This window comes from Wolbachia endosymbiont (group A) of Chalcis sispes (assembly GCF_964026765.1).
GTDB classification, from domain to species: domain Bacteria; phylum Pseudomonadota; class Alphaproteobacteria; order Rickettsiales; family Anaplasmataceae; genus Wolbachia; species Wolbachia pipientis.
Genome location: NZ_OZ034697.1, coordinates 634,387 through 865,072, shown reverse-complemented (window position 1 = coordinate 865,072; position 230,686 = coordinate 634,387). Strand labels below are relative to the sequence as shown.

Below are 230,686 nucleotides of genomic sequence, written 5' to 3'. Positions count from 1 at the left end.
CGATTTCACCTCTAATTGCTGGCTAGTCCAATAAATAAGTTCTTGCATTTGTGTTGCTGTCTCAAATGGAGAGGCTGTTTCAAAAACTATGCCCAAGCTTTTTCCAGATTCATCAAACGCCTCAACATGATTGGGGAATTTTTTATATTCTCCCATGTGCCTTTGATCTTTATATGAAAATTGTAAAAGCCAGATGTGAAACTGTTTTATAGTGTTTTCTGTAAATGGCATCTTGTTAAAGTTTTGAAATACTTCTTCACACACATACGCATATCCAGCTATTTCTCGTTCATCTAGAGAACGAAATGAGCGCGTATCAAGTTTGGATAGTAATTGCTCAACTTCACGGTCTGATAATCTTGCCCCTTCAATACGAGTAGAAGAACCAATACTTTCAATTGTTGCAATTTTCTTGAGCATTTGTAAACGTTCTGGAGCTAAATTACCAAACAATTGCCATGCTCCTTTAAATTCATCAATTTCAGCAACTAATTTTAACATTTCAGGTGTTATTACAATTTTTGAAATGTCAAACATATCTGTATTTTTATCTAGTTATATTCAATTATATTCGAAAATATCCTATTAGCAAAGAATACTTGTGAGACACACACTAAAGAATGAATTTTGGTAGGCATAAAAGCAGCTATTTTATGTTAAAATACAACATTTTGATGAAATTATAAGAAAGGCTGGATCCGAGTAGTCAGCTACCCGTCAGTGCATGTTGAAAAATCATTTTATGATCTAAATCAGTTTTTTTACAGGTAACTTCTAAGCTTATCAATTTTTCCAAGATCTTCTTAAGTTCTGAAAGTTGCAAACTTTTCAAATGAGATTTAAAACTCTGCAATTGTTTAAAAAACAATGGAGGGCTTAGCTGATCAATCGCAGCCTGCTCACTCATTCCACCTTGCACTGACAGCAAAACGTTTTCAAGGCGTAGGAAATAATTTGATATAATGCGAATTAGCGCTATCGGTGAAAAATTTTCTTGCGATATCAATACATCAGAAATTCTAATGAAGCGCGACATATCTTTACTTGCTATGGCAGAGCATAGATCATCAAGTGTAGCATAGTCGTTGCCGGAAGTTGAAAAGCATAATTCTATATCAGTAAGTTTTAGGTCTTTTCTCTCCCCTAAGTATAAAACTAACTTCTCAAGTTCTGAACATATAGGCAGCTTGCTATGATTAAAGTAAGATTGCAAATGGTAGATTATCTCATTTGTGCATTTTATATCATTTTGTTTTAAGTAACTTGATATAATGTCATAAAGATTGCTGTTGCTGTCCTTATAGCAAGCAATCACACCAAAAATTTTTGAACTCTCCATATAACTTTTAGTCGCAGAATTATATGGAAGATCACTTGCTACCATCATTACATAATGACCACTTGCGTTATAATCCAATACATTTTTTAACTCCTTGGATATACCTCCACTCACATTTATCAGCTTAATTAATTTTTTGCTGGTAAACATCGAAACGTTTGCCAATTCAGAAAACAGTAAACTGGGTGACTTATGCACTATTGCAAAATCCATCACCTGAACTGAATACTCACCCAAATTAGCAATTATTTCTTGTACATAAAAATCAACCCTACTGTTATCACTTCCATGAATTAACACACCACGTAAAGCATCAGGTTTCTCTAGGAATTTTTTAACTTTGGATGGTGTGACCCTCATGCTATCTATATGATATCATTCTCATTTGACTGTACATGAGTATCCAAAGACTCTGAGTCTCCTTGTGCAATATTATGCACATCACCTGCTACATCATCTGACTCTTCTGTTTTTCCTGTAATATAATTATAAAATTTTTTCACAGGTTGAGATATATATTTGGAAAAAAATCCTTCTTCGCTCATATTGCTTACTCCATAAAATTAACAACTTATCATTAGCATATAAATAATAGTATAGCAAAAACTATTTTGTGCTAAGATAGTGATGTTTTATAATGAGTATATTACAAAATTATTAACATTCGAGATCAAAATTAAGCCAACCTGCTTAATACTAGCCTTATAAAATAAGCGATAATTAAATATACCGCTGCAACAAGTATAATTGCAGGTCCAGTTAACAAATCAAAACTTGCAGATAACATGAGACCTGATATCCCAGAGATCACAGAAAAAACTGTTGCAACAATAATCATCTGCATTGGAGTTTTCGAAATGAGCCTTGCAGATGCTGCTGGTATTAGCAAAAATGCAGCAATGAGTAATATTCCTATTAGTTGGGCAGCAATTGCTATAAATATAGCAAGAGTGATTAAAAATTCTAGTCTAACAAAGGTAACATTAATTTTTTCAACTACTGCTAAATCTTGATTAATTGAAATCATTAACCAATAACGCCATCTAAATATTAATATCAAAGTAACTACTGCAGAGGTTAAAAAAATCAATACTATATCACTTTGATCGAGCGTTAATATATCACCAAACAGTGAGCTAATAATACTATTATTGCCAGATGGAAGAAAAGACATAAGTATTAAACTCGATGATAAAACTACATTGGTAACAATGTTCAATATCGTATCAGCAGAATATAATCTGTTAAAATTAAGAGAAAGTAGTATAGCAAATGTAATTGCAATGAGCATTATGCTAAGCGATGGGCTAATCTTAAAGATTAAAGCAAGTGCAACACCAAGCAACGAAGAATGGGACAAACTATCACCAAGATAAGATAACCTTTGCCATATCATAAACGATCCTAAAGCGCCTGTTACTAGGCTAATTACAACTACTGCAACTAGACTGTTGATGAAAAAATCCTGGGTAAACATTTCAAACATGCTATATGGCTATTAGATAACTGACAACAAATCTATCTTCGGATATCAGAACATTATGGGTTCTGCATGCAGAACCTGTTGTCATAAATTCAAAATTTAAACCTTTTTGCTCCATAAGATAGGACTTTACTGAAGAACTTAGTATATTGCGTGTTTTACCAGTACCTATTAACAAAATTTCTATTTCCTCTGTTAAAAAAGATTTAAAATGTTCCTTGCTATTTATATCACTTTCTTTCAATTTTATCACCTTTTCAGGAAAAATTATAATTGAGCCACAATATTCTTGATTGTTTACCAAAAATTTTCCTTCCCTGTAACCATTTATAAGATTTTTATTCTCGGAAATTAAGGGCATAAGTCAAACTATTAATTGAGTGTCACATACCCACCATTCTGGTTGCTTTTTTCCGATATTAACTGCAGCAGCTTTTGCATTTTCCTCACTATCGAATATTCCAAAACATGATACACCACTGCCTGACATGCGAGAAAGTATAGAGCCTTCTTGTGACTCAAGTGTTGATATCACATCCTTAATTTCAGGTACAAAGCTTATTGCTATTTCTTGAAGATCGTTTCTCGTCTCTTTAAGAAGCTTCAACAAATCCTTTTCAGCGTCATCGCTCCATTTAATTGGCTCAGAAAATTTTCCTTCATGTTTGGAAAATACCTCTGGTGTACTCAAAAACCTTTTTTTCGGTTTCACAAGCACCACATTTGTAGGTAAAGAGAATTTTTTAATGTGGCATAATTCTTCGCCAATACCTCTAACAAAAACTGGCTTGCTATCTACGCTTGCGGGAACATCAGCACCAACGTTTAAGGCTATTTCATTTAAAATCGTCCTATCAATCTCCCACAGCTTCCCTAGCGTACGTATCACAGCTCCAGCATCTGAGGATCCGCTACCGAGTCCTGCAGCAATTGGTATGTTCTTTACAACTCTAATAGAAACTTTAGTACGCACTGGAGCATGTCTAAGCAGCAGATTAACCGCTTTCATTACAGTGTTATACTGGTTATTTATTCTAGACTCGGAGTTTATAAATTCAACTGTAGAGTTATCGTATCTAGAATCCTTCTCACCTACTTTTATTTCCAAAAAATTAGAGAGATTAGCAAAGACAAATAAACCTTCAATCAAGTGATATCCTGTTTCCTTCTTATTTACAACATGCAAAAAAAGATTGATTTTTGCAGGCGCCTTTACACAAAAACTTTTCATTATATATCTTCACTAAGATTATTTTTACATTATATGTATAATGCTATTCTAGTCAACTTTTATAAGGTTTTCGCACTTCTGATGAGATCAAATGCCATAAATCCTAATTTCTCTGTGTGGGTAAATGCGTCCGCTGGTACAGGCAAAACAAAAATCTTAATAGACAGAGTATTGAGACTTTTATTAGAAAACAAAAGAAATATTCTTTGCTTAACATTCACCAATGCTGCAGCAAACGAAATGGAGAATCGCATTCACAGCATACTCAGTAAGTGGGCAATATGTTCAGATAGTGTGTTGGCAGCAGATCTAGAACAACTAGATTTCTTTCCAATGTCATCCCAGTGCGTGACACTGGGATCTCAGCACCCCTACTTGTCATCCCAGTGCGTGACACTGGGATCCAGAAAAAATAAAGATTATTTAACAAGAGCAAGAAGGCTTTTCTCTGAACTGGAAAATCTTGGTCTAACTATACAAACCATACACGCTTTCTGTTACAAATTAATCTCCAGCTTTCCTATAGAAGCTGGCATTGCTCCAAATTGCACGCTGAGCGAATGCAAAGAATTACATTCCATCATATTCAATAAAGTGCTTCATAACGAAACTGTGCAGGATGATATCAACCTTATTGCAACTGAAATTGATGAAAATAAACTACGCGATTTGCTTTATACTTTGTGCATGAAAAGATCAGCGTCAGCAAATGATTCGAAATATATCAAAGATAAATTGAGCGCCCCAGATGAAATTCATGACTTACAGAGTGAAACAATCGAGCACGTGGAAAGACTAGCCGAGATATTAAGTGAAGGCAGTAAAAGAGATCAGAGTTATAGTGCAATGCTCTATGATTGGTGTGACAGCACCAATAAGGAGGATATAGAAAGTCTAGCCAAGGTATTTCTCAAATCAGAATCGCACGAAAAAAAGAGCATATCATCCATTGCAACAAAAAGTATTTTGGAGAAATTCAAAGATGCAGAGCAAATAATAGAGAGCGTTCAGAATGTAGTATTTACCCATATAAGAGACATGAACTCTTATCAAATATTCAAGAGAACCAGTAGCTTACTTGGTATATTTAAAGTATATGTTGATCTATACAGTAGCGAAAAATCAAAAAATGCACTGCTTGATTACAATGATATAATTGACTTAGCAACAAATCTTCTCAGCGACCCAGATCATAAAGATTGGGTATTGTTTAACTTAGATCAAAAAATAGATCACATCCTTGTTGACGAGGCACAAGACAATAGCATCAGTCAGTGGAAAATTATAACAAATCTCTGCGATGAATTTTTTGCCGGTAATGATGAAAAGCGAACCTTATTTGTAGTTGGTGACGTAAAACAATCCATATACAGATTTCAAGGAGCAAATCCCCATCTATTCAACTATATGCAACAATACTTTCATACGAAAACTGGTTGGATATCATGCCAACTTGAAAAGTCATTTCGTTCAACTCCAGAAGTTTTGATGCTTGTAGATAGAATATTTAATAACTTCCGCGCAGAAATATCTTTTAATGATAATGAAATAAAACATGTTCCACATAGAGAAAATGACCAAGGATATATTGAAATTTGGCCAGCGTTACCAAGGCGCAAAGAGAAAGAACAGCGAGCTTTACAAATTCCTCTGACATGCAAGGAAGGTTATACAATAGCAGATCGATTACTTGCTCAAACAATAGCTAACAGAATTCACAATTGGTTAAACGAAGGGCGGATTTTAGTCGCTAAAGATCGCCATATAGAGCCAAGAGACATTATGATTTTGGTGCGACAACGAAACGTGTTAGTTGATTACATAATAAGCGAACTTAAAAAAGCAAATGTGCTAGTTGTAGGCCGAGATTATTTTAGAATTATGGACTATATAGCCGTGCAGGACTTAATAGCTTTGGCCGAATTTTTACTCCTCCAGGCAAATGATCTAGCTCTTGCAAATGCTTTAAAATCACCGCTATTTAATTTCACCGAGGATGATTTATTTAACATTGCATACGACCGTAAAGAGCATTCACTATGGGAAAGAATTCAGGATTATTCTGTGGTTATCTATAGTGAATTAAACTATCTCATTAACTTATCTCGCATAGAGTCTCCTCTTACACTATTTACACATATATTGCGTACAGGTAAGAAGAAATTTGCTGCAAGGCTAGGTCTTGAGTGCTTCGAGGTTCTAGACGAATTTATGAACCTTGTGTTGCAATTTGAAAATCCATCTCTTCAAGCACTTGTTCAGTGGATCAAGGAGAATAATCCGGAGATTAAGAATGATATGCAATCAGAACGCAATGCTGTGCGAATAATGACAATTCACAAATCAAAAGGTCTGCAAGCTCCCATAGTATTTTTGGTTGATACAAACACAGTGCCAAGAAACAGTGAAAGCATTATCTTTGATGGAACAGAAGTGCCATTTTGGTGTGGAAAAAACAACAACGCTTATTGCGATCAAGTAAAAAGAGAGAAAAAACTAGAGGATTATAATGAATATTTGCGTTTATTATACGTAGCACTCACACGTGCTGAAGATGAGTTATACATCTTAAGTAAAGAGCCAGTGCAAAAGGGCTCTTGGTATGATCTAATCACTAAGTATGGAGAACCATATGAAAAGAAACAAAGGGATTTACAGCCAATATTTAAAGAAAAAGTTGAAGTATTATGCGTGAATGCAAACTACCCTTACATTTATAAAAAACGTGATTACTTTGACGTTCCGGTCATTTCCCTTCCACCAGCTTTAGCCCACTCTTCGGTGTCATCCCAGCGCGTGACGCTGGAATCCAGTGAAAAAGAAGGAGCAGAATGGATCCCAGTGTCAGCTACTTGGATGACAGATGGTTATGCAAGAGGCCTGATTATTCACAGCATATTGCAGTATATGCCCAAGATAGAAAAAGAAAGGAGAAAAAATTGGGTCAGAAAATACCTTGATAACATCAGCGAAGATAAGGATGAAATTTACAGTAAAATATTAGCCTTTAATGAAAAATATGGCTATTTGTTTGACTTGGAAGGCAAGTCAGAGATTACACTGAGTGGAACAATTGATGGCAAGTCAGTATTAGTACGACTAGATAGGCTATGCATAACGCAAGATAAAGCAATCATAATTGACTACAAATCACACCGTAACGTTTCTGTTTCCTTATTAAATGAAATAAAAAAACAGATGTTAATCTATAAAACCTTAGTACAAGAAATATATCCAAACAAGCAAGTAGAGTGCGTGGTTATTTGGGTGGAAGATTTAACCATTCAATCTGACTTTTAACGAAACTTGATTGCAAGAAATAGCTACTACGTCATACCACCGCGAACCGTCATCCCGCCACTCCTTTCTCGTCATCCCGCTACGTGTTAGCGGGATCTCAGCATAGCTATCTTAAAGCTAAGTAATATAAGTCAACCCAGCTAGGATTCTTTTGGACGAGCTTATCGTCATGCCGCCGCGAACCGTCATACCGCCACTCCTTTCTCGTCATCTCGCTACGTGTTAGCGGGATCTCAGCATAGCTATCTTAAAGCTAAGTAATATAAGTCAACCCAGCTAGGATTCTTTTGATTGATCAAATTAATTTTCCACTGCCTTGGCCATTCTTTCAGGCACCTTTCTCTTGCAATAGCTAAACTTATATCTTCAAACTCTTCAAAATATACAAGTTTATTTACATTATATCTTGATGTAGAACCTGAAACAATTTTGTTTTTGTGTTCCCAAATCCTCTTGATCAAATTTGCAGTTACACCAATATATAATGTGCTATTAGCTTTATTTGTAAGTATATAGATATATGATAACTTCATCTTAATCGTTTATAGCTAAAGTAACTGAGGTTTATCAACATTATACTACACCATCATGCCACAATAAATCTTACCGTCATCCCGCCGCGCCGCTAACACGTAGCGGGATGACGAGTTACTATACCGCGGCGGTATCTCAGCCGCTAACAAGCAGCGGGATGACAGCAATCTACGTCATACCGCGATTCATTCACGGTATCTCTTAGCCGCTAACACGTAGCGGAATGACGATTGTCGGTAAATCTAAGTTACTGTAGCTATAAAGGCTTTCACAACAACCTATTTTCCTTGAAACTAAAATAGCTACTGAATGTAATAATAATGTGGTCTATTAATTCTATTCCTATACTTTGGCAAGCTTCTGCTAGTTGTCTAGTGAGAGATATATCGCTATTTGAAGGTTGTGTATCTCCGCTTGGATGATTGTGAGATATTACAATGGATGTTGAACCAATCAAAAGTGCGCGCTTGATGATCTCTCTGACATAAAGAGGAGTTTGATCTACTGTACCAATATTTTGCAGGTCTTCCGCTATTAGAACCTGTTTAAAATCTTCGTAATAGGAGAGAAATGAAGGAAAGGACAATCATTTGCAAGCTGGTATTGAGTTTACGTTCGCAATTTTTCCATAGCCGTCTACACTTTTCTAACCAAGCAAAAGAACGCTCAACAACCCATCTCTTTGGCAATACAACAAAAGAATGTAATTCACTGCGCTTTATTACCTCAACAGTTGCACCAATAATATCTTTTATTTGGGTTGCAAAAATTTTTCCTGTGTAGCCTGCATCAACCAATATATTTTTGACTTCAGAAAGGGTATCTTTAGCATTTTCAACCATTCTTACAGCGCTACTACGATCAGTTACTTCTGCTGTTGTTACATAAATTGCATGTGGTAGACCTTGAGTATCAACTGCAATATGACGCTTTATGCCTGAAATCTTTTTACCTGCATCATAGCCCTTTTTTTCAGCAGTATCTGTGTTTTTAACACTTTGAGCATCAATTATACAGAAGCTAGTTTTCTCTTTCCGACCATTGTTGATACGGATCTCTCCAACCAATTTTTTTTAAAACTAATTCCAACAAACTTGGTTCTTCTCCATTCTTTTTATTCCACATTTGAAAATAGTAATATACGCTTTCCCACCTTGGAAAATCTTTTGGCAACATTCTCCACTGGCAACCACTTTTTAGGACGTATAACACTGTACGAAATACATCATACAAATCAAGTTTTCTTGGTCTCGTTTTCTTCCTGCTACTCTCTAGTATTGGTCTGATTTTTTCAAATTGCTCTCGACTTATATCACTTGGATAATTTTTACGCATAGATATACCTCATTCTTAATCTACCACTATTTTACCTCATCTCTCCGAGATTTTAAACAGGTTCTAAGAAATTTATTTATTTAAGTAATATTTAGGTCTATACTTTATTTTGATCGAAAAAAATCTTATGTATAAGACTTTAATCACGTGCTTTATTTTTCTAATTTGCTCCTTTACACAATCGTATGCGAATGATCTTGAAAAAACTGAAACTGAACTATATGAAGAAGCAGTTGAACTTTTTGACCAGAAAAAATATAAACAAGCTATTAGGGCATTTCATAAGATAGAGGATTTGTATCCTTTTTCTTATTGGGCAATGAAAGCAAAATTATTATCTGGTGTGTCTCATTATAATATGGGTAACTATAGCAGTGCTGCAAGTGATATGGATGATTATATATATGTTTATTCAAACGGTGAAGATTTACCATATGTATACTACTTAAGAGTATTATCTTATTACATGCAAATTAATAAAGTGCAACTTGGACAGCAAACTGCATATAAAACTTTAGAGCTAGCCACTGAGTACATTAATCTCTTTCCAGGCAGCGAATATGTAGACGAGATAAAGGAAAGAGCAAAATTAATCACAGAACATATATCAACAAAAGAGTATTCTATCGGTAAATTTTACCTGAGGCGTGGTGAATATTTAGCAGCAATTAAGCGTTTCCAGAATATGGCAAGCTATAAGGATTCTAAATATTTTTCTAAGTCTATTAACCATTTAATAGCAGCCCATTCAGCTCTTGGCCTTGACTTAGAAGCTGAGCAGTATGAAAGTATGTTATTAGCAGAAAACCTGCAAGATGCCAAGCCGGAGGCTTGAAAATTTGCTTTAGCTTTTTCTATGCTTTTATATATAATTTAGATTTTTAACTATTTGAATATGGCTGGTCATTCACAATTTTCAAATATAAAACACCGGAAAGGTGCTCAGGATGCAAAGCGCTCTCAAAAATTTACGAAGCTGATTAGAGAAATAGCAGTTGCTGCAAAGCAAGGGCTACCCGAACTCAACCCGCGCCTTCGCTCTGCTATATTTGCTGCACGCAAGGAAAATCTACCAAAAGATAAAATAGAAACAGCAATAAAAAATGCAACTGGTAACGTTGCTGGAGAAAATTACGAGGAAATACAATATGAAGGTCATGGGCCTTCTGGCACTGCACTCATTGTCCATGCCTTGACTAATAACCGCAACCGTACTGCTTCTGAGGTACGTTATATCTTTTCTCGTAAAGGTGGAAATTTAGGAGAAACAGGAAGTGTTAGTTACCTTTTCGATCATGTAGGCTTAATCGTCTATAAAGCAGAGGGTATGAATTTTGACGATTTATTCAGTCATGGAATCGAATTAGAAGTATTGAATGTTGAGGAAAATGACAAAGAAGGATTACACGTTATAACTTGTGAAATAAAAGATTTTGGTAAAGTACGCGATGCCTTTTATGCAAAATTCGGAGAACCAGAACTTGCTCGTCTTTCATGGCAGCCAAAAGATCTGATTGAAATTAGCGATAAAGAGTTGATTGATAAATTATCTGCATTGGTTGAAGAGCTAGAAGATAACGACGATGTACAGTATGTGGAAGGTAATTTTACTTTTGTTGATAAGCTATGAGGCTGGTAATATTTGTATTGCTTTGTATTTTACCAGCATATGCTACTGAAACATCAACAGATCTTGCACAGCCATTCCAGCATGGAATCAGAAAAAAAAAAGCTACTTTGACGACAGAAAGTGATAGAAAGTTGTTATTCATATCCAGTACCATAAAATCTTCCTTTTTTGCCACGGAAGGGTTGGCGCCAAATACAGTGGTGAAATTAATCAACATATATAAAGATTTCGGTGTTGATTTTAAAAAAGACATTGTGCCGAAGAGTAAATTAGAGGTTCTTTTTGAGAGATTGCCTAATAATCAGAAGACTGAAGAAAAAATTTTATATGCTTCACTGACAATAAACAAGAAAGCTATTAGTTTATATCATTATAAATCGCAAGACGGCAAAGAAAGATATTTTAATAAAGAAGGAATAAGCTTAAAAAATGGCGAAATTTTTGCAAATCCTTTAAATGGAGATTATCGTATATCTTCAAAATTTGGCAATAGAAAGCATCCTGTTCGCGGTAAAATTGCTTTTCACAAAGGAGTGGATTATGCAGCTAAACTTGGCACTCCCATATACGCTGCTGCAGAGGGTGTGATAGAATATATAGGAAAGAATGGTGGCTATGGAAATTACATCAAAATAAGACACAAAAATGAGTATTCAACCTGTTACGCACATATAAATAGATTTAGTGGCGATATAAAGTTAGGCTCTAAAGTAAAGCAGGGGCAGGTCATCGCCTATGTTGGTAGCACTGGTGTTGCAACAGGACCCCATTTACATTACGAAGTTATATATAACGGCAAACACATCGATCCGCTTACGATAGCACATAAAACTGAAGTAAAATTGCCTGATCATGAATTAAGAGAGTTTAAACTATTTGTAAATAAGATAAATAAAACGATCAACAGAGAGGGTTCAAGTGAAAAAGAAGTTTAAAGACAGTATGGATAAGAATACGATAAACGATAGAAATTTGAGTCAAATTCGGGCTTTTCCTGTACTAATAGTGCTAGGATTAATTTTATCGCTGCTTTTTTTGGCATATGACAGCACAATTGCACTTGGAGTTGCTGCCGTTTCAATTTTGACTTTTCTTCAAGGATTTTTTATTAATGACCCTAATGAAGCAAGAGTGATAGAATTTTTTGGTCATTATATTGGAACTTATTTTAAGTCTGGAATATGTGTAACGCTTCCCTTTTCAAGCAAATATATAGTTTCCCTAAAATTTCAGAATATTAACACAGAAAAAATAAAAGTTAATGATGCAAATGGAAGTCCAATAGAGATTTCAGCAGTGATTGTTTGGAGAGTAAATAGCCCTGCAAAGGCGTATTATAATGTTAACAACTATCACGAATTTGTTTTTGTACAAAGTGACTCAGTAATAAGAGAATTAGCTAGTAACTATCCGTATGACAGCGAGAGCAATGAGGAATCTTTACGTAAAAATTCTGATAAAATTTCAGATGAATTGCGGTCAATGTTACAACAAAGATTAGATATTGCAGGAATTGAGATTACAGAAGCAAGAATATCGCATTTGGCGTATTCGTCCGAGATTGCACAAGCAATGTTAAGGCGTCAACAAGCACATGCTATCACTTCGGCAAGAAGGCATATAGTGCAAAATGCAATAGGAATTGTCGAGGAAGTAATAGCTCATTTTGAAAAAAACAAAAGCTTACAATTAGATGGCAAGCAAAAGGTTCAATTGATAAATAATTTGTTGGTTGCCCTAATCTCTGAGCAAGATGCACAACCGACGATTAGTTTAGATAATAATTAGCATAGAAGCCGATTGGGTTTCATAAATGCAAGTCACTATTAATTTCTTGATTAATAGACTAAATGATGTTATAAATTACACGCATTAGGGGTGCTCTAGAAAAGCTGAGAGTACATAAAGTACAACCCTTTGAACCTGATATTGTTAAAGCAAGCGTAGGAAAATGTATGTATATAAATATTGAAGAATGCTTCGGCTTCATTGCGTTAATTGCATCTCTAATTGGATTATCACCTCAAGTATATAAAGCATATATCACTAAAGTTACTCGTGATGTATCGATGTTAATGTTAGTAAACTATCTTATTTGTTCATTGTCTTGGATTGGCTATGGTCTTTACCAGAGCTCAATTTTTGTGGTGCTTAGCAATATTGCTGGATTAGTGATTAGCATAATATCAATTATTCAAAAATGTTACTACGATGCAAAACCTGCACCATGATCATGTGCTGCACTGCAGTACACAACAACAATATCGTTCTATTGTAGTGCTAAATGGAAAAATACCGAGCTCATCGTTTTTTAAACGAGATATACCTATTATTGCTGTAGATGGAGGAGCAAACAAGCTTCTATCAATTGGCGTAAAACCTGATCTTGTAGTAGGAGATTTGGATAGCGTAAATCTGGATTTACGTGCTAATTTGAATACGATATATCTACCTGATCAAGATTATTGCGACTTTTCTAAAGCAATGGCTCACTTAAAAACAGTAAAGTTATTGCCATCAATAGTAACGGGTATTACTGGAGGAGCAATTGATCACATACTACAGAATATTAACATTTTTCTAAGAACCTGTTTAAAATCTCGGAGAGATGAGGTAAAATAGTGGTAGATTAAGAATGAGGTATATCTATGCGTAAAAATTATCCAAGTGATATGAGTCGAGAGCAATTTGAAAAAATCAGACCAATACTAGAGAGTAGCAGGAAGAAAACGAGACCAAGAAAACTTGATTTGTATGATGTATTTCGTACAGTGTTATACGTCCTAAAAAGTGGTTGCCAGTGGAGAATGTTGCCAAAAGATTTTCCAAGGTGGGAAAGCGTATATTACTATTTTCAAATGTGGAATAAAAAGAATGGAGAAGAACCAAGTTTGTTGGAATTAGTTTTAAAAAAAATTGGTTGGAGAGATCCGTATCAACAATGGTCGGAAAGAGAAAACTAGCTTCTGTATAATTGATGCTCAAAGTGTTAAAAACACAGATACTGCTGAAAAAAAGGGCTATGATGCAGGTAAAAAGATTTCAGGCATAAAGCGTCATATTGCAGTTGATACTCAAGGTCTACCACATGCAATTTATGTAACAACAGCAGAAGTAACTGATCGTAGTAGCGCTGTAAGAATGGTTGAAAATGCTAAAGATACCCTTTCTGAAGTCAAAAATATATTGGTTGATGCAGGCTACACAGGAAAAATTTTTGCAACCCAAATAAAAGATATTATTGGTGCAACTGTTGAGGTAATAAAGCGCAGTGAATTACATTCTTTTGTTGTATTGCCAAAGAGATGGGTTGTTGAGCGTTCTTTTGCTTGGTTAGAAAAGTGTAGACGGCTATGGAAAAATTGCGAACGTAAACTCAATACCAGCTTGCAAATGATTGTCCTTTCCTTCATTTCTCTCCTATTACGAAGATTTTAAACAGGTTCTAAGTACGGGCAGTATCTTTTACACACCTTCACCTCCCATGGTAGGTTACACTTTACAAAAAGGTATTACCCATTTTTTTTCTTTGCCAAAAAATACTAAAATATCTTTACTTGGTATACCGAGAGCTCAAATATCAACTAAAGGATTAAAATGGGAACTGCACCTTAGTAATCTTGCTTTTCCGGGAAAAAATTCTTGCTTTAATCGAAGTTTAGGCAATAAGGTATCCGTAGAAGTACACAGTGGTATATGTCTAGCAATGATTTATTTAGAGACAGTAGATGATGCTGCAAGACATCATGTGCGTCAAGTTAAGAAGTAAATAGACTTCTTGCATAACCCAAACTAAGTAGAAAAAAGGTATCATCCAAGTAGCTGACACTGGTTCCTTTATGACGTGTCATTCCAGTTTCAGCTACTTGAATGACAGCAGTCCTACGTCATACCGCCGCGGTATCTCTTAGCCGCTAAGAACCTGTTTAAAATCTTCGTAATAGGAGAGAAATGAAGGAAAGGACAATCATTTGCAAGCTGGTATTGAGTTTACGTTCGCAATTTTTCCATAGCCGTCTACACTTTTCTAACCAAGCAAAAGAACGCTCAACAACCCATCTCTTTGGCAATACAACAAAAGAATGTAATTCACTGCGCTTTATTACCTCAACAGTTGCACCAATAATATCTTTTATTTGGGTTGCAAAAATTTTTCCTGTGTAGCCTGCATCAACCAATATATTTTTGACTTCAGAAAGGGTATCTTTAGCATTTTCAACCATTCTTACAGCGCTACTACGATCAGTTACTTCTGCTGTTGTTACATAAATTGCATGTGGTAGACCTTGAGTATCAACTGCAATATGACGCTTTATGCCTGAAATCTTTTTACCTGCATCATAGCCCTTTTTTTCAGCAGTATCTGTGTTTTTAACACTTTGAGCATCAATTATACAGAAGCTAGTTTTCTCTTTCCGACCATTGTTGATACGGATCTCTCCAACCAATTTTTTTTAAAACTAATTCCAACAAACTTGGTTCTTCTCCATTCTTTTTATTCCACATTTGAAAATAGTAATATACGCTTTCCCACCTTGGAAAATCTTTTGGCAACATTCTCCACTGGCAACCACTTTTTAGGACGTATAACACTGTACGAAATACATCATACAAATCAAGTTTTCTTGGTCTCGTTTTCTTCCTGCTACTCTCTAGTATTGGTCTGATTTTTTCAAATTGCTCTCGACTTATATCACTTGGATAATTTTTACGCATAGATATACCTCATTCTTAATCTACCACTATTTTACCTCATCTCTCCGAGATTTTAAACAGGTTCTAAGACAAACAGTCGGGTTTATAAAAGGGTATTTGTAACAAATAGGAAGAGATTTGGCAGTTATCAGCTATTCACAAGCATCAAGAAGGTTTAAGAAACTTAATATTAAGATAAATGATTGCAGAATTGATAAAAATAATATGGAAGATATCGAAATTGCTATAGACAGTACAGGAATTAGTATATACAACAACACTCCTGGTCACAGTAAGGAAAATAGCACTGACAGAAAATATCGTGGCTATGAGCAAACGAGAAAATTGCACGTAATGTTGAATATAAACAACAAAAAAGCCATAGCTGTAAAATACAGTAACGGTGTCTACTCTGATCACTATGGAGCTTGTGATTTGCTAAAAGAAGTTGATTTTCAGCATGCCATAAAAGCACTATATGCAGATAGAGCATGTGATAGGCACAAGTTTTATAAGTTGTGTAACGAATATGATATAAAGACAAAAATTCCACCAATAAACAATGCGGCAGAACATCCAGAAATAGATTATATGTCTGACAGGAATGCTGCTATTAGGTTAATAAAATTATACGGTGAAGATGGCATGAAAGAATGGAAAAAAGAAGTAAATTATGGGAAAAGATCTTATATTGAAGGGTTTTTCTCAAGATTAAAGCAAATATTCGGATTTAGTTTTAGGAATAAATCTGAGATAAATCGAGAAAAAGAACTGCTAATCAAATGCTATTTGCTTAATAAATTCACTGATATTGGTATGGCTAGATTTGAGATAGTTACATGAATTTACCATAAATCACCATCTCATAAAGTGTGATGCAACAAAGCCATGCCAGTGTCACGCACTGGCATGACACCCTCCTTATGGGCCAAAATCACAATGTTCGTACAGTTGTGGATTCATTCGCGGTATCTCGGCATAGATTCCGCTAACAAGTAGCGGAATGACGAATTTGTCGTTTTTCAGATTGTCGTAAGTCAGTTTAGCTATAGCATAATGCTATATTAATAAATAATCTATATAATACTATTAAATATAATAATTAAAATCTAAATTACTTTCTCTATAAAAGGAGAAATTTACCTTAATGAAAATACATATATATTTAATATTGTTTTTATTTTTTTCTTGCACTCAACTATATGCTGACGAGGAAATTGCAAAATTTGATTTACTTATTGGCGAGATAAATGAAGCAAGCTTCACTCTTAAAGGTGCAATAAAGGTTACAGTAGAACCAGGCTGGCACATATATTATAAAGATCCTGGAGATTTTGGCCTTCCCACGTCTATTAGTTACAAAGGTAATGCATCAGATATAAATATTCACTGGCCTATTCCAAAGGAACATAAAGATAAAGTAGGGAGAGAGACGTTTGTAAGTAACGTATATGAGGATATGGTATTATTTCCCTTTAAGATGAATATATTTTTAAATCAAGGGTATATTGACCTTAACTTCCATATAAATTATGCGATATGTAAAGATAGGTGCATCCCTAAAAATGTTGAGATAAAAATCAGGCAACCATTAAAGGATTTTATAGATTCTGATATCAATAAACTTATAAATGAGTGGTATGAAAAATAGAGTTCTCATGGGGTAGGTGTCATTCCAGCGCGTGACACTGGAATCTCATTTACTTTTTTGTTCACTATGTGAGGAACTTGGGCCTACAAGTATATAAACATAATGGTTTCGCATAAAAAATTTAGATCCCAGTGTCACGCACTAACTGTACGAACATTGAGATATAAGAGTAATTTGTACCAAGAAAAAAGATGTCATCCCAGTGCCCAGACACTGGGATCCAGATTGGACACTAAGTTGGTGAGTATAAAAGTAGCTAACCTTATGTTAAAACACAATATTTTTGGTGAGGGGTTGCATTAAAAGCTGGATTCCAGTGGGCTTTGTTGCATAGCAACTGAAAAAATCTGGTGGCTACTGACAAAATTCATTATAAAATAGCCATTTAACCTTGAAAGAAAAAATATGCCACAAAAAATGAGGGTCAGTAACCATAGCGAATATAACAAATTTCTAGAAAAAAGAGGAAATATTTTTCATTATATCAACGAAGCCATAGAAAAGTGGTACGAGAATGGTCCAAAAATACCAGGTGGCAACAATATTTATAGCGATAAAGTTGTAATTTTGGTGCACATAATAACTTGTTTATTTAGAATAGGCCTGAGGCAAACAGTTGGGTTTATAGCAGGATACCTTGAGCAAATTGGGAAAAATTTGCAAGTTATCAGCTATTCACAATCATCAAGAAGGTTTAAGAAACTTAATATTAAGATCAATGATTGCAGAATTGATAAAAATAATATGGAAGATATCGAAATTGCTATAGACAGTACAGGAATTAGTATATACAACAACACTCCTGGTCATAGCAAGGAAAATAGCGAAGATAGAAAGTATCGCAGCTATGAACAGACAAGAAAATTGCATGTAATGTTGAATACAAACAGCAAAAAAGCCATAGCTGTAAAATACAGTAATGGTGTCTACTCTGATCACTATGGAGCTTGTGATTTGCTAAAAGAAGTCGATTTTCAGTATGTCATAAAAGTACTATATGCAGATAGGGCATATGATAGAGAAAAGCTCTATAAGCTGTGTAATCAATATGGTATAAAAACGAAAATTCCTCCGAAAAACAACGCAGCAGAGCATCCAAAATTGGATTATATGCTTGATAGAAATGCCGCTATTCAGTTAATGAAATTACATGGTGAGAATGGTATAAAAAGATGGAAAGAAGAAGTAAATTACGGAAAAAGATCGTATATTGAAGGATTTTTCTCAAGGTTGAAGCGAATATTTGGGTTTAGTTTTAGGAGCAAATCTGAGATTAATCGTGAGAAGGAACTACTTGTTAAATGCTATTTGCTCAATAAGTTCACTGATATTGGTATGGCTAAATTTGAGATAGCTTCATAAATTTATTGTGCGTTACCTACTATCCGAAGAGCGATGCAACAAAGCCATTCCAGTGTCAAGCACTGGAATGACATCGTCTTAACATTGTACCATATTACAATGTTCGTACAGTTATGTGTCACGCTACTTGGATGACAAGAAAAGGTTTCTAGAATGACGGAAACGAAGTCATACATAGAAAATAGGTTAGGTATTTTCAATTTTTGTTGTATACTCAAATAAAAATCTCACTTTTACAGATGGATACAGTAAAGTTTGTTTTATTACTGCCAACAATATTACTCATGCTAGTTGCTGGTGTTTACCTATCGATTAAACTAAAATGGCTACAGGTATTTAGATTACCATACGCCCTTTCACTCCTTGGAGCTAAAAAAGGAGAAAATAAATTTTCTTCTATAGCCGCTCTGTTTACAATTTTAGGGGGAAATTTAGGAGTAGGAAATATTTCAGGAACTGCTGTTGCTCTAAAAACCGGAGGACCGGGCTCTATTTTGTGGATGGCGATAATTATTGTTATCACTTCTGTGATAAAATATGTCACTTGTTATCTAAGTATAAAAACCAGAAAGGAAAAGAACGGACGGTTTATAGGTGGCCCTGTAGCCTACATGGCTGATGCATTTAACTCTAGAAAAGCTACAATTGTGTTTCTAGTTGTTATGATAATGGTTTCAATAACAGTTGGTAACCTTGTTCAGGTAAATTCTCTATCAATACCACTTAACATGATAGATGTGCCTGTAGTCATTGGTGGCATTGTAATGGCCATAATATTTTTTGTTGTTGCAGCTCTCAGCTTAAAAAAAATTAAAATTTTTATATCGGCTATGATACCGATAATGACGGTAAGTTACCTCACACTTTGCGGTATCATATTATTTAAATTTAGTGAAAATATTCTTCCTTCTCTAAAACTAATAACAAGCAGTTTTTTTACAACTAGTAGCTTTAACTCTGGTTTATCTCTAGGTTTGATTTTAGAAATGTTGACTATTATTCAAGTTGGAACTTTGCGAGGTATTTTTGCAACAGATATAGGGCTTGGCCTTGAAGGAATCGTACATTCTTCAATTGTTCCTAAGAAAAATAATAATAAATTTATTATTGAGCAGAGTCTAATTACGATAATATCGCCTTTTATAGTTGCGTTTATAGTGTTTATTACAACAATGGTACTGCTTGTCACAGATTCTTGGGTCACTGATTTAGAGAGCACTAACATGTGCATATTTGCTTTTAGAAAGGCAATGAATTGGCCTTATATTGACTATTTAATTATGGCCATAATGTTTTGTTTTGCTTTTACTACTATTTTTACTTGGTTTTTTTGCTCAAAACAGACAATACGCTATGTGTCTATGGATAATAAATACACTAAAATCTGGATTGTAATTTTTACCATGATCATTCCGCTTGGTGCGATAGGTAAAGTCCGGTTGCTATGGGATGTTGCTGATATCTCGATTGCTGCTTTGTTGTTTATCAACATACTCGCTATACTCAAGCTAACCTCTCAAGATCCAGAAGTGTTTACTATGAGTAGCAGATATTTGAAGTTGCAAAAACAGAGCTATAGCTAAAGCAATTTAGGCTATGCAGCTGTTGTGATATAAGAGTGATTTCCGCCAAGAAGGATGTCATCCCAGTGCCCAGACACTGGGATCCAGGAATCTTGATTGGCACTAAGTTAGTGAGCATAAAAGTAGCTAATCTTATGTTAAAACACAACATTTTTGATGGGGTTCGTGAAAGGCTGGATTCCAGACTGGAATGACAACTTAAATCGTTTGATGTTACCATAAAATAGCTTGTGTCATCACATTAGTAACACAACCTTCCTTAATAAAAATTCAACCAATGCTTGTGATAATTATATTAGCTAGTATTAGCTAGAACTAAAGGCAGAGGGTTATTAGTGAGGGATATATGGGCACTAACGATACACAACAAGAACACATTTATAATGAGCGCATTCAAGAAATTTTTCCTTTATTTGATAAAATAAGAAAGGAAGACGACCCAATTTATAATGCTAGAGTTGATTTTAACACAGTAAAGTTTTTAACAAAACACGCCAACTGGAATTGGGACGAAGAAGAAAACAAAGATAAAGCATATGGAGTTATTCTTCAGAAATGCGACAAGACAAAGACAGCTAGACAAGAGCTTGAAGATAAAGCTAAAGAAGAGTTGAATAAATATATTACTATTGCTAATAACATTAATGATGATGTTAAAGATAAAAAAGTTTCAATATACGGTAATCATGCAAGTATTACACTGGAGGATAACAAGAAAGAGTTCAAAATCAGCGAATTTTTAAACAGTGATTTTTGTCAGAAGAATGGAATCTCGGGGTTTTCAACGTTGCATAGTGATGGAAAGAGCGGAATGCACGGTTTTGTTGCCGAGGAAGGTGAAGGGAAAGAAAAGAGAAAAGTAAGACATTATGTCGTAACCGATGGTTCATATGAAATGACGCTAAATTGGTATGTGAATGGGGAAAAGTGTACTATCAAAATCAATATTGATAAAGATGGTGTAGAACTTATTGAAGGTAATGGCGTTACTGAAGATCAGCTAAAAGCAAATAAAGACGTAAAAATAGGTGGTTTATTCTTGCATGAAATAGAATTCAGGGAAAAAGGAAAAGTGAATGAGGTGCAACATAATAAAGACAGTAACGAGCTATCATCTGAAACTACAACAAGAATTGATGTTAATAGAGATGTTAGCGTTCAAGCTACTGATATAACTCGAAAAAAAGAAGATCACCATTCACATTTTGGACCACAATCTAACAGCAGAAGGCAGTCTTACGATAGCGGAATTGGAAAAGATTTTGACGATAAAATTAATTCTCAGGAGGCTAAAGAAAAGCGTGAGCTTAGACAAGCAGCACGAGAAGCAAATTCGGGAGGTCAAGTTTATAACCTACAATCGCTTTTTGAGGAGAATCCTCAGAACAAAAAAACTCCTCCGCCACTTCCACCTAGAACTAGTTCACTACCACCTAAAAAAGGTGTTTTCGATGAGCAAGGGGGAGCCAAATCTGGAAGCCAAAAACCAGATGACTTGCGCGAAAATGAGCAAACACCTAATAATCAGCAAAAAGGTGCAACTTCTGATTCTTCAGATAGTTCTACTTTCACCAAGTCTGTAAGCCACAATCAAGATAATAGGCAAGAAGATGAACGGTATGACAATCCTACATTTGGACATGCTGTACCTGGAAGCCAAAAACCAGATAGAAGTGAGCAAACACCTAATGATCAGCAACAACCTAAAACCCAGCAACAAGAAGGAAATAGCAAAGGCGATCTGTTACAAGACATCAGAAATTTCAAGAAAAACAACTTACGGCACATTGATGTTGATGATAGAAAAGCATCAATTGCAGGAAGTAGAAAAAATAACCCATCACCGTTAGAGACATTAAAGGACAGAATTCCTTATTCATCTTCTCCAGATAACAGTGATAACCAAGATGCTAGTGATGCTAAGTGGAAAGAAAGTGAACAGCCGCTCTCTGCTACAGCACTCAATAATAAAAGTGACTCGGGCTATTCATCTCCAACTCATGACAATAATGAACAATCTCAAGTAAATCCTGAACAGTTAAAGAAGAGCTTAGAGAACATTGAACAAAGTGATCAAACTCCACCTGAAAATCTTCTTAAAGAAATCAGAGATAGATCACAGCAGGATAATAGAGGATTAAGGCAAGTTGATCCTACTGATAAACTGTCACAAGATAAAGAAGATGGATTGCAAAAAGACGATTTAGCAGATGTAAAAATAGTGGAAGGTCCAACTGTTAGTGTCTCTGCTTCAACACCAAATAGTATAAGTGATTCAGGCTATATATCTCCAACTAATAGTGATAGTAAATCTCAAACAGATTTAAAACAGGTAGGAAGGAAATTAGAAGAACATATTAGACAAAGTAATCTAACTCTATTTGAAGAACTTAAAAATACATTAGGTCAAGAAAATCTCGGGTTAAAACCAGCTGATCAGAGTCAGATTAGCGAAGAAACTAAAAAACGCTTGAGAGAAGTTGGGTTGCTAAAAGACAGCTCAACAGACATAAAAGCAAACGATTCGGGCTATTCATCTCCAACTCATGACAATAATGAACAATCTCAAGTAAATCCTGAACAGTTAAAGAAGAGCTTAGAAAACATTGAACCAAAAGAAATCGGAGATACGAGTGAGTTAAAAGGAGCATTGGGAAACCCGGATAAAGGGTTAAGAGAACCGGCACAACAGGCTACTAAAGAAAATATTCCTAAAGATTCATTCTCAGAAAACATTTTAGAAAAGATAGGAGAAGGTAAACAATATGACCCTATACGTAAGTGGTTAGAAAAAACAGTGGCAGAACGAGAAAATAATGACACTAATCCAACTGTAGATAAAAATAGCGAACTATATAAATTACTAGAGAAAGATGAAGCACAACTGAAAGCTGGAGTAATAGAAGAAGAAAGAGGAGATACTTTAACAGAACACACTGATGGTTATGATCGCAATAGAATTGCATTAGCTAACAGAAATAAAAGACCACTAGATTGGGCTAAACAGGTTGCTGAGTCACAACAAAAAAAAGATACTAATAAAGGTATTTCAATATAAATTGAAGTTAAAATAATTGCTTAGCAAACAATAGGTTTCATGTAATGGTAACCCTATAACGGAAGAGTAGGAGCCGCGTAAGAACAATACGAACACTCCAGCTAAGCCTTGTATATTGCATCCCCCCGCCCTATTTTTCCACTCTTCTGATGCTAAATAATACTTAATTTCTTGTTCACTGAGACGTTTAAATTTCACTATTGTAACCACAGTCCTGATATGTTGTTTAGATTGATCGGGAGTTAATAGACATACACTGGTGTATACTCTATGCCTTCTTCCTGATAACAAGCGGATACATTTTTCTGCTTGCTCAACGTTTTCAGCTTTGAGCAATATCCTTCTACCACAAGCAACAACTGTATCAACACCAAGCACAAAGTAATTTGGATTTGAGCTTTGTATTTTCTCCGCTTTACTTTTTGCCATACGGATTGAGTAATCCTTCGGAAGTTCCTTTTTTAAAGGGGCTTCATCTATATCTGCTGGCAAAATTAAACCTGGCTCAATGTTTATTTGTTTTAGTAAAGCTATACGCCTTTTCGATGATGAAGCAAGAATAAGATTATTTAGAGATCGTTCTGTCACTTGTACCTTTAAGCCTTCTAATGATCCTACCCTTTCTCGCATTCCTATCGTAAATGCTCATCTCAACTAACACCCTATCCCCTATAATGATGCGTATTTTACTTCTTCTCACTTTCCCTGATACATGACAGATAATCTCATGTTCATTGTCCAGTTTCACTCTAAATTCTGCTGCAGGTAGTAAAGCAGTTACTGCCCCTTCCACTTCAAAAATTGTTTTCGATTTCTCGTCTTTTATCATATGTTATATTATAATTTAATAATCTTTTTTAGTCTACTATAGATTTTAAATTATTATCAACACAAAAGACCTTTTGCGCCCCACTTAAGTTGCAACTTAACCCCAACCATCTTCACAATGATACCCTACCTACGTTTCTACTCTCTGCCACCTTCTCAATAGAACTTATAGGACTTATGTTGAAAGATAAATCATTATCACAATTTTCTTCATCGCTATCAAGTCCACTATCAACGCTTAAAGATCTGAGTAATGTTGTCTTCTCTCTCAGTGGAACATAAGACTCATTATCAACGCTTGAAGATTTGGATAACCTTTTCTTCTGTCGTGGAGCATTACCAGACTCATTAGAAATTTCTCCCGTTAATTGATTGTTGAAGCTCCTTTGTTCATCAGCACGAATTTTTTCTTCCAGTCCATCAAGCATTCCTACCAATTCATCACCCCATTCATTTTCTTCTTCTAATAATTGTTTACACTTTTCTTTCTCACGCTCTAGCTCGTTTCTTAACTCTTCGACTTTATCTTCATCTTTAGTGAGTTCAAGTGTAAGCACCTTATCTCCTGGAAATTCCTCGTACTCGTTTTCTAGTTCTTCAATGTTGAGTTTTAGTCTCTCTTCTCCAAGTGTATCTTGTAAATCGCTATCCTGCCTATCTGATTCTTTAATCTTTTGCTCAATTTCTACTTGTACCTTATATTCCTGATCTAATTCTCTTAGCTGATCTTTCAAGCGCTCTTTCTGCTGGCGTCGTTCAACCATTATCTGTTCCGCATCTTCTCGTGCTTGATTTAGCTCTTTTTCCAAATTCTTCTTTCCTGCATTAACAATTTTCAGCTCTTCCTTTAGCTTTCTTTTTTCTTCATATACACCTTTAAGTTCTTGTGCTTTCCCTTGTAGCTCTTTTAACACACCTGCTAATTCTTCATTTTTTTGTGCCAGTTCAGTTTGCAATTCCGTGTTTTTTTGCTCCTCTTTTTCAAACTTGTCTTGTAAATCGCTATTCTGCTTCTCTAACTTTACAATTGTTTGATTAGCTTCTGCTTGGGTTGTTTCTAGTTTCTCCTGTAGTCGCTGATTTTCTTGTATTAATTCATGGTGCTTTTTATTTATCACTTGCAACCCTGCTTCTATTTCTTGCTTCAATTCAACAGCTTCTTTTTTCAAATTTGACATTTCTTGCTTCAATTCAACGTTTTTTTCGGACAGCATCTGATTATTTAAAATCAATTCATCCATTTGTTGTGAAGCAACTTCTGTCTGAGTTCCAGTGTGCTGTAAATTGACTTCCGTTTGAGTTTCGATTTGTTGTGAAGCAACTTCTGTTTGAGTTTCAGTGTGCTGTAAATTGACTTCCGTTTGAGTTTCGATTTGTTGTGAAGCAACTTCTGTTTGAGTTGATGCATTGCTATTAATAGAAGGAGGAAGGCTATTGTCAGCATCAACTTTAGGGTCTAATTCCCCCTCTGGTTCCTTGCGATAGGCCACTATAGATTCATTTTGAAAATTGTTATTAGCAGTAGGCACAACATCAGCAGCCTTACCCTTTTCTAGTACAGCATCATATAAGGAGAGACTTTGAATATATAATTCATCATTTTGCTTTATCAATTCTAAGAACCTGTTTAAAATCTCGGAGAGATGAGGTAAAATAGTGGTAGATTAAGAATGAGGTATATCTATGCGTAAAAATTATCCAAGTGATATAAGTCGAGAGCAATTTGAAAAAATCAGACCAATACTAGAGAGTAGCAGGAAGAAAACGAGACCAAGAAAACTTGATTTGTATGATGTATTTCGTACAGTGTTATACGTCCTAAAAAGTGGTTGCCAGTGGAGAATGTTGCCAAAAGATTTTCCAAGGTGGGAAAGCGTATATTACTATTTTCAAATGTGGAATAAAAAGAATGGAGAAGAACCAAGTTTGTTGGAATTAGTTTTAAAAAAAATTGGTTGGAGAGATCCGTATCAACAATGGTCGGAAAGAGAAAACTAGCTTCTGTATAATTGATGCTCAAAGTGTTAAAAACACAGATACTGCTGAAAAAAAGGGCTATGATGCAGGTAAAAAGATTTCAGGCATAAAGCGTCATATTGCAGTTGATACTCAAGGTCTACCACATGCAATTTATGTAACAACAGCAGAAGTAACTGATCGTAGTAGCGCTGTAAGAATGGTTGAAAATGCTAAAGATACCCTTTCTGAAGTCAAAAATATATTGGTTGATGCAGGCTACACAGGAAAAATTTTTGCAACCCAAATAAAAGATATTATTGGTGCAACTGTTGAGGTAATAAAGCGCAGTGAATTACATTCTTTTGTTGTATTGCCAAAGAGATGGGTTGTTGAGCGTTCTTTTGCTTGGTTAGAAAAGTGTAGACGGCTATGGAAAAATTGCGAACGTAAACTCAATACCAGCTTGCAAATGATTGTCCTTTCCTTCATTTCTCTCCTATTACGAAGATTTTAAACAGGTTCTAAGATCTCCTCCGATGAAACAAAATCTTCACCATTAAATTTTAGTACTTCAGTTATGCGACCGCTACTCACATTCATAATCATGGTACAAATTGAAACATTCCCGAACTCATCCTTTATAGGCCAAGTGCTTGTCATTTCATAACATGTGCCTTCTTTAAATTCATAATATCTTTTCTTATCTTCTTGATAAGCGTATATTTCATGTTTTTTATTGCAATAGATATTCAATTTTTTAATATCTTTCTCTTGCTGTAAAATGTCACTAATTCTTGTTGGCTCACTTTTATTGTAATTAATAAGGTTAACATTCAAAACTCTATGAGCATTATCAGTTTCTGTGTAATAAGCTTGAAGCTCTACGTCTTTCCTCTCAAAATATTTACTTGCAGTTTTTTTTCCCTGCTCTGCCAACTCTATGCATTTATCTATATCTTCCTTAAAGCTCTTATTAGCAGACTCTGTTACTGCTTTATCTATGTACGTTTGTTTAAAATCTCTATCGTTTATTAGGTCATAAAAACTCCACCCATCCCCAAAAGCCCCCTGCACGTAAGTGAAATTCTTTTTTTCCTTTAGTTCTCTTAAGAACCACACCTTTTCTTTCAGATTTTTCAGTTGAAAGCTTATCCTTGCCTTTACACTAGAGTTTTTGGCAGGAATATTCATTTCTTCTAATTCTTTAAATAATTTATTATCTTTTATAATTGAGTAGCAAAACTTTACAATAGCAGAATTTGCAAACAAAGGATCTTTTTTTATACCTTCATCAAGAATTTCTTTAAAATGTGCAAATTGAGGTAGAACATAAAAATCGATTATTTCTTTTTCTGATCCCGTTTTATTAGCATAAGAGATATCACCTAATTGTGAATATAACTCTTTCAATGTATGGTAGATAAGCGTAGAGTAATAAACTTCCCTATTCAGTGAAGTTGGTCCAATACACTTTTCAAGTTGATCACCTGTTTTTCCTGCCTCTGCTGTTTTTTCTTCTTTAGCCAAACTTCCAATCATAATACACCTCCTTAACTATATTTATATTATACCAATTAACATATATTAAAAGAAATCAAACTGTATAACCTCGTCCTACACTAACTTTTATGATTACTTAATTGTGTAAAAATAACTGCAAGTGTTAAACTTGAGCTTTTATTTTTCATTATACATTTCTTACTACATGTTTATACTGCTGTCTTGCATAATAGACTATTCGAAGTTACACAAGTATTTTTTTTATTAGATAAGAGTTAGTAAGAGCCTGTTCATAATTTTTTCAGAAGTAAGGCAGTGAAAGCCAGAACTACCATTTGTAGGCTAGTATTGAGTTTTCGCTCACAATTTTTCCACAATCTTCTACATTTTTCTAACCAAGCAAAAGATCGCTCCACAACCCATCTTTTGGGCAATACAACAAAGGAACGTAATTCATTTCTTTTGATCACTTCAACGGTTGCACCAATAATCGTTTTTATTTGAGTTACAAAATTCTCTCCAGTATAGCCTGCATCAACCAGTACATTTTTAACTCCCGAGAGATTTTCTTTTGCATTTTCGACCATTCTCACAGCACTGCTACGGTCAGTTATCTCTGCTGTTGTTGTATAAATTGCATGCTTGCGTATCTACTGCAATACGGCCCTGAAATCTTCTTGCCTGCATCATAGCTTCAGCAGTATCTGCATTTTTTATACTCTGTGCATCAATTATGCAGAAGCTTTTCCGACCATTGTTTTGTCGCAATTATTTTTTTTTAATACCAGCTCCAGAACACTTTCTTTATTTGCATCTGGTTTTTCACTCCACTTCTTAAAATAGTCGTAACAATTGCGCCATTTTGGGAACTCTTTTGATACCATTCTCCACTGGCAACCACTTTTTAACACGTATAACACTCCACAAAATACATCATGTAAATCAAGTGTTCTTGGTTTTGTCTTCTTTCTGCAAGATTCCAGATCTGCTACAATAATCTCAAACTTTTCTCGACTTATGTCACTTGGTTATAAACTTCGCATATCCTACTTTATATACTTTATCCTCTCACTTTATCTCTTTTTTGAGATTACGTACAGGCTCTAAGATACAAAGACGTTTTCAGAAATCTTTAAGCTTAATAACATCCTCTCTCTTTGGACTAGTTGAGATTAGATGAATTGGTACACCTATTAATTTTTCTAACCTGTCTATATATTTTATTAAATTGATAGGCAATGCTTTAATCGACCTTTTACCTTGAGTGTTTTCTTTCCAGCCAGGAAACTCTTCATATATTGGCTCTAATTCCCCTTGTATTGAATGCGATGCGGGTAAATAATCATACATTTTTCCGCTATACTTGTAACCAGTGCATATTTTAATTGTATCAAAAGAATTAAGCACATCTAATTTGGTTAATACAATGCTTGAAACTCCAGAGAGTTGCACGGCCTGGCGCACTAAAACTGCATCGAACCATCCGCAACGCCTTCTTCTATTGCTCACTGTTCCAAGTTCCTTACCTATAGTAAACAAGCTATCTCCTACTTCATTTTTCTGCTCAGTAGGAAATGGGCCATTGCCCACTCTTGTTGTATAAGCTTTTACCACACCAATAATGTAAGCATTGGAGGATAACCCTGAGCCTGTTATTGCTTGCGATGCTACAGTATTACTTGAAGTAACAAAAGGGTAAGTTCCGTGGTCGATATCTAAAAATGCGCCTTGGGCACCTTCAAATATTATTTTCTTACCTTCTTTCATCAAGTCATTTAATATCTTCCACACAGGTTTTTTATATGAAAGAATTTTTTCTGAAATCTCTTGAATTTCCTTTAATATTTCTTCTTTTTTAACTACCTGGTAGTTAAGGCCTTTCCTGATAGCATTGTGGTAATTCAAAAGAGTATCCAATCTTTTATTGAGCTCATCTGCGTTTTCTAAGTCACAAAGGCGTATAGCTCTCCTCCCAACTTTATCTTCATAACATGGTCCTATCCCTTTATTTGTTGTACCAATTTTGTGATTTCCATTTAAATCTTCAAATAGCTTTTCCTTGTCCTTATGTACGCTAAGTATTAATGGACAGCTCTCAGATACCATCAAGTTGTTATAGTTTACGTCTACTCCTTTAACTTTCAATGACTCTATTTCTGAGATTAGAGCGTGTGAATCAAGAGCAACGCCATTTCCTATGATAGATATTTTGCCTGGCCTCAAAACAGCAGAGGGCAGTAAATTTAATTTATAAACCTCATCATCTACTACTATAGTGTGCCCTGCATTATTTCCTCCCTGAAATCTCACAACTACATCTGCATTCTCAGAAAGATAATCTACTATTTTACCCTTGCCTTCGTCACCCCATTGCAGACCAACAATTACAATGTTATTCATCATTATTTTCTAGATTAATACATAAATATTAATGCAGTACGCTACAAATGGAAAGAGAAATCTACGCCTTTCCTACACCTCTTAAATAAAGAGTTTCCAAGCCAGATAAAACATTTTTCCTATAGAATTGCAAGAATGGTTTCCCTACGTCATACCGCGATTCATTCGCGGTATCTCAGCATAGATTCCGCTAACGAGTAGCGGAATGACGAATTTGTTGTTTTTCAAATTGTAGATAAACCCAAGCCACTTTAGCTATAGAATTGCAAGACTATCTAATACCGCACACTAATTTCTCTCTTTATCTTATATAAATTAATTAAGTAAAGCGAATACAGTATCCACACTACTAAAAAAAATGTGGCACAAAACATAAACATTACAATGAGTGGCAACAGCAAAGAACCTTCTATTGCTACTCCACCTCTTCTCAAAATGCTTGCAGGCTGATGAAGAGTAGACCATAAATTCACAGAAAATTTTACTATGGGAATATTTATAGCACTAAAAATGGCAAATACTGCTGCTGATTTTTCTGCCCTCGCTTCATTATCAAAAGCGCTCCACAATGAAAGGTAGCCAACATATAGGAAAAATAAAATCAGCATTGAAGTAAGCCTTGCATCCCATACCCACCAAGTGCCCCAGGTTCCTTTTCCCCAGATGCTGCCTGTGATTAAACATATTGCCGAAAAGACTGTCCCTGCAGGAGCAGCAGCATGTGCCAAGACACTAGCAATGCTATTGTTCCACACCAATGAAATGAAACTGAGTGATGCAATTAATCCATATATTCCAAGAGCAAGCCATGCAGAAGGCACATGAAGATACATAATTCGTACAATTTCTCCTTGTTTATAATCTTCTGGGGAGAAGAATAACGCCAAAGACATTCCAATTAAAAAACATGCGAAACAAATCACCCCAAGCCAAGGTAGAGCTTTCTTAGAAAAATAAGAGAAATTTGTAGGCTTTAATAAAAACATTCATTTTGAGAATAATTGTGTTAAGAATTTACCAATTAGTTTGAGTTTTATCAACAGGATAGTTTTTCTATATTTACGTAGGTCAACAAATTAGCATAATTTCAGTAGCAGATTGCTAGCTATTATTTTTAGTATATGACCCTTAAAAAGCTTAATCTACACTTAGTATCAGATTCAAGTGGTGAAACTGTTATATCAGTTGCAAAATCAGCTCTGAAACACTTTCGTTCTGTAGAAACGATCGAATATGTTTGGTCTTTTGTAAAAGGAGAAGAGCAGATTGACAAAATTCTGGAGGAAATTAATAGGAAAAGTGATGAGCATAATTTTGTTATATGCACTATTACTGATGATGAGCTAAGAAAATATCTAAAAGATAACTGTATAAAGTTGAAAATTCCCTATAGAGCAATATTATCACATATTATTAGAGAAATTTCGTCTTATCTTGAAATTGAAAAAGACGAAAAGCTTGACTTGCATACTGAGATAAATAACGAATATTTTCAGCGCATTGAGGCAATAAACTACACTATTAATCATGATGATGGACAAAATATTCAAGATATTGATAAAGCAGATATAATTTTGGTTGGAGTTTCACGTACATCAAAATCTCCCACCAGTACGTATTTAGCTTACCGAGGCTATAAGGTTGCAAATATTCCTTTTGTTAGTGGGGTACCCTTTTATGTCGACTTGGCAAAATTAAAAAATAAACTGACAATAGGGGTAACAATAGACGTAAGTAGGCTAATAGAAATACGCAAAAATAGACTTACTTCAATTAACAACGAAGATAATAATATATATGCTAACCCTGAGAAAGTAGAAAAGGAAATTAAAGAAGCAGAGGAGCTCTTTAAACAGAATAACTGGCCAATTATCGATGTCACGCAAAAGTCGATCGAAGAAGTATCAGCAACAATTATACAATATTTTAATAAAATGTTATCAATTGACTAACTCTTGATAAGTGATTATAATGTAAAGTAATTTAATTCTTACTATAGATATGAAAGTCAAAGGGTCGCTAAAATCTCATCGTAACAGAGATAAAAATTGTAAAGTTGTGAAAAGGGGTGGTAAGATTTACATTATAAATAAGGTAAAGCCAAGGTGTAAAGCGCGTCAAGGTTCTTAGCTTTTTGTTCACCTTTTCATGTTATATATTTTTTATATGTGAAAGTACGGTGCTTATATCTAAAAAGAAGCAAAAATTACTGTGTTTAAGCGCAGCCTTACTCATTTCTTCTCTTACATTATATTTCAGCATTAGCACAATTACAGGTAAACGTGGCTTATTGACGTTAATAGATTTAAAAAAAGAAATTGAGTACAATAAACTTTTGCTAAAGGATGTCTCTTCTGAAAAGGAAAAGTTGGACAACAAAGTATTTGGCTTATATGAAAAAAGCTTAGATTTAGATCTGCTTGATGAGCAAGCAAAAAATGCTTTAGGTTATGTGAACCCTAATGAACTTATGGTTGTTCTTGACGTGGAATAGCAGTAGTGACCTTACCCAGAAAAAGTGGAGAGAAAGAAAAGAGTTTTTTTGGGTAAAATAAAATTTTGGAGGATTAGAAATGGTAAGAGAATATACGGCAGAATTCAAATTGGAAGCTGTTAAACTGGCAAATGAACAAAGAAAGGCAGGTCAAACAATTACAAAAATAGCAAAGGATTTAGGAATAAAGGGTGGTTTATTAGGAAAATGGATAAAGAAACACAACGAAAAAAAGTCGGCAGCAGATGCATTTCCAGGTAGAGGTAACATGGCTCCTTACGACAAAGAGAGGTTTGATTTACAAAGCAAGAGTAACAAGGGAAAGAGACATTTTAAAAAAAGCCCTGGCCAGTCAAAAAGAGTAAAATATTTTTTTATATAGTAACTGCTATAAAGTACAGGAATTATGTAGGATTTTCTGCTAGTGGCTACTATAAGTGGACTACAAGGAAAATAAGCAGTAGAGAATCAGCAAATAAAGAGTTATTAGCAGATATTCAAAAAATATATCAAGCTTCTAAATGTAGATATGGAGCTCCTAAAATTCATGCTGAATTAAAGGCTTTGGGTAAAAGTTGCAACTTAAAAACAGTGCAAAGTATTATGCAGAAAAATGGTATTCAGGCTATATTGAGAAGAAAATTTAAAATTAAGAAACAACAAACAGATAATAGAGCTGTAGCTCCCAATATACTAGATCAAAACTTTATTGTTGATCAACCAAATAAAGTATGGGATTACTTACATCAAAACCAAGGAGGGATGGCTATATTTGGCAGCAATAATTCTCACGTATGGTAGTTAATGAGTAGTGCAATAAATAAACAATTGGTTATGAACTCTTTATTAATGGCCATTAATAGGCGTAAACCTGTTAAAAATCTACTGCTGCACAGTGACCAAGGTTCACAATATACTTTGCAAGGTTATCAATATCTCTTATCCATAAAAAACATAGATGAATCATAAAGGTTGTTGTTACGACAATTCTGTTGTGGAAAGCTTCTTCAGTTCTCTAAAAAGGGAGTTACCAATAGACACCTCTCGGCACTCTAAACAGCATATCAAAACTGCTATATTTGAATATATAGAAATTTTTTATAACAAACAACGTCACTATTAACTATTGCATTCCAGAACAATTTGATGCATCATTCTTTTTGTAAAAAACATTCCACACTTTCTCTCCACTTTTTCTGGGTAAGGTCAAAGGATCTTATGTCTTAAACCTTATCACCAGGCTTAACAAATAGGTGGCCCAATACTATTAACTTTATGGGTTTATCTTCGTTATTTGCTACTATCCAAACCCCATCGCTCTCATGATCAACAATTTCTATTGGTGCAAATACTACATAATTATTGTCATCAACAATCTTTATTCCAAGAGCACCCTCGTCACTTAAGCTCAGGGCTGAAGAAGGAACTTTATATGCAAATCTTTCGCCTGAAGGTAGCCTTACGTTGGCAGTTAGTCCCTGCAAGGATATCATTTTATTATTAGTTACCTTTACTTCTACCCTATAAGACCCAGTTTTAGGCTCAGCAATTTTACTAATAAAACTTACTTCACCTGCCAATTCTTTTCCGTCCAGCAAATTAATTTGAGCTGTGCTGCCTAGCTCTATTTTATTTACTTCATTTTCCGAAACGTATAACACTACAAGAATTTGATCGAAATTAACCACGTCAGCTATTTTTTGCCCAGCATTAACAAAATCCCCTTCGTTTGCATTGATTTTATCAATATAACCATCTATAGGAGATGTGACTGCAGTATTTTCTAAATCCAATTCTAGCCTTTTTAGGTCAGCTTTTGCACTTTGTAACGCAGTAAAAGCTGCTTCTACTTGTATTTGTGCCCCATAGCCTTTTTTATTCAGTTTGTGAGAGGAATCATACTCAATTTCACGCTGCTTTAATAAAGCTTTGGCTTTCTGAGCTTGCTCAATCCTGTCATAATCTTCTATCTTTAACACTACATCATCTCTTTTTACCTTTTCACCATCAGGTAAATAAATAGCAATAATCTTACCACTTATTTTTGAGACAAGGCTAGCTCTATGTAAGGGATTTACTGTACCAGAAAAATTTAAATATATAGTGCGGTTTTGCGGCGCACATTCTTGAGTTTTTACTGAAAAGCTACTAGTTGCATTATCGCTATGAACCGCCTGATCTTTTTTTAAAAATGCACTGCTGATAAAAAACAGTAGAATAAAAGCAATACTGGAAATGATGATTACTTTGTTTCTCACCTTTAAACAATAGAATTTGTTGACCAATCTTGTTAGAAACAACTGCATAAATTTTCGAATCAGAAATGTAAGTATAATACATGTACCATTGTCACTCCATAAATAGTTTTATATGAGAACAAACACAAGATTTTCCTACAATAAGTAAGTTTTTTATTGCTAAAATGCAATTTTTAATCGAATAAAAATGTAAAATTGCAAACAAAGTTGTGCATAAGACTGGATTTAAAAAAATCTTGAAAAACATACTAAAACTTTTAAATAATAACTTTATATCTAGTGGCTTTGCCTTCTCCAAGACGCTGTAAGTATTTCATCCCTAGCAGTTTCTTTGTAATTGCCTCTACTGTTCTTGGAGGAAATCCTAGAGCTTCTATAGCATCTTTTCTACTAAATTCTTTATCTGCAAGGCTAAGTGCCCATTCCCAGAAGAACAATTGTTTTCTTGATAATAAATATTCAGTATTCTCCCTCTCAAGAATATAATGCGCCTCATTTGCTTGCGTTTTGAGTACATTAAGAAAAAATATTAACCACGGGGAAATATCTTCTTTGCCACTTTTCCAGCTACTTTGTGTTTTATTAAGCGCTAAGTAGTAATCAAGTTTGTTAGTTTCAATTATCTTTTCATGTGATACAATAGATACAAAATCATAACCCTGCTGCAACAGCATTAAATTAGTCATCAATCTACTAGTTCTGCCATTCCCATCTTGAAAAGGGTGTATTGCCAGATACTCAAAAACAAAGTTAGCAACAATAATAAGAGGATGCTTAAATTTATTATTTAAGGACCAGTGATACCAATCAATAAGCTCTTGTACTTCCTTTCTAACAAGGTAAGGTGGTGTGGGATCAAAAATTATACCAACAACTTTTCCATTCTGATCTTTTGCCTCAACTCTATTAGAACTTGCTTTGTATTTTCCTCTATGATACAAATCTTTTTCACTATAAAGTAGCATCTGGTTGTTAATGTGCAATATTGATGACTCACTAATTGGAATATCCGTATAATCATGAAATATTAGTTTAAGCATTTCTAAGTAGCCAGCAATTTCTTGCTCATCTCTATTTTTAAATTTTTTGACACGTAGGTTTTTATATAGGTCCTCAACTTCTTTATCGGTTAGACGATTTCCTTCAATACGGTTAGAAGCGCCAGAAGATGTAACAATAACTGAATGAGTTAATCTTTCAATTGTTTGTGGTAGTAGTTTTTTCGTTATCTGCCAGCTATTTTTAACACTATCAACTGCAGTAATTAACTCGTACACTTGTTCAATTACAGGCCCTTCTAGGTTGAGACGTGTACTAAGACGAAAATTCTTCCAGTTCATATTCTTCTCACATGCATATTATGTGAGATAATGTGAGATAATGTGATAAAAGTCAATAGTAAGCTTTATATGCATAGCAGAGCTAACTACAAAAATTATACATTTTCAAGTGATCCTAACCATATCAAAAACTACAGGGCAAAGCTGTTGGAGGAAGGCTTAATTAGTTAAAAATTTCAATCTTATGTAAAATATTGTCTTATTTTGTAATTTTCTTGTTGACTAACGAGACGATATCTACTTTTCAATAAACTCCATTTGCATTTCTTGTATACTACTTTCTATTTGCTCTATTTGTTCTATTAACCTTTCTTCTAAGTCAAGATTACCGCTCAGCCTCGCTTCGGTTCTTTCTTTTCGTAATGCATTTAATTCTTTTAGTAACACTATATTATTCCACACAATTTCTGCAGATTTTCTCTCGTTCAGTTGGCTATTTAGTACACTAGTTTTTTCAAATACATACTTTATAACGTTAAACTGTTTCAATTCTTGTAACAAAGCCTCTTTATCGAGTTTGCTTTTGTTACTTATTACATCAATTATACGCTGTTGTAATCTTTTCATCTCATTAGTAAATTCAAAATGAGAAAATTGCTCAAAAAATATAGGACGGTTCAAGATTTCAGGAAATTCTACGGCTATACGCAAAATTACGGCCTGATTTTGCTCTGCTTCAATTAGCTCTGGAGATTTGTTATGAAGATACTCACCTTTTGTTGCTCCAGTTTTACTATTAAAAATCTGTTTTTTGAAGCTACTTCTTAGTTCACTAGCCTTATTGTAAAAATAATCTCTGTAATACCTTCTAATACTGCTGTTGCTAATAGTATTTACATATTCCATGAACTTGTGCTCAAGAATTGAATATTTTTCCGGAGCAAGTTTTTCATAATTTTGCAAATTGCTATCGATTATGTGATGCCATAAATATTCAGAATGCAGTTTTGTTGAATGGTCAAGAGCAGTCAACACGTCTTCTTTCTTGTATTCCAGTTCGTTACATATATCGTATGGATCTTTATTACTCGGCAAAGTCACAAACTTTAACGTGTATCCAGGCTCTAATATTGGCAGAGCAAGTTCTGCAACTCGAGTAGCAGCATGACGTCCAGCACTATCGCCATCCATACAGATGGAGATTTCTTTAGCAAATCTCCATAGATTTTTTATCTGTTCTGCAGAAATTGCGGTACCAAGCGGAGCAACTGCATTACTAATTCCTGCTTGATGTAGCGCTATAGCGTCCATATATCCTTCAACAACGAGTATGTGCTGTTTTTTACGTATTTCGCTTAAAGCAAAGTTTAATCCGTATAAATTCTCCCTCTTCTTGAAGAGCTGACTCTCTGGACTGTTTAAATATTTCGGCTGTTGCTCAGAACTTAGCGCACGTCCGCCAAAACCAATAACTCTCCCTGCAATGCTCTGTATAGGAAATATCAGCCGGTCATAAAAATAATCATGAAAATTTTTGTTTACTAATCCAATATCAATTAAAATTTTGTCTTCAATACCTGAAGAGTTTAAATACTCTTTCAAACCAGAGCTTGGTGCATAACCTATCTTAAATTTATCTATGATTTTAGGTGAAATTTTACGCTGCTTTAAATAATCTACAACACCTTGATTTTTTTGTGCAAACCAATTTGCAGCTAAATCAAGCGCTAAAAATAGTTTATTGTTCTCTTTTGTAATACTAAGATTTTTGGGCAGTTCAACACCTGTAACCGATGCTAATTTTTCCAATGCTTCTTTAAAGCTTAATCCTTCAGTTTGTGAAATAAATTCAAATGCATCACCACTAGCCAAGCAACCAAAACAGTAATATAACCCCTTAGTATTGCTCACCGAAAAAGATGGGGTTTTTTCGTTATGAAATGGACAGAGCCCAACAAAACTATCTCCTCTTTTTATTAGCCTGACTTTTTTACCTACTATGTCAGATAATAATAATTTTGATTTTATAATATCTATATGATCCATCTTGTTAAATTAGTAGTAGGATAAAAATTATATAGAATTTATACACATCTGACTCGAAATTTATTTCTATAACTAAAGCAATTTAGATTTACCGACAATGTAGCTATACAAATTCAAGAGCAATCCTGTCATCCAGGTAGCCCACAGAAACAAAAAACTTCCTTGACAAACCTCGCCAGCGCCCTTATCATGAAACTGAAGCTATTTATTTATCTTCTCTGTACAGATTAAATGACAAAAAAACTCAACGTATCTGGCGTCTCATGTTTAATTTTTTGCACTATGTGCACCTTATGTCTTTATCAAATTTCCGGGTTTTGACCTACACAAGCTGAAATACGCTTATAAAGCATTTAAAACATTAAAAAACGCCAACTTAAAAAATGGATAGTGAATAACTAGCTACCCTAGGGTTTCTTTTGCCTTTTTTTCTGTTTAGTAAATTTCTTAACGTTTATAATTTAGATTAGTTGCGGCTTAAAAGCAGCTAAATCGCGGTTATTAAGTGTTTAGAATAAAAAAACGCCATACTTGAAAGTATAATGTAAGTAATTAGCCAACCACGGGGCTTCTTTTGCCTTTTTTTTCGTTTGGTAAATTTCTTAATATTTATACAGAAGGTGTCATTCCAGTGCTTGACACTGGAATCCAGTTCTTATTATACAGCTATCTGGTGTACTTATTTAAAATTAAGTTTTCTGGATCTCAGTGCCAAAGCACTGGGATGACACCCTTCCTGGCGGAGATTATTCTCAAATCACAATGTTCGTACAGTTGTGGAATGAATTGCGGTATGACGTAGGAAAACCTTAGCTATAGCTTTAGAACTCCCAAAAGGTCAGAAGCATTGAATGACTTGACAGAAAGTTCAAACCCATATAAAATGTCCTTATTTCTTATATGTTAGATGTAGTATCAATTGCCTCAGATCATGCTGGTTATGAATTAAAATCAGAAATAAAACCTTACCTGGAAACCCTAGGTTACAGAGTAGTAGATCAAGGCTGCACTGCTCAGCAAAAGTGCGTGGATTATCCAGACTATGCTGTTAAAGTTGTAGAAGATATAACAAGCAAAAAAGCAAATTATGGGATATTAATTTGTGGTACAGGTTTGGGCATGAGTACTGTGGCAAATCGTTTTGAAGGAATCTACGCTGCTTTGTGTAATAGTGTTGAAATCGCAAAATTAGCTCGCGAGCATGGCAACGCAAATGTACTGTGTCTTGGTGCAGGATTTACTGCGAGTGGATTAGCAAAAGACATAGTCAAACAATTCCTCGAAACAGAATTTTCAAAAGAAAGCAGACATAAAAAACGCCTTGATAAACTCAGCAATATAACCTCTAAGAAAAAAAAAACAAAAACTTATAACGAAGATGAAATATCAAAATTCGCTAAAATGGCAGGCCAGTGGTGGGATGAGAACGGCAAATTCAAACCATTGCACATGATGAATCCTGTTAGAGTATCTTACATTATTGAGAAAATAAAAGAGTTAAAAAAATGCAATTTGAAAGAATTATCATTGCTTGATGTTGGATGCGGTGGTGGCATTTTGTCAGAGTCAATGGCACGCGTTGGCATTAACGTTGTGGGAATAGATGTATGTGAAGAAAACATAAAAGTAGCGCATTCACATGCAAAAAAAGTAGGGTTAAATATAGAATATATACACACCAGCATTGAAGAGCTAAGCAATGACAAGAAGTACGACGTGGTTCTGTTGATGGAAGTAGTTGAACATGTGGATAATTTAGAGCTTTTCATGAAAAAAGCGATAGAACTGCTAAAACCGGAGGGGTTAATCTTTATATCCACAATAAATAGAACTATTAAATCCTTTTGTCTTGCAATAATTGGTGCAGAGTACATATTAAATTGGCTGCCAAAAGGTACACATAACTGGAATAAATTTCTCAAGCCGTCAGAAATTGCAAATCACTTAAGAGAAAATAATGTAACGCTGCAAAACATGGCTGGTATGGAGTACAACGTAATAAAGCGTGAGTGGAATCTAACTAAAGGCGTGGATGTTAATTATATACTCTGCGGTTTGTTAGATTTAACTCTATAAAAGCACCATTTTCACTTCCAATACTTTGAAGGATCTTGGCCAGCTTTTATACAGTAGCCTTTATTAGTTAGCGCCCAACCGGAACGACAAGCATAACCTGTACCTACACGTTCATATCCAGGAGCAGCAACACACTTTCCATTCTCCAAGGTTTGACCTTTAAAAAGACAACAAACTTCTTTTTCTGTTACCTTTGTTACAATTTGAGGAGCACCAAAAAACACAGCAACAAACATACCCAGTGCGAAAAGTGCAGGCCAAGGCATTCTGCCAAATATTGCAAGTAAGCTTGAACCAATTATTACCACTGTAATCATTGGTCCACCTATTCCATGAACGTAACCTATTACATTACACATTACATCTGTTGCTCCATCAGCGTGTGCATCAAATGCATAGAAAACTATAAATAGAATTACAAGAAAATTTCCCATTGTTCTTTCAATAATCATGCCTGATTGTTTCTTATTTTTATAAAATTTCAGTAAATCGCTTTTTTCAAAAATTATGCTTAACCTAATCAATATTTATTTATTACTGCCTTTTTAATACTATAATTAACTCAGTTGATTTTTATCAAAATGCTAAACCATGGAACAATTCGAGAACTTTTACATCACCACGCCAGTATATTACGTAAACGATAAGCCGCATATTGGTCATGCATACACTTCTCTCTTGTGTGACGTGGTGGCAAGGTTCATGAAACTAGCTGGGAAAAATGTCAAATTTACCACCGGTACAGATGAACATGGACAAAAAATAGAAAAAGCAGCTAAAGCAAAGGAAATGCAGCCAAAAGAATTTACAGATGAAGTGAGCGTTTCATTTAAAGAATTGGCTAAGTTCATGAATTTTGAGTATGACGATTTTATTCGCACTACGGAGGAACGTCACAAAAAAGCAGTTATAGCTTTATGGAATAGACTTGAAGAGAGAGGGCAAATATATTTGGATTCCTATTCGGGTTGGTATTCAGTTCGTGATGAAGCATTTTATCAGGAGTCAGAGCTGATAGATGGCAAAGCACCAACAGGTGCTGAGGTCCAGTGGATAAAAGAAGAGAGTTACTTTTTTCGCTTATCAAACTGGCAAGAAAAATTACTGGAACTCTATAAAAATCAGCCAAGTTTTATCTTTCCTGAGAGCAGAAGAAATGAAGTGATATCGTTTGTAAGATCAGGGCTCATTGACCTCTCAATCTCTCGCACTAGTTTTAACTGGGGAATAAAAGTACCAGGTAATGACAAACACGTAATCTATGTCTGGATAGATGCATTAACCAATTATCTTACATCAATAGGTTTCCCTAGTACTGAAGGTGAGGAATATAAGAGGTTTTGGGCAGAACCAGAAACACAGATTCCAGTGTCAAGCGCTGCAAACCTAGCTGACAACTCTTTCAACGTTCATGTAATCGGTAAAGACATATTGCGCTTTCATGCTGTATATTGGCCAGCGATTCTCCTTGCAGCAGACCTGCCACTGCCAAAACAAATTGCAGTTCATGGTTGGTGGTTGAACGAGGGAGAGAAAATATCCAAGTCCCTTGGTAATGTCATAGATCCAATTGGCCTCGCTCAAGAGTTTGGTGTTGATCAGCTACGCTATTTTCTCCTCAGGGAAGCAAGCTTCGGCCAAGATGGCAACTTTAGTAAGAAAAATATGATCAGCCGGATAAATTCAGAACTGGCAAACAACATAGGCAATTTAGTGCAAAGAACAATTTCATTTTTACACAAGCAATGTTCTGGAATTGTACCAACAATCGATCAAAGCCTACTTAAAGGTGAAGAAAGTCTTCCAGGTTGCAAAGCTATACTCGATCAAGTGATGAATCACCTATCAAAGTATGAATTTAACCATATCATACTTCTAATCATCAACATCTCTTCTGAAGCAAATGCCTACATAGACAAAAGTGCACCCTGGACACTAAGCAAAACTGACAGAGAGCGCATGAATTTAGTAATTTACAAGTTACTGGAATATATCAGGATAATAGGCATTTTATTGCAGCCAATTGTCCCGAGGTCAGCGGAAATGATACTTGATCAACTGCAAATCCCGAAAGAGCAACAAGATTTAAAATCTCTGTGCAACGCATGCGTAAGCTTAGGCATTACGCTGCCTAAACCTACGCCGGTTTTTTTGAGGGTTGATGCTAAAGAGGAGAAATAGTGTAAAAACTATTTCTCCTGGATGGGATTATCTTTAGTTAACAACGGTGCACACCGCTGTCTACATATTCAAGTTAGGTGGCAAGTGCCTTAGTTACTTTAGCACAATATGGTTTAGTAACATCAGCACCTATCACTACTACTTGAGTAATTGCCGACTTAACCTTTTCTAGGCTCCATGCAAACCGGCCTTGACCATTTTCTTCTTTAGTTGGCTGACTTTCTGGGCTAGAAATCTCAGTACCTTTTTCATCACCAGATTCTGCATCATAAAATACATCCTGATCCTCAGAAAGACTCATTAAATAACTTTTAGCAGCATCAACATTTAAATGATCAGGTTGCTTAGGAACGTTATCAATATTTAAATAATCCAAACTATTAGCTCGTTGCTTTTGCTCACTGGAAAGAACCTCAAGATTTAAATAATCCAAACGAGTTAGTTCTTGCATGCTAGGTTTAGGTCCATCTTCACGCTTAAACTGCTCTTCCGGACTAGAAACCTTAGTACCATAAAGTCTACTGTACAAGCTGCTTCCGCTGCTTCCAACGCTGTTAAGTGCTCCTTTTGTATACTCAACTGATGTATCATAAAAATTTTTTAATTTATTTCCAGCATTATTAAATTTCCCTTTTACATACTCAATTGATGTGCCATAAGCATTTTTCGCACTACCTACGATATTTTTTAAGTCATTCGCAACATCACTACAGCGCCGCTTAACAATACCAGAAATGCGCCCACTATTGTACGCTTCTGCTACAGATGTAAATACTTCTTTGATATCCTTTGCTTGCGGAACAAAAGCATTTCCTCGTTTAAGTTCTTCTATTTCTTTTTCTTTCTCAGGTAGTTGAGTATTTTTCTCAGAAGTTTTTTGCTCTTGAGCTTGTACTCCGACCTCTTTCCTAGTAAGCTGCTGGTTTACGCTACCAATTTCTACCGCATCACCTGGCTGAGAAGCATTAATCCTTCTGGTTGCAGCCAACTCATTTTTCATTCTAAAAATCTCCCGATCTTTCTCAGAAATAGTTTTATCTTTATCTTCTATCTCTTTTGCTTGATTAGCCAGTTGAGTATTTTTTTCGGATATTTCTTTTACTTTCTCAGAAATTATTTTACCTTTAGCTTCTACTTTACTTTTTTCATCAGAAAGCTGAGCTTCCTTCTCAGAAATAGTTTTGTTCTTACTAACTGCTGCATACGAAAGTGCAATAGTTACAACAGAAAACACAGCATAACCAATAATAAATGGCAAGCCAACACTTAATGCTGCAACTGGAGCTAAGAAACCAATATAAGGAGCTGCAGCAAACACTCCAGATGCTAATAAAGTGAAAGTAGCCAGAGTTCCAGCTATATAATAGGGTACATTGTCTTTACTTATCATGATTATTCCTCACGTATTATAAAATATAATACCATTATAAAAGGATTTTTAAGAAGTTGTCAAGCTATCTTTACATAAAAAAAATAATTGATAAACTTGGGAACAAGAAGATTGCTGCCAAGCTATGAACTATGCCTTTCCGTGTAATCTTTAAATGCACCTCTGTTAGAGTCAAAATATAGCTTCACACTGCCAATTGGTCCATTTCTCTGCTTTGCAATAATGAGCTCTGCAATGTTTCTAATTTTTTCCATTTTCTCTTGCCATTCCCGATGTTTATTGTTTCCTTCATTTGGCTGTTTTCTTAGTTCATAATACTCTTCTCTATAGAGAAACATTACTATATCTGCGTCTTGCTCTATGCTCCCTGAATCACGTAAATCAGAAAGTTGTGGTTTTTTATCATCCCTCTGCTCAACAGAACGAGAGAGCTGAGATAGTGCAACAATGGGAATATTTAGCTCCTTTGCAATTGCTTTCAAACCCTGCGTCACTTCCGAGATTTCTTGCACTCTATTTTCATTACTCCTTTTTGTTGTTCCTCTGATTAGCTGCAAATAATCAATGAATACCACTTCTACATTATATAATTGATACAGCAAGCGTATTCTGGTGCGAAGGGCACTAATTGATAGCGCAGGGGTGTCATCTATGATGAAAGGCAGTTCAGATAATTCTGTACTAGTATTGATAAATTCATGCAATTCAAAATCACTAATTCTCCCGGTTAATGCCTTATAATAACTAATCCCTGAATCTATAGTGATCAGCCTTGCAGTTAATTGCTCTGCTGACATTTCAAGCGAGAAAAACGCTACATAGTGTTGCTTATCTGCTCTTTTTTGCAACATCTTACAAGCATTGAGTGCGATGTTTAGCGCCAATGCTGTTTTACCCATAGAAGGCCTTGCAGCTAAAATTAATAAATCAGATTTTTGTAGACCACCAAGAAGTTGATTTAGATCTTGAAGTCCGGTTGTAACGCCTAGCGCTTCTGGATTATTTTTCAGTGTGCTGATCTTCTCAACTACATCTTTAATTGAACTTGCAAGTTTTATATATGTTTTCTCACCTTGTTTTTTTACTGCCAAATTGAACAATTTTGTCATTGCTTGTTCAATTTGCGCCTGTGCAGGATTTTCAATATCGTAGTTGTAGCTATCACCAACTATTTCTTGCCCGAGCTTAATTAAACATCTCCTTAAGTAAGTATCACGGATTATTCTAGTCAAACTATAAATATCAAGTGCAATACTTGCCTTCGCTGCAAGCTTTGCTAAGTACTCTACCCCACCACACTCGGTAAATGCTTGGTCGTTCTCAAAAAACATCTTGAGGCTCAGTTCATTGGCAACTATGCCATGTTTTCTGGTTTTAGATATTTGCGTAAAAATACTTTGATGCAGTGGATCATAGAAATTTTCTGCTGTAATTGTGTCTTCAACTGCATCACAGATTCTATTATCACGAATCATTGCACCAATAAGCATCTGTTCAGCTTCTAAATTATGCGGTAATTTACATATTTCCTTGTCTACACTTCTTGAACTGAGGAGATTGGCTAATTCATTCATTTTAAGTTTTGAGAGTAACTGTTGATTATTGTAGAATATTTAGTCCTCATTTGAAAGATGTAAAGGCAAAAAAATTTGACTAATTCCGTGTTGCCTATAGCATTAAAACTTAATGCCCCTGTGGTGGAATGGTAGACACGGCAGACTCAAAATCTGTTGCTTGCAAAAGCATGCTGGTTCAAGTCCGGCCAGGGGCACGTTAAATATTGGAAAGCGTATATATGTTACATAAATTTTTTGATCGTTTATTCTCTATTTTTTCTTCTATAAATGTTATTCAAAAAGTAAAGAAAGACGAAAATGGAATATGTTATGTAACGGGCCTCAGGCGCTATATATCAGTATTGCTTGATTTAATTATTATCGTCTTGTTCTTGCAGTTTTGCAGCCAAGCCTTAAATCAGCTCTTTATGAACTCAGAGGATAGCAAAATATTAAGCCAAATTGCTGCAAAATACCAAATGCAAGTGCCACTTTCTATAGAAGAAAAGGCAATGCAGAGTAGACTTGGTAAACTGTGGATCCTAAATCAAATAGTCCAATTTATTATGCTCTTTTGCTATGTAATATATATGTGGGTAAAGTTTGCTACTACACCTGGAAAACTATTATTTGGGCTTAGAGTTGTGGATGCACAAACTTTCGAAAAGATGACCCTAAAACAAGCAACAAAGAGATTTTTTTCCTTTATATTGTCAGTTGCACCATTGTTCTTGGGCTTTTTATGGTCAAATTTCAACAAACGCTGTCAAACTTGGCACGATAAGATCGCAGGCACAGTGGTTGTCACGAGTAAAAGCCTTAGAAGGCAGAGCTAAAAACTACTTGACACCCTTCGCCAGCCCCTTTATCATGATACTGAAGGTATTCATTTATCTTCAATCTGTGCAGATTAAACGACAACAGTATTACGTATTGGCGTCTTATTTTTAATTTTTTGCACTATGTGCATGCACTGGGATGACACCTCTGGGCACTGCCGTCGTAAAGGAACCAGTGTCAGCTACTCGGATGACAAAGGAGGACAGTGTCTCAGCTACTTTCATGACACCATTTGCTGTCTTTAAAAATGAATGTTCTTACAATTGTGCGTCATGCGCTTTATTAAATATTTTACTTAAAAATCTAATTTCTTATTATACAAGAGATAAGCAATTCATTGATGATGAAAAATTACAAAAAGGGGCATAGAAAGCGCCTAAGAGAGAAAATTATTTTAGATAATGGACAATCATTACTTGATTATGAAGTTTTAGAGCACATTTTATATTCAGCATATAGTAGAATTGATGTAAAACCGGTGGCAAAGAGTTTGATAGAAAGTTTTGGCAGCTTAAATAAAGTTTTTAATGCTGACCTGGAAGCGCTGCAAAACGTTGATGATGTCAGCAATGCAGCGATATCTGCCATCTTTTGTGTAAAACAAGCCTTTGTTCGTTCTGCAAGAGAAGAAATAAAAAACCTGCCTGTAATCGATAACTGGGAAAAATTGCTTGATTATTTAAGAATAAGTATAGGAAGCCTCAATAAGGAAAATTTTCGTGTCATCTATATGAATAAAAAGTATCGTCTAAGAACCTGTTTAAAATCTCGGAGAGATGAGGTAAAATAGTGGTAGATTAAGAATGAGGTATATCTATGCGTAAAAATTATCCAAGTGATATAAGTCGAGAGCAATTTGAAAAAATCAGACCAATACTAGAGAGTAGCAGGAAGAAAACGAGACCAAGAAAACTTGATTTGTATGATGTATTTCGTACAGTGTTATACGTCCTAAAAAGTGGTTGCCAGTGGAGAATGTTGCCAAAAGATTTTCCAAGGTGGGAAAGCGTATATTACTATTTTCAAATGTGGAATAAAAAGAATGGAGAAGAACCAAGTTTGTTGGAATTAGTTTTAAAAAAAATTGGTTGGAGAGATCCGTATCAACAATGGTCGGAAAGAGAAAACTAGCTTCTGTATAATTGATGCTCAAAGTGTTAAAAACACAGATACTGCTGAAAAAAAGGGCTATGATGCAGGTAAAAAGATTTCAGGCATAAAGCGTCATATTGCAGTTGATACTCAAGGTCTACCACATGCAATTTATGTAACAACAGCAGAAGTAACTGATCGTAGTAGCGCTGTAAGAATGGTTGAAAATGCTAAAGATACCCTTTCTGAAGTCAAAAATATATTGGTTGATGCAGGCTACACAGGAAAAATTTTTGCAACCCAAATAAAAGATATTATTGGTGCAACTGTTGAGGTAATAAAGCGCAGTGAATTACATTCTTTTGTTGTATTGCCAAAGAGATGGGTTGTTGAGCGTTCTTTTGCTTGGTTAGAAAAGTGTAGACGGCTATGGAAAAATTGCGAACGTAAACTCAATACCAGCTTGCAAATGATTGTCCTTTCCTTCATTTCTCTCCTATTACGAAGATTTTAAACAGGTTCTAAGAAACAAGAGTTGCAAGAAAAGCAATTGCATTGGCAAGAAATAAAATTGCATCCTCTGCTGCTTCAAGTGAAGATGTTTCACCCATTATCATACCTACAATAACCAGTGCAGTTGTTATAGCCTCAATATAGATCAAACACTGACCTATATCAGAAATATTGTGCTCTTTTTCCTTTACTTCCTTTCCATTTTCAATAATCTCCAACTCTCGTTCTTTTTGTGCTATCTTCCTATTATTGTAAATTAAATATAGCGTACAAATAAGAGATAAGACTGTAAAAGGTAATATAGTGTGGCTTAGCGCGCCACTTATCACGCCAAGTAATACCTGATCGCTATATGTTTTTTCCAGTTCAATCGCCATCAGCAATGTAAATGGGACCATTGTTGCCAATGATGCACATTTTCTATATAGCTCTCTTTTTTTTAGTGCTAATAGTTCTTGTTCTAGCCTTTCTCTTTTGACTTCTTTATCAACTGTTGGCCAAAAATCCCAAAAAAACTCTTCTAATGGTTCAAAATCTCTTTTTTTCTTATTCTTTCCTGGAACCTTTTTAGTAGAAGAAAATTTGCCACTAGGTATTTTCATAATATTAACCTAATTAGTTGTAAGTTAATACAATTATACACCTTTTTGCTTTCTGAGTCAATATCACTAAGATATTAACTACTCTTGTCTATTAACTATTTCCTAGGAGATTTAACCAATCTGTTTGATGCCGGCTAGGATATAATTATAGCCTGACCACACAGTTACAATAGCTGCAACCCATAAACAAATCGCACCTGTATATTGAATCATATAATAATCGTTCATTATTAGCGCTACTACAGCAACCATCTGCAAAAATGTTTTAATTTTTCCAGCTTTGCTTACAGGTAGACTAACATTTGTAGCTATCAAAAACTCCCGCAAACCCGAGACTAATATCTCCCTACAGATGATGATAATCGATGGTACTATTGTAAAATCATTTATCTTCTGCTTATAAACTAGCATAATTATCGTTGAAACCACTATTAATTTATCAGCAATTGGATCAAATAGCTTGCCAAATTTTGATTGGACTTTCCACGCACGCGCCAAGTAACCATCAAAAAAATCCGTAATGCACGCAAACACAAAGATTGATATTGTTATCAGGCCTGCATATTTATTTTCTATATAAAAACTTAATATTATTGCTGGTACTGCAAGCGCACGAGAAATTGTAAGCAAATTAGGCACGTTTTTCTTAAGCATGTAATACCATTCTACGTAGTAGGTAAACTTATACAGAAGTACACCAGAGTTCACAAGCTAATAGTTTACAATTGAACATTTATAAAAACTCCATATACTTAAAAAATACAAGCTTAAAATATAAGGATGTAATGATGAACGATGATTTAGATAGTACCACAAAACAAGAGGCACTTAATTATCACAGTAGAGGTGGTAAACCTGGTAAAATTTCAATCATGCCAACAAAACCTTTATCTACCCAGTATGATTTGTCACTTGCTTATTCCCCTGGCGTTGCAGCTCCGTGCCTTGAAATAGCTAAAAATCCTGAGGTTGTTTATGATTATACGGCAAAAAGCAACTGTGTTGCTGTCATTTCAAATGGCACTGCAGTGCTTGGACTTGGTAATATCGGTCCTCTTGCTGCAAAACCTGTCATGGAAGGCAAAGCTGTTTTATTTAAGCGTTTTGCTGATATTGATGCAGTTGATATAGAAGTTGGTACAGAAAATATAGAAGATTTTATCAATGCAGTAAGGTACCTTGGGCCAAGTTGGGGGGGGATAAATTTAGAGGATATAAGATCTCCCGATTGTTTTATAATAGAGAAACGTCTGAATGAACTGATGGATATTCCAGTGTTCCATGATGACCAGCATGGAACTGCAGTGGTTGTTGCAGCTGGTATAGAAAATGCTCTTGATATTGTCGGAAAGAAATTAGAGGACGTTAAGATCATTATGAATGGTGCTGGAGCAGCCGGTATTGCATGTTTAGAAATACTAAAGTCCATGGGCGCTAAAAATATAGTGCTGTGTGATAAGCAAGGAGTAATATACAAAGGTAGAAACGAGGACATGAATGAGTGGAAGGAAAAATATGCAATTGATACTTCCGAACGTTCTCTACTTGATACAATAAAAGGCGCTGATGTATTCATCGGACTATCTGCAAAAGATGTGTTAAATGAAGAGATGTTAAAGAGTATGGGCAAAGACCCGATTATTTTTGCTCTTGCCAATCCCGATCCAGAAGTAAGGCCTGAGTTTGCAAAATCTGTGAGGCCAGATGCAATAATTGCAACTGGTAGGTCAGATTACAACAACCAAGTCAACAACGTAATGGGTTTTCCTTATATATTTAGAGGGGCACTTGATGTACATGCAACAACAATAAATGATGAAATGAAAATTGCAGCTGCAGATGCAATAGCAAAGCTTGCCCGTGAGCCAGTACCAGGTGAGATATCTGCAGTCTATGGCGGTCGTAAAATGGGCTATGGACGTGAATATATAATACCTACTCCATTTGACCCAAGATTAATTTCTATAGTAGCTCCTGCTGTTGCAAAAGCCGCAGTTGATTCAGGTGTTGCAAGAAAGGCAATACAAGATTGGAGTAAATATGAAAATCAATTAAAATCTCGTCTTTCTAATGTTCTCAGCACGCTGAATTTACTATCTTCACATATGTAATTTATTGGATAAAGTTAAAAGTGATAAACCAACCCAAACTCTAAGCCATATATACCAAACCTATTGGTAATGGTTGCAGTTGTTGATTCAACACGTGCAGTTTCATCAACCTTACTTCCTCCACCGGCAGGAATATATCCTTCACCAGCTAGTATCTTTATTCCTGGTACAATATCTTTAAATTGGTTATCAAGGATACCAAAATAGCGTAAACCAGCAAATGCTTGAGTTTGTGCTGTAAGTTGGTGATTGATACCAAGTTTTGCTTGGTAAGCCAAGGCATATCTGATTTTTCCTAGAAATTTAACCCTAGTTACACCTGCACCAATACCAACATATGGGATGAATGGCATTTTTGCTATATTAAAATCACGATATACATTGACCATTCCAGCTAAGTTATTAAAACCTTCATTTTTCATCTTAAATGCAGCTCTGAACTCTGCTTCAACACTACAATTTTCTTGAATGTGAATATCAACCTTTCCACTTCTCCAAGGTGAATTGCATTCCGCTCCAGTAGACGCATCATTGTGACAACGAAGTTCAATATATCTTGCTTTTTTCTTATCTGAATAATCTTCATCATATAAGTTAGTCTGAGAACCTGTTTAAAATCTTCGTAATAGGAGAGAAATGAAGGAAAGGACAATCATTTGCAAGCTGGTATTGAGTTTACGTTCGCAATTTTTCCATAGCCGTCTACACTTTTCTAACCAAGCAAAAGAACGCTCAACAACCCATCTCTTTGGCAATACAACAAAAGAATGTAATTCACTGCGCTTTATTACCTCAACAGTTGCACCAATAATATCTTTTATTTGGGTTGCAAAAATTTTTCCTGTGTAGCCTGCATCAACCAATATATTTTTGACTTCAGAAAGGGTATCTTTAGCATTTTCAACCATTCTTACAGCGCTACTACGATCAGTTACTTCTGCTGTTGTTACATAAATTGCATGTGGTAGACCTTGAGTATCAACTGCAATATGACGCTTTATGCCTGAAATCTTTTTACCTGCATCATAGCCCTTTTTTTCAGCAGTATCTGTGTTTTTAACACTTTGAGCATCAATTATACAGAAGCTAGTTTTCTCTTTCCGACCATTGTTGATACGGATCTCTCCAACCAATTTTTTTTAAAACTAATTCCAACAAACTTGGTTCTTCTCCATTCTTTTTATTCCACATTTGAAAATAGTAATATACGCTTTCCCACCTTGGAAAATCTTTTGGCAACATTCTCCACTGGCAACCACTTTTTAGGACGTATAACACTGTACGAAATACATCATACAAATCAAGTTTTCTTGGTCTCGTTTTCTTCCTGCTACTCTCTAGTATTGGTCTGATTTTTTCAAATTGCTCTCGACTTATATCACTTGGATAATTTTTACGCATAGATATACCTCATTCTTAATCTACCACTATTTTACCTCATCTCTCCGAGATTTTAAACAGGTTCTGAGAATATAAGCCTTCAAACTCAACTCTCATATTTTTGAATAAATACCCTATTGCAGCACTACCGGCAAACCCTGGAACATATTTAGGACTGTATCCAGCTTCAATTCGCTCCTTCTTATTAAAACTTTATATTGTCACCTGCATCTTCTTTTCCTTCTAGAGAACCTATTGCATTGAAGAATGCTCCAAAATAGTTAGCTTTGATGTAAACATTCTCTAAGTTATTTATTTTATCATCGTAAGATAAGCACCTAAATGAAAAAGTTAGCAAAACCAAAGATATGTGAATTTAAATCTTTCGCCCACCACAAAGCCTCCCTGCATAACTTGTCATTCCATTATTATAGTATGCTTCTATTTTTTATGATAGCAACTTTTTATTGCGCTCAATCGTTTTAGATTTATAATGAAAGTATTGTAATTTAAAGCAAATCAATGACTATTGCAATTCACGAATTAGAGAGGATCATCAAACAATCGTTCCCCGACGCTGATATAAAGATTCATGATCTTGCTGGAGATGATGACCATTATCATTTAAAAATAAACTCCAAGTGTTTTCTTGGAAAGACAAAAATAGAACAGCATAAAATGGTATATAAAGCTCTGGAAGGTCAGTCTATACACGCCTTGCAACTGGAAACTAATACTTAAAAATAAGGTGAATTTATGAGCAATTTTGAACAAATAAAAAAAGATATAACAGAAAATGATGTGGTATTGTATATGAAAGGCACTTCTGATTTTCCTCAATGCGGATTCTCTGGACTCGTCGTGTCAATCCTAAAAAAATTGAACGTGAAGTTTAAGTATATTAACGTGTTGGAGAATGATGAAATACGTGAATCTATAAAAAAGTTTTCTGATTGGCCAACAATTCCACAATTATATATAAAGGAAGAGTTTATTGGTGGTTGCGACATCACTCGCGAGATGTACGAAAAAGGCGAACTGCAAAGTTTATTGAAGGAAAAAAAAATTATTGCGGAATAAGTACCAAGAAACCAGTGCCCAGACGCTGGATAACGTAGTATAGCTATGAAAAAGGATCTTATGTCTTAAACCGTATCCGTTCAGCGGAGTGGTAGAATAAGGTAGACAAAGTGATCTAAAAAGATAATCATAGAGCAAAAGTGAGGTAATGTGGTAAACCTTTGAGAACTCTGCAAAAATTTACAGCAAAAAATAGAAAAGTTGGAAGGGAGGATAGAAGAGTTAGAGGCAGAAAATAAGGCCTTGAGGATTGAGAACGCTGAGTTGAAAGAGAGGCTTGGTTTAAACTCGAAAAATTCATCTCTACCGAGCTCTAAAGAATTGTACAAAACAAAAAAGGACAAGCCAAAAAGCGAAAGGAATGTTGGCGATCAGGTTGGGCATAAAGGAAATTTTCATGCCACAATGGAAGCGGATAAAGTAGTAAAAATAGAGTTGCCTAATATTTGCGAATGCGGAGGAGAGCTTGTAATATGCGAAAAACCTTATGTTCACCAAAAAGTTGATCTTCCGGAAATTAGGCCTTATGTAGTAATTGGAACATGGTCGTTGTTGGAGATGCAGAAAAAGAAAAAGTAGCAAGTTACCAGAAGGTGTTACGCCAGATACATTTGGTCCAAGGGTTAAGTCTATAATTGCAGCACTCAGCGGATTTTACAAAAACTCAAAGCGTGAAGTGGCTAGTATCATAAATGACATTTTTAATTTGAACATAAGTGTTGGCAGCATATCAAATCTTACTATTACCCACAAATATAAATGTACTTATAAATAAAGTATTACAATATTAAAGTTTGCAAATATTGAGGGTATAAAAATGGCAAACGAGAGTAATGAATGGGCTAAAAATGAATTTGGAGATGCTGTACTTGGAGATAAAAGATTAACTGACCGATTAGTAAAGATTGCTGATAGTTTGATAAGTTTACCTGAAAGCTCAATTAATGAGGCATGCGGAAGTTGGTCAGAAGCAAAAGCAGCATAACGTTTTTTTCAAAATGAGAACGTAAAAGAAGTCGATATTCTAGCTTCACACATTGATAAAACAGTTGAAAGAACAAAAGCTCATAAAAGAATTCTTGTGATTCAAGATACAACTTATATTTCATACTCAAGCCATAAGCGGATTGGGAACTATTGCTGGAAAAGGAGCAGTAATGCATACAGCCCTTGCTGTTAGTACGGAAGCTGGGAATACTGGATCAAAAGATTTACTCGAGGCAACTCATTTCTGAAGAAGAAAAAAGACTAAAGAGCCATCGTAACAACGTTCATATTGAGGATAAAGAAAGTATGAAATGGCTAGAAAGTTTAAAGAAAACAAATAATATTATAGATCTGGCCCAAACCGAAGCTATAACTGTATGTGACAGAGAAGCAGATATGCATGATTTTTTTGAACTTGCACATAATCTTAACTCAGCAATTTTAGTAAGAGCTCGCCACAACAGAAATGTAAATAAAAAATTCATGCATACCAGGAACAAGCAAAAATTATGGTCATTTATCCAAGGCCTCCCTTGCGCTGGAAAAGTAGAAGTTGAAATCCCTGCTAGAGATAACAAGCAAAAAAGGACAGCGTTTTTAGAAATTAGATTCGGAAAATTTATCACATGAAGGCCATATAAAATGTAAAGAAGGTCACATAAAATATAAACCGACAGAGTCTACAACTTCACGCAATTCATGTTGTTGAAAAAAACTCTCCTCCCGAAGCAAGTCCTCTAGAGTGGATGCTTTTTTCCGGTCAGTACTTTTGAAGAAGCTGTTGAAAAAGTTAGTTGGTATTGTTTGAGATGGAAAATAGAGATATTGCATAAGATTTTAAAATCTGGTCTCAAAGTTGAGGAATGTAGACTTGGAACAGCAGAAAGATTAATGAGGTATTTAACAGTCATGAGCATTATTGCTTGGAGAATTTTCTTTATTACATCAATTGCAAGAACTAACCCAACATTACCATGTACTGCCTTATTAGCTGAGGAAGAATGGAAAGTTTTATATGTTAAAATACACAGGAAACCATGTCCAAATATAGCCCCTACTATAAAAGAAGCCGTTTCGTGAACTTGGAGGTCATTTAGCAAGAAAAAGCGACCCAAAACCAGGACCAATTACTCTTTGGAAAGGGTGGAGACGTCTCTTTGATCTAGCAGAAGGATGGCGACTTGCTCACGAACCTCATATTTGTGGGTAATAGTAAGATTTGATATGCTGCCAACACTTATGTTCAAATTAAAAATGTCATTTATGATACTAGCCACTTCACGCTTTGAGTTTTTGTAAAATCCGCTGAGTGCTGCAATTATAGACTTAACCCTTGGACCAAATGTATCTGGCGTAACACCTTCTGGTAACTTGCTACTTTTTCTTTTTCTGCATCTCCAACAACGACCATGTTCCAATTACTACATAAGGCCTAATTTCCGGAAGATCAACTTTTTGGTGAACATAAGGTTTTTCGCATATTACAAGCTCTCCTCCGCATTCGCAAATATTAGGCAACTCTATTTTTACTACTTTATCCGCTTCCATTGTGGCATGAAAATTTCCTTTATGCCCAACCTGATCGCCAACATTCCTTTCGCTTTTTGGCTTGTCCTTTTTTATTTTGTATAGCTCTTTTGAGCTGGGCAGGGATGAGTTTTTTGAATTTAAACCGAGCCTTTCCTTTAATTCAGCGTTCTCTATCTTTAAAGCTTTATTTTCTGCTTTTAAGTTTTCTATCTCTGCTTTCAGTTTTTCTATTTTTTGCTGTAAATTTTTGCAGAGTTCTCAAAGGTTTACCACATTACCTCACTTTTGCTCTATGATTATCTTTATTATCTTGCTTTGTCTATCTTATTCTACCACTCCGCTGAACGGATACAAAAAATTGGTAAAGAGGAAGGGAAAATTGAAGTTACAAAAACAATGCTAGCTAATAATGTTGATGTTAACACTATTAGACTTCTTTCAAAATTGTTAGAGGGAGTGTAAGATGAAGTATTTGAAAGCATGAAATATAAGAACCTGTTTAAAATCTCGGAGAGATGAGGTAAAATAGTGGTAGATTAAGAATGAGGTATATCTATGCGTAAAAATTATCCAAGTGATATAAGTCGAGAGCAATTTGAAAAAATCAGACCAATACTAGAGAGTAGCAGGAAGAAAACGAGACCAAGAAAACTTGATTTGTATGATGTATTTCGTACAGTGTTATACGTCCTAAAAAGTGGTTGCCAGTGGAGAATGTTGCCAAAAGATTTTCCAAGGTGGGAAAGCGTATATTACTATTTTCAAATGTGGAATAAAAAGAATGGAGAAGAACCAAGTTTGTTGGAATTAGTTTTAAAAAAAATTGGTTGGAGAGATCCGTATCAACAATGGTCGGAAAGAGAAAACTAGCTTCTGTATAATTGATGCTCAAAGTGTTAAAAACACAGATACTGCTGAAAAAAAGGGCTATGATGCAGGTAAAAAGATTTCAGGCATAAAGCGTCATATTGCAGTTGATACTCAAGGTCTACCACATGCAATTTATGTAACAACAGCAGAAGTAACTGATCGTAGTAGCGCTGTAAGAATGGTTGAAAATGCTAAAGATACCCTTTCTGAAGTCAAAAATATATTGGTTGATGCAGGCTACACAGGAAAAATTTTTGCAACCCAAATAAAAGATATTATTGGTGCAACTGTTGAGGTAATAAAGCGCAGTGAATTACATTCTTTTGTTGTATTGCCAAAGAGATGGGTTGTTGAGCGTTCTTTTGCTTGGTTAGAAAAGTGTAGACGGCTATGGAAAAATTGCGAACGTAAACTCAATACCAGCTTGCAAATGATTGTCCTTTCCTTCATTTCTCTCCTATTACGAAGATTTTAAACAGGTTCTAAGGAAATAGAAAAGTTAGAAGGAGAAAAGTTTCGACGTTTAACAGGGGTAAAAAAAGCAACATTTAAGCAAATGGTAGAAATTCTAGAAGTGGAGGATAAAAGAAAAAAAGCTAGAAGTGGAAGAAAAAGTAAACTTTGCATAGAAGACAGGCTACTTATGGCACTGGAATATATAAGAGAATATCGTACATATTTTCATATTGGGCAAAGCTATGGCATGAGTGAAAGTAACAGTTTTAAAATAATAAGATGGGTAGAAGACATATTAATAAAACATCCAGATTTTGCATTACCAGGAAAAAAAGAGCTATTAAAGAGTGATGTAGAATATGAAGTTTTAGTAATAGATGGAACTGAAACGCCAGTAGAGAGACCAAAAAAAAGCAAAAGCCTTTCTACTCTGGAAAGAAAAAAAGGCATACTATAAAAACACAAATAGTAACAGAGAGGAAGAGTAAAAAAGTCATATGCACATCTTTCTCGAATGGTAGAAAACACGATTTTCGGATGTTTAGAGAATCAAAGGTAGCAGTATTGCTGCAAACTAAAATCTTAGCTGATGCTGGCTACAGGGGAATGCAGAAGATACACAAAAATGTTGTATTACCGCACAGGAAAACGAAAAAGAATCCGTTAAGCAAAGAACAAAAAAAAGAGAACAGGGCACTTATGAGCCAAAGGGCAATTGTTGAAAACGTAATTGGCTTATTGAAAAGGTTTAAAATCATCTCGGACAGGTATAGAAACCGACGAAAACGTTTTGGTTTAAGGTTTAATTTGATTGCTGCAATTCACAATTTTGAGCTCCCTACATGAATTTTGAAAGAAGTCTATTGTCAAGTTTACTGGCCTTTCTATTAGTGAGATTGAAGAATTAAGTGTGAGCGGTTACAAATAATTTACCATTTCTTCTGGTTTCACTATCCTTTCAAACTCTTCCTCAGTGAGCAGTTGAAGTTTTGCTGCTGCTTTTTTTAGAGTGATATTTTCTTTATAAGCAAGCTTCGCTATTTTTGCTGCATTGTCGTACCCTATATGCGTATTTAATATAGTGACCAACATCAACGACTGATTCAGTAAATCTTTTATCCTCTCTTCATTTGCTTTAATACCAATGACACATTTTTCTGTAAAATTTAAACTTGCATCAGCTAAAAGTCTTATAGACTGCAAAACATTGTAAATTATCACTGGCTTAAACACATTCAATTCAAAATGACCGTTTGAACCACTAATGGTTACAGCAACATGATTTCCCATAACTTGAGTGCATACCATAGTCACCGCTTCACACTGAGTTGGATTCACTTTACCTGGCATAATTGAAGAACCAGGCTCATTTTCCGGTAACATTATTTCCCCAATTCCGCATCTTGGACCAGAACCAAGCAACCTTATATCATTTGCAATTTTCATTAAACTGACTGCTACTGTATTGAGTGTTCCACTGAGCTCAACTAAAGCATCATTTGCTGCTAGCGCTTCAAATTTATTGCCTGCTGAAGTAAATGGAAGATTAGTGATTTTTGCAACTTCTCTAGCAAAATCTTCAGCAAAACCCTTTTTAGTATTGAGTCCCGTGCCAACTGCAGTGCCACCTTGTGCAAGCTCACATATATCACTTAAAGTTGATTTTACTCTCTCTATCCCCTTTTTAATCTGGACTGCATAGCCAGAGAACTCCTGTCCTAGTGTTAGGGGCGTTGCATCTTGTAAGTGAGTACGTCCTACTTTTATTATATCTTTAAATTCCTGAACCTTATTATCCAGCACCTTATGCAATTTTTCAAGATTTGGAATAAGCAAGCAGTTTATTTGCTCTGCTGCTGCTATATGCATTGCTGTTGGAAAGGTGTCATTTGACGACTGACCATAATTCACATGATCATTTGGATGTATCGGAGATTTACTACCCAAATTACCACCTAAAATCTCTATTGCACGATTGCTGATCACTTCATTCATATTCATATTAGTCTGCGTTCCGGATCCGGTTTGCCAAACAACAAGCGGAAATTCATTATTAAATTTGCCATCTATTACTTCCTTTGCGGCTGCGCAGATTGCGTCCCCTACCTTATTATCTATGCTACCCTGCTTCATGTTAACATGTGCTGCTGCAAGTTTTACTATTGCTAATGCTTTAATCAGAGGCTCTGGCATTTTTTCTGTGCCAATCTTAAAATTTTCTAAAGAACGCTGAGTCTGCGCTCCCCAGTAATGTTCACTTGGTACTTTTACTTCCCCTAAGCTATCTGATTCTATTCTTACCATACTTTTTCCTTTGCATTAGAATGCTGTTATTCTACTACTTACTACATTTCTTGGTTAATTAAATCATATTGGATTTCAGTGTCAAGTGTACGAACATTGCAATTTTCAGGTAACTTGCATGGTAAATGTACAACTGTACGAACATTGTCTAGCAGGAGGGTGTCATCCCAGCGCCCCTATGATGTCATCCCAGTGCTTGACACTGGGATGGCTTTGTTGCATCGCTACTTATGAAAGGCTAACTATAGTTAGGATTATAAGCAACCTATTGAAAATCTTGTTTTTTTGCAATCAATCTGATCAAATTTAAGAATAGTAATTTGTTATTTATATTAATAAATTTAATTCTATTGAAAATAGCTAAAGCATTGAAATTCTTGAATTTTAGCCGGATTGGTAAATGGTAGTGAAATTTCTTTTACTCAAATTTAGGTATTCATTGACCGTTCTTGTTATAAATACCAGAATAATAAGCTACTGATATTCCCTATCTTTTTTATCTTTAATCCATCATAGCTAGCGATGCAACAAAGCCCACTGGGATCCAGAAATTTTATTAAGTTGGTAAGCATAAAAGTAGCCGTTTTATGTTAAAATACAACATTTTGATGATTATGAAAAGGCTGGATCCCAGTGTCTGGGCACTGGGATGACACCATCTGCCACGCAAATTGCCTGCAAATTGCAATGTTCGTACAGTTGTGTGGTAGATGCAAGTAGCTGACACTGGGATTTGTTGTGTTCAACAAAAACAAATGTTCGTACAAATATATTCTAGTTATATGATAAAATAAATGAAATTCACATCTTAAAAGGATCATATACATCTATTTTCTTAGGATTACTCTTTTTCAATTTTTCACTTAATAATCTCAAAATGGGCTGTAAATCATCATTAATTGATAAGCACAGCACTTCTTTATTAAGATAATTAGCTAGGTGATTCTTCTTTTCCAGAATTTCTGCTTCCCTCAATAAGTCGCATTTGTTTAATACTACAATCTCTTCTTTTTCAACAAGATCACTATTGTAAAGTTCCAATTCATTATGGATACAATTATAAGCCGAAATAACATCATCATGAGTTACATCGATTAAATGAAGTAAAATTTTACACCTTTCTATGTGCTTTAAAAATTTATGTCCGAGCCCAACTCCAAGGTGAGCATCAGTAATTATTCCAGGAATATCTGCTATTACAACTTCGCTATCATCCACTTTTACCATGCCTAAATGAGGTCTTACGGTGGTAAATGGATAATCGCCTACTTTTGTATCGGAATTTGAGCAGCGAGTCAAAAATTTTGATTTACCTGCGTTTGGCATGCCAATAATTCCAACATCTGATAAAACTTTTAGTTTTAATAATACATGTTTTTCTTCGCCAGGCTGACCGTAAGTAAAATGTCTTGGTGCCTTATTAGTAGAAGATTTAAAATTAGTATTTCCAAGTCCACCTTTTCCACCCTGTGCTACTTGAAATTCCATACCAGGCTTGTCAAGGTCTACTATTATCTCTTCACTTTCTTCATCAATTATTTGTGCACCGACTGGAACTTTAAGTATAACGTCTTTCCCTGCTGTGCCAGATCTATCCCTGCCTGCACCATTTTTTCCACTATCTGCTTTAATGTGTCTTCTATAACGAAAATGAAGCAAAGTGTTGAGATTAGCGTCGCTGATGAAAACTATGTTTCCACCCTTTCCTCCATTACCACCATTTGGACCACCAAATTCAACGAACTTTTCTCGACGAAAACTTGCACAGCCATCACCACCGTCACCGGCTTTTAAACACAATTTTACTTCGTCTATAAAACCCATGCTAACCCACGATAATATTTAGCATCCTTTCCTAACGTGCTTTCTATTCTCATTAGCTCATTATACTTCGCGAGTCTATCAGAACGCGATAGCGACCCGGTTTTTATTTGCCCGCAATTTGACGCAACTGCTATATGAGATATTGTTGTGTCTTCTGTTTCACCTGAGCGATGAGAAACAACAGCTTTATAGCCATTTGATTTTGCCATTTCAATAGCAGCAAAAGTTTCTGTTAACGTCCCTATTTGATTTGGCTTGATCAGTACAGCATTTGCCATTTTTTCCTCTATTCCTTTGCATATCAGTTCACAATTTGTAACAAACAAATCATCCCCAACCAATTGAATTTTACTCCCCAATTTTGCAGTAAGTAATTTCCAACCTTCGTAATCCTCCTCACTCATTGCATCTTCTATAGAAATTATTGGATATCTTTCCACAAGGTTACAATAGTATTCAGCCAATTCTTCCGAAGTAAGTTCTTTGTTTTCAAATTTGTAAATTCCATCTTCATAAAAAGTAGATGAAGCAACATCAAGGCCTAGTGCAAAATCACTTTGCGCTGAATAACCTGCTGATTCTATAGCGTATATGATCAAATCAAGTGCTTCTTCAGTACTTTCAATATTTGGTGCAAAACCACCTTCATCTCCTACGTTTGTGCTATAACCTTTTTTCTTAAGAATGCTACGTAAGTTGTGGAACACCTCCGCAGACATTCTGATTGCTTCACTGAAAGTCTCGGCACCGACCGGAAGAATCATGAATTCTTGAAAATCGAGCTTATTGTCTGCATGTACTCCACCATTAATTATGTTAATGAGTGGAACCGGCATAACACTCGTCTGCTTTCCTCCCAAATATCTATATAGCGGCATTTTGAAACTGTTTGCTGCTGCTTTTGCAACTGCAAGAGACACACCCAAAGTTGCATTTGCTCCAAGTTTTGATTTGTTTTTTGTTCCATCCAGTTCAATTAATGCTTTATCAATTGCATTTTGGTCCGCTGCATTCATTCCAATGATTTCATCTGCTATTATCCCATTTACAGCTTGAACAGCTTTCAGCACTCCCTTACCACAATACCTTTTCTCATCTTGGTCCCTGAGTTCCAAGGCTTCTAATTTACCGGTTGAAGCTCCAGAAGGTACAGATGCCCTGCCTATTGCACCATCACAGAGCTCAATTTCTACCTCAATAGTGGGGTAACCCCTGCTATCTAAAATTTCTCTTGCAAATACGTTATTGATTATCTTATTCATTACATTAAACCTTAACTTCCGCAATAAGTGCTGCAGTTTCCTTTGCCAATTTAGCTATATTACTACCAGCACCAATAAATAATACTATATCACTTGGACTTGTCGAATCACTAATAAAATGTGAAATGAGCAAAGCATCATTCATAATTTTTGTGTTATTAAATCCATTACTGATTAAAGCTTTTTGTATATCATCAATCCCACAACCAGGAATAGGCTTGTCTTCTGGGGGATGAACAGGAGTGAGGATGACATAATCAAACATCATGAAAATTCGTATGAATTCATCAAAAAAATTACGAATGCGGGCAAAACGAAGTGGTTCGATAATTCCTATTATCTTTCCTTTGGTAATCGAACGTGCTGCTGTTAAAGTTGCTTGTATTTCGTTTGGATGATGAGCATAATCCTCAATTAGCTTAACACCCTTAATATCGGCAATTAAAGAAAATCTTCTTGCTACTCCTTGAAATTCCAAAAGGCCTTTTTTAATGTCTGCATCGCTAATTCCGAGCTTTATCGCAACTGATATTGCAGCTAGTGCGTTACTGACTTTATGCATTCCTATTGTGTTTGATAGTACTACGTTTTTTATTCTGTGGTTATTGTCAATCAACACATCAAATTCCATGCTGTTATTATGTTGTTCGATGTTGCTGGCTCTTATGCTACCATTCTCAAACCCAAACGTTATAGAATTACTCGCATCATAATCGATGTCTACAGAATCAGGTAAAACTGCAGAACCTGCATTATTCACGAATTGGGAAAATGCATTTTTGATATTATCAAATGTGCCGTAATAATCTATGTGGTCATTGTTGATACTTGTTATAACAGCAATCTTTGCAGGGATTTTTAGCATAGTTCCATCAGACTCATCAGCCTCGATCAGAAAAGTGTCACTCCCTCCAAGTTTGAAGTTGCTCTTATAGGAATTTAATATCCCTCCTACAGTTACAGTTGCATCGATATTAGAATGATCAAAAATGGAAGCAATCATAGCGGTTGTCGTTGTCTTACCGCTCGAACCTGAAACCGCTATTACACACCTATCTTTCATAATTTCAGTAAGTATGTCTGATCTATGCAAAACGGTTTTATTGTTATTTTTTGCCGCAATTAACTCCACATTATCAGATTTTATTGCAGAAGAATGTACGACTATTTGAGCTTGGCTTATATTATTAGCATTGTGACCAATAAAAACCTCTATACCTAGCTTTTGTAACTTATTTATATTGTCGTTTGATTGTGCATCACTGCCTTGAACTTTGCAATTGGAATTGTGAAGAATTTCAGCAATGGCACTCATTCCGATTCCACCTATACCAATAATATGTATTATTCCTTTTTGAGTTTTGTTAATATTTAGCAGTAGATGTTTACTCATTACTAAATTTATTATAGTATAATTTAAAATCCTCATAGTATCGAACCCTCTTACCGAATACAATGATAAAAAACCTAACCTTTCTATGTCTAATATTTGTTTTGATAAGTAGCTGCAGTGTTAGCAACAGGTTTAACTGCACTGCAGGTCATTATAAAATTGGCAGCAGCTACACAATAAATGGTATAACTTATTATCCAAAAAACTGTAAACACTATGAAGAGATAGGGATAGCATCGTGGTATGGAATAGAAGATCATGGCACACTTACAGCAAATGGTGAAGCGTTTAACCGTCACTTGATCTCTGCAGCGCATAAGACTTTGCCCTTACCCTGCTTTGTTCTTGTCACTAATTTAGAAAATGGAAGAAAGCTTGTTACAAGGGTTAACGATAGAGGGCCTTTTATTGAAGGCAGAATAATAGACTTATCAGAAAAAGCAGCTCAAGTCTTAGGATTTCATAAATCTGGGCTTGCAAAAGTAAAAGTCCAATACCTAAGAAAGATGTCAGAACAATTGATACAAAATACTCCTCATTACAGAAAGCAGTATGAAAAAGAAATACAGAAACGTCACCCAAAACAAGACAGTGCAGAAAGTAAGGGATATGTTGCATTTTTTAAAAGTGCTCAGGCTGCTAAATCAGCTGCATCAAAGCTTCGCAATCAAGGAATAAAAAATGTTAGATTGCTTTTTAAGAACGATCAATATTGCGTGAAAGTGAGTTATAGGTAGTGGTGAGTGCAGAATTTGAAAGATTTGGTTAATGTAAGGAACGCTGGCTAACTATTGTAAGTTAAAAATGTGATATAAAAAAGATATCAACAATTTATAGCTATACCACCGCGATATCTCTTAGCCGCTAACACGTAGCGGAATGACGAGCTTATCGTCACGCCACCGCTAACCGTCATACCGCGATTTATTCGCGGTATCTCAGCCGCTAACAAGTAGCGAAATGACAGCAATCCTACGTCATGCCGCCGCTAACCGTCATACCGCGATTCATTCGCGGTATCTCAGCCGCTAACAAGTAGCGGGATGACGAGCTTATCGTCATGCCACCGCGAACCGTCATGCCGCGATTCATTCGCGGTATCTCAGCCGCTAACAAGTAGCGGGATACTTGACCTTTACAGGAATGACAGTTGTCGTTTAGCTATAAATATTAAGAAATTTACCAAATGAAAAAAAAGGCAAAGAAACCCTAGGGTAGCTAGTATTCAAATTCTCCCTTGTCTATTTGACGTCTTTTACTGTCTTAAACACTTTATAAGCGCGTTTCGGCTTGTATAGGTAGAAACCTAAAAGTTTTATAAAGACATGAGGTGCACATAGTGCAAAAAATTAAGCATGATTTACGCCAAATACATTAAGTTTTTTGTCATTAATCCACTGCAGAGATTGCGAAGATAAATAAATAGCTTCAGTTTCATGATAGGAGGGCTGGCGGAGTTTGTCAAGTAAGTTTTTCGTTTCATCCAATGCGCTGCCAAAAGTTTGTTATGCAAGAATGCACTAGCCATTTCTCACAGATTCATTTAAACTTAATCAAGTAGGAGTATTATTAACGCGAAAAGAGTTTAATTAGAGATTTAAGTGATATGGCGCGTGAGGAAGATATAAACCAATTAGTAGAAAATGGATTTGATATTAACTCAAAAGATGCAAGTGGAATCACTCTCTTGCACAAATTCACAAAAGAAGGTGATTTAGTTGGAGTAAAGTCATTACTAGAGCACGAAGCTGATTTCAATGTCGTAGACAACGAAAATAGAAATCCACTGCATTATGCCATTATGCATGGACACAAGAAAGTTGCTAAACTTTTTGTTAACCAACTGACAATTAATTCCAAGGATAAAAATGGATTCACTCCACTGCACCTTGCTGCACTACAAGATGACACGGAATTAATAGATTTTTTGATAACAAAAGGCGCAAAAATTAATGAAAAAGATGCCAAAGAGGGCTATACTCCTCTTCATATAGCTTCACTATACGGTTCTAAAAAAAGCGTCCAAATTTTAATTGATAGCGGAGCAAATCTCGAATGTGAAGATAACAATTTTCGTACTCCTTTGTTTTTAACCATTTATCAATGCACCGCACATTATGACAGCAGAGCAGAAATTATAGAATATCTGATAAAGAAAGGTGCAAATATAGAAGCCAAAGATGCAGAAAATAACACTACGCTTTTCCTAGCAGCGTATAACAACAAAATGCAAATAGTAAAACTTATTGCAAAAAAACAGCAAGCAAGTAACGATAAAATTAAACTTAAAGAGTTTTTTTGCACAAAAAACAACCATGGTTTTGATGCGTTAGATTGCGCTATTGAGCATAATAATAGAAAAATGGTAACATTTCTTGTTTCAAAGGGAATAGAAGCAAACGATCAAGATTTTAATGGTAACGCTAGGCTGCATAAAGCTAGCCATAATGGTAACACTAAAACAGTTAAGCTCTTATTGAAGCTTAAGGTAAACGTTAATGCTGTTACTAAATGTAACAGAACTCCCTTGCTACTCGCAGTTAAAAAAGGCCATACACAAATTGTGAAAATGTTATTGGAAGTTAGAGCCAATATGAACATTTGTGAGCAACAAGGTTTTGCACCTCTACATCTTGCTGTTCAAAAGGATTATTTTGATATAGCTCAGTTGTTAACAGAAAAAGGTGCAGACCTTAACATTAAGTGCAATAACGGTCATACCGCAATAGATATGTTCATTAGCAAGGCTCATAGCAAAAAAAACATCGAAGAAAATTACAAAAAATTTTGTAGATTTTTGATGCTTTACCTGAAAGAGCTACATAGTAAACACAAAGCCTGTTGTATACTTTCAACCCTAGCTCTAAGCTTAACAATAATAGGCTTACCATTTATTTTCAAGCCTATTATTAAATACAGAGAAAGAAGTAAAATATATAAAAAAATTAGGGCTATGCTGGTCTACATTTAAGTACAAGAAGAGTATACAAAAAATACATAGCCAAAGCTAATACACGACAATTATCTGCTCGATGAAAATGAGATTAAATACATTTTTAATATTTTTATAGAAATCTATTAGTATAGATTTTGTATGCTGTTCTAATGGCTATTTTTAAATGCTTAATACTCCTCTTCATTATTTCTTGCACACATCTACCTACCAAGCAATATCCTATTAACATAGACAATTATAAGCACGATTATCCGTTGCAACAATATAACACCTCTTTGGAGATTAATGAACCGGCAATACCAGAAATTATGCCTTTACCAATAGAGTTTCCCGATCTCACAATCAGTAATCAGCTTATTTCTATTAATGTTAGTGAAGAAGTATCAGTAAAGGATTTGCTGATTGAGATAGGAAAACTTTCTGACGTTAACTTGGATATGGACCCAAAAATATCAGGTAATATTATTTTAAAGCTAAAAGATAAGGATATAAACGAAGTAATTCAGAGTATAGCAAATAGCGCCAAACTGCGTTACTCAACAAGTAATGGTGTAATTAGAATTGAGCAGGACTTGCCATACGCGCAAAATTATTACGTAGACTTCATCAATATTCAACATTCTGCTCAAAGCAGTTTCGTCATTAATAACAATATTACTAACAGTGATGGAAGTAACGTTGATAGGGACTATAACAATGTTATGAAGTCTCAATACAGTAGTGACTTATGGAATTCATTAGAAAAAGGCTTGAATGCAATAATGGATGTTAACGGGGTGGATGATGGCGAATTCCTTTCATCCAACAGAGAAGCTGGTGTTATTATTTTGAATGCTAGAAAAGATATCCACAAAGCTGTTGAAGAATATATTAATAAGGTTAAGAAGTTAGCGTCTTCTCAAGTAATGATAGAGGCAAAAATAGTTGAAGTTGTGCTAGATGACAAATACCTTTCTGGTATGAACTTAAATGACTTACAAGATGGAATTAAGTCTATAATAAATCAAGATAACTCCATTATTAACCTAGCAATGAACTTTGGTGCAAATGATCTAGGAGATTTAGTAAAAAATTTAGACAAATTTGGCACTTCAACTGTAATTTCAAGCCCCAGAGTACATGCTATAAATAATCAGCAAGCGATGATTTCATTTACTAAAAACCATATTTATTTTACCTCCGATATACAAAAAGATACTAGAAACTCTAATCAGACCTTAATTACCAAGATGAATAGCGTCCCAATAGGTGTTGTGCTAATAATCCACCCAAGCATTAACATTGATACTAGTGAAATATTCATGGATATACATCCAACTTTATCAAGAATTAACGGCTACACTAAAGATCCAGATATAGAGTACGTCGCACAGCAGAGTAAAATGAAATTAAATAGCGACATTCCAATTGTTGAAATCAGAGAAATGAACTCTATGTTAAAAATTAAGAGCGGTGAAATTATGGTAATCGGCGGGCTTATAGAACATAGAGAAGATAAGCAAAGCTTATTGCACCAGAAGTCAAAAAGGCTAGCGAATAATATTAGAACAGTAGAAACTGTCATTTTTTTAAAAGCAACAATCGTACCAACATTTGGTTTGTTAGATAGAAAAGATAAGAATTTATATATATATTAAATTATCACTAAAAATTAAATATCAAACCAATTTCAATATTGTGAGTAGATATGTCATCTGCAACAGGTATCGGAACGCTAAAGTAACGATAGCCGAGAAAGGTTTTGATTTCTGGGATTATTGAATAATCAACACCAAGTTTTATTTGATAAGCAAACCAAGGAACATTCAGTGGCATTGAATTTTGGGGTGACCCATTAATCCTTTTTAATCTAAAAACTGTTGGTCCTATACCAAGACCGATGTACGGAGCAAATTGTGTATCCTGAACGCTGGGATTATAATAGAAGTTTAACAAAAACGCAAATATACTTGCTGATTTATCAAATACCGGAGGAGAATTACTATCTTCAATATTGGCTATAGAATACGCGGCTTCAAAATCAATTTTACCATTTTCTCCAGCATAGTAACCTAAAGACATGCTGCTAAACCACTGGAAATCAATTTTACCATCAAATTGCTGTATACTTTTAATTTCATCTGCCACTATATTTTTTATTATAAAACCATAATGACTTTCAACTAAAGTTAGGACTCTTTTTCCTATTTCTTGTATACCCTTTACAAATGTTTCTGAATTATCATGGTATACCTTACCACCGTTAGCGCTAACATAAAAATCAAGTTTTTTTGATTTTTCTTTTGTAGGCTCAGCTTGATCTGCAATACGTGACCACATATTTTTCTGATCAGCTACTTGGAGAATAGAAGGTTGTTCAATAGGACTATTTTCAGGTTCTTGATATTTTAAATCCTCTGTTAGTACTTCTTTTTCAGTAACCTCTTTAGAATGCATTACATCTTCATTATTGTCCGTTTCTAGTTTTAAGAGTTGTGTTCCAATAACTTGTTCAACGTGTACATAATTACCGATATAAGTAATAAAAAAATAGACACATGAAATTAAAATCAAAAATAAAGTAATAGATCTTTTAGTTATCACAAATGAACCCATAATTATCATTTATAGTATAACCATCATATCATATATTTCTTTAATGTACAAAAAATTAAGGTAAGATACTTCCGATTAGATAATTATTTTCCACTCCTTTAACATTAACTTTCACAATACTCTTGGCCTGAGCTTTTGATTCAAGCTTTACTAATGCAAAATTTTCTGTTCTACCGATATGATTTTGCTCAACCAGAACACTTTGCTTAGTGTTGATCAAGGATTGACAAAAACTGCTTATAATTTCTTTATTTACTTCTCTTAAATTTTTTACTCGTTCTTTACGCACATTCTCTGGTACTTGTGGCATTCGTGCAGCAGGTGTATTCTTCCGCTCTGAATATGGAAAAGCATGTAGGTAAACTATATTTGTTTTTTTCAGTAAATCAACTGTATCCTGAAACATTTCATCAGTTTCTGTTGGAAATCCAGCAATAATATCAGCGCCAAATGCTATATTAGGCCTCAAGCTCTTCATTTTATGACAAAATTCTATCACTTGTTCTCTGTTGTGACGACGCTTCATTCTCTTTAGTATTAAATTATTACCAGATTGTAGACTCAAATGTAAATGAGGCATAAGTCTTGACTCATTAGCTATTAAATCCATTAATTCGTCGTCAACTTCAGCAACATCGATAGAGGAAAGTCTTAGCCTCTTCAACTCTGGTATATCCTTTAAAACTCTCCTAATCATTGAACCAAGTGATGGCTTACCCAACAAATCTGTACCAAAGTCAGTAATATCAACCCCTGTAAACACTACTTCTTGATATCCATTTTCTACAAAGATCCTGATTTGCTCTATAATACTGTTTATTGGCACAGATCGATTATTCCCTCTTGCCTCAGTAATTGAACAAAATGTGCAGCTATGATTACAACCATTTTGAATTTCAATAAATGCCCTTGACTTATCTTCAAATCCATTAATTAGAACAGGTTCTACTTGGTTATCACTGACCAAGATTTTATCGTCATTTAGTAAGTAATTTTCAGCTTTTAGCTTATCTTGATTACCGAGCACTTTACTTACACCAGGAATGCTACTGTAAACTTCTGGATCCAACTGAACAGCACAACCAACTACGATAATTTCTTTATTTGGATCATTTTTGTAAATCTTACGTATCTTTTGCTTTACCTGACGTTCTGCTTCGTTTGTCACTGCACAGCTATGCACCACAACAACATTTTCTCTCTTTGCTTTTTTTAATGCTTCTTTGATTAACTCGCTCTCGTAAAAATTTAGACGACAACCAAATGTTATCACTTCATTCATGTTAGTATTTTTTGCTTTAATAGACCTAAATTATATCAAATATCCAAGCAAAGTCTCTTGCATGACTATTTTTTTGTAAATAAATGCTATGCAAGCAGCAGACACTGGGATCTCAACGATTTTCACTCAGACACAGTATCACTCCTTTGCTTATTATAGTCTTTTGACCTTTTTAAGATACAATCCGGATTGGATACTGAGTTGGTGAGTATAAAAGTATAGCTTCTACGTCATACCGCTGCGGTATCTCTTAGCCGCTAACAAGTAGCGGGATGACGATTGTCGGTGAATCTAAGAACCTGTTTAAAATCTTCGTAATAGGAGAGAAATGAAGGAAAGGACAATCATTTGCAAGCTGGTATTGAGTTTACGTTCGCAATTTTTCCATAGCCGTCTACACTTTTCTAACCAAGCAAAAGAACGCTCAACAACCCATCTCTTTGGCAATACAACAAAAGAATGTAATTCACTGCGCTTTATTACCTCAACAGTTGCACCAATAATATCTTTTATTTGGGTTGCAAAAATTTTTCCTGTGTAGCCTGCATCAACCAATATATTTTTGACTTCAGAAAGGGTATCTTTAGCATTTTCAACCATTCTTACAGCGCTACTACGATCAGTTACTTCTGCTGTTGTTACATAAATTGCATGTGGTAGACCTTGAGTATCAACTGCAATATGACGCTTTATGCCTGAAATCTTTTTACCTGCATCATAGCCCTTTTTTTCAGCAGTATCTGTGTTTTTAACACTTTGAGCATCAATTATACAGAAGCTAGTTTTCTCTTTCCGACCATTGTTGATACGGATCTCTCCAACCAATTTTTTTTAAAACTAATTCCAACAAACTTGGTTCTTCTCCATTCTTTTTATTCCACATTTGAAAATAGTAATATACGCTTTCCCACCTTGGAAAATCTTTTGGCAACATTCTCCACTGGCAACCACTTTTTAGGACGTATAACACTGTACGAAATACATCATACAAATCAAGTTTTCTTGGTCTCGTTTTCTTCCTGCTACTCTCTAGTATTGGTCTGATTTTTTCAAATTGCTCTCGACTTATATCACTTGGATAATTTTTACGCATAGATATACCTCATTCTTAATCTACCACTATTTTACCTCATCTCTCCGAGATTTTAAACAGGTTCTAAGTTACCTTAGCTACATTTCTAGCTGTAACTATAAATGTATGGATTTTTTATCGTGCCATGTTATAATTAACGTCTTGCTAAAAATTAAATATTGATGAATGAACTAAGAAAGTTAAGTATTACACAAATGCATGACGGGCTCAAAAAAAAGAGTTTTTCTGCCGTTGAACTCGTAGAGGCGCACATCAGTGCGGTTGAAAATGAGAAATTAAATGCATTTATAACAAAAACCCCAGAGATAGCAATGAAAGCTGCTAAAGCTGCAGATGAACATTTCTCTAGGCAAAAGGATGATTTAATCTCGCCGCTCATGGGTGTACCAGTTGGCATCAAAGATCTATTCTGTACAAAAGGAATAAAAACAACAGCATGCTCAAAAATGCTGGAAAATTTCGTTCCGACTTACGAATCTACGGTGTCTGACTTGCTTTTAAAAAGTGGAGCAGCCATGCTCGGTAAGCTTAATATGGATGAATTTGCTATGGGTTCTGCGAACACAAATAGCTATTTTGGCCCTGTTGAAAATGTGTGGATTAGAAAAAGCGATGGGGAAAAAGTTGTTCCTGGTGGATCATCTGGTGGATCTGCAGCATCGGTAGCTGGATTTTTATGCGCTGGAGCACTAGGGAGTGACACCGGTGGATCTGTGCGCCAACCAGCAGCTTATTGTGGAGTAGTTGGAATAAAGCCAACTTATGGAAGATGCTCGCGTTTTGGTATGATTGCATTTGCGAGTTCTCTAGATCAAGCAGGAGTCATTACTCGTTCTGTCTCTGATTCAGCATTAATGCTGGAAGCAATTTGTGGCTATGATACAAAAGATTCAACATCAAGTAGAAAGCCAGCACCTAAATTTTCCAGCTTTATAAATGGTGATGTCAAGGGTAAGCGTATTGGTATACCAAAAGAATATAGGATGGATGGAATTTCAGAGGAAATAGTCCATAATTGGGAGAAAGTTGCTTCCTATTTAAAAGAAAATGGCGCTGAAGTTGTTGACGTTACTCTGCCACATACTAAATATGCAATACCAGTCTATTATTTAATTTGTTCTGCTGAAACTTCATCCAATCTTGCTCGTTATGACGGTGTGCGTTATGGGTTCAGGGTTGATGCTGATACCCTTGAAGAAATGTATTCACTAACAAGAGCAGAAGGTTTCGGTAAAGAGGTGAAAAGAAGAATTTTAATTGGCGCTTATGCGCTTTCCTCAGGTCATTACAATGAATATTACGAAAAAGCACAGTGTATCAGGGCATTAATCAGAAATGATTTTATAAAAGCGTTTGAAAAAATAGATTACATACTTGTGCCATCTGCTCCAACAGAAGCTTTTGGCTTAAATGAAAAGCCAGATCCGCTAATTATGTGCATCAATGATGTGTTTACTGTGCCAGCAAGTCTGGCAGGATTGCCTGCTATTTCTGTTCCCGTTGGGCTCTCCAATGAGGGTTTACCACTTGCCTTGCAAGTAATTGGAAATTATTACGACGAAGCTGGAATATTAAATGTGGCAAGTGTGATAGAGCAAAATTGCGGCAGAACAATTAGCACTGATTTCCATCCAAAAGGGTGTCATTCCAGCGTGTGAAACTGGCATAAAACGGAACTAGAATTAAATGTAAAACTTGCTTGACAAACCTCGCCAGCCCCCTTATCATAAAACTGAAGCTATTTATTTATCTTCGCAATCTGCAGATTAAAACGACAAAGGGAACTTTGTATTTGGCGTAAATCATGCTTAATTTTTTGCACTATGTGCACCTCATGTCTTTATAAAACTTCTGGGTTTCTACCTATACAAGCCGAAACGCGCTTATAAAGCGTTTAAGACATCAAAAGACGTCAAATAGAACAAGGGAGAATTTGAATACTAGCTACCCTAGGTTCTCTTTGCCTTTTTTTCTGCTTAGTAAATTTCTTAAACATTTAAACTAAGGTGAGTTGCATTTAAAAGCAGCTAAATTGCAGTGTTTAAGACTTAAAAAACGCCAACGCGTTTAATACAATGTTGCAAATTCTCCTCCTGCGCTAGTTCTTTGATCCGAAATGTCACTTCTACCTTGTCAAGACCAATGTTAATTTGCTTTATTAATGTCCTAACAATACCACGTTTAGTTTGCCAATCTAGGTAGTCTAGGTTCGATTTAACACTAGAATAAAAACCCTTTATACTATTGATAATAAGGCTCATTCTCTTCTGTAGTGTTTTTTGATCAACAACCTTTTTCTTTTCTTCTTCCATCCCTTTTAAACGTTCCCTCATTTTTTTCATTGTCTGCTTAAATTCTTCCTCACTTATATATTTTTCCCCGCCTGCATTTTCTTGACTATAATAATCTTCCATAAGTTTTTCGATACCTTGTTTTATTTGACTTTCCCTTCTTGCAAATTTTTTATCTGATGATTCATCATTTTTATTTTCTGAAACTCTACGTTGGTACTCCTTTTTAATCCTCTCTGGGTTTTTTAGTACATCTTTCACCTTTTCCCATACTGACCTTACCCAGAAAAAGTGGAGAGAAAGAAAGGAGTTTTTTCGGGTAAAATAAAATTTTGGAGGATTAGAAATGGCAAGAGAATATACGGCAGAATTCAAATTGGAAGCTGTTAAGCTGGCAAATGAACAAAGAAAGGTAGGTCAACCAGTTGCAAAAGTAGCAAGAGATCTAGGAATAAGGGATAGTGTATTAGGAAAATGGATGAAGAAATATAACGAAAAAAAGTCAGCGGCAAATGCATTTCCAGATGTAGCACCTTATGACAAAGAGAGATTTGATTTACAGAAAGAGTTAGCAAAAGTAACAAGAGAAAGAGACATTTTAAAAAAAGCCCTGGCCAGTCAAAAAGAGTAAAATATTTTTTTATAAAAGAGCATAGTAAACACCATAAAGTGCAGGAATTATGTAGGATTTTCTGCTAGTGGCTACTATAAGTGGACTACAAGGAAAATAAGCAGTAGAGAATCAACAAATAAAAGCAGATATTCAAAAAAAGCTTTTAAATGTAGATATGGAGCTCCTAAAATTCATGCTGAATTAAAGGCTTTGGGTAAAAGTTGCAACTTAAAAACAGTGCAAAGTATTATGCAGAAAAATGGTATTCAGGCTATATTGAGAAGAAAATTTAAAATTAAGAAACAACAAACGGACAGTAGCTCCCAATATATTAGACCAAAACTTTATTGTCGATCAACCAAATAAAGTATGGGATTACTTATATAAAAACCAAAGAAGGATGGCTATATTTGGCAACAATAATCGATCTATATTCACGCATGGTAGTTAATGAGCAGTTCAATAAATAAACAATTGGTTATGGACTCTTTATTAATGGCCGTTAACAAGCGTAAACCTGCCAAAAATCTACTATTACATAGTGATCAAGGTTCACAATATACTTCGCAAGGTTATCAATATCTCTTATCCATAAAAAACATAGATGAGTCATAAAGGTTGTTGTTACGACAATTCTGTTGTGGAAAGCTTCTTTAGCTCATTGAAAAGAGAAATACTTATTGATACTTCACAACACTCTGCTCAACAAACTAGAACTGCAATATTTGAATACATAGAAATTTTTTATAACAAACAACGTCACTATTAACTATTGCATTCCTGAGCATTTTGATTCATCATTCTCTTTGTGAAAAACATTCCAAACTTTCTCTCCACTTTTTCTGGGTAAGGTCAGTTTCCATTTGGTTCAAACTCGGATACAATTTCCCCAGAGCTGGGTAATCTCATACCAGAACCATCTGCTGCAATAAGTCTATAGCCTCTCCAACTCAGGTTCATCCTGATAGGCTGTTTGGATGCTTAAATTCTTGAAAGCCTGTATGGCAAATCTTATACCTTGCTTTAGAAAAAGCTTGCTTTGAGGGTACATGTCAATGGCTCCATAAGTTCACATTCTATTCCCAAACTTTTTTTAACTAACTTTAAAATCATAGAAAATACTGTCGAAAAAGGAAGTTTTCTTGTTCGTGTAAAACTCAACACAATGGATTTTCTGAAAAGTTTTCGAGTATATTGCATTTTTAATTTGTAAGATAAGATCTTTTCCTTTTTGCATGCCTCACCTAAAAAGACACATTTTAAACTTTTTTGTTGCAATAAAATAGAAACAAAAGTGCTGTCCCTTGCACTCTTTGGATAATTTAATGATAAAAAATTTGGAGAGAAATTTTATACACTATCGCTGATATTTTTCCTTAAGTTGACGCCATTGCCTGAACGGATACATGACAAATCTATCGTTTATCAAATCGTCGGTAAGCCTAAAGCTATAGCCATTAAGCACGATAAAGAAAATCATTCATAATCGCTATAGCAACTAGTGTAGACACTTGACGTTCCTTGTGATTTGATAAATAGAGGTTTTTATCTGACTTCACAACAAGGGCTTCTGGATGACTTTGAAAGTGAACATTACCATGCTTATCTTCAATAGCCTCTATTACCCCCTCACTGGAAAATGCTGCAACTTTATATCCAAGTGACTCCAATTTTCTTCTATTTTCTGGTGTATTACCTACTGCTCCTGAATGAGCATCTGGAAAATATGTTGAAAACCAGCCATTTTCATTAGGCATTAGGAATTTGGCTACTACTTCTGCTAAACGACTATTTGGAACGATCTTTATCTGCTGGAGAGGTACATCCTCTTTCTGTGGATTAGGTGCTGATTTTAAATGAGATCTTTGCTTCTCTTCATCACTCACAACACTCACTACTTCAATTCCCTTTGCATTCATTATGCCTTCACATATGCCAAGTAAATGAATTGCAGGGTTATCATCAACTATTTTTACAATTGCTTCAGTAACAAGCTGGCGATAAGGAGTGGGTGCTGAGTGTAAATTATCCGGAATAAATATTCTATTTATTTTGTGCTCTTTAACAAACTTTGCAACTTCAACTTTTATTCGGTCTAATGTTAGCTTCTTTGCCAATGTTTCATCTTGTTTTGCAAAGATAAGCGACTTTTCTTGGATTTCTTTTAAGTTAATTATTTTATTGTAGTCAATGAGTACGGTTTTAACTCCAAAGTTATTAAACATCTCGTAGATATTTTGAGATAGCCCAAGCTCATGTGCTTCTTCCGTTTTCAACAAACCAACAACTATGTCATTATTTACTGTATTTTCTGCCGTCAAGACAGTTGACGCTGGTTCTTCTTTTCTGGTTACATGTTGAGATGCCGGTTTTTCACTAACGCCAGCATAAGTAATATTGCTTAATAATAGAACTATAATTAATAAGATATTAAATAGTTTATTATAATATTTATATACTATGACTTGCCTCCCTAATATTTATATTACGATATAGAGTATTTTATAACAAAAAGGCAAGTTTGCCAAGAAAGAGAAGGTGGCCTGAGCAGGAATCGAACCAGCGACACAAGGATTTTCAGTCCTTTGCTCTACCAACTGAGCTATCAGGCCAACTGTATACTTTTATTTTTAGATAAAAAATGTTATTATGTCTATCAAAAGTTTTTAAAGTAGTTTATAAAAATAAAGGATGAACATTAATGACAAAATAGGAATCTACCCTGGCACATTTGACCCTATAACTTTTGGGCATCTTGACATAATCAAAAGAGCGTGTAAACTAGTCGATAAATTAATAATAGGAGTTGCAGAAAACGTTAATAAGCATACTGCCTTTGACACAAAGCTACGCACAAGCATGGCTGAAAATGAAATCAAAGGACTAGGAATTGATGCAGATGTTATATCTTTTAATGGGTTGCTAGTGAAGTTTGCCAAAGAGCAGAATGCTTCTGTTATTATTAGGGGATTAAGAGCAGTATCGGATTTTGATTACGAGTTTCAAATGAGCTGGGTAAATTATAAACTTCTTCCTGAAATCGAAACCATATTTCTTCCTGCTTCTGAAGATACTCAATTTATCTCATCAAGCTTTGTAAAGGAAATAGCAAGATTAGGAGAAGATGTTAGCAAATTTGTATCAAAAGGTGTTCAAAACGAATTGATTAACCTGAATAGGATAAAAAATGGAGAATAGTGCTTGTTGTTTTTTATTTCTGAATGGGTATATTCAATATATAAAATGTTATAAGCTAAAGGAGCAGCATGTCAAAAGTGATGGTTAATAATAGAAAAGTTTGTTGTCATGGTGATGAGAATGATGAGGGTTCTGGCCATCCATTAATATATTTAGATATGGGAGAAGAAGAGGAAATAGCCTGCCCTTATTGTGAAAAGACGTTTGTCCATGACTGTACTGTGGAAGCGGTTGGGGAGCTGACTAGGGATGATCTCTAATGGCACTTTATTTCTTCTGCAGACTTAGCTTATGTAAATAGCAATAAGAGGGGCAGTAAAAATGAAACTGTCCATACGGTCGAGCACTCCCCCATGGCCAGGTATCATATTTCCACTATCTTTAACACCGTAAGCTCTTTTAACAAGCGACTCAGTGAAATCGCCAAGTTGCGCTAGAATAGCAATTGCAAGGCCAATGATTGGAGAATAAAAAATTGAAAATAGACCAAAAAATATTGATCCAAAAATTGTACACACTACTCCAGCTAAAATCGCACCAAGAAGTCCTGTCCAAGTTTTTCCAGGGCTAAGAATTGGGCAAATTTTAGCTCCACCAAAATTCTTGCCAAATAGGTAGGCAGTAACGTCAATTCCCCAAATGGTTAAGACGAACCATACTAATGCGTATTTTCCCTGTGGTAGATTATATAAATATATTAATGAGGCGCTTGGTAGTGCAATCAATAATAATGCAAAAACGTATAAAATTTTATTTCCTTGGGTTAGATTATACCATTCAAAAGAAGATAAAACTGCTATTGAAAAAATCAATAGGTAAAACGATAAATCACTAAAATATGTAGCAAAGGAAAATATGAATAATATTACTATTGAGGACAACATTCTAATTATAAAATTATTATCTACCATATTTTTTCTCTCTTTTTGTATAATCTTCTAATGCTTTACTCAAATCTTGACAAGAAAAATCAGGCCATAAAGTATCACAAAAATACAATTCAGCATAAGCTGCTTGCCATAATAAAAAGTTGCTTAACCTTTTTTCGCCGCCAGTGCGAATTAATAAATCCAATTTTGGCAAATCTTTAGTATACAGAAATTTTTCAAATTCCTCTTCTGATACATAAGCAATATTTTCTTTTATAATATTGCTTATAGCTTGTGTAATTTCTTGCTTTGCTCCGTAACTGACTGCCACAGTGAGTAATAAACCATCGTTCTTATGTGTCATTTCTTCTGCTTTTTTTATTTGATCCAATATTTTACTGGATAACAGACTTAAATTGCCAATAAAATTCAACTTAATGTTACAGTTGCAAATGAAATTGATTTTATCTTCATTAGTTAAGACAGAGTAAAATAAATCAAATAGACAGTCAGTTTCGTTTTTGGGTCTAAGCCAATTTTCCATAGAGAATGCATACAAAGTTAAGTAGGGTATGGTTAAGTCCGTACAATACTTGGCAATATCGTATGCAACTTCACTGCCCTTTCTGTAACCATCAATTTTTACCCTTCCTTGATTGTTTGCCCATCTACCATTACCATCCATAATAATTGCTAAATGTTTCGGTAAAGATTCTTGATTCAACATTTAAATTTAACCTAATTTTGACTTGAGTGAAATTTTTTGGATTTCAATGGACACCTGGAAGGTGTCAGCTACTTGCATGACAGGAAGAGAGTTACTGTAGTGACACCAATAGTTGATACTTGAATGCAAAATTGGTGTCATCCCAGTGCTCCGACACTGGGATCCAGGAAATTTGATTTCAAACAAGTGCATCAGATAGTTGTATAGTAAAGACTGGATTCCAGTGTCAAGCACTGGAATGACATCATTTGCTATGTAAGCTTTCTCCATATCATTTAGTGATTCAGTATATCCTTTTCTTTGATGGACAATTCACCATCAATTTTTTTTATATTATTATCAGTAATATTTTGTATTTCCTTTTTAGCACCATGAAAATCATCTTCTGAGATTTCTTTATTTTCCTTCATTTTTTCTGTTTCTTCCATAATATCTCTACGTATATTTCTAATGGCAATCCGTGCATTTTCAGCAAACTGATGCAATAATTTCACTAATTTTTCACGGGTTTCTTGTGTTAAGTCCGGAAGAGCTATACGTATGGTATTGCCCTCAACAACAGGATTTAAATTCAAGTTGGCATTTAATATAGCATTTTTCACTTCACCGACAACATTAATATCCCAAATTTTAATTGATAGAGTTTTGTTATCTATAACCGAAACACCTGCAACCTGATTTAACTTTTGATGTCCACCATAGATATTTACAACCATACCATCAAGCAACGATGCGCTAGCTCTACCAGTGCGTACGCCTTTAATATCATCATGAAAGGACTGAATAGTTTTTAGCATTCTTTCTTTTGTTTTAGCTTTTATTTCATTTAACATAAATTACCTAATGTTTACAATCTGAAACTATAGTATAAGTACCTTGACCCTTAATAATATTGACTATTTTTTCTCCCTTCAAAGAAAAAACTATAATTGGAATAGAATTCTCACGAGCAAGTGAAATTGCTGATGCATCCATAACTTTTAAATCACGAGTCAATAAATCCGTGTAAGAAAGCCTATCATACATTACAGCATCCTCATTTTTTTTCGGATCAGCGGAGTATACACCATTTACTTGTGTACCCTTTAGAATAACATCACAATTCATTTCAACAGCACGTAAGGCTGCAGCTGTATCTGTAGTAAAAAATGGGTTGCCTGTGCCTGCTGCAAAAATTACCACTCTACCTTTTTCTAAATGACGAATAGCTTTCCTTCTTATGTAAGGTTCACATACAGTGGCCATGGGTATTGCAGATAATACCCTAGAAGCTATTAAATTTTTTTCTAAAAAGTTTTGTAAAATTAAAGCATTGATTATAGTTGCAAGCATTCCAATATAATCACTACTTGCTCTTTCACAGCCACTTAAAGACGCAGATGTGCCACGAAAGATATTACCACCACCAACAACAATACATACCTGAACTCCAAGCCTGTTAATATCAGCTATATCTTTGCACAATTGGCTTATTATTCCCATATCATAGCCAAAAGACTGTGACCCCATTAAAGCTTCACCAGAAATTTTAAATAACACTCTGGAATATTTTATTTCGCTTTTTTCATTTATTGAGGGAAACATTTTTTACCATTTAGTTTGCACCACCCAAAACAAGTAACTTGTAATTAGAGAGTTTAACAGCACTCACCTCGCTTGATTTTATAAAATCAGAAACCTTTATTTTATCATCTTTTATGAACTTTTGTTCCAGTAAAACAACTTCTTCATAGTACTTAGCCATTCGTCCATCTACTATTTTTTTTGCTACTTCTTCAGGTTTATTTAAGCTCCTTACTTGTTCTTCAATTATAGAACGTTCATTTTTCAACTTCATTTGATCTAAATCATCTATAGACAAAGCTTCAGGCTTCATAGCAACTATGTGCATCGCTATTTGTTTTCCAATTTCCTGTAACTTTGCCTTATCACCGGGTGATTGCAATGCAATTAAAGCACCAATCTTACCTAAGCCACACACATCACCATGTACGTAGCCAGCAATAACTCCATCCTTAGCTTCTAAGTAATAAAGCTTGCTTAACTCTAGCTTCTCACCAAGAACTGACGTACCATTCATAATAGCTTCCTGCACTGTGCCAATGCTTTCATACTTGGCATTTTTTAACTCATCAACGCTAGTACAGCGTTCTTGATGAGCAATTGATGCTAAATTTAAAACTAACTCTATAAATTTCTCATTCCTTGCGACAAAATCGGTTTCGCAATTGAGTTCAATCAATACACCACAATTTTCAGTCAAACACATAGCAACGAGCCCATCTGAAGCTACTCTATCAGATTTTTTGTCAGCTTTAGCAAGACCTATTGTACGTAACTTATCAACGGCTTTCTTAATGTCACCATCACATTCTTCTAATGCTTTTTTACAGTCACTTAAGCCAAGCCCTGTTCTATCACGTAATTCTCTTATATCATCTGGATTCATCTTCATTTGTTACTACCTCCCTTTCTTCTTCTTTGTAAACTTTACTACGTCTCCTTTTAGTTTGCACAATACCATCTTCTTTTTCTTGAATAAACTCATCACCCCTTATATCATCAATCTTAACTCCAGATTTTGCTAGACTAGACTCTATTCCAGCTAATATAGAGTCGGTAGCTAATTTACAATAGAGCTCTATTGATTTTCTTGAGTCATCATTTCCAGGTATTAGATAAGTAATACCATCTGGATCAGAATTAGTATCAAGTATTGCAACTATTGGAATTCCTAACTTCTTAGCCTCCTTAACCGCTATATGCTCTTTATTAGTATCAATGATGAATAAGATATCAGGAATTGCTCCCATTTCTCTAATACCGCCAAGCGCCTTATCAAGCTTTTGCTTTTTCTTTTCAATGTTTCCCAATTCTTTCTTTGTTAAAATGCTATCCTCGTCATTTAATATTTTCTCATATTGCATCAAGGTTTTTATCGAAGAAGAAACAGTGCCCCAATTAGTAAGCATACCACCAAGCCAACGATGATTCACATAATATTGACCACAACGAATCGCTTCACTTGCAATAATATCAAAAGCTTGAAACTTTGTACCAACAAATAGAATGCGACCACCTTGAAATGCAACGTCATATAAAGCCTTCATGGCCACCTGTAGCAATGGTAGTGTTTTTCGCAAATCAATTATATGTATACGATTTTCTTGATGCACTCCATATATGTATGGAGCCATTTTTGCGTTCCAGCGACTAATTTTGTGACCAAAATGTACACCAGATTCAGCTAAATCACGCACAGTGACTTTAGGCAAATTTGTCATATATCATTCCTCCAAATAGTTTATCTTCCATGGCATAACCCTAATGGGACTACTTGTACAAGCCATGTGTGAAATTAAATTATTTACATAGTAATAGAAAAGACAGCAAAGCGCAAACAAAAAATATTGACAAAGGGCAACATGTTTATTAGCTTTAAAGTTGAAGCCCGAAAACGCTAAAAAGAAATTAGGGGGGTGTAGCTCAGTTGGTTAGAGCGCATGCCTGTCACGCATGAGGTCGTGAGTTCAAGTCTCATCACTCCCGCCATATTAGTTTTAGCATAACTTAGAATTCGCAGTATTATTGCCGGTATTGAGAAACGCCTTCACCAAACTTGACATGGCATGGTATTGTAATTAATACTTAAATAGGTTTGTTTTTATCATTAACAATTAGGATTAAATATGCTCATTTCTGAAGTTTTTGCAGCAGATGCAACTAGCAATACATCAAGTATCGGCGCATCTTTTGCTAGTTTTACTCCATTGATTTTAATATTTGTGGTATTTTATTTTCTCATTATTCGCCCGCAACAAAAAAAACTAAAAGAACATAGAAAGATGATAGATCAAATAAAACGTGGTGATACAGTCATTACTTCTGGTGGAATAATAGGTGAAGTTAATAAAGTTGATGAGGCAAATGCACAATTTATAATAGAAATAGCACCAAAAGTTGAGATAAAAGTTCTAAAGTCCGCTATATCTGAGGTTTTAAGCAAAGAAACTCAAAAAGTAGCAGCTAAACCAATTAAAAAGGTAAAATCGAAAGAATGATAAAAAGAATATAAATCAACCAGTAATAAAGGCAAAAATGCTTAACATGTTTAGAAAAAAGTTTGTTTGGTGATCCATTTGTGTGCGGAATATTTGGTGTAGTAAGTAGCGGTGATTCAGTAATACCAACTTTACTAACTGGGTTGCAAAAATTGGAATATAGGGGATATGACTCTTCAGGTATAGCAATCATAAACAACGAAGGTAAGATAGAAGTCAAAAAATCAGAAGGTAAAGTCAAAAGGTTATGTGAAGTTGTTGATGACAGCAAGATGTCTCACAGTACAGTTGGTATAGCACATACTCGCTGGGCTACACATGGAGTTCCAGGCCTTAAAAATGCTCATCCCATTCGTACAAATAATGTTGTTGTTGCTCATAACGGCATAATTGAGAATTACAATCTGCTAAAAAAGGGCCTAGAAGAAAGGGGCATGTCATTCCATACTGACACTGACACAGAGATCATACCAAACATGCTAACCTTATATCTTGATGAAGGATTGTCGCCAGTTGATTCTCTATTTAAGTGTTTAAACAACCTACACGGCTCATTTGCCTTGGTCTTATTATTTGCAGAATATCCAGACGCCTTATTTGTTGCGAAGAGAAATTTGCCTTTAGCAATAGGCTATAACTGTAACACAGTGTTTGCTGCATCTGACTCTAATGCTTTAAGTGCATTTGTGGAAAAAATATCGCATTTGGAAGATGATGACATTGCAGTGATAAAATCTAGTGGAGTTAGTATATACAACAATGGTACACAAGTTAAACGCAGTATAGAAAATAGTAGTCCAAGTGATTTTCTAATTAGCAAAAATGGTTACCCTAGCTTCATGTTAAAAGAGATTTTTGAGCAACCTTGTGCATTAAACAAAACAATAAACCAATTTTACAAGCAATATAAAGAGGTCAACAAAAAATTATTCTCTGAACTGAATCACATTACTATAGTTGGATGCGGGTCATCTTATTTTGCTGGGCTAATAGCAAAGTATTGGCTGGAAAATGTCGCTCAAGTTCGAGTATATCTAGAAATCTCATCAGAATTTAGGTATAGCAACGTCAAGCTGGAAGAAGGCAGCATTGGGTTATTTATCTCTCAATCTGGCGAAACTGCAGATACCATAGAAGCGCTGCGTTATGCGAAATCACAGAAGCAAACAATCATAAGTATAACTAATACATTTAGCAGCAGCATTGAAAAGATCTCAGATATTGTGTTACATACTCTTGCTGGGCCAGAAATTGGTGTTGCTTCAACAAAAACCTTTTCTGCGCAACTTGCAACTTTAGCATGCTTTGCCGTGGAGCTTGGAAAAATAAAAGGTATACTGGGTGGAGAGAGAATAAAACAGCTAAGCAGTGCTATCAATTCTATTCCCGAGTATGTTGAGCACGTTTTGAATGTGATGAAAATACAACATATATCGGGCAGTATATTAGAACACAATAACGTTATTTTAATCGGCAGAGGAAGTTCATACGGAGTTGCAATGGAAGGCGCATTGAAAATAAAAGAGCTTTCATATATCAATACAACTGGTATTGCAGCGGGAGAAATGAAGCATGGTTCTATTGCTTTAATAGACTCTACTGTGCTTGTTATAGCAATTATCCCTTATGATGATTTATTCTTTAAAACGCTATCTAATATACAAGAGATTATTGCAAGAAAAGGCAAAGTAATTGCCTTCAGTGATAAACAAGGAGCGCCATTCCTAAGGGGAGTTTGCGCAGATGTGGTGCAACTTCCAGACACTGATAATTTTATCTCTCCAATCATCTACAGTGTTGCTATGCAATTCCTTGCTTACTTTACTGCAGCAAAAAAAGGGTTAGATGCAGATTGTCCAAGAAATTTAGCTAAGTCTGTCACGGTTGAGTAGTCCATTTAAAGTTAAAGCTAAACTTCTAATAAGGTAACCAGACTGCATTCTGTGATTTTTAGCAAAACACGATACACAATCGTCATTCCGCTACTAATTAGCGGAATCTATGCCGAGATACCGCGGCGGTATGACGGTTCGCGGTGGTATGACGGTTAAGTAATTCGTCATCCCGCTGCTTGTTAGCGGGATCTAGAGATACCGCGGCGGTATGACGGTTCGCGGCGGCATAGCTATAGCTATCTTCAAAAATATGGTTGAATAATTGTGTGTATAATTATTAATATTTTTAAGCACTTTGGCTATGGCTTTATCTAAGTTTCTCGACCCTAAGCTGGATTTAACCTTTAAAAGAATCTTTGGCACTGAAAAAAATAAGAATATTCTCATACATTTTTTGAATGATATTTTAGGGTTTACCGAGATAAATACTATACAAGAAGTGGAATTCCTCAGTACTATAATGGATCCTGAAATTGCCTCTGATAAGCAAAGTATAGTTGATGTTCTTTGCAGGGACTCTAGTGGGGCTAGGTATGTGATTGAAATGCAGCTCACTCGCGATAAAGGCTTCGAAAAACGAGCTCAACTATATGCTGCTAAGGCTTACTCAAGGCAAGCTGATAAATCTGGTAAGTACATTGATTTAAAGAAGGTTTTCTTTATTGCTATCTCTAATTGTAATTTATTTCCTGATAAGCTTGATTATATATCCAGCCACACTATAAGAGATGAGAAAACCAATGAACATGACTTAAAAGATTTTCAATTTGTATTTATTGAACTACCTAAATTTCCTAAGAATAAGGAAGAACAGCTAGAAAGCATAGTGGATCGTTGGTTATTTTTCTTCAAATATGCAGATGAAACTACGGAAGAAGACTTAAGGAAAATAGCAGAAAAAGCACCAATAATAAAGTTAGCCTACGATGAATTAGACAGGTTTAGCTGGAATGAAAAAGATTTAGTAGCTTATGAAGAAAGAATAATGGATCTACGGAAAGAAGAAGCCATTCTTGAATACAGACTTGACCTTGCTACTGAAAAAGGCATCCAAATTGGCGAAGAAAGAGGCATCAAAATCGGTAAAGAGGAAGGGAAAATTGAAGGAAAAATCGAAGGAAAAATCGAAGGAAAAATCGAAGTCGCAAAAGCAATGCTGGCTAACAATGTTGATGTCAACACTATTGTCAAATTTACTGGCCTTTCTATTAGTGAGATTGAAGAATTAAGTGTGAACGGTTACTAATTAAGAACTTTAATTATCAATCATAAATCACTGAATTTCGCTAGTAAATTTGTTGCCATTGTCCATATTGCACAATTGTATATAAGATATAGTATAACAATAGTGTCCGTTCAGCTAATACCAATTCCCACTGCACAATAAACGGATAGATAACAATGGAAAAAAAGCCATACTATTGCCTTTCTTTCTCACTCCACAATTAAATAACTCTACAATATCGCTTATTTGATTCACTAATAATGAGAATTGGTATAACTTTGCTATTTTTCTCTCTAGATTCTTGCAAAGTTCTACAAGATTAACCACATTACCTCACGGTTTCTCTATGATTATTTTTTTAGATTACTTGTTTACCTTATTTGCCGTTCTCCTGAACGAATATACATAAGCTATAAAAACTATCTAACAGCTACCCAAAACCCTTATTTCCCACTCAAGTTCAACATTAAATTTATCCTTCACTGCATCTTTTACTCTGTTGCCAAGGTTTTCCAAGTCAGATGCAGTTGCATTATCGTAATTGAGCAAGAAGTTACAATGTTTCTGAGAGATTCTAGCTCCACCAATATTCAGCCCTAGGCAGCCGGATTTATCAATTAACTCCCATGCTCGGTAGTTTTTTGGATTTTTGAATATGCACCCAGCAGTTTTTCCTCTTATTGGCTGGCTTTTATTTTTCCTCTCAATAACTTCCTTTAACCTTTGCAGTATAAGCTCATACTCTGAATTTACTCCTTTAAACTCAGCTTCAACAAAAATCCAATTTCCTTTTAGGCTATGTCCACGGTAAAAATACCCCATTTCTTCGCTGGAGAACTCATATAGGTTTCCATCCTCTAGATTCACTGCTTTTATGGATTGTACAACACTTGCGATGTCACTACCATACGCACCTGCATTCATTTCTATTCCGCCACCAACTGTTCCTGGAATTCCAACTAGAAACTCAAGTCCACTAATTTGTTGCTCTCCTGCAAAGTAAGCAAGGTTACTAAGTAACGCAGCACCGCCTGCAACAATAGAGTTGTTACCCTTACTTTTAATATATGCAAACTCCTTACCTAATTTTACTGTTATTCCTCGAATGCCGCTATCTCGCACTATTATGTTGGATGTTGCACCAATAACACTAACTGGCAACTCAGTGTTTTTAATCAAGCATGTTAAATCTTCAATATCACGTGGTTTAAATAATATATCAGCTCGTCCACCGACATTTAACCACGTTGCTTTAGACATTAAGATGTCATAACGATAGATTCCACGTACTTTAGGTAAGCTTATAAGCATTTTGATTTCAACTCTAATCCTGCATCCATACCCATTTTCTCCGCATCTTCTATAAATGAAGTGCGCTCAGTGAAGTATATATTTTTTCCACTTGCTAACATACAACGAAGGTGTAGCATATTTTCGCTCACATATTCAGCCAAAGCTGCAAGTGGTGTAAAACATGAACCATTCACTGTCTTCATAAAACTGCGCTCTGATTTCACTCCTATAAAAGACATATTATTATTAATTTTCTCTAAAAGATCGATAATTTTTACATCATTCCTTCTACATTGAATACAAATCGCTCCCTGTCCCACTGCACTTAACATAACTTTTGGTGGCAATACCTCTGTAATTAAGTGATGTTTTTCTAATCTTATGAGTCCTGCTTCAGCTAAAATTATTCCATCAAAACTTTGATTTTGCAATCTAGTTGTTACATTTCCACGTAGCGGTACTATATTTAAATCTGGTCTAAAATTTAGTAACTGAACTTTTCTTCTTATTGCAGAAGTGGCAATAGTAGCCTGTTGTGGCAAAGACTCAAGGCTATTGTGTTTATGAGAAATAAACGCATCGCATGGACTTAGCCTTTCTAAAACACAAGGAATTGTTAAACCCCCTGAGAAAAACGCAGGCACATCCTTTAGCGAGTGAACTGCCATGTCTATATTATTTTCGAGCAATTCAGTCTCAATTTCTTTAATGAATAATCCTTTGCCTCCTATTTCAGCAAGATTTGCGTTTGCATACTTATCTCCAGAAGTTTTTATCTTAACAATTTCAATAGATAAGTTAGGAAAAGAGTCCAGCAACTTTTGTTTTGCTTCCAAAGCCTGGGCAACTGCAAGCTTGCTTCCTCTGGTACCTATTTTGACTAGCATGTGTACGATTGTTTGTCTGATGTCATTCAAGTAGCTAACTACTTGGATCCAGTTTATATAAACCTTTGCATTTATTGTACTTTAACTTAAAACCAAAAGCAACTTTGACTTTACAAAATAATAACCTTTTATATGCATAAATAAGCTTACTGGATTCTAGTACTTGCATGACAAGGTATAAACCTTATCGTCATGCCGCCGCGGTATCTCTAGATCCCGCTAACACGTAGCGGTATGACGAATTATTTAACCGTCATACCGCGATTCATTCGCGGTATCTCTAGATCCCGCTAACAAGCAGCGGGATGACGGTTGTCGTTTAGCTATAAATATTAAAAAATTTACCAAGCGAAAAAAAAGGCAAAAGAAGCCCCGTGGTGGTTGGCTATTTACTATGTACTAAAATATCGGCGTTTTTTTTATTCTAAAACGCTTGATTAAGAGCGATTTAGCTGCTTTTAACTTGCAACTAACCTACATCGCAAGTGTTTAAGAAATTTACTAAGCAGGAAAAAAGGCAAAGAAACCCCGTAGTAGCTAGCATTCAAATTCTCCCTTGTCAATTTGACGTTTTTTGCTGTCTTAAACGCTTTGTAAGCGCGTTTCGGCTTATATAGGTAAAAACCTAAAAATTTTTAAAGACATGCGATGCACGTAGTGCGAAAAATTAAACATGAGACGCCAAATACCCTAAGTTTTTTGTCATTAACCTGCACAGATTGCGAAGATAAATAAATAGCTTCAGTACCATGATAGGGGGGCTGGCAAAGCTTGTCAAGGAATTTTTATGGCTGCGCTGGAATGACATTTGGGAGTTGTGGTCCACTTCTAAATGATAAGAGCCTCAATGAATTTATTAGTTTATTACATGTCTCTTTTCATGTATAAATCTATAGAAAGTTTTATACGGAAGTTGTTTTATGAGCAAAATTATAGAAATCAGAGCGCCAAAAACTCTTGGTGGTGAATCAGTTACGGAAGGTATAGTAAAAATAAAGAAAAATATTGGCGAGGCAGTAAAAGTAGATGACTTGATCTTTGAAATTGAAACTGACAAAACAGCGCTCGAATTAACCGCGGAAGCTTCAGGGCAAATAACTGAATTTCTTGTAAAAGAAGATGATGTAATAAGTCCTGATCAATTGTTAGCGAAGCTTTCCGTGGGAGAAGTAAAAGAGGAAGCAAAAAAAGAAGATAAAAGCGAAAGTTCTGCTAAAAAAGATGCTCCATCAGCTCGTAAAATTATGGAAGAAAATGCAATTAATGCAAAAAATGTCAAAGGAACTGGCATGGGAGACAGGATAACAAAAGCAGATGTGATAGGTCATATGAACAAAGCAGAACAACCTGCAATAAAACAATACGAATTGCCAAAAAGTGTAGTAAGTGGAGAGCAAAGAGAGGAACGAGTAAAAATGAGCAAAATAAGGCAAGTAATTGCCGCTCGTTTGAAAGCATCGCAAAATACTGCTGCAATACTGACCACGTTCAATGAAATTGACATGAAGAATGTCATGGATCTAAGAGCAAAATATAAGGACGCCTTTGAAAAAAAATATGGAATAAAACTTGGTTTTATGTCGTTTTTTATAAAGGCAGCGGTGCAAGCATTGAAAGAAATTGCTGAAATTAACGCTGAAATCTCAGGCGATGAAATCATATATAAACATTACTATGACATAGGTGTTGCTGTTGGCACTGACAAAGGCCTTGTTGTGCCGGTTATTCGGAGTGCCGATCAGATGTCATTTGCCGAAATTGAATTGACTTTAGTTGCTCTTGGCAAAAAAGCTCGTGAGGGTAAATTACAAGTATCAGAAATGGAAGGTGCAACATTTACCATCTCAAACGGTGGAGTATACGGTTCACTTCTTTCCACTCCGATAATAAATCCTCCGCAATCTGGAATACTTGGAATGCATTCAATACAAAACAGGCCAGTTGCTGTTGGTAATGCAGTAGAAATCAGACCTATGATGTACATTGCCCTCTCCTACGACCACAGAATAGTTGATGGCAAAGGAGCAGTGACTTTCCTCGTTAAAATAAAAAATTACATAGAAGATCCAAATAGATTGGTTTTGGAAGTGTAGCTCAAATGAGTTGTTATTAGTCTAGTATTGCTAAAAGCCTAAACTTTGCCTAGTTCTGCCGATGGTTTAGCAACTTCCGGGTGATCAGGACCGTAATGTTTCTCGAAAATAGGTAAAGCCCATTCAAGTAACTCCTTTTTTTTCTCATAATTACCTAAATCTCCATGAACGATACTTAGGTTTGCCAGCAGTTTAGCAACTTCCGGGTGACCAGGCCCATAATGTTTCTCAAAAATAGGTAAAGCCCGTAAAAGCAATTCCTTTCTTTTCTCGTAATTACCTAAATCCCTATAAGCGTTGCCAAGATTTGCCAGTGTTTTAGCAACTTGAAAATGATCAGAGCCGTAATATTTCTCTTGGATTGCTAAAGCCCGTTCTAGCAACTTTTTTGCTTTCCGAAGATTACCTAAATTCCCATAAACGTTGCCTAGGTTTGCTAGTACCATGGCAACTTGAAAATGATCAAAGCCATAGTGTTTCTCAAAAATGGGTAAAGCCTGTTCAAGCAACTCCTTTTTTCTTTTATGATTACCTAAAGCACCATAAGTGATACCTAGGTTTACAAATGTTTTAGCAAATTCGAAATGATCAGGGCCGTAATGTTTTTCTTGAATTACTAAAGCCCGTTCAAACAACTCTTTTGCTTTCTTATGATCACCTAAAGCACCATAAACGATACCTAGGTTTCCTAATGTTCTAACAACTTGAAAATGATCAGGGCTGTAATATTCCTTAAAGATAGGTAAAGCCCGTTCAAGCAATTCCTTTTGTCTTCTAGGATTACCTAAATCAGAGTATCCATCATCCATCCATATTAACAAATCCACAAGATAATCCTTCTCTATTGCTTGTTTTTCTAAAGATTCTGAAGGTTTTTCTTCTAGCCAATTGTCTATATGTGATAGAAATGCTTCTAAATGTGGTAATAATTGTCGTTTCTTAGCATAATCTTCTAATTTGTCACTGCCATAAGGAAAGCTTTCTTTCAGTAATTCAAAAGTCTTTTTCACAACTTTTTCTTTGCCTTGCTTTTCTAACTCTATTCTTGTTACTTGCTGTACTAACCTGTGGATATTGACTGAGCTTTGCTCTTCTCCTGAGTTGATCATTGAATATTGTTTAAGTAGTTGGATAGCATCACCTAACTTTTCTTCATTGCGTTCTACCCCTAAAAACATTTTTGCAGGAATGTTGTAAGGAGCAATATAGGCAATGATATCCAAGATTTCTTTGGCTTGCTGACCATACTCTGGGTTATCTTTGATTTTATCAATAGTAATTCTCCAGGTTATAAAAGTTGTCTTGGTGTAGCTATTGTCGCTGTCTTTAGGAAACTTAAAATCAAGTAATTTTTCTGCTTCCTCTTTGTATCTCTTTAAATAATCACTAATTTCAAACTTCAAGCCTACATTCTTTAATGCTATATCCCTTTCTTTTATGTATGCAACTGCCTGCTGCAAAGCTAAAGGAAAATGCTGTAATGTTTCTGCCAAATTCTTTATTTCATTTTCTTGTGACCCATCTTTTATACCTAATGCTTTTCTAATAAAGTCTATTGATTCTGGTTCAGTAAATGCACCCAATGTTAATGATTTTATATCTCCCCATTTCTGATTACGAGAGGTAATCAAAACACTAGGTTTATTATCATCAGATGATAAAAAGTGGGACGGTAAGAATTGACTAATACCAGCATCTTGACCTTCACTTCTATATTCTTCTGCATTATCGAAAACAAAGAGACTTTTTCTCTTGGCGAAAAAAGCGTATATGTCTCTTACAATAGATTCAATATCCCTATCTTCTGTAGGAATGCCTAAAGGATCTCTAGCTAACCTGAGAAAAGACTGCACCATGGTTTCATGGGTTTCAGCTTTTATCCATATAATATTGTTGTCATAATCTTTACTGTGTTCTTCAATATATTTTTTGGCCAGCTCAGTCTTACCTATTCCTCCCAACCCACTAATAGAAACCAGTTGCGATATTACTGTGGCTACACCTTGACTTTTTTGTATTAATTTGTGTAGTTCTCGTAATTCTTCTGTCCTTCCAGTGAACAATCCTACTGGATTTCTCACCTCAAATCGAAAGCCTCCTAAGATTTCTTCTTTCATCTTGCGAAAGAATTCTCTTCCGTCTTCATGTGTAAGAAAACGTCTCCCTTTTTCTTTCAACCAATCTAGCATTTTTTCTTGGAAGCGAGCGTAAACATTCTGTCTATCAATATCATTAAATTGCTCGCCTAGCTCACTTTTGATAATATCCGCTAGTTTTATTTCATTGGGCTGATTTACTGCAAATACTAACTTATCAAAAAATTCTTTTATATTGTCTTCCAACCTACCTTCATTCATCATTCGTCCAAATTCACGTTGCCACGTCTGATTTCTTTCCAATTTCCTTTTTGAGTTCTGATCTGGCTTGTTTTGGAGTTTTTTTATCTCCTCTTCTAATTCTTCCATCGCTTCTTCTACAGCACTTTCAAATGCTGGTTGCACTACTGAAATCATGTTATTGTGAATATAAGAGAACTTATATCTAGTGCCACCATCTTTAAAAAAGACATCACTAGTGTCGATTACTTCAACTAAAATTTCTATTTCCTCGTTTGGTCCTAAAGTTTTTACCCTCAACTTCTTCACTGTGTTTCGTGCTGTGCTTTGATCCAGATCAAAATCGATATTAGTACAGATAATAAAATCTTTCAGGTTACCATCTGCAAAATCTTGATTATTTTTGATCTTTAGGTAAGAAACAAAATACTTTGCTAATCCAAACTCACCACTTTTATCTTTTGTAAGTAAGTTCCCTACTCCAATTTTCTTGTTATCTTCATCTTGTGTGTGTTTAGCCTGCAAAAAACGGTATACTTTCTTACTACCTTGGGTACATTCAAATACTAAATCATCGAACTTTCTGGCCTCTTCTATTTCTGTACCTAAGCGAAAAGAGTGCTGATAGAGCACTCCTCGATGCAAAAATAGCATCAATACCTTTAGCTGGTAGATATTACCGTGCATAACTAGTTACCTCATACAGGCTGCTATAAATTTGTTTGATCTAGAATTAAAGATTACCAAACACCTAAAATAATGCAATAGAGTCTTTATGTGTTGATAGAAAGGCCTTCGAGGGTAGGAATTGCCTGGCAAACTCTTAATTCTTGATTTAAAAAAGACTTTCCAAAGACTCCCCAAATCTAATATGTAATTGCTGTAGGCTGCATTTAGTAATATAATCTCATATTAAATAAGACTTTACTTAAGTTTATGCTAGATTCTCCGCTAATTTTGACAGCCATTCTTATATTTTTCATTTTTACGTTGTCATTCTTTTTTATAAGAAAGATATTTGGGTCAACAAATAAGAAGATAATAAAATCCTTTAGGAAAATTGTTCAGCAAATAAATGCATTAGAAACAGAAATGCAGAGTTTATCTGATGAGGAGCTTGCTGGTAAAACTGAAGAATTCAAACAAGAATTGAAAAATGGGAAAACGTTAAATGATCTTCTCGTACCTGCATTTGCAGTTGTGCGTGAAGCCTCTCGAAGGTTTCTTAACATGAGGCACTTTGATGTTCAACTGATTGGTGGAATGGTGCTCCACAATGGTATGATATCAGAAATGAAAACAGGAGAGGGAAAGACACTCGTTGCAACTTTAGCAGCATATCTAAATTCCTTAGAAGGGAAAGGCGTACACGTCGTAACTGTTAATGACTACCTTGCAAAACGAGACACAGAGTGGATGAGCAAATTATATAATTCTCTTGGGGTTTCTGTTGCGTTTATTACGAATAACTTGACAGACGAAGAGAGGAAAGAGGCTTACAGTGCAGATATCGTGTATTCCACAAATAACGAGCTTGCCTTTGATTACCTGCGAGACAATATGAAATTTTCTCAAGAAGACATGGTTCAGAGAGGCTTTCACTACGGAATAGTTGATGAAGTGGACTCAATACTCATTGATGAAGCTCGCACTCCGCTTATTATTTCTGGCCCGGTTGAGGAAAACAATCAGATATATAAGCATATCAATAAAATAGTAACCAAATTAGTTGACTCCGATTATGAAGTAGATGAAAAAGGTAGAACGGTATTCTTGACTGAAGATGGTATTTCACGAGTGGAGGAACTACTAAGGTCATACAATCTCATTCCTGAAAATTCCTCGCTCTATGATACTGACAGCATGATAATGACTCATTATATAGACCAAGCATTACGTGCATATAAGCTGTTTACTGCTGATAAAGATTATATAGTAAAGGATGGCAAGGTAGTGATTATTGATGAATTTACTGGGCGTATGATGGAGGGCAGGAGATATTCCGATGGTCTTCATCAGGCACTTGAAGCGAAGGAGAATCTTGAAATTCAGCATGAAAACCAAACTTTAGCATCGGTCACATTTCAGAATTACTTTCGTATGTACAATAAACTTTCCGGAATGACGGGAACAGCAGCAACAGAGGCAGAAGAGTTTCGTGATATATACAGATTAAATGTAGTAAAAATTCCAACCAATGTACCTGTAAAAAGAGTTGATATTGATGATGAAATTTACGGTACAGAAAAGGAAAAATTTAATGCTGTGTTGAAGTTTATAGAAGAATGCCACAAGCGCCTTCAACCGGTACTTGTTGGCACGGTGAGCATCGAAAACTCTGAGAAGCTTTCTGCGCTTTTGCAAAGCCATTCTCTTAAGCATTCAGTATTGAATGCTCGTTATCATGAACAAGAGGCGTACATAATAGCGCAAGCTGGGGTGCCAGGTAGTATCACTATAGCAACTAACATGGCAGGGCGTGGAACTGATATTCAACTCGGTGGAAATGCTGAAATGATCGCAAAGGTAGAGCTAAAGAAGATAAAAAATGCTGATGAAAAAGAAAAAAAATACCAAGAAATAGTCAAAAGAGTAAAAAAAGATAAGGAAATTGCTATAAAAGCTGGTGGTTTATGTGTGGTTGGAACCGAAAGACATGAAAGCAGGAGAATAGATGATCAATTACGCGGCCGTTCTGGTCGTCAGGGGGATCCTGGACTTTCTAAGTTCTTTTTATCGCTCGAAGATGACCTAATGAGAATATTTGGCTCTGATAGAATGAGAAGCTTTTTACAAAAAGTAGGGTTAAAGAATAACGAAGCTATTCATCATCCATGGATCAATAAGGCACTCGAGAAAGCGCAAAAGAAAGTTGAAGCTAGAAACTATGACGTGCGGAAATCTCTACTTAAGTTTGATGACGTAATCAATAACCAACGTAAAGTTATTTTTAAGCAGAGAAACAATATCTTAGGCAACGAAATTAATGATATATTTGAAGTGTATAGCGAAGTAAATGAGAGCGTAGTAGAAGGTATAATCCAAAGTGGCTATTACGAAGATTATGTTGAAGATATAGCCAAAGAATTCCATACAAGGTATGGAATAACGCTTGATAAAGAAGACTTGGCAAAGTTTTTGAATAAACAAGAAGCTTTGAATTATATAAATGATAAGATACAAGAATTTTTTACTGAGAAAGAAAAATATTTCAACAGTCAGCACACTACAGATTTGTGGAATACGATCGTGAAGCAAATGATGATAATGACACTTGATCATTTATGGAGGGAACACCTTTCAGTTCTAGAGAGCCTAAGACAAAGCATAAGCTTACGTGCTATGGGGCAGAAAGATCCACTGAATGAATTTAAACGCGAAGCTTTCTTGATGTTTGAGTCAATGCTTGAAAAATGGAAGGAACTCACCATTCACCGCTTAGCACACTTTAAGTTGGCAGACAACCAAGAGATAGGCAATAGGTTACATTCTGCTAGAAATAGCAGACTTCCCAAAGTCTCAAGAAACGACAAATGTCCTTGCAACTCCGGAAAGAAATACAAACACTGCCATGGTGCGGTTACTGTGGTGAGCTAATAATTATGGTTATACAGTTTGTTTATTTCCATCAACATTACTGCATCTAACCTCACTTAGCTTACTGTTTAATGAGTGCTCTGATGACTTATACGCAGCCCCATAGGAAATTCCACCAACTATCAGTGCAGATGCTACAGTAATTCCAATTATTGCTAGTGCAGGTAATGCAGTAGCGTAAACGAGTGCTAATGGAGTAACAATGGCAGCTAATATACCCACAGCAACTCCTGCTGTTATAGCTTTAGATCTATGAATAAATGATGGATCTGCACCATCATTTAGTAGAAGTTTTGCTAGCTTTGGGTATCCACGCTGAACAGCGTAGTGTAAAGGAGTTCTTCCTCCTCGATCTTGTATATTAACATCTGCTTCTTTTTTTGACAAAATTTCTACTATTCGTATGTGTCCATGTTTAGCAGCAACATGTAAAGGAGCTTCTTTGCAATATCCATTTTTTATACCGGTTTTCGCTCCATTGTCTAATAGATTTTCTACTATTTGTATGTGCCCATGTTCAGCAGCAACATATAAAAGAGTCCTTTCATATTCTATAAAGAACCCTGTTAATTTTGTATCTTTAGCTATCATACGCAACATGATACCTGGTAAAAACAGGTGATCTATATCAAACTTGTTATCTTTCCACCCGTTGTATACGCGTGGGTCCTTTTCCTGCAGCTTATCCTTAATTTTATCAATTATATTATCTTTATTGAAGCCTTGATCATTAATTTCTTGTAATATTTCCTTTAGCATTTCTTCAAATTCTGATCCCACTATTTCCTACCAAGCTATAAAACTTTATTAAGGCATATGAAGTGGATTATGTCAATGAAGAACTAAGAAACTGGTTCTTCTTTTTTTCTATAGCTTTAGGTTTATCTACAATTTGAAAAACAACAAATTCGTCATTCCGCTACTCGTTAGCGCCGCGGCGGTATGATGTAGGGAAACCTTTCTTGGGTTAGCTATAAAGTTAAAATTCGACCAGGGCAGCCGCAATAAGGTAGCAAACGCCATCATGTCTTTAGGAGAGTTTGCTAATGAAGGCTCTTAAGTTGACGCCATTGCCTGAACGGATACGCCAATTTTTATGTTCATTTGTAACCGTCTATTATTTTACACCCCAGTCTTTTTCAAATATTGCTAGCCCTTGGTCAGTAAGTGGGTGATTAATTAATTGTCTAAGTACTTTTGCTGGCACAGTAATTGAATCAGCACCAAGCCTTGCAGCTTCTATTACATGCGCTGGGCTTCTCACTGATGCAACAAGAACTTTAGTATCAAAACCGTAATTAGAATATATAGTACATATATCTTCTATTAGCGATAAGCCATCATAGCTTATATCATCAAGGCGACCAACAAAGGGGGAAATAAAACAAGCACCGACCTTAGCGGCAAGCAGTGCTTGTCCAGGAGAAAAACATAATGTGATGTTAACAGGTATTTTATGCTCTGTCCATAACTTTTTACAAGAAATTAATCCTTCATGTATAAGAGGTAATTTGATCACAACATTATCAGCAATTTTTGCTAAATTCAGACCTTCTGTGATCATCTCTTCATGGCTATCTGCAACAACTTCAACACTAACAGGCCCTTTTATAATAGAGCATATTTCACGCACTAAATCCTCGTATTTATCTTTACGCCCGGACTTTGCTATTAAAGAAGGATTAGTTGTTATGCCGTCAATGAACTCCTTTAGTTCTTTAATTTCATTTAAATCAACGCTATCAAGAAAAATTTCCATATTAATCTCCTATAAAAAAAATACCCTTGCAAAATCTTGTCATCCTACCGCTTGACTTACAACCGTATGAACTTCCTGCGTTGTAAACATCAAACAGCCGATAACACAACTGTACAAATATTGAGACATAAGAGTAATTTGTACCAAGAAAAAAGATGTCATCCCAGTGCCCAGACCCCTTAGACAATGTACCATCTTTTGATTTTGTCCATTCTGGGCGGGGTTTTCAAGTTCTTTGATCTTAAATACTACATCTACTTTATCAAGATCAATGTTGACTTCTTTTACTAATGTTCTAATAAGACTACGTTTGGCTTGCCAATCTAGGTCCGATTTAACACTAGAATAAAAGCCCTTTATGCTATTTGTAATAAGATTCATTTTCTGCCGTATTCCCTTTTACCTTTTTCTTCTCTCCTTCAATCTCTTTTAAACGTTACTTCATTTTTTTTATTGCCTGCTTAAAGTCTTCCTTACTTATAGTTAGTGCATACTTTGTTGCCGTAAAAACTTCTGGTACCCAAACAATTGTAATAAGTATACACAATCTTTGTCAACTATTTTCGGCACTGGTATATTGACCTTACCCAGAAAAAGTGGAGAGAAAGAAAGGAGTTTTTTCGGGTAAAATAAAATTTTGGAGGATTAGAAATGGCAAGAGAATATACGGCAGAATTCAAATTGGAAGCTGTTAAACTGGCAAATGAACAAAGAAAGGCAGGTCAAACAATTACAAAAATAGCAAAGGATTTAGGAATAAAGGGTGGTTTATTAGGAAAATGGATAAAGAAACACAACGAAAAAAAGTCGGCAGCAGATGCATTTCCAGGTAGAGGTAACATGGCTCCTTACGACAAAGAGAGGTTTGATTTACAAAGCAAGAGTAACAAGGGAAAGAGACATTTAAAAAAAAGCCCTGGCCAGTCAAAAGGAGTAAAATATTTTTTTATATAGTAACTGCTATAAAGTACAGGAATTATGTAGGATTTTCTGCTAGTGGCTACTATAAGTGGACCACAAGAAAAATAAGCAGTAGAGAATCAGCAAATAAAGAGCTACTCGCAGCTATTCAAAAAATATATCAAGTTTCTAAATGTAGATATGGAGCTCCTAAAATTCATGCTGAATTGAAGGCTTTGGGTAAAAGTTGCAACTTAAAAACAGTGCAAAGTATTATGCAGAAAAATGGTATTCAGGCTATATTGAGAAGAAAATTTAAAATTAAGAAACAACAAACGGACAGTAGCTCCCAATATATTAGACCAAAACTTTATTGTCGATCAACCAAATAAAGTATGGGATTACTTATATAAAAACCAAAGAAGGATGGCTATATTTGGCAACAATAATCGATCTATATTCACGCATGGTAGTTAATGAGCAGTTCAATAAATAAACAATTGGTTATGGACTCTTTATTAATGGCCGTTAACAAGCGTAAACCTGCCAAAAATCTACTATTACATAGTGATCAAGGTTCACAATATACTTCGCAAGGTTATCAATATCTCTTATCCATAAAAAACATAGATGAGTTATAAAGGTTGTTGTTACGACAATTCTGTTGTGGAAAGCTTCTTCAGTTCTCTAAAAAGGGAGTTACCAATAGACACCTCTCGGCACTCTAAACAGCATATCAAAACTGCTATATTTGAATATATAGAAATTTTTTATAACAAACAACGTCACTATTAACTATTGCATTCCAGAACAATTTGATGCATCATTCTTTTTGTAAAAAACATTCCAAACTTTCTCTCCACTTTTTCTGGGTAAGGTCAGATACTATAAACTATAAAAAAATTTCTCCGATAGTTCATATAGCAAGTAAATTCACAAAATGAAGACTATTATTTTTATTACAGGTGTATCTACGGTTGGAAAATCAAGTTTGGCTCATATATTAGGTTCAAAGCTTTTTATGCCTAGAAACTTTGCAATTCCACTAACTATAGCTAACCCAAGAAAGGTTTCCCTACGTCATATCGCCGCGGTATCTCAGCATAGATTCCGCTAACGAGTAGCGGAATGACGAATTTGTTGTTTTTCAAATTGTAGGTAAACCTAAGCCACTTTAGCTATACTTGTAGAGAAAAAAGAATAGATGATGATCCTAAATATTTAATAAATTTGACTACTGAGGAATTTCAAAAATCTCAATTTTTTATTAATTGTGATATGGTACATTCTATCTTCATATAGCTTTCCTCTTCATACCTCAACTAATGAAATCAGAAGCATCAACTCCCTTTTGCAAGCAAGCAGCAATAACAGTGTTCATCATTAGAAATGCAATGGTCATTGGGCCAACGCCCCCGGGTACTGGGGTCATAGCTTTGGCTTTCCCTTTTATTCCTTCAAAGTCAACATCACCTACAAGCTTTCCTACGTTAACGCTATTTATGCCAACATCGATCACTATTGCACCTTTCTTTATCCAGTCTGCTTGAACAAAATTTGGCTTTCCGACTGCTGCAACTACTATATCCGCTTTAGAGCAATATTCAGCTAAATCCTTGCTTTGTGAATGCAAGATGGTGACAGTGCAGTTTTCTTGCAATAGCAGGTAAAACATTGGCTTGCCCACGATATTTGACCTACCAATTACCACTGCGTTTTTACCGGAAAGGTTCTCTTCAATTGACTTAATTAAATGCAAAGAACCTTTAGGAGTGCAAGGTATAAGGCAGTTTTTTTCACCTTTAACTAATTTGCCAACGTTTTCATCATGAAAGCCATCTACATCTTTTTCAACACTTACTGTGTTAATTACTCTGCTTGCACTAATATGATTTGGTAAAGGCAATTGCACTAAAATGCCATGCACAGATGGATCTTCATTTAATTCATTGATTTTTTCAATTAATTCATCTTCTGAAATATTATCAGGCAAAACAATGGTCTCAGAACTTATGCCTATTGATTCTGCTTTTTTCTGTTTGTTGCGAACATAAACCTGACTTGCTGGATTGCTGCCCACGAGAATTACTTTCAGGCAAGGAAAAATGTTATACTCTCTCTTTAAAATATCAATTTTTTGTGATAGCCTCTCACATAGGTCGTTTGCTATTTTTTTACCATCAATAATAATTGTCACTTCCTTGCCACTCCTTAAAGTCGGGTAATTTGATATCAAATAAATCCAATACTTTGCCAACAGAATGATTAATAATATCATCCAACGATTTCGGTTTAATATAAAAAGCAGGCACTGGTGGAGCAATAATTGCTCCCATCTCCGTTAATTTTAACATATTTTGTAAATGCCCAAGATGCAGTGGTGACTCTCGCACCATAAGAACTAACTTTCTTCTTTCTTTTAGCGTTACATCTGCAGCCCTTGTCAATAGATTGGAAGTAACACCTGATGCGATTTCAGACATTGTCTTCATAGAGCATGGTGCTACAATCATCCCTGAGGTTTTAAATGAGCCGCTTGCTATTTTTTCTCCAATCTTTTCTTCAGAATAGTAAAAATCTGCAAGTGATGTAATATCTTCAAGTTTTTCTTTAATCTCGTGAGCTAAAGTTATTTTCCCAGCACGACTTATCACTAAATGAGTTTCATAATCGACGTCTTTCAACGCTTCTAAAATACGCACACCGTAAATAGAACCAGATGCTCCACTTATTCCAATTACAATTCTGCTATTCACTTAACTCTTCTTCGTAGCTCATTCCCAATGCACGTTTATAGGTATCAAGCAATATTTCTTGTTCCTCTCTGTCATCATCATCCATCTTCCTCAGCCTAATAATTTGTTTCATCACTTTTATATCCCAACCTTCATCTGCGGCTTTTGCATATACATCACGAATGTGATCTTGCACATCCCTCTTTTCTTGTTCAAGTTTTTCGATTCTCTCTATGTAACCCTTCAACTCTTCAGCCGTTATTTTTACTGTATCTTCCATAAAGCTCCACTAATTAATTGCTGCCACTAATATTACCAGTTTTTACTTGCACTTCAACAACAGTAATAATATTTTTATCTTTTTTTAAAATCTTAAAGCGAAAACCATACATGGAAAACTCCTCGCCTTCGTCAGGAATGCGCTCTATTTCATTCACAATCATACCTGCTAGAGTTGTAGCTTCTTCATCAGGGAGATTCCAGTATAACTGCCTGTTAATGTCCCTAATAGTAGATTTTCCTTCTATGTGATACATATTATCAGATATTTTCTTTATAAAATTCTCCGTAATCAAATCATGTTCATCCGAAATTTCTCCAACTATTTCTTCCAGTATATCCTCAAGAGTTACAATTCCCTGCAGTGCTCCATACTCATCAATAACAAATGCAAGGTGTTTCCTGTTCTTACGGAAGTTGTGAAGTTGCACGCTGAGCGGTGTACTTTCTGGTATGAACCAAGGCCTTGACATAACTTGGGTAATGTCAACTTCTTCCGCTTTATTATTCTTTTCACGCAAAGCATTTATTAGAGCTTTCACGTGAATTACACCTACAATGTTATCTGGTTCCTTCTGCCATAAAGGTACTCTACTGTGACTGCTGGTTAAAATCTCTCTTATTAACTCTTCTTTATTCCGATCTATATCAAGAGAAAATAGGTTTCTTCTATGGGTCATAATTTGTGATATCTCTGTCTCAGCCAAATCAAGTATGCTGCTTAGCATATCTAAATCCTGTTGCAACATAGTTCCTTCACTGCGGTGAAGAGTAATCATATTACGCATTGCATCCGCTGCAGATATCACTTCCTTATCTTTATGCAGCCCACATAATTTTAGGATGAGGTTAACAATAAATTGAATACCTAGTGTCAATGGAGAAAAAATCTTTACAAAAAACAATACAAAATAAGCAGAAAATGATGCAAATTTTTCAGGATTTTGAATAGCATAAGTTTTTGGTAGAACTTCGCAGAACAATAAAATACAAAATGTCATTATAATTGTTGATAGGAGAATGCCCTCATTTCCAAAAAGATTGATAAATATTGCTGTAAATAAAGCAGAGCAAGTAATATTAATAATTGTATTGCCGAGCAATACCGTTCCTATTGTCAATTCTTTCCTATTTAATAAGCGATCTATTACCCTGGCTTTTTTGTTACCGTCTAGCTTTAGCTTATTAACTCGAGAACGGCTAATTGAGGTTAAGCCTATTTCTGCTCCTGAGAACAAAAACGATAAAACTAACAAAACAAAAATTGCTGATGATACTAAGACCAATAACCAATCCATTAAAGTACGATGTTATTGTGATAAAAAATAAAATTAATTTTACATGTTATGAGAGGCATTTGCAAGCCTGAATTTATATTGCCGAATTTTATATACCTTTAATCTTAAAAAACAAATCATAAAGCATATTACACGCTGCGTTCACATGCTCATCCTCAATGATAAGTGGTGGGGTTACCCTTACTACTTTGTTGTTTAAAACCCTAGTTATTATTAAACCTTTATCAAGAGATCGACTAATAATTTTATCAGCTACAAGAGTTGCTAGTTCTATTCCCATTAGTAACCCTTCTCCACGAACTTCTAAAATCATCTCAGGAAATTCTTTAGCTAAAAGCAACAGCTTTTCTTTTAAATATTTACTAATTCTTTTAACATGATCAAAAAAGCCTTCTTTTAGCATTATATCGAGCACTGCATTACCAACAGTCATGGCAAGTGGATTGCCACCATAGGTTGATCCATGAGTTCCTGGAGTAATTGCTTCTGCTATATAATCTTTCACTAAACATGCAGCTACAGGAAAACCGTTACCCATAGCCTTCGCACAGGTTAGCATATCAGGTTCAATGCCGACATTTTGATAATGAAATAAAGAACCGATGCGTCCATATCCGCACTGCACTTCATCAAAGCACAAAATTATTCCTTGAGCTTTTGTTATTTCCCTTACTTTTTGAAGATATTCTACGTCTAGTGGATATACTCCACCTTCGCTTTGTATGGGCTCTAAAAATACAGCAGCTATTTCATTGTTGATTTTTTCTTCTAATGCTTTAATGTCATTTCTTGGCACTTTATCAAAACCAGAAAGGAGCGGAGCAAAACCTTCGCGTGATTTTTCATTGCCTCCAGCAGAAATTGCAGCAATACTGCGGCCATGAAAGCCTCCTTCAATTGTAATAATACGATTACGTTTTGCTTGCCCTTTTGAATAAAAGTAACGACGAATAAACTTAATTGCAGCTTCTGTTGCTTCAAGCCCACTTGAGCAGAAAAAAACTTTATCTGCAAAAGTAAGGGTTGTTAAACGCTCGGCAAGCCTTTCTTGCTCGGGAATAGTGAAAATGTTAGAGCAGTGCCATAATGAGCTCGATTGCTCTTTCAGCTTATCTGTAATGTATGGATGACAATGCCCTAAAGAAGTTGTAGAAATACCTGCAGCAAAATCTAAATATTTTTTACCATCTTTATCAAAAAGATATGCCCCTTCTCCCCTGACTATAGGAGTGTCAAGTCTATTATACGCATTAACAACATGATCCATTTTATAAGTATTGTGGTATTATCTATACTATACCTGAAATGAATCCATTAACACAAAGCTTTTCCTTTAACCTCTTATGCTACTTCAACTAAAAATTTGGCTAATGCAAACCTTTTTTGTCATTCTATAGCTAAAGTGACTTGGTTTTACCAACACTTATTAGCCATTGTAAAAGTTTTTGTTTCTATTGAATGATAGTTGTAGCCTATGCAAGAAGTTTATTGACTTTGAGCGCACTTTAGCCTATACAATTTTAATATCTTAAACTACTGGACATGCCCGATCTAAAGACAATGATGTTAAATTTTGGACCTCAGCACCCAGCTGCACATGGAGTGTTGCGTCTTGTTTTAGAGATGGATGGTGAAGTGATCGAGAGGGCAGATCCCCATATTGGGCTTTTGCACCGCGGTACTGAAAAATTAATAGAACATAAAACGTATCTTCAAGCTTTGCCTTATTTTGATCGCCTTGATTACGTATCACCAATGTCACAAGAGCATGCATATTCACTTTGTGTGGAGAAATTGTTGCAATGTGAAGTGCCAATTAGGGCAAAGTATTTACGTGTCTTGTTTTGTGAACTGACGAGAATACTAAATCATTTACTGAACGTTTCTTCTCAAGCACTTGATGTTGGAGCAATGACCCCTCTTTTATGGCTCTTTGAAGAAAGAGAAAAAATACTGGAATTTTACGAAAGAGCTTCAGGTGCAAGGTTTCACGCAGCTTACATCAGGCCAGGTGGAATTGCAGCAGATGTTCCAGAAGATTTGATTGAGGATATTGCAAAGTTTATAGAGCAATTTCCAAAATATATAGACGATGTTGATGAACTTTTAACAGAAAATAGGATATGGAAGCAACGCACTGTAGGAATTAGTGAAATATCAATTAAACAGGCACTTGATTGGGGCTTTAGTGGCCCAATGTTGCGCGCTGCTGGGCTTGCTTGGGATTTGCGAAAAAGCCAGCCATATGAGATATATGATCAACTAGATTTTGATATACCGATCGGCCAAAATGGCGACTGTTATGACCGTTATCTAGTTAGAATGGCAGAGATTAGGCAATCTATCAGTTTGGTGAAGCAGTGCATAGAGAAAATGCCTGAAGGGCAAATAAAAACTGAAGATAGAAAAATTTCTCCACCGTCAAGAGTAGAGATGAAAAAATCTATGGAAGCTCTGATTCACCATTTTAAGCTCTATTCAGAAGGATATCACGTACCAGAAGGTGAGGCTTACGCAGTTGTTGAGGCACCAAAAGGTGAGTTTGGAGTGTATATAGTTTCAGATGGTACCAATAGACCTTATAGGTGCCGAATAAGAGCACCTGGCTTTGCGCATTTACAAGCCTTAGACTTTATGGCAAAAGGACACATGCTTGCTGACGTTGCAGCAATTATTGGCTCACTCGATATAGTTTTTGGTGAGATTGATAGGTAATCATTGGTACCCATTCAGGCAATGGCGTCATGCAAGTAGCTGACACATAACTGTACGAACATTTGTTTGCAAAGGCAGTATGTTAAGTGTTATAGCCGATTTTGCCTCAAACACAAAGGCAGTGCCTTGACTACTTGGATCCAGAAAAATTGATTGTGTACTATACAACATTTTTGATCAAAAGCGTAACCGTTCACTGTTAGACTGCATTCTGTGATTTTTAGCAAAACATGATCTTTCATTTGAGCTTCCTTCAATTTAAAATAAATACAGAAAATTGCTGCCTATAGCTAAACTGACTTAGATTTACCAACAATCGTCATCCCGCTACTTGTTAGCGGCTAAGAGATACCGCGGCGGCATAGCTATCTTCAAAAATATGGTTGAATAATTGTGTGTATAATTATTAATATTTTTAAACACTTTGGCTATGGCTTTATCTAAGTTTCTCGACCCTAAGCTGGATTTAACCTTCAAAAAAATATGTAGGGTCAAGAACTGGCGCGCCTACTTTAGGGTTTGGTGGCTGATCCATTGTTTTCACAATAGGCCTCAATCCAAATTCCCATGTTAACGTTTCCAGCTCCCGCCTCGTCAAACGCAGCATCCGCACTACGCTTTCCTAGCAGATTCTTTACCAAAGTTTATAACATATTGTGCTGGTGATGCTTTCGGTTTGTAATACCTTATTCTGTAGTCTGAATATAGACCCAGCGTTTTGTATATCCATTCGCTACTCCACTTCTTCCAACCAAACCCTCTCTTCACTTTCAGCTAATAAGTGATTTTCTATTTCACCTTCCAAACTTGCCTCCAGCAGCTTTTTTATAAATGGTGTAAATGCTCCATCCCTTCCTGTTAATGGTCTGCCTTCCCTTATTGATGACAGTATATTTGCTTCCAGTTCTTTGTAATCTACCAAACCGGTAGTTCTGTTTACTACTTTCTGACTCATTGTCAAACCTCCATTTTTTTTATATCAATTTATTACTTTTTTTTTGGTTTGACACACTTTTTTGAACATTCCCTGTTAAGATGCCTAATCTACTTTCAGCTCCTCAGTATGTAAACTGCGTGGTAAAGACTCTAATTCCTTTGCAGCACTTAAACTTTTATTTTTTGCATGTATACCAAGCTTATTGAATTCTCGAGCAGCAGGAAACACCCTTGCTTCAAGAGAGCCAGCAGTTTTATTATAATGATCAACAGCACTTTTTAAGCTCCTGCGCAAATTATCAAAGTTTTCACCCATTGTGCAAATGCGCTCATATAAAATATGACCTAGTTCACTGATTTTCTTTGCGTTTTCAGCTATCATCTCTTGCTTCCATCCATACGCTATTGCTCTCAGCAACGCAATTAGAGTGATCGGTGTTGCAATGATCACTTTTTTTTCCACTCCAATCTCTATCAAAGCAGGTTCATATTCCAGTGCTGCGCTAAAAACCCCCTCCCCTGTTAAGAAAAGCACCACAAGTTCTGGCGTATTTTCAAATTGATTCCAATACTCTTTTTTACCCAAATCATTTATGTGTTTTTTTATTGCCAGGGAATGGTTCTTTAATTTCTCCTTTTGTATTTGCAAATCATTTTGTGATATAGCATCCATGTAAGAATCAAGCGGCACTTTAGCATCTATTATTATTTGCTTTCCAGATGGCATTTTGATTATTAAATCAGGACGCAATAAATTATCCTCGTTTTTATCAATCACTGACGGCTGAGTAAAAAAATCGCAATACTCAATCATTCCTGCCATTTCTACCACTCTTTTGAGTTGCATTTCACCCCATTTGCCCCTAATGTGAGGTTTCCTCAGGGCATTAGCAAGGTTGGAAGTTTGGTTCATCAGCGCTCCAATTTGCTCCTTTAAACCTTCATAGGCCCCTACCCTCTCCTTTTCTAGCTCACGTATTTCATTATCGAATTTTTCTAATTTTTCTTTTATTGGAGTTACAACTTCGTTGATCGTTGCTTGTCTTTTTTTGAAATCGCTTTCCGTTTCTTTTAATTTACTATCGATTACTTCCTTTGCTAAGTTCAGAAAATTATTGTTATTTGTTTGCAAAGCATCAAGAGAGAGCGCTTTAAAAGTGTTTGTTAATCTCTCCTCTGCTTTTGTTAGTAATTCTATTTCCTTTTTCTTTTCCTCACGTTCTTTTTGCAGAGTTACTTCAAGTTCTGCTTTTTTGACCCTTAAATCAACTATTTCTTCATTCTTCGTAAGCAAAGTTTGCTTTGTTTCTTGAAGTTCTTGCTCTAATTTACATAAATTACCCTCAAGGTTTGCTTTCTTTTCGCTCAGTTTTTTTACGATAATGTAGAAAAATAGTAATAGAGAGACAACCAGAGCTATAGAATTGAAAAGCATCAGAATAAAAAAGCTGTATTTATAATTCTATATGATTTTTGTGTGTATAAGAAAGAAAAAAGGAGCACCTAAAGAGGTGACCTTACCCAGAAAAAGTAGAGAGAAAGTTAAGACGTTTTTATCATGAGAATAAATTGTGCAGGAATGCAATAGTTAATAGTAGAATGTCTACGTTATTTGTTATAAAAGATTTCTATGTATTCAAATATGGCAGTTCTGGTTTGTTGAGCGAGAAGTATCAATAAGCAGCTCCCTTTTAAGTGAACTTTTCTGCAACGGAGTTATCGTAACAACAGCCCTTATGGCTCATGCTGGAAATGATGTTTTTTGTATTCAATAGAAATTGGTAATTTTGAGAGGTATACTGTGACCCTTGATCGCTATGTAACAGCAGATTTTTATCGGGTTTGCGTTTATCAACGGCCATCAATAAAGAATCTATAACTAATTATCATGTTACTCATTAACCACCATGCGTGAATATAGGTCAATTATTGCCGCCAACAACCTTCTTTAGTTTTTATGTAGGTAATCCCAAACTTTATTTGGCTGATCAGTAGTAAAATTTTGATCCAATGTGTTCGGAGCCACAACTCGGTTGCTTATTTGCTGTTTTTTATTTTTGAACCTTCGTCTAAGCTTGGCTTTAATGCCATTTTCTTGCATAACACTTTGTACTGTTTTAATTTTTGCCTAAAGCTTTTAATTCAGCGTGAATTTTAGGGGCTCCATATCTGCATTTAGAAGCTTGATGTATTTTTTGAATATCTGCTAGAAGCCCTTCTTTTGCTAATTCTTTACTGCTTTTTTCCTTAGCAACCAATACCACCAGTACAAAACCCTACATAGTTCCTGTGTTTTATAGCAATTTCTATATAAAAGAATACTTTACTCTTTTTCTTTGCCCAGGGCTTTTTTTAAGATGTCTCTTTCTCTTGTTAGTTCTTTTTTTAGATCAAATCTTTCTTTGTTATAAGGAGCCTTTGCCTGGAAATGCGTATGCTCCAGACATTTTTCCATCATATTTTCTTACTTAACATACTGCCATCTATACCTAGATCTTTTGCTATTTTTGTACTTGCTTGACCTGTTTCTTTAACCAGCTTAACAGCTTCTAATTTGAACTCTGCTGTATATTCTCTTCTATTTGTCATATTTTGAAAAAACGTTTTATTTTACTCCAAAAACGTCTTAACTTTCTCTCTACTTTTTCTGGGTAAGGTCAATTTACCGCCGCGGCGCTAACTAGTAGCGGGATGACGGGTTACCAAATTGTAGAAGTTGCTTTAGCTATAAATTCAAGTTTTATCAATGTCTTGTGTTGTTACCCAAATAATGGTTGTGCAAGCGCTTAATTTTTTGATCAAAAAGGAACAAGTTTAGTAAAAAATAATGATATTATTAGTGGAACATAAAACAGTCCCACTGCAGTACTGATTAGAAGCAACAGAGTAGCTTTATCTGGTTGATAATTCAAAATATTAGCAAGTATTATACTGGACCCAGAAACTGGAATAATAGCCAGCAACATCAGTGCTTTATATATGCTCTCATCGTATATACCTATAACATGCTTGTCTAAAAGGACAATTCCTAAAACAAACAGTGGCCAGAATACGTACTTTGCTGTAATAGTGATCAAAGCAAGCTTCCAATCTATTTTAAAGCTTGCAATATTCGCAATGCTCACTCCAAGTAGCACCATTCCTAATGTGACAAATGTACTTCTAATATTCATCATAACATCTGTTAAAAAAGTAGGTATTTGTATATCGTATATACTTAAAAAGAAGCCCAGAACCATCGCATAAAGCGAAGGAAGTTTGAACAACTTTAATATGCATTCTTTTGCGGTATAAATACCATTTGCAGCTATGTAAAATCCTAAGCTGTTTTCAAATAGCGCCATTCCTATATAACAAACAACATATACAGATACTGAATCTTCATCAAATAAAGCCATGGCAATCGGCAGGCCAAAATAACCCATACTTGTGCTACCCGAGCTAAATGCTAATATGTTTCTCGTGTTATCCTTAAATAAAAAAGAAGAAAGATAATACACTGATAAGGACATAGTGCTACCTATAAACCATATCAAAATCGGCAGAGAAATTACTTTTAAATTAACTTCTGTATGAGAGACTCCATATAAAATCACTATTGGATTAGCTATATAAAAGAGTATTTGAGATAGAGTGTTTCTATCAATTTTAAGACATTTTCCTGCTAAATAACCAATAAACATTGTAATATAAATAGGTAATATTTTTAGGAAAAGAGTAAGGAACATACTAGCCTATTGTGATACTTTTGACTGATAAAGTGATATTAGATCTTAAGGTATTGTAAAAGTAAACAAAATTTATTTTCCAATTTATCCAGCTCATAGTTAATTAAATTAGTGCCAAAATTTGTTTTTACATAGGACTTAAGAATGACATTTTTATGATAAAATTATGTTAAGTTTCTATAAAGCTTCTTGCATATTTTTAAATAATGACATATTTACTAAAAATTAAACTGCTTGTAGTAATTTAGACGGACTGTTGAAAAAGTAAGAGGAAATAAGTAAAGTTAGGACAGAGAGTAAGAGCTTTAACATAGTTGTCATATTTTTCTCAATTAACTCTGGTGTCCAATTTATATCCGCATCCCACCACCTCTTTACGTGAGGTGTTTCTAACCATTTTAATAACAGTAAAAAATGTTCTTCTTTCAACGCTTTAAATGTGATATTTTTATTCATTAATTGAAAATCTCAAATGTTACTACCATTTCTATTAATCCTGTCTCTAATTGCCAAGTTCATTGAGATTGACATTTCCGTACCTAGTTTTCCTGATATGGTGCGCTATTTTAACGTATCAGAAGGAACAATTCAATTAACTATTGCTTATAATTTTTTAGGCTTTTGCATAGGAGGGTTGTTTTTCGGTCCATTGTCTGAATGCTACGGCAGAAGGAGAATTATGATCATAGGTAACACTTTGTTATTAATCGGCGCTGTTGGTTGTGTTTTTGCACCGTCGATTTTTTGGCTTTTAATCTCTCGCTTTGTTCAGGGCATTGGTGTTAGCACATCTGTAGTTGTGTTTGTAATTGTTGCAGACAGCTATAAAGGTGATGAAGCGGTGAAATTTATTGGAATCATGAATTCTGTTCTTACAGTTGTCATGGCAATTGCGCCAGTGTTAGGCAGTTTCATCAATGAAATTGTAGGATGGCGTGGTAATTATGCAACTGTTGCAATACTTTGTTTGATCTCTTGGGTTTTGCTGCTTTTAGCGTTACCAGAAACAAAAAAGGACCGCGATATTTTCAGTTTGAAAAAAATGATGAAAGATTACAGAAAACTACTATCTAGTCCGAAGTTTGTTACGTTGTCTTTGATGTCAAGCCTCTTTTCTGCTGCGTATATGTCATTCATTACTTGTGGACCTTTTCTGTATATGAAGACTTTTGGTTTATCTAGCACTATTTATGCACTACATCAAGGTGCAATAGTTGGGTGCTTCTCACTCATCAGTCTATTTGCTGGCAAAATCTTGCAGAAACTTGGAGCAATAAAGTGTGTAATTTCTGGTACGAGCGTGGGTGCTATTGGGTCTCTATTGCTTGTAATATTCAGTATAATTGTACCCCACTCTTTCTACTTAGTAACACTGTCTATGATTATTTTTTCTATCGGTTGTGCAATTTGCCAGCCAGTGATTTTTAATGCATCAATAAATGTTTTCCCCGAAATTAAAGGCACAGCTTCTTCTGCAGTCTCGTTCATTAGAGCTTTTATCATGGCTATTTTTATCGGCTTAACAAGCTACGTTTACAATGGTCAAACAATTAGTGTAGCTGTTCTTGTTCTATCCGCGATAGTACTAGAACTTGTTTTTACTGCCTGTTTATTGTTTTTAAAAGATCCGGTATAATTAATGATCTTTTTACAGATGTGAGCGATTAACTTTCCCCGGCCAATCTTTCTGCTTCATTACGTGAAATTAATGCCTCAATAAATTCATCTAGTTCACCTTCTTTTATAATCTGCTCTAGCCGATGTGAAGTTAGATTAATTCTGTGGTCTGTTATTCTTGATTGCGGGAAATTATATGTTCTTATGCGCTCGGAACGATCACCAGAGCCAATCTGACTTTTCCTCATTGTTGACCTTTCCATTTCTTTTTTTTGTCTTTCAATTTCGTATAGCCTTGCCCTCAATACTTTGAGCGCTTTAGCTTTATTTTTGTGCTGCGATTTTTCATCTTGCTGTATCACAACTATCCCTGTTGGCAAGTGGGTGACCCTTACTGCGCTGTCAGTTGTATTCACTGATTGCCCTCCAGGACCACTGGATCTATAAACATCTATTCGTAAGTCTTTTTCTTCTATTTTAAAGTCAACTTCTTCTACTTCAGGTAATATCGCAACAGTAGCGGCAGAGGTATGCAACCTTCCTGAGGATTCAGTTTCTGGCACTCTCTGTACTCTGTGCACCCCTGATTCAAATTTCAACCTTGCAAAAACTTCTGTTCCATTAATGAGTGCAGAAGCTTCCTTATAGCCACCTATACCTGTATTAGAAATGCTTATTGGCTCGAACTTCCAATTTCTTCTTTCTGCATATTTTTGATACATACGAAATAACATTGCTGCAAATAATGCTGCTTCTTCTCCGCCTGTGCCTGCTCTGATTTCTAATATTGCATTTCTTGAGTCATCTTCATCTTTGGGCAATAGTGCTAACTTTAATTTTGCTTTTATTTTTGGTAATAATACCTTGTGCTTTTCGAAGAATTCTTCTTTTGCTAACTCTTTTATATCACCTTCGCTGTTTTCATCTTTCATTATTTCTTCTAAGTCTGAAATTTCCTCTTTCAGCGTGTTATATTCATCAATTATCTTGATTATTGGCCTGAGCTCAGAGTATTCCTTTGAAAGGGTAATGAATTCTTTTTGACTTAAATTGGTAGGATTTTCCAAATTCCTCTCTATATCATTAAATTTTTTCTTTAAGTCTTGTAAATTATTTTCCATATCCATATAGCACAGATCTAGCTAAGTAATATATACTGAAATAAAAAATTTCTTATATCAAGCAATAACACTATAATATACCTACTACCTTCTAGTTGAATATAATGGCAAAACAGATAACATCAAACTGCAATTTCATATTTGGAGCTTCGGACATAAAATCATTACCAAATGAGTCGGCTCCAGAGATTGCGTTTGCTGGTAGATCAAATGTAGGAAAATCCAGTCTGATCAACTTACTGATAAACAGCAAAAAAGCTGCCAGAGTTTCCTCTAAACCTGGATGCACTAGACAAATAAATTTTTACTCTATGTACGATGATAAGTTCAGACTTGTTGATCTACCAGGGTATGGCTACTCTCATGCAGGCAAGGAGGAAATTATACAATATTTAAACTTAATTGAGTATTATTTAATTCAAAGAGAAAATCTAAGAAGAGTGTTTGTGTTGATAGATAGCAAGGTAGGATTAAAAGAAATAGACAAAGACTTCATTTATTGGTTAATATATAATAACATTAACTTTAACATTGTGCTAACAAAAATAGATAAAGTAAGTCAAAAAAGCTTAGGTGCTGTTATAGAAGATATTCAAAGATGGATTAATAATGAGAATGTGTCAATTCATCAAATGAGCATCCGTGTTAAGCATAAAATAACCAAGGTAAGAGATGAGTTTTTCAAGTTTACAAGATAAAAAAATGAAGAGTAGTGAATTTTTAAAGGGTGAGGTATCATTTGAACAAAAAGCAGAAATATTACTTGAAGTGCTATCTAATATACCTAGCTTTGTAGGCGAGACTTTTGTCATTAAATGCGGTGGTACAATAATCTTAGATGAAACACTATTTAATACTTTTGTGCATAATGTTGTCTTGTTGAAGCAGCTTGGTATAAATCCGGTAATAATTCATGACGGAGAATATGAAATTAACTCGGTGTTAAAAGTGCTGGGTATGGACAGTAAATTTGTGAATGGTATCAGACTTACAGACAGAGACACTATGAAAATCATTGAAATGGCACTGTGTGGCTCAGTTAATAAAAAAATTGTTCAGCATATAAATTCTGCTGGTGGTTCAGCTATTGGATTATGTGGAAAAGATGGTAACTTAATTAAAGCCGAAAAAATAACCGCTACGCTTAGAGAAGATAGATCAAATAATATCGAAAAGATATTAGACATGGGGTTCATCGGTAGACCCACTGAAATCAATCCTGATATATTATTTTTTATTGAAGAATCAGACTTTATACCAGTTATTGCACCAATTGGTCATGGAAAAGATGGGGAAACATATCATATTGATGCCGATAGTACTGCAAGCGCAATTGCAATTGCAGTTTCTGCATCTAAAATGATAATCTTGAGTGACACAGATGAAGAAATAGATAAAATTGGTGGCAGGAAGATATCTGTTAAAAATTTAAATGCATCGATTGATTGTGGGAAAATTAAAGGGGAAAAATTTATTGAAAGGCTTATGGCATACGTTAAAATGGCGGAGGAATGTGCTGGAGTTGTTCACATAGTTGATGGTAGAATACCTAACATTATGCTTGATTTATTTACTGAGAATAATTCAAGCATATCGATTGTGAGTGATTTATAGCTATACTGCTTACAACTACACGAATACCAAGAGGGTGTCATTCAAGTAGCTGACACTGGAATGACAGCAATCTACGTCATACCGCGATTCATTCGCGGTATCTCTAGATCCCGCTAACAAGTAGCGGGATGACGGTTGTCAGGGTGTCATCCCAGCGCCCTTATGATGTCATCCCAGTGCCCAGACACTGGGATCCAGAAGACTTAATTTCAACCAAGTGGCTGCATAATAAGGACTAGATTCCAGACTGGAATAACATCATAGGGGCACTGGGATGACAAAAAAAGGAGCACTGAACTTGTCAAGGAATTTTATGGCCTAGCGTCACGCGCTGGAATGACATCATTTACATTTATCACTTTTGCAGATACAATTTACATGCTATAATTGAGTCTTCATAGATGGTAAATTGGAGTGCAAAGAAGTAAAATTAAAGTAGAAATAAAAAGATTATCACACGGAGAAGACTTGTCTCTTCCATGTTATGCAACTACGCAGAGTGCTGGCATGGATCTTTATGCTGCATTGAATGATTCTGCTGTTTTAAATCCACTTGAAAGATTACTTGTTCCAACTGGAATTGTGATTGCAATACCAAACGGTTTTGAGGGGCAAATCCGCCCACGTTCTGGTCTTGCTGCAAAACATGGAATCACTGTCTTAAATTCTCCGGGTACTATAGACTCTGATTATCGAGGTGAAGTTAAAATTTGTCTAATTAATCTAAGTAATCAGCCATACGAAATAAAAAGAGGAGATAGAATCGCACAAATCCTTATTTCTCCTGTATCTCAGGTAATTTGGGATGACAGAGAAGAATTCTGCGCAGAAGAAACCGGTCGCAATGCAGGGGGCTTTGGCTCAAGCGGCAGGTAGCTTACGAAAAAGCTTGACTATGACAGTTCTTTTATACACAATTTAAGCATATTAATATTTTATTAAATGAAGTCGTTTATGCTAACTTTCAAAAATCATTGTGGCCAGCTCCACAAAGCAAACACTGTATTTGTTGCATTTACTGCTATATACGTTATAGGTGGATTAGCAATACTTTCAACACCGCTTTGGAGGCCTTCAACTTGCAAGCTAGCAGCTTTTGCAGCTACACCACTTGGAATGGGCGTTTTAGCATTTGTTGCTGCTGCGCTGACTTATTTAGCAATATACGCTATCAGTAAAAATAACGAAATATCTGAGTTGAAAGCTCTGAAGGTCACTAAGGATGGGTTGCTAGTAACAAAAGACACATTTACGGAAATGGCAAGGAATAACCAAGTTAAAGATGAAGAGGGTCAGGTAGAAAAGGATAAATATTATATAGACTTCAGCTTAGAAGGCAAGAACTACCGTATTATTGTTGATATTAATCAGTTTACCAATAAGCTAGGCAATACTTTACTCTTCGAGATAGATTCACTAGAAGTGAAAAACAAAGAAGGTAAGTTCGAGACAGTAGATAAAACAGAATGGAATAAAACATTAGGTTTAGACAAAGATGGTGCTAAAGAGGTTAACACTTATTTAGGCTCACCTATTGTTGAACAAGCTGCTAAAGGAAAAGGAAAAGAACTAGACAACTAAGTATAAAAGAGGTAGATTAAGTCTGCCTCTTTGTTTTTTTGATTTTCAGTGTTACGCGCATAACTGCATGGATGTTGCGATTCTCAAGGCAACGTATCTGTTTAGATGCATGGCTAATGCTGAAACAAAAATTCCAGTGTTCCCTTTCTTGTCATCCGAGTAGCTGACACTGGGATGGCTTTGTTGCATCGCTAGCTATGATGGATTAAAGATAAAAAAGATAGGGAATATCAGTAGCTTATTATTCTGGTATTTATAACAAGAACGGTCAGTGAATACCTAAATTTGAGTAAAAGAAATTTCACTACCGCTCACTAATCTGGCTAAAATTCAAGAATTTCAATGCTTTAGCTATTTTCAATAGAATTAAATTTATTAATATAAATAATAAATTACTATTCTTAAATTTGATCAGATTGATTGCAAAAAAACAAGATTTTCAATAGGTTGCTTATAATCCTAATTATAGTTAGCCTTTCATAAGTAGCGATGCAACAAAGCCCACTGGGATCCAGCTTTTGATCGAAAATGTTGTATAGTGCACAATCAATTTTTCTGGATTCCAGTGGGCTTTGTTGCATAGCAACTGAAAAAATCTGGTGGCTACTGACAAAATTCATTATAAAATAGCCATTTAACCTTGAAAGAAAAAATATGCCACAAAAAATGAGGGTCAGTAACCATAGCGAATATAACAAATTTCTAGAAAAAAGAGGAAATATTTTTCATTATATCAACGAAGCCATAGAAAAGTGGTACGAGAATGGTCCAAAAATACCAGGTGGCAACAATATTTATAGCGATAAAGTTGTAATTTTGGTGCACATAATAACTTGTTTATTTAGAATAGGCCTGAGGCAAACAGTTGGGTTTATAGCAGGATACCTTGAGCAAATTGGGAAAAATTTGCAAGTTATCAGCTATTCACAATCATCAAGAAGGTTTAAGAAACTTAATATTAAGATCAATGATTGCAGAATTGATAAAAATAATATGGAAGATATCGAAATTGCTATAGACAGTACAGGAATTAGTATATACAACAACACTCCTGGTCATAGCAAGGAAAATAGCGAAGATAGAAAGTATCGCAGCTATGAACAGACAAGAAAATTGCATGTAATGTTGAATACAAACAGCAAAAAAGCCATAGCTGTAAAATACAGTAATGGTGTCTACTCTGATCACTATGGAGCTTGTGATTTGCTAAAAGAAGTCGATTTTCAGTATGTCATAAAAGTACTATATGCAGATAGGGCATATGATAGAGAAAAGCTCTATAAGCTGTGTAATCAATATGGTATAAAAACGAAAATTCCTCCGAAAAACAACGCAGCAGAGCATCCAAAATTGGATTATATGCTTGATAGAAATGCCGCTATTCAGTTAATGAAATTACATGGTGAGAATGGTATAAAAAGATGGAAAGAAGAAGTAAATTACGGAAAAAGATCGTATATTGAAGGATTTTTCTCAAGGTTGAAGCGAATATTTGGGTTTAGTTTTAGGAGCAAATCTGAGATTAATCGTGAGAAGGAACTACTTGTTAAATGCTATTTGCTCAATAAGTTCACTGATATTGGTATGGCTAAATTTGAGATAGCTTCATAAATTTATTGTGCGTTACCTACTATCCGAAGAGCGATGCAACAAAGCCATTCCAGTGTCAAGCACTGGGATCTGGTAGACAATGTTCATACAGCAGCTACTCGGATGACACCTTGTGCTTGCTGGCTATAATTGCTAAGGATTTTTATTTAATTTAACTGCATCTTTTGCCTTATCCAATAACCCATTAATAAAACCAATTTCGCTTGGTTTATCAAGTAAATCAGATGCAATGTTAGTATATTCATTAATGACAACTGGAACTGGCGTATCACAATTAGCTAACTCACATATTGCAACACGCAAAATAGATAAGCTTATAAGATTTAACCGTGAAAGGGACCAACTTGGATGTAAATAAGACTCTATTATTTTATCATATTCTTCACTGCTTTTTATAACCTTATATAACAAGTTTTCTAAGAACTGATGTTCAAATTCTTCACATTCAAATATATCTCTCAACTTACTTATGTAGTCCTTAAGCTCACAATTTTCCAGTTTAAAAGTGCTTTTGTTGTAACCTACGAAAATATTTGAATAAGCAATTTGTACAGCAAGAAATCTTGCCGTGCTTCTTTTTATGCGCCACTTTTTATCTACTGGTTTTTCCTCCATTATTTTAATTTATTGTGTAAATCTATCATACGCAAAACAGTTGAGGCTGCATGGCCACCAACGTTCTTTTTGTTTTTATCAGCTCTAACTAGTGCTTTATCTTTGCTGTCAGCGGTAATTACACCCATACCAAGGGGTATTGCATAATGCATAACAACCTCATTTAAGCCTTCAATTACTCCTTTACAAACATATTGATAATGATCGGTTTCACCGCGAATTACGCACCCAAGAGCTAAATAACCATCATAATTAGTATGCCCACTCTTGACTGCAAAAAGAATTGTAGCTGGTATCTCAAATGTACCAGGAACCTCAACTACATCGTAACTGGCATTACTGCCTTTTAATTTATCAATTGCACCTTCAAGCAAAAGGTTCGCTATTTCAGTATAATAAATCGAATTAACTATTAGTATTCTCGACATTTACTACCACTTTTTTTGTTAAAAACAACTTTATTAATGACTGTTGAATTAGAGTTATAATATTACTAAATATCCAATATATTACCAGGCCGGCAGGAAAAGAAGAAAAAATAAAGACAGAAATGTAAGGTAAAAACTTCATAACATTTACTTGAATATCATCTTTACTGGTTTGATCTTTCTCACTTAGCTTCTGCTGAATTATCATGGTGGCACCGAAAATTATAGGTAAAATGCCTATAGAAATAGGAAAGTTATAATTAAACAACCCAAATAATGTAAAGATGTTCGTTGGGTCAGGAGCTGAAAGATCCTTAATCCATAAAAAAAAAGGAGCATGCCTCATCTCTATAGTAACAAATAATACTTTATATAGAGCAAAAAATACCGGTATTTGTATTAGCATGGGAAAAATGCTCGACATTGGATTTACGTTGTTTCTCTTAAACAATGCAATTGTCTCTTTATGCTGCTTTAAGCTGTCATTTTTATACAACTCTTTTATACGAGTTAATTCAGGCTGCAGGCTTTTTACCTTAAACATCGAAATATATGATCTATTAGATAAGGAAAGCATCAAAAGTTTGATTACTAAAGTCAGCAATAATATTGCTAAGCCAAAATTTTTTAAAACGAAGTTAAAATATTCAAGCAGTAAAAACACTGGTTTAGTTATAAAGTAAAGAACACCAAAATCTACAGCTTTATCAAACAGGGGTATATTGAGAGTGTCCTTATAAGAATCCAGTAAATTCAACTTTTTTGCTCCAGCAAAAAAATAATTCACATTAGAAACGCTTGCACCAGGAAGTATGCTCTTGTAAGGTTTGACAAAATCTACTTGGAATTTATCAGTATTATTAACGTTTGTGTGTTTAATGCTTACATTTATTTTATCAGATTTTTCAGGTATGATGGCTGTGAGCCAGTATTTATCAGCAAAACCAAACCAATTTTTTTCACTCGTGCTTGCTTTTATTAAATGTTTTTTGGAAATATCCTTATATGTCCACTCCTCTAGTTTATTATCAAATGCACCCAGTACTCCTTCATGGGATATCCAATAAGATTCGTTGATATTGTCACGTTTACGGTTAATTTTACCATAAGGAACCAAAACTACATTATCCTTTGTATTATTTTCAACAACTTGCTCAACTTTAAACATGTAATTATCGTCGAGGTTAATTTTCATTCTAAATAAAATGCCATTTTCATTATCCCAAAATAAATTGACCTCTTTTTGATTGAGTTTCTCTGCTTGCCAAACTGCCTTAGAATCTGGAACTTTAATCTTGTTACTCGGATCGAGCCACCCAAATTCTGCAAAATATACATCTTTTGATTCTGCAGGTGACAGTAACACCACTTGTGGAGAAGAAGAACTCGGTTCTAAGTGGTAATTAGTTAAAATTAAGTCATCAAACCTTGCACCTTTCAGAGAAATTGATCCTTTAATCATGTTATTGGTTAAACTAACCCTCTGTTCTCGAGTAGAATTAATAATTTCAGAACGATTTTGGTGTATTATACGAGCAAGGTCGTTAAAAGATTCGATATGTTCAATATTTTCAATCAATGGCTGATTTTGGTTTGTACTAAAAAAATTATCATAAATAATACGCCAAGACACCATGATTAACATGGAAAGGATAGCTGCCAAAATTAAACTTTTTGCTTCTGACATGAAATTAAATCAAACATATCTTCTTAAAGTGTATACTAAATATTGTACTAAAACAATGAAATTTACTTATTTTTAATAATAACTTTTAACGCTAATCTTTAAAATTTATTTTAATAGCTTCAAATTTTAACAATATGAACGCGGTGAAAAATCTAGTTATTTGGTTGCTAATAATAGCCACTACTGCAATGCTTATTGATTCACAAAGGGACAAACTAAGCGACAGATTTCTCAGTACTTTTTTACCATATAAAGGAAGAATTCAAAATAGCGGTCAGAATAGTGGAAGTATTGAATTTACGAAGTCATATGATGGACACTTTTATATTCAGGCTCAAGTCAATGATCGCAATATAACGTTTTTGCTTGATACTGGAGCAACCGATATTGTTCTATCACAAAAAGACGCATTACATGTTGGTATTAACTTACAAAATGTTCAGGATTTTAAAATATATGAAACTGCGAAAGGTCAAATAAAAGCTGGAGTGGTTCAAATACCTCAAGTTAAAATAGGAAATTTTTTGATTAATGATGTACAGGCAAGCGTTAACACTCATTCTATGTCTCATTCACTACTTGGAATGAGCTTTTTAAGGTATTTTCATTTCACTATAAGAGATAATAAGTTGATATTATACCGCGACTAAACACTTCTACAATCTAAAGCTCTGTAGGTCAATATAGGGGCAGAAATAAATATTGCAGAACAAGTGCCAATCAAAATACCAAAAAAAATGATCAAGCTGAAGTCTCTCACTGCATCTGTGCAGATTAATACCAAAGGAAGAGCAGCAAGAAGGGTTGTACCAGAAGTTAATATAGTGCGAAATAATGTAGCGTTGATACTTGCATCTACTACCTCACTCATCCGCCCACTTTTACCACTCCTGCGATACTCTCGAATCCGATCATATATAATTACTGAGTTATTGATTGAATAACCAATGACAGTAAGGAGAGCTGCAACTGATGAAATATTAAACTCAATGCCAGTTAGGCTAATAAAACCAACAGTTAAAATCACGTCATGAATCAGTGCTGTTATTCCACTGAATCCACATTGCCAATTAAATCTAAACCAAACGTAAAAAAATATTCCAACAATCGCGATCAACATGGATAACATTCCTTCAAATATTTGTGTTGAGCTTATTTGTGGGCCAACATAGTCTATTTTACGATAGCTTATTGAGCTCCCCAGCTTTTCTTCTAGTATGCTTTTTATCTTTTTGATTTTATCTTCATCTCCTTCATCTTTAAAACGCATGACTAAATTATCACCCGCTTTTGAACTCTGCACTGTAAAACCATTTTCTTTCAATGCATCGAGAATAGAGTGATTCTCATCTGAAGATTTTATCTCTATCAAAATTCCGCCTGCAAAGTCTATGCCTAAGTTCACTCCACGCAGTACAACAATGAGCATTGAAAAGATGATAAGAATAATGCTAACGAGTGCAGTCAAATCCCTATATTTACTAAATTTTATATTGAGGTTATCTGGAATGAGTCTAAGTGCCATGCTATTTACTTAAACTTGAATTTTATATACTTTTCAAAAAATTCACTAGTTTATTCTGTGATTGTTTGATTATGTCAATTTTTCCATCAGTTAATTCTTGTCTGTCAATTAAGTTCTATCTAGCTTGCATACTACCATTTTGAAGTACATTACAAAAGCGAAATACTGCCAATTTGGCCCATCATTTTATCTCTGCAAGCTTATCCCCCCCCTTGTTATGTTAGCAACGCAATCTAAGCTAGGTTCCTTCATAGCAGTGTTAGGTACACTGCCATACCTTTCAAAACTTTCGTGCTCTATAGCTTCCTCAACACTTTTTCCTCCTAAAAGACAGTTTTCCCCTAAACTTTTTCCCTTATCTTTTAACTCATTAAGCCTTGCTCTGTTTTCCCCATCAATCTCCACTTTTATTTTATTGCTGCCTTTCTCACTAGGACTTAGATAAACACTTATCTTTCCTACCTCAGTAGTAAAAGACATTTCAATACCACCTTTTGAGACATCCATGTAATTTCTTTTTCCCCCTATTTCTTCTACATTTTCAACTCTTACTATACTTTCTCCAATTTTGAGTATGCCAACTCTTAAATTTAAGTCTTTGGCTTTTTCATTGTTTAGGATTTCTGCAACTTCAACAATACTATCTTGCAAATATTCTATACAAAAATATCCATTATCCTTGTCTACTCCTAATACATTTTGAGTCTGCTTGCTTTTGTTTACAATACTTTCATATGCTAAATTATTAAGTCCTAAAATATTTTTATTCCTTTGACTTAAAATCTCTTTTTCTCTGTAAATACAATTTACATAATCATCGTACCTTTCTTTAGTAAATTTATTTAAAGTTGCACCCTCCGATATTACTTGTAATATCTTTTTCTCCTCTAGAAGTCTAGAATTCTCAGTAGAATCGACCCAATATAGTTCTTGTGTTGTATTAATTATACAGTCTACAAAGGACTCGCCGTCTCTATATGGAAAAGTGAACATAATTCTTTGTTCCAGTGCTTGGCTTATAACTTCATCAAGTCTCCCTTTCAACTCCTCAATATCATCTTCACATAGACCAACTTCATGTGAACTACTAAGGATTTTGTCCATTTCTTGCCAAATATTTTCATACTTCTCCCTTTCTGCTTTATTCAGTTCTATTTGGGCTAAAAAAAAAGAATCTTTTTTTCTTATTATGTTTGTGTTTTCATCATGAAAACTTAGATGACTGTAGCGTTCACCACAATCTGTATCATAATGACCAACATTATCATCACCACAGTCCGAACTGTCTTCTGAGTTCCCATCACTATCTGACCAATTGTTAACTTTCGGAAATTCTGAGCTTTTCTGTTCACCTTCAAAAGTCTGATTACTACCACCAGCGCCCTTTGTCAAATTTTCTTTACTTTCACAAGAACCATCTGAACCATAGCCCTCATTCCCTTTTGGATCTGAATCATCTGGATTACAATCAGAAGTTATTTCTGTATCTTCAGAAATCTGTTGATTATCACTTTCACCTAACAAACCACCATTTGTTGGATTACATACATTTTCTGTATATTTTTGATTATTTTGTGCTTCTATTTTCCTCTTCTTGTACAACGGTTCAAACTGATCAATTTCAATCGATCGTACTCGTTTCCTTGAAGGAAAGTCCTCTGGAATCTGATCCTCATCGTCAGAATTGTGACCTGAATCACAAATTACATGATCATTGCAGGTAGAATTATGCTCTACTGAATCAGTACTTTCAAAAATTTGTGGATTATTACTCACGTCTGGCAAATCACCTGATAAACCAGTCTGATGATTATTTTCACCTACCCAACCATCAGTTGTTGTTGGAATGCATATTCTTGTATATCTTTGGCTACCAAGAGAATCACTAGTTAATTGTACTTCTGTATAAGTTGTCCGGTTATCCTCATCATCGGAACTAATACCTGAATCATGGCCATCACCTTCTTCTGAATCTGAATCACCTGACCTATGATTATTACTGTTATCACTTGTACAAGAATCATCGGAGTGCTGTAGAGGAGTGTGCATAACTTCTTCCTTGCCTGATACCTCACCATTCATATTGTATAACCATCACTCACTAATCCCTTAGTGAATATCGTAATATATAGGTCTGTCAATAAAAAAATATAACTTTCTTTGGTTCTAACCTTTGCAAATCAGTATCTATAGCTCGGTAATTTCTCATACGTTGCACTCTGGACCTAGGAGCGTTGTTAATAAATCCACGACAGCTAGACAATCCTTGCTCGTCCACTAAAAGGAAAAGCAGCAAGGAGCGAACCAAAAGCAATAAGAAAGGATCCAAGCCAGATTATAGACATTCCAGGTTTATAGTGCACTTTAGCTGCGATTTTGCTCTTACTCTTATCAATCTCTCCAATTACAACATAAATATCAGAAAGCAAATTGTGGTAGATACTGCTTTCAACATTTTTCTGACCTTCCACAAGGTAAAATCTATATTCAGGGGTCATCTCACCTAATATCTTATTATTCAGCAAATTCCTGATATCCATTGTACCTCTCACTGCATGGAAATTTTTTTCTTTTATTAGCTCAATATTTCGTAAAGTAACTTTAAACTTATTGACTGTTATGCTATCCCCTATTTTTAAGTAATTTTCTTTTTTCTCCTGCCAACCAACCGAATATGCTATACCAAGCACTAGAATTGCCACTCCAGCATGAGCAAGCATCATTGCATAGTAGGATTTAGAAACTTTTTTTGCTAATAAAATTGATTCGCTCTTAAATAAACGAATTCTTTTACTGTATGCTTCTAAAACAAAGATTAATAATGCTATGGAGATAGTAATTGATAGTACAATTATTAGCTCCATGTGAAAGATAAACGGCAAAATAGCTGCAGCACTGCAGAATGAAAATCTATATTCGCGGAATATTGGCAATAGACTATTTCCCTGCCAACTGCAGTATTGCCCGATCATGGTGAGCACTAGAATAGCCAGTGCAATAGGGTTAAATAAGGAATTATAGTATGGTGCTCCAACTGAAATTAATTCACCGGTTAAATATTCGAGCACTGTAGGGTATAAAGTGCCAACGAACACAATGAAAAAGGCAGTGATAAATAATAGATTGTTCATTAACATCATTGTAAAGCGGGAGAAAACAGAGAAGTTTTGCTTTGGTGTGTAATTAGGTCCCTCTATATTTTTTTCCTGGATCCCAGTGCCAAGCACTGGGATGACAGGTGGTGGTGTAAGAGATCTATTCTTTTTTGCAAATGCGATAAATACTACAAGGCTACTGACTGTAATTACACCAAGTAGAGCTAATATATATAGTCCATACCTTGGGTCATCTGCAAACGTGTGCACTGAGGTGAGTATTCCTGAGCGAACTAGAAATGTTCCAGTCACACTCAATATAAAAGTTGTAAGCGTAAGTAAAATAGCAAAGTTCCTTAAAACATTGAAATTCCGTACCACGAGCAACAAATGTGTCAGCGCTACTGCAATTAGCCACGGCATCAAAGAAACGTTTTCCACTGGATCCCAAAACCAAAATCCACCCCACCCAAGTTCGCGATATGCCCACCAGCTACCCAAGCTGATGCCCAAAGTGAGCAGCGACCAAGAAATAAGTACCCAAGGCCTGACAATTTTAGCCCAAACATTTCCTTCAGTATTTAAAATTAATCCAGCTATAGAGAGCGAAAAAGGAACGCTAAACCCAAGGTACCCCAAATATAATATCGGTGGATGAATAGCAAGGCCTATATCTTGCAATATCGGATTAAAACCCAGTCCATCTGTTTCAATGCCTGGCATTTTAGTGAAGGGGCTGGATTCAAGTAAAGTGAACAGTAAAAAACAAAAGCAAATCAAGCCTTGGGTGATCAAGGATACTTTCTTCAATTTACTGCCGTTATCAATAAAAATACCCATCAGAAATAGGTAAAAGGTAAGCACTAAGGTCCAAAGCAACATAGATCCTTCTTTATTTCCCCAAACACCACAAATCTTGTAGATCAAAGGTTTTGTTGTGTGTGAGTGGTAGTATACGTTTTCAAGTGAAAAATCATTTGTAATGTGGCAGTAGATCAAAATAGCCATTGATGTTGATACACAAAAAAATATGGCAGTGGTAATAAACCGACAAGAACTAAGCGGTAAAAACAAATATGTCAAAGACAATAAGCAGGCTAGCAATAGCAATATATTCCCAAGTTCAGGCATAAAAAATTATAGTTTTTATATAAACAATATTACTGATGACAAGTAAGAAGTTAAAGTGTTAATTGACACTTGCTATTGATGCTATAGCTAAAGTGGCTTAGGTTTACCTACAATTTGAAAAACAACAAATTCGTCATTCCGCTACTCGTTAGCGGAATCTATACCGCGAATGAATCGCGGTATGACGTAGGGAAATCTTTCTTGGGTCAGCTATAGCATAATGCTCCCATAGTTAGCTGTCTGGCATTAATTAAAAATTAAATATTAAATCTTTATACTTTTATAGATAGCGTTAATATTGAGGTAACATTGTGGGTACAACTAAGATTAGTAAATTTCCATTTAATATAAAAGGTAAAGTGGCAAAACAACATGCCGAACCAATAATCGAAAAAAATCTCTATACTATTTTGGGATTCAAAGATATAGAAGATTTTGAAAATAAGACAAGTAAGCTTGTTAATAAAAAAGTTTGGCAATCATTTGTTGACTGCTTTGCAAAAGAAATAGATTATGCAGCAACTGAAAAAGTTGTAAAAAACATCGTTTGTAACATTGCAAAGAGTGATCAAGGTAATGCTTTTACCAAAACTGAACATCTGATATTAAATGAAAAGCAAGGTAATAAAAAGAGAGAAAAAGCGATTAGAGAAGCTATTAGTATTTTGAGAAAAATCAATCCAGAAAAAGCCTTTAGTGAACTTTCAGTAATAAAAAAACAAGCTGAAGATTTTTTACAAACCGATTTTTGTAAAGCACAGAGTAAATCACTTCAAGGATTTGCTCCCTCTGGTGGACAGCTCTTTGCGGAAACTCTGAAATATATAGAAACACTAGAAAGATTATCCGAAGTAAAAAAAGAAGGGCTAGTTAGAGATTTCTTGTTAAATCATGTTAGTTTATTGAATAAAAAGTATCCTAAATCACAAGGTAAAAGGGAAGATGCTATAACAATACTATCAAGTGATGAGTTGAAGAATTTTTACAATAAAGGTGTAGAAGAAGGAATATTACAACCAATGGCATCTTACAAAGGATGCAGAAACCTTTATGACAAAATGAACCAGATAAAAAATGAATCCAAAAGTATAATTAAAAGAGAAGAACGGGAAGAAAATTTAAAGAAAATAGATAAGTCGATAATCAGCGCAATTAATGACATAAAAAAACATAGAGAAGCAATCCTTAACTGTAAAGACTTTCAAAGTTCTTACATAAAAGAGAAAAAAGAACATCCATTTAGAGGCAACGCATGTCAAAAAATGATTGATATATATCAAGAGAGAATTGTTGGATATCAGGAGAAAATTCGTCAAAACTTAAACCAAATAAAAGCGATATTAAAAAGTGCGCCGCAAGAAATGGATGATGTGGAAGAATTAGAGGAAATAATCGATGGTATACATGAAGCAAAACAGTTCGATGAAGATTTTGATTCAGCTTTAATTTGTTTATCGAACATGCAGAATGAGCTAGATATTCAACTGGAAAATCCTCCAACAGAGCTAAGAGTTTCACACATTAACGTTAAAACTGAGCTAACTAGGTTATAAGGGCGGGGTTTTTGGGATAATTTTAATTCAAGACAGCTCTTAGTCTGTGTTTTAATTTGGTTGTGTTTTATTAAAAAAACTTTAGATTTATTGCATAATCGATACTCAAATATAATGACACAGACTTGGAATTTGTTACAAACAGGGCAAAAGGAAGGCTATAAAATTGCGTATACTAATGCTCGTATTATCGACCCAGAAACTAAACTTGATATAAAAGGTTCGCTATTGACTGAAGGGGATAAAATTGTTGATTTTGGCGAATCATTATTTTCAACAAGTGGGGTCGATGAAACAATAGACTGTAAAGGGCTTGTTCTAATGCCAGGCCTTATTGACATTCACGTACATTTTCGTGAACCAGGGCAGGAACATAAAGAAACTATATATACAGGTAGCAAATCTGCAGCTGCAGGAGGCGTTACAACTGTAGTTTGTCAGCCAAACACTATTCCAGCAATTGATAGCGTTGTTTTGGCTAAATATTTGAAATATAGAGCACTTGAAACTTCACATGTAAACGTTGAATTTTACGCTAAAATCACCACTTTGGAAGAAAAGTTGACTGAAATGGCACTTTTAAAGGAAGCAGGTGCGGTTGGGTTCACTGATGATGGCATGCCAGTTATGAACCCAATGATTATGAGACAGGCGCTGCTTTATTCAAGTATGCTGGGTGTTCCTATTGCTCAACATGCAGAAGATTTAAATTTATCAGCAGGTGGTGCAATCAACGAAGGTAAAATTTCTGAAGAATTGGGAGTAAAGGGGATCTTAAGTGCGTCAGAATCGGTTATGGTAAGTCGCGATATACTGCTCATGAAAGATATGGAGAATGTGCACTACCATATTTTACATGTCTCTTCAAAAGATTCACTTGATGCTATTAAACGTGCAAAAGATTTGGGATTAAATGTTACGTGCGAAGTAACCCCTCATCACTTCACTTTGACTGAAGATATAGTAAAACAACATGGGGCAATTGCAAAAATGAACCCGCCGCTTCGCACTGAAGAAGATCGTTTAGCTATGGTTGAAGGTTTAAAGACAGGTGTGATTGATTGCATTGCAACTGACCACGCTCCGCATGATCGTAGTTCTAAAGATCTGCCACTTGAAAATGCTGCATTTGGTATTGTTGGCCTTGAAACAATGCTACCCCTTTCACTTGAACTCTATCACAGTGGGCAAATGGGTCTACTTGATGTGCTCGCAAAATTGACATATAAGCCTGCAGATATAATACACATACCACGTGGTCGTATACAAAAAAACCTTGCTGCAGACTTAATTTTAGTTGACCTCAATCATGAATGGGAAATTAAAACTGACAACTTTGCTAGTAAATCAAAAAATTCCCCTTTCGATGGTCGCAAAGTAAAAGGACACGTAGTACGTACTGTTGTGTCCGGCAAAACTGTATACTCACAGAAGAGTTAGTTATCATATCTTATCTATTCCAATTTGTTATCACCAGAATGGGCTAAGTGCACCTAAATTTAAATTAAGAAATCTTACACTGTCTCCGAATAAACACATCCTCTTATCTTTCCCTAATCTGTAAAGTTATTTTGTCTATCAATCTGATTCCAAAACAGCAAAATTATTGTATAATGTTACTTTGAAGTTTTATTTTCAATGCACAAGTTTGCAATACTTTTTTCTATACTGCTTGCAATAGTTGCTTACTACCTAAACAATGAAATCATATTTGAAATAGCAAAGCTATTTAGTGATATCTTTATCAGCTTGCTCAAATTAATAAGCTTACCTCTGGTTTTTTTATCCATAGTTTCCACAATTTCCGGGCTCAAAGACTCAATTGAAATCAAAGTCTTAGTTAAGAAAACACTATTTTATACTCTGCTTACAACTATTATAGCTGCGTTTGTTGCATTATCGTTTTATTTGTTAATAGATCCAGCAAGAAAAAATTTCATAAGTAATACAATAGGGAGTATTAACAGCAATAACCACAGTTATTTTTCATATTTAAAATCACTCATTCCTTCTAATTTTGTGCAAGTTTTTCTTGAAAATAATATGATTGGTAGCATATTAATCGCTTTTTTGATGGGTGGAGCTATTGTTTCACTTTCAAAAGAAAAGCAGGATATATTATATCAAGTATTCTCTGCACTTTTTGATACGCTACTTAAAATTGCTCAAGGGTTATTAAAATTTATTCCGCTTGCTGTTTGGTCTTTTATTACATGTTTTTTGCATGAATTAAAAGGTGGTAGCGAGTTCTACAATCTTTTATGGTATTTTATTTGCATAATGTCTGCAAATTTTGTGCAGGCGTTTCTGATCTTACCGCTACTTATGTGGTATAAAGGCATATCACCAATTCAAACGCTGAAAGGGGTTATGCCGGCACTCACACTTGCGTTTTTTTCTAAATCATCCAGTGCAACATTGCCAACAACTATAGAATGTGTGCAGAACAAGCTAAAGGTGCCAAAGAAATTGTCGTCTTTTATTTTACCAATATGCACAACAATTAATATGAATGCATGTGCTGCATTTATACTAATCACTGTAATGTTTGTTGCAGAAATGAACGGATACGCATTTTCCTTGAGCGAAATGTTGATATGGATTTTTTTAGCTACAGGGGCTGCAATTGGTAACGCTGGAGTGCCTATGGGGTGCTATTTTATGGCAACCAGTTATCTCGTATCGATGAATGTTCCTTTGCATATTATGGGACTGATTTTGCCTATTTATACAATCATCGATATGTTTGAAACTGCAATAAATGTGTGGTCTGATATTTGCATAACTCAGATAATTAATAAAGAATGTAATAGTGAAACTTAAAAAATGATATTAGACGAAAATAACCTAATAATAAAAGAATTTAAAGAAGCAGAAGCAATTTTGCATGGCCACTTCAAGCTGTCGTCAGGGCTGCATAGTGACACATACATACAGTGTGCGAAGATTTTTGAAAATCCAAGCAGAGCCATGAAAGTTTGCGCATTATTAGCAGATAAAATAAAAAAAGAATTAAATAGCTCCATAGATTTAATATTATCTCCTGCAATTGGTGGAATAATTGTGGGTTATGAGATTGGCAGGCAGCTTGGAATAAAGACAATGTTTTGCGAGCGCGTTAATGGCAAGTTTGAATTACGCCGTGGATTTGAAATTAAAAAAGGTGAAAAAATATTACTTATTGAGGATGTGATAACCACAGGTAAATCTTCGCTTGAAGCAGTGGAATGTGCAGAAGGGAAAGGAGGTAAAGTTGTTGCTGAAGCTTCTTTGATAAAGAGAAATAGTGAAACGAAACTGCCTTTTCCTGTCATATCTTTGATTGAACTGAACATCAAAAATTACAGCGAGGAAGAACTTCCAAGTGAATTAAAACAACTACCCATAACAAAACCTGGGAGTAGAGAATATTTAACAAAGTAATCCTATAATATCTTGGAAGCACAGCACAGCTTTAGTTATTTACTCTAAGTGTATTTTATGTATACTTATTACTAAATTAATTTTGAAATGATAGAAAATGAACGAATTTAAATCGATCCGAAATATAGCAATAATCGCACACGTTGACCACGGGAAAACTACTTTACTCGATAACATGTTAAAACAAAGTGGCACGTTTCGTGAGAATCAAGAAGTTCAAGAGCGAGTTATGGATAGTGGCGACCAAGAACGTGAGCGCGGAATTACAATACTTGCAAAGTGCACATCAATAATGTGGAGTGATGAAAAAATCAATATTATTGATACGCCAGGGCACGCAGACTTTGGTGGAGAAGTAGAAAGGGTATTGTGCATGGCAGATGGTGTGTTGCTGCTGGTTGATGCTGCAGAAGGTCCAATGCCACAAACAAAATTTGTGCTCTCAAAAGCACTAAAAGCAAATTTGAAGCCAATTGTGATAATCAATAAGGTCGATCGACCAGACAGCAGAATTGATGAAGTATTAAATGAAATATATGAGTTATTTTTTAACCTTGATGCAACTAATGAGCAGCTAGATTTTCCAGTGTTGTATGCTTCAGGTAGAAATGGCTGGTGTGCTAAGGAGCTTTCTGATGAAAGAAAAGATTTAAGCCCATTATTTTCAACGGTTATAGATTATATAAAACCTTCTGTTTATGATCAAAATGCACCTTTTGCTATGTTGGTCACTCTACTTGAGTCTGATAAGTTTCTTGGCAGAATATTGACAGGAAAGGTTTATCAGGGTGTTGCACAAGTTAATTCAGATCTTAAGGTGCTTGACCTCGATGGCAAAGTAATTGAACGAGGAAGATTAACTAAGTTGCTCTCATTTTCTGGCTTGAAACGCATTCCAGTAGAACAAGCTGTGGCGGGAGACATAATTGCAATTGCAGGACTTGAGGAAGCTTCGGTTTCAGATACTATAGCAGCACCAGAAGTTACAACTGCAGTAAGCTCAACTCCAGTTGATCCGCCAACAATGGCGATTACTCTGAGCGTTAATGATTCACCTTTTGCTGGGCAAGAAGGTACAAAGCTTACTTCAACTGCTATAAAGGATCGTTTATATGCGGAAGCAGAAACAAATGTTGCAATTACTGTGACTTTGGCACCAAGCGGTGAAGCGTTTGAAGTAGGTGGACGTGGTGAGCTACAGCTTGGGGTGTTAATTGAAAATATGAGGAGAGAAGGTTTTGAGCTTTCGGTATCACGCCCTCGAGTGCTATTTAAGGAAGAAGATGGCAAAAAACTTGAACCTATAGAGGAAGTAGTAATTGATGTAGATGATGAATATAGTGGAATCATCATGGAAAAACTCAGCTTCCGAAAAGGTGAAGTGACTGACATGAGACCTTCTGGTAATGGCAGGACAAGATTAACGTTTTTAGTGCCATCAAGAGGATTAATTGGTTATCAAGGAGAGTTTTTAACTGATTCTCGGGGTACGGGCATAATCAACCGTTTATTTCACAGTTATGCTCCACATAGAGGTCCAATTTCTGGAAGGCGCAATGGAGTTTTAATTTCCACTGATAAGGGTGAAGCAGTAGCATACGCAATTTTCAATTTGCAAGATAGGGGAATTATGTTTATTAAGCCACAGGATAAGGTATATTGTGGCATGGTTGTCGGCCAGCATAGCCGTGACAATGATTTGGAGATAAATGTGTTAAAGGGTAAGCAATTAACAAACGTAAGAGCTTCAGGTAGTGATGAAGCTATAAAGCTCACTCCACCAAAGATAATGACACTGGAGGATATGATAGCGTATATAGATGATGATGAATTGGTGGAAGTAACTCCAAAATCTATACGTTTACGCAAGAAATTCCTTGATCCAAATGAACGTAAGCGTGCAGGAAGGGCAAAGAATAAGGAGTAATCAGAGGTTGAACATTTGCGAAAAATAGTGTATAATTATTCGTCTCCTAATTGTATTTAATTATGGCCTTTTCGAAATTTCTCGATCCAAAAAACAATTTCGCGTTCAAGAGAATATTTGGCACTGAGAAAAATAAAGATATTCTCATTCACTTTCTCAATGATATATTGGGCTTCGCTGGCAAAGATGAAATAGAAGAAATAGAATTTCTCAGCACTATCATGGATGCTGAGATTGCCTCTAAAAAACAAAGTATTGTTGATGTTTTCTGTACTGATTCTGCTGGAACCCAGCTAATTATTGAAATGGTGCGACCTGAAAGTCTTCGGTCATATTGTTTAAAAGGAGAGGAATTCCTTCAGAAAGAAACTAAAAGAGTTCTAAAACTTATTAAACCAGATGTTTTGCCATCTGAGTCTACGCATCAGTGCGAATCGGGTAACCGGTTGGTGCCAAGCGATGCGGACAATGAACCTCCTCTTGAAAAAGAAGATGCTCAATCGTGAAAGGAGCATAAACTACAAGCATCATGTGGTTGGAGAGCTAGGCTTAGTGGTATGGTGAACGTAAGTGAAGCTTCATAAGTATCGTAACGATTAAAGAGCTAAAGATGCTGATAAGCTCCGACCAAAAGGTAATGTGACATTTTTCATTTCTGGATGTACGCAAATCACCGGTATAGAGAAGTCACCTAACCCACTGTTGTATGACAGAAGGAACAGGGTAAGCCTGTATTTCCGCCTATATGGCAAGCAAACCGCAAGGAACGCTGATGAAAATGCAGGTAAAGGATAATGGAGAAAGCGAATGCCATTTTGTAACGAAATGTATAGAATTTGTAACATTAATTCGCGTGAAAACGAGCAGATTTCCATTTGGTCCCTCGTGACAAGAAACTTTGTTAACCACTTGAGGTAGAGAAGCAGATGACCTTACCCACAGAAATGATGAAGAAATTAGGGATATTTTTTACAAAAAGGACAATACTAACAAAAGAACTTTATTCTATTTAAAATATAAAGTTACAATAAATTTTCCTGTCATCTCCAAATAAATTACATTAACTTAGTATTGTATATTGTTAATAACTTAAATAATACAACCATTTTCAGCAACAAAAACCAAAGGTCTTGAGATACAAGATATTTGTATGGTTACTATGATAGTTCCTTTTTTAAGAAAGTTTTAAATTTCATACCTAACAATAAACAACTTTAGGTTTAAATTTATGAAATCAGTTGTTATATACATCAGCAAATACGAATTTAACTGGTGTTATGGACTTAAATAAATTTACCGAAAAAGCAAAAAGTCTAATTCAAAGTGCTCAAATGAAAGCGTTGGGAGCTGGGCATCAGATTTTTATGCCTGAGCATTTACTAAAAGTGATGCTTGAAGATGAATCAGGTTTAGTTCAGGATTTGATAAACGCTTGTGGTGGAAGTGTGCAAAGTATTTCTGATGCTGTGGATAGCGCAATAAAAAAGTTGCCAGTAATTGAAGGTCCAGGAAGTGGTGGCCTTCAACTTTCAAGAGAAATAGCAAAAGTTTTTGAAGATTCAATTGGTATTGCAAAGAGAAATAAAGATTCATTTGTTGCTGTTGAGCGTTTACTGCAGGGCCTCACTGCACAAAAAGATGATACTGTAGGCAAAATTCTGGCAGAGAATGGTGTGACTCCACAAAAACTGAACTCAGTTGTTGCAGAAATGAGAAAGGGCAGCAGTGCGGACTCGCCAAACAGTGAGGAAAAATTAAACGCGGCAAAGAAATATACAAAAGATGTTACAGAGCTTGCTATGCAAGGAAAGCTTGATCCTGTAATTGGTCGTGACGAAGAGATCAGAAGAACTATGCAGGTATCACTGAGGCGGACAAAAAATAATCCAGTGCTGATCGGTGAACCTGGTGTTGGAAAAACTGCAATAGTTGAGGGGCTTGCAAATAGAATTGTTGCAAACGATGTACCACTTGGTTTGCATGATGCAAAAGTCTTAGCCTTGGATCTTGGCGCATTAATTGCTGGGACTAAGTTTAGAGGAGAGTTCGAAGAAAGGTTAAAAGCAGTGATTAATGAGCTTTCGAGAGCGGAGGGAAAAATTATATTATTCATCGATGAATTGCACACTTTAGTTGGAGCAGGAGCAACAAGTGGTGCAATGGATGCCTCGAATCTGCTGAAGCCTGCTCTTGCGCGTGGAGAAATTCGCTGTATAGGAGCCACAACTTTAGATGAATATCGTCAGCATATAGAAAAAGATCCTGCGCTTGCAAGGCGTTTCCAGCCTGTGTTTATTTCTCAACCAACTGAAACTGATACCATTTCAATACTCAGGGGTTTGAAGGAAAGATATGAGGTGCATCATGGTATAAGAATTACAGACGGTGCAATAATTGCTGCTGCAACGTTGTCCAATAGATATATAACAGATAGGTTTTTACCTGATAAAGCAATTGATTTGATTGATGAAGCAGCAAGTAGGGTGAGAATTGAAATGGATAGCAAGCCTGAAGTTATTGATGAACTTGAGAGAAAGGTTATACAGCTAAAGATTGAAGCAGAGGCTTTAAAAAAAGAAAGTGATGAAAATTCTAAACAGCGTTTAAAAAAGATAAATGAAGAGATCAAAAATCTAAACAGTAAATTTGCTGACTTGAACAGCAAATGGCAGATGGAAAAGAATAAAATAGCTAGAATACAAGAAACAGCCGAAAAATTAGATAACGCTAGAAAAGAGTTGGAATTAGTTCAGCGTAGTGGGAATTTGGGAAGAGCAGGAGAGCTGATGTATGGTGTGATTCCTCAGCTTGAGAATGAATTAAAAAATCAGGAAAAGGTTACTGATAGTTTCTTAAAGAAAGAAGTGACTGGAGATGATATTGCAAACATTGTTTCAAAGTGGACAGGAATTCCAGTTGATAACATGATGCACAGCGAAAAGGAAAAACTTCTCAACATGGAGAATGAAATAGGAAGAAGAGTAATAGGGCAGAAAGATGCAATAGAAGCGATAAGTAATGCAGTTAGGCGCTCTCGCTCTGGTGTGCAAGATACTAATCGACCTTTTGGTTCATTCTTATTCTTGGGTCCAACCGGAGTTGGAAAAACAGAATTGGCAAAAGCCCTTGCTGAATTTCTGTTTGACGATCAATCAGCGCTTTTGCGTTTTGATATGTCAGAATATATGGAAAAACATTCTGTTTCAAAGTTAATTGGCGCGCCTCCAGGGTATGTTGGCTATGAACAAGGTGGCAGATTAACTGAAGCAGTGAGGAGAAGACCATATCAGGTAATCTTATTTGATGAGATAGAAAAGGCAAATCCAGATATATTTAATCTATTGCTGCAAATCTTGGATGAGGGGAGACTCACTGATAGTCATGGCAAATTGATTGATTTTCGCAATACCATACTGATTTTAACTTCTAATCTTGGTGCTGAGATAATGCTAAAGGGGATTGCTGAGTCTGTAAAAGATGAGGTAATGCAGATAATTAAATCAACATTTCGTCCAGAATTTTTAAACAGACTGGATGAAATTATTATATTTCACAGTTTAACCAGAAATGACATCTATAAAATTATAGATGTTCAATTTTCTTATTTACAAAAAACACTTGCTAAGCGTAAACTGAGTATAAGTTTGTCGCAGGAAGCTAAAGAACTAATAGCACAAACTGGCTATGACCCTGAATATGGAGCAAGGCCCCTAAAAAGGGTGATACAAGAGTGTATTCAAAATAATTTAGCTAAATTAGTTTTATCGGGGGAAGTAGTAGAAAATGATGAACTAATAGTGTACGCTCTTGATAATGAAATCTTAGTTAAAAAGGTTTAAGTTCACTGTGTATTTTTGTTAAAAAAAATGTGTATAGATCATAATGTTGACACTGAGTCTTTATTTAAGTTAGCTGATCAAGAAAATCAGCAAGATAAAGAAAAAATTAAAAAATTTATTAAGTATTTTTATAGTTTTGTTTATAAAAGCGACCTAAAAGCCAATGATAAGTTTTTGCTATATATTGTAAACGATGCTTACAATTTTGTTTCTCAAAAAGAGAAAGATGAAAGTAAGTTAGTAGTAAGTAATATAGATGATATACCAGAAATAGAAGGCGATTTTACCACGATTAAGATAATAAACGATGATATGCCATTTTTGGTTGACTCCGTTATTACAACTATTAAGTCGCACGATTTAACCATATGCTATTACAGCAACAGCATAATTAACATTAAAAGAAAAGATGGCCTAATAGATGAGATTTACCCTTTGGAAGAAAGTAATGGAATAAAAGAGTCAGTTATATATGTAATTATCAAAGGTATAAGTGACAGTTTTGTTGATACATTAAAAGAATCTCTACAAAAAACGCTGAAAGCAGTTAATTGTGTTGTGAAAGATTGGCACTTAATGCTTAAGAAACTTGATGAGGCAAGTCTTTCTGTCATCCCAGTACTTGATACTGGGATCCAGGAAAAGGACACGTGGATTCCAGTGTCACGCACTGGAATGACACCAGACCGAAATCAAGAGCAAAAAGATTTTCTAGTTTGGTTAAAGAATAATAATTTTGTATTTCTAGGTTATCAAGAATATATTGCTGGTAAAGATGAAAAACTCGTCTGTGATGGCAAAAAGGACCTTGGCCTGATGAGAGTAGGTCAAAGTACGTTGATTCCTTCTGCAAACCTTGATTCCCTATACATATTGAGATCAGATCTAATCTCAATAGTCCATCGGCGTACATACATGAATTGTATAGGAGTAAAAGAATTTGATGACCAGGGTAATGTAGTAAAGGAACGGCGTTTTTTCGGGCTATTTACTTCTGTAGCGGAGGTCCAAGATATTCGAACTATTCCAATAATAAAAGATAAAGTTAAAGTTATAGAAAAAAATGCAGGATTTGTAACCGGGGGCCACAACAATAAAGCTTTGATTTCTATTTTGCAAGTGTTCTCTTGTGATGAATTATTCCAATCAAATGAAGACGAATTATTTAAAATTTGCATTTCGATCATGTCTCTTGCGATTAGGCCAAGGGTCAGATTATTTTTAAGAAGAGTCGGGGATTTTATTAGTTGCATAGTGCTGATACCGATGCGTTATGCTAGCGCTAGGCTAATGTTCAAGATACGTGACATATTGAAGGATGAGACAAGTGCAGGAAGTTCAGATATTTATAACAATCACATTATCAATGAATATGATTTGATGAAATTGCATGTAGTGCTAAAGACCAAAAATGCTAGCGTTCTTGATGATGAAGTTTTGCGTATCGAAAACAAATTAAGAAACATTACAGAAAAGTGGGAAGATCGTTTTATAGACAATTTATACAATACTTTTAGCACTGTTGAGGATATATTCATCCGTTATTGCAAGGCATTTCCAATAAGCTATCAAGAGAGTTTCGAACCTCATGACGCATATTACGATATGAAAAAATTGGAGATAGTGAGGAAGAAAGGAGTTAGCGAGGTCGATTTAAGACTTACTCGTGATAATCTTAATTATCAATTAAAGGTTTATACTCCAAACAATGGAGGCCTTGAATTATCGAAGATATTAAGGATCACTAAGAATTTGGGAGCTAAAATTCTATCTCATAATGGCTATTACATAGAAATTAACGGTGGAATATGGATACACCATTTTGTGTTGTCAAGAGTCGATGAATTAATAGACAACATTACTCTAAAAGAGCAATTTGAAATAACACTTGCGAAAGTGTTTAGCAAGGAAATTAAAAATGACTATTTCAATAGTTTGATCATTATTGCTGGGCTCAAGTGGAAGGAAGTGCTTCTGATTAGAGCGCTAAGTGCCTATCTAAAGCAGACGTCATTTAACTACAACCCAGAATATATCCAAAAGGTAGTCTCAGAGTATCCAAAAGTAGTAAAGTATTTGATACAACTATTTCATGCAAGATTTGATCCTAACATAGACATTGATAGAGCAGAAACTACAGACATTGTCAGAGAAAAAATTGAGGAACTTCTAAAAGAGATCAGCAATGTTTCACATGATTACGTTTTGCGCTCGATATTTAACTTGATAATGGCTATTTTAAGGACCAGTTATTATCAAGATAATAAACCCTACTTATCCATAAAATTTGACTCAAGTAAAGTGAATGGTTTGCCTGATCCTCGTCCGTATCGTGAATTATATATTTATTCAAACCTTTTTGAGGGAATACATCTAAGAGGAGGGAAATTAGCCCGTGGTGGCTTAAGGTGGTCGGATAGGACGGAAGATTTTCGCACTGAAGTTTTGGGGCTCATGAAAGCTCAGATGACAAAAAATGCGGTTATTGTCCCTGTTGGCGCAAAGGGTGGGTTTGTAATTAAGCAAGTTTATAAAGACAAAGATACTTTAAGAGAGAAAAGTGTTGAGTGCTATAAGAGTTTTATTAGAGGAATGCTTGATATTACTGATAACGTGGTTGATGGTGAAATAATTCCACCAGAGAATGTGATTAGGTATGATGAAGACGATCCATACTTGGTAGTTGCAGCAGATAAAGGCACTGCTTCATTTTCTGATTATGCCAACCAGATAGCCTCTGAATACAATTTTTGGCTTGGCGATGCATTTGCATCTGGTGGATCAGCAGGTTATGATCACAAAAAAATGGGTATTACAGCCAGAGGTGCATGGATTGCAGCACAGAGGCATTTTTGGAAAATGAATAAGGATATTTACCAGGATACAACTGTTATTGGAATTGGAGATATGGCTGGCGATCTATTTGGAAACGGTATGCTGCTTTCAAAAAATATACATTTAATCGGCGCATTTAACCATATGCATATTTTTGTTGACCCAAACCCTGATGCAGAAAAGAGTTTCACAGAGCGTAAACGTCTCTTTGAGTTACCATTTTCAACTTGGATGGATTATAATAAAGATTTGATTTCTAAGGGTGGAGGAGTATTTGAGCGTAGCAGTAAGCAAGTAAACATTTCTCAAGAAATAAAAAAGTGCTTTGATATAACAGAAGATATGCTACCTCCAAGTGATTTGATTAGATATCTATTGAAAGCAAAAGTGGACTTCATATGGAATGGAGGAATTGGCACGTTTGTTAAGGCAAAGAGTGAAAATCATAGCATGGTCGGTGACAAAGCAAACGATGAGTTAAGAGTGAATGGTAAAGATATTAGAGCTTCTATGTTTATAGAGGGTGGAAATCTTGGTTGTACACAGTTTGGAAGAATAGAATATGCTGAAAAAGGTGGATATATCAATGCAGACTTTGTTGATAATTCAGCCGGAGTGATATGTTCGGACCTTGAAGTTAACATTAAGATTGCATTTGTTTCAGCTATGAAAGCAGGGGGTATTTCTTTAGAAAAAAGGAATGAAATACTGGCAAGTATGGTGGATGAAGTTGCATCCAAGGTGCTTGAGAACCACAACAGAATTGAAACAAAAGCATTACTTCTTGAGTGTTTGCAAGCTAAAGAGAGATTGGAGCAGGACCACAGGTTACTGCTCAGTTTAGAAAAATCTGGGCTGTTAAACCGAAGCGTAGAATTTCTTCCAGCTGACGAAGAGGTAGCAAGGATGTTAACCGGTGCAGAAGGTTTCAGTTCTCCTCAGCTTTCTATTCTAATATCTTATGCTAGAACAGCAATAAAAAATAAAATTATACATTCCGATCTGCCTGAAAAAGACCTTATATCTAATGACTACTTGCTAGGTTATTTTCCTAAAAAGATGTTAACAGAGTTTAAGGATTTCATATTAAAACACCAACTTCGTAGAGAAATTATCTCCACTTGCATTGCAAATGATGTTGTAAATAGGATGGGCTGTATATTTATTAATAATTTAGTTGAGAATACTGGAATTAAGGTACACGAAGCAGTTAACATATATATTGTTGTTAACCACCTATATGATTTAAATAACCTGTGGCAGAAAATTGATGAATTGGATGGAAAAATTGATATTAACTCATACTTGCAAATAGTGAGAAATGTGCAGAAATTTATTGGCAGAGTATCGTTTTGGTTAGTAAAAAATCTTAGCTTTGTAGAATTGGATGATGTTACAAAATTTAAAGATGCAATTGAAACTTTAGGCCATGATGTTTTAGATGAACACCTGTTAAAGGTCTATAATCATGGATACACTTCTTTAGTGGAACTTAATATAGATAAAGATCTAGCAAAAAAAATTGCTGACCTGTGCGTTCTTACTTATGCACTGGATATTATATCTGTTGCTGAACAGACATCTTTGTCCATTCTTGATGCTGGTAAAATATACTTTGAGTTAAAGTCGCTGTTAAGATTCGATCTGATTAGGACAATTGCCATCAAGATGAAAAGCCGCTCTTCTTATTGGGATCGCAGCTTAGTTAATGATTTATTGGACGATTTAAGCAATTACCATCACAAGCTAGCTGTTAAAGTCATAAAAGCTACTGATAACCCCGAAGATAAGGTTCAAACCTGGGCTTGTAATGATAAGGACTACATAGAACGTTATAATAGTTTTTTAGATGAGATGGTTGCTTCTAAACTTGATTTAAGCAAATTAATATTTATAATCAGAAGGATTAAAGTACTTGCTTCATAGGAAAATGTTCAATATAGGTCTTTCAGAAATTTTAGTTGTAGCTTTAGTGAGCATAATTGTTCTTGATAAAAATAAGGTACCTGTATTTATTGATTTTATTAAGACTATATATAGGTATTTTACAATTGTAAAGTTAAAAGCCAAAAGGTTATTGAAGGATGCCGGAATTGAAGACTTATATAAAGAGTGTAATACTGAGAAAGTAAATTACATAGTTGGTAAAAATGGTAAGCTTTATCCTACTTATGATATAGATAATACATCTAAAGATAATGACAGCGAAGATTCTGGTAGTAGATGATGTACTATCTAATGTCAAGCTTTTAGAAGCTCGACTAAAAGCAGAGTACTATACGGTTATCGTAGCTCATGATGGTGAAGAAGCTATAGATTTAGTAGCAAAGCAACAGCCTGATATTATATTACTTGATATCATGATGCCAAAGATGAATGGCTTTCAAGTTTGTAAGGAGCTAAAGAGTGATCCCTTGACAACCCATATTCCAATAATTATGGTAACTGCACTGCATGACACTCATGATAGAGTGCAAGGTATTAATGCTGGCGCGGATGATTTTCTGACTAAACCAATAAACGAAACTGCTTTATCTGCACGAATTAAGTCTCTCACGCGCTTAAAAATGATTATAGATGAATTGCGTTTAAGAGGAGAAACCAACGCTGAGATTGGTGGAGTCGCAGGAAACAGTATTATGGATTATTCTAATCAGATTTTTGATGCTAACATACTTGTTGTAGATGAGGACGTCTTTCAGGCAGAGCAAATATATAATGTACTAAAGCAACGCTTTAGGTCAATTAAAATACTGAGTGATCCAATAGAGGCATTAAAGGTTGGTATTAAGGATAATTACGACTTGATCATTTCTGATATGCAGTTTTCAAAAACTGACGGCTTGCGTTTGTGTTCTGGGTTTCGTAGTAAGGTGGAAACACGTTATACACCAATTCTAATTCTTTCTGAGGATTATGATAAAAACAATTTAGTAAAAGCACTTGATGTAGGTGCTAATGATTATTTAACAGTACCTTTGGATGAGGGTGAGCTAATAGCAAGGGTTAATTCGCAAGTAAAACGCAAAAGATATCAAGATGCCTTGAGAATGAATTTATTTAATAATGCGGAAATGTCTATAAAGGACCCATTAACTAACTGTTATAATAGAAGATATTTTGATGCACACTTAAGAAACATTGTTAAGGACTCTGTGGAAAAGGATAGAAGGTTGTCTCTTATGATACTTGATATAGACTATTTTAAGATAGTGAATGACAGTTTTGGGCATAGTGCTGGAGATGAACTTTTAAAGCAAATACAGAAAAGAATTTCTGAAAATATCAGAGTGACAGATTTACTAGCTAGGTTTGGTGGTGAGGAGTTTGTTGTTGTAATGCCAGATACCAATGTATCAGATGCGTATACTATTGCGGAGAGAATACGAAAAATTATTGCTAAAGAACCTTTTGTACTTGCGGATAAAAATACAACCCATAATGTAACTGTGAGCATTGGAATTGCAGAAATGCAAGGATCTGACTTTGATGATATTAAAAAATTTATAGTACGTGCCGACAAATATTTATATAAAGCAAAAAACAGTGGTAGAAATAGAGTGGTTACTGGCTATAGCTAAAGTGGCTTAAGTTTACCGACAACCGTCATTCCGCTACTAGTTAGCGGAATCTATGCTGAGATACCGCGAATGAATCGCGGTATGACGGTTCGCGGCAGCATGACGATAAGGTTTATACCTTGTCATTCCAGTGCTTGACACTGGAATCCAGTTTTCCATATAATCTCATCGAAAACGTTGTAACCACTTTCCATGCTAGTTTGCTTGTTCACAAGCAAACTTTTCTGGATCCCAGTGGGCTTTGTTGCATCGCTACTTATGAAAGGCTAACTATAATTAGGATTATAAGCAACCTATTGAAAATCTTGTTTTTTTGCAATCAATCTGATCAAATTTAAGAATAGTAATTTATTATTTATATTAATAAATTTAATTCTATTGAAAATAGCTAAAGCATTGAAATTCTTGAATTTTAGCCAGATTAGTGAGTGGTAGTGAAATTTCTTTTACTCAAATTTAGGTATTCACTGACCGTTCTTGTTATAAATACCAGAATAATAAGCTACTGATATTCCCTATCTTTTTTATCTTTAATCCATCATAGCTAGCGATGCAACAAAGCCATCCCAGTGTCTGGGCACTGGGATGACATCATAGGGGCGCTGGGATGACACCCTGACAACCGTCGTCCCGCTGCTTGTTAGCTGGATCTATGCTAAGAGATACCGTGAATAAATCACGGTATGACGGTTCGCGGTGGCATGACGATAAGTTCGTCATCCCGCTACTTGTTAGCTGGATCTATGCTAAGAGATACCGCGAATGAATCGCGGTATGACGTAGGACTGCTAAGAACCTGTTTAAAATCTCGGAGAGATGAGGTAAAATAGTGGTAGATTAAGAATGAGGTATATCTATGCGTAAAAATTATCCAAGTGATATAAGTCGAGAGCAATTTGAAAAAATCAGACCAATACTAGAGAGTAGCAGGAAGAAAACGAGACCAAGAAAACTTGATTTGTATGATGTATTTCGTACAGTGTTATACGTCCTAAAAAGTGGTTGCCAGTGGAGAATGTTGCCAAAAGATTTTCCAAGGTGGGAAAGCGTATATTACTATTTTCAAATGTGGAATAAAAAGAATGGAGAAGAACCAAGTTTGTTGGAATTAGTTTTAAAAAAAATTGGTTGGAGAGATCCGTATCAACAATGGTCGGAAAGAGAAAACTAGCTTCTGTATAATTGATGCTCAAAGTGTTAAAAACACAGATACTGCTGAAAAAAAGGGCTATGATGCAGGTAAAAAGATTTCAGGCATAAAGCGTCATATTGCAGTTGATACTCAAGGTCTACCACATGCAATTTATGTAACAACAGCAGAAGTAACTGATCGTAGTAGCGCTGTAAGAATGGTTGAAAATGCTAAAGATACCCTTTCTGAAGTCAAAAATATATTGGTTGATGCAGGCTACACAGGAAAAATTTTTGCAACCCAAATAAAAGATATTATTGGTGCAACTGTTGAGGTAATAAAGCGCAGTGAATTACATTCTTTTGTTGTATTGCCAAAGAGATGGGTTGTTGAGCGTTCTTTTGCTTGGTTAGAAAAGTGTAGACGGCTATGGAAAAATTGCGAACGTAAACTCAATACCAGCTTGCAAATGATTGTCCTTTCCTTCATTTCTCTCCTATTACGAAGATTTTAAACAGGTTCTAAGATTAAAGCGACAACATGAGGTTTCTCAGCTCTGGAAATTTCACGTTTAACTGCAAAAATAGATACTTATTTAAAAAATATCCTGTGACTTTCAGTCCTAACTGAAATTCTTGGAATGAGTAGCTGTTTTGTAGGGTATTATTGTATACATCATGCAACATTTGTGGAAAAGGTAGGAGTTTATCTGCATAATAATCTCCTACTTTTTTTGACACTGCTCTACCAGTTTTTGGAGAAATAAATTGCAGATTTTCCTTAACACCTGTTACAGCGCATTTGGATAAGTCTAACTTGAATCCCAATTGCGTAAGAAGCAGAAGCTCTAAGTTAAGATAATGGCTTTGCCAAGACTGATTGTTGTGTTTAATTACATCGATGAAATATCGAAAATTGTCATACAGCATGGCACAGGGTTCACTTTCTGGAAGCACTTTTTCTAAAATAGAGGAGAAAGAAACAATAGTAATGCTTTTTAACCTATCTTGAAAGAAATGATGGAATGGAGATTCGATTAATTCGCACTTAAAAAAACCTAGATTTTCAGGTAACTTAGCACTCCATTCTGCATGTAATAGATTACTTATCTGAAACTTATAATTGCTATTGTTTGTTAGCTTAGTTAATCCCCTGCGCTTTCCATGATTTTTTGTAAACAGAGAAAGAATTAAGTTTTTATCGCCGTATTTTTTAGCAGCTATAATGATGCCTTCATCTTTCCATCTCATTTAGAGTGTATTGACCGTATGATATATAGGATAGTGCACCTAGAGCGTGTAATCCATAAAAATCACTTACTCCGTTACTGTTTGCTTCCAAAGTTTCAAGGCTATGAGAGAGTAAGTTATTGGCTGCCACTCTTCTTCCTGAGCCTGATGCATTTCATACTGAGCTTTTGGTTTGCTAAATAATTGTTTGAATGATTTTAGTAACATTACTTTTCCTCGTCTGAAATTTTGGATAATTCAGCTTCTAATTCTTCTATCGTCGGTAAAGCTGTTTTTATGTTCTCTGGTAGATTTTCAGTTATTCGATATTCTGCTAGCCCTATTGGCTTGTTCATGTCTCGGAGTGTATATTTAGCAAGTACATCGTCTTTAGATTTACATAAGATTAACCCTATAGAAGGTTGATCTGTCGAGTGCTTCAGTAAATCATCAACTGCAGAAAGATAAAAATTCATTTTACCAGCATATTCCGGCTTAAAATCCTTATCTTTTAGTTCAATCACTACGAAGCAACGTAACTTTAAATGATAGAATAATAAATCAATATAAAAGTCTTTATTACCAACATCTAAATGAAATTGTCTACCAACAAATGCAAATCCTTCACCGAGTTCTAACAGAAATTTTTCCATATGCCCTACGAGTCCTTTTTCTACTTCTCTTTCATGAGCATCCTTACCTATACTTAAAAAATCAAAAATATACGGATCTTTTAATGTGTAATGTGCTAGATCGGATTGTGGAGATGGTAATTTTTCTTTAAAATTAGTTATTGCTTTTCCTTGACGTTTATGTAGTCCAAGTTCTATCTGCATCACCATAATGTTACGTATGTTCAATAGCTTTTTTTACATAAAATAATCTTATTTCATGACTTTCTATTTTTTCCAAAAGAGTGATATTGTGATACCAAGTTAATTGTGCAAGAGGCTCCTGCACAAATTCAACATCAGGATATTCTTCGGCAAACTTACGCATATACTTCAGATTTCTCATGCTAAAGCCTTTCATTTCTGGAAATGTACTTCTCAAATCCTTACTTAATTGATCAATTACCTTAGCTCCCCAGGTATGTTCTTTTTGGCGTTTTAGGATCTCTGTACCAATATGGTGGTAAAGCAAAATAAGCTTACTATTTACTGCAAGTGCTGCTTTATAACGGTTTGTTGCAATATGATCCTTCAATTGCTCTAAAAATTCTGTATATTCTTTTGCTATAATTTTTGTCATACGGTTCCTTTTAATCCATTATACAATTCCTTTGTCTGTCGAGAAGACAATCTTTCGCTTGCCTTCAGCTTTGAAGGGATTCCTTATTGACTTCAAACTCGTCCATCAACTAAAATATATTGACTTTACGTGCAATATTAGCTTTAAACCAGTAAAACAAGCTGCTTAACATATGCGTTTTTTCTATTCGAATTATATTCTTTTTTTGTCTTTATGTTGTTTTTTGCTTTTTTCGTTATCTTCAACAAAAGCCCAAACGAATGATACGTTAGCTGTTCCTATACCACAAAGGAAAAAAGAAATAGTTGAGCACACTGTTGTAGCACAACCGAGGCAAATTATCGAAATGCAAGAAGAAGTCATTATTAACGAGGGTAAAGAATTCATTCCAATTCCAAAAAGAAAAAAAAGTGTAGAGAAAAAACTAAGAAGGGATGTTAGAGGGGCAAAAAATGAAATAGGAAACGAAAAAAGCGTTGAGAGCAAAAAGGATGAATTAGTTGTAACAGAAATTATTAACTCTATAAGAGAAAAGCTCACAAAATGCTGGAGCATTCCTGAAAGCATAGCTTACAAAGAAAATTTTAATATAAAAATTAACTTATTGTTATCCAGTCAAGGCGAGATAATTATGGCGGATGTAGCAGACAGTGATTCCTATCGAAATAATCCACTTTTCAGGTCGATAGCAGATAATGCAATGCGTGCAGTATATAAATGTAGCCCATTGACCGGCTTGCCTACTCAGCACCACCACATTTGGCGTGAAGTAACACTAGATTTTATTCTATAGCTAAAGTAATTCTATAATTTAATAAGCCCACTGTATCCGTTCAGGATAGCAGCAAGGTAGTATAACCATAGAGTAAAAGTGAGTTTACAACAAATGGTGTCATCCCAGTGCTTGACACTGGGATGGCTTTGTTGCATCGCTACTTATGAAAGGCTAACTATAATTAGGATTATAAGCAACCTATTGAAAATCTTGTTTTTTTGCAATCAATCTGATCAAATTTAAGAATAGTAATTTATTATTTATATTAATAAATTTAATTCTATTGAAAATAGCTAAAGCATTGAAATTCTTGAATTTTAGCCAGATTAGTGAGTGGTAGTGAAATTTCTTTTACTCAAATTTAGGTATTCACTGACCGTTCTTGTTATAAATACCAGAATAATAAGCTACTGATATTCGCTATCTTTTTTATCTTTAATCCATCATAGCTAGCGATGCAACAAAGCCCACTGGGATCCAGTTTTCTTTACAAATTCACCAAAAGTGCTTCATTCTATAACGCAAAACCCATACTTACCAAACCCAATGCATTACTTGCAATTAAGTTTCCTGGATCCAAGTAGTCTGGGCACTGCCGTCATAAAGGAACTAGTGTCAGCTACTTTCATGACACCCTTCTGGTAGGCCCAAATCGCAATGTTCGTACAGTTATGGAATGAACCGCGGTATGACGTAGGAAGATCTGAGCAAACTTTCAATCAGAAACAGCCAAAGATCTCTCTAAGATGTCAGTTTCTTTTGTATCTTCAACTTTACCGTCCTGGTCGAATGAAATTTGCAGAGACTTACTACTATACTTCCTTTTTCCTAAAAAATTGGCTTGTTTAATTTTATATGAGACATAGTACCAAACATTGTCATCGAACTTTGATACTAATGTTGGTGATCCTAAAGTGTGAACCACTTTTTCTTTATCGTCACCTACTTTTATCTTGCTCCACAATTCAACACTAATGCCAGGAGCTCCGTGATTGTGAATAGTGTGAGTGCAGCTCACTGTAAATAATAAAATAAAAGATATTAATACTCGCATTTCTGTTGATAAATTACTTGAAGCTATAATACACTAATAAATTATCTGCCGTCAAATTTCAAAAAAGTTAAATTGACTGATTCTCAATATCACTTAATATAATATTTACTTTAGAAAATAATAGGTGTCTTATGTCATTGTTAGAAGCAGATCCAATATACAAACCTTTTAATTACCCTTGGGCGTATGATGCGTGGCTGCAGCAACAAAGAATCCATTGGATACCTGAGGAAGTTCCGCTTGCTGATGACGTAAAGGATTGGAAAACTAAACTTTCAAGTGTAGAAAAAAATCTACTAACCCAGATCTTTAGATTTTTTACTCAGGCAGACATTGAAGTAAATAACTGCTACATGAGGCATTATTCAAATATATTTAAGCCAACGGAAATATGCATGATGCTTGCAAGCTTTTCCAATATGGAAACTATACACATTGCAGCTTATTCTTATCTTTTAGACACAATTGGCATGCCAGAAAGCGAGTATCAAGCATTCTTAAAGTATGATGCTATGAGAAAGAAGTATGAATACATGTTAGAATTCGAGGAAAGCAAAAAACACGATAAAAAACATGTAGCTAAAACTCTAGCGGTGTTTGGTGCATTTACCGAGGGGTTGCAGTTATTCGCATCATTTGCAATTTTGCTCAATTTTCAACGCTTTGGAAAAATGAAAGGCATGGGACAAATAATTGCCTGGTCAGCCCGTGATGAAACTTTGCACACCAATTCAATTATCATGTTATTTAATACATTTATTAAAGAGAATAATGAAATTTGGGACAACGAGTTTAAAGAGGAATTATATTCTGCATGTCGCACCATCGTTGAACTTGAGGACGAATTCATAAAGCTTGCCTTTGATTTAGGAGATGTTGAAGGACTATCCGCAGAAGAAGTGCGCAATTACATACGCTACGTAGCAAACAGACGGTTAATGCAATTAGGTCTTGAGTCCATATATGATGTCAATGATAATCCTATTCCGTGGCTTGATGAAATACTAAATGGCGTTGAACATACGAATTTCTTTGAAAATAGAGTAACAGAGTATAGCCGCGCAGCAACTCAAGGCACGTGGGAAGAAGCTTTTACTGAAAATGACACGAATAATAAGTGAATGCTAATTTCACTCTTTTTTGTCATTCCACTTTCATTACACCATTTGCTGTGCAGTTTAGACAGTTTTGCTTTACTTAACAACTAACTTACCATATATATGTCCATAGGACATTGGTATATAAGAACGTGCTACAACTATTAATCTTACTCACGGTCATCACTTCAGCTGCATTCTTTGGTCATTTAGTTCCAATGGAAGTAAAAACCTTCTTGTACTCAACGAGCCTTAGTATAAAAGAGGTTTTGCTATTTATAATGCCTTTTATTATTTTTGCGTTAATCTTTAGCAGTGTTAACAATCTTAAGCAGTCAGCTATAAAGTTCATATTGTTACTTATTATAATGATCTTCTTATCGAATCTGGCTTCAAGTTTAATAGCTTATTCTGTTGGGCATTTTATCATACAAAACACTTATTCAATACAAGATATAACGTATGAAGAAACAATTGTTCCCTTATGGTCGTTTAGACTGCCTGCATTGCTTTCTAATTTTTATGCCCTTGCTTGTGGATTTGTGTCCAGCATAGTAGTGTCCACACTGCTACCCAAAAAAAGCAGAGAGCTTTCGAACAAAATGTTAGATTTAACTCTCTTTATTTTGAAGACGTTTTTGACGCCGATTATTCCAATATTTGTACTTGGGCTTGCTTTAAAAATGCAGCATGATCAAGTTTTATCTATAATATTTAAGGATTACTCAATAATTTTCATTATTATAGCATCTGCAACCTACCTTTATGTTTTCCTCTTATATGGAGCAGCAAATTCATTCAAGATCACAAGCTGGATAGCTAGTATAGGCAATATGATACCGGCATTTATTACTGCAATGAGCACAATGTCTAGTAATGCAACTATGCCGCTTACTCTTGAAGGAAGCAAAAAAAATGTAAAGCAACCTGACATAGCATCGTCTGTTGTGCCAATAACTGCTAGCTTTCATTTAGTAGGTGATTGCTTTTTTATTATAATATTATCAATGATAATTGCCTCCGGTTATTCATTGTGCACAACAGACTATGTAACTTTCCTTCTCTATTTTTTGTTATTTAAGTTTGCTATCGTGGCAGTTCCGGCAGGAGGAATTATGGTAATGCTACCTATTCTTGAGAAATACCTCAAATTTTCTCCAGAAATGCTTTCGTTAATCACAGCACTGTATATAGTGTTTGATCCAATAATCACTTCAGCAAACGTTATGGGTAATGGTGCCTTTGCTATAATGTTTACAACACTCTATGATAAGCTTAAGTAATGTCTATTTTAGCGATTGATACTGTAGGTATTGGTAGTTCAATAGCAATAGTTGATTATGATGGTAACTGTTTTGTAGAGCACAATTCCGCCAGCAACAATCATGCAGAATCATTTTTTCAAATTCTGAATACTTTGTTTGATAAGCACAACTATAATTATGATAAAATAGATCATTTAGTGGTAGTAGTTGGACCAGGAAGTTTCACTGGAATTAGAGTTGGTATATCAGCTGCACAAGGTATAAATCTTGCTACAAATAAGCCATTATACGGAGTTAGTGCGCTGGAAGTTCAAGCCTACGCAATATCTTTGCTTTGTACGAATAACAAAAAAAATATCAGAGCTATAGTCAAAAATGCTCAAGGGTTTTATACGCAGTTATTTGATTTCAATTTATTGCCACTATCTGCACCTGGATCCCAGTGTCACGCTACAAGCAGTACACATATGGATTGCAATTTAAATGCTAGCCATGCAGGGCTATTAGTCCGTTATAGATTAGGGAACAAGCAAAAATTAAATGAAGTTGAAGCTCTATATTTAAATGAGCCTCAGTATATGAAATCATTATAGACTATTCTTTCGCGTACATGCAATGTTACTAAGCTTGTGCATCTGGTTTACTATCTCTTGAGCTACTTCTTTTATACTCATATCTGAATTTTCTATCTCTATGGCACTTGGTGGTATAAATAAATCGTCAGTCCTAAATTTCTCTACAATGCTATTTAGATTAATCACCTTCCTATTTTTTCTTTGCCTTTTTAATGCAATACGCTTTTGTAATGTCGGTAGATCACACCTAAGTACCACAGGAAGGATTTCTGTGTTCATTTTTTTACTAAGCCTTACTATTGAATCATACATCCTCATGTTCTGGTCATTATTTTCCATCAACTCATCAATAAATATGTAATTTTTTGAGTGAATCGGATAATTTTCTATTACCTGAAGCATAATTTGCATAATGCCATATATTCTATCTTGAACTTCTTTAGGTATTTGATCACGTTCAAAGACACCATCGTATATAGAGCAAGCTTGAACATTGTTATAGAACTTACTATTTACAATTAATGCGTTTATCATATTAGATAATTCTATTGCTGTGGAAAGTTTACCACTTCCCGAAAGACCAGAGAGATATATGAAAAATCTTGCTGGCTGTTTTTTTGTGTTAATATTTACCATATTATTTTCAATCTTGAAACTTACATTTATAATAACATAAAAATGAAGCTTTAAAACATATGAAATATTATATAGAAAATTATTTTTGTAGTTAAGATATTATGTAATTTAAAAACATAAATTCTGTATATAAACTCTATAATAACGATAACTATTTTTAAGCAAGCTACAACACAAAAGTGTTTGGTATTCAGAAAGCAAGACAGAGTGGCATAGACTTATTAGTTTACTACAAGTCTCTTTTCGCGTATAAACCTTCAGAAGATTCTAACAGAGGATTGTGTTGTTAACAAAGAGCAGAGTAAAAAGGGATCTAGTCTATGCCTATCAGATTTTGTCCTACCTTAAGTTCGATGATCATACATATACTCACCTTTCAGTGCGTTCTGAAGATCAAAAGTCGTTTTATATTTATCCGTTTGGTATGCGTTTTGATGAAGTAGATGAACGTTCGTTAATGAAAGTATCATTTGATGGAGATGTAATTGAAGGCAAAGAATATCAATATAATAGAACTGGCTATATAATTCATGGTTTTGTTTATCAAGCAAGGAAAGATATTCAAGCAATTTTTCACTTGCATACACCTTCTATTGTAGCGGTTTCTTCTCTCAAAGATGGGCTGCTTCCTATAAGTCAATGGGCACTGCACTTTTACAATAAAATCTCTTACCATAATTATAATTCCCTAGCACTTAGCGATACAGAAGGAAAGAGGTTAATAGCTGATCTGAAAGAAAATTTTGTCATGTTAATGCGTAATCATGGATCTATAACGTGTGGTCGGACTATACAAGAAGCAATGTTTTACTCGTATCATTTAGAACAAGCGTGCAAAACTCAATGTTTAACGTTAGCAATGAATAAGGAGTTATCAATTCCAAGTGAAGAAATTTGCTCAAAAGCTGTAAAGGATCTCCTATCTTTTGAAAGCAATCTTGGTGAGAGGGATTGGCACGCATGGGTTAGACTAATTAAAAGTAAGTTGTAAGAGACTTTCGCACTACTATCTGTCATCCAAGTAGTGACCTTACCCAGAAAAAGTAGAGAGAAAGTTAAGACGTTTTTGGAGTAAAATAAAACGTTTTTTCAAAATATGACAAATAGAAGAGAATATACAGCAGAGTTCAAATTAGAAGCTGTTAAGCTGGTTAAAGAAACAGGTCAAGCAAGTACAAAAATAGCAAAAGATCTAGGTATAGATGGCAGTATGTTAAGTAAGAAAATATGATGGAAAAATGTCTGGAGCATACGCATTTCCAGGCAAAGGCTCCTTATAACAAAGAAAGATTTGATCTAAAAAAAGAACTAACAAGAGAAAGAGACATCTTAAAAAAAGCCCTGGGCAAAGAAAAAGAGTAAAGTATTCTTTTATATAGAAATTGCTATAAAACACAGGAACTATGTAGGGTTTTGTACTGGTGGTATTGGTTGCTAAGGAAAAAAGCAGTAAAGAATTAGCAAAAGAAGGGCTTCTAGCAGATATTCAAAAAATACATCAAGCTTCTAAATGCAGATATGGAGCCCCTAAAATTCACGCTGAATTAAAAGCTTTAGGCAAAAATTAAAACAGTACAAAGTGTTATGCAAGAAAATGGCATTAAAGCCAAGCTTAGACGAAGGTTCAAAAATAAAAAACAGCAAATAAGCAACCGAGTTGTGGCTCCGAACACATTGGATCAAAATTTTACTACTGATCAGCCAAATAAAGTTTGGGATTACCTACATAAAAACTAAAGAAGGTTGTTGGCGGCAATAATTGACCTATATTCACGCATGGTGGTTAATGAGTAACATGATAATTAGTTATAGATTCTTTATTGATGGCCGTTGATAAACGCAAACCCGATAAAAATCTGCTGTTACATAGCGATCAAGGGTCACAGTATACCTCTCAAAATTACCAATTTCTATTGAATACAAAAAACATCATTTCCAGCATGAGCCATAAGGGCTGTTGTTACGATAACTCCGTTGCAGAAAAGTTCACTTAAAAGGGAGCTGCTTATTGATACTTCTCGCTCAACAAACCAGAACTGCCATATTTGAATACATAGAAATCTTTTATAACAAATAACGTAGACATTCTACTATTAACTATTGCATTCCTGCACAATTTATTCTCATGATAAAAACGTCTTAACTTTCTCTCTACTTTTTCTGGGTAAGGTCAATTTAGGTCTGCACCATTTTTGAGTAATAGTTTTACTTCTTGTGCATTACCATCTTCTACAGCTAGGAATAATTGTTCTTCCTGTGTTTTTACGCGTGTTTCCACATTAGATATAAAAAATAACAATACTAAACATGCAATACCAATAATGCTAATATATTTTATAACTTTTCTCATAAGATATTTTACAATGCTTCTAATAATATTAGATATCATCTATAAAATTAAAAAATCCATGAAAGGGGATGAAAATATGTAAAAAAGTATTATTGATTAATTAAAAACAGATTTTGATTTGATAATACTAATAAAATCGATTTATCTTAAATTTACGTTGATTTTTACCTGTTATTTTTTGTAGTTTATCCAACGTAAATTCCAGGTAAAACAAAGTCGTTATCTCCAACCGTTACAACCAACTCTCCTTCTTTAATTTTTATTTGATTAGGTGTATGGTCCCATACCATCACACTCTGGGATCATACACCTAAAGTACTCCGACACTGGGATGACACCCCGGGGTTTCTGGGATGACAAAAAAGAGCCCCCTGAGCAAAAATCTTATAGCCACTTGAATGATAATTGACTTTTTGCCTAAAATAACTAAGAAAGAAACTTCTCATCAAGATAACTTAAATATATACTAATTCTCTTATTTTTAAACGATTTCTCATCATGAATTGCACGATCAAAAACCTGAATTTGACTTGTTATAATGCTACAATTATTATTTGCAACTTCTAATACGCCACTATCAATTACAACCTTCTTTTCTATTTGGTTACTCATTTTAACAGTAATCATACCAGGCAATAAATAAATTAAGTAAGGAGCATGGTGAGCTAAAATCATAAGCTCCCCTTCGAGCCCAGTTACTGAAAGAGAAACCACTCCACTGAATGAAATTTGATCATCAGGAGAGAAAAATTGCACTTTAAAAGTATTCATAATCTTTAACTTTTATTTAGCTTCAGCTTGTATTAATTCAGCCTTTTTTATTGCTTCATCTATATTCCCCACCATATAAAAAGCAGCCTCTGGTAAGTGATCATATTTGCCTTCAACAATCCCTTTAAAACTGGAAACAGTATCAGAAAGTGAAACAAATTTACCAGGCATGCCAGTAAATATTTCTGCAACGTGAAAAGGTTGAGAAAGAAATTTCTGAATCTTACGAGCCCTATCAACAATAATTTTATCTTCATCAGATAGCTCATCCATACCAAGTATTGCGATAATATCTTGCAGTGATTTATAAGTTTGCAATATACGTTTCACCTCAGAAGCTACATTATAATGTTCTTCACCAATGATTTCAGCAGATAAAGACTGAGAAGTTGAATCAAGTGGATCAACAGCAGGGTATATTCCCATTTCAGCTATTTGCCTTGACAGCACTGTGGTTGCATCAAGGTGAGAGAATGTAGTTGCTGGGGCTGGATCAGTTAAATCGTCCGCAGGAACATATATAGCTTGCACAGAAGTAATAGAGCCAGAAGTTGTTGAAGCTATTCTTTCTTGCATTGCACCCATATCAGTTGCAAGGGTTGGCTGATAACCAACAGCTGACGGTATTCTTCCAAGTAAAGCAGAAATTTCAGAACCAGCTTGTGTAAATCTAAAGATATTATCCACAAAAAATAGAACATCTTGGTTTTCACGGTCACGAAAATACTCTGCCATAGTAAGTGCTGTTAAAGCAACTCTAGCCCTTGCTCCAGGAGGCTCATTCATCTGACCATAAACCAAAACAGCTTGAGATTTTTCATGCTCATTTATATTTATTACATTTGAAGTGATCATCTCGTGATAAAGATCGTTACCTTCACGCGTTCTCTCCCCTACCCCGGCAAACACAGAAAATCCTTTATGAGCTTTTGCTATATTATTAATTAATTCCATTATTAGGACTGTTTTACCAACACCGGCTCCACCAAATAAGCCAATTTTTCCTCCTTTAAGATAAGGTGCAAGAAGATCTATAACTTTTATTCCCGTAACTAAAACTTCTTCCTGTATTCTCTGTTCAGTAAAACTTGAAGGTGCTCTGTGTATAGGCTCTAAGTTATACTTTCCCTTCAGTGGACCACACTCATCTATAAGCTCTCCAACAACATTAAAAATCCTTCCTAAAGTTGAACGCCCAATTGGCACCGATATTGGTGCACCTGTATCAACAAATTCATCCCCCCTTGACATGCCATCTGTGCTATCCATAGCAATACAACGAACTATATTGTCACCTATATGCTGCGAAACTTCTAAAACCAGCTCCTTATCATTATATTTTAGTTTGCTTTTTAAAGCATTAAATATTTTAGGCAATTCACCTTCAAATTTTATATCAACAACTGCTTGAGTTACCTTAATCGCTCTACCTATATTCATCTCTTTATTTTTATCACCTAACACTATAATTCCATAAAAGAACTTCTAAAGAAAATAAATTTTATATTATTAATAGAAATTTTGCAACATTAAAACGCTTACTAGTTACGCTTCATTACAAACAATGCAAATGCATTTAATAGCCAAGTAATAATAAACAATACTAAACTAAGCGCATAAGCAGCAAGAGTTTGTACACTATTGAAATCCTGATCTCCGGTAAGTAATGTAGCGATCTGCACGGTAATGGTAGTAACTGAATTAAGAGGGTTAAAAGTCAAATTTGCGTTGATTCCCACAGCCATTAGCACAATCATTGTTTCACCTATCACTCTTGAAATTGACAATAAAATTGCACTTAAAATTGTAGGCATTGCATAAGGTATTGTTATATGCCATATAGTTTCCGCTGGAGTTGCACCAAGTGCCATGAAGCCATAACGCAAGCTTTTTGGAACAGATCTTATGGCATCTTCGAGTAAAGAAATAATAAAAGGAAGAATCATTATCCCAATCGATAAACCGGCAACTAAGGCACTTTCTGAGTGTATACTTAAACCAAAAAAATTTGCTACCTGCTTTATAAAGAAAGACAAAAACACAACCGCGAAATATCCATATACAACCGTAGGAATAGCAGACAAAACTTGCAAAGTTGTATTAACAATATAACGCACTTTCTCACTCGCATATTCACTAATATATATTGCAGAAAATAAACCAAGCGGAACGACAACTAACATTGCTATAATAGTTATAAGTAATGTACCAACTAAAAGCGGCGCTATACCAAAACATCCTATCTTCTCTTCATTGATAGTGACTACATTATGGCCCCATTTCAAGCAAAACAAGAATTCTGAAATAGCTACTTTATTAAAAAAACTAATGGATTGAATAAAAATAGACAGCATTATAAATAAAGTGATAAAAAATGATATGGCCAAAGCCACAAATAACGAAAGTTTTATTATCTTATTTCTTTTATTTTTAAAGATAAAAGCAAGCATGAAAAAAAGTAACGCTATAGAAATAAAAGTTACAAAACAATTATCATAGAATACTAACAACCAAGTTAGCATCCATACACAACTAAGATATAGATAAGATTTAACCTTATTTACTTCTTGAAACCTACTAAAACAAAATAAAAGGATTAGTAAGACAGGTATGACTATCACCGAATTCATTCTTCCATGCATCAAATTTTATTCTACGAAAATGTCATACAAGTTCACCATTATTTGACAATAAAGTAAAACAATTTAAAATAAATAATTATATTAATATAAAAACAATGAAGAGAACATTTCAACCAAAAAATTTGATAAGAAAGCGCAGACACGGATTTCGTTCACGTATGGCAACAAGAGCTGGAAGAAAAATCCTTAATAGGCGCCGTTCATTAGGGTGTAACAAATTATGCGCATAGTAAGTATAAAAAAAAAGATTTTTCTTCTGCTTTCAAAAATAAGTTAGCACTCAACAGTCTTTTTTATCGTGGGCTTTATATATCACTGTACGCTATAAAAGAAAGAGAACCTGAAAAGTACATTCATACTATTAGAGTAGGTCTGGCTATCAGTAAAAAAACCGGAAAAGCAGCAAAAAGAAATAAAATAAAAAGGCAACTACGAATGCTTGCTAAAATTAGCATTTTAAATATAAGTAATATAGGGCACTACTACATAATACTAACTCATAGAAACATTATGCAAGCAAGCTATAAAAATTTACAAAAAGATCTAACTATTTGCTTAAAAAAGATAAAATAAAAAAAAATCTCAATTAAGGTATTTACAACTATATTTTTTATGATAATATAGGTAAAATTTTTAAAAATAGTTAATGGGTGTGGTGAATGGTAGAGCATATAAAAGAGGTAAATAACACAGGCTTTGGTCAGATGTATCAATTCTTATTTCTTCCTAAAGGAACAGGAACAGATTGGAGGTCAGCATTTCGCCAACAAGAAGAATTATTTAAAAAAGTGGGAGGTAATGTAATATTACCAGAAATCAGTAATTCTCCTTCAAAAGGGAATCAATTAGGGGAAGTAGGAACAATGCTAAATAATGTAGAAAATGACCAAGAACATATAAGAAAAAAAAGATATCGTAGTTAAAGTAAAAACTTAAAGAATAGTAACAAAACAAGAAAGTTAAAATATAAGTATACCTACTGTCTAATTAACAAAGAAATTTTTATAAACTTGGCGGCGACCTACTCTCCCTTTTCAAGTACCATCAGCGCTAAAAAGTTTCACTTCCGAGTTCGAGATGAGATCGGGTGGTTCATTTTTGCTATAGCCACCAAGTCAATAAAAATTTCTAACTTAACAATTTTAACTTAATATTTAACACTGCATACACACATATAGAAAGCAAATAAATCAATCAGGCTATTAGTACTAGTTAGCTTCACATGTTACCATGCTTCCACACCTAGCCTATCAACGTGGTAGTCTTCCACGGCCTTAATTGGGAAATCTTTTTGAAGAGGGTTTCTTGCTTATATGCTTTCAGCAATTATCCCATCTATACATAGCCACCCAGCGATGCTATTGGCATAACAGCTGGTACACCAGAGGTATATCCATCTCGGTCCTCTCGTACTAGAGTCAGACCTTCTCAAATTTCCTTCACCCACGGCAGATAGAAACCGAACTGTCTCACGACGTTCTAAACCCAACTCACGTATCACTTTAATCGGCGAACAGCCGAACCCTTGGGACCTTCTTCAGCCCCAGGATGTGATGAGTCGACATCGAGGTGCCAAACGGTGTCGTCGCTATGAACGCTCGAACACCATCAGCCTGTTATCCCCGGCGTACCTTTTATCCGTTGAGCGATGACCCTTCCATACAGAATCACCGGATCACTATGACCGACTTTCGTCTCTGCTTGGCTTGTCAGCCTCGCAGTCAGGCAAGCTTATGCCATTATACTATCAAGCTGATTTCCGACCAGCTCTAGCTTACCTTCGCACGCCTCCGTTACTTTTTAGGAGGCGACCGCCCCAGTCAAACTACCCACCATACAATGTCCTAGTTCCAGATAATGAAACATAGTTAGATATCAAAAGTGTAAAGGGTGGTATCTCAAGGTTGACTCCATTATAGCTAGCGCCATAACTTCAAAGTCTCCCACCTATCCTGCACATCACACTTTTAATAGCAATGTAAAGCTATAGTAAAGGTGCACGGGGTCTCTTCGTCTAACCGCGGGTACCCCGCATCTGCACGGGGAATTCAATTTCGCTGAAGTGATGTTGGAGACAGTGGAGAAATCGTTACGCCATTCGTGCGGGTCGGAACTTACCCGACAAGGAATTTCGCTACCTTAGGACCGTCAGTGTTACGGCCGCCGTTTACTGGGGCTTCAATTCGGAGCTTGCACCCTTCCTATTAACCTTCCAGCACCGGGCAGGCGTCAGACCCTATACTTCCACTTACGTGTTTGCAGAGTCCTGTGTTTTTAGTAAACAGTCGCTACTCCCTATTTTGTGCCACCTACTCATAGTTGCCTAAAAGCAGGTTACCCTTCTTCCGAAGTTACAGGTATAATTTGCCGAGTTCCTTCAACATCATTCTTTCAACACCTTAGTATACTCTACTCATCCACCAGTGTCGGTTTGCGGTACGGCCTCATAAATATAAGTGCTATTTCCTGGAGCTTCTTTTAAGCATAGATCAATCCAATAAGATCTATACAAATACGAAACCCGTCACACTTAAGAGGTTTAGGAATATTAACCTAATTGCCATCGACTACTCCTTTACGGACTCGCCTTAGGAACCGACTAACCCTACGCAGATTAACTTAACGTAGGAACCCTTAGATTTTTGGTGAGAGTGTTTTTCACACTCTTTTACGCTACTTATGTCAGCATTCTCACTTCCGATATCTCCAGCAGTTTTCACAAACCACCTTCACAGACTTACGGAACGCTCCGCTACCGCGCCTATTGATCGAAATCAATAAGCACTCACATCTTCGGTATACAGCTTTAGCCCCGGTACATTTTCGGCGCAGAAAAACTTATTTAGACAAGTGAGCTGTTACGCTTTCTTTAAAGGATGGCTGCTTCCAAGCCAACCTCCTAGCTGTAATGGTTTTTCTACTTCCTTCCCCACTTAGCTGTAATTTTGGGACCTTAGATAGTGATCTGGGTTGTTTCCCTCTTCACCACGGACTTAGCACCCGTAGTGTGCCTGCTGTATAATTAATTGTTGGTATTCGGAGTTTAGTTAGATTTGGTAAGACGGTGAATCCCCCTAGTCTATCCAGTGCTCTACCCCCAACAACATACATACAACGCTCTACCTAAATAGATTTCGCGGAGAACCAGCTATTTCCAAGTTTGATTGGCCTTTCACCCCTAATCACAACTCATCCAATAATGTTGCAACATTAACTGGTTCGATCCTCCAGTGTGTTTTACCACACCTTCAATCTGGTCATGACTAGATCACTTGGTTTCGGGTCTAATCCATAAAACTAAAACGCCCTATTCAGACTTGCTTTCGCTACGCCTACACCTAACGGCTTAAGCTTGCTTCATAGATTAACTCGCTGACCCATTATGCAAAAGGTACGCTGTCACTCTAAATATCAATAAATTGATATAGAGCTCCAACTGTTTGTAAGCACTTGATTTCAGATTCTATTTCACTCCCCTCCCGGGGTTCTTTTCACCTTTCCCTCACGGTACTTGTTCACTATCGGTCGTTAAGGAGTATTTAGGCTTGGAGGATGGTCCCCCCATATTCAAACAGGATTTCACGTGCCCCGCTCTACTCAAGGATTTAAAAACTTTCTACTTATACAGGACTATCACCTTCTATGGTTACTATTTCCAGAGTATTCTAATTCTTATTCTTAAATCACTAGCCTTTTCCGCTTTCGCTCGTCACTACTAACAGAATCTCGGTTGATTTCTTTTCCTTTGGCTACTTAGATATTTCAGTTCACCAAGTTTGCTTTACATACTTAGTACGTAATAACTAGCTAAACTAGTTGGGTTTCCCCATTCGGAAATCTGCGGATCAAAATTTGTTGACAATTCCCCACAGCTTATCGCAGCCTGCCACGTCCTTCATCGCCTCTTAACGCCAAGGCATCCATCAAGTGCTCTTAATAATTTATTTATCCGACTATATGCAGAATATGCAGAGTTAAATATTATTAAAATTGAATTGAGATTAAATTAATCTCTACCATAAAACTTGTCAAACATCTAAAAACTAAATTAATCTTTTATATGTTATAACCTAATAAATAATATGTCAACGCCTTTTTGCACAAAACATTTACTTATATTATCAACAACAATATACTAGCAATCCTAAACAGTATAATCTGAGAAATATGTGGTAAACTTATATATACAGTAAAAATTAATAAAAAAGATATTTTGTAAGATAAAATGTGTTAAAATCAATTGCCTAAAAATGATAATAAACATTCGGAGTATTTCTAACGTATGAAAAGTAATCTCTCCTTTATAAAAAACGTTGCTTTAAATTGTATGTCTAAGCTCATTGGCGTATTAAATATTAAGAAAGTAAAACACTTCATTGTGAATAAATATAATACTCTTCATAAAGAAATGACAGTGCTTCTTAAAAAATCTAAGAACCTGTTAAACACCAACATTGAAATCGGTTTATATCACTTTTATAAAGTTAGCATATCAGATGCAAAGTTACGATTTTGGTTAATTAGCATATTTTACCCCCATTTACCTATAGTCTGGTATAACATCGGAAGGTGCCATTTTGCGGTAGGGAATACTAACAAAGCTTATAATTATTTAACAAGGGCACTAAAATTAGATAATGACCACGAGGAGGCGTCTTACTATATAAAAAAAATGACAAACTCAGCGCCTATTACAGAATTGCCAAAAAACCTCATAAGACAATATTTTGATTACACAGGTGAATATTTTGTTGAGCATTGGTTGATTGCCAAACAATATAGAGGGCATGAACTTGTACACATGATAATTACAAAAATCTTCAACAACTCCACTTCTGAGCTCAATATACTCGACCTTGGTTGTGGAACTGGAATATGTGGTCATTTCTTGAAAATAAATAGTATTGGAAACCATATAACAGGAATTGACATTTCAAGTAGAATGCTAAATATCGCAAGAGGATGCTTTATAAAAGGTAAGCCTGTTTACAATGAATTAATACATATGGAAATGAAAGAGTTTCTTAAACAAGAGAAAAACCAGCAGTATGATGTAATTATCTTTGCTGAAGTGCTACATTATCTACATGACTTTCAAGAAGAGTTGGAATTAGCAAAAAGATCTACGAGCAAAAAAGGAGTTATTGTATGTTTAATAAGAAGAAAGGAAGGTGAAGGTATTGACTTTGTAAATAAAGGAGACTATTTTCGTCACTCAGAAAGTTATGTTCAACATGTTGCAAAAGAAATAAATATGCAAATAAGTTATATGAGTTACTGTAAAATATATGGCAGTCAGGTTGACGGTATCTTGTTTGCATTACAGCATCAACAAGAAAATCCGAAAAACCTAACTTAAAAATCGCTCAAAATGACTTTTAAGTATCTATATATAATAAAAGAATAAAAGGAACTTTATGAATAACATTACCATTAATTACGCAAAGGACAGCAAATTAACCGACTTTGGAAAAGCAGTTCTATCAGACAGGTATTTAATAGAAAATGAAAGTTATCAAGACCTCTTTGCACGTATTGCTAATTACTATTCTGATAATAAAGAACATGCGCAGCGTCTTTATGACTACATGAGCAACTTGTGGTTCATGCCTTCAACACCAATACTCAGCAATGGTGGCACTAAGAGAGGGTTACCTATCTCTTGCTTTCTTAATGAAACCGAAGACAGCTTGCAGGGAATAGTTGATCTATGGAACGAAAATGTTTGGCTTGCTGAACGTGGAGGAGGCATAGGTAGTTATTGGGGAAATTTACGCTCAATAGGCGAAAGCGTAAAGGGTAGCGGCAAAACATCAGGAATTGTTCCATTTATTGTAGTGCAAAATGCTCTAACGCTTGCAATTAGTCAGGGATCCCTAAGGCGAGGAAGTTCAGCAGTCTACCTTCCTGTATCTCATCCGGAGATAGAAGAGTTTCTAGATTTACGCAAGCCAACAGGCGGTGACCCAAATCGCAAAGCGTTAAATATACATCATGCTGTAATAGTAACAGATAAATTTATGCAGGCTGTTGAGAATGATCAAGAATGGAATTTAATAAGCCCTCACAACAATAAGGTTATTTCAACTGTAAAAGCGCGGGATATATGGATCAAAATATTAACAGCAAGAGTTGAAACTGGAGAACCTTACATTATTTTCCTTGATGCAACAAATAACAATAAGCCAGAATCTTACAAAAAGCTCAACTTAGACATCAAGATGTCAAATCTATGCAGTGAAATAACTTTAACCACAGGTTATGATCACCTGAATAAGTCACGCACTGCTGTGTGTTGTCTATCATCCGTAAACCTTGAGTACTACGAAGAATGGAAAGACAATAAACTCTTCATAGAAGATATAATGCGCTTTCTTGATAATGTATTGGAAGATTTCATAAATAAAGCACCGAATGAAATGCAGCGAGCAAAATATTCTGCAGCCAGAGAACGCAGTATTGGTCTTGGTGTGATGGGCTTTCACTCATTTTTACAAAGCAAAATGGTTCCTTTTGAATCAGTAACAGCACAACAATGGAATAAAAAAATATTTAAGTATTTACGCGAGCAAGCAGATATAGTTTCTAAAAAATTAGCAGAAGAAAAGGGAGCATGTTCTGATGCCAAAGAAGTTGATCTAATGGAAAGGTTTACACACAAACTCGCTATTGCTCCTACTGCCTCGATCTCCATTATTGCAGGTAATACCTCCCCTGGAATAGAACCATACGCAGCAAACGTATTCATACAAAAGACACTTACAGGCTCATTTGTAGTGCGAAATAAATTCTTGCAAAAACTATTAGCAGAAAAAAATCAAGACAATGATAAAATATGGTCTTCAATTTCAACAAACGAGGGTTCCGTTCAGCATTTAGATTTTCTTAGTGAGCATGAAAAATTGACATTTAAAACAGCGTACGAGCTTGACCAAAGATGGATTATAGAACATGCAAGTGATAGAACTTCGTATATTTGTCAATCTCAATCAGTAAATCTGTTCTTACCTGCCAACGTACATAAACGTTACTTGCACAAAATACACATGCTTGCTTGGAAAAAAGGATTGAAGAGCTTATATTACTGCAGATCACAATCAATGCAGAGAGCCGATAAGGTCTCGCATGACATATTCAAAAAAAGTGAAATATTGCAACAAAAAACAGATATTGACTACGATGAATGTCTGTCATGCCAATAGCGGCCTTACTCAGAAAAAGTAGAGAGAAAGTTAAGCAAATGGGTAAATAGACTTCTTGCATAACCATATAACGCACTTTTATTGGGAATAGAAACGAAAAAACTTTCTTGACAAACTCCGCCAGCCCTCTTATCATAAAATTGAAGCTATTTATTTATCTTCTCTGTACAGATTAAATGACAAAAAAACTCACGTATCTGGCGTCTCATGTTTAATTTTTTGCACTATGTGCACCTTATGTCTTTATCAAACTTCTACCTACATAAGCTGAAACGCGCTTATAAAGCGTTTAAAACATAAAAAAACGCCAACTTAAAAAATGGATAGTGAATAACTAGCTACCCTAGGGTTTCTTTTGCCTTTTTTTCTGTTTAGTAAATTTCTTAAACATTTATAGCTAAGGTTAGTTGCATTTAAAAGCAGCTGAGTCGCGGTTATTAAGCGTTTAGAATAAAAAAACGCCATACTTGAAAGTATAATGTAAGTAATTAGCCAACTACGGGGCTTCTTTTGCCTTTTTTTTCATTTGGTAAATTTCTTAAACATTTATGGCTAAACGACAATCGTCATCCCGCTACTTGTTAGCGGCCGAGATACCGCGAATGAATCGCGGTATGACGGTTCGCGGTGGCATGACGATAAAGTTTATACCTCGTCATCCCGCTGCTTGTTAGCGGGATCTCTTGTTAGCGGCTGAGATACCGCGAATGAATCGCGGTATGACGGTTCGCGGTGGTATGACGGTTCGTGGCAGCATGAAGATAATCCCGCTACTTGTTAGCGGCTGAGATACTGCGGCGGTATGACGTAGATTGCTGTCATTCCGCTACTAGTTAGCGCCGCAGCGGTATGGTGTAGGAAAATTAGCTATATAGCTAACTTGTACCACGCGTTAAAGCTTTTAAACAGGTCTTGGTTTACTTACTCCATTATTTTCTTTATTATCAGATATCATTTTAAATAATATGGAGGAGCAAATTGTCAGCAATTGCCATTATTGATTTTGGTTCACAGTTTACACAGCTTATCGCAAGACAAGTAAGAGGAATGGGTGTTTATTGTGAGATATTTCCAAGCAACATCAGTTTTGAAACAATATCAAAATTCAATGGGTTTATTCTCTCTGGAGGACCACAATCTGTAAATGATGATTGTTCTGAAACAAGTAGAGTAGTACATGAAATTATAAAACTTAATGAGGCAACAAACGTTCCTATACTTGGAATATGCTATGGACAGCAACTCATTTGTCATTATTTTGGAGCAAAAGTAAAAGAGAGTTTCAAACAGGAGTTTGGTAGAACTAAAATCAAGATACTAAAAGAATCCCCCATTGTAAAGGATACCTGGGATGTTAATTCTGAAGTGGATGTATTAATGAACCATGCGGACAGTGTTGATACTATACCACAGGGATTTACTGTTATCGCATCAGGTGTGATAAATCAAACAATTGCAATGATTGTCAACGAACAGCGGAAGATTTACTGTACTCAGTTCCATCCTGAGGTTAAGCCCACAACAAATGGCAGTAAATTGCTCTCTAACTTCTTGGATATTGCAAATTGCAAAAGAGACTGGACAATGAAGTCGTTTATTGAGGAGCAAAAGGAAAAAATCAAAAATGTAGTAGGAGAGAAAAAAGTAATCGCTGCAGTAAGTGGTGGGGTTGATTCAAGCGTTGCAGCGGCTCTCACACATAAAGCTATAGGAAAACAATTGAACTGTATTTTTATCGATACTGGGTTGTTACGCAAGAACCAAACCATCGCTATGTTGAAAGAGATTCCGATAAATTACGTTGATAAATCAAATTTATTTTTGAGTAGGTTGAAGGGAATAACTGATCCAGAAGAAAAGCGAAAAATTATCGGTAACACTTTTATTGAAGTGTTTGAAGAAGAAGCAAAAAAAATAGGTGATGTGGATTTTTTGATGCAAGGTACCATCTACTCTGATGTAGTTGAGTCAGGGCATGCCTCAGACAACACTAGTACAATTAAGTCTCACCATAATGTTGGTGGGTTGCCAGAAAAGATGAATCTGAAGTTAGTGGAGCCTTTACGTTACCTCTTTAAAGATGAGGTAAGGCTACTTGGAAAAGAAATTGGGCTTTCAGACGAGATAATATTTCAACATCCATTTCCTGGACCCGGACTTGCAGTGAGGATTATAAGTGAAGTCGATAAAGAAAAGGTGCAAATATTGCAAGAAGTAGATGAAATATATATTAATACGATGAAAAATTACGATCTATATGATAAGATATGGCAAGCTTTTGCTGTATTATTACCAATAAAAACTGTAGGCGTTATGGGAGATGGTCGTACGTATGGATATGTTTGTGCTTTAAGGGCTGTAACATCATCTGATGGTATGACAGCCGATGCATTTCCATTTGAAGATAAGGATCAACACTTGCTAGTATTTTGGGATTTTTTACGCAATGTCGGCAGTATAATTGTTAATAATGTTCCCGGAGTAAATAGAGTTGTTTATGATATCACTTCTAAACCACCCGCAACTATTGAGTGGGAGTAAATCAAAAAGATCCCGCTGCTTGTTAGCTGGATCTAGAGATACCGCGAATGAATCGCGGTATGACGGTTAATTTTCTTTATTTTGCTTATAATTTCCACAAGCAGTGCAAACATAAATGAAGAATACAAATATCCTTTTGGTAATTCTATATGAAATCCATGAAGTATGAGGTACACACCGACAAGTAAAATAAATAAAATGGCGATTATTTTTAACCCTGGGTTAGATTTGATTAACTGGGCGGTATAACTTGATAAAAACAGCATTGCTAGCATGGAAAATGTAAATGCTGTAGCAATTATTACCATGTTATAAGTTAGTGCTATAGCAGTTAATATCGAATCAACCGAAAAAACTAAATCTATTAATATAATTTGTAGCACAACTAAAAAAAATTTTGATTTAACGTTTGCTTTCTTTTTATTTTTCTTACATACAAAGATGTCATCCCGTAACTCCATAGAGCTCTTAACAATAAGGAATAATCCCCCTGCGATCATAAGTAAATCCCTTGCTGATGCAGTGTGAAATATAGGTTTTTGCATTGACAATATAGATGATGTAAAAAATAGTATTACAAAACGCATTAATAGTGCTAATCCAAGGCCCATAAGGCGCACTCTTTCTCTCAGCGCATTTGGTACCTTATCTATTGCTAGAGAAATAAAGATTAAATTGTCTACACTAAGTATAGTTTCAAGTAGTGTAAGTGTCAGTAAAGTCCAAGCATCAGTTAGCATTTTTGTTTCAAATTCGGTTCTTCTTACTCTACAATAGATGTGTAAAAATTAAGTGACTTCACTCAGAAGTTTTATAGCAGTTCTCCAGAAAAACAGGATATATAAAGTTCAGCAGCTTCTTCTATTTTCGTTTTTGAGCAAAATCAATAATAAGAGAGTTTCTTATTTTCATGCACGCAAATAAGATAAAGCCTTATTTTCATTTTTGACTTTATTTGAAAATAATATATACTATAAAAATAGTGTGCTAGGTTGAATGAATGTATATTAAAGGATCACCATCAGGCAAAGTATTCGCTGGTTATCAGGCATTTATACCAAGCCCCTTGCCACCAAAATTTGAATGTAACAATGATTTAGTTAATAGTCTTTAAACCCTTACTTTACTATAAGGAAAGTGGTTGAAAACTTAGGTGTCGTATTTACAACAGCCCAAAGAGCAATCGTAAAGCTTGAAGATTTAGGCATCGTTTCACAAACTTCTCAAGGAAAGAGAGATCGGGTTTATTGTGCAACTGATATTTTGAATATTCTAGAAGAACCAACTAAGATTACAGAGAACTTCGATAGCACATTGTAGCTATTGTGATGAATAAATTCAGCAAACAGCAAGCTTAAAGAGTCTGATCCAATGGACATGCTGAACAAAAAGTAAGGAGCTCCTTTTGGAGGATTATATTAACTTATTAATTAATTGCTTGACTTTTAGCAGGATTTATTATATTATTTATTAATGAGCAATGCAATCAAACCAAGGAGGATAGCATGATAAATAATTTGGATTCAATAATTCTTGGAATAAAAGATGGTGAAAAGGCGATTGAAGATTTAAGGGTTGTTCTTAAAAAAAGAAAAGAAGAAGTTATTACTACACAGACATTTAATTACGCTTTACGATGCCCAAAAACTACAAAGGAAGCGATAGTACACGAAATTCTGCTTCATTTTATACAAAATCCTGGCGAGCAATCACTAGAACAAGTGATACAATGCTTAGATAGAGCAATACAATCTGGGATATATGCAAAAAACAACCCAATAAGAAATCTAGATGAAGAATTTCGTACTCATATAAACTTTAAAGATGAAGAGGGAAATACATTACTACATCATGCAGTTATAGGTAATAAAACTGAAGAAATAATCACCCTTCTTGTTACATATAGTGCAAATCCTTTGATACAAAACGCGGATAATAAAATTCCTTTAGATTTAGCTCAAGGAGAAACAAAAGAAGTGCTTATTAAAAGTATGAAAAAACAAGCTAATACGAAAAAAGAAAGCGCTATGGTAGGCAGTTTGGTGCCTGGCGTAATAATTGGTGGTTTTCTTGGTGTTGTACTTGGAGCTGGTGTGTGTGTTGCAGTAAGTCTTTCTGGTGGTATGATACTAGGTGTAATGATAGCATCTTCTCTTGTTGCTAGTATAGCTATTGGACTGGCCATGTATTTTTTGAGTCAAGACTATGAACAGGCTAAAGCGATAGAAAAAACTATTAGCACTGTTAGCTCTGAAATATCTGTTGATGATACAACTGTCGCAAATGGTAAAAAGGGGCCACAACTTACATAGAAAAAGCTATAGTATTTTTCAAACTAAATAATAAACCTTGTAATTAGGATATTCTGGATTCCAGCGTCACGCGCTGGAATGACAACTGTGTTTTTGCTTTTTTGTCATCAAATACCCCTACTCTTTATGTCATCCAAGTGTCCTGACTACTTGGATCCAAGAAATTTAATTGTTTTAAATTTTTCCCTCTATACACCTATTTAAAATTTATGTTATCCACATGTGCAATATAATCTATAATAACGTTTATCAATACAATATATTAAAAAATATTATGAGCTTCGTAAAAGAAAAAAACACCCCTGTGATGGAGCAGTATTTGAACCTGAAAGCTCAATACAAGGATCATTTGCTATTTTATAGGCTAGGAGATTTTTATGAGTTGTTTTTCGATGACGCTATTAAAGCTGCGAAATTGCTGAATATAGTGCTCACTAAGAGAGGTAATTCGTGTGGGCAAGAAATACCAATGTGTGGAGTGCCAGCACACAGTAGTGAGTCTTACCTGCACAAACTAATAGATTTAGGATTCAAAGTAGCAATCTGTGATCAATTAGAAACTGCTGATGAAGCAAAAAAGAGGGGCTATAAATCCATAGTAAAACGTGATGTAGTGCGAGTTGTAACTCCAGGTACAATTATAGAAGATTCACTACTGGAGGATAAAAGCAATAATTATCTCGCGTCCATAGTTGAACAAAATGACGAATATGCTATTAGTTGGCTTGAATTATCGACGGGAAAATTTTTTCACACTTTAACGAGTTTGAAAGCTCTAGATAGTGATTTATTGCGTATATCACCAAGAGAATTATTAATTTCTGAAAAATTCACTGAGGACGAAAAAATTAGATCGATTTTAAAAAATTATAAAATATCAATTACGCAACACGCACAGAGCTTTTTTGAGTATAGTAAATCTCACAGAACATTATGCGAGTTTTATAAAATCAGGGAACTTGGGAGTATAGGAAATTTCAGCAAAGTAGAAATCATGGCGTGCGGTGCACTGCTTGAATATGTCAGAGTAACACAAAGGGGCTCTATTCCAAGGCTTGAATTCCCAAAAACCTATAAGCAACAAAATTTCATGCTTATTGATGCTTCAGCAAGGAGAAATCTTGAGTTGTTTTCAACTCAATTTGGTGAAAAGAAAGGTTCACTAATTTCAGTTATTGATCATACAGTTACAGCTTCTGGTGGACGCCTGCTCAAACAAATGCTCGCTTCACCCCTTGCTTGCTCCAAAGCAATCAATTTGAGGATCAGTACCGCTCAATTTTTTGTAAATAATCATGATTCACGCAAAAAAATACGAGAGATATTATCTAACATTCCGGATATTGAAAGGTCTTTATCGCGCTTAATACTAGGGCGTGGTTCACCAAAGGATATGAACCTATTGAAAATAGGCCTAGGAAAGACTTTAGAATTGTCTGAGTTCTTATGTAAAATTGAATCAGGTGAAAATGGATCTCTCCCACAACAATATGTCATCCAAACTGAGATCCAGCCAGCGTCACGCGCTGGAATAACAGTAAAATCAGACGAGAGTGAACTAAGCACAATACATAAAAGCCTTGGCAATCATAAAGACCTATTTGAACTGTTAAATAGTGCTATACTCGATAATAACCTCAGTTCCGTGAAAGAAGGAGGATTTATTCACTCAAAATACAACTCAGAATTATCTGAGTTATCCTACATATTAAATAATAGTAATAAACTAATAACCAAACTCCGTGAATCTTATCGCGACCTAACTGGCATTGCCGCACTCAAAATATTACACAACAACATACTTGGTTATTACGTTGAAGTGTCGGCAAATCACAAAATAACTTCGGATATATTTATTCATAGGCAAAGCTTAGCAAATAGCATGCGCTACACTACTAATGAGTTGAAAGAATTAGAAAATAAAATTCTTACGGCACGTGATGCTGCAATCGGCTTAGAAATGAAAATTTTTAGTGAACTGTGTAGTGAAGTTGCTAAAGAGTCTGAAAAAATTGCTCTTGCTGCAAATGCTTTGGCAAAACTTGACATTAGAACCGCGTTTGCAGAGCTTGCAGTGCAAAATAATTACGTAAAACCCATTATTGATGACAGCAAAGAGTTCAATATCTGTAGCGGAAGACATCCAGTGGTTGAAGTTAACGATAAATTCATTGCAAATAGCATCAATTTAGCTGGTATACATCTAATTACTGGTCCTAATATGGCTGGAAAAAGCACTTTCTTGAGGCAAAACGCTCTCATTGCAATTTTAGCTCACATGGGGTCATTTGTGCCAGCAGAGAGTGCACATATTGGAGTGATTGACAAGATATTCAGCAGGGTTGGCGCAACGGATAATATAACAGCTGGTTATTCTACCTTCATGGTAGAGATGATCGAAACAGCAACGATAGTAAATCAGGCAACGGACCGTTCCTTGGTGATACTTGATGAAATTGGTAGGGGCACAGGGGTGTATGATGGATTATCTATTGCACAGGCGGTGATTGAACATATTCACAATGTAAATAAGTGCCGCGCCATTTTTGCAACTCATTATCATGAATTAACTAAAGTAAGCAAATACTTGAAGAACGTGAAATGTTTTTGTGTAAAAATAAGAGAGTGGAACGGAGAGGTTATCTTTCTACATGAAGTAATTGAAGGCATTGCAGATGAGTCATATGGAATACATGTAGCAAAACTTGCTGGTTTTCCTGATTCTGTTTTAAATAGAGCAAGTGAAGTGTTTGAGGAGCTGAAGGCTTGAATCATTATTATAAGTGAAGAATTACCTATACAATCGTGGTAGTAGCTATAGAAACGAAAAACTTACTTGACACCCTTCGCCAGCGCCCTTATCATGATAGTGAAGCTATTGTATTTGCTTTCGCCAATCTGCAGATTAAAAGGTAAGGATTACTTAATGTATCGGCGTCTTATGTTCAATTTTTTGCAGTATATAGATACTGTATGTCTTTACAAAACTTCATCTACATCTAGATTTTTATCTAAATAAGCTGAACGCGCTTATAAAGCGTTACAAGACATCAAAAAATGCCAATACTCGACAGAGATAGTAAAAGACTAGCTAACTCGGGGATTCTTTGTCTTTTTTTCTGCTTGGTAAATTTCTTAAACATTTGCAGCGTAAGTTAGTTGCAATTAAAAGCGGCTGAATCTCGCTTGTCAAGCGTTTAAAACATAAAAAACGCCAATATTTTAAAGCGGATAATAACCCCAGGGCTTCTTTTGCCTTTTTTTTCATTTGGTAAATTTCTTAATGTTTGTGGCTAACATGAACAAACATTTGAGAGTAACTTCCGCTAGTAGGGTGTCATCCCAGTGTCTGGGCACTGGGATGACAAAAAAAGGAGGCTACTCGGATGACAGCTAGCCTGACAACCGTCATCCCGCTGCTTGTTAGCGGGATCTCTTGTTAGCGCCGCGGCGGTATGACGTAGAATTTTACACTCACCAATTCAGTGTCCAATCTGGATTCCAGACTGGAATGACACCCTTTTGGATGGAAACCAGTGTCAGGACACTGGGATGACAAGAAAGAGGCTACTTGGATGATACCTATAGCCCTGTCATTCCAGCGCGTGACGCTGGAATCTAGTTCTTATTATATATCCAGAGATTTACTATATTAGTAATATCAAACTAGATCAATTCTTGCTACTTCAATTTTTCTTTCAGTTAATTCCTGCCCGGCACGTTAAGTCTAGCCTTTTATAAATGAACCAGAATTATAATTTATCTTTTAAAAATCTCAAATGTAATAAATTTATGTTTTAAAGGATTTGATATATCAAATTTTATTGTATTTACTTTCTCATCAAAAACTATAGTATTCTCATCTATGTGATATCTGTCTATTTGATATGCTAGTGAAAATGCGTCAAGCTTATCAGAAGTTGGAGGAGATTTATATACCACTACATTTAAAGTTTCTAAGTCTAAGTTCACTCTAACAGTCACAACACCTTGTTCAAACGAACTTTCAAACAAACCTTGAATAGATTCACCATGCATACATGGCGGGTCCATTCTTACAGCAGATATACATCGATTATATATTGCATCCCCTGAACCGTTGTGCATGCACATCGTAAAATCTTTACTTCCTTGAAAAAGGTCTATAAAATCTACCATAACACTTCACCACTACATAACAAACACTTTATAATATTATAAGTAACTAGCAAGCTCCATTACTAATTTCGTAGTGACTCTAATTGCAAAATTTAATATAAGTAGTAAAATAGAACCACTGAATAAAAAACATATGTTAATTAATACAACGTCGGAGCTGGAGGACATATGTGAGGGGTTGATAGCAAAAAAGCCAAAATTTATAGCAGTTGACACGGAGTTCATTAGAAATAATTTAATCTACTACCCAAAATTATCGTTAATTCAAATTTCTTACGGAGAGAAGAGTTTTATTGTAGACGCATTAGTGCCAGAAATTGATTTATCATTCATTAAGAAAATAATGCTAAATCAGGGGATAACCAAAGTGTTTCATAGCTGCCGGCAGGATATAGAATCCTTACTCACTGTATTTAAATGTATTCCCACTCCCATTTTTGATACCCAAGTTGCTGCTATGTTTTGTCATTATTATCATGACTTTATTGGTTACTCAAAAGTAGTGGAGCAATATCAAGGAATAGCACTGGATAAAATTAAAGCTAAAAATTCAGATTGGTTAAGGCGTCCGTTGTCCGAAGATCAGTTAGATTATGCAGTAAACGACGTGGTACACCTATATGACCTATACCAAATATTGTGCAATAAACTTGAAGAAAATAATAGGATGGGTTGGTTTCAAGAAGAGATGGAATCAATAGTTGATATAAATAAGTATTTACATAGCCCAAAAGATGCATGGAAGAGGATTAAATTTAATTATGAAGTAAATCCAAGATTGATACTAACTGTTAAAGCAGTTAGTGAGTGGCAAGAAACCTTAGCACAGCGCTATAATATGAACCGTAATAAAATAATCAATAATGCTGTAATAGCTGATTTTATTGAAAAAAATGTAGAGCATGTTGATGAGATTTTAGATGATCTCAAGAGGAATACAAAAAATATAAAAGATGCGGATTTACTAGAGTTTGTGAATATTTTTAATGAAAATGAGAGAAATTGGATGCAGCAAAACAACACCTTATCGAGTAATTATGATAAATCTGTACTTGATATACTCTCAATTATTTTAGATAGTAAATGTAAAGAAAGTAACATATCAAGGAAATTAGTTTCTTCAAAAGATGAGTTAACCGGGTCAATATCTAGACAGACAGATAAATTATTCAAGGGATGGAGATATGATTTTTTTGGCAGGTCAGTTGAATCATTTTTGAACACAAGCTCAAAATTTGAGATTTCAGCAGTGAAATCCGCAAATAATATAACCAAAATTCAGAGTAATTTAGTGGAGAATAACTGTTGCTAAAGTAACTTAGATTTATCGACAATCGTCATCCCGCTACGTGTTAGTGGCTAAGAGATACCGCGGCGGTATGACGGTTAAGTAGGGTGTCATCCCAGTGCCTTGACTACTTCGATCCAGGAAAATTGATTGTAAACGAGCAAACATTTTCGATAAAATTACCAAAAAGCTAGATCCCAGACTGGGATGACAGGAGAGAGAGGCTACTGGGATCCTGACAACCGTCATCCCGCTGCTTGTTAGCGGGATCTAGAGATACCGCGGCGGTATGACGTAAAGCTACGTGTTTAGGTTTAATGAATCTACTATATCTTTTACTTGAGAAAAAACATACTCTTTGCTTACACTGTTATCGATAATACAGTCACTCACCTTCCTTTTCTCCTCAATAGATAACTGAACATTGGAGATTAGATTAAGCTTTTCTTTATCTATGTCGCGTTCGTTAAGTCTTTGAGTTTGCACAACGCTATCTGCATGGACAAAAACAATAAGGTTGCAATATAAATAAAATTTTGTTTCTAATAGAAGCGGCACATCTAAAACTAAAAGCTTTCTATCGATCTTTTTTTCCTTGGCAATAAAAAATTCTAATTCACGCAGCACAGCAGAGTGAACCAAAGATTGAAATTGTTTCCAATTTTCATCATAGGCTAAGAAATATTTAGACAGTACTGTTCTATCTATTTCACCATTTACTACCACTCCAGGAAAATTTTTCTCTGCATAACTTATTATGCTTTTATCCACTTTATAAAGTTGGTGTACAACAGAATCAGCATCAAATACAGCAGCACCAAACTCTTGAAAGCAATTAGCTACAAAGCTCTTTCCTACCCCAATTCCGCCTGTTAGACCTATAATCATATAGCAAAATGCATTAACTTCTTTTGAAACTATATTTACAGTAGCTGCTGTGTCTACTAAAAACCCAAATTTGGCTATGCAGAGGCTCTGATGATACAAGAAAAAATAAACAGCTATCATTTTTTTAGTAATTAAGTAAAATAGAGTGAAAGATTGCGAGGAAGTTTTGAAAAATAAGATAAAAAAGATAGTAATTTCAGGAAAGGAAGTGTGGCCAATCATCGAGGGCGGCAAAGGCATTGCAGTTAGTGATGGAAGATCAAGCGGAGCATTTGCTGCAGCAGATGCTGTGGGTACATTTTCTGGTGCAAATGCTAAGCTTATTGATGATAATGGCGAGTTAGTGCCACTAATTTATAAAGGCAAAACAAGAAATGAAAAGCATAGTGAATTGATTGAGTATAGTATTGAAGCTGGAATTAGTCAGGCAAGAATAGCAAATGAAATATCAAAAGGTCATGGAAGAGTACACATGAATGTACTTTGGGAGATGGGGGCAGCAGAACGCGTGCTTCATGGCATATTGGAAAGAGCAAAAGGCTTAGTTCATGGTATTACCTGCGGTGCTGGTATGCCTTATAGGCTTGGGGAAATTGCAGCTAAATATCAGGTTTATTATTACCCTATTATCTCATCGGTGCGTGCTTTTAAAGCATTATGGAAGCGTGCTTACCAAAGAATATCTTCCTATTTGCTTGGTGGAGTAGTGTATGAAGATCCATGGCTCGCTGGAGGGCACAATGGACTGAGTAACAGTGAAGACCCAGAGCTACCACAGGCTCCATTTGAAAGAGTTGCAGAGCTTAGATCTTTCATGAACGAGATCGGTCTTTCAGAAACACCAATTGTTATGGCAGGAGGAGTGTGGCATTTGAAAGATTGGGAACATTGGTTTGACAATCTGCAAATTGGACCAATAGCTTTTCAGTTTGGCACTCGTCCACTTTTGACGAAAGAAAGTCCAATTTCTGCAGAGTGGAAAAAGAAGCTACTCACTTTAGAAGAAGGTGATGTATTTTTAAATAAATTCAGTCCAACAGGGTTTTACTCATCTGCAGTAAAAAATAACTTCATACGTGAGTTGCAGGAACGGAATTCACGTCAAATAAAGTTTTCAGAAAATGCTAGCGAAGAATTTAATAATGAATTTGCAATGGGTAGCAGAGGTAGGAAGATCTACCTTACTGCAAAAGACAAAGAACTGGCAAATACATGGACTAAAGCAGGGTATACAGAAGCAATGAAAACTCCAGATACAACTGTTATTTTTGTGACGCCAGGCAGGTTTGCAGAGATAAGACAAGATCAAATCAATTGTATGGGATGCTTAAGTCATTGTTTGTTTAGCAATTGGAAAGATCATGGTGACCATTCAACAGGACGAAAGCCAGATCCGCGTAGTTTTTGCATACAAAAAACACTGCAAAACATTATACAGGGTGGTGATATTGAGAACGAACTCATGTTTTCCGGGCACAATGTGTACAAATTTAAGCAAGATCCATTTTATGAGAATGGCTACGTACCGGCAGTAAAAGAACTGGTGGAAAGGATATTGACTGGGTATTGAGTCAGTGACCTTACCCAGAAAAAGTGGAGAGAAAGTGTGGAATGTTTTTTACAAAAAGAATGATGCATCAAATTGTTCTGGAATGCAATAGTTAATAGTGACGTTGTTTGTTATAAAAAATTTCTATGTATTCAAATATTGCAGTTCTAGTGTGTTGAGCAGAGTGTTGTGAAGTATCAATAAGTATTTCTCTTTTCAATGAGCTAAAGAAGCTTTCTGCAACAGAATTGTTGTAACAACAGCCTTTATTACTCATCTATATTCTTTACAGCTAAGAGATATTGATACCCTTGCGCAGTATATTGTGAACCTTGGTCACTGTGCAGCAGTAGATTTTTAACAGGTTTACGCCTATTAATGGCCATTAATAAAGAGTTCATAACCAATTGTTTATTTATTGCACTACTCATTAACTACCATACGTGAGAATTATTGCTGCCAAATATAGCCATCCCTCCTTGGTTTTGATGTAAGTAATCCCATACTTTATTTGGTTGATCAACAATAAAGTTTTGATCTAGTATATTGGGAGCTACAGCTCTATTATCTGTTTGTTGTTTTTTAATTTTAAACTTTCTTCTCAGTATAGCCCTGATGTCATTTTTCTGCATAATACTTTGCACCGTTTTCAAATTGCAACTTTTACCCAAAGCCTTCAATTCAGCATGAATTTTAGGAGCTCCATATCTACATTTAGAAACTTGATATATTTTTTGAATAGCTTCGAGTAGCTCTTTATTTGCTGATTCTCTACTGCTTATTTTTCTTGTGGTCCACTTATAGTAGCCACTAGCAGAAAATCCTACATAATTCCTGTACTTTATAGCAGTTACTATATAAAAAAATATTTTACTCTTTTTGACTGGCCAGGGCTTTTTTTTAAATGTCTCTTTCCCTTATTACTCTTGCTTTGTAAATCAAACCTCTCTTTGTCGTAAGGAGCCATGTTACCTCTACCTGGAAATGCATCTGCTGCCGACTTTTTTTCGTTGTGTTTCTTTATCCATTTTCCTAATAAACCACCCTTTATTCCTAAATCCTTTGCTATTTTTGTAATTGTTTGACCTGCCTTTCTTTGTTCATTTGCCAGTTTAACAGCTTCCAATTTGAATTCTGCCGTATATTCTCTTACCATTTCTAATCCTCCAAAATTTTATTTTACCCAAAAAAACTCTTTTCTTTCTCTCCACTTTTTCTGGGTAAGGTCAGTTTACTGGCCTCTCCATGAGTGAGATTGAAAAATTAAGTGGAAATCTGTGAACGGTTACCTTGGATGACAGAAAAGAGTGTTGGAAGGAGGCAATATTAAAAACTTAATTTCAGTCCAGCCAAGAACACATAACCAGAGTTGTTATTTTCTATTTTAGGTTCTTTGGTACTAAATTTTACAATATCGAAATAGTATGAAGTACCTAAAAAAAGAGAATTTTCAAGACTTAAAGCATATGATGTTAACTCGTTTGTACCTTCGCCTGCAATATCCCTACCACTACTAAAATATGTTAAGCTTGATTTGTAAGAATCAGAATGGTAAGCGATACCTGCATTCATATAATACGTATTATTTATTTCAGGATTACGCTTCTCACCAGATTTACCACCATTACCATACGAAAAAATGCAATCAAGATCGAACAATTTTAGCTTCAAACCAAAATTCCAGTGTAGTAATTGATTGCGGCATTCATAATTTTTAGAAGTCCCATCTGAGCAATCAGTTAAATTTTCTCTTGCAAATTCACCAGTTAAGGCAGTAGTAAAACCTATATCATCTGACAAGCTGTTTTTATAGGAAAGGCCAGCAGCAATTAAATTGCTGTACTGTAAGTTATTTTTTCCTGGAACATAACTGAATCCGAGTTGAAAGTTATAGATTTCAGGGGAGATGTAGTTAATTGATGATTGTTTTAACCCTAGTTCGAGTTCATTATAATCGCTATAAATATTGGGCTTGACCCAGAACACCTTGTCTTGATCATATCCAGGGTCACCATCCTTTTTATGATCACCGCGCAAATTTGCATAGTTTGTCCAATGACCATTTACTCCTCCAGCAGCTGCATAAATTTTTGAAGTGTTAATTAACATGCTCTGACCAACTAAACTTCTTTTACCATATTCAATTGATCCAAGTTCCTGGTTTTTTATGATAAAATACCATTCCTCCATGTCTAACTTTTCTATGTCTAACGCTTTTAGGTTTGCAATACCAGAAACCCCTGCCTTAACATTAACCCCCATTTGAGTATTTGGATAAACTTGCTGTAAATAAAGAAAGCGCAAGTATGAATAACTTGAAGTTTTATCCTTAGGCTTAGCATTGAAAGAATCTCTGTTGAAGGCGTAGCCGAATCTCAAATCTATTTTTCCGTCTAGTTCTGCATAAAATATTTCCTTATCCAAAATTGTTTTAGAGCTAGCACTATTCTGCAAAAACAATGATGAAAGCAGTGCTACCAGGTAGTACTTTAACTTCATAAATAAACTTAAATCTTTATAAAAATTTAAGTTTAAACTCAATATAAATAAAAAACAACTTTTCAGAAGGCACCGCTGGTAGATTTTGCTGCCTATTTTTGAGCTATATTCCCATAAATTATTGATACACTTGGTAATTTTTGCATTAATAACTGCTTATTAATGGCAGAATGTATACGATTAATTATTTTAGATGTACTTTTTACATCGCAGTTAATCAAAACAAAAAGCACTTTATTCTCATCAATATACCCTAGAAAATCATCACTACGGCAATTTTTATAAAAATGTTCTATGACAACTTTCAGTGCATCATTTGTCTCGCTACAGCTACTATTTAAGCCAATTATTCCTATAGCTGCATTAATTTGATGTTGAAAGGCGAAATTCAATATAACGTATAACTCTAGAATAGTGGACTCATTGCCCGGTATATCGAATAAGTCATGGTTTTTATATTTTTTACCCATTAGATATTTATCTCTAAAGATTCCTAGTTTATGGGACAAACTGATATCACGTATTAATAGCTCATAATTTATTTTATTACTGGCAAATTGTGCAGTGCGGAAAACTTTTACTTTTGTCCTGATATCTTCTCCTTTAGCATCAGTTAAGGAAAAATCTATCACTTTAGGTAATATATCAAGTAAATCGTGCCCATTTTCGGTATACTCTAAATAATTCTTCATGTCGTCAGCTGCTCTTGCACTTAAAATATTGATTAACGGCTTATTAAGTAAATTCTCTTCCTCGTATTTTAACAAATTCCTTGCGGCTTGATTGAGCTCTAAAATTAACACGTTTTTTTTCTTATTATCCTGACAAACAGATACCACAGCATCATCTTTTCTTCTTGCAGTTATGAAATCATCCATACTTTCATTCTATACAGCGTATTTATAAGTATAATAAGATTATATTAAGATTTACTTACTTATTGATATGCTTAATTAGGTATAGACAAAATGTCATACGGGATGGCTTTGTTGTAGAAGAATCAAGATTACTGTTTATAGACTTCAAGTTACTGCAAAAAATATTTTAAAACATAGTGATATCTTGACTTTACCTAGTTAATATTCCAAATTATAAAAAAACAGATAGTTCTATGACGACAAGTCTATTACAAGGCAAAAAGGGATTAATAACCGGAATAATAAATAAGAGATCAATAGCATACGGTATAGCAAAAACTCTCTCAGAGCACGGAGCAGAACTTGCAATCACCTACCAGAATGAAATAATAAAAGAAAAACTATCACCAATAGCAGATGAACTAAATGTGGAGCTAATATTACACTGCGACGTTTCAAATGAAAAAATCATAGATAACGCTTTCGAAATAATAGAGAAAAAATGGGGTACTCTTGACTTTTTGGTGCATGCAATAGCATTCTCCGATAAAAATGAGTTAGATGGTAAATATGTCAATACTTCACTGGATAACTTCCTCAATGCAATGCATATATCGTGCTATTCTTTCACTGCTTTAGCACAAAGAGCTGAAAAAATGATGTCAAATGGTGGTAGTTTACTTACTTTATCTTATTATGGCGCTGAAAAAGTTATGCCAAATTATAACGTTATGGGTTTATGTAAAGCGGCACTTGAAGCAAGTGTAAAATATATAGCATGTGATCTCGGGCCACAAAATATCAGAGTAAATGCAATTTCCGCTGGTCCAATCAGAACTTTAGCATCTTCTGGAATAAGCGATTTTCACTCCATATCAGAATGGAATAGAAATAATTCTCCGCTCAGACGCAATGTTACAATAGAGGATGTTGGCAAGGCAGCGTTATACTTATTAAGCGACTTAAGTAGTGGCACTACTGGAGAAATTTTGCACGTTGATTCAGGATATAACGTTGTGGGAATGAAGGTAGTTGACTAACAAAGCACTAGTTCCTTCGGGTTCATACACAACTCTATCAGGAGTTTTGTGACTGTGATTGCAGAAAACATCGAACATAAAATTCCTATTGATAGAGTGACAGAAAAGCCTCTTATTGCTCCACTGCCAATAATGAACATTATTCCTGCAGCAATTAATGTAGTGATATTTGAATCCAGTATTGTCTTTATAGCGTTTTTAAACCCTTCTTCAATAGCACGTTCCGCTCTCTTGCCAGATTTTATTTCCTCACGAATTCGCTCAAATATTAAAACATTTGCATCCACTGCCATACCGACAGTGAGTGCGATACCGGCAATTCCAGGTAAAGTTAGAGTTGCTTCAAGCAGAGTGAGAATTGATAATATAAGAATTACATTAGAAAAAAGCGCAACAGAGGCCAATACACCTAATTTACCGTAAGTGATGATTATAAATAAAGCCACGGCTATAATAGAGATTGTTGCTGCCATTTCCCCTGCCTTTATTGATTCTTCTCCAAGACTTGGGCCAATGTTTTTTTCTTCAATTATTTTAAGTGGTGCTGGCAGTGCTCCAGATTTTAAAAGTATTGCAAGTTCGCTTGCTTGTTTTTCAGTGAAATTACCGCTAATTTCTCCCTCTCCATTTAAAATTGGCTCACGTATTGTAGGTACTGTTAAGACTGTGTTATCCAGAACAATTGCAAAAGGTTTTCCCACATTTTCTTTAGTGATTTTCGCGAATCTTTTACTCGCTATACTGTCAAATTTAAAATGCACTGTCGGTTTACCTAAATTGCCGAATCTAACTGATGCGTTAACCAGCGAATCACCACCTATTTCAGTTTTGCGGAATATTGGATAAGAATTACCTAAAGAATCCTTGAGCATGACAGTAGTTTCGTGATCTATATCCTGCACCTTGGCTATGTTAGTGTTTGCCAAATGAAAAGCTAGCTTAGCAGTTTTGCCAAGCAGAGATTTTATCTGCTTGGTATCTTCTACTCCAGGCACCTGCACTAATATTTTATTCTGCCCTTGTTTTTGAACGCTGACTTCCTTTGTGCCAAGTTTGTCCAAACGGCGCTGGACATTGTTTATTGATTCTGCAGCTACTTCACTGATCAAAGAATTTTTATAATGGGGTTTATACGAAATGAGAATCGAAGAATCTTTTCTATTTAGCTCTAAATTTGGATTTATCGTATTAACCAACACAGATGCTTTTTTATAATCATCAATATTATTTAAAGTTATAACGCTATTTTGTACGTTAGATTCAATATTTTTTGTTAGCAATGTCTCTTTTATCTCACCTGCTAGCATGCCTAGCTTTTCCTTAAAATAGAAGTCTAAGTCTATGTTTAGAAGCAAAGATGCCCCTCCTTTCAGGTCAAGGCCTAAGTTTATTCTTTTTTTCGAAATAAAAAGCTTATTATCAAAGAAATTTGGCAGTGTTATGTATAAAGCAAGTAAACAGATGCATAATACTGAAAAAGATTTGATTATAAGTCTGTTGTACATAAGTTGTAGGTTTAAAATTGCAGTGTAAGTTAAAAATAGATTTTTGTAAAATTCTCTATTTGACCTTACCCAGAAAAAGTAGAGAGAAAGTTAAGACGTTTTTATCATGAGAATAAATTGTGCAGGAATGCAATAGTTAATAGTAGAATGTCTACGTTATTTGTTATAAAAGATTTCTATGTATTCAAATATGGCAGTTCTGGTTTGTTGAGCGAGAAGTATCAATAAGCAGCTCCCTTTTAAGTGAACTTTTCTGCAACGGAGTTATCGTAACAACAGCCCTTATGGCTCATGCTGGAAATGATGTTTTTTGTATTCAATAGAAATTGGTAATTTTGAGAGGTATACTGTGACCCTTGATCGCTATGTAACAGCAGATTTTTATCGGGTTTGCGTTTATCAACGGCCATCAATAAAGAATCTATAACTAATTATCATGTTACTCATTAACCACCATGCGTGAATATAGGTCAATTATTGCCGCCAACAACCTTCTTTAGTTTTTATGTAGGTAATCCCAAACTTTATTTGGCTGATCAGTAGTAAAATTTTGATCCAATGTGTTCGGAGCCACAACTCGGTTGCTTATTTGCTGTTTTTTATTTTTGAACCTTCGTCTAAGAACCTGTTTAAAATCTCGGAGAGATGAGGTAAAATAGTGGTAGATTAAGAATGAGGTATATCTATGCGTAAAAATTATCCAAGTGATATGAGTCGAGAGCAATTTGAAAAAATCAGACCAATACTAGAGAGTAGCAGGAAGAAAACGAGACCAAGAAAACTTGATTTGTATGATGTATTTCGTACAGTGTTATACGTCCTAAAAAGTGGTTGCCAGTGGAGAATGTTGCCAAAAGATTTTCCAAGGTGGGAAAGCGTATATTACTATTTTCAAATGTGGAATAAAAAGAATGGAGAAGAACCAAGTTTGTTGGAATTAGTTTTAAAAAAAATTGGTTGGAGAGATCCGTATCAACAATGGTCGGAAAGAGAAAACTAGCTTCTGTATAATTGATGCTCAAAGTGTTAAAAACACAGATACTGCTGAAAAAAAGGGCTATGATGCAGGTAAAAAGATTTCAGGCATAAAGCGTCATATTGCAGTTGATACTCAAGGTCTACCACATGCAATTTATGTAACAACAGCAGAAGTAACTGATCGTAGTAGCGCTGTAAGAATGGTTGAAAATGCTAAAGATACCCTTTCTGAAGTCAAAAATATATTGGTTGATGCAGGCTACACAGGAAAAATTTTTGCAACCCAAATAAAAGATATTATTGGTGCAACTGTTGAGGTAATAAAGCGCAGTGAATTACATTCTTTTGTTGTATTGCCAAAGAGATGGGTTGTTGAGCGTTCTTTTGCTTGGTTAGAAAAGTGTAGACGGCTATGGAAAAATTGCGAACGTAAACTCAATACCAGCTTGCAAATGATTGTCCTTTCCTTCATTTCTCTCCTATTACGAAGATTTTAAACAGGTTCTAAGCTTGGCTTTAATGCCATTTTCTTGCATAACACTTTGTACTGTTTTAATTTTTGCCTAAAGCTTTTAATTCAGCGTGAATTTTAGGGGCTCCATATCTGCATTTAGAAGCTTGATGTATTTTTTGAATATCTGCTAGAAGCCCTTCTTTTGCTAATTCTTTACTGCTTTTTTCCTTAGCAACCAATACCACCAGTACAAAACCCTACATAGTTCCTGTGTTTTATAGCAATTTCTATATAAAAGAATACTTTACTCTTTTTCTTTGCCCAGGGCTTTTTTTAAGATGTCTCTTTCTCTTGTTAGTTCTTTTTTTAGATCAAATCTTTCTTTGTTATAAGGAGCCTTTGCCTGGAAATGCGTATGCTCCAGACATTTTTCCATCATATTTTCTTACTTAACATACTGCCATCTATACCTAGATCTTTTGCTATTTTTGTACTTGCTTGACCTGTTTCTTTAACCAGCTTAACAGCTTCTAATTTGAACTCTGCTGTATATTCTCTTCTATTTGTCATATTTTGAAAAAACGTTTTATTTTACTCCAAAAACGTCTTAACTTTCTCTCTACTTTTTCTGGACTACTCCGAATCGGTTGACAAATTGGACGTTTGATAAGCATAATTTGGAGCTTCTTGTGTAATGACTATATCATGAGCGTGACTCTCTCTTAATCCTGATGCAGTAATAGTCATAAATTTGCAGTTTTTCTTCATTTCTTCTATATTCCTGTTACCAGTATAACCCATTGCAGCTTGCAATCCGCCAATTAATTGATGGATCACTCCTGAAGCTGGACCTTTAAATGGAACTCTTCCTTCCACTCCTTGTGGAACTAATTTAAGTTTTGAATCTTTATCTTGAAAATAACGGCTAGCTGAACCTCGTTTCATTGCACTAATAGATCCCATTCCTCGATAGCCTTTATATGCTCTGCCCTTATACATGATAATCTCACCTGGGCTTTCGTCAGTGCCAGCAAAAATCGAACCAATCATCACAGAGTCAGCACCAGCTGCAATAGCTTTTGCAACATCTCCTGAGTATTTTACCCCACCATCAGCAATTAGTCTTACGTTTCTTGCTCTACACGCCTCTGCAACATTCTTGATTGCAGAGAATTGTGGCACACCAACGCCTGTAACTATTCTGGTTGTACAGATTGATCCTGGTCCTATTCCAACCTTCACTGCATCAACACCCGCATCAATCAACACTTCAGCAGCCTCCTTTGTTGCAATGTTTCCGCCAATTAATTGCGTATTAGGATACATCCTTTTTATTTCCCTAATGGTATTGATAACGTTTTCGGAATGACCGTGAGCAGTATCCACAACAACTACATCAACTTCTTCTCCGATCAAAGCTTCACATCTTTCTATACCATCTTTTTTACCAGTGCCAATTGCAGCGGCAACTCTGAGCCGCCCTTTACTGTCTTTACATGAATTTGGGTATCTATTGTATTTTTCAATGTCTTTAACCGTAATTAAACCTATACAACAAGAATTTTCATCTACGACCAAAAGCTTCTCTATTCTATTTTCATGCAACAATTTCATTGCTGAAGCATTATTCACTTCCTGCTCACATACTGTGATTAACTTATCTTTTGTCATCACTTCGGAGACTTTTATATTCATGTTCTGGTCTTCAATAAACCTCACATCTCGGTTAGTTAAAATTCCAACTAACTTGCGTTGATCAACTACAGGAATGCCAGAATAATTGTGCTCTCTCATTAATGAAATTGCTTCCGCAACCGTTTTATCTGGTGAAATCGTAATTGGGTTATACACGATCCAACTTTCATATTTTTTCACCCTTCTCACTTCTAAAATTTGTTCATCTATTGATAAATTCTTATGTATGCAACCTATTCCCCCATGTTGGGCAATAGCTATTGCAAAGCCCGATTCAGTAACAGTATCCATTGCAGAGGATATGAGAGGGATATTTAGTTCTATACTATTTGTTAAATAAGTTTTTGTATCTGCATCGCAAGGCAATATATTAGAATAGGCTGGCAAAAGAAGTATATCGTCAAACGAATAACAAGCTTCCATTTTTTTCATAGGCTTTATTTAAAGCTTATACGCCAATTAATTAAATTGCAATAGGCAAAATTAGCTAGGAGCCTTTAATTGTATAGCTCTAACTGTTTTTAGGAGATAGAAAAGCTATATAGTTGCTAATACATTTTATTGCAAAATAAGCATTCTACATTATTTGCCAGCAAACAAAACTGCTCAATAGTTAAGTTTTCTGGACGCTGGTTTCCGCTCAATTTAGCGTTTTCAAGGACAGTTTCAGCGTGGTTCGTTATATTTTGCAAGCTATTTCTCAGCATCTTTCTTCTTTGAGCAAAAACAGCACGTGTTAATTTTATTAAGGTTTCCAAGTTTACTACAAACTTTGGGGTAGGCAAAGGATTTACTGTAATTACTGAAGAATGTATTTTTGGTCTTGGAAAAAACTCTTTAGGTTCAATATCAAATTCCTTTTTTATATCACATAGTAACTGGCTTAGCACTGATAAGGAACCATAATCTTTAGAATTGGGTCTTGCCGTAATGCGATCTGCTACCTCTTTTTGAAACATTAATGTCAAGTTCGTAAAAAATTTTATATTATTTAACCACTTTAAAAATAACACTACCGAGATATTGTAAGGCAAGTTAGCAATAACTTTAACTGGGCGCTCTATCAGCTCTTCTTCTGTAACATGCAGTGCATCCGCTTCTATAATTCTATACTTTCCTTGATGCTCATTTAGCAGTTGGTCATGGTGTTTTACTAAATCTCTATCTTTTTCTATAGAAAGTAGAGATTTTGGATTATGGGCCAATATTTCTCTTGTTAATGCACCATATCCAGGACCAATTTCAATGACATTAAAATTTTCCAGACTACCAGCTAAAGCGACGATTTTTTTTGTTATCTCACTCGATAAAATAAAATTTTGCCCTAGACTCTTTTTTGGCTTCAGTAAAAATTTTTTCATATTATTTTCATTATACAGTATTTTAAAAATTAGTTGACGAAAATTCATTGATAATTGTATATTATTAATGTGTTTAACGCCGGCTTAGCTCAATTGGTAGAGCAACTGACTTGTAATCAGTAGGTTGTCAGTTCAAGTCCGACAGCCGGCACTCTCGCCCATATAAGTAAAGTTGATGTCCTTTTTAATAGTAGCAAATTGGAAAATGAATGGAATGCGTTCTTCATTTGTTGACTTTATAGGCAAACTTAACAACAAGAGCAACGAAATTACCTCTAAGCTAGTGATTTGCCCTCCTTTTACGTCATTTCCAAGCAGTATAGAGTTGAACAATAATATTAATATAGGAGCACAGAATTGCCATCATAAAAAGTTCGGTTCTTACACAGGTGAAATTAGCGCAGAAATGTTAAAAGAACTAGGGTGTACTTACGTAATACTTGGGCATTCTGAAAGGGCCAATGAAAAAGATAGTGAAATAAAACTTAAGTCGGAAACAGCAATAGAATCAGGCCTACACCCAATTATTTGTGTAGGCGAAAATTCAGAAGATTATAAAAGTGGAAAAACAAAAGAAGTAATAGAATATCAATGCAAAAACCGCTTGCCAACACACGGTGAATATACCGTAGCATATGAGCCAATATGGGCAATAGGCACAGGTCATGTGCCAAATAATGATGCAATTGCTAAGGTGATAGAGGTAATAAAATTGTGTACTAGTAAAAAACACATTATATATGGTGGTTCAGTCAGTTCAGAAAATATAGAAAATTTGCTCAGTATCTCAAATTTATCAGGAGTTTTAATTGGCAGTGCAAGCTTAGATTTCGATCACTTTTATAAAATTATACAACAAGTTGAAAAAAAGTTTTCTCTTATCAATTCTAAAATCAGCAACTAAGAATCCTATGATAAATGTCATCATTCCAGTGTCAAGCATATATAGCTAACCCAAGAAAGATTTCCCTACGTCATACCGCGATTCATTCGCGGTATCTCAGCATAGATTCCGCTAACGAGTAGCGGAATGACGAATTTGTTGTTTTTCAAATTGTAGGTAAACCTAAGCCACTTTAGCTATATCTGTACGAACATCTAGTATAGCTAAAGTAATCTAGAAAATTAACGATATTTTATTCCCCGGTGAACGCTCTATTTTGTTTTCCAACTCTAGTTCTAAAAGAGCCATTAGAGCTATGTTGGTAGAAAGTCCGCTTGCTAATATAAGTTCATCTATATCAACAGGTACAGAGTTAATATGATCAACTATAACAGATTTTGCCTGTTGTAATTTTTCTTGTTTTTGGTTAACAAAATGGTGCTCAACATCAAATAGGTTTTTTTGCTGCGGAGGTAAACTAAACCTAATACTCTCTATTATGTCATCAGCGGATTCGATAAGCTTAGCACCGTTTTTAATTAAATAATTACTACCACTACAGCGTGAATCTAAAGGGAAACCAGAAACTGCAAACACCTCTCTCCCTTGATTTAAAGCAAAATCTGCTGTTATTAGAGAGCCAGAACGTTTCGATGCTTCAATCACTGCAACACCCAGCGATAGACCAGATATAATTCGATTCCTCTGAGGAAAATATTGAGGCTTTGGTTTAGTAGCAAATGGAAGCTCAGTAATTACTAACCCACCGTTCCCAGTGATTTTTTTGTATAGATCAAAATTCTCTTTCGGATACACCGCATCAATTCCGCTTGCTGTAACAGCAATAGTGGGATGATTTTTGTATATTACACTGTTTGCTGCAGTATCGATTCCTTTTGCAAGTCCAGAAACGATAACAAAACCAGCTTCACTTAAATCAAGTGCCAACTTATTGGCAAAATTTCTTCCATTCATTGAAGAGTTACGCCCACCGATTATTGCAATTATCTCACGGCTTAATAATGATATATCACCAAGCGCAGTTATTACAGGAGGACAACTAGAGATATTTCTTAAAAGATCAGGGTAATCTGGGTCACATGCGGGTATAATTTTAGCTCCAATTCTTTTTGCATTATTGATTTCTTCTCGTGCATCTTGAATGCCATACACCTTATTATTAGCCACCCTATTGAGATATTTTAGCACCTCATCTAGCGATCCGTGTGTTTTTAGTATACTAAAAAACTTTATTGGTCCTATAGTTCTAGCCAAGCTTAACCATACTTCTAATTCTTTGTTGTTCAATTTATTTATCTTCATAAAAGGCTTGAATTTCTTATCAATTTAGTGTACCCAAGATAATGCAAATATACAGTGTTTTATGACGCATTTTGTTACAGATAAATGCATAAAATGTAAATATACGGACTGTGTGGAAGTATGTCCCGTTGACTGCTTCTATGAAGGTAAAAACATGCTCGTGATTAACCCAGATGAATGTATTGATTGCGGAGTGTGCATACCTGAGTGTCCAGTAGATGCAATTGTAACTGATGATTCCGTAAAAGATATTTTAGAACTAGATGAAGAGTTGCTGAGCAGAGAACAAAAAACTTTCAAGTTATTTTACGATATAAATGTAGAATACTCACAAAAATGGCCAAATATCACAGCTAAGAAGCAACCTCTCTATACTGCAGAAGAGTATAAGGAAAAAAAGGATAAAACAGCTTATTTTGATGAAAATTTAGAATAATACTGCTAAAGAGGAAGAAACTTTTTGTATTTCAGGGTTATTGTTTTTGGTTGCTGAAAATAGTTGCGTTATCTAAGTTGTTATGCTGATAAATTAGTATCGATTAATTTAAGGATTAAGGAAAAAGGCTTATTGACTTTTGAAATATTTGATTATAAAACTAGCTGTTAGCATTAAATCTTGGGGGTAAGTTATGAGTATAAATAAAAGAGAAACCATTAAAAAGATTGAAGGGTTACTTTTTCAAGCAAACGGTAATCTTGAAAAAACATGTGATCTATTATCAACAGTAGAGTTAACCGAAGATGATATTAAAATATTGCTGGAAGAGATGATAAAAGAGTATCATAGCTTATCTGAAAAGATTTCTTATAGTTGTGGAATTACTGCAGGCGGTGCACAAGATGCCAACGCAAACAGCTTCAACGAAGTTTTTAAGCTAGGTTCACAAGAGTTAGCATTAGCAATGATGTCAGATTTCAGAAAGTCTTATGATCAAGAATTATTTAAGAAATATAAAAAAGAAGAAATGTCTTATCCTGAAGGAGAAGGAATACAATTTATTAGAGAATTGAGAGTTCTAAGTAGAATACTTACTATATCTTTAATAGGAAACTTGATGAAGTTTACAAGTTTACTCCAGAAGAAATTGAGCGTTTGAAGGAATATATGTTAGTTAGCAACTATGATACAAGCAAAAGTCTTTCTGATATAGACAAATATATGCATGCACTATCTGCCTTAATTAGAAACTCTTCACTTGATACAAAAAAGATATTTGAGCTAAATAATCGAATGATAATACACACTACAGCCTTAATTGATTTAGTAACTAGTGGAGTAGTGAAAAAAGAAGAAGCAAAAGAACAATCTGCTGAGGATTTAGAAAAGCTTGTCTGTGAACAGTATAAAGGTACAGCAAACATGCCAGTACCGTTGCCGAGCACGCTATTTGAAGTGGATAAAAAAAGTGCTTGAAGAAAGTAAGAAGGTCTTATAGTTAGCCAAAGTAGGTATTTAATAAGCTTAATGTAACCATTATATATGCTATATAGTAAAACATAGAATGCTTATGGTTCCAACTATAGCAATTTTAAGTGGTGGGTTTTCTTGTGAGAGAGAAGTGTCGCTTATGAGCGGAAAAGCAGTAAAGAAGGCACTTGATAGCCTTTCATATAATGCAATAGAAATAGATGTTGACAGCAACATTGCTGAAAAGCTTAAAAAAATTAATCCGGGCCTTGCTTTTATCGCTCTGCATGGACCTTATGGTGAAGATGGCTGTACTCAAGGTTTATTGGAAATCTTAGGCATAAAATATACACACTCAGGAGTTATGGCTTCTGCTGTTGCTATGAACAAGGCAATGTCAAAGCATATATTTTGGTTCCTGAACATTGATACCCCAAAAGGTTACATAATTAATCGAGAAGATGTACTAAAAAATAACATTAAAATTGATTATCCGTATGTCTTAAAACCAATCAATGAAGGCTCAAGTATCGGAGTACACATAATTTTCTCAAACAAGGATTACTTAAAATTAAAAAACATATTTGGTGTTATTCCAGCGCGTGACCAGGAAAAAGAAAAATGGATCCCAGTGTCAAATACTGGGATGACAAAAGACTATTCAAGAGACTTGATGATCATAGAAGAATATGTCCCAGGAATAGAGTTACATACTGCTGTATTGCTGGATGAAGCAATTGGCACTATAGAAGTACGACCAAAAAATAAATTCTATGATTATGAAGCAAAGTATACAGATGGATTTGCAGAACATATATTTCCTGCTGAAATTCCTAACAATATATATAAAATGACCTTGGAACACGCACTGAAAGTTCATCAATTTTTAGGATGCAAAACTATTTCCCGCTCAGATTTCCGTTATAATCCCAAAAATAACACTTTAAAAATGCTTGAGATTAATACACATCCTGGCTTTACTGAGTTATCGTTAGTGCCAGAAATTGCAAAATTGGCAAAAGGAATCAATTTTAATGAATTAGTTAAAATTATTATTGAAGATAGTTTGCAGCACAAAAATATTAGGGATTTAAGTCATGTTGAGCAGTATTACTAGAAGCCAAAGGAGTTTTTTGCGTAAGTGTGCCTTGGTTATTATCACAGCACTTTTTCTTACGCTAATACTTTACAGCTCACTTGATAAAATAATAAATCGATTTAATTACTACTTTACTTGGTATAATGACTGCCTATCTAGTTTATTACTCAGTAGTGGATTTTCAATCGACGAAGTAGTCGTGAGCGGCAATAAATTTACAAACAAAAAGGATATTCTAAGTTTGACAGATAGAACGCAACCTATCCTGTATATATCACTTTCAAAACTTGCCGGTAACATACAATCCGTAAGCAGGTGGATAAAACACGTAAGAGTTCACAGAATTTTGCCCAATACTCTACACATTAATATAGATGAGCATAAACCGTTTGCTCTCTGGAAAGATAATAACAAAACCTCGGTAATTGATTTTGAAGGTAAAGTGATCGTAGATGACTATCTAGTAGATGATCTTGTTGTAATTACAGGACAAAACTCGTTATCAAACCTAGAATTTGTTAGAGATGTGTTGGAGAGTAAAACTCAATTAAGAGACCACATTTCTTCTTTTGCTTATATAGGGAATAGAAGATGGAATATCATACTTGATAACGATTCCACAGTAAAACTGCCTGAAGATAACCCTTATAGTGCATGGGACTATTTAAACCACTTACACAATACAACTGATTTTACTTTCAGCGATTGGAGTATTATTGATATGCGTATTACTGATAAAATCTTTGTGAAGAGGTGATCTGCTGTAATCCAAGTAGCCCCTTTTCCTGTCATCCCAGTGCCCAGACACTGGAATCCCGCCGCGAACCGTCATACCGCGATTCATTCGCGGTATCTCTTAACATAGATCCCTTATTTAACCGCCATACCTTAACATAGATCCCGCTAACACGTAGCGGGATGACGAGGTTATCGTCATGTCACCGCGAACCGTCATACTGTCACGAACCGTCATACCGCGATTCATTCGCGGTATCTCTTAACATAGATCCCTTATTTAACCGCCATACCTTAACATAGATCCCGCTAACACGTAGCGGGATGACGAGGTTATCGTCATGTCACCGCGAACCGTCATACCGCGATTCATTCGCGGTATCTCTTAACATAGATCCCTTATTTAACCGCCATACCTTAACATAGATCCCGCTAACACGTAGCGGGATGACGAGGTTATCGTCATGTCACCGCGAACCGTCATACCGTCACGAACCGTCATACCGCGATTCATTCGCGGTATCTCAGCCGCTAACAAGAGATCCCGCTAACACGTAGCGGGATGACGGTTGTCGTTTAGCTATAAATATTTAAGAAATTTACCAAACGAAAAAAAAGGCAAAAGAAGCCCCGTGGTTGGCTAATTACTTACATTATACTTTCAAGTATGGCGTTTTTTTATTCTAAACGCTTAATAACCGCGATTTAGCTGCTTTTTAATGCAACTAACCTTTAGTCATAAATGTTCAAGAAATTTACTAAACAGAAAAAAAGGCAAAAGAAACCCTAGGGTAGCTAGTTATTCACTATCCATTTTTTAAGTTGGCGTTTTTTTATGTTTTAAATGCTTTATAAGCGCATTTTAGCTTATATTAGGTAAAAACCTAGAAATTTTATAAAGACATAAGGTGCACATAGTGCAAAAAATTAAACATGAGACACCAGATACGTGAGTTTTTTTGTCATTTAATCTGTACAGAGAAGATAAATAAATAGCTTCAGTTTCATGATAAGGGGGCTGGCGAGGTTTGTCAAGGAATTTTTATGCAAGAGATCTATTGAAATGCCCCTGTAAAATTATACTATTAATTAGTACACTATAAATTTAAAATTATAGATATGTTAAGCAGATTGGTAATTTTGCTATTAGTTTTTATACTTCCTTTTTCTTCATACTCATACCAGTTTAGAACCAAAGCAAAGCAAGCAGTAGTCTTAGATTTAGCTTCAGACTCATTCATTTTTGACCATAATTCTGACGAAAAAATGGCCCCATCTTCAATGAGCAAGCTAATGACTTTATATATAGCCTTCGATTATCTAAAAGCTGGAATAATACACATGGAGGATAAATTTCGAGTAAGCAGAAAAGCGTGGGAAAGGAGAGGCTCTTCTATGTTTTTGAAAGAAGGTCAATCCGTTACGGTGAGGGAATTACTTGAAGGAATTACAATAGTCTCAGGCAATGATGCCTGCATAACACTAGCCGAGGGTATTGCAGGATCAGAAGAGAATTTTGTGGCTGAAATGAATGAAGTTGCACAAAATTTGAATCTGAATGACAGTCATTTTGTCAACTCAAGCGGGTGGCCAGATGAAGATCATTTTATGAACGCAAAAGACTTGGTAATGCTGGCAAAAAGGATTTTCACCGATTTTCCTGAATATTATGATTTATTTTCCGAACAATATTTGACATATAATGAAATTGTACAAAAGAATAAAAATCTTCTACTTTTTCACGATATTGGGGTTGATGGCTTAAAAACCGGTTATACAAATGCTGGTGGTTACGGCATTGTAGCATCTGCAAAACGAAATGATAGGAGAATTTTTGCTGTCGTAAATGGTTTAAACACTGAGAAAGAGCGAATAGAAGAAGCAAAAAGACTGATACAATACTCCTTAAATCATTTTAACACCAAGAAAATATTCGCTAAGGATAGCGTAGTTGAGGAAGTAAATGTTCTCTATGGAAAAGATAGAAAAGTGCCTATTACAGTTGCAAACGATGTTACCATAACTTACAACCGCAAATTGCATGACCAAATTAAGGTGCGTATTGAATATAAAGATATGATACCTGCACCCATTAAAAAAGGTCAAGAAGTGGGCGAAGTTTTTGTAGAAATACCAGGTATTGAGCAACAAACTACACCACTTTATGCAGCAAATGACGTGCAGGAATTGAATTTCGTAGAAAAGTTTTTTAGGATGTTGTTTTAAGTTTGATATTAAAGCAATTTCGAAAGAGAGATCTATTGCACTTTAGTGTAGTTTTAACTAACAATTTCTGTTACAATACAAGATTGAAGTGTTACGAAAATGTGCTGGTTATATTTGTTGCTGTCTAGTATCCTAGAGATACTGTGGGCTGTAACACTAAAGTTTAGTAACAGTTTTACTAAAGTTGTGCCTTCGATTGCAACATTGGTAATTATGATCATTAGCATTTATTTTTTATCTCTTGCAGCATGCTTTCTACCTATTAGAGTATGCTATGCAGTTTCCTCTGGAATATGCACAATTGGAATAACTATAATTGGTGCAACCACTTTCACAGAGAATATTAATTTATCTCAAGTTTTATGTATCGTTTTAATTGTAATAGGAAGCATAGGGCTGAAGCTCTCTATTTAAACCTAAAAATTTATGCATGAATTGGATATATTTACTCTTATCGTCACTAATTGAAGTGTTCTGGGTCATAACACTTAAGCATAGTTATGGATTTACTCATCTCGTACCATCAATAATTAGCATACTCTCCATGGCTCTTAGTACATATTTACTTTCGCTCGCTACACGTTCTATACCTATCGGAGTATGCTATGCAATTTGGACTGGAGTGGGCGCTATAGGAGCTTCGATACTTGGAGTTTACCTATTTGATGAACCAGTTAATTTATTCGAAGTAATATGCTTTATTTTAGTTACATTCGGGATTATAGGATTAAAATTGTTTGATACTGCAAAACAAACTGTTGATAAAATGGAATAAAAGATCCCACTGGGATGAAAGAAGCAGATACTCCATATTGTCATGCAAATTGGAATCCAGACTTTTTTCTATATAGCATGGTGAAGACGGGAAACCGTAACCGTTCACACAATGGCGTCAACTTAAGGAAAAATGTCAGAGATTGTGTATAAAATTTCTCTCTAAATTTTTTATCATTAAATTATCCAAAGAGTGCAAGAAACAGCACTTTTGTTTCTATTTTATTGCAACAAAAAAGTTTAAAATGTGTCTTTTTTAGGTGAAACATGCAAAAAGGAAAAAACCTTATTCTACAAATTAAAAATGCAATATACTCGAAAACTTTTCAGAAAATCCATTGTGTTGAGTTTTACACGAACAAGAAAACTTCCTTTTTCGACAGTATTTTCTATGATTTTAAAGTTAGTTAAAAAAAGTTTGGGAATAGAATGTGAACTTATGGAGCCATTGACATGTACCCTCAAAGCAAGCTTTTTCTAAGAACCTGTTTAAAATCTCGGAGAGATGAGGTAAAATAGTGGTAGATTAAGAATGAGGTATATCTATGCGTAAAAATTATCCAAGTGATATAAGTCGAGAGCAATTTGAAAAAATCAGACCAATACTAGAGAGTAGCAGGAAGAAAACGAGACCAAGAAAACTTGATTTGTATGATGTATTTCGTACAGTGTTATACGTCCTAAAAAGTGGTTGCCAGTGGAGAATGTTGCCAAAAGATTTTCCAAGGTGGGAAAGCGTATATTACTATTTTCAAATGTGGAATAAAAAGAATGGAGAAGAACCAAGTTTGTTGGAATTAGTTTTAAAAAAAATTGGTTGGAGAGATCCGTATCAACAATGGTCGGAAAGAGAAAACTAGCTTCTGTATAATTGATGCTCAAAGTGTTAAAAACACAGATACTGCTGAAAAAAAGGGCTATGATGCAGGTAAAAAGATTTCAGGCATAAAGCGTCATATTGCAGTTGATACTCAAGGTCTACCACATGCAATTTATGTAACAACAGCAGAAGTAACTGATCGTAGTAGCGCTGTAAGAATGGTTGAAAATGCTAAAGATACCCTTTCTGAAGTCAAAAATATATTGGTTGATGCAGGCTACACAGGAAAAATTTTTGCAACCCAAATAAAAGATATTATTGGTGCAACTGTTGAGGTAATAAAGCGCAGTGAATTACATTCTTTTGTTGTATTGCCAAAGAGATGGGTTGTTGAGCGTTCTTTTGCTTGGTTAGAAAAGTGTAGACGGCTATGGAAAAATTGCGAACGTAAACTCAATACCAGCTTGCAAATGATTGTCCTTTCCTTCATTTCTCTCCTATTACGAAGATTTTAAACAGGTTCTAAAGCAAGATATAAGATTTGCCATACAGGCTTTCAAGAATTTAAGCATCCAAACAGCCTATCAGGATGAACCTGAGTTGGAGAGGCTATAGACTTATTGCAGCAGATGGTTCTGGTATGAGATTACCCAGCTCTGGGGAAATTGTATCCGAGTTTGAACCAAATGGAACAACAGGCACCATTGGCAATTTGTTTGTTGATTTGTGTACTTCGCTGATTTGTAGTGCTCGTCTTACAGCTTGGAATATAGGTGAACAAACGTTGGCGGCAGAGCAATTACCCGAAGTTATCACTCAAATGCGTTTATTAAATCAAGAGAAATTATTATTTATCTATGATCGTCTTCAGTAAAATTCATTCAGCAGCATTATGATTTGGAAGTAGATTTTATTTTTCGCTTGCAAAAAAGAAATTATAGTAAGCTATGGGAACGCTGGCGAATTAGATTTTGATTTTATATTAGAAAATGAAAAGCTAAAAAATAAAATGAAAGGACAGAAAGTAAGAGTTATAGTGCTGACATTAGCCAACTGAGAAACAGAGTTTTTGACCGAGACTTTGGAGCAAAGCTTATGTGTTAAGGTGGCACATAGAGGAGTGCTATAAACGACTCAAAGTAGGAGCAGAGTTAGAGAATTTTTCTGGAGAGGCTGTATTACAAGAATTTTGGGCAAACTTGGTCATGTGCAATATATTATCGCTCCATATGTGTGATGCACAAGGGCCTTGGAACCCAGATCAAATTACTGAGTATCGTTTAAATTTTTCAGTTTTATTTGGTGTAATGAGGCAGAAACTCTATCAGGTACTTATTGCGCCAAAAAACTTTCAAGCCCTTTTTAAGTATACGCGCTAAAGTTAAAATCCGACCGGGACAGCCGCAATAAAGTAGATAAGCCTAAACGCCATCATGTCTTTAGGAGAGTTTGCTAATGAAAGTTCTTAAGTTGACGTCATTGGCTGAACGGATACGATTTATTTCAGTGCATGAGCTGGTCCTTTTCGGATTTTAGCGCTGTGTACATAACTGCACGAACGTCTAGTTTAGGGGTAAGAAAAATTAGGGCCCGCAAATTAATCCAAACACATAAGTGTAGTGTTACCACCAAATGCTGTAGTGTTAACACTTACAACTTTTTCTGTAGAAAAACGCTGTAAATAATGAGGACCACCAGCTTTTGGCCCAGTGCCAGATAGTCCTCTACCACCAAATGGTTGTATCCCAACTGCTGCACCTATCTGGTTACGGTTGATGTAGACATTTCCAACTGATATTTTTTTACTTATAGTGTCAATTTGACTTTGTATACGACTCTGCAAAGAAAACGTAAGCCCATATCCAGTACTATTTATATCACTTATAACTTCATTTAATTGTGACTTGTTAAAACGTATGATATGTAAAATAGGACCAAATACTTCTTGCTTTAATTGCGAAATTTTTTGTATCTCATAAATATATGGAGGAAAGAAATAACCATTATGAGAATTTGTATCCATGGGTACTTTAAATAACAGATTTGAATCTTTATCCTCTGACATTTTTTGCGTATGTTGAGTGAGCATATCGATAGATGCTTTATCAATTATTGGACCAATATCAGTACTAAGTTGTATTGGGTCACCAATCTTGAGTTCTTGCGCTGCACCGCATATCATTTTTATCTGCTTCTCTGCTATGTCCTCTTGAATAAACAGCACTCTAAGCGCAGAACAGCGTTGGCCAGCGCTGCGAAACGCAGAAAGCAAAACATCCGTAGTCACTTGCTCTAAGAGAGCAGAGCTATCAACTATCATAGCATTGAGCCCTCCTGTTTCAGCAATAAGTGGCACGATAGGACCATCCCTATTTGCAAGCATTTTATTGATTATTTGAGCAGTTTGTGTTGAGCCAGTAAAAGCTACTCCGGCAATTCTATTGTCTGGAACTAATATTTTGCCTAAATATCCACCATCCCCAAGAATGAGGTGTAACACATTTTTTGGTATCCCAGCTTCATGTAGTATTTTGACAGCTTCATAGGCAATAATAGGTGTCTGCTCTGCCGGTTTTGCCAGCACTGCATTACCTGCTGCAAGTGCAGCTGAAACCTGCCCAATGAAGATAGCGAGCGGAAAATTCCACGGTGATATACACAGGAAAACTCCCCTACCTTCAAAAAAGATGAAGTTATCTTCACCTGTTGGCCCTGGCAATTTTTTCCAGTCGCTCAGTTCATTTTTTGCTATCGTTGCGTAGTAACGTAAGAAATCCACTGCCTCTCTTACTTCCGCTATTGCATCAGATAAAATTTTTCCTGCTTCTACGATCAGAATATAAATCAACTCTTTCATCCTTTCTTCAAGCAAATCTGCAGCTTTTTCGAGGTATTTAGCGCGCTCTACTGCTGAAACATTCTGCCACTTAGTAAAAGCACTATGTGCTATTTCAAGAGCGTTTAAAGCTTGAACACTTGTTGTATTTGACACTTCTCCAATTACATTTTCTAAATGTGCAGGATTCACTACTTCGATAAATTCAGCACTATCAAATAGTGCTTTTCCATCAATTATTGGTCCAACTTGCCACTTTTTTTCACTAAAACCCTTTATATCATCTGCAAATTGTGAGACTATCACAGAATCACTAATATCCGTTCCCAAAGAATTTTTTCTTTCTGGTCCCAAAATATCTTGTGGTAATGGAATGCCTGGATGAGGTTCATAATTAAAATTTATAGCTTTTTCCAGTGGATCTGAAATTAACTCATCGATTTTAACGTTAGGATCACTTATTTGATTAACAAACGAACTATTAGCTCCATTTTCAAGAAGGCGTCTTATAAGATAAGGCAACAAGTCACTATGCTCCCCAACGGGTGCGTAGACACGACAGCTAACATTTGTTGCAAGCTCTGACATTGCATAATCATATAAGTCTTTTGCCATTCCATGTAAGCGTTGAAATTCAAATCCAGGGTGGTTTTTATCAGCAAGTTCCATGATAGAAGCAAAAGTATAGACGTTATGAGTTCCAAAGCATGGGTAAAAGCTGTTTGGTTTACTCAAAAGTTTCTGTGCGCACACGAGGTAAGATACGTCAGTATAGCTTTTTCTTGTAAATACTGAGTAATCATTTAATCCCAATTCTTGCGTACACTTGATTTCTGAATCCCAATATGCACCTTTTACAAGCCTCACCATAATTTTGTGCTTTGATCGAATAGCAACATCCTCTACAAAGTCAAGAACAGATAAAGCACGTTTTTGATATGCTTGTACAGCCAAGCCGAGCCCTTCCCACTCAGAAAGTGATTCATCAAGCCGTAATTGTTCAAACAAGATTAAGGAAATTTCAAGCCTTTCTGTTTCTTCTGCGTCTATGCATAGTGAAATGTTGTATTTTTTTGCCTCGCGGCAGAGCTCTAAAACCTTAGTGAATATCTCACCAGCAATTCGGCCAAATTGACTAAATTCATAACGTGGGTGTAAAGCAGAAAGTTTGATTGAAATTCCATGGGATTTAAAACAATCATTTATTTCAGTGGATTCACCTATAGCTTTTATTGAGTGCATGTACGAATTAAAATACTCTTCTGCATCCTCAGTTGTGTGAGCAGCTTCGCCAAGCATATCAAAAGAGTATAAAAACTTACTATTGTCATCTAGTTTTGCGTACCTTAAAGCTTCTTCTATGGTTTCTCCAACAACAAAATGATTACCAAGCATAGACATTGCTTGTTTTACTGCTTTGCGAATGATCGGTTCTCCTAAATTCTTAAGTAACTTAGAAATTGCGTAATAGAACTTCGAATCGCCTTCATTATCTCTCAATATACTGCTACCTATCATTAAACTCCACGTGGAAGCATTGACGAACAATGAAGAAGAATATCCTAAATATTTACTCCATTCTTGATTGGCAATTTTATCTTTGATTAGCTCGTCTATTGTATAATCATCTGGTATTCTAAGTAGTGACTCAGCAAGACACATAAGCGCTATTCCTTCATCATTGGAAAGCGAGTATTGCTGCATAAAGGAATCTACAATACTTAATTTATTGTGTTTGATTTTTTCAATAACTTGTTTTGCAATATTATAAATTCTATTTTTTGAATCAGCCGAAAGCTCTGCTTTTTCTACAAGATAACGTATATAACTCTTTTCATCAGTACGATAAAATCCTTGTAAACGTTTTCTGAGTTCATTAGGTTCTTGTATAGAGCTTATCATATATAATTATCTCCAAAAAATACTCCGACACCATATGTATGGTGAAATTATATCATAACTTTGCGCAGAGCAAATTGCTATTTACAAAGGGATCAGGGCTGGCTAAAAGAAGTCCATGCAATAACTTCACTAAATCAAAAAGATTGTGCAAGTATGTAGCTCAACACTCCACCACACATCAAGTATTTAGTCTCAGTTGCGGTTTGTACACAGCATTTGAGTTGAATTGATTGCCTTGAATTATCCTTTCTTTTGATGATACATTCTAGATTTCCACCTGGCACTATTTCACCTTTTATGCTTATTACCTTACTACCATCAAATATCTTTCTGGTTATTCCATTTTGAAATACAAGTGGAAGAACACCCATACCAACTAAGTTGGACCTATGTATACGCTCAAAGCTTTCTGCAATGACAACTTTAACCCCCAACAATAAAGTACCCTTTGCTGCCCAATCCCTACTTGAACCTGTGCCATATTCTTTTCCTGCAACAATGATTAGAGGTACATTATTTTCCTTGTAACGCATTGCTGCATCAAAAATTGACATAATTTCTTGAGAAGGAATATATTTTGTATATCCACCTTCGGTGCTAACCATTTCATTTTTTATTCTAATGTTAGCAAAAGTGCCACGCATCATTACATTGTGATTACCACGGCGAGACCCATATGAATTGAAATCCTGTGGTTCAATTCCAAGCCCTTTTAAATATAGACCGGCAGGACTACTCGAGGCAATATTTCCCGCAGGGGAAATATGATCAGTAGTTATGCTATCGCCAAACATTGCCAATATTTGTGCACCCTTTATATCGATTTTATTATTTTTAGGTGATAAGTTATCAAAATAAGGCGGATTTTGTATGTAAGTGCTGTTTGCATCCCAATTATAGATTTCACTTTTTTCACACTTTATCTTTCGCCAATGTTCATCACCAGAAAAAACATCCTTATACTTTTGTATGAACATCTCACGTGTTACCACACTTTTAACACAATCTTCGATTTCATTGTTTGTTGGCCATATATCTTTGAGATAGACATCATTTCCATTCTTATCTTTGCATATTGAATCTTTTGTCAGATCAATTTGCACAGTACCAGCAAGTGCATATGCAACAACAAGTGGCGGAGATGCCAAGTAATTAGCTTTGACTAACGGATGAATTCTTCCTTCAAAGTTACGATTGCCAGATAAAACTGCAGCAACGGTTAAGTTTTTGTTTTTAATGCCATTTTCTATATCTTTATTAAGTGGACCAGAATTCCCAATGCAAGTTGTGCAACCATATCCAACTAGATTAAAACCCAAAGCATTTAGATCTACCTGCAATCCAGACTTTTCTAAATATTCTGTTACAACTTGTGACCCTGGAGCAAGAGAAGTTTTAACCCAAGGCTTTGATTTTAATCCAAGTTTAATTGCATTACGAGCTACAAGACCTGCAGCAATCATCACACTTGGATTTGAGGTATTAGTGCAGCTTGTTATTGCTGCACTAACTACACTTCCATCTTGGAGTTTATCGCTTTCCTTTGACTCATTAACTGAAAATGATTTAGAAAAAGACTCTGCCACTTGTGAAAGAAAAACCTTATCTTGTGGTCTTTTAGGACCAGCCATTACTGGCTTCACGCTCGATAAATCAAGTTCTAGTGCGTCAAAAAATGCTAACTCATTATTGCCACGCCACAATCCTTGCTCTTTCGCATAAGCCTCAACTAACTTAATCAGCTTTTCTGGTCGCCCTGTTAAATGTAAATAATCGAGTGTTTTCTGATCAATTGGAAAAAACCCACAAGTTGCACCATACTCTGGGGCCATGTTTGCTATAGTGGCTCTATCTGCCAAAGATAAATAATCTAAACCATCACCACAAAATTCTACAAACTTACCAACAACGCCTTTTGTTCTTAGGATATTGGTAACCGTCAGCACTAAATCAGTCGCAGTTACTCCTTCCGACAATCTGCCAATTAATTTAAATCCAACTACTTCTGGAATCACCATACTAATTGGTTGACCAAGCATCACAGACTCAGCTTCTATGCCTCCAACACCCCAACCAAGGACTGATAACCCGTTAATCATTGTAGTATGACTGTCAGTACCAACTAAAGTGTCAGGATATATGACTCCATCATTATTACACACAACTTGCGCTAAATATTCAAGATTCACTTGGTGGCAAATCCCTGTACCAGGCGGCACTACTCTAAAATTTGTGAAGGACGATTCTCCCCACTTTAAGAATTGATATCTCTCCAAATTTCTTTTTACTTCTAGCTCAACATTCTTACTGAATGCGGAAACACTTCCATAATTATCTACTTGAACAGAATGGTCAATCACAAGATCAACCGGTACAGAAGGATTTATGTTGCTCGGGTTTCCTCCATTTTTCTTAACATAGCTCCGCATTGAAGCTAGATCAACAACAGCAGGAACCCCTGTAAAATCTTGCATCAACACCCTTGCTGGTTTATAGCTAATTTCGTGATTAGTGTGTTTATTAACGCAGTCTGCTAGTACTCTTATGTCATCTAGCTTTACGTTTACTCCATCTTCATTGCGCAATAAACTTTCAAGCAGAACCTTAAGTGAGCAAGGCAATTTAGTCACATCTATTCCTAAAAATTCACTAGCACTACTTAGGCTAAAATAGTTGTATGACTTCCCGTCAATGTTTAAAGTCGTTTTTGCGTTTAAAGAATTGTTCATCCTATCACACTATATTAGTTAAAATTGGAATTACTACCGTTACTTTTTTGTTGTTGACCTTGCTGCTCATACATAGTTTCAAAATCTATAGGATCTAGCATCAGTGGGGGAAATCCACCACTACTTGTAACTCTTGCAATTATTTCTCTTGCAAAAGGAAAAAGAAAAGTAGGTCCACCAATAAACAAAGCTTGTCTTACTTCTTCCTCACTCAACTCTTTTAAATTTTCTATTGAAAAAATGCCACAATATTTCGTTTCACAAATGAAAGCTACGCCATCCTTTATGCCTTCATCTTTTACCGTTGCTTTGACTTCTATATGCAAAGTAATTTCATGGAAAGATTTTTCTTCATTCACTTCTTCTTTGTTTTTCGTCCCTTCTAATTTTGCTGAATTGATATTAACCATTACATTAATATCTGGAGCTTTACTAGAAGAAAGGAATGGCGAATTCGGATTCTCAAATGATAGATCTTTAACATATTGACCGTGAATTCTCATTTTTTGTTGTGGCATTTCTTACGTCTCCTTTAATTAAGTTGAGATATTTAATACTTTCTTATATAATATATTCATTTACAAACGAATAGCAAACCTGATTATAAGTTGATATGAAAAACATATTTTCATTAATAATTAATAATGTTCGGATACTTTATATGCCAAGGAGTTGAGTTACTATGATAGAGCTTGTAATATATGCTTTATTAGCGGCGTTCATTTTTTCACGTTTGTATAATTCTTTAGGAAGGTCAGCCAACCTCAACCTAAAAAAGCTAACTAATGTATTGGATGTAAGCCGAAGTAGAGAAGATGTAGTAGAAAACATTGAGGGTTACATTGATAGCAATGATGAAAATTCAATAAAAGTTACTTATAAACAAATATTAAAAAAAAACAAAGATTTTTCTATTTCCCACTTTATAGAAGGTTCAAGCATAGCTTTTGAATTAATAATAAAATGTTTCAATCAAGGAAATTTGTCTCAGTTAAAACCACTTCTCGATAAAGACTTATATGATAATTTTGCAGAGAAGATTAAACATCGTAAAGAGGTGCACGAGTCTATAATTGTTTCTATCGTTTCACAAAAGATTTTAGAAATAAAGCTAGTAAAAAACGCAGTGTTTATTGCAGTATATTTCCTTTCAGAGCAAATTAACTTCGTTAAGAACAATGAAGGAGATATAATATCAGGTAGTACATCCACTATTAATAAAGTTGAGGATGTATGGCAATTCAAAAAAAATGTTAATTCATCAGACCCAAGCTGGTTGCTTGTTTCTATTCACTATAAAAAGACAAGTAACGATAAGACAAATGATAAGTAAGATGAGTTTTATTTGAAATGGAAAGCAAGCTACGCGAAATAGTACTTGACACTGAAACGACAGGTCTTGACACTGAATCTGGTCATCGAATTATTGAAATAGGGTGTGTGGAATTAATTAACCGCATTCCAACAGGTAAAGTATTCCATCGGTACCTTAACCCAGAAAGAGATATACCTTATCACTCGTTTAAGATTCACGGTATTAGTGAAGAATTTTTAGAAGATAAACCATTATTTTCAGATGTTGCACTTGAATTTCTTGACTTTATATCTAATGATATTTTGGTAATTCACAACGCTGAATTCGATGTTAAGTTCCTTAACATGGAGTTAAGCAAGCTGAATGCTGGGTTAATTTCCTCAGACAGAGTGCTAGATACATTACCTCTTGCGAGGAAAAAATTCGCAGGATCACCTGCTTCTTTGAATGCATTATGTAAGCGTTTTGATATATCGCTAGAGAATAGAGAATTGCACGGAGCACTAGTTGATGCTCAATTGCTTGCAAAGGTATATGTTGAACTTACAGGAGGGTTACAAACCTTTCTGTTTGATAATGAATGCAATCAGGACAGTAACTCCACATTCGTTCAGCATAAAGTACGTAATCTAACTCCCAGAGAACATTTACCAAATAGTGAAGAAATTGATGAACATAAGAAACTGTTAGACAAAATTAACAATACACTTTGGAATAAATATATTGAATAGGTTAACCAATAAAGATACAATTCAATTTTACTGAGAGCATTCTAATGGTAAGGTTTATAAGATTATTATCTAATGTGCTAGCAGCATTAGCAGTTGTTTTTTTAGGTTATTGTTATTTCACTAAAAAAGGCATATTTGCCCCAGCAGCGATTCACAACGCAGAAGTTAAGATAGGCGGAGATTTTTCTTTAATTAATCAGGACGGACAGATCTTGCGCAGTAGTGATTTTAAAGATAAATACATGATGATTTTCTTTGGGTTTTCCTCATGCAAAAGAATTTGCCCTATGAACCTTGGAATAATTTCAGAAACACTTGCAAAGTTAGATGAGAAAACTAACAACAAGCTACAAACATTCTTCATCACAGTCGATCCTGAGCGCGATAGCACGGAAAGACTTAAAGAATTTCAGCAGCAATTTGACCACAGAATACAAATGTTAACTGGTGAAAGAGAAAAAATAGACGAAGTAATTGCAAAGTATAAAGTATATGCTAGCAAAGTTGGTGGAGAAGAAGAAATCAACCATTCTTCAATAATGTACCTTATTGGCCCTGGAGGAAAATATGTTACACACTTTGCAGCTGATTTAAATTCAGACGAAAGTCAATCTGATAAGATTTTGGCTGAGATAAGAAAATACGTAAACTGAATTATAGATTTTTCTGTTAATTAGTCGAGCATGCAACTGCATGAGCATTATGATTTGAGAGCAATCTCCATGGGAAGACACACACAACTGTACGAACGTTGTAGTTTGGGAGCAATTCCCACCAGTGGGGTGTCATCCCAGTGCCCAGACACTGGGATCCAGCTTCTATGCAACTTAATTAAAAACGTTTGTTTTAGCGTAAGACAACTACCTTTAGCTCATCAGCTCAGTTATAAGCAAAATTTCTGGATTCCAGTGTCAAGCACTGGAATGACATCATCTGTTGTGCAATTTACCTTCAAAAATGAATGTTCGTACAGTTATGGAAGACACATTGGAATGACACTATTTGCTGTCTTCAAAAATAAACATTCGTAAAGTTGTGCTTTTAATATGGGTTATCAGTTTAAAAATGTTGCTAATCAGCATATATGAATGTAATATTAATTAACATTCATAAACGAAGCAATACCATGGAAAATAGTTATAATGCCGATGCAATAAAAATCTTAAGGGGTCTTGATGCTGTAAGGAAACGTCCAGGTATGTACATTGGTGACACTGACGATGGATCTGGCTTGCACCACATGGTATATGAGGTTGTTGATAACGCAATAGATGAATCTTTAGCTGGATATTGTGATCAAATTGAAGTTAGCATAAATAAAGATGGTTCAGTATCTGTAACTGATAATGGTCGTGGCATTCCAACTGACATTCATGAAGAAGAAGGAATATCAGCAGCAGAGGTAATAATGACTCAACTCCATGCTGGTGGTAAATTTGACAGCAATACCTATAAAGTTTCTGGGGGATTACATGGTGTTGGAATCTCAGTTGTGAATGCATTATCAAGCTGGTTGGAATTAATTATTTGGCGCAATAAGAAAGAACACTTTATGCGTTTTGAAGATGGTGAGTCTATTGAACCTTTAAAGGTAGTCAACGAAAATACAAACAAAAGAGGAACTAAAGTCACGTTCATGCCATCAACAGAGACTTTTAATGGCATTAATTTCAGTTACTCAACGCTTGAAAGTCGTATAAGAGAATTAGCATTTTTAAATTCAAATATCGACATTACTTTACGTGATTTGCGCAATGAACCATATACAGAATCTCATTTCAATCAGAGCAATCAATCTAAAGACAATTTTGGTACAGCAAATTTTGTGCAGTATTTAGATAAGAATAAGACACATGTAACTAAAATTGCCAGTATGAAAGGAGATGCAGAAGATCTTGGCATCAGCTTGGAAATATCGATGGAATGGAATGATTCCTACTATGAGAATATGTTGTGTTTCACTAATAATATACGGCAACGAGATGGTGGTACGCATTTGGCAGGATTTAGATCTGCACTAACTAGATGTATCAATACCTATGCAACTAATGAAGGGTTTTTAAAGAAAGCAAAAGTAAATTTAACTGGAGAGGACGTTAGAGAAGGTTTAACTTGTGTTTTATCTCTTAAGATGCCTGATCCTAAGTTTTCTTCACAAACAAAAGATAAACTAGTTAGTTCTGAAGCACGTGCAGTTGTAGAAAGTATAGTTTCTGATAAATTGAGCACAATCCTTGAAACTGATCCCAAATTGGCAGCAAGCATAGTAGAAAGAGCAATCAGGTCAGCAAAAGGAAGAGAAGCTGCAAGAAAAGCGCGCGAGCTAGTTAAAAGCAAAAACAATATTGATATTGCAACTCTGCCAGGAAAGCTTGCTGATTGCCAGGAAAAAGCCCCTGAGTTATCGGAATTATTTATAGTAGAGGGTAATTCAGCAGGTGGTACTGCAAAGCAGGGGCGTAATCGTAAAACACAAGCAGTGCTTGCCTTAAGAGGAAAAATTCTAAACGTAGAACGTGTAAGTTTAGATCGTATTTTTTCATCTGCAGAAATAGGCTCTTTAATCACTGCAATTGGTGCTGGAATAGGGAGTGAACACTTCGATATTGAAAAAGCTAGATATCATAAAATTATCATCATGACAGATGCAGATGTTGATGGTTCACATATAAGAACTTTGATTCTAACTTTCTTTTTTAGACATATGCGTGAAGTTATTGAAAAAGGTTACTTATACATAGCACAGCCACCCCTCTATAAAGTTACAAAGAATGCCAAAGACACTTATATTAAAGATGACGAAACTTTTGAAGAGTATATAATAAACTCAGCAGTTAAAAGATTAACACTAAGTGGTACAGCTACAGAATTTAACGACTTGCGCCTTATTTTGAATAAATGCGTTAGCACTTCTAATATTAGCAAAAATTATGATAGAGAAATACCACAAAATCTCTTAGAGTCATTGCTAATTTTAAGCAAAAAGAATGCTCTATCATCGGCTGATGAGATATTAAAGTATTTGAAGTTAATGTACAGCGAATACACTTGGGAAGTGGAAATAAAAGATGAAGAAAAAGAAATTCACATCTCTAAATTATTTCAAGGATTGGCAGACAAATATATATTTGCACTTAGTATGCTTGAAGGCAAAGATATGCAAAACATATTAAGTTTGCTTGATGGTATAAGTAATTTATTTAATGGTGATTCATTTTTAAAGTCACAAGAAACTGAAATAAGAATCACTTCTCCAAGTACGCTTGCAAAAATAATAATGGACTATGGTAAAAAAGGTTTAACTCTGCAGAGATTTAAAGGTCTTGGTGAAATGAATGCTGATCAGCTATGGGATACTACGTTAAATCCTGAGGCTAGAACTTTACTGAAGGTTGAAATAAAAGATTGTGAAGAAGCTGATTCCATATTTTCAATATTAATGGGTGATATAGTTGAACCACGCCGTGATTTTATTAATAGCAATGCACTCAACGTGCATGATGTTGATATTTGAACTTTTAGCAAAATGTACGAACGTTACGGGTTTAAGCAAAGACTGTGTCATTCAAGTAGCTGACACTGGTTCCTTTATAACGGTGTCATTCCAGTGCTTGACACTGGAATGGCTTTGTTGCATAGCAACTGAAAAAATCTGGTGGCTACTGACAAAATTCATTATAAAATAGCCATTTAACCTTGAAAGAAAAAATATGCCACAAAAAATGAGGGTCAGTAACCATAGCGAATATAACAAATTTCTAGAAAAAAGAGGAAATATTTTTCATTATATCAACGAAGCCATAGAAAAGTGGTACGAGAATGGTCCAAAAATACCAGGTGGCAACAATATTTATAGCGATAAAGTTGTAATTTTGGTGCACATAATAACTTGTTTATTTAGAATAGGCCTGAGGCAAACAGTTGGGTTTATAGCAGGATACCTTGAGCAAATTGGGAAAAATTTGCAAGTTATCAGCTATTCACAATCATCAAGAAGGTTTAAGAAACTTAATATTAAGATCAATGATTGCAGAATTGATAAAAATAATATGGAAGATATCGAAATTGCTATAGACAGTACAGGAATTAGTATATACAACAACACTCCTGGTCATAGCAAGGAAAATAGCGAAGATAGAAAGTATCGCAGCTATGAACAGACAAGAAAATTGCATGTAATGTTGAATACAAACAGCAAAAAAGCCATAGCTGTAAGATACAGTAATGGTGTCTACTCTGATCACTATGGAGCTTGTGATTTGCTAAAAGAAGTCGATTTTCAGTATGTCATAAAAGTACTATATGCAGATAGGGCATATGATAGAGAAAAGCTCTATAAGCTGTGTAATCAATATGGTATAAAAACGAAAATTCCTCCGAAAAACAACGCAGCAGAGCATCCAAAATTGGATTATATGCTTGATAGAAATGCCGCTATTCAGTTAATGAAATTACATGGTGAGAATGGTATAAAAAGATGGAAAGAAGAAGTAAATTACGGAAAAAGATCGTATATTGAAGGATTTTTCTCAAGGTTGAAGCGAATATTTGGGTTTAGTTTTAGGAGCAAATCTGAGATTAATCGTGAGAAGGAACTACTTGTTAAATGCTATTTGCTCAATAAGTTCACTGATATTGGTATGGCTAAATTTGAGATAGCTTCATAAATTTATTGTGCGTTACCTACTATCCGAAGAGCGATGCAACAAAGCCGTCCCCTTATCATGAAACTGAAGCTATTTATTTATCTTCTCTGTACAGATTAAATGACAAAAAAACTCACGTATCTGGCGTCTCATGTTTAATTTTTTGCACTATGTGCACCTTATGTCTTTATCAAATTTCTAGGTTTTTACCTACACAAGCTGAGATACGCTTATAAAGCATTTAAAACATTAAAAAACGCCAACTTAAAAAATGGATAGTGAATAATTAGCTACCCTAGGGTTTCTTTTGCCTTTTTTTCTGTTTAGTAAATTTCTTAATGTTTATAATTTAGATTAGTTGCGGCTTAAAAGCAACTGAATCGCGGTTATTAAACGTTTAGAATAAAAAAACGCCATACTTGAAAGTATAATGTAAGTAATTAGCCAACCACGGGGCTTCTTTTGCCTTTTTTTCATTTGGTAAATTTCTTAATATTTATGGCTGAACGACAATCGTCATCCCGCTGCTTGTTAGCGGGATCTCTTGTTAGCGGCTGAGATATCGCGAATGAATCGCGGTATGACGGTTCGCGGCGGTATGACGGTTCGCGACGGCGTGACGATAAGCTCGTTATCCCGCTGCTTGTTAGCGGCTAAGAGATACCGCGGCAGTATGACGGTTAAGTGGGGTGTCATCCCAGTGTCAGCTACTCGGATGACAGGAGAAGGAGGCTACTTGCATGACACCATTCTTTTTTCTGGATCCAAGTAATCAGGGCACTGGGATGACAAGAAGAGGGCACTGCCGTCATAAAGGAACCAGTGTCAGCTACTCGGATGACAACAAAGAGCTACTTGGATAACAAGAAATATAGGCACTGGAATTGCAAAGAGTTTGCAAATATTAGTTATTACCTGTAGGATATAGAGAAATTAGTAAGGATTTTAATAGGAATAATATGCCATCTGTTACTTTTATTTTACCTGATGGGAGTAAGAAAAGCTATGAAGCTGCAGAGGGAGAAACTCTGCTCAATTTAGCCCATAGAAGTGATCCAGATCTGCTTGAAGGTGCATGTGAAGGCTCTCTTGCTTGCTCTACATGCCATGTAATTGTTGATCCAAAGTTTTATAATGCTGTAGAAATACATAACCCTATATCTGATGAGGAAAATGATATGTTAGACCTAGCTTTCGGCTTAACAGAGACGTCGAGGCTTGGATGCCAAATAAAAATCACAAAAGATATCGACGGCTTGTGTGTAACCATACCAAGGGGTACAAGAAACATATCATTAGATAAATAGGGGAATCATGCGTAAGATTTTTATCTATATTATCATCTCTTTACTTTTGTTTATTCCTGTAGCGTATAGTGGTTTTTGGTATTTTTCTGCATGTAAGGTAAAAAATCTTTTAGCTGAAACAATACTATACATTAACGACGAAAAATTTGATATTTCACATGATTTTAGTGGATTTCCTTCTAACCTAATTTTCCGTGTGACAAACCCAAAATTTTCCAATGAGCAATTAACCATCTCATCTGATGCTTTATTGATAAAAAATAGATTGTTTGATAAATCAGTATATATCTACATACCAAGCAATGAAGTCAACATTGCTGTTCATGATGATGAGAAAAAGAATATAAAATGCCACACAAACGATAGCAGCCACTTTGTTGTTAGACTAAACGATTTACCATCTTCATTGCGATTCAACAAAAATAGTACCGTGATAGACTATATAGATACACTTCGTTACGAAGATTATGGATTAAAATGTGATGTTTTAGAAAATCAGCAAAGTGTTATAACTGAAGTGAATGATAAAAGCAATTACATTCAATTTCACCTCGATAAAGAACCAAGTGGAAATACTAAACTAGGATTTGATTTTTATACTTATCGGTATAAAAATACTGCAAGTCCTGAAAGTTACCTTAGTATCGACACTAAATTTGATTACGAATTTGTAAACCACATCTCAGCTTCCAGAATTAATTTCAACATAGAGAAATTTTTAATTCAAAGTAATAATTTTTCTCTTGCTGCAGATGGTGGAGTGCGAAATTATAATTTGGTTACGTCTTCATTTAAAGACAAAATCAACGTGGCTATATCAAATTATAAAGAATTAATCTCGTTTATGATTGGTGACTCAAAAACTTCAGATGCGTTTGAAAAATTAATGTCTTCCTTATCAGAAAAAACAACTGATGATGGCATTCAATTTTCAATAAAGTACGATGATGATGTAGGGTCAAGCTTTATTGGAAAGTTATCCACCACTGATTTTATGAACCAGCTCAGTAAAATAACCCAATTAACCAAGGATGAGAGCAGTAGTTAGTTTACTTTTCATATTGATATTCCACTCAGGCGTAAACGCTTTTACTCTGGATAATAAACTCAGAGATAAAAGCATGGAAAAACGAGCAACAAGTTTATTTGAAATAATAAGGTGTCCAATATGTTCTGGCGAATCATTGTCTGAATCTGGATCTCAGATCGCGTATGATATGCGAGAAGCAATTCGTAAAAAAATCAATGATGGATACACTGATGAAGAGATAATCTCAGAGTTAAAAAATTCTTACGGCAATTCAATTATAATCGTACCACCTAGCACTTACATTTTGTGGTTTATTCCACTTACAACTCTGCTTATTGGGTGTTTTTTAATACAAAGATACATCAATACAACCACTTAAACCTTTTATATATAGCTAAAGTGACTTAGGTTCTCTAATTGCACATAAGTCAACAATAATTTTCACACAAATCAAAACAGCATATCTTCTCCATGATCCTTGGTAATTTTACATAAGTTAAAAGTAGCATATGGTTCTCTCCGCGGTCTGAGATGACAATAAATTTGTCAAGCCGCATTATACTTGTTAGGCGGAAGTGGACGGCAACATATTTACCACGAAGTCTAACTAAGTTCTTGCTTGTCCCTTCCATCGGCATTGCTATCTTTATTTTCAATAAAATTATTGTCCTATGCTCTTTTGATGTTTATTGATAATAAAATTCTGTTTTATCAACCAACATCCTATGCATAATTACAGCTAATTTTCTTGCTACTGCTACAATTGCTTTTTTCATTCCTTTTTTCTTCGCAACCCCAGTTTTTTAATTTAAATGTCCTCTTGGTAACTGTAAGCATTGTTTGTGCAGCTTCATATAACATACTTCTACATTCCGCTGGTCCCATCTTTGATATGCTGCCATGCCGATCAACTTTTCCAGAAGAATATTGCCTTGGTGTCAACCCTATATACCCCAGTTGCGGATTAGCCAACGAAGTAAAGCTTAGAAATGCAGCGGCTGCATGGAATATGAAACAAGCGTAGAAAAAATGTGTACCAAAAAATTTATCGGTGATCTGTGGCGAGTATGCTCAATCTCAAATTTGTTTTTCAGAGAGCCAAAAACTGTCTCAATAATCGATCTTTTTCTTAACAAAATCTTCTCATTTAGCGCCATTAATGAGTTTTTCATACCCTTTTTATACTGGTTACAAGCTTTAACCCTCTATCGAATAATTCGTGAAAAAGATCTTTTTTGATATATCCTTTATCTCTAAACAATAATCCAGTCAATTTCTGAGTTAAATTTGGCACAGGTATCAACGTTGCCTTTTGTCACCGTAACCCCTTGAATTTCGCCAGTTTCGTTGATTACTAGATGTACCGAAAAACCACCCATAAGTAGTCTTTCCAATCTTTGCCAACCCTTTGAAAACTTTGTTTCTCGAGGTCCTTTTTGGATGGCAAACAGCGATAGATTATGTACGAAATCCCTGTCACTTTTGACTGTTCGCAAAACCATTGCATTAAGAGCGCTAAATACCATAAAACCCGCGATTTTAGCCTAATAAACCTACTATAGGATGGCAATTTTGGAAACGCTGATTCGTATAATAATTTCAAATAATGCACATAGAAAATTTTAAAATTGTCGCACTTGATATAGCAATATTATGGTAAAAATCTCTGAATGCGTAATCTCTGGCGTCCTGGTTGGTTTTTTGCCACTTGGTAGAAGTTTTTCTGCAAAATTTTCATCGACTGTATTGCAAAAATCATCGACTATACAAAAGATTTCTGTTACTTTTTCTTTCATTGGTAACCTCCTATTTTAGGAATGAATATCAAATACCTCGGAGTTTACCCTATTTCCTTACCTTTTTTATTTTTTCTAATTTACAACTGGGGTTAGCAGTGCTGTGAGAATGGTTGAAAGCGCAAAAGAAAACCTCTCGGAAGTTAAAAATATACTGGTCGATGCAGGTTATACAGGAGAAAATTTTGCAACTCAAATAAAAACGATTATTGGAGCAACTGTAGAAGTAATAAAACGAAGTGAATTACATTCCTTTGCTGTATTGCCACAAAGATGGGTTGTAGAGCGATCTTTCGCTTGGTTAGAAAAATGCAGACGATTGTGGAAAAATTGCGAGCGAAAACTTAACACTAGCCTACAAATGGTCGTTCTTTCCTTCATTTCTCTTCTATTGAGAAGATTTTAAACAGGTTCTAAATCTTTATTTTAAAAATGTCATATTGACCACCGGTACCTGAAAATACTATTCCAATTGATCAGAGCTATCCATTTCCTTAATTTTTGTAACGTTGTCATAGGAGTACTATAACTTTAGTATCAACTATGTTTTATTGTTTTTGCATCTAAAAAAATTTAGCTTATTCAAGCAGCATTTTGCCTTTTTTTGGATGTAGGGATTTTTTAGGAATTGTCTTCTTGAATTCTATGGTATTTTGTTTAACATTGAAACAAGATTCCAGTGTCAGCTACTTGCATGACATTGTTGGTTAATGTTTTATGGCTTTACGATAGCTATACAACTTATCTTAAAAGCAATATAGTGTTTACTATACAATGAATCAAAGATAGTAAGTAAAGTCTATGGAATTTCAAATCGCTACACATTTTCAACCGGCTGGGGATCAACCACAGGCAATCAATAGCTTAATTGCAGGGCTAAATAGCAATAAAAGAGATCAGGTTTTGCTTGGAGTTACTGGTTCTGGGAAAACTTTTACTATGGCAAATGTTATTGCAAGGACAAACAGGCCTGCATTAATTATGGCACACAATAAAACTTTAGCAGCACAGCTTTATGAGGAAATGAAAGGATTGTTTCCCCATAATGCTGTTGAATACTTCATTTCTTATTATGATTATTATCAACCTGAAGCCTATTTACCACAAACTGATACTTATATCGAAAAAGATTCTGCAATTAACGAAAGAATTGAGATGCTGCGTTATTCCACCGTCTGCTCCCTTTTGGAGCGCAGGGATACGATCGTAGTTGCCAGTGTTTCCTGCATATACGGTCTTGGTTCGCCTGAGAGCTACCGCAGCATGATCATACCGCTTAGTGTTGGAAATAAAATTCGTATTAATGATTTCCTGAGCAACTTAACTGATCTTCAATACAAGCGCTCTGATGCCAGGTTTGAGAGAGGATATTTCAGAGTGCGCGGCGATATTGTTGATATATTTCCTTCCCATTATGAAAATAAAGCTTGGCGTTTATCGTTATTTGGCGATGAAATAGAAGAAATTTCTGAAGTTGATGCTATAACGGGCAATGTTACCAAAGGCGTAAATAAAATCACCATTTTTCCAAATAGCTATTACATAACCCCGCGTGAGGCTTTGTTGCAGGCAATTGAACTAGTCAAAAAAGAGCTGCATGAACGCTTGGATTATTACTACTCGCAAAACAAGATTGTTGAAGCAAAGCGCCTCGAGCAACGCACTAATTTTGATATCGAAATGATGAGAACAACAGGAATATGTAAAGGTATTGAAAATTATTCGCGTTATCTCTATGGAATGGAAGCTGGGGATCCACCGCCTACTTTGTTTGAATATTTACCCAAAGACGTAATTTTATTTGTTGATGAGAGTCATGTCACCGTTCCTCAGGTTGGTGCGATGTACAGTGGTAATGAGGCGCGTAAAAAGAAATTGATCGACTATGGCTTCAGGCTCCCTTCCGCTTTTGATAATCGTCCATTAAAATTTGAAGAGTGGGAGGGAGTTAGGCCGCAGACTGTTTACATTTCAGCCACTCCAGGAAAGTATGAGTTGGCAAAGACCAATAATGTATTTATAGAGCAAGTTATCCGTCCAACAGGGCTTACAGACCCAATCTGCATTGTAAAACCAATAGAGAGTCAAATTGATGATGTAATTCATGAGGCACAAGTGACAATAGGGAAGGGATTTTGTGTTTTAATCACTACATTGACGAAAAAGATGGCTGAAAATTTAGCTGAATATATGAGTGAATTGAATATGAGAGTGAGTTATTTGCATTCTGATATTGCTGCGCTGGAGAGAATAGAAATTATATACAAATTGAGATCTAAAGAAATCGATGTTTTAGTAGGTGTTAACTTGCTTAGGGAAGGTCTTGATATTCCAGAGTGTGGGTTGGTTGCAATTTTGGATGCTGATAAAGAAGGATTTTTGCGATCGGAAACTTCATTAATTCAAACGATTGGTCGTGCTGCACGTAATGCTGAAGGTAGAGTAATTTTGTATGCAGATAAAATCACTGGTTCTCTGGACCGTGCATTAAGAGAGACCGAAAGAAGAAGAAAAAAACAAGAAGAACATAATATATTGCACAATATTATCCCGAAGACTATAATAAAACCTATATCAAACACCTTACAGGAGAGGGCAATAGCAGAACCGAAAGTAAATATTAATAAGGATGATTTGAGAAAGCAAATGATAGAGCATGCTGAAAATTTAGAGTTTGAAGAAGCAGCAAGAATAAAAAAATTATTGTAAGGTTAAATAACACATGATGTAATGTGCATATTGTAAAAATGTAAATAATTTTATTGATATCTTTATATTAATACTTTTTAAATATTTAGTACCGCACAATACTTACAATGGACAAGAAAAACTAACACCAGTGCTTTCAGGGTCAGCTAATAAAACGCTTGGGTGGCTGAGAGCAGTGGATTAGATCAGATTAATAAACCTAAATTACTTACCCTTCAAAGAGAAAGAACTACCAACTCTGACTTCTTCTATAACAGAGGAGACCGACTCAGAACTGGGGCTCGATGAGACCGAAGACTTACCACTCTGCGAAAACCCACCACTAGCTTCTAGTCCATCTTCATCACTTCCAGTATCACTAGTCGATTTTTGTGAAGACGATCCTGAATAACAACCACTATCTGCAAAACTTGTAGAAGCGTTACCACCAACTTTTTGTAAATCTGAGAGTAGTTGCTTTCCCTCCTTCTCAGGAGAAGAAAGGAGTAAGTTTAGCTTCTTTCTCCCACCAGGAGTATACAGCAAGTATTTTAACTGTGCATCCTCAAGAGAGTTGGAATCTAGTTTCTTCTGCAGCTTAGGACAAAGAAATGGGCGTAGTTCCTTCTTCTCGTCATTAGTAAGAGGTTTTTCTTGAGAAGAAGCCACTTTTGAGAGTGAAGAATTACGGTGAAGCCATTTTGCTAATTTGTCACGAAATGAACGGTGTGACATATTTTTAGGTTCTACACGAGAACAAATAAGTAAGGATATTATATTGCCTGCCTCAGGAGAGAAAGGTTTGGATATTTGCTCTCCCTCAGGAGACAAAAGTAAGGGTAATCGCTCCTTCCCTTCAGGAGAAAGAACTAAAGGTATCGTCTTTTGCCCCTCAGGAGAAGGTGAAAACAGCAGCTCTTTTCCCTTAGGAGAAAAAAGTGAATGCAGTTGTTGTTTATTCTCAGAAGAAAAAAGCGAGCATAGTTGCTTATTCCCCTCAGTAGAAAAAAGAAAGTCTAGTAGGTTTTCCTGTTCACGAGGATCCGAAATCGAGGATAACTGCTTTCCCGCCTCAGAAGAAAGAAGTAAGGGTAGTTGCTTCTTCCCTTCAGGAGAAGAAAAATAATCTAGAAAACACAAAAAAGCTTTTACTGTTTTATTACTAGCATAAGTAGAAAAATCCGCAAGTGGCAGTGACTGTGGCCGCTTATTGTCTACGGGAGGATTTAGATCTTTCCTTGATTCAGATATCCCTGGAACAGTACTAGTAGTGATAGAAGAATTCGACTGTGGCCGCTCAAGCGACTCGAAACCACTATCTTTAGAAATTTTAGAATTACGGTCCCCGGGCACATTTGGCTTGCTTACGGCATCTTGTGACTTTGCTTCAGAATACTCATCACTACTTTTTCGATCACTTTCATCAGTAACTTGCTGTTTTTCAGATTCCTCATTAGAAGCCACAGAATTTAAGGACATTGAATCATTCCATGCTATAGGAGAAGGAATCGATAAAGATAGCTGTGATTGATCACCAGTGGATTGACTTGAATCTATTTTCCCCGGCACCAACTGAAACAGCCCCCCTTTTCCTCCCTCTCTTTCTGATCCTTGCCTGGGAGAATCCTTTGATGCTACACCCTGACTACACGTGGGAGACTCCAATTTCATATCTAACAGTTCAGTCGATGGTGATCGCGACAATGCTCGAAAACGAAGCTCAGGGTCAATGGACAATTCATGGTCTTTGTTGATTACAGAGTTTTTTATTATTTTGGTTATCACACAGTGAGAAATTTCTTTATTAGAAAAGTCTATGCCATATATTCCACTGTTTCCACATATTGGTAATTCTGCTTGAACTTTACTATAAAGATTATTAAATACAGCATAATTGAATGCATAACTTAGTTTAAGAGCTTCTTCACTTGCTAATATCCTAGGCTCTCCATTATCTAATACAACAGGTATAAGAATTTTGGCTGTTTTTTCATTTAAAGGGAAATTACGAATAAAGCCAGCCACTGTCACTCTTGTCGCTTGACCAATAGATTCTATTATCATATCTTTAAATAACTTCACTTTATAATTAGCACTACTTTCAACTCCAAGATACATACCTACAAGCCATGCCTTATACCGTGTTACACTATCAATAAAACGAGCGTTATCAAAAACATCTTTGATATATACACTATTGTCTTTACCATTAACCTCTAAAGGCTTCTTAGGAACATTTTCATATCTTTCTCTCATCCTTGATAAAAACTTACTCTTAAATTGCTGACTTAATTCTTTATTATCAAATTTAGAACAACACAAATATTCTCCCTTATTAAATGGTACAGTTGTGCTGCTAATTTGCATATCTTCTAGAACATCCTTTTTAAGTGAAGAAGCCAAGTGAGACTTCAAATTAAAAATCACGCCCTTATCTATAGGTGTTACAAACTTAATACTACCTTGTTTATCTACGAACCAATCTCCTTTATAGTTCTTAAGTGGAAAAGATTCAACATCTTTATAGTTTTCAAACGGAAAAGAATTAACATCAAAAATTAGCTTAGCTGTATCCAATATTTCTGCTTTATTACCTTTTTCAATGCCGTAGAATTCACGTATTATCTTCCTTTTTATACTGTCCAGATATCTTCTACACTGATACGTACCCATACTCTTATCAAATGAGACTACAATATAGTCCTCCTTGCCCCTGCTTTGCAGCGTAAAATTAGTTTTAACTGTATTACGAGCATAATTATGTACATTAAAAGCACTAACCAATGCTCTTACTGTTTCTCTATTAGGCATACCAACCTCCCCATTTTTAAATTACAACAACTATTCTTTATTACTACCTTTTGTTACCGCTACCAACTCCACTAGAGCTTGACCCGCTCATAGAACTGCTAGGCTGCTCAGACTGACGTTTCCTTTCTTCTATTTTCCTAGCTGTATCACGATGATCATCAAACCTTTCTTTTTCCACCGAAAGTAATTTTCCACCACCTGGTGCTGTATTCTCACGCTTCCACTTTTCAGCATCAAAACCTTTTTTATCATTACCGCTATGCATATTGCCTCCTAAGTAAAAATATTATGTAACTAATATACTAAAAATAAAATTAAGTGCAAGCATTTTTTTATATTTTTTTTAAAAAAACTTTATTCACTCTTTTTCATAAAACTCAACTTTCAAGATTCCAGCGTCACGCGCTACCCTTTCTTGTCATCCCAGTGCCCAGACACTGGGATCTAGTCTTTTTTGCAATTTCATCAAAAACGCTCCTTTTTAACATAAAACCCTACATTTATCAAACCCAATGCACAGTCTGGATTCCATCGTCACGCGCTGGAATGACAAAAAAAGATGCTGAATGACACTCGTGTTTCTTTATGTCATACCAAATACCCATAGGTGTCATCCCAGTGCCCAGACACTGGGATGGCTTTGTTGCATCGCTCTTCGGATAGTAGGTAACGCACAATAAATTTATGAAGCTATCTCAAATTTAGCCATACCAATATCAGTGAACTTATTGAGCAAATAGCATTTAACAAGTAGTTCCTTCTCACGATTAATCTCAGATTTGCTCCTAAAACTAAACCCAAATATTCGCTTCAACCTTGAGAAAAATCCTTCAATATACGATCTTTTTCCGTAATTTACTTCTTCTTTCCATCTTTTTATACCATTCTCACCATGTAATTTCATTAACTGAATAGCGGCATTTCTATCAAGCATATAATCCAATTTTGGATGCTCTGCTGCGTTGTTTTTCGGAGGAATTTTCGTTTTTATACCATATTGATTACACAGCTTATAGAGCTTTTCTCTATCATATGCCCTATCTGCATATAGTACTTTTATGACATACTGAAAATCGACTTCTTTTAGCAAATCACAAGCTCCATAGTGATCAGAGTAGACACCATTACTGTATTTTACAGCTATGGCTTTTTTGCTGTTTGTATTCAACATTACATGCAATTTTCTTGTCTGTTCATAGCTGCGATACTTTCTATCTTCGCTATTTTCCTTGCTATGACCAGGAGTGTTGTTGTATATACTAATTCCTGTACTGTCTATAGCAATTTCGATATCTTCCATATTATTTTTATCAATTCTGCAATCATTGATCTTAATATTAAGTTTCTTAAACCTTCTTGATGATTGTGAATAGCTGATAACTTGCAAATTTTTCCCAATTTGCTCAAGGTATCCTGCTATAAACCCAACTGTTTGCCTCAGGCCTATTCTAAATAAACAAGTTATTATGTGCACCAAAATTACAACTTTATCGCTATAAATATTGTTGCCACCTGGTATTTTTGGACCATTCTCGTACCACTTTTCTATGGCTTCGTTGATATAATGAAAAATATTTCCTCTTTTTTCTAGAAATTTGTTATATTCGCTATGGTTACTGACCCTCATTTTTTGTGGCATATTTTTTCTTTCAAGGTTAAATGGCTATTTTATAATGAATTTTGTCAGTAGCCACCAGATTTTTTCAGTTGCTATGCAACAAAGCCATCCCAGTGTCAAGCACTGGGATGACAGCAGTCCTACGTCATACCGCCGCGGTATCTCAGCCGCTAACAAGTAGCGGGATGACGGTTGTCGTTTAGCCATAAACATTAAGAAATTTACCAAATGAAAAAAAAGGCAAAAGAAGCCCCGTGGTGGTTGGCTATTTACTATGTACTAAAATATCGGCGTTTTTTTATTCTAAAACGCTTGATTAAGAGCGATTTAGCTGCTTTTAACTTGCAACTAACCTACACCGCAAGTGTTTAAGAAATTTACTAAGCAGGAAAAAAGGCAAAGAAACCCCGTAGTAGCTAGCATTCAAATTCTCCCTTGTCAATTTGACGTTTTTTGCTGTCTTAAACGCTTTGTAAGCGCGTTTCGGCTTATATAGGTAAAAACCTAAAAATTTTTAAAGACATGCGATGCACGTAGTGCGAAAAATTAAACATGAGACGCCAAATACCCTAAGTTTTTTGTCATTAACCTGCACAGATTGCGAAGATAAATAAATAGCTTCAGTTTCATGATAAGGGGGTTGGCGGAGTTTGTCAAGTAAGTTTTTTCGTTTCTAACGGTTGTTGCCAAAAACTATACAAGAAGTCTTTTAAGATCAATCACTTATCTTCAAGGCTTGAATAAAAGCATTCTGTGGAATATTTACGTTCCCTATAGAATGTAACCTTTTTTTACCCTTCTTTTGCTTTTCAAGTAGTTTCATTCTTCGCGTTACATCTCCACCATAGAGTTTAGCTGTTACATCTTTTCTATATGGATTAATCGTTTCTCTGGCAATAATTTTCCCGCCCACTGCCGCTTGAATCGCGATTTTATATTGCTGACGTGGTATTAGATCCTTCAAGCGTGCACATATTTCACGCCCTCTTTTTTCTGCCCTACTTTTGTGAACGATACAAGCCAGTGCATCTACGGGCTCTCCATTAATTAAAAAGCTTAATTTATCTATTTGACTTACCAGATAGCTGGAAATTTCCCAATCCAAACTTGCATATCCTTTGGAAATTGATTTTAATCGATCATAAAAGTCAAAAACAACTTCAGACAGTGGTAATTTATATCTTAACAATGCTGTTGTTGTGTTACCAATGTAAGATAAATCCTCCTGTTCTCCCCTCCTTTCTTCACATAGAGATAGAATCTCTCCCAAGTATTGGTCAGGGACCATTATGGTTGCGGTAATCCATGGTTCTTCCACAATTTCAATTTTCGTTGGATCTGGCATATCACTTGGGTTATGAATATTCAAAACTTCACCACTTCGTGTTGTAACCCTATATATAACACTCGGCGCAGTTGCTGTTAGATCTAAATCAAACTCTCTTTCGAGTCTTTCTTGAATAACTTCAAGATGCAACATTCCCAAAAAACCACAACGAAATCCATAGCCTAGTGCATTTGAAGTTTCAGCTTCGAAGGTAAAACTTGCATCATTTAAATGTAACTTTTCTAGAGCTTCTCTTAGATATTTAAAATCATCCGTTTTATGAGGAAAAATGCTACAAAATACCACAGGATGCACTTCTTTAAATCCAGGAAGTGCTTTACTACAAGGTCTCTTTTCCTCAGTGATAGTGTCCCCTACCTTGCAGTCTGCTACTTCCTTCATTGAAGCAGTTATAAAACCAACTTCACCCGCTGAAAGTTCACCCGTCATCACTTTTTTAGGGGTGAAAATACCGATATTATCTATCTGATATGTAGCATTATTAGACATCATAACAATTCTCATGCCTTTTTTTAGCACTCCATTTTTAACTCGCACTAAAATTACTACTCCTAAGTAAGTGTCATACCAACTATCAACTAAAATTGCTTGCAATGGAGCATTTACATCACCTTGAGGAGCTGGAAGTTTTGCTACTATTGCTTCCAGTACATCTTTTATTCCAAGTCCAGTTTTTGCTGATATTAAAACTGACTCACTTGCATCAATACCGATTATTTCCTCAACCTGGAGTTTTACCCCTTCTGGATCTGCAGCAGGAAGATCAACTTTATTGAGCACAACTATTATTTCATGGTTGTTGTCAATAGCTTTATATACATTTGCAAGGGTTTGTGCTTCAACGCCCTGGCTACTATCTACCACTAAAAGTGAACCTTCGCACGCTGCTAAGCTTCGACTTACCTCGTAAGAAAAGTCAACGTGACCTGGGGTGTCCATGAGATTTAGGCAATATTGATTACCGTCGTTTGCCGTATAATTAAGTTTTACCGTCTGTGCTTTAATTGTAATGCCACGTTCACGCTCTATATCCATTGAATCGAGTATTTGATTGATCATTTCTCTTGCTTCAAGGCCGTTACATTCCTCTATTAAACGGTCAGCAAGCGTTGACTTACCGTGGTCTATATGCGCTATTATTGCAAAATTTCTTATGTTGTTCATTTATGGCTATTTTACTTAAGTAGAACCATTTTACATTTTAAGTGTTGTGAGGGCAATCCTTTATTAAGAGACTATTTACTCCTTCAACATAGACGACACTTTTTTCGAGCAGGAAATCACTTTATTAACCATATAGTTTTCATGATTATTATCTATTTTAGGCAACTCATACAGATAATTTACCATCATTCCAGCCGACTGACTAATGCCCTTTTCAGAAGTATCCGCCATCCAGTTTAGTTGTTTTATCGATGCACCATTGCTTAAATGAAAATGCGCCACCGGGTCATAAGTATTTCCATTACTATTATTCACTTTTAGTAAATAATATGCACATAGTTTAAGCATGTATTGTTTAGTTTCATTTGTACATTCAACATTAGTTTTTAATTGCTCTGCACTTTCTAAAATTTCTGCACTAGATTGTTTTATGTTTAGTTTGCCCAATAAAGTGACATCTTGGTTTAGATTGTTTTTTAGCCATTTCGTAAAGCCAGGTATTGGAGAAAGAGTTGCATATGTTTTTATACTTTTAAACTCCTGTGATAGCTTTTCTACAACCCTTTTGATCAAAAAATTACCAAGGCTGATTCCAGATAACCCTGCTTGAGTGTTTGATATTGAATAGAATATAGCAGTGCTTGCATTACTCGGATCATTTGAAGGTACTGACTCATCTAAAAGGTGTTGAATGCTATCTGCAATCTTATCCACCAATGCAACCTCTACAAAAATTAGAGGTTCGTTTGGTATCTTGTAATGAAAAAAAGCAAAACAGAGACGATCAGAATCTAGTCTGTTTTTTAGGTCGCCCCAAGAGGAAATTTTATGCACAGCCTCATATTTTATAAGTTTTTCTAACAATGATGCAGATGAATCCCAAGTGATTTGACGAAGATCGAGTAGATCAACATCAACCCAAGTATAGAGTATATTTTTTAATTCGTTCTCTAGTGGATTCAAGCTTCTATGTTGGTTTTTTAGCTTAAGCACATCAGAACGCATATCAACAATAAACTTAAGGCCTTCTGGTAGAGAAATAAATTGCTTCAATATTTTAGAACGCGGTGATTCAAGAATTTTTATTAAATCCTGTTCAAATTTATAGTTTAACTCGGGATCTTGGTTTTTCTTATACTCTTTAATTTTCTCATCTATTTCCGCTTTATTCGGATTAAATTTTTCTGCCAGGGTTTGTAGAAATTTTATTTTACCTTTCTCTGATAAGCTCAAGTACAGGTTACCAAGAGATACAGCGTTCTTACGTGCTGAAACCTCCCCTCCCTTTGGATTTAAGCACTCGTTCATCTTCAAGACTAAACTATCGATATCGCGACTGTTGCTTAAATCAGGACTGATGTTACCAATCCACGATCTTACAGCATCTGCCACTCCACCTAGTATTTTAAAAAAGCTTCTTACCGCCTTTTTGTCTTCAACTTTCACTATATCAGTTTTTACCAATGATTCTTTTGTCATAGATTCCCTTTATTATACATAGCTAATGCAAGTCAGGGTCATACCGCCGCGATATCTCTAGATCCCGCTAACAAGTAGCGGGATGACGAATTTGTCGTTTGTCAAATCGTCGGTAAACCCAAGTTATTTTAGCTACATATAGCTTAAGTTAAAGGAAAATTTTAGCTACATAGCAGGCACTATTACTGAATTATTAATGATTCAGTAATACAATAGACTTCTTGCACTACCTCCCAAGCCACAACTGTCATTCAGTAGAAACAAAAACTTACTTGACAAACTCCGCCAGCCCCCTTATCATGAAACTGAAGCTATTGTATTTGCTTTCGCCAATCTGCAGATTAAAAGGTAAGGATTACTTAATGTATCGGCGTCTTATGTTCAATTTTTTGCAGTATATAGATACTGTATGTCTTTACAAAACTTCATCTACATCTAGATTTTTATCTAAATAAGCTGAACGCGCTTATAAAGCGTTACAAGACATCAAAAAATGCCAATACTCGACAGAGATAGTAAAAGACTAGCTAACTCGGGGATTCTTTGTCTTTTTTTCTGCTTAGTAAATTTCTTAAACATTTGCAGCGTAGGTTAGTTGCAATTAAAAGCGGCTGAATCTCGCTTGTCAAGCGTTTAAAACATAAAAAACGCCAATATTTTAAAGCGGATAATAACCCCAGGGTTTCTTTTGCCTTTTTTTTCATTTGGTAAATTTCTTAATATTTATAGCTAAACAACAACCGTCATCCCTAAGTATCCCGCTGCTTGTTAGCGGGATCTCTTGTTAGCGCCGCGGTGGTATGACGTAGGATTGTTGTCATTCCGCTACTTGTTAGCGGGATCTATGTTAAGGTATAGTAGGGGATCTATGTTAAGAGATACCGCGAATGAACCGCGGTATGACGGTTCGCGGCGACGTGACGATAAGCTCGTCATCCCGCTACGTGTTAGCGGGATCTATGCTTTGAGATACCGCGAATGAATCGCGGTATGACGGTGTAGATGATGGTTAAGTAATTCGTCATCCCGCTGCTTGTTAGCGGGATCTAGAGATACCGCGAATGAATCGCGGTATGACGGTTCGCGGCGGCGTGACGATAAGCTCGTCATCCCGCTGCTTGTTAGCGGGATCTATGTTAAGGTATAGTAGGGGATCTATGTTAAGAGATACCGCGAATGAATCGCGGTATGACGGTGTAATGATGGTTAAGTAATTCGTCATCCCGCTGCTTGTTAGCGGGATCTATGTTAAGGTATGACGGTTAAGTAAGGGATCTATGTTAAGAGATACCGCGAATGAATCGCGGTATGACGGTGTAATGATGGTTAAGTAATTCGTCATCCCGCTGCTTGTTAGAACCTGTTTAAAATCTCGGAGAGATGAGGTAAAATAGTGGTAGATTAAGAATGAGGTATATCTATGCGTAAAAATTATCCAAGTGATATGAGTCGAGAGCAATTTGAAAAAATCAGACCAATACTAGAGAGTAGCAGGAAGAAAACGAGACCAAGAAAACTTGATTTGTATGATGTATTTCGTACAGTGTTATACGTCCTAAAAAGTGGTTGCCAGTGGAGAATGTTGCCAAAAGATTTTCCAAGGTGGGAAAGCGTATATTACTATTTTCAAATGTGGAATAAAAAGAATGGAGAAGAACCAAGTTTGTTGGAATTAGTTTTAAAAAAAATTGGTTGGAGAGATCCGTATCAACAATGGTCGGAAAGAGAAAACTAGCTTCTGTATAATTGATGCTCAAAGTGTTAAAAACACAGATACTGCTGAAAAAAAGGGCTATGATGCAGGTAAAAAGATTTCAGGCATAAAGCGTCATATTGCAGTTGATACTCAAGGTCTACCACATGCAATTTATGTAACAACAGCAGAAGTAACTGATCGTAGTAGCGCTGTAAGAATGGTTGAAAATGCTAAAGATACCCTTTCTGAAGTCAAAAATATATTGGTTGATGCAGGCTACACAGGAAAAATTTTTGCAACCCAAATAAAAGATATTATTGGTGCAACTGTTGAGGTAATAAAGCGCAGTGAATTACATTCTTTTGTTGTATTGCCAAAGAGATGGGTTGTTGAGCGTTCTTTTGCTTGGTTAGAAAAGTGTAGACGGCTATGGAAAAATTGCGAACGTAAACTCAATACCAGCTTGCAAATGATTGTCCTTTCCTTCATTTCTCTCCTATTACGAAGATTTTAAACAGGTTCTTAGATTTACTGACAATTTGAAAAACAAAAATTCGTCATTCCGCTACTATAGTATTTTCTAAAACGAATGATAAACGTCTAAAATGGTATTACCAACTAAAAGGTGTAAGTCTGTACATTGATGCATTAGAGGTCTGAGGCGACTTTTGATGGTGTGCCAACAATGCTCTATCGGATTTAGATCTTACTATTACCCACAAATATAAATGTTTGTTGCATAGCTCTTAATGGCATAACTTTTGCTTGAAATAACTGTTTATATGGTGCAATTTACAGCTTTTAGTTGCTAAAATTATAACTCTTAGTTTAATAATTTTAATCTAATAAGCTTTCAGGTTAATAAAATTAAATTATTTGAGTAAATACAATACTATGTTTTTATTTGTGGGTAATAGTAAGGCTTAAAGCAAAATGTAGTACGAACGGTAGGTGGATCTAAAAGATCGAATTACAATCCTGTATACAGCATTTTGCATTATTGTTTGATTATATTTATAGGTACAAAAATGGCTAGAATAATTTTCATGGGAGTAGATGTTTCCAAGGAAGCATTGGACATCTCAATTAATGGCAAGCATAAGCGCATAGCAAACGTGAGTGATGCTATATCTAAGTTTATAGAAACAAATATAGTCGATTTACCCATCAAGTTATGTGTAAACTGGTGGCTATGAAAAGCTCATTATAAAATTGTTGCAAGATAACTGTCCATAAAGCTCACCCGAATCGGGTATATGCA

226 protein-coding genes, 4 tRNA genes, 2 rRNA genes, 14 pseudogenes and 1 riboswitch (1 of these 247 cut by a window edge) are annotated in these 230,686 nt (G+C 35.3%); of the genes and pseudogenes, 126 read left to right on the top strand and 120 right to left on the bottom strand.

The genetic code is table 11. The features are described from left to right. The 6 genes from AAGD72_RS04395 to AAGD72_RS04370 all read right to left on the bottom strand — a co-directional run. Nucleotides 1–537 carry the 5' portion of a Fic family protein gene (locus tag AAGD72_RS04395; RefSeq protein WP_341814650.1) on the bottom strand. It extends 498 nt beyond the left edge of the window, so the window shows 537 of its 1,035 coding nt (coding positions 1–537); the start codon lies at nt 535–537; its stop codon lies beyond the left edge, outside the window. Nucleotides 538–706: 169 nt separating this feature from the next. Beyond that, a complete protein-coding gene (holA, locus tag AAGD72_RS04390; RefSeq protein ID WP_264718787.1) occupies nt 707–1,699 on the bottom strand; it encodes a DNA polymerase III subunit delta in 993 nt (330 codons plus the stop codon). Between the two features lie 5 nt (nt 1,700–1,704). Further along, the gene (locus AAGD72_RS04385) at nt 1,705–1,884 is read right to left on the bottom strand and encodes a hypothetical protein (RefSeq protein ID WP_010082539.1); all 180 of its coding nucleotides are present in this window, start codon (nt 1,882–1,884) and stop codon (nt 1,705–1,707) included. A 131-nt stretch (nt 1,885–2,015) separates the two neighbouring features. Then, nucleotides 2,016–2,825, bottom strand: a complete 810-nt coding sequence (locus AAGD72_RS04380; RefSeq protein ID WP_049973644.1) for a metal ABC transporter permease — start codon at nt 2,823–2,825, stop codon at nt 2,016–2,018. A gap of 1 nt (nt 2,826) precedes the next feature. Then, on the bottom strand, nt 2,827–3,183 hold the full coding sequence (locus AAGD72_RS04375; RefSeq protein WP_341814649.1) for an Mth938-like domain-containing protein: 357 nt from the start codon (nt 3,181–3,183) through the stop codon (nt 2,827–2,829). Nucleotides 3,184–3,186: 3 nt separating this feature from the next. Further along, the gene (locus AAGD72_RS04370; RefSeq protein WP_341814648.1) at nt 3,187–4,053 is read right to left on the bottom strand and encodes a 4-(cytidine 5'-diphospho)-2-C-methyl-D-erythritol kinase; all 867 of its coding nucleotides are present in this window, start codon (nt 4,051–4,053) and stop codon (nt 3,187–3,189) included. An 81-nt stretch (nt 4,054–4,134) separates the two neighbouring features. Here AAGD72_RS04370 and AAGD72_RS04365 point away from each other — a divergent pair, with 81 nt between their 5' ends. Then, the gene (locus AAGD72_RS04365; protein ID WP_341814647.1) at nt 4,135–7,353 is read left to right on the top strand and encodes a UvrD-helicase domain-containing protein; all 3,219 of its coding nucleotides are present in this window, start codon (nt 4,135–4,137) and stop codon (nt 7,351–7,353) included. Nucleotides 7,354–7,595: 242 nt separating this feature from the next. Here AAGD72_RS04365 and AAGD72_RS04360 read toward each other — a convergent pair whose 3' ends face one another. From AAGD72_RS04360 to AAGD72_RS04350, 3 genes are all read right to left on the bottom strand, one after another. Continuing rightward, nucleotides 7,596–7,886, bottom strand: coding sequence for a GIY-YIG nuclease family protein (locus tag AAGD72_RS04360; protein WP_341814646.1), 291 nt, complete (start codon nt 7,884–7,886; stop codon nt 7,596–7,598). A gap of 269 nt (nt 7,887–8,155) precedes the next feature. Beyond that, nucleotides 8,156–8,473, bottom strand: a complete 318-nt coding sequence (locus AAGD72_RS04355; protein WP_341814645.1) for a JAB domain-containing protein — start codon at nt 8,471–8,473, stop codon at nt 8,156–8,158. After that, a protein-coding gene (locus tag AAGD72_RS04350) for an IS5 family transposase (RefSeq protein WP_341814578.1) occupies nt 8,433–9,222 on the bottom strand; the annotation gives its coding sequence in 2 pieces (ribosomal slippage) (nt 8,433–8,960 and nt 8,962–9,222; 789 coding nt in all). The genes AAGD72_RS04355 and AAGD72_RS04350 overlap by 41 nt, the downstream gene beginning before the upstream one ends. 127 nt (nt 9,223–9,349) lie before the next feature. Here AAGD72_RS04350 and AAGD72_RS04345 point away from each other — a divergent pair. The 8 genes from AAGD72_RS04345 to AAGD72_RS04310 all read left to right on the top strand — a co-directional run bounded on the left by AAGD72_RS04345 (nt 9,350) and on the right by AAGD72_RS04310 (nt 14,621). After that, nucleotides 9,350–10,057 (top strand): outer membrane protein assembly factor BamD, encoded by a 708-nt coding sequence (locus tag AAGD72_RS04345; protein WP_341815130.1) that lies wholly within the window; start codon nt 9,350–9,352, stop codon nt 10,055–10,057. A gap of 60 nt (nt 10,058–10,117) precedes the next feature. Continuing rightward, nucleotides 10,118–10,852 carry a YebC/PmpR family DNA-binding transcriptional regulator gene (locus AAGD72_RS04340; protein ID WP_155968523.1) on the top strand — a complete coding sequence of 245 codons (735 nt, stop codon included), beginning with the start codon at nt 10,118–10,120 and terminating at the stop codon, nt 10,850–10,852. Continuing rightward, on the top strand, nt 10,849–11,787 hold the full coding sequence (locus AAGD72_RS04335; RefSeq protein WP_341814644.1) for a M23 family metallopeptidase: 939 nt from the start codon (nt 10,849–10,851) through the stop codon (nt 11,785–11,787). Before AAGD72_RS04340 ends, AAGD72_RS04335 begins: the two co-directional genes overlap by 4 nt. Before the next feature lie 7 nt (nt 11,788–11,794). Next, nucleotides 11,795–12,640, top strand: coding sequence for an SPFH domain-containing protein (locus AAGD72_RS04330; RefSeq protein WP_151807898.1), 846 nt, complete (start codon nt 11,795–11,797; stop codon nt 12,638–12,640). Nucleotides 12,641–12,716: 76 nt separating this feature from the next. Further along, a riboswitch (TPP riboswitch) is annotated at nt 12,717–12,819 on the top strand. After that, nucleotides 12,808–13,083, top strand: coding sequence for a SemiSWEET family sugar transporter (locus tag AAGD72_RS04325; RefSeq protein WP_006280002.1), 276 nt, complete (start codon nt 12,808–12,810; stop codon nt 13,081–13,083). (Overlaps the previous riboswitch by 12 nt.) After that, nucleotides 13,064–13,474, top strand: coding sequence for a thiamine diphosphokinase (locus AAGD72_RS04320; RefSeq protein ID WP_341814643.1), 411 nt, complete (start codon nt 13,064–13,066; stop codon nt 13,472–13,474). Before AAGD72_RS04325 ends, AAGD72_RS04320 begins: the two co-directional genes overlap by 20 nt. A 26-nt stretch (nt 13,475–13,500) precedes the next feature. Beyond that, a protein-coding gene (locus AAGD72_RS04315; protein ID WP_341814566.1) for an IS5 family transposase occupies nt 13,501–14,290 on the top strand; the annotation gives its coding sequence in 2 pieces (ribosomal slippage) (nt 13,501–13,761 and nt 13,763–14,290; 789 coding nt in all). 46 nt (nt 14,291–14,336) lie between these two features. Continuing rightward, on the top strand, nt 14,337–14,621 hold the full coding sequence (locus tag AAGD72_RS04310; RefSeq protein WP_341814642.1) for a hypothetical protein: 285 nt from the start codon (nt 14,337–14,339) through the stop codon (nt 14,619–14,621). A gap of 157 nt (nt 14,622–14,778) precedes the next feature. Here AAGD72_RS04310 and AAGD72_RS04305 read toward each other — a convergent pair. Beyond that, nucleotides 14,779–15,568 (bottom strand): IS5 family transposase gene (locus AAGD72_RS04305; protein ID WP_341814578.1). Its coding sequence is split into 2 segments (ribosomal slippage): nt 14,779–15,306 and nt 15,308–15,568, totalling 789 coding nucleotides; the frame shifts between segments, so codons are not numbered across the junction. 117 nt (nt 15,569–15,685) lie between these two features. Between AAGD72_RS04305 and AAGD72_RS04300 the strand changes: the two genes are divergently transcribed. The 5 genes from AAGD72_RS04300 (at nt 15,686) to AAGD72_RS04280 (ending at nt 23,201) form a co-directional block, all read left to right on the top strand. Then, a complete protein-coding gene (locus AAGD72_RS04300; RefSeq protein WP_341814641.1) occupies nt 15,686–16,390 on the top strand; it encodes a transposase in 705 nt (234 codons plus the stop codon). A 304-nt stretch (nt 16,391–16,694) separates the two neighbouring features. Next, on the top strand, nt 16,695–17,198 hold the full coding sequence (locus AAGD72_RS04295) for a protein-disulfide reductase DsbD domain-containing protein (protein WP_044471194.1): 504 nt from the start codon (nt 16,695–16,697) through the stop codon (nt 17,196–17,198). A gap of 405 nt (nt 17,199–17,603) precedes the next feature. Further along, nucleotides 17,604–18,560 carry an IS5 family transposase gene (locus AAGD72_RS04290; protein WP_341814569.1) on the top strand — a complete coding sequence of 319 codons (957 nt, stop codon included), beginning with the start codon at nt 17,604–17,606 and terminating at the stop codon, nt 18,558–18,560. A 239-nt stretch (nt 18,561–18,799) separates the two neighbouring features. Further along, nucleotides 18,800–20,143, top strand: a complete 1,344-nt coding sequence (locus AAGD72_RS04285) for an alanine:cation symporter family protein (RefSeq protein ID WP_213862762.1) — start codon at nt 18,800–18,802, stop codon at nt 20,141–20,143. A 346-nt stretch (nt 20,144–20,489) separates the two neighbouring features. Continuing rightward, entirely contained in the window at nt 20,490–23,201 is a 2,712-nt protein-coding gene (locus AAGD72_RS04280; protein ID WP_341814640.1) for a hypothetical protein, read from the top strand. On the opposite strand, the gene AAGD72_RS04275 is transcribed toward AAGD72_RS04280, so the two are convergent. From AAGD72_RS04275 to AAGD72_RS04265, 3 genes are all read right to left on the bottom strand, one after another. Beyond that, a complete protein-coding gene (locus AAGD72_RS04275; RefSeq protein WP_007550161.1) occupies nt 23,193–23,789 on the bottom strand; it encodes a Maf family nucleotide pyrophosphatase in 597 nt (198 codons plus the stop codon). The genes AAGD72_RS04280 and AAGD72_RS04275 overlap by 9 nt on opposite strands. Continuing rightward, a complete protein-coding gene (gene infA / locus AAGD72_RS04270) occupies nt 23,767–24,030 on the bottom strand; it encodes a translation initiation factor IF-1 (RefSeq protein WP_007550159.1) in 264 nt (87 codons plus the stop codon). Before infA ends, AAGD72_RS04275 begins: the two co-directional genes overlap by 23 nt. Before the next feature lie 112 nt (nt 24,031–24,142). Then, nucleotides 24,143–25,642: a hypothetical protein gene (locus AAGD72_RS04265; protein WP_341814639.1), complete on the bottom strand. Its 1,500-nt coding sequence runs from the start codon at nt 25,640–25,642 to the stop codon at nt 24,143–24,145. Nucleotides 25,643–25,712: 70 nt separating this feature from the next. Between AAGD72_RS04265 and AAGD72_RS04260 the strand changes: the two genes are divergently transcribed. After that, nucleotides 25,713–26,502, top strand: a protein-coding gene (locus AAGD72_RS04260) for an IS5 family transposase (protein WP_341814578.1) whose coding sequence is annotated in 2 segments (ribosomal slippage) — nt 25,713–25,973 and nt 25,975–26,502 — 789 coding nt in all. Because the reading frame shifts where the segments join, the coding sequence is not laid out codon by codon here. Here AAGD72_RS04260 and AAGD72_RS04255 read toward each other — a convergent pair. The 4 genes and pseudogenes from AAGD72_RS04255 to ccmC form a co-directional block, all read right to left on the bottom strand. Then, a complete protein-coding gene (locus AAGD72_RS04255) occupies nt 26,499–27,527 on the bottom strand; it encodes a hypothetical protein (RefSeq protein WP_341814638.1) in 1,029 nt (342 codons plus the stop codon). The two genes, AAGD72_RS04260 and AAGD72_RS04255, sit on opposite strands and share 4 nt — an antisense overlap. Nucleotides 27,528–27,778: 251 nt before the next feature. Next, a pseudogene (locus AAGD72_RS04250) lies at nt 27,779–28,507 on the bottom strand (IS5 family transposase). A 103-nt stretch (nt 28,508–28,610) separates the two neighbouring features. Continuing rightward, nucleotides 28,611–29,888, bottom strand: a complete 1,278-nt coding sequence (locus AAGD72_RS04245) for an adenylosuccinate synthase (protein WP_264719322.1) — start codon at nt 29,886–29,888, stop codon at nt 28,611–28,613. Between the two features lie 275 nt (nt 29,889–30,163). After that, a complete protein-coding gene (gene ccmC, locus AAGD72_RS04240; RefSeq protein ID WP_012673161.1) occupies nt 30,164–30,874 on the bottom strand; it encodes a heme ABC transporter permease CcmC in 711 nt (236 codons plus the stop codon). Nucleotides 30,875–31,009: 135 nt separating this feature from the next. Between ccmC and AAGD72_RS04235 the strand changes: the two genes are divergently transcribed. The 7 genes from AAGD72_RS04235 (at nt 31,010) to AAGD72_RS04205 (ending at nt 33,505) form a co-directional block, all read left to right on the top strand. Further along, nucleotides 31,010–31,840 carry a pyruvate, water dikinase regulatory protein gene (locus tag AAGD72_RS04235; RefSeq protein ID WP_006280267.1) on the top strand — a complete coding sequence of 277 codons (831 nt, stop codon included), beginning with the start codon at nt 31,010–31,012 and terminating at the stop codon, nt 31,838–31,840. Nucleotides 31,841–31,889: 49 nt separating this feature from the next. Next, the gene (gene ykgO / locus AAGD72_RS04230) at nt 31,890–32,018 is read left to right on the top strand and encodes a type B 50S ribosomal protein L36 (RefSeq protein ID WP_006279631.1); all 129 of its coding nucleotides are present in this window, start codon (nt 31,890–31,892) and stop codon (nt 32,016–32,018) included. Between the two features lie 49 nt (nt 32,019–32,067). After that, nucleotides 32,068–32,382, top strand: coding sequence for an FtsB family cell division protein (locus tag AAGD72_RS04225; protein WP_010962526.1), 315 nt, complete (start codon nt 32,068–32,070; stop codon nt 32,380–32,382). A gap of 79 nt (nt 32,383–32,461) precedes the next feature. After that, nucleotides 32,462–32,764: a transposase gene (locus tag AAGD72_RS04220; protein ID WP_265023254.1), complete on the top strand. Its 303-nt coding sequence runs from the start codon at nt 32,462–32,464 to the stop codon at nt 32,762–32,764. Then, nucleotides 32,749–33,183, top strand: coding sequence for an IS3 family transposase (locus AAGD72_RS04215; RefSeq protein ID WP_341815129.1), 435 nt, complete (start codon nt 32,749–32,751; stop codon nt 33,181–33,183). The genes AAGD72_RS04220 and AAGD72_RS04215 overlap by 16 nt, the downstream gene beginning before the upstream one ends. Before the next feature lie 3 nt (nt 33,184–33,186). After that, a complete protein-coding gene (locus AAGD72_RS04210) occupies nt 33,187–33,351 on the top strand; it encodes a hypothetical protein (protein WP_153296803.1) in 165 nt (54 codons plus the stop codon). Further along, complete coding sequence (locus tag AAGD72_RS04205) at nt 33,341–33,505, top strand: IS3 family transposase (RefSeq protein WP_151807939.1); 165 nt, start codon at nt 33,341–33,343, stop codon at nt 33,503–33,505. The genes AAGD72_RS04210 and AAGD72_RS04205 overlap by 11 nt, the downstream gene beginning before the upstream one ends. Before the next feature lie 100 nt (nt 33,506–33,605). On the opposite strand, the gene AAGD72_RS04200 is transcribed toward AAGD72_RS04205, so the two are convergent. From AAGD72_RS04200 to AAGD72_RS06430, 4 genes and pseudogenes are all read right to left on the bottom strand, one after another. Further along, on the bottom strand, nt 33,606–34,688 hold the full coding sequence (locus AAGD72_RS04200; protein WP_213863078.1) for an efflux RND transporter periplasmic adaptor subunit: 1,083 nt from the start codon (nt 34,686–34,688) through the stop codon (nt 33,606–33,608). A gap of 209 nt (nt 34,689–34,897) precedes the next feature. Continuing rightward, on the bottom strand, nt 34,898–35,980 hold the full coding sequence (locus AAGD72_RS04195) for a Fic family protein (RefSeq protein WP_182158624.1): 1,083 nt from the start codon (nt 35,978–35,980) through the stop codon (nt 34,898–34,900). A gap of 237 nt (nt 35,981–36,217) precedes the next feature. After that, nucleotides 36,218–37,966, bottom strand: coding sequence for a DNA primase (gene dnaG, locus AAGD72_RS04190; protein ID WP_341814637.1), 1,749 nt, complete (start codon nt 37,964–37,966; stop codon nt 36,218–36,220). A gap of 618 nt (nt 37,967–38,584) precedes the next feature. Continuing rightward, nucleotides 38,585–38,671, bottom strand: a pseudogene (locus AAGD72_RS06430) (WPE palindromic element domain-containing protein); the annotation flags it as partial. A 195-nt stretch (nt 38,672–38,866) separates the two neighbouring features. On the opposite strand from AAGD72_RS06430, the gene ubiG reads away from it, so the two are divergent. Next, complete coding sequence (ubiG, locus tag AAGD72_RS04185) at nt 38,867–40,042, top strand: bifunctional 2-polyprenyl-6-hydroxyphenol methylase/3-demethylubiquinol 3-O-methyltransferase UbiG (RefSeq protein ID WP_341811611.1); 1,176 nt, start codon at nt 38,867–38,869, stop codon at nt 40,040–40,042. 11 nt (nt 40,043–40,053) lie between these two features. Here ubiG and AAGD72_RS06425 read toward each other — a convergent pair whose 3' ends face one another. Further along, entirely contained in the window at nt 40,054–40,566 is a 513-nt protein-coding gene (locus AAGD72_RS06425) for a TrbC/VirB2 family protein (protein WP_410529944.1), read from the bottom strand. A gap of 67 nt (nt 40,567–40,633) precedes the next feature. Here AAGD72_RS06425 and metG point away from each other — a divergent pair, with 67 nt between their 5' ends. After that, nucleotides 40,634–42,223, top strand: coding sequence for a methionine--tRNA ligase (metG, locus tag AAGD72_RS04175; RefSeq protein ID WP_341814636.1), 1,590 nt, complete (start codon nt 40,634–40,636; stop codon nt 42,221–42,223). Nucleotides 42,224–42,296: 73 nt separating this feature from the next. On the opposite strand, the gene AAGD72_RS04170 is transcribed toward metG, so the two are convergent. Both AAGD72_RS04170 and AAGD72_RS04165 read right to left on the bottom strand, forming a co-directional pair. Continuing rightward, nucleotides 42,297–43,613: a hypothetical protein gene (locus tag AAGD72_RS04170; RefSeq protein ID WP_341814635.1), complete on the bottom strand. Its 1,317-nt coding sequence runs from the start codon at nt 43,611–43,613 to the stop codon at nt 42,297–42,299. Nucleotides 43,614–43,735: 122 nt separating this feature from the next. Next, nucleotides 43,736–45,187, bottom strand: coding sequence for a replicative DNA helicase (locus AAGD72_RS04165; protein ID WP_015589094.1), 1,452 nt, complete (start codon nt 45,185–45,187; stop codon nt 43,736–43,738). Between the two features lie 114 nt (nt 45,188–45,301). On the opposite strand from AAGD72_RS04165, the gene AAGD72_RS04160 reads away from it, so the two are divergent. The 5 genes from AAGD72_RS04160 to AAGD72_RS04140 all read left to right on the top strand — a co-directional run bounded on the left by AAGD72_RS04160 (nt 45,302) and on the right by AAGD72_RS04140 (nt 47,615). Next, nucleotides 45,302–45,384 (top strand) — tRNA-Leu (locus tag AAGD72_RS04160). 24 nt (nt 45,385–45,408) lie between these two features. Next, nucleotides 45,409–46,005, top strand: a complete 597-nt coding sequence (locus AAGD72_RS04155; RefSeq protein WP_341814634.1) for an RDD family protein — start codon at nt 45,409–45,411, stop codon at nt 46,003–46,005. Nucleotides 46,006–46,198: 193 nt separating this feature from the next. Next, nucleotides 46,199–46,378, top strand: a complete 180-nt coding sequence (locus tag AAGD72_RS04150) for a hypothetical protein (protein ID WP_065094818.1) — start codon at nt 46,199–46,201, stop codon at nt 46,376–46,378. After that, nucleotides 46,350–46,799, top strand: coding sequence for a hypothetical protein (locus tag AAGD72_RS04145; protein ID WP_341814633.1), 450 nt, complete (start codon nt 46,350–46,352; stop codon nt 46,797–46,799). Before AAGD72_RS04150 ends, AAGD72_RS04145 begins: the two co-directional genes overlap by 29 nt. Before the next feature lie 26 nt (nt 46,800–46,825). Next, nucleotides 46,826–47,615 (top strand): IS5 family transposase gene (locus AAGD72_RS04140; protein WP_341814578.1). Its coding sequence is split into 2 segments (ribosomal slippage): nt 46,826–47,086 and nt 47,088–47,615, totalling 789 coding nucleotides; the frame shifts between segments, so codons are not numbered across the junction. A 7-nt stretch (nt 47,616–47,622) separates the two neighbouring features. On the opposite strand, the gene AAGD72_RS04135 is transcribed toward AAGD72_RS04140, so the two are convergent. Together AAGD72_RS04135 and pgsA are read right to left on the bottom strand one after the other, a co-directional pair. Continuing rightward, nucleotides 47,623–48,216, bottom strand: a complete 594-nt coding sequence (locus AAGD72_RS04135; protein WP_410529943.1) for a hypothetical protein — start codon at nt 48,214–48,216, stop codon at nt 47,623–47,625. A 111-nt stretch (nt 48,217–48,327) separates the two neighbouring features. Further along, entirely contained in the window at nt 48,328–48,870 is a 543-nt protein-coding gene (pgsA, locus tag AAGD72_RS04130) for a CDP-diacylglycerol--glycerol-3-phosphate 3-phosphatidyltransferase (RefSeq protein WP_155968529.1), read from the bottom strand. Between the two features lie 134 nt (nt 48,871–49,004). Here pgsA and AAGD72_RS04125 point away from each other — a divergent pair, with 134 nt between their 5' ends. After that, the gene (locus tag AAGD72_RS04125) at nt 49,005–50,327 is read left to right on the top strand and encodes a malic enzyme-like NAD(P)-binding protein (RefSeq protein WP_155969552.1); all 1,323 of its coding nucleotides are present in this window, start codon (nt 49,005–49,007) and stop codon (nt 50,325–50,327) included. 14 nt (nt 50,328–50,341) lie between these two features. Here the strand turns inward: AAGD72_RS04125 and AAGD72_RS04120 are convergent, their stop codons facing one another. The 3 genes from AAGD72_RS04120 to AAGD72_RS04110 form a co-directional block, all read right to left on the bottom strand. Continuing rightward, the gene (locus AAGD72_RS04120) at nt 50,342–50,749 is read right to left on the bottom strand and encodes a P44/Msp2 family outer membrane protein (protein ID WP_341814632.1); all 408 of its coding nucleotides are present in this window, start codon (nt 50,747–50,749) and stop codon (nt 50,342–50,344) included. A 189-nt stretch (nt 50,750–50,938) separates the two neighbouring features. Next, nucleotides 50,939–51,728, bottom strand: a protein-coding gene (locus AAGD72_RS04115; protein ID WP_341814578.1) for an IS5 family transposase whose coding sequence is annotated in 2 segments (ribosomal slippage) — nt 50,939–51,466 and nt 51,468–51,728 — 789 coding nt in all. Because the reading frame shifts where the segments join, the coding sequence is not laid out codon by codon here. A 184-nt stretch (nt 51,729–51,912) separates the two neighbouring features. After that, nucleotides 51,913–52,065 (bottom strand): hypothetical protein, encoded by a 153-nt coding sequence (locus tag AAGD72_RS04110; protein WP_341814631.1) that lies wholly within the window; start codon nt 52,063–52,065, stop codon nt 51,913–51,915. A gap of 164 nt (nt 52,066–52,229) precedes the next feature. Here AAGD72_RS04110 and AAGD72_RS04105 point away from each other — a divergent pair, with 164 nt between their 5' ends. The 4 genes and pseudogenes from AAGD72_RS04105 to AAGD72_RS04090 all read left to right on the top strand — a co-directional run bounded on the left by AAGD72_RS04105 (nt 52,230) and on the right by AAGD72_RS04090 (nt 54,984). Further along, nucleotides 52,230–52,448, top strand: coding sequence for a BolA/IbaG family iron-sulfur metabolism protein (locus tag AAGD72_RS04105; protein ID WP_006280012.1), 219 nt, complete (start codon nt 52,230–52,232; stop codon nt 52,446–52,448). A gap of 15 nt (nt 52,449–52,463) precedes the next feature. Continuing rightward, nucleotides 52,464–52,787 (top strand): Grx4 family monothiol glutaredoxin, encoded by a 324-nt coding sequence (gene grxD / locus AAGD72_RS04100; RefSeq protein ID WP_006280013.1) that lies wholly within the window; start codon nt 52,464–52,466, stop codon nt 52,785–52,787. 192 nt (nt 52,788–52,979) lie between these two features. Continuing rightward, nucleotides 52,980–53,550 (top strand): annotated as a pseudogene (locus AAGD72_RS04095) (DUF6444 domain-containing protein); the annotation flags it as partial. Nucleotides 53,551–53,604: 54 nt separating this feature from the next. Further along, nucleotides 53,605–54,984, top strand: a pseudogene (locus AAGD72_RS04090) (IS4 family transposase). Between the two features lie 7 nt (nt 54,985–54,991). Here the strand turns inward: AAGD72_RS04090 and AAGD72_RS04085 are convergent. Next, a pseudogene (locus AAGD72_RS04085) lies at nt 54,992–55,535 on the bottom strand (DUF6444 domain-containing protein); the annotation flags it as partial. A 324-nt stretch (nt 55,536–55,859) separates the two neighbouring features. Here AAGD72_RS04085 and AAGD72_RS04080 point away from each other — a divergent pair. Together AAGD72_RS04080 and AAGD72_RS04075 are read left to right on the top strand one after the other, a co-directional pair. Continuing rightward, nucleotides 55,860–56,649 (top strand): IS5 family transposase gene (locus AAGD72_RS04080; protein ID WP_341814578.1). Its coding sequence is split into 2 segments (ribosomal slippage): nt 55,860–56,120 and nt 56,122–56,649, totalling 789 coding nucleotides; the frame shifts between segments, so codons are not numbered across the junction. Nucleotides 56,650–56,664: 15 nt separating this feature from the next. Further along, nucleotides 56,665–57,476 (top strand): IS5 family transposase gene (locus AAGD72_RS04075; RefSeq protein WP_341815128.1). Its coding sequence is split into 2 segments (ribosomal slippage): nt 56,665–57,037 and nt 57,037–57,476, totalling 813 coding nucleotides; the frame shifts between segments, so codons are not numbered across the junction. 72 nt (nt 57,477–57,548) lie between these two features. On the opposite strand, the gene fumC is transcribed toward AAGD72_RS04075, so the two are convergent. From fumC to murC, 5 genes are all read right to left on the bottom strand, one after another. Next, complete coding sequence (fumC, locus tag AAGD72_RS04070; RefSeq protein ID WP_341814630.1) at nt 57,549–58,934, bottom strand: class II fumarate hydratase; 1,386 nt, start codon at nt 58,932–58,934, stop codon at nt 57,549–57,551. Nucleotides 58,935–59,524: 590 nt separating this feature from the next. Continuing rightward, nucleotides 59,525–59,683 (bottom strand): hypothetical protein, encoded by a 159-nt coding sequence (locus AAGD72_RS04065; RefSeq protein ID WP_237357337.1) that lies wholly within the window; start codon nt 59,681–59,683, stop codon nt 59,525–59,527. Nucleotides 59,684–59,735: 52 nt separating this feature from the next. Then, complete coding sequence (cgtA, locus tag AAGD72_RS04060; protein WP_265023319.1) at nt 59,736–60,758, bottom strand: Obg family GTPase CgtA; 1,023 nt, start codon at nt 60,756–60,758, stop codon at nt 59,736–59,738. Next, a complete protein-coding gene (gene eno / locus AAGD72_RS04055) occupies nt 60,746–62,020 on the bottom strand; it encodes a phosphopyruvate hydratase (protein WP_264718708.1) in 1,275 nt (424 codons plus the stop codon). Before eno ends, cgtA begins: the two co-directional genes overlap by 13 nt. A gap of 4 nt (nt 62,021–62,024) precedes the next feature. Then, nucleotides 62,025–63,449: a UDP-N-acetylmuramate--L-alanine ligase gene (gene murC / locus AAGD72_RS04050; protein WP_341814629.1), complete on the bottom strand. Its 1,425-nt coding sequence runs from the start codon at nt 63,447–63,449 to the stop codon at nt 62,025–62,027. 26 nt (nt 63,450–63,475) lie between these two features. On the opposite strand from murC, the gene AAGD72_RS04045 reads away from it, so the two are divergent. The 3 genes from AAGD72_RS04045 to AAGD72_RS04035 all read left to right on the top strand — a co-directional run bounded on the left by AAGD72_RS04045 (nt 63,476) and on the right by AAGD72_RS04035 (nt 68,006). Next, the gene (locus AAGD72_RS04045; RefSeq protein ID WP_341814628.1) at nt 63,476–64,150 is read left to right on the top strand and encodes a septal ring lytic transglycosylase RlpA family protein; all 675 of its coding nucleotides are present in this window, start codon (nt 63,476–63,478) and stop codon (nt 64,148–64,150) included. Between the two features lie 869 nt (nt 64,151–65,019). Beyond that, nucleotides 65,020–66,384: an ankyrin repeat domain-containing protein gene (locus AAGD72_RS04040; protein WP_065095203.1), complete on the top strand. Its 1,365-nt coding sequence runs from the start codon at nt 65,020–65,022 to the stop codon at nt 66,382–66,384. A gap of 134 nt (nt 66,385–66,518) precedes the next feature. Beyond that, nucleotides 66,519–68,006 (top strand): secretion system protein, encoded by a 1,488-nt coding sequence (locus AAGD72_RS04035; protein ID WP_341814627.1) that lies wholly within the window; start codon nt 66,519–66,521, stop codon nt 68,004–68,006. 7 nt (nt 68,007–68,013) lie between these two features. Here the strand turns inward: AAGD72_RS04035 and AAGD72_RS04030 are convergent, their stop codons facing one another. The 3 genes from AAGD72_RS04030 to AAGD72_RS04020 all read right to left on the bottom strand — a co-directional run bounded on the left by AAGD72_RS04030 (nt 68,014) and on the right by AAGD72_RS04020 (nt 71,339). Continuing rightward, on the bottom strand, nt 68,014–68,952 hold the full coding sequence (locus tag AAGD72_RS04030; protein ID WP_341814626.1) for a P44/Msp2 family outer membrane protein: 939 nt from the start codon (nt 68,950–68,952) through the stop codon (nt 68,014–68,016). A 67-nt stretch (nt 68,953–69,019) separates the two neighbouring features. Beyond that, nucleotides 69,020–70,246, bottom strand: coding sequence for a tRNA (N(6)-L-threonylcarbamoyladenosine(37)-C(2))-methylthiotransferase MtaB (gene mtaB, locus AAGD72_RS04025; protein ID WP_341814625.1), 1,227 nt, complete (start codon nt 70,244–70,246; stop codon nt 69,020–69,022). A 303-nt stretch (nt 70,247–70,549) separates the two neighbouring features. Continuing rightward, nucleotides 70,550–71,339 (bottom strand): IS5 family transposase gene (locus tag AAGD72_RS04020; protein WP_341814578.1). Its coding sequence is split into 2 segments (ribosomal slippage): nt 70,550–71,077 and nt 71,079–71,339, totalling 789 coding nucleotides; the frame shifts between segments, so codons are not numbered across the junction. A gap of 161 nt (nt 71,340–71,500) precedes the next feature. Here AAGD72_RS04020 and gatA point away from each other — a divergent pair. Beyond that, nucleotides 71,501–72,997 carry an Asp-tRNA(Asn)/Glu-tRNA(Gln) amidotransferase subunit GatA gene (gene gatA / locus AAGD72_RS04015; protein ID WP_341815127.1) on the top strand — a complete coding sequence of 499 codons (1,497 nt, stop codon included), beginning with the start codon at nt 71,501–71,503 and terminating at the stop codon, nt 72,995–72,997. 390 nt (nt 72,998–73,387) lie between these two features. Here the strand turns inward: gatA and AAGD72_RS04010 are convergent, their stop codons facing one another. Continuing rightward, nucleotides 73,388–73,891: a hypothetical protein gene (locus AAGD72_RS04010; RefSeq protein WP_341814624.1), complete on the bottom strand. Its 504-nt coding sequence runs from the start codon at nt 73,889–73,891 to the stop codon at nt 73,388–73,390. A gap of 85 nt (nt 73,892–73,976) precedes the next feature. On the opposite strand from AAGD72_RS04010, the gene AAGD72_RS04005 reads away from it, so the two are divergent. From AAGD72_RS04005 to AAGD72_RS04000, 4 genes are all read left to right on the top strand, one after another. Then, nucleotides 73,977–74,261, top strand: a complete 285-nt coding sequence (locus tag AAGD72_RS04005) for a transposase (protein WP_038198869.1) — start codon at nt 73,977–73,979, stop codon at nt 74,259–74,261. 192 nt (nt 74,262–74,453) lie between these two features. After that, on the top strand, nt 74,454–74,609 hold the full coding sequence (locus AAGD72_RS06420; protein WP_209472784.1) for a transposase: 156 nt from the start codon (nt 74,454–74,456) through the stop codon (nt 74,607–74,609). 84 nt (nt 74,610–74,693) lie between these two features. After that, nucleotides 74,694–74,858 (top strand): DDE-type integrase/transposase/recombinase, encoded by a 165-nt coding sequence (locus tag AAGD72_RS06415; protein WP_156768661.1) that lies wholly within the window; start codon nt 74,694–74,696, stop codon nt 74,856–74,858. Further along, complete coding sequence (locus AAGD72_RS04000; protein ID WP_080717614.1) at nt 74,848–75,012, top strand: IS3 family transposase; 165 nt, start codon at nt 74,848–74,850, stop codon at nt 75,010–75,012. The genes AAGD72_RS06415 and AAGD72_RS04000 overlap by 11 nt, the downstream gene beginning before the upstream one ends. Nucleotides 75,013–75,101: 89 nt before the next feature. On the opposite strand, the pseudogene AAGD72_RS03995 reads toward AAGD72_RS04000, so the two are convergent. The 3 genes and pseudogenes from AAGD72_RS03995 to AAGD72_RS03985 all read right to left on the bottom strand — a co-directional run. Then, nucleotides 75,102–75,480 (bottom strand): annotated as a pseudogene (locus AAGD72_RS03995) (IS4 family transposase); the annotation flags it as partial. Nucleotides 75,481–75,700: 220 nt separating this feature from the next. Continuing rightward, nucleotides 75,701–76,564, bottom strand: a complete 864-nt coding sequence (locus tag AAGD72_RS03990; RefSeq protein WP_264718703.1) for a gamma-glutamyl-gamma-aminobutyrate hydrolase family protein — start codon at nt 76,562–76,564, stop codon at nt 75,701–75,703. 218 nt (nt 76,565–76,782) lie between these two features. Beyond that, nucleotides 76,783–76,855, bottom strand: a tRNA-Phe gene (locus AAGD72_RS03985). Nucleotides 76,856–76,934: 79 nt separating this feature from the next. Between AAGD72_RS03985 and coaD the strand changes: the two genes are divergently transcribed. Beyond that, nucleotides 76,935–77,441, top strand: a complete 507-nt coding sequence (coaD, locus tag AAGD72_RS03980) for a pantetheine-phosphate adenylyltransferase (RefSeq protein ID WP_006279325.1) — start codon at nt 76,935–76,937, stop codon at nt 77,439–77,441. 68 nt (nt 77,442–77,509) lie between these two features. Beyond that, nucleotides 77,510–77,701, top strand: coding sequence for a zinc-finger domain-containing protein (locus AAGD72_RS03975; RefSeq protein WP_341814623.1), 192 nt, complete (start codon nt 77,510–77,512; stop codon nt 77,699–77,701). Between the two features lie 24 nt (nt 77,702–77,725). Here AAGD72_RS03975 and AAGD72_RS03970 read toward each other — a convergent pair whose 3' ends face one another. Genes AAGD72_RS03970 through rpsB form a run of 7 tightly spaced genes read right to left on the bottom strand, consistent with a single transcriptional unit; the run spans nt 77,726 to nt 82,321 of the window. Beyond that, nucleotides 77,726–78,352, bottom strand: coding sequence for a phosphatidate cytidylyltransferase (locus AAGD72_RS03970; protein WP_015589049.1), 627 nt, complete (start codon nt 78,350–78,352; stop codon nt 77,726–77,728). After that, the gene (uppS, locus tag AAGD72_RS03965; RefSeq protein ID WP_341814622.1) at nt 78,342–79,037 is read right to left on the bottom strand and encodes a polyprenyl diphosphate synthase; all 696 of its coding nucleotides are present in this window, start codon (nt 79,035–79,037) and stop codon (nt 78,342–78,344) included. The genes AAGD72_RS03970 and uppS overlap by 11 nt, the downstream gene beginning before the upstream one ends. A gap of 6 nt (nt 79,038–79,043) precedes the next feature. Beyond that, the gene (locus AAGD72_RS03960; RefSeq protein WP_039964055.1) at nt 79,044–79,307 is read right to left on the bottom strand and encodes a hypothetical protein; all 264 of its coding nucleotides are present in this window, start codon (nt 79,305–79,307) and stop codon (nt 79,044–79,046) included. Nucleotides 79,308–79,312: 5 nt separating this feature from the next. Further along, a complete protein-coding gene (gene frr, locus AAGD72_RS03955; protein ID WP_341814621.1) occupies nt 79,313–79,870 on the bottom strand; it encodes a ribosome recycling factor in 558 nt (185 codons plus the stop codon). Nucleotides 79,871–79,877: 7 nt separating this feature from the next. After that, nucleotides 79,878–80,621, bottom strand: a complete 744-nt coding sequence (gene pyrH / locus AAGD72_RS03950) for a UMP kinase (protein ID WP_007549204.1) — start codon at nt 80,619–80,621, stop codon at nt 79,878–79,880. Nucleotides 80,622–80,631: 10 nt separating this feature from the next. Then, nucleotides 80,632–81,492 (bottom strand): translation elongation factor Ts, encoded by an 861-nt coding sequence (tsf, locus tag AAGD72_RS03945; protein ID WP_341814620.1) that lies wholly within the window; start codon nt 81,490–81,492, stop codon nt 80,632–80,634. Continuing rightward, nucleotides 81,473–82,321 carry a 30S ribosomal protein S2 gene (gene rpsB / locus AAGD72_RS03940; RefSeq protein WP_010962661.1) on the bottom strand — a complete coding sequence of 283 codons (849 nt, stop codon included), beginning with the start codon at nt 82,319–82,321 and terminating at the stop codon, nt 81,473–81,475. Before rpsB ends, tsf begins: the two co-directional genes overlap by 20 nt. A gap of 191 nt (nt 82,322–82,512) precedes the next feature. On the opposite strand from rpsB, the gene AAGD72_RS03935 reads away from it, so the two are divergent. From AAGD72_RS03935 to AAGD72_RS03920, 4 genes are all read left to right on the top strand, one after another. Next, nucleotides 82,513–82,589: transfer RNA gene (locus tag AAGD72_RS03935), tRNA-Asp, on the top strand. A 137-nt stretch (nt 82,590–82,726) separates the two neighbouring features. Continuing rightward, complete coding sequence (gene yajC, locus AAGD72_RS03930; RefSeq protein WP_015589055.1) at nt 82,727–83,098, top strand: preprotein translocase subunit YajC; 372 nt, start codon at nt 82,727–82,729, stop codon at nt 83,096–83,098. Nucleotides 83,099–83,178: 80 nt separating this feature from the next. After that, on the top strand, nt 83,179–84,990 hold the full coding sequence (glmS, locus tag AAGD72_RS03925; RefSeq protein ID WP_341815126.1) for a glutamine--fructose-6-phosphate transaminase (isomerizing): 1,812 nt from the start codon (nt 83,179–83,181) through the stop codon (nt 84,988–84,990). Between the two features lie 304 nt (nt 84,991–85,294). Beyond that, the gene (locus tag AAGD72_RS03920; RefSeq protein WP_264339434.1) at nt 85,295–86,239 is read left to right on the top strand and encodes an Rpn family recombination-promoting nuclease/putative transposase; all 945 of its coding nucleotides are present in this window, start codon (nt 85,295–85,297) and stop codon (nt 86,237–86,239) included. Nucleotides 86,240–86,353: 114 nt separating this feature from the next. Here the strand turns inward: AAGD72_RS03920 and AAGD72_RS03915 are convergent, their stop codons facing one another. The 3 genes from AAGD72_RS03915 to hemC form a co-directional block, all read right to left on the bottom strand. Next, nucleotides 86,354–86,545 (bottom strand): hypothetical protein, encoded by a 192-nt coding sequence (locus AAGD72_RS03915; RefSeq protein ID WP_070356842.1) that lies wholly within the window; start codon nt 86,543–86,545, stop codon nt 86,354–86,356. 96 nt (nt 86,546–86,641) lie between these two features. Then, nucleotides 86,642–87,529 (bottom strand): UDP-N-acetylmuramate dehydrogenase, encoded by an 888-nt coding sequence (gene murB / locus AAGD72_RS03910; protein WP_341814619.1) that lies wholly within the window; start codon nt 87,527–87,529, stop codon nt 86,642–86,644. Continuing rightward, complete coding sequence (gene hemC / locus AAGD72_RS03905; RefSeq protein ID WP_341815125.1) at nt 87,520–88,398, bottom strand: hydroxymethylbilane synthase; 879 nt, start codon at nt 88,396–88,398, stop codon at nt 87,520–87,522. The genes murB and hemC overlap by 10 nt, the downstream gene beginning before the upstream one ends. A gap of 920 nt (nt 88,399–89,318) precedes the next feature. Here hemC and odhB point away from each other — a divergent pair. Then, nucleotides 89,319–90,491, top strand: coding sequence for a 2-oxoglutarate dehydrogenase complex dihydrolipoyllysine-residue succinyltransferase (odhB, locus tag AAGD72_RS03900; RefSeq protein ID WP_341814618.1), 1,173 nt, complete (start codon nt 89,319–89,321; stop codon nt 90,489–90,491). A gap of 38 nt (nt 90,492–90,529) precedes the next feature. Here the strand turns inward: odhB and AAGD72_RS03895 are convergent, their stop codons facing one another. Next, complete coding sequence (locus AAGD72_RS03895; protein ID WP_341814617.1) at nt 90,530–93,514, bottom strand: tetratricopeptide repeat protein; 2,985 nt, start codon at nt 93,512–93,514, stop codon at nt 90,530–90,532. Between the two features lie 249 nt (nt 93,515–93,763). Between AAGD72_RS03895 and secA the strand changes: the two genes are divergently transcribed. After that, the gene (gene secA, locus AAGD72_RS03890) at nt 93,764–96,424 is read left to right on the top strand and encodes a preprotein translocase subunit SecA (protein ID WP_341814616.1); all 2,661 of its coding nucleotides are present in this window, start codon (nt 93,764–93,766) and stop codon (nt 96,422–96,424) included. 9 nt (nt 96,425–96,433) lie between these two features. On the opposite strand, the gene AAGD72_RS03885 is transcribed toward secA, so the two are convergent. The 3 genes from AAGD72_RS03885 to AAGD72_RS03875 form a co-directional block, all read right to left on the bottom strand. Next, nucleotides 96,434–97,204, bottom strand: coding sequence for an ankyrin repeat domain-containing protein (locus AAGD72_RS03885; protein ID WP_341814615.1), 771 nt, complete (start codon nt 97,202–97,204; stop codon nt 96,434–96,436). A 337-nt stretch (nt 97,205–97,541) separates the two neighbouring features. Next, complete coding sequence (fsa, locus tag AAGD72_RS03880; protein ID WP_155968460.1) at nt 97,542–98,183, bottom strand: fructose-6-phosphate aldolase; 642 nt, start codon at nt 98,181–98,183, stop codon at nt 97,542–97,544. 39 nt (nt 98,184–98,222) lie between these two features. Continuing rightward, nucleotides 98,223–98,564, bottom strand: a complete 342-nt coding sequence (locus tag AAGD72_RS03875; protein WP_041573517.1) for a hypothetical protein — start codon at nt 98,562–98,564, stop codon at nt 98,223–98,225. A 270-nt stretch (nt 98,565–98,834) separates the two neighbouring features. Here AAGD72_RS03875 and AAGD72_RS03870 point away from each other — a divergent pair, with 270 nt between their 5' ends. The 4 genes from AAGD72_RS03870 to AAGD72_RS03865 all read left to right on the top strand — a co-directional run bounded on the left by AAGD72_RS03870 (nt 98,835) and on the right by AAGD72_RS03865 (nt 99,878). Continuing rightward, the gene (locus AAGD72_RS03870; RefSeq protein WP_341814614.1) at nt 98,835–99,137 is read left to right on the top strand and encodes a transposase; all 303 of its coding nucleotides are present in this window, start codon (nt 98,835–98,837) and stop codon (nt 99,135–99,137) included. Next, complete coding sequence (locus AAGD72_RS06410; protein ID WP_080717636.1) at nt 99,122–99,475, top strand: IS3 family transposase; 354 nt, start codon at nt 99,122–99,124, stop codon at nt 99,473–99,475. Before AAGD72_RS03870 ends, AAGD72_RS06410 begins: the two co-directional genes overlap by 16 nt. Before the next feature lie 84 nt (nt 99,476–99,559). Further along, nucleotides 99,560–99,724 (top strand): DDE-type integrase/transposase/recombinase, encoded by a 165-nt coding sequence (locus AAGD72_RS06405; protein WP_156768648.1) that lies wholly within the window; start codon nt 99,560–99,562, stop codon nt 99,722–99,724. Continuing rightward, nucleotides 99,714–99,878, top strand: coding sequence for an IS3 family transposase (locus tag AAGD72_RS03865; RefSeq protein WP_080717620.1), 165 nt, complete (start codon nt 99,714–99,716; stop codon nt 99,876–99,878). The genes AAGD72_RS06405 and AAGD72_RS03865 overlap by 11 nt, the downstream gene beginning before the upstream one ends. 523 nt (nt 99,879–100,401) lie before the next feature. Here the strand turns inward: AAGD72_RS03865 and folD are convergent. From folD to AAGD72_RS03840, 5 genes are all read right to left on the bottom strand, one after another. Next, nucleotides 100,402–101,280 carry a bifunctional methylenetetrahydrofolate dehydrogenase/methenyltetrahydrofolate cyclohydrolase FolD gene (gene folD / locus AAGD72_RS03860; RefSeq protein ID WP_155968464.1) on the bottom strand — a complete coding sequence of 293 codons (879 nt, stop codon included), beginning with the start codon at nt 101,278–101,280 and terminating at the stop codon, nt 100,402–100,404. After that, nucleotides 101,264–101,839, bottom strand: coding sequence for a UbiX family flavin prenyltransferase (locus AAGD72_RS03855; protein WP_006280027.1), 576 nt, complete (start codon nt 101,837–101,839; stop codon nt 101,264–101,266). Before AAGD72_RS03855 ends, folD begins: the two co-directional genes overlap by 17 nt. Beyond that, a complete protein-coding gene (locus tag AAGD72_RS03850) occupies nt 101,832–102,098 on the bottom strand; it encodes a DUF2312 domain-containing protein (protein ID WP_010082293.1) in 267 nt (88 codons plus the stop codon). The genes AAGD72_RS03855 and AAGD72_RS03850 overlap by 8 nt, the downstream gene beginning before the upstream one ends. A 13-nt stretch (nt 102,099–102,111) precedes the next feature. Further along, the gene (locus AAGD72_RS03845; RefSeq protein WP_007549013.1) at nt 102,112–103,395 is read right to left on the bottom strand and encodes an HlyC/CorC family transporter; all 1,284 of its coding nucleotides are present in this window, start codon (nt 103,393–103,395) and stop codon (nt 102,112–102,114) included. A gap of 88 nt (nt 103,396–103,483) precedes the next feature. Next, nucleotides 103,484–104,662: an aspartate aminotransferase family protein gene (locus AAGD72_RS03840; RefSeq protein ID WP_006280246.1), complete on the bottom strand. Its 1,179-nt coding sequence runs from the start codon at nt 104,660–104,662 to the stop codon at nt 103,484–103,486. A 275-nt stretch (nt 104,663–104,937) separates the two neighbouring features. Between AAGD72_RS03840 and AAGD72_RS03835 the strand changes: the two genes are divergently transcribed. Further along, nucleotides 104,938–106,110: an NADH-quinone oxidoreductase subunit D gene (locus AAGD72_RS03835; protein ID WP_264339441.1), complete on the top strand. Its 1,173-nt coding sequence runs from the start codon at nt 104,938–104,940 to the stop codon at nt 106,108–106,110. Nucleotides 106,111–106,137: 27 nt separating this feature from the next. Here AAGD72_RS03835 and AAGD72_RS03830 read toward each other — a convergent pair whose 3' ends face one another. The 9 genes and pseudogenes from AAGD72_RS03830 to AAGD72_RS03795 all read right to left on the bottom strand — a co-directional run bounded on the left by AAGD72_RS03830 (nt 106,138) and on the right by AAGD72_RS03795 (nt 111,230). Next, nucleotides 106,138–106,281 carry a hypothetical protein gene (locus AAGD72_RS03830; RefSeq protein WP_153296793.1) on the bottom strand — a complete coding sequence of 48 codons (144 nt, stop codon included), beginning with the start codon at nt 106,279–106,281 and terminating at the stop codon, nt 106,138–106,140. 589 nt (nt 106,282–106,870) lie between these two features. Beyond that, nucleotides 106,871–107,065: pseudogene (locus AAGD72_RS03825) on the bottom strand (IS256 family transposase); the annotation flags it as partial. A gap of 84 nt (nt 107,066–107,149) precedes the next feature. Continuing rightward, the gene (rmuC, locus tag AAGD72_RS03820; protein WP_151807714.1) at nt 107,150–108,481 is read right to left on the bottom strand and encodes a DNA recombination protein RmuC; all 1,332 of its coding nucleotides are present in this window, start codon (nt 108,479–108,481) and stop codon (nt 107,150–107,152) included. Nucleotides 108,482–108,737: 256 nt separating this feature from the next. Next, entirely contained in the window at nt 108,738–108,908 is a 171-nt protein-coding gene (locus AAGD72_RS06400; protein WP_080717647.1) for a DDE-type integrase/transposase/recombinase, read from the bottom strand. Nucleotides 108,909–109,163: 255 nt separating this feature from the next. After that, on the bottom strand, nt 109,164–109,304 hold the full coding sequence (locus AAGD72_RS03815) for an IS3 family transposase (RefSeq protein WP_160142645.1): 141 nt from the start codon (nt 109,302–109,304) through the stop codon (nt 109,164–109,166). 65 nt (nt 109,305–109,369) lie between these two features. Further along, nucleotides 109,370–109,504, bottom strand: a complete 135-nt coding sequence (locus tag AAGD72_RS03810; protein WP_007548353.1) for a hypothetical protein — start codon at nt 109,502–109,504, stop codon at nt 109,370–109,372. Next, nucleotides 109,501–109,635 carry an IS3 family transposase gene (locus tag AAGD72_RS03805; RefSeq protein ID WP_007548354.1) on the bottom strand — a complete coding sequence of 45 codons (135 nt, stop codon included), beginning with the start codon at nt 109,633–109,635 and terminating at the stop codon, nt 109,501–109,503. Before AAGD72_RS03805 ends, AAGD72_RS03810 begins: the two co-directional genes overlap by 4 nt. Nucleotides 109,636–109,844: 209 nt before the next feature. Then, on the bottom strand, nt 109,845–110,774 hold the full coding sequence (locus AAGD72_RS03800) for an AEC family transporter (protein WP_264718681.1): 930 nt from the start codon (nt 110,772–110,774) through the stop codon (nt 109,845–109,847). A gap of 225 nt (nt 110,775–110,999) precedes the next feature. Continuing rightward, nucleotides 111,000–111,230, bottom strand: a complete 231-nt coding sequence (locus tag AAGD72_RS03795; protein ID WP_341814613.1) for a hypothetical protein — start codon at nt 111,228–111,230, stop codon at nt 111,000–111,002. A gap of 16 nt (nt 111,231–111,246) precedes the next feature. Between AAGD72_RS03795 and AAGD72_RS03790 the strand changes: the two genes are divergently transcribed. Then, nucleotides 111,247–112,410 (top strand): multidrug effflux MFS transporter, encoded by a 1,164-nt coding sequence (locus AAGD72_RS03790; RefSeq protein WP_341814612.1) that lies wholly within the window; start codon nt 111,247–111,249, stop codon nt 112,408–112,410. A gap of 28 nt (nt 112,411–112,438) precedes the next feature. On the opposite strand, the gene prfA is transcribed toward AAGD72_RS03790, so the two are convergent. Continuing rightward, nucleotides 112,439–113,518 (bottom strand): peptide chain release factor 1, encoded by a 1,080-nt coding sequence (gene prfA, locus AAGD72_RS03785; RefSeq protein ID WP_007548640.1) that lies wholly within the window; start codon nt 113,516–113,518, stop codon nt 112,439–112,441. 98 nt (nt 113,519–113,616) lie between these two features. Between prfA and yihA the strand changes: the two genes are divergently transcribed. The 4 genes from yihA to AAGD72_RS03765 all read left to right on the top strand — a co-directional run bounded on the left by yihA (nt 113,617) and on the right by AAGD72_RS03765 (nt 116,707). Continuing rightward, the gene (yihA, locus tag AAGD72_RS03780) at nt 113,617–114,210 is read left to right on the top strand and encodes a ribosome biogenesis GTP-binding protein YihA/YsxC (protein WP_341814611.1); all 594 of its coding nucleotides are present in this window, start codon (nt 113,617–113,619) and stop codon (nt 114,208–114,210) included. A gap of 4 nt (nt 114,211–114,214) precedes the next feature. Then, nucleotides 114,215–115,126: an acetylglutamate kinase gene (gene argB, locus AAGD72_RS03775; RefSeq protein ID WP_341815124.1), complete on the top strand. Its 912-nt coding sequence runs from the start codon at nt 114,215–114,217 to the stop codon at nt 115,124–115,126. A gap of 414 nt (nt 115,127–115,540) precedes the next feature. Further along, nucleotides 115,541–116,002 (top strand): dUTP diphosphatase, encoded by a 462-nt coding sequence (dut, locus tag AAGD72_RS03770; protein WP_006279458.1) that lies wholly within the window; start codon nt 115,541–115,543, stop codon nt 116,000–116,002. Nucleotides 116,003–116,080: 78 nt separating this feature from the next. After that, nucleotides 116,081–116,707, top strand: a complete 627-nt coding sequence (locus tag AAGD72_RS03765; protein ID WP_341814610.1) for a hypothetical protein — start codon at nt 116,081–116,083, stop codon at nt 116,705–116,707. A gap of 469 nt (nt 116,708–117,176) precedes the next feature. On the opposite strand, the gene AAGD72_RS03760 is transcribed toward AAGD72_RS03765, so the two are convergent. Continuing rightward, nucleotides 117,177–117,320: a hypothetical protein gene (locus AAGD72_RS03760; protein ID WP_341814609.1), complete on the bottom strand. Its 144-nt coding sequence runs from the start codon at nt 117,318–117,320 to the stop codon at nt 117,177–117,179. Between the two features lie 41 nt (nt 117,321–117,361). Between AAGD72_RS03760 and AAGD72_RS03755 the strand changes: the two genes are divergently transcribed. Then, on the top strand, nt 117,362–118,318 hold the full coding sequence (locus AAGD72_RS03755) for an IS5 family transposase (protein WP_341814569.1): 957 nt from the start codon (nt 117,362–117,364) through the stop codon (nt 118,316–118,318). Nucleotides 118,319–118,450: 132 nt separating this feature from the next. On the opposite strand, the gene nusB is transcribed toward AAGD72_RS03755, so the two are convergent. From nusB to yidC, 3 genes are read right to left on the bottom strand one after another with little or no spacing between them, the layout of a single operon-like run. After that, on the bottom strand, nt 118,451–118,933 hold the full coding sequence (gene nusB, locus AAGD72_RS03750) for a transcription antitermination factor NusB (protein ID WP_064125037.1): 483 nt from the start codon (nt 118,931–118,933) through the stop codon (nt 118,451–118,453). Then, a complete protein-coding gene (locus AAGD72_RS03745) occupies nt 118,933–119,361 on the bottom strand; it encodes a 6,7-dimethyl-8-ribityllumazine synthase (protein WP_006279647.1) in 429 nt (142 codons plus the stop codon). Before AAGD72_RS03745 ends, nusB begins: the two co-directional genes overlap by 1 nt. Continuing rightward, nucleotides 119,339–121,048 carry a membrane protein insertase YidC gene (gene yidC, locus AAGD72_RS03740; protein ID WP_341814608.1) on the bottom strand — a complete coding sequence of 570 codons (1,710 nt, stop codon included), beginning with the start codon at nt 121,046–121,048 and terminating at the stop codon, nt 119,339–119,341. The genes AAGD72_RS03745 and yidC overlap by 23 nt, the downstream gene beginning before the upstream one ends. Nucleotides 121,049–121,182: 134 nt before the next feature. Between yidC and AAGD72_RS03735 the strand changes: the two genes are divergently transcribed. Next, the gene (locus tag AAGD72_RS03735; protein WP_006279648.1) at nt 121,183–121,698 is read left to right on the top strand and encodes a TIGR02281 family clan AA aspartic protease; all 516 of its coding nucleotides are present in this window, start codon (nt 121,183–121,185) and stop codon (nt 121,696–121,698) included. On the opposite strand, the gene secF is transcribed toward AAGD72_RS03735, so the two are convergent. The 3 genes from secF to AAGD72_RS03720 form a co-directional block, all read right to left on the bottom strand. Beyond that, nucleotides 121,695–122,573, bottom strand: a complete 879-nt coding sequence (gene secF, locus AAGD72_RS03730; RefSeq protein ID WP_341814607.1) for a protein translocase subunit SecF — start codon at nt 122,571–122,573, stop codon at nt 121,695–121,697. The two genes, AAGD72_RS03735 and secF, sit on opposite strands and share 4 nt — an antisense overlap. Before the next feature lie 186 nt (nt 122,574–122,759). Further along, the gene (locus AAGD72_RS03725; RefSeq protein WP_341814606.1) at nt 122,760–124,655 is read right to left on the bottom strand and encodes a hypothetical protein; all 1,896 of its coding nucleotides are present in this window, start codon (nt 124,653–124,655) and stop codon (nt 122,760–122,762) included. 173 nt (nt 124,656–124,828) lie between these two features. Next, nucleotides 124,829–126,676: a heme lyase CcmF/NrfE family subunit gene (locus tag AAGD72_RS03720; protein ID WP_341814605.1), complete on the bottom strand. Its 1,848-nt coding sequence runs from the start codon at nt 126,674–126,676 to the stop codon at nt 124,829–124,831. A gap of 22 nt (nt 126,677–126,698) precedes the next feature. On the opposite strand from AAGD72_RS03720, the gene AAGD72_RS03715 reads away from it, so the two are divergent. From AAGD72_RS03715 to AAGD72_RS03660, 12 genes and pseudogenes are all read left to right on the top strand, one after another. Then, on the top strand, nt 126,699–126,845 hold the full coding sequence (locus AAGD72_RS03715; protein WP_238514247.1) for a hypothetical protein: 147 nt from the start codon (nt 126,699–126,701) through the stop codon (nt 126,843–126,845). Nucleotides 126,846–127,110: 265 nt separating this feature from the next. Next, nucleotides 127,111–128,352, top strand: coding sequence for a hypothetical protein (locus AAGD72_RS03710; protein WP_341814604.1), 1,242 nt, complete (start codon nt 127,111–127,113; stop codon nt 128,350–128,352). Between the two features lie 114 nt (nt 128,353–128,466). Further along, nucleotides 128,467–129,792 (top strand): dihydroorotase, encoded by a 1,326-nt coding sequence (locus tag AAGD72_RS03705; RefSeq protein WP_341814603.1) that lies wholly within the window; start codon nt 128,467–128,469, stop codon nt 129,790–129,792. A 198-nt stretch (nt 129,793–129,990) separates the two neighbouring features. After that, complete coding sequence (locus AAGD72_RS03700; RefSeq protein WP_341814602.1) at nt 129,991–131,175, top strand: dicarboxylate/amino acid:cation symporter; 1,185 nt, start codon at nt 129,991–129,993, stop codon at nt 131,173–131,175. A 3-nt stretch (nt 131,176–131,178) separates the two neighbouring features. Next, nucleotides 131,179–131,775 (top strand): orotate phosphoribosyltransferase, encoded by a 597-nt coding sequence (gene pyrE, locus AAGD72_RS03695; protein WP_341814601.1) that lies wholly within the window; start codon nt 131,179–131,181, stop codon nt 131,773–131,775. A gap of 97 nt (nt 131,776–131,872) precedes the next feature. Next, complete coding sequence (typA, locus tag AAGD72_RS03690) at nt 131,873–133,702, top strand: translational GTPase TypA (RefSeq protein ID WP_341814600.1); 1,830 nt, start codon at nt 131,873–131,875, stop codon at nt 133,700–133,702. Between the two features lie 62 nt (nt 133,703–133,764). Further along, nucleotides 133,765–134,010 (top strand): annotated as a pseudogene (locus tag AAGD72_RS03685) (PD-(D/E)XK nuclease family transposase); the annotation flags it as partial. A 969-nt stretch (nt 134,011–134,979) separates the two neighbouring features. Then, entirely contained in the window at nt 134,980–137,541 is a 2,562-nt protein-coding gene (gene clpB, locus AAGD72_RS03680; protein WP_341814599.1) for an ATP-dependent chaperone ClpB, read from the top strand. 27 nt (nt 137,542–137,568) lie between these two features. Beyond that, nucleotides 137,569–142,302, top strand: a complete 4,734-nt coding sequence (locus AAGD72_RS03675; RefSeq protein WP_341815123.1) for an NAD-glutamate dehydrogenase — start codon at nt 137,569–137,571, stop codon at nt 142,300–142,302. A 4-nt stretch (nt 142,303–142,306) separates the two neighbouring features. Further along, the gene (locus AAGD72_RS03670) at nt 142,307–142,603 is read left to right on the top strand and encodes a hypothetical protein (RefSeq protein WP_213862879.1); all 297 of its coding nucleotides are present in this window, start codon (nt 142,307–142,309) and stop codon (nt 142,601–142,603) included. Next, nucleotides 142,575–143,957 carry a PleD family two-component system response regulator gene (locus AAGD72_RS03665; RefSeq protein WP_341814598.1) on the top strand — a complete coding sequence of 461 codons (1,383 nt, stop codon included), beginning with the start codon at nt 142,575–142,577 and terminating at the stop codon, nt 143,955–143,957. Before AAGD72_RS03670 ends, AAGD72_RS03665 begins: the two co-directional genes overlap by 29 nt. Nucleotides 143,958–144,813: 856 nt before the next feature. Continuing rightward, nucleotides 144,814–145,603 (top strand): IS5 family transposase gene (locus AAGD72_RS03660; RefSeq protein ID WP_341814578.1). Its coding sequence is split into 2 segments (ribosomal slippage): nt 144,814–145,074 and nt 145,076–145,603, totalling 789 coding nucleotides; the frame shifts between segments, so codons are not numbered across the junction. A gap of 13 nt (nt 145,604–145,616) precedes the next feature. Here the strand turns inward: AAGD72_RS03660 and recO are convergent. The 3 genes and pseudogenes from recO to AAGD72_RS06395 form a co-directional block, all read right to left on the bottom strand. Further along, a complete protein-coding gene (recO, locus tag AAGD72_RS03655) occupies nt 145,617–146,339 on the bottom strand; it encodes a DNA repair protein RecO (protein WP_065094880.1) in 723 nt (240 codons plus the stop codon). Continuing rightward, nucleotides 146,323–146,469, bottom strand: coding sequence for a hypothetical protein (locus AAGD72_RS03650; RefSeq protein ID WP_007548499.1), 147 nt, complete (start codon nt 146,467–146,469; stop codon nt 146,323–146,325). The genes recO and AAGD72_RS03650 overlap by 17 nt, the downstream gene beginning before the upstream one ends. A gap of 76 nt (nt 146,470–146,545) precedes the next feature. Then, nucleotides 146,546–147,569: pseudogene (locus AAGD72_RS06395) on the bottom strand (PDDEXK nuclease domain-containing protein). Nucleotides 147,570–147,741: 172 nt separating this feature from the next. Between AAGD72_RS06395 and AAGD72_RS03635 the strand changes: the two are divergent. Continuing rightward, nucleotides 147,742–148,362, top strand: coding sequence for a hypothetical protein (locus AAGD72_RS03635; protein WP_006280120.1), 621 nt, complete (start codon nt 147,742–147,744; stop codon nt 148,360–148,362). A gap of 697 nt (nt 148,363–149,059) precedes the next feature. Here AAGD72_RS03635 and AAGD72_RS03630 read toward each other — a convergent pair. Next, nucleotides 149,060–149,398: an outer membrane protein assembly factor BamE gene (locus AAGD72_RS03630; RefSeq protein WP_006279908.1), complete on the bottom strand. Its 339-nt coding sequence runs from the start codon at nt 149,396–149,398 to the stop codon at nt 149,060–149,062. A 131-nt stretch (nt 149,399–149,529) separates the two neighbouring features. Between AAGD72_RS03630 and AAGD72_RS03625 the strand changes: the two genes are divergently transcribed. The 3 genes from AAGD72_RS03625 to tsaB all read left to right on the top strand — a co-directional run bounded on the left by AAGD72_RS03625 (nt 149,530) and on the right by tsaB (nt 152,353). Beyond that, nucleotides 149,530–150,519 (top strand): ribonucleotide-diphosphate reductase subunit beta, encoded by a 990-nt coding sequence (locus AAGD72_RS03625; protein ID WP_006280119.1) that lies wholly within the window; start codon nt 149,530–149,532, stop codon nt 150,517–150,519. A gap of 128 nt (nt 150,520–150,647) precedes the next feature. Continuing rightward, complete coding sequence (locus AAGD72_RS03620; RefSeq protein ID WP_341814597.1) at nt 150,648–151,778, top strand: cation:dicarboxylate symporter family transporter; 1,131 nt, start codon at nt 150,648–150,650, stop codon at nt 151,776–151,778. Next, nucleotides 151,778–152,353, top strand: coding sequence for a tRNA (adenosine(37)-N6)-threonylcarbamoyltransferase complex dimerization subunit type 1 TsaB (gene tsaB / locus AAGD72_RS03615; protein WP_007548508.1), 576 nt, complete (start codon nt 151,778–151,780; stop codon nt 152,351–152,353). Before AAGD72_RS03620 ends, tsaB begins: the two co-directional genes overlap by 1 nt. Here the strand turns inward: tsaB and AAGD72_RS03610 are convergent. Continuing rightward, complete coding sequence (locus AAGD72_RS03610; protein ID WP_341814596.1) at nt 152,348–152,971, bottom strand: hypothetical protein; 624 nt, start codon at nt 152,969–152,971, stop codon at nt 152,348–152,350. The genes tsaB and AAGD72_RS03610 overlap by 6 nt on opposite strands. A gap of 280 nt (nt 152,972–153,251) precedes the next feature. On the opposite strand from AAGD72_RS03610, the gene AAGD72_RS03605 reads away from it, so the two are divergent. The 5 genes from AAGD72_RS03605 (at nt 153,252) to AAGD72_RS06390 (ending at nt 154,965) form a co-directional block, all read left to right on the top strand. Continuing rightward, nucleotides 153,252–153,962, top strand: a complete 711-nt coding sequence (locus AAGD72_RS03605) for a class II aldolase/adducin family protein (RefSeq protein WP_010082280.1) — start codon at nt 153,252–153,254, stop codon at nt 153,960–153,962. 105 nt (nt 153,963–154,067) lie between these two features. Continuing rightward, nucleotides 154,068–154,202 carry an IS3 family transposase gene (locus tag AAGD72_RS03600; RefSeq protein ID WP_007548354.1) on the top strand — a complete coding sequence of 45 codons (135 nt, stop codon included), beginning with the start codon at nt 154,068–154,070 and terminating at the stop codon, nt 154,200–154,202. After that, nucleotides 154,199–154,333, top strand: a complete 135-nt coding sequence (locus tag AAGD72_RS03595; protein ID WP_007548353.1) for a hypothetical protein — start codon at nt 154,199–154,201, stop codon at nt 154,331–154,333. The genes AAGD72_RS03600 and AAGD72_RS03595 overlap by 4 nt, the downstream gene beginning before the upstream one ends. Nucleotides 154,334–154,398: 65 nt before the next feature. After that, nucleotides 154,399–154,539, top strand: a complete 141-nt coding sequence (locus tag AAGD72_RS03590; protein WP_160142645.1) for an IS3 family transposase — start codon at nt 154,399–154,401, stop codon at nt 154,537–154,539. A gap of 255 nt (nt 154,540–154,794) precedes the next feature. Next, entirely contained in the window at nt 154,795–154,965 is a 171-nt protein-coding gene (locus AAGD72_RS06390) for a DDE-type integrase/transposase/recombinase (protein WP_080717647.1), read from the top strand. A gap of 176 nt (nt 154,966–155,141) precedes the next feature. Here AAGD72_RS06390 and AAGD72_RS03585 read toward each other — a convergent pair whose 3' ends face one another. The 4 genes from AAGD72_RS03585 to pstC form a co-directional block, all read right to left on the bottom strand. Beyond that, complete coding sequence (locus AAGD72_RS03585) at nt 155,142–155,321, bottom strand: hypothetical protein (protein WP_341814595.1); 180 nt, start codon at nt 155,319–155,321, stop codon at nt 155,142–155,144. A gap of 426 nt (nt 155,322–155,747) precedes the next feature. Beyond that, nucleotides 155,748–156,092 (bottom strand): F0F1 ATP synthase subunit epsilon, encoded by a 345-nt coding sequence (locus tag AAGD72_RS03580; protein ID WP_015588865.1) that lies wholly within the window; start codon nt 156,090–156,092, stop codon nt 155,748–155,750. Between the two features lie 12 nt (nt 156,093–156,104). Continuing rightward, on the bottom strand, nt 156,105–157,532 hold the full coding sequence (atpD, locus tag AAGD72_RS03575) for a F0F1 ATP synthase subunit beta (RefSeq protein WP_341815122.1): 1,428 nt from the start codon (nt 157,530–157,532) through the stop codon (nt 156,105–156,107). A 101-nt stretch (nt 157,533–157,633) separates the two neighbouring features. Further along, nucleotides 157,634–158,722, bottom strand: a complete 1,089-nt coding sequence (pstC, locus tag AAGD72_RS03570; RefSeq protein WP_341815121.1) for a phosphate ABC transporter permease subunit PstC — start codon at nt 158,720–158,722, stop codon at nt 157,634–157,636. A gap of 107 nt (nt 158,723–158,829) precedes the next feature. Here pstC and rpmH point away from each other — a divergent pair, with 107 nt between their 5' ends. From rpmH to AAGD72_RS03555, 3 genes and pseudogenes are all read left to right on the top strand, one after another. Continuing rightward, nucleotides 158,830–158,964, top strand: a complete 135-nt coding sequence (gene rpmH, locus AAGD72_RS03565; protein WP_006279898.1) for a 50S ribosomal protein L34 — start codon at nt 158,830–158,832, stop codon at nt 158,962–158,964. Nucleotides 158,965–159,031: 67 nt separating this feature from the next. Continuing rightward, a pseudogene (gene rnpA, locus AAGD72_RS03560) lies at nt 159,032–159,307 on the top strand (ribonuclease P protein component); the annotation flags it as partial. Between the two features lie 86 nt (nt 159,308–159,393). Continuing rightward, nucleotides 159,394–159,657, top strand: coding sequence for a hypothetical protein (locus AAGD72_RS03555; protein WP_077188558.1), 264 nt, complete (start codon nt 159,394–159,396; stop codon nt 159,655–159,657). Between the two features lie 85 nt (nt 159,658–159,742). Here AAGD72_RS03555 and rrf read toward each other — a convergent pair. After that, nucleotides 159,743–159,849 (bottom strand): 5S ribosomal RNA (gene rrf / locus AAGD72_RS03550). A gap of 66 nt (nt 159,850–159,915) precedes the next feature. Continuing rightward, nucleotides 159,916–162,681: ribosomal RNA gene (locus tag AAGD72_RS03545) — 23S ribosomal RNA — on the bottom strand. Between the two features lie 335 nt (nt 162,682–163,016). Between AAGD72_RS03545 and AAGD72_RS03540 the strand changes: the two genes are divergently transcribed. From AAGD72_RS03540 to guaA, 3 genes are all read left to right on the top strand, one after another. Next, nucleotides 163,017–164,093 (top strand): class I SAM-dependent DNA methyltransferase, encoded by a 1,077-nt coding sequence (locus tag AAGD72_RS03540; protein ID WP_341814594.1) that lies wholly within the window; start codon nt 163,017–163,019, stop codon nt 164,091–164,093. A gap of 58 nt (nt 164,094–164,151) precedes the next feature. Further along, the gene (locus AAGD72_RS03535) at nt 164,152–165,936 is read left to right on the top strand and encodes a ribonucleoside-diphosphate reductase subunit alpha (RefSeq protein ID WP_341814593.1); all 1,785 of its coding nucleotides are present in this window, start codon (nt 164,152–164,154) and stop codon (nt 165,934–165,936) included. A gap of 978 nt (nt 165,937–166,914) precedes the next feature. Further along, on the top strand, nt 166,915–168,477 hold the full coding sequence (guaA, locus tag AAGD72_RS03530) for a glutamine-hydrolyzing GMP synthase (RefSeq protein WP_151807741.1): 1,563 nt from the start codon (nt 166,915–166,917) through the stop codon (nt 168,475–168,477). Nucleotides 168,478–168,509: 32 nt separating this feature from the next. On the opposite strand, the gene AAGD72_RS03525 is transcribed toward guaA, so the two are convergent. Beyond that, nucleotides 168,510–169,217, bottom strand: a complete 708-nt coding sequence (locus AAGD72_RS03525; RefSeq protein WP_038199715.1) for a TerC family protein — start codon at nt 169,215–169,217, stop codon at nt 168,510–168,512. A gap of 397 nt (nt 169,218–169,614) precedes the next feature. Here AAGD72_RS03525 and AAGD72_RS03520 point away from each other — a divergent pair, with 397 nt between their 5' ends. The 3 genes from AAGD72_RS03520 to mutS all read left to right on the top strand — a co-directional run bounded on the left by AAGD72_RS03520 (nt 169,615) and on the right by mutS (nt 173,559). After that, nucleotides 169,615–169,797: a hypothetical protein gene (locus AAGD72_RS03520; protein ID WP_006279522.1), complete on the top strand. Its 183-nt coding sequence runs from the start codon at nt 169,615–169,617 to the stop codon at nt 169,795–169,797. Nucleotides 169,798–169,982: 185 nt separating this feature from the next. Then, complete coding sequence (locus AAGD72_RS03515; RefSeq protein ID WP_341814592.1) at nt 169,983–170,789, top strand: ankyrin repeat domain-containing protein; 807 nt, start codon at nt 169,983–169,985, stop codon at nt 170,787–170,789. Between the two features lie 274 nt (nt 170,790–171,063). Continuing rightward, entirely contained in the window at nt 171,064–173,559 is a 2,496-nt protein-coding gene (mutS, locus tag AAGD72_RS03510; RefSeq protein WP_341815120.1) for a DNA mismatch repair protein MutS, read from the top strand. Nucleotides 173,560–173,880: 321 nt separating this feature from the next. Here mutS and AAGD72_RS03505 read toward each other — a convergent pair whose 3' ends face one another. Both AAGD72_RS03505 and AAGD72_RS03500 read right to left on the bottom strand, forming a co-directional pair. Beyond that, on the bottom strand, nt 173,881–174,057 hold the full coding sequence (locus tag AAGD72_RS03505; RefSeq protein ID WP_264339401.1) for a hypothetical protein: 177 nt from the start codon (nt 174,055–174,057) through the stop codon (nt 173,881–173,883). Between the two features lie 491 nt (nt 174,058–174,548). Beyond that, nucleotides 174,549–174,947: a hypothetical protein gene (locus tag AAGD72_RS03500; RefSeq protein WP_007548550.1), complete on the bottom strand. Its 399-nt coding sequence runs from the start codon at nt 174,945–174,947 to the stop codon at nt 174,549–174,551. Nucleotides 174,948–175,080: 133 nt separating this feature from the next. On the opposite strand from AAGD72_RS03500, the gene AAGD72_RS03495 reads away from it, so the two are divergent. Next, nucleotides 175,081–176,259: a ribonuclease D gene (locus AAGD72_RS03495; protein ID WP_141457325.1), complete on the top strand. Its 1,179-nt coding sequence runs from the start codon at nt 175,081–175,083 to the stop codon at nt 176,257–176,259. A gap of 276 nt (nt 176,260–176,535) precedes the next feature. Here AAGD72_RS03495 and coaE read toward each other — a convergent pair whose 3' ends face one another. Beyond that, entirely contained in the window at nt 176,536–177,123 is a 588-nt protein-coding gene (coaE, locus tag AAGD72_RS03490; RefSeq protein ID WP_341815119.1) for a dephospho-CoA kinase, read from the bottom strand. A 166-nt stretch (nt 177,124–177,289) separates the two neighbouring features. On the opposite strand from coaE, the gene AAGD72_RS03485 reads away from it, so the two are divergent. Further along, nucleotides 177,290–178,693 carry an NAD(P)H-dependent flavin oxidoreductase gene (locus tag AAGD72_RS03485; RefSeq protein ID WP_341814591.1) on the top strand — a complete coding sequence of 468 codons (1,404 nt, stop codon included), beginning with the start codon at nt 177,290–177,292 and terminating at the stop codon, nt 178,691–178,693. Between the two features lie 91 nt (nt 178,694–178,784). Here AAGD72_RS03485 and AAGD72_RS03480 read toward each other — a convergent pair whose 3' ends face one another. The 6 genes from AAGD72_RS03480 to AAGD72_RS03455 all read right to left on the bottom strand — a co-directional run bounded on the left by AAGD72_RS03480 (nt 178,785) and on the right by AAGD72_RS03455 (nt 182,049). After that, on the bottom strand, nt 178,785–178,949 hold the full coding sequence (locus tag AAGD72_RS03480; RefSeq protein ID WP_341814590.1) for an IS3 family transposase: 165 nt from the start codon (nt 178,947–178,949) through the stop codon (nt 178,785–178,787). Beyond that, complete coding sequence (locus AAGD72_RS03475) at nt 178,942–179,103, bottom strand: DDE-type integrase/transposase/recombinase (protein WP_010082071.1); 162 nt, start codon at nt 179,101–179,103, stop codon at nt 178,942–178,944. Before AAGD72_RS03475 ends, AAGD72_RS03480 begins: the two co-directional genes overlap by 8 nt. A 3-nt stretch (nt 179,104–179,106) precedes the next feature. Further along, entirely contained in the window at nt 179,107–179,403 is a 297-nt protein-coding gene (locus AAGD72_RS03470; protein ID WP_094189604.1) for an IS3 family transposase, read from the bottom strand. A 122-nt stretch (nt 179,404–179,525) separates the two neighbouring features. Then, complete coding sequence (locus tag AAGD72_RS03465) at nt 179,526–179,828, bottom strand: transposase (RefSeq protein WP_081818090.1); 303 nt, start codon at nt 179,826–179,828, stop codon at nt 179,526–179,528. 170 nt (nt 179,829–179,998) lie between these two features. Then, nucleotides 179,999–181,171 (bottom strand): porin, encoded by a 1,173-nt coding sequence (locus AAGD72_RS03460; RefSeq protein WP_264705760.1) that lies wholly within the window; start codon nt 181,169–181,171, stop codon nt 179,999–180,001. A 92-nt stretch (nt 181,172–181,263) separates the two neighbouring features. Further along, the gene (locus AAGD72_RS03455; protein ID WP_341814589.1) at nt 181,264–182,049 is read right to left on the bottom strand and encodes a hypothetical protein; all 786 of its coding nucleotides are present in this window, start codon (nt 182,047–182,049) and stop codon (nt 181,264–181,266) included. 233 nt (nt 182,050–182,282) lie between these two features. Here AAGD72_RS03455 and AAGD72_RS03450 point away from each other — a divergent pair, with 233 nt between their 5' ends. After that, nucleotides 182,283–183,068 (top strand): enoyl-ACP reductase, encoded by a 786-nt coding sequence (locus AAGD72_RS03450; RefSeq protein WP_006280349.1) that lies wholly within the window; start codon nt 182,283–182,285, stop codon nt 183,066–183,068. Here the strand turns inward: AAGD72_RS03450 and secD are convergent. After that, nucleotides 183,065–184,573: a protein translocase subunit SecD gene (secD, locus tag AAGD72_RS03445; RefSeq protein ID WP_341814588.1), complete on the bottom strand. Its 1,509-nt coding sequence runs from the start codon at nt 184,571–184,573 to the stop codon at nt 183,065–183,067. The two genes, AAGD72_RS03450 and secD, sit on opposite strands and share 4 nt — an antisense overlap. A gap of 239 nt (nt 184,574–184,812) precedes the next feature. Further along, the gene (locus AAGD72_RS06385; RefSeq protein WP_080717647.1) at nt 184,813–184,983 is read right to left on the bottom strand and encodes a DDE-type integrase/transposase/recombinase; all 171 of its coding nucleotides are present in this window, start codon (nt 184,981–184,983) and stop codon (nt 184,813–184,815) included. 275 nt (nt 184,984–185,258) lie between these two features. On the opposite strand from AAGD72_RS06385, the gene AAGD72_RS03440 reads away from it, so the two are divergent. Then, nucleotides 185,259–186,048, top strand: a protein-coding gene (locus AAGD72_RS03440) for an IS5 family transposase (protein ID WP_341814566.1) whose coding sequence is annotated in 2 segments (ribosomal slippage) — nt 185,259–185,519 and nt 185,521–186,048 — 789 coding nt in all. Because the reading frame shifts where the segments join, the coding sequence is not laid out codon by codon here. A gap of 55 nt (nt 186,049–186,103) precedes the next feature. Here AAGD72_RS03440 and AAGD72_RS03435 read toward each other — a convergent pair. The 5 genes from AAGD72_RS03435 to rsmA form a co-directional block, all read right to left on the bottom strand. After that, nucleotides 186,104–186,244, bottom strand: a complete 141-nt coding sequence (locus tag AAGD72_RS03435; protein WP_160142645.1) for an IS3 family transposase — start codon at nt 186,242–186,244, stop codon at nt 186,104–186,106. A 65-nt stretch (nt 186,245–186,309) separates the two neighbouring features. Then, nucleotides 186,310–186,444 (bottom strand): hypothetical protein, encoded by a 135-nt coding sequence (locus AAGD72_RS03430; protein WP_007548353.1) that lies wholly within the window; start codon nt 186,442–186,444, stop codon nt 186,310–186,312. Further along, nucleotides 186,441–186,575 (bottom strand): IS3 family transposase, encoded by a 135-nt coding sequence (locus tag AAGD72_RS03425; protein ID WP_007548354.1) that lies wholly within the window; start codon nt 186,573–186,575, stop codon nt 186,441–186,443. The genes AAGD72_RS03430 and AAGD72_RS03425 overlap by 4 nt, the downstream gene beginning before the upstream one ends. Before the next feature lie 63 nt (nt 186,576–186,638). Continuing rightward, nucleotides 186,639–188,132, bottom strand: a complete 1,494-nt coding sequence (gene guaB, locus AAGD72_RS03420; RefSeq protein ID WP_341814587.1) for an IMP dehydrogenase — start codon at nt 188,130–188,132, stop codon at nt 186,639–186,641. A gap of 116 nt (nt 188,133–188,248) precedes the next feature. Beyond that, nucleotides 188,249–189,061 (bottom strand): 16S rRNA (adenine(1518)-N(6)/adenine(1519)-N(6))-dimethyltransferase RsmA, encoded by an 813-nt coding sequence (gene rsmA, locus AAGD72_RS03415; RefSeq protein WP_341814586.1) that lies wholly within the window; start codon nt 189,059–189,061, stop codon nt 188,249–188,251. 78 nt (nt 189,062–189,139) lie between these two features. Between rsmA and AAGD72_RS03410 the strand changes: the two genes are divergently transcribed. Further along, nucleotides 189,140–189,212, top strand: a tRNA-Thr gene (locus AAGD72_RS03410). A 24-nt stretch (nt 189,213–189,236) separates the two neighbouring features. After that, nucleotides 189,237–189,965 (top strand): triosephosphate isomerase, encoded by a 729-nt coding sequence (locus tag AAGD72_RS03405; protein ID WP_341814585.1) that lies wholly within the window; start codon nt 189,237–189,239, stop codon nt 189,963–189,965. Nucleotides 189,966–190,178: 213 nt separating this feature from the next. On the opposite strand, the gene dprA is transcribed toward AAGD72_RS03405, so the two are convergent. Next, nucleotides 190,179–191,267 (bottom strand): DNA-processing protein DprA, encoded by a 1,089-nt coding sequence (gene dprA, locus AAGD72_RS03400; RefSeq protein ID WP_341814584.1) that lies wholly within the window; start codon nt 191,265–191,267, stop codon nt 190,179–190,181. A 61-nt stretch (nt 191,268–191,328) separates the two neighbouring features. On the opposite strand from dprA, the gene AAGD72_RS03395 reads away from it, so the two are divergent. From AAGD72_RS03395 to AAGD72_RS03345, 11 genes and pseudogenes are all read left to right on the top strand, one after another. After that, nucleotides 191,329–191,703, top strand: coding sequence for a ferredoxin family protein (locus AAGD72_RS03395; RefSeq protein ID WP_341814583.1), 375 nt, complete (start codon nt 191,329–191,331; stop codon nt 191,701–191,703). A gap of 193 nt (nt 191,704–191,896) precedes the next feature. Continuing rightward, nucleotides 191,897–192,364, top strand: coding sequence for a hypothetical protein (locus AAGD72_RS03390; protein WP_341814582.1), 468 nt, complete (start codon nt 191,897–191,899; stop codon nt 192,362–192,364). An 8-nt stretch (nt 192,365–192,372) separates the two neighbouring features. Next, nucleotides 192,373–192,681, top strand: coding sequence for a hypothetical protein (locus AAGD72_RS03385; protein ID WP_341814581.1), 309 nt, complete (start codon nt 192,373–192,375; stop codon nt 192,679–192,681). A gap of 88 nt (nt 192,682–192,769) precedes the next feature. Next, a complete protein-coding gene (locus tag AAGD72_RS03380; RefSeq protein WP_341814580.1) occupies nt 192,770–193,792 on the top strand; it encodes a D-alanine--D-alanine ligase in 1,023 nt (340 codons plus the stop codon). Beyond that, complete coding sequence (locus AAGD72_RS03375) at nt 193,773–194,531, top strand: cell division protein FtsQ/DivIB (RefSeq protein WP_006280710.1); 759 nt, start codon at nt 193,773–193,775, stop codon at nt 194,529–194,531. Before AAGD72_RS03380 ends, AAGD72_RS03375 begins: the two co-directional genes overlap by 20 nt. 1,097 nt (nt 194,532–195,628) lie before the next feature. Next, the gene (locus tag AAGD72_RS03370) at nt 195,629–196,735 is read left to right on the top strand and encodes a D-alanyl-D-alanine carboxypeptidase family protein (RefSeq protein WP_341814579.1); all 1,107 of its coding nucleotides are present in this window, start codon (nt 195,629–195,631) and stop codon (nt 196,733–196,735) included. 99 nt (nt 196,736–196,834) lie between these two features. Further along, nucleotides 196,835–197,149 carry a DMT family transporter gene (locus AAGD72_RS03365; RefSeq protein WP_010082606.1) on the top strand — a complete coding sequence of 105 codons (315 nt, stop codon included), beginning with the start codon at nt 196,835–196,837 and terminating at the stop codon, nt 197,147–197,149. 16 nt (nt 197,150–197,165) lie between these two features. Beyond that, the gene (locus AAGD72_RS03360) at nt 197,166–197,510 is read left to right on the top strand and encodes a DMT family transporter (RefSeq protein WP_006279756.1); all 345 of its coding nucleotides are present in this window, start codon (nt 197,166–197,168) and stop codon (nt 197,508–197,510) included. 266 nt (nt 197,511–197,776) lie between these two features. After that, a pseudogene (locus AAGD72_RS03355) lies at nt 197,777–198,006 on the top strand (IS4 family transposase); the annotation flags it as partial. Between the two features lie 48 nt (nt 198,007–198,054). After that, nucleotides 198,055–198,844, top strand: a protein-coding gene (locus tag AAGD72_RS03350; protein ID WP_341814578.1) for an IS5 family transposase whose coding sequence is annotated in 2 segments (ribosomal slippage) — nt 198,055–198,315 and nt 198,317–198,844 — 789 coding nt in all. Because the reading frame shifts where the segments join, the coding sequence is not laid out codon by codon here. Between the two features lie 6 nt (nt 198,845–198,850). After that, nucleotides 198,851–199,785: pseudogene (locus AAGD72_RS03345) on the top strand (transposase); the annotation flags it as partial. Between the two features lie 141 nt (nt 199,786–199,926). Here the strand turns inward: AAGD72_RS03345 and putA are convergent. The 3 genes from putA to secB all read right to left on the bottom strand — a co-directional run bounded on the left by putA (nt 199,927) and on the right by secB (nt 206,314). Further along, a complete protein-coding gene (gene putA / locus AAGD72_RS03340; protein ID WP_341814577.1) occupies nt 199,927–203,067 on the bottom strand; it encodes a bifunctional proline dehydrogenase/L-glutamate gamma-semialdehyde dehydrogenase PutA in 3,141 nt (1,046 codons plus the stop codon). Nucleotides 203,068–203,201: 134 nt separating this feature from the next. Beyond that, a complete protein-coding gene (gene acnA, locus AAGD72_RS03335; RefSeq protein WP_341814576.1) occupies nt 203,202–205,796 on the bottom strand; it encodes an aconitate hydratase AcnA in 2,595 nt (864 codons plus the stop codon). Between the two features lie 14 nt (nt 205,797–205,810). Next, on the bottom strand, nt 205,811–206,314 hold the full coding sequence (secB, locus tag AAGD72_RS03330; RefSeq protein WP_006279761.1) for a protein-export chaperone SecB: 504 nt from the start codon (nt 206,312–206,314) through the stop codon (nt 205,811–205,813). A gap of 164 nt (nt 206,315–206,478) precedes the next feature. Here secB and AAGD72_RS03325 point away from each other — a divergent pair, with 164 nt between their 5' ends. The 10 genes from AAGD72_RS03325 to AAGD72_RS03280 all read left to right on the top strand — a co-directional run bounded on the left by AAGD72_RS03325 (nt 206,479) and on the right by AAGD72_RS03280 (nt 215,204). Then, complete coding sequence (locus AAGD72_RS03325; RefSeq protein WP_010962367.1) at nt 206,479–207,129, top strand: Tim44/TimA family putative adaptor protein; 651 nt, start codon at nt 206,479–206,481, stop codon at nt 207,127–207,129. A gap of 17 nt (nt 207,130–207,146) precedes the next feature. Beyond that, on the top strand, nt 207,147–207,842 hold the full coding sequence (gene dnaQ, locus AAGD72_RS03320) for a DNA polymerase III subunit epsilon (protein ID WP_065094937.1): 696 nt from the start codon (nt 207,147–207,149) through the stop codon (nt 207,840–207,842). A 44-nt stretch (nt 207,843–207,886) separates the two neighbouring features. After that, nucleotides 207,887–208,495: an SCO family protein gene (locus AAGD72_RS03315; protein ID WP_010962368.1), complete on the top strand. Its 609-nt coding sequence runs from the start codon at nt 207,887–207,889 to the stop codon at nt 208,493–208,495. A 30-nt stretch (nt 208,496–208,525) separates the two neighbouring features. Beyond that, nucleotides 208,526–208,873 carry a hypothetical protein gene (locus AAGD72_RS03310; RefSeq protein ID WP_341814575.1) on the top strand — a complete coding sequence of 116 codons (348 nt, stop codon included), beginning with the start codon at nt 208,526–208,528 and terminating at the stop codon, nt 208,871–208,873. Between the two features lie 95 nt (nt 208,874–208,968). Beyond that, complete coding sequence (gene gyrB / locus AAGD72_RS03305) at nt 208,969–211,356, top strand: DNA topoisomerase (ATP-hydrolyzing) subunit B (protein WP_341814574.1); 2,388 nt, start codon at nt 208,969–208,971, stop codon at nt 211,354–211,356. 196 nt (nt 211,357–211,552) lie between these two features. After that, entirely contained in the window at nt 211,553–212,509 is a 957-nt protein-coding gene (locus tag AAGD72_RS03300; RefSeq protein ID WP_341814572.1) for an IS5 family transposase, read from the top strand. Between the two features lie 719 nt (nt 212,510–213,228). Beyond that, entirely contained in the window at nt 213,229–213,351 is a 123-nt protein-coding gene (locus AAGD72_RS03295) for a hypothetical protein (RefSeq protein ID WP_007549233.1), read from the top strand. Nucleotides 213,352–213,447: 96 nt separating this feature from the next. Then, entirely contained in the window at nt 213,448–213,795 is a 348-nt protein-coding gene (locus AAGD72_RS03290; protein ID WP_012673282.1) for a ferredoxin family 2Fe-2S iron-sulfur cluster binding protein, read from the top strand. A 7-nt stretch (nt 213,796–213,802) separates the two neighbouring features. Further along, the gene (locus AAGD72_RS03285) at nt 213,803–214,843 is read left to right on the top strand and encodes a hypothetical protein (RefSeq protein WP_015589262.1); all 1,041 of its coding nucleotides are present in this window, start codon (nt 213,803–213,805) and stop codon (nt 214,841–214,843) included. After that, on the top strand, nt 214,827–215,204 hold the full coding sequence (locus tag AAGD72_RS03280) for a cytochrome c-type biogenesis protein CcmH (RefSeq protein WP_182321044.1): 378 nt from the start codon (nt 214,827–214,829) through the stop codon (nt 215,202–215,204). The genes AAGD72_RS03285 and AAGD72_RS03280 overlap by 17 nt, the downstream gene beginning before the upstream one ends. 344 nt (nt 215,205–215,548) lie before the next feature. Here AAGD72_RS03280 and AAGD72_RS03275 read toward each other — a convergent pair whose 3' ends face one another. The 4 genes and pseudogenes from AAGD72_RS03275 to AAGD72_RS06370 all read right to left on the bottom strand — a co-directional run bounded on the left by AAGD72_RS03275 (nt 215,549) and on the right by AAGD72_RS06370 (nt 216,621). After that, nucleotides 215,549–215,767 carry a transposase gene (locus AAGD72_RS03275; RefSeq protein ID WP_182321042.1) on the bottom strand — a complete coding sequence of 73 codons (219 nt, stop codon included), beginning with the start codon at nt 215,765–215,767 and terminating at the stop codon, nt 215,549–215,551. A gap of 41 nt (nt 215,768–215,808) precedes the next feature. Beyond that, nucleotides 215,809–216,119 (bottom strand): annotated as a pseudogene (locus AAGD72_RS06380) (transposase). Nucleotides 216,120–216,124: 5 nt separating this feature from the next. Then, nucleotides 216,125–216,280 (bottom strand): transposase, encoded by a 156-nt coding sequence (locus AAGD72_RS06375; RefSeq protein WP_369408983.1) that lies wholly within the window; start codon nt 216,278–216,280, stop codon nt 216,125–216,127. Nucleotides 216,281–216,447: 167 nt separating this feature from the next. Continuing rightward, a complete protein-coding gene (locus AAGD72_RS06370) occupies nt 216,448–216,621 on the bottom strand; it encodes a hypothetical protein (protein WP_010082315.1) in 174 nt (57 codons plus the stop codon). Nucleotides 216,622–216,754: 133 nt separating this feature from the next. On the opposite strand from AAGD72_RS06370, the pseudogene AAGD72_RS03265 reads away from it, so the two are divergent. Both AAGD72_RS03265 and uvrB read left to right on the top strand, forming a co-directional pair. Further along, nucleotides 216,755–217,027 (top strand): annotated as a pseudogene (locus AAGD72_RS03265) (transposase); the annotation flags it as partial. Between the two features lie 395 nt (nt 217,028–217,422). Then, nucleotides 217,423–219,330, top strand: coding sequence for an excinuclease ABC subunit UvrB (gene uvrB, locus AAGD72_RS03260; protein WP_341814571.1), 1,908 nt, complete (start codon nt 217,423–217,425; stop codon nt 219,328–219,330). Nucleotides 219,331–219,534: 204 nt separating this feature from the next. Here the strand turns inward: uvrB and AAGD72_RS03255 are convergent, their stop codons facing one another. From AAGD72_RS03255 to AAGD72_RS03245, 3 genes are all read right to left on the bottom strand, one after another. After that, nucleotides 219,535–222,120, bottom strand: a complete 2,586-nt coding sequence (locus tag AAGD72_RS03255) for a hypothetical protein (protein ID WP_341814570.1) — start codon at nt 222,118–222,120, stop codon at nt 219,535–219,537. A 43-nt stretch (nt 222,121–222,163) separates the two neighbouring features. Then, complete coding sequence (locus tag AAGD72_RS03250) at nt 222,164–222,385, bottom strand: hypothetical protein (protein WP_155969355.1); 222 nt, start codon at nt 222,383–222,385, stop codon at nt 222,164–222,166. Between the two features lie 417 nt (nt 222,386–222,802). After that, nucleotides 222,803–223,759, bottom strand: coding sequence for an IS5 family transposase (locus tag AAGD72_RS03245; protein ID WP_341814569.1), 957 nt, complete (start codon nt 223,757–223,759; stop codon nt 222,803–222,805). Between the two features lie 207 nt (nt 223,760–223,966). Between AAGD72_RS03245 and AAGD72_RS03240 the strand changes: the two genes are divergently transcribed. Beyond that, complete coding sequence (locus AAGD72_RS03240) at nt 223,967–224,110, top strand: hypothetical protein (protein WP_341810636.1); 144 nt, start codon at nt 223,967–223,969, stop codon at nt 224,108–224,110. A gap of 343 nt (nt 224,111–224,453) precedes the next feature. Here AAGD72_RS03240 and lepA read toward each other — a convergent pair whose 3' ends face one another. The 3 genes from lepA to AAGD72_RS03225 form a co-directional block, all read right to left on the bottom strand. Continuing rightward, nucleotides 224,454–226,250, bottom strand: coding sequence for a translation elongation factor 4 (lepA, locus tag AAGD72_RS03235; protein WP_341814568.1), 1,797 nt, complete (start codon nt 226,248–226,250; stop codon nt 224,454–224,456). A gap of 75 nt (nt 226,251–226,325) precedes the next feature. Next, nucleotides 226,326–227,729 carry a malonyl-CoA decarboxylase gene (locus AAGD72_RS03230; RefSeq protein WP_341814567.1) on the bottom strand — a complete coding sequence of 468 codons (1,404 nt, stop codon included), beginning with the start codon at nt 227,727–227,729 and terminating at the stop codon, nt 226,326–226,328. A 527-nt stretch (nt 227,730–228,256) separates the two neighbouring features. Beyond that, nucleotides 228,257–228,433, bottom strand: a complete 177-nt coding sequence (locus AAGD72_RS03225; protein WP_182309489.1) for a hypothetical protein — start codon at nt 228,431–228,433, stop codon at nt 228,257–228,259. A gap of 716 nt (nt 228,434–229,149) precedes the next feature. Between AAGD72_RS03225 and AAGD72_RS03220 the strand changes: the two genes are divergently transcribed. Beyond that, nucleotides 229,150–229,939, top strand: a protein-coding gene (locus AAGD72_RS03220; protein ID WP_341814566.1) for an IS5 family transposase whose coding sequence is annotated in 2 segments (ribosomal slippage) — nt 229,150–229,410 and nt 229,412–229,939 — 789 coding nt in all. Because the reading frame shifts where the segments join, the coding sequence is not laid out codon by codon here. Between the two features lie 514 nt (nt 229,940–230,453). Next, entirely contained in the window at nt 230,454–230,621 is a 168-nt protein-coding gene (locus AAGD72_RS03215; protein ID WP_182319366.1) for a hypothetical protein, read from the top strand. The last annotated feature ends 65 nt before the right edge of the window (nt 230,622–230,686 follow it).

Bases quoted from the DNA above. Each gene is read 5' to 3' on its own strand.
- holA (WP_264718787.1), bottom strand. From the start codon at position 1,699: ATGAGGGTCACACCATCCAAAGTTAAAAAATTCCTAGAGAAACCTGAT.
- AAGD72_RS04385 (WP_010082539.1), bottom strand. From the start codon at position 1,884: ATGAGCGAAGAAGGATTTTTTTCCAAATATATATCTCAACCTGTGAAA.
- AAGD72_RS04380 (WP_049973644.1), bottom strand. From the start codon at position 2,825: ATGTTTGAAATGTTTACCCAGGATTTTTTCATCAACAGTCTAGTTGCA.
- AAGD72_RS04375 (WP_341814649.1), bottom strand. From the start codon at position 3,183: ATGCCCTTAATTTCCGAGAATAAAAATCTTATAAATGGTTACAGGGAA.
- AAGD72_RS04370 (WP_341814648.1), bottom strand. From the start codon at position 4,053: ATGAAAAGTTTTTGTGTAAAGGCGCCTGCAAAAATCAATCTTTTTTTG.
- AAGD72_RS04365 (WP_341814647.1), top strand. From the start codon at position 4,135: ATGAGATCAAATGCCATAAATCCTAATTTCTCTGTGTGGGTAAATGCG.
- AAGD72_RS04360 (WP_341814646.1), bottom strand. From the start codon at position 7,886: ATGAAGTTATCATATATCTATATACTTACAAATAAAGCTAATAGCACA.
- AAGD72_RS04345 (WP_341815130.1), top strand. From the start codon at position 9,350: ATGTATAAGACTTTAATCACGTGCTTTATTTTTCTAATTTGCTCCTTT.
- AAGD72_RS04340 (WP_155968523.1), top strand. From the start codon at position 10,118: ATGGCTGGTCATTCACAATTTTCAAATATAAAACACCGGAAAGGTGCT.
- AAGD72_RS04335 (WP_341814644.1), top strand. From the start codon at position 10,849: ATGAGGCTGGTAATATTTGTATTGCTTTGTATTTTACCAGCATATGCT.
- AAGD72_RS04330 (WP_151807898.1), top strand. From the start codon at position 11,795: ATGGATAAGAATACGATAAACGATAGAAATTTGAGTCAAATTCGGGCT.
- AAGD72_RS04325 (WP_006280002.1), top strand. From the start codon at position 12,808: ATGTATATAAATATTGAAGAATGCTTCGGCTTCATTGCGTTAATTGCA.
- AAGD72_RS04320 (WP_341814643.1), top strand. From the start codon at position 13,064: ATGCAAAACCTGCACCATGATCATGTGCTGCACTGCAGTACACAACAA.
- AAGD72_RS04310 (WP_341814642.1), top strand. From the start codon at position 14,337: ATGGTAGGTTACACTTTACAAAAAGGTATTACCCATTTTTTTTCTTTG.
- AAGD72_RS04295 (WP_044471194.1), top strand. From the start codon at position 16,695: ATGAAAATACATATATATTTAATATTGTTTTTATTTTTTTCTTGCACT.
- AAGD72_RS04290 (WP_341814569.1), top strand. From the start codon at position 17,604: ATGCCACAAAAAATGAGGGTCAGTAACCATAGCGAATATAACAAATTT.
- AAGD72_RS04285 (WP_213862762.1), top strand. From the start codon at position 18,800: ATGGATACAGTAAAGTTTGTTTTATTACTGCCAACAATATTACTCATG.
- AAGD72_RS04280 (WP_341814640.1), top strand. From the start codon at position 20,490: ATGGGCACTAACGATACACAACAAGAACACATTTATAATGAGCGCATT.
- infA (WP_007550159.1), bottom strand. From the start codon at position 24,030: ATGATAAAAGACGAGAAATCGAAAACAATTTTTGAAGTGGAAGGGGCA.
- AAGD72_RS04255 (WP_341814638.1), bottom strand. From the start codon at position 27,527: ATGATTGGAAGTTTGGCTAAAGAAGAAAAAACAGCAGAGGCAGGAAAA.
- AAGD72_RS04245 (WP_264719322.1), bottom strand. From the start codon at position 29,888: ATGAATAACATTGTAATTGTTGGTCTGCAATGGGGTGACGAAGGCAAG.
- ccmC (WP_012673161.1), bottom strand. From the start codon at position 30,874: ATGTTTTTATTAAAGCCTACAAATTTCTCTTATTTTTCTAAGAAAGCT.
- AAGD72_RS04235 (WP_006280267.1), top strand. From the start codon at position 31,010: ATGACCCTTAAAAAGCTTAATCTACACTTAGTATCAGATTCAAGTGGT.
- ykgO (WP_006279631.1), top strand. From the start codon at position 31,890: ATGAAAGTCAAAGGGTCGCTAAAATCTCATCGTAACAGAGATAAAAAT.
- AAGD72_RS04220 (WP_265023254.1), top strand. From the start codon at position 32,462: ATGGTAAGAGAATATACGGCAGAATTCAAATTGGAAGCTGTTAAACTG.
- AAGD72_RS04210 (WP_153296803.1), top strand. From the start codon at position 33,187: ATGAGTAGTGCAATAAATAAACAATTGGTTATGAACTCTTTATTAATG.
- AAGD72_RS04205 (WP_151807939.1), top strand. From the start codon at position 33,341: ATGAATCATAAAGGTTGTTGTTACGACAATTCTGTTGTGGAAAGCTTC.
- AAGD72_RS04200 (WP_213863078.1), bottom strand. From the start codon at position 34,688: ATGCAGTTGTTTCTAACAAGATTGGTCAACAAATTCTATTGTTTAAAG.
- AAGD72_RS04195 (WP_182158624.1), bottom strand. From the start codon at position 35,980: ATGAACTGGAAGAATTTTCGTCTTAGTACACGTCTCAACCTAGAAGGG.
- dnaG (WP_341814637.1), bottom strand. From the start codon at position 37,966: ATGGATCATATAGATATTATAAAATCAAAATTATTATTATCTGACATA.
- ubiG (WP_341811611.1), top strand. From the start codon at position 38,867: ATGTTAGATGTAGTATCAATTGCCTCAGATCATGCTGGTTATGAATTA.
- metG (WP_341814636.1), top strand. From the start codon at position 40,634: ATGGAACAATTCGAGAACTTTTACATCACCACGCCAGTATATTACGTA.
- AAGD72_RS04170 (WP_341814635.1), bottom strand. From the start codon at position 43,613: ATGATAAGTAAAGACAATGTACCCTATTATATAGCTGGAACTCTGGCT.
- AAGD72_RS04165 (WP_015589094.1), bottom strand. From the start codon at position 45,187: ATGAATGAATTAGCCAATCTCCTCAGTTCAAGAAGTGTAGACAAGGAA.
- AAGD72_RS04155 (WP_341814634.1), top strand. From the start codon at position 45,409: ATGTTACATAAATTTTTTGATCGTTTATTCTCTATTTTTTCTTCTATA.
- AAGD72_RS04150 (WP_065094818.1), top strand. From the start codon at position 46,199: ATGACAAAGGAGGACAGTGTCTCAGCTACTTTCATGACACCATTTGCT.
- AAGD72_RS04145 (WP_341814633.1), top strand. From the start codon at position 46,350: ATGATGAAAAATTACAAAAAGGGGCATAGAAAGCGCCTAAGAGAGAAA.
- AAGD72_RS04135 (WP_410529943.1), bottom strand. From the start codon at position 48,216: ATGAAAATACCTAGTGGCAAATTTTCTTCTACTAAAAAGGTTCCAGGA.
- pgsA (WP_155968529.1), bottom strand. From the start codon at position 48,870: ATGCTTAAGAAAAACGTGCCTAATTTGCTTACAATTTCTCGTGCGCTT.
- AAGD72_RS04125 (WP_155969552.1), top strand. From the start codon at position 49,005: ATGAACGATGATTTAGATAGTACCACAAAACAAGAGGCACTTAATTAT.
- AAGD72_RS04120 (WP_341814632.1), bottom strand. From the start codon at position 50,749: ATGAAAAATGAAGGTTTTAATAACTTAGCTGGAATGGTCAATGTATAT.
- AAGD72_RS04105 (WP_006280012.1), top strand. From the start codon at position 52,230: ATGACTATTGCAATTCACGAATTAGAGAGGATCATCAAACAATCGTTC.
- grxD (WP_006280013.1), top strand. From the start codon at position 52,464: ATGAGCAATTTTGAACAAATAAAAAAAGATATAACAGAAAATGATGTG.
- fumC (WP_341814630.1), bottom strand. From the start codon at position 58,934: ATGGTAAGAATAGAATCAGATAGCTTAGGGGAAGTAAAAGTACCAAGT.
- cgtA (WP_265023319.1), bottom strand. From the start codon at position 60,758: ATGGGTTTTATAGACGAAGTAAAATTGTGTTTAAAAGCCGGTGACGGT.
- eno (WP_264718708.1), bottom strand. From the start codon at position 62,020: ATGAATAAGATAATCAATAACGTATTTGCAAGAGAAATTTTAGATAGC.
- murC (WP_341814629.1), bottom strand. From the start codon at position 63,449: ATGAGGATTTTAAATTATACTATAATAAATTTAGTAATGAGTAAACAT.
- AAGD72_RS04045 (WP_341814628.1), top strand. From the start codon at position 63,476: ATGATAAAAAACCTAACCTTTCTATGTCTAATATTTGTTTTGATAAGT.
- AAGD72_RS04040 (WP_065095203.1), top strand. From the start codon at position 65,020: ATGGCGCGTGAGGAAGATATAAACCAATTAGTAGAAAATGGATTTGAT.
- AAGD72_RS04035 (WP_341814627.1), top strand. From the start codon at position 66,519: ATGGCTATTTTTAAATGCTTAATACTCCTCTTCATTATTTCTTGCACA.
- mtaB (WP_341814625.1), bottom strand. From the start codon at position 70,246: ATGAATGAAGTGATAACATTTGGTTGTCGTCTAAATTTTTACGAGAGC.
- gatA (WP_341815127.1), top strand. From the start codon at position 71,501: ATGAATGAACTAAGAAAGTTAAGTATTACACAAATGCATGACGGGCTC.
- AAGD72_RS04005 (WP_038198869.1), top strand. From the start codon at position 73,977: ATGGCAAGAGAATATACGGCAGAATTCAAATTGGAAGCTGTTAAGCTG.
- AAGD72_RS06415 (WP_156768661.1), top strand. From the start codon at position 74,694: ATGAGCAGTTCAATAAATAAACAATTGGTTATGGACTCTTTATTAATG.
- AAGD72_RS04000 (WP_080717614.1), top strand. From the start codon at position 74,848: ATGAGTCATAAAGGTTGTTGTTACGACAATTCTGTTGTGGAAAGCTTC.
- coaD (WP_006279325.1), top strand. From the start codon at position 76,935: ATGAACATTAATGACAAAATAGGAATCTACCCTGGCACATTTGACCCT.
- AAGD72_RS03975 (WP_341814623.1), top strand. From the start codon at position 77,510: ATGTCAAAAGTGATGGTTAATAATAGAAAAGTTTGTTGTCATGGTGAT.
- AAGD72_RS03970 (WP_015589049.1), bottom strand. From the start codon at position 78,352: ATGGTAGATAATAATTTTATAATTAGAATGTTGTCCTCAATAGTAATA.
- uppS (WP_341814622.1), bottom strand. From the start codon at position 79,037: ATGTTGAATCAAGAATCTTTACCGAAACATTTAGCAATTATTATGGAT.
- AAGD72_RS03960 (WP_039964055.1), bottom strand. From the start codon at position 79,307: ATGGAGAAAGCTTACATAGCAAATGATGTCATTCCAGTGCTTGACACT.
- frr (WP_341814621.1), bottom strand. From the start codon at position 79,870: ATGTTAAATGAAATAAAAGCTAAAACAAAAGAAAGAATGCTAAAAACT.
- pyrH (WP_007549204.1), bottom strand. From the start codon at position 80,621: ATGTTTCCCTCAATAAATGAAAAAAGCGAAATAAAATATTCCAGAGTG.
- tsf (WP_341814620.1), bottom strand. From the start codon at position 81,492: ATGAAGATGAATCCAGATGATATAAGAGAATTACGTGATAGAACAGGG.
- rpsB (WP_010962661.1), bottom strand. From the start codon at position 82,321: ATGACAAATTTGCCTAAAGTCACTGTGCGTGATTTAGCTGAATCTGGT.
- yajC (WP_015589055.1), top strand. From the start codon at position 82,727: ATGCTCATTTCTGAAGTTTTTGCAGCAGATGCAACTAGCAATACATCA.
- AAGD72_RS03920 (WP_264339434.1), top strand. From the start codon at position 85,295: ATGGCTTTATCTAAGTTTCTCGACCCTAAGCTGGATTTAACCTTTAAA.
- murB (WP_341814619.1), bottom strand. From the start codon at position 87,529: ATGCTTATAAGCTTACCTAAAGTACGTGGAATCTATCGTTATGACATC.
- hemC (WP_341815125.1), bottom strand. From the start codon at position 88,398: ATGCTAGTCAAAATAGGTACCAGAGGAAGCAAGCTTGCAGTTGCCCAG.
- odhB (WP_341814618.1), top strand. From the start codon at position 89,319: ATGAGCAAAATTATAGAAATCAGAGCGCCAAAAACTCTTGGTGGTGAA.
- AAGD72_RS03895 (WP_341814617.1), bottom strand. From the start codon at position 93,514: ATGCACGGTAATATCTACCAGCTAAAGGTATTGATGCTATTTTTGCAT.
- secA (WP_341814616.1), top strand. From the start codon at position 93,764: ATGCTAGATTCTCCGCTAATTTTGACAGCCATTCTTATATTTTTCATT.
- fsa (WP_155968460.1), bottom strand. From the start codon at position 98,183: ATGGAAATTTTTCTTGATAGCGTTGATTTAAATGAAATTAAAGAACTA.
- AAGD72_RS03875 (WP_041573517.1), bottom strand. From the start codon at position 98,564: ATGAATCTTATTACAAATAGCATAAAGGGCTTTTATTCTAGTGTTAAA.
- AAGD72_RS03870 (WP_341814614.1), top strand. From the start codon at position 98,835: ATGGCAAGAGAATATACGGCAGAATTCAAATTGGAAGCTGTTAAACTG.
- AAGD72_RS06405 (WP_156768648.1), top strand. From the start codon at position 99,560: ATGAGCAGTTCAATAAATAAACAATTGGTTATGGACTCTTTATTAATG.
- AAGD72_RS03865 (WP_080717620.1), top strand. From the start codon at position 99,714: ATGAGTTATAAAGGTTGTTGTTACGACAATTCTGTTGTGGAAAGCTTC.
- AAGD72_RS03850 (WP_010082293.1), bottom strand. From the start codon at position 102,098: ATGGAAGATACAGTAAAAATAACGGCTGAAGAGTTGAAGGGTTACATA.
- AAGD72_RS03845 (WP_007549013.1), bottom strand. From the start codon at position 103,395: ATGGATTGGTTATTGGTCTTAGTATCATCAGCAATTTTTGTTTTGTTA.
- AAGD72_RS03840 (WP_006280246.1), bottom strand. From the start codon at position 104,662: ATGGATCATGTTGTTAATGCGTATAATAGACTTGACACTCCTATAGTC.
- AAGD72_RS03835 (WP_264339441.1), top strand. From the start codon at position 104,938: ATGCCCGATCTAAAGACAATGATGTTAAATTTTGGACCTCAGCACCCA.
- AAGD72_RS03830 (WP_153296793.1), bottom strand. From the start codon at position 106,281: ATGTTGTATAGTACACAATCAATTTTTCTGGATCCAAGTAGTCAAGGC.
- rmuC (WP_151807714.1), bottom strand. From the start codon at position 108,481: ATGCTTTTCAATTCTATAGCTCTGGTTGTCTCTCTATTACTATTTTTC.
- AAGD72_RS06400 (WP_080717647.1), bottom strand. From the start codon at position 108,908: ATGGCCGTTGATAAACGCAAACCCGATAAAAATCTGCTGTTACATAGC.
- AAGD72_RS03810 (WP_007548353.1), bottom strand. From the start codon at position 109,504: ATGATGGAAAAATGTCTGGAGCATACGCATTTCCAGGCAAAGGCTCCT.
- AAGD72_RS03805 (WP_007548354.1), bottom strand. From the start codon at position 109,635: ATGACAAATAGAAGAGAATATACAGCAGAGTTCAAATTAGAAGCTGTT.
- AAGD72_RS03800 (WP_264718681.1), bottom strand. From the start codon at position 110,774: ATGTTCCTTACTCTTTTCCTAAAAATATTACCTATTTATATTACAATG.
- AAGD72_RS03795 (WP_341814613.1), bottom strand. From the start codon at position 111,230: ATGAATAAAAATATCACATTTAAAGCGTTGAAAGAAGAACATTTTTTA.
- AAGD72_RS03790 (WP_341814612.1), top strand. From the start codon at position 111,247: ATGTTACTACCATTTCTATTAATCCTGTCTCTAATTGCCAAGTTCATT.
- prfA (WP_007548640.1), bottom strand. From the start codon at position 113,518: ATGGATATGGAAAATAATTTACAAGACTTAAAGAAAAAATTTAATGAT.
- yihA (WP_341814611.1), top strand. From the start codon at position 113,617: ATGGCAAAACAGATAACATCAAACTGCAATTTCATATTTGGAGCTTCG.
- argB (WP_341815124.1), top strand. From the start codon at position 114,215: ATGAAGAGTAGTGAATTTTTAAAGGGTGAGGTATCATTTGAACAAAAA.
- AAGD72_RS03765 (WP_341814610.1), top strand. From the start codon at position 116,081: ATGCTAACTTTCAAAAATCATTGTGGCCAGCTCCACAAAGCAAACACT.
- AAGD72_RS03755 (WP_341814569.1), top strand. From the start codon at position 117,362: ATGCCACAAAAAATGAGGGTCAGTAACCATAGCGAATATAACAAATTT.
- nusB (WP_064125037.1), bottom strand. From the start codon at position 118,933: ATGGAGGAAAAACCAGTAGATAAAAAGTGGCGCATAAAAAGAAGCACG.
- AAGD72_RS03745 (WP_006279647.1), bottom strand. From the start codon at position 119,361: ATGTCGAGAATACTAATAGTTAATTCGATTTATTATACTGAAATAGCG.
- yidC (WP_341814608.1), bottom strand. From the start codon at position 121,048: ATGTCAGAAGCAAAAAGTTTAATTTTGGCAGCTATCCTTTCCATGTTA.
- AAGD72_RS03735 (WP_006279648.1), top strand. From the start codon at position 121,183: ATGAACGCGGTGAAAAATCTAGTTATTTGGTTGCTAATAATAGCCACT.
- secF (WP_341814607.1), bottom strand. From the start codon at position 122,573: ATGGCACTTAGACTCATTCCAGATAACCTCAATATAAAATTTAGTAAA.
- AAGD72_RS03725 (WP_341814606.1), bottom strand. From the start codon at position 124,655: ATGAATGGTGAGGTATCAGGCAAGGAAGAAGTTATGCACACTCCTCTA.
- AAGD72_RS03720 (WP_341814605.1), bottom strand. From the start codon at position 126,676: ATGGCTATTTTGATCTACTGCCACATTACAAATGATTTTTCACTTGAA.
- AAGD72_RS03715 (WP_238514247.1), top strand. From the start codon at position 126,699: ATGGCAGTGGTAATAAACCGACAAGAACTAAGCGGTAAAAACAAATAT.
- AAGD72_RS03705 (WP_341814603.1), top strand. From the start codon at position 128,467: ATGACACAGACTTGGAATTTGTTACAAACAGGGCAAAAGGAAGGCTAT.
- AAGD72_RS03700 (WP_341814602.1), top strand. From the start codon at position 129,991: ATGCACAAGTTTGCAATACTTTTTTCTATACTGCTTGCAATAGTTGCT.
- pyrE (WP_341814601.1), top strand. From the start codon at position 131,179: ATGATATTAGACGAAAATAACCTAATAATAAAAGAATTTAAAGAAGCA.
- typA (WP_341814600.1), top strand. From the start codon at position 131,873: ATGAACGAATTTAAATCGATCCGAAATATAGCAATAATCGCACACGTT.
- clpB (WP_341814599.1), top strand. From the start codon at position 134,980: ATGGACTTAAATAAATTTACCGAAAAAGCAAAAAGTCTAATTCAAAGT.
- AAGD72_RS03675 (WP_341815123.1), top strand. From the start codon at position 137,569: ATGTGTATAGATCATAATGTTGACACTGAGTCTTTATTTAAGTTAGCT.
- AAGD72_RS03670 (WP_213862879.1), top strand. From the start codon at position 142,307: ATGTTCAATATAGGTCTTTCAGAAATTTTAGTTGTAGCTTTAGTGAGC.
- AAGD72_RS03665 (WP_341814598.1), top strand. From the start codon at position 142,575: ATGACAGCGAAGATTCTGGTAGTAGATGATGTACTATCTAATGTCAAG.
- recO (WP_065094880.1), bottom strand. From the start codon at position 146,339: ATGAGATGGAAAGATGAAGGCATCATTATAGCTGCTAAAAAATACGGC.
- AAGD72_RS03635 (WP_006280120.1), top strand. From the start codon at position 147,742: ATGCGTTTTTTCTATTCGAATTATATTCTTTTTTTGTCTTTATGTTGT.
- AAGD72_RS03630 (WP_006279908.1), bottom strand. From the start codon at position 149,398: ATGCGAGTATTAATATCTTTTATTTTATTATTTACAGTGAGCTGCACT.
- AAGD72_RS03625 (WP_006280119.1), top strand. From the start codon at position 149,530: ATGTCATTGTTAGAAGCAGATCCAATATACAAACCTTTTAATTACCCT.
- tsaB (WP_007548508.1), top strand. From the start codon at position 151,778: ATGTCTATTTTAGCGATTGATACTGTAGGTATTGGTAGTTCAATAGCA.
- AAGD72_RS03610 (WP_341814596.1), bottom strand. From the start codon at position 152,971: ATGGTAAATATTAACACAAAAAAACAGCCAGCAAGATTTTTCATATAT.
- AAGD72_RS03600 (WP_007548354.1), top strand. From the start codon at position 154,068: ATGACAAATAGAAGAGAATATACAGCAGAGTTCAAATTAGAAGCTGTT.
- AAGD72_RS03595 (WP_007548353.1), top strand. From the start codon at position 154,199: ATGATGGAAAAATGTCTGGAGCATACGCATTTCCAGGCAAAGGCTCCT.
- AAGD72_RS06390 (WP_080717647.1), top strand. From the start codon at position 154,795: ATGGCCGTTGATAAACGCAAACCCGATAAAAATCTGCTGTTACATAGC.
- AAGD72_RS03585 (WP_341814595.1), bottom strand. From the start codon at position 155,321: ATGAGAAAAGTTATAAAATATATTAGCATTATTGGTATTGCATGTTTA.
- AAGD72_RS03580 (WP_015588865.1), bottom strand. From the start codon at position 156,092: ATGAATACTTTTAAAGTGCAATTTTTCTCTCCTGATGATCAAATTTCA.
- atpD (WP_341815122.1), bottom strand. From the start codon at position 157,532: ATGAATATAGGTAGAGCGATTAAGGTAACTCAAGCAGTTGTTGATATA.
- pstC (WP_341815121.1), bottom strand. From the start codon at position 158,722: ATGAATTCGGTGATAGTCATACCTGTCTTACTAATCCTTTTATTTTGT.
- rpmH (WP_006279898.1), top strand. From the start codon at position 158,830: ATGAAGAGAACATTTCAACCAAAAAATTTGATAAGAAAGCGCAGACAC.
- AAGD72_RS03555 (WP_077188558.1), top strand. From the start codon at position 159,394: ATGGTAGAGCATATAAAAGAGGTAAATAACACAGGCTTTGGTCAGATG.
- AAGD72_RS03540 (WP_341814594.1), top strand. From the start codon at position 163,017: ATGAAAAGTAATCTCTCCTTTATAAAAAACGTTGCTTTAAATTGTATG.
- AAGD72_RS03535 (WP_341814593.1), top strand. From the start codon at position 164,152: ATGAATAACATTACCATTAATTACGCAAAGGACAGCAAATTAACCGAC.
- AAGD72_RS03525 (WP_038199715.1), bottom strand. From the start codon at position 169,217: ATGCTAACTGATGCTTGGACTTTACTGACACTTACACTACTTGAAACT.
- AAGD72_RS03515 (WP_341814592.1), top strand. From the start codon at position 169,983: ATGATAAATAATTTGGATTCAATAATTCTTGGAATAAAAGATGGTGAA.
- mutS (WP_341815120.1), top strand. From the start codon at position 171,064: ATGAGCTTCGTAAAAGAAAAAAACACCCCTGTGATGGAGCAGTATTTG.
- AAGD72_RS03505 (WP_264339401.1), bottom strand. From the start codon at position 174,057: ATGAAAAAAAAGGCAAAAGAAGCCCTGGGGTTATTATCCGCTTTAAAA.
- AAGD72_RS03500 (WP_007548550.1), bottom strand. From the start codon at position 174,947: ATGGTAGATTTTATAGACCTTTTTCAAGGAAGTAAAGATTTTACGATG.
- AAGD72_RS03495 (WP_141457325.1), top strand. From the start codon at position 175,081: ATGTTAATTAATACAACGTCGGAGCTGGAGGACATATGTGAGGGGTTG.
- coaE (WP_341815119.1), bottom strand. From the start codon at position 177,123: ATGATTATAGGTCTAACAGGCGGAATTGGGGTAGGAAAGAGCTTTGTA.
- AAGD72_RS03480 (WP_341814590.1), bottom strand. From the start codon at position 178,949: ATGAGTAATAAAGGCTGTTGTTACAACAATTCTGTTGCAGAAAGCTTC.
- AAGD72_RS03475 (WP_010082071.1), bottom strand. From the start codon at position 179,103: ATGAGTAGTGCAATAAATAAACAATTGGTTATGAACTCTTTATTAATG.
- AAGD72_RS03465 (WP_081818090.1), bottom strand. From the start codon at position 179,828: ATGGTAAGAGAATATACGGCAGAATTCAAATTGGAAGCTGTTAAACTG.
- AAGD72_RS03460 (WP_264705760.1), bottom strand. From the start codon at position 181,171: ATGAAGTTAAAGTACTACCTGGTAGCACTGCTTTCATCATTGTTTTTG.
- AAGD72_RS03455 (WP_341814589.1), bottom strand. From the start codon at position 182,049: ATGGATGATTTCATAACTGCAAGAAGAAAAGATGATGCTGTGGTATCT.
- AAGD72_RS03450 (WP_006280349.1), top strand. From the start codon at position 182,283: ATGACGACAAGTCTATTACAAGGCAAAAAGGGATTAATAACCGGAATA.
- secD (WP_341814588.1), bottom strand. From the start codon at position 184,573: ATGTACAACAGACTTATAATCAAATCTTTTTCAGTATTATGCATCTGT.
- AAGD72_RS06385 (WP_080717647.1), bottom strand. From the start codon at position 184,983: ATGGCCGTTGATAAACGCAAACCCGATAAAAATCTGCTGTTACATAGC.
- AAGD72_RS03430 (WP_007548353.1), bottom strand. From the start codon at position 186,444: ATGATGGAAAAATGTCTGGAGCATACGCATTTCCAGGCAAAGGCTCCT.
- AAGD72_RS03425 (WP_007548354.1), bottom strand. From the start codon at position 186,575: ATGACAAATAGAAGAGAATATACAGCAGAGTTCAAATTAGAAGCTGTT.
- guaB (WP_341814587.1), bottom strand. From the start codon at position 188,132: ATGAAAAAAATGGAAGCTTGTTATTCGTTTGACGATATACTTCTTTTG.
- rsmA (WP_341814586.1), bottom strand. From the start codon at position 189,061: ATGAAAAAATTTTTACTGAAGCCAAAAAAGAGTCTAGGGCAAAATTTT.
- AAGD72_RS03405 (WP_341814585.1), top strand. From the start codon at position 189,237: ATGTCCTTTTTAATAGTAGCAAATTGGAAAATGAATGGAATGCGTTCT.
- dprA (WP_341814584.1), bottom strand. From the start codon at position 191,267: ATGAAGATAAATAAATTGAACAACAAAGAATTAGAAGTATGGTTAAGC.
- AAGD72_RS03395 (WP_341814583.1), top strand. From the start codon at position 191,329: ATGACGCATTTTGTTACAGATAAATGCATAAAATGTAAATATACGGAC.
- AAGD72_RS03390 (WP_341814582.1), top strand. From the start codon at position 191,897: ATGAGTATAAATAAAAGAGAAACCATTAAAAAGATTGAAGGGTTACTT.
- AAGD72_RS03385 (WP_341814581.1), top strand. From the start codon at position 192,373: ATGTTAGTTAGCAACTATGATACAAGCAAAAGTCTTTCTGATATAGAC.
- AAGD72_RS03380 (WP_341814580.1), top strand. From the start codon at position 192,770: ATGCTTATGGTTCCAACTATAGCAATTTTAAGTGGTGGGTTTTCTTGT.
- AAGD72_RS03375 (WP_006280710.1), top strand. From the start codon at position 193,773: ATGTTGAGCAGTATTACTAGAAGCCAAAGGAGTTTTTTGCGTAAGTGT.
- AAGD72_RS03370 (WP_341814579.1), top strand. From the start codon at position 195,629: ATGTTAAGCAGATTGGTAATTTTGCTATTAGTTTTTATACTTCCTTTT.
- AAGD72_RS03365 (WP_010082606.1), top strand. From the start codon at position 196,835: ATGTGCTGGTTATATTTGTTGCTGTCTAGTATCCTAGAGATACTGTGG.
- AAGD72_RS03360 (WP_006279756.1), top strand. From the start codon at position 197,166: ATGAATTGGATATATTTACTCTTATCGTCACTAATTGAAGTGTTCTGG.
- putA (WP_341814577.1), bottom strand. From the start codon at position 203,067: ATGATAAGCTCTATACAAGAACCTAATGAACTCAGAAAACGTTTACAA.
- acnA (WP_341814576.1), bottom strand. From the start codon at position 205,796: ATGAACAATTCTTTAAACGCAAAAACGACTTTAAACATTGACGGGAAG.
- secB (WP_006279761.1), bottom strand. From the start codon at position 206,314: ATGCCACAACAAAAAATGAGAATTCACGGTCAATATGTTAAAGATCTA.
- AAGD72_RS03325 (WP_010962367.1), top strand. From the start codon at position 206,479: ATGATAGAGCTTGTAATATATGCTTTATTAGCGGCGTTCATTTTTTCA.
- dnaQ (WP_065094937.1), top strand. From the start codon at position 207,147: ATGGAAAGCAAGCTACGCGAAATAGTACTTGACACTGAAACGACAGGT.
- AAGD72_RS03315 (WP_010962368.1), top strand. From the start codon at position 207,887: ATGGTAAGGTTTATAAGATTATTATCTAATGTGCTAGCAGCATTAGCA.
- AAGD72_RS03310 (WP_341814575.1), top strand. From the start codon at position 208,526: ATGCAACTGCATGAGCATTATGATTTGAGAGCAATCTCCATGGGAAGA.
- gyrB (WP_341814574.1), top strand. From the start codon at position 208,969: ATGGAAAATAGTTATAATGCCGATGCAATAAAAATCTTAAGGGGTCTT.
- AAGD72_RS03300 (WP_341814572.1), top strand. From the start codon at position 211,553: ATGCCACAAAAAATGAGGGTCAGTAACCATAGCGAATATAACAAATTT.
- AAGD72_RS03295 (WP_007549233.1), top strand. From the start codon at position 213,229: ATGACACCATTCTTTTTTCTGGATCCAAGTAATCAGGGCACTGGGATG.
- AAGD72_RS03290 (WP_012673282.1), top strand. From the start codon at position 213,448: ATGCCATCTGTTACTTTTATTTTACCTGATGGGAGTAAGAAAAGCTAT.
- AAGD72_RS03285 (WP_015589262.1), top strand. From the start codon at position 213,803: ATGCGTAAGATTTTTATCTATATTATCATCTCTTTACTTTTGTTTATT.
- AAGD72_RS03280 (WP_182321044.1), top strand. From the start codon at position 214,827: ATGAGAGCAGTAGTTAGTTTACTTTTCATATTGATATTCCACTCAGGC.
- AAGD72_RS06370 (WP_010082315.1), bottom strand. From the start codon at position 216,621: ATGAAAGAAAAAGTAACAGAAATCTTTTGTATAGTCGATGATTTTTGC.
- uvrB (WP_341814571.1), top strand. From the start codon at position 217,423: ATGGAATTTCAAATCGCTACACATTTTCAACCGGCTGGGGATCAACCA.
- AAGD72_RS03255 (WP_341814570.1), bottom strand. From the start codon at position 222,120: ATGCCTAATAGAGAAACAGTAAGAGCATTGGTTAGTGCTTTTAATGTA.
- AAGD72_RS03250 (WP_155969355.1), bottom strand. From the start codon at position 222,385: ATGCATAGCGGTAATGATAAAAAAGGTTTTGATGCTGAAAAGTGGAAG.
- AAGD72_RS03245 (WP_341814569.1), bottom strand. From the start codon at position 223,759: ATGCCACAAAAAATGAGGGTCAGTAACCATAGCGAATATAACAAATTT.
- AAGD72_RS03240 (WP_341810636.1), top strand. From the start codon at position 223,967: ATGAAAAAAAAGGCAAAAGAAGCCCCGTGGTGGTTGGCTATTTACTAT.
- lepA (WP_341814568.1), bottom strand. From the start codon at position 226,250: ATGAACAACATAAGAAATTTTGCAATAATAGCGCATATAGACCACGGT.
- AAGD72_RS03230 (WP_341814567.1), bottom strand. From the start codon at position 227,729: ATGACAAAAGAATCATTGGTAAAAACTGATATAGTGAAAGTTGAAGAC.
- AAGD72_RS03225 (WP_182309489.1), bottom strand. From the start codon at position 228,433: ATGAAAAAAAAGGCAAAAGAAACCCTGGGGTTATTATCCGCTTTAAAA.
- AAGD72_RS03215 (WP_182319366.1), top strand. From the start codon at position 230,454: ATGGCTAGAATAATTTTCATGGGAGTAGATGTTTCCAAGGAAGCATTG.